Source organism: Nonomuraea sp. NPDC026600, assembly GCF_040638335.1.
Classification (GTDB): domain Bacteria; phylum Actinomycetota; class Actinomycetes; order Streptosporangiales; family Streptosporangiaceae; genus Nonomuraea.
Genome location: NZ_JBEZYD010000014.1, coordinates 1 through 227,148, shown reverse-complemented (window position 1 = coordinate 227,148; position 227,148 = coordinate 1). Strand labels below are relative to the sequence as shown.

202 protein-coding genes and 4 pseudogenes (1 of these 206 only partly in view) are annotated in these 227,148 nt (G+C 69.6%); 113 read left to right on the top strand and 93 right to left on the bottom strand.

Going from position 1 to position 227,148, the window contains the following annotated elements; genetic code table 11:
- Together AB0F17_RS30560 and AB0F17_RS30555 are read right to left on the bottom strand one after the other, a co-directional pair.
- Window positions 1–372, bottom strand: the beginning of a protein-coding gene (locus AB0F17_RS30560) for an aldehyde dehydrogenase family protein (protein ID WP_358029778.1). It extends 1,164 nt beyond the left edge of the window; only the first 372 of its 1,536 coding nucleotides appear in the window; the start codon lies at window positions 370–372; its stop codon lies beyond the left edge, outside the window.
- Between the two features lie 510 nt (window positions 373–882).
- Entirely contained in the window at window positions 883–1,347 is a 465-nt protein-coding gene (locus AB0F17_RS30555) for a nuclear transport factor 2 family protein (RefSeq protein WP_358029775.1), read from the bottom strand.
- Window positions 1,348–1,430: 83 nt separating this feature from the next.
- On the opposite strand from AB0F17_RS30555, the gene AB0F17_RS30550 reads away from it, so the two are divergent.
- Complete coding sequence (locus AB0F17_RS30550) at window positions 1,431–2,033, top strand: TetR family transcriptional regulator (RefSeq protein ID WP_358029772.1); 603 nt, start codon at window positions 1,431–1,433, stop codon at window positions 2,031–2,033.
- Between the two features lie 176 nt (window positions 2,034–2,209).
- On the opposite strand, the gene AB0F17_RS30545 is transcribed toward AB0F17_RS30550, so the two are convergent.
- From AB0F17_RS30545 to AB0F17_RS30535, 3 genes are all read right to left on the bottom strand, one after another.
- Complete coding sequence (locus AB0F17_RS30545) at window positions 2,210–2,506, bottom strand: hypothetical protein (RefSeq protein WP_358029769.1); 297 nt, start codon at window positions 2,504–2,506, stop codon at window positions 2,210–2,212.
- Window positions 2,507–2,655: 149 nt separating this feature from the next.
- Window positions 2,656–2,988: a hypothetical protein gene (locus tag AB0F17_RS30540; RefSeq protein ID WP_358029766.1), complete on the bottom strand. Its 333-nt coding sequence runs from the start codon at window positions 2,986–2,988 to the stop codon at window positions 2,656–2,658.
- Entirely contained in the window at window positions 2,985–3,359 is a 375-nt protein-coding gene (locus AB0F17_RS30535) for a hypothetical protein (RefSeq protein WP_358029764.1), read from the bottom strand. The genes AB0F17_RS30540 and AB0F17_RS30535 overlap by 4 nt, the downstream gene beginning before the upstream one ends.
- A gap of 101 nt (window positions 3,360–3,460) precedes the next feature.
- Between AB0F17_RS30535 and AB0F17_RS30530 the strand changes: the two genes are divergently transcribed.
- Complete coding sequence (locus AB0F17_RS30530) at window positions 3,461–4,696, top strand: helix-turn-helix transcriptional regulator (RefSeq protein ID WP_358029763.1); 1,236 nt, start codon at window positions 3,461–3,463, stop codon at window positions 4,694–4,696.
- A 187-nt stretch (window positions 4,697–4,883) separates the two neighbouring features.
- On the opposite strand, the gene AB0F17_RS30525 is transcribed toward AB0F17_RS30530, so the two are convergent.
- Both AB0F17_RS30525 and AB0F17_RS30520 read right to left on the bottom strand, forming a co-directional pair.
- Window positions 4,884–6,101: a globin domain-containing protein gene (locus tag AB0F17_RS30525; protein ID WP_358029760.1), complete on the bottom strand. Its 1,218-nt coding sequence runs from the start codon at window positions 6,099–6,101 to the stop codon at window positions 4,884–4,886.
- A gap of 32 nt (window positions 6,102–6,133) precedes the next feature.
- Window positions 6,134–6,562, bottom strand: coding sequence for an Rrf2 family transcriptional regulator (locus tag AB0F17_RS30520; protein ID WP_358029757.1), 429 nt, complete (start codon window positions 6,560–6,562; stop codon window positions 6,134–6,136).
- 193 nt (window positions 6,563–6,755) lie between these two features.
- Here AB0F17_RS30520 and AB0F17_RS30515 point away from each other — a divergent pair, with 193 nt between their 5' ends.
- Both AB0F17_RS30515 and AB0F17_RS30510 read left to right on the top strand, forming a co-directional pair.
- The gene (locus AB0F17_RS30515; RefSeq protein WP_358029753.1) at window positions 6,756–7,022 is read left to right on the top strand and encodes a type II toxin-antitoxin system prevent-host-death family antitoxin; all 267 of its coding nucleotides are present in this window, start codon (window positions 6,756–6,758) and stop codon (window positions 7,020–7,022) included.
- Entirely contained in the window at window positions 7,019–7,279 is a 261-nt protein-coding gene (locus AB0F17_RS30510; protein ID WP_358029750.1) for a Txe/YoeB family addiction module toxin, read from the top strand. The genes AB0F17_RS30515 and AB0F17_RS30510 overlap by 4 nt, the downstream gene beginning before the upstream one ends.
- Window positions 7,280–7,444: 165 nt before the next feature.
- Here the strand turns inward: AB0F17_RS30510 and AB0F17_RS30505 are convergent, their stop codons facing one another.
- The 4 genes and pseudogenes from AB0F17_RS30505 to AB0F17_RS30490 all read right to left on the bottom strand — a co-directional run bounded on the left by AB0F17_RS30505 (window position 7,445) and on the right by AB0F17_RS30490 (window position 9,649).
- Window positions 7,445–7,798 carry a hypothetical protein gene (locus tag AB0F17_RS30505; protein WP_358029747.1) on the bottom strand — a complete coding sequence of 118 codons (354 nt, stop codon included), beginning with the start codon at window positions 7,796–7,798 and terminating at the stop codon, window positions 7,445–7,447.
- A 183-nt stretch (window positions 7,799–7,981) separates the two neighbouring features.
- Window positions 7,982–8,377, bottom strand: a complete 396-nt coding sequence (locus tag AB0F17_RS30500; protein WP_358029743.1) for a VOC family protein — start codon at window positions 8,375–8,377, stop codon at window positions 7,982–7,984.
- Window positions 8,378–8,427: 50 nt separating this feature from the next.
- Window positions 8,428–8,547 (bottom strand): annotated as a pseudogene (locus tag AB0F17_RS30495) (IS5/IS1182 family transposase); the annotation flags it as partial.
- A 253-nt stretch (window positions 8,548–8,800) separates the two neighbouring features.
- Entirely contained in the window at window positions 8,801–9,649 is an 849-nt protein-coding gene (locus AB0F17_RS30490; RefSeq protein ID WP_358029741.1) for a DeoR/GlpR family DNA-binding transcription regulator, read from the bottom strand.
- Window positions 9,650–9,943: 294 nt separating this feature from the next.
- On the opposite strand from AB0F17_RS30490, the gene AB0F17_RS30485 reads away from it, so the two are divergent.
- From AB0F17_RS30485 to AB0F17_RS30465, 5 genes are all read left to right on the top strand, one after another.
- The gene (locus AB0F17_RS30485; protein ID WP_358029738.1) at window positions 9,944–11,251 is read left to right on the top strand and encodes a sugar ABC transporter substrate-binding protein; all 1,308 of its coding nucleotides are present in this window, start codon (window positions 9,944–9,946) and stop codon (window positions 11,249–11,251) included.
- 61 nt (window positions 11,252–11,312) lie between these two features.
- Complete coding sequence (locus AB0F17_RS30480) at window positions 11,313–12,275, top strand: sugar ABC transporter permease (RefSeq protein ID WP_358029735.1); 963 nt, start codon at window positions 11,313–11,315, stop codon at window positions 12,273–12,275.
- Between the two features lie 6 nt (window positions 12,276–12,281).
- Window positions 12,282–13,124: a carbohydrate ABC transporter permease gene (locus AB0F17_RS30475; protein WP_358029732.1), complete on the top strand. Its 843-nt coding sequence runs from the start codon at window positions 12,282–12,284 to the stop codon at window positions 13,122–13,124.
- Window positions 13,125–13,173: 49 nt separating this feature from the next.
- Window positions 13,174–14,034: a ketose-bisphosphate aldolase gene (locus tag AB0F17_RS30470; protein WP_358029729.1), complete on the top strand. Its 861-nt coding sequence runs from the start codon at window positions 13,174–13,176 to the stop codon at window positions 14,032–14,034.
- A gap of 1 nt (window position 14,035) precedes the next feature.
- The gene (locus tag AB0F17_RS30465; RefSeq protein ID WP_358029727.1) at window positions 14,036–15,247 is read left to right on the top strand and encodes an ADP-dependent glucokinase/phosphofructokinase; all 1,212 of its coding nucleotides are present in this window, start codon (window positions 14,036–14,038) and stop codon (window positions 15,245–15,247) included.
- A 252-nt stretch (window positions 15,248–15,499) separates the two neighbouring features.
- On the opposite strand, the gene AB0F17_RS30460 is transcribed toward AB0F17_RS30465, so the two are convergent.
- The 3 genes from AB0F17_RS30460 to AB0F17_RS30450 are packed head-to-tail and all read right to left on the bottom strand — an operon-like array spanning window position 15,500 to window position 18,928.
- Entirely contained in the window at window positions 15,500–16,825 is a 1,326-nt protein-coding gene (locus AB0F17_RS30460) for an amidase family protein (protein ID WP_358029724.1), read from the bottom strand.
- A 16-nt stretch (window positions 16,826–16,841) separates the two neighbouring features.
- Window positions 16,842–18,050: an amidohydrolase gene (locus AB0F17_RS30455; RefSeq protein ID WP_358029721.1), complete on the bottom strand. Its 1,209-nt coding sequence runs from the start codon at window positions 18,048–18,050 to the stop codon at window positions 16,842–16,844.
- Window positions 18,047–18,928: an alpha/beta fold hydrolase gene (locus tag AB0F17_RS30450; RefSeq protein ID WP_358029719.1), complete on the bottom strand. Its 882-nt coding sequence runs from the start codon at window positions 18,926–18,928 to the stop codon at window positions 18,047–18,049. Before AB0F17_RS30450 ends, AB0F17_RS30455 begins: the two co-directional genes overlap by 4 nt.
- Window positions 18,929–19,092: 164 nt before the next feature.
- Between AB0F17_RS30450 and AB0F17_RS30445 the strand changes: the two genes are divergently transcribed.
- Together AB0F17_RS30445 and AB0F17_RS30440 are read left to right on the top strand one after the other, a co-directional pair.
- Window positions 19,093–19,731: a TetR/AcrR family transcriptional regulator gene (locus AB0F17_RS30445; RefSeq protein ID WP_358029717.1), complete on the top strand. Its 639-nt coding sequence runs from the start codon at window positions 19,093–19,095 to the stop codon at window positions 19,729–19,731.
- A gap of 455 nt (window positions 19,732–20,186) precedes the next feature.
- The gene (locus AB0F17_RS30440) at window positions 20,187–20,714 is read left to right on the top strand and encodes a PadR family transcriptional regulator (protein ID WP_358029714.1); all 528 of its coding nucleotides are present in this window, start codon (window positions 20,187–20,189) and stop codon (window positions 20,712–20,714) included.
- Window positions 20,715–20,999: 285 nt separating this feature from the next.
- On the opposite strand, the gene AB0F17_RS30435 is transcribed toward AB0F17_RS30440, so the two are convergent.
- Both AB0F17_RS30435 and AB0F17_RS30430 read right to left on the bottom strand, forming a co-directional pair.
- Window positions 21,000–22,466, bottom strand: a complete 1,467-nt coding sequence (locus AB0F17_RS30435; RefSeq protein WP_358029711.1) for a hypothetical protein — start codon at window positions 22,464–22,466, stop codon at window positions 21,000–21,002.
- 151 nt (window positions 22,467–22,617) lie between these two features.
- Complete coding sequence (locus tag AB0F17_RS30430; RefSeq protein ID WP_358029708.1) at window positions 22,618–23,538, bottom strand: hypothetical protein; 921 nt, start codon at window positions 23,536–23,538, stop codon at window positions 22,618–22,620.
- A gap of 311 nt (window positions 23,539–23,849) precedes the next feature.
- On the opposite strand from AB0F17_RS30430, the gene AB0F17_RS30425 reads away from it, so the two are divergent.
- On the top strand, window positions 23,850–24,050 hold the full coding sequence (locus AB0F17_RS30425) for a hypothetical protein (protein WP_358029705.1): 201 nt from the start codon (window positions 23,850–23,852) through the stop codon (window positions 24,048–24,050).
- A gap of 677 nt (window positions 24,051–24,727) precedes the next feature.
- Window positions 24,728–25,621, top strand: a complete 894-nt coding sequence (locus AB0F17_RS30420) for a hypothetical protein (RefSeq protein ID WP_358029703.1) — start codon at window positions 24,728–24,730, stop codon at window positions 25,619–25,621.
- 90 nt (window positions 25,622–25,711) lie between these two features.
- Here AB0F17_RS30420 and AB0F17_RS30415 read toward each other — a convergent pair whose 3' ends face one another.
- From AB0F17_RS30415 to AB0F17_RS30405, 3 genes are read right to left on the bottom strand one after another with little or no spacing between them, the layout of a single operon-like run.
- Window positions 25,712–26,191 carry a hypothetical protein gene (locus AB0F17_RS30415; protein WP_358029700.1) on the bottom strand — a complete coding sequence of 160 codons (480 nt, stop codon included), beginning with the start codon at window positions 26,189–26,191 and terminating at the stop codon, window positions 25,712–25,714.
- Window positions 26,192–26,237: 46 nt separating this feature from the next.
- A complete protein-coding gene (locus AB0F17_RS30410; RefSeq protein WP_358029697.1) occupies window positions 26,238–27,428 on the bottom strand; it encodes a serine hydrolase domain-containing protein in 1,191 nt (396 codons plus the stop codon).
- A 40-nt stretch (window positions 27,429–27,468) separates the two neighbouring features.
- Entirely contained in the window at window positions 27,469–27,846 is a 378-nt protein-coding gene (locus tag AB0F17_RS30405; protein ID WP_358029694.1) for a hypothetical protein, read from the bottom strand.
- Window positions 27,847–28,030: 184 nt separating this feature from the next.
- Here AB0F17_RS30405 and AB0F17_RS30400 point away from each other — a divergent pair, with 184 nt between their 5' ends.
- On the top strand, window positions 28,031–28,417 hold the full coding sequence (locus AB0F17_RS30400; RefSeq protein WP_358029691.1) for a TraR/DksA C4-type zinc finger protein: 387 nt from the start codon (window positions 28,031–28,033) through the stop codon (window positions 28,415–28,417).
- Between the two features lie 702 nt (window positions 28,418–29,119).
- Here the strand turns inward: AB0F17_RS30400 and AB0F17_RS30395 are convergent.
- From AB0F17_RS30395 to AB0F17_RS30385, 3 genes are read right to left on the bottom strand one after another with little or no spacing between them, the layout of a single operon-like run.
- Window positions 29,120–29,521 (bottom strand): PIN domain nuclease, encoded by a 402-nt coding sequence (locus AB0F17_RS30395; RefSeq protein ID WP_358029689.1) that lies wholly within the window; start codon window positions 29,519–29,521, stop codon window positions 29,120–29,122.
- Window positions 29,518–29,742, bottom strand: a complete 225-nt coding sequence (locus AB0F17_RS30390) for a type II toxin-antitoxin system VapB family antitoxin (protein ID WP_358029686.1) — start codon at window positions 29,740–29,742, stop codon at window positions 29,518–29,520. Before AB0F17_RS30390 ends, AB0F17_RS30395 begins: the two co-directional genes overlap by 4 nt.
- A 59-nt stretch (window positions 29,743–29,801) precedes the next feature.
- Window positions 29,802–30,632, bottom strand: coding sequence for a transglutaminase domain-containing protein (locus AB0F17_RS30385; protein WP_358029683.1), 831 nt, complete (start codon window positions 30,630–30,632; stop codon window positions 29,802–29,804).
- A 107-nt stretch (window positions 30,633–30,739) separates the two neighbouring features.
- Between AB0F17_RS30385 and AB0F17_RS30380 the strand changes: the two genes are divergently transcribed.
- Entirely contained in the window at window positions 30,740–31,387 is a 648-nt protein-coding gene (locus AB0F17_RS30380) for a dienelactone hydrolase family protein (RefSeq protein WP_358029680.1), read from the top strand.
- A 32-nt stretch (window positions 31,388–31,419) separates the two neighbouring features.
- Here AB0F17_RS30380 and AB0F17_RS30375 read toward each other — a convergent pair whose 3' ends face one another.
- A complete protein-coding gene (locus tag AB0F17_RS30375; RefSeq protein WP_358029677.1) occupies window positions 31,420–31,977 on the bottom strand; it encodes a TetR family transcriptional regulator in 558 nt (185 codons plus the stop codon).
- 85 nt (window positions 31,978–32,062) lie between these two features.
- Here AB0F17_RS30375 and AB0F17_RS30370 point away from each other — a divergent pair, with 85 nt between their 5' ends.
- A complete protein-coding gene (locus tag AB0F17_RS30370; RefSeq protein WP_358029675.1) occupies window positions 32,063–33,199 on the top strand; it encodes an FAD-dependent oxidoreductase in 1,137 nt (378 codons plus the stop codon).
- 37 nt (window positions 33,200–33,236) lie between these two features.
- Here the strand turns inward: AB0F17_RS30370 and AB0F17_RS30365 are convergent, their stop codons facing one another.
- The 4 genes from AB0F17_RS30365 to manD are packed head-to-tail and all read right to left on the bottom strand — an operon-like array spanning window position 33,237 to window position 38,352.
- Window positions 33,237–34,283: an L-idonate 5-dehydrogenase gene (locus AB0F17_RS30365; RefSeq protein ID WP_358029673.1), complete on the bottom strand. Its 1,047-nt coding sequence runs from the start codon at window positions 34,281–34,283 to the stop codon at window positions 33,237–33,239.
- Window positions 34,280–35,626 carry an MFS transporter gene (locus AB0F17_RS30360; RefSeq protein ID WP_358029671.1) on the bottom strand — a complete coding sequence of 449 codons (1,347 nt, stop codon included), beginning with the start codon at window positions 35,624–35,626 and terminating at the stop codon, window positions 34,280–34,282. Before AB0F17_RS30360 ends, AB0F17_RS30365 begins: the two co-directional genes overlap by 4 nt.
- Before the next feature lie 54 nt (window positions 35,627–35,680).
- Entirely contained in the window at window positions 35,681–37,147 is a 1,467-nt protein-coding gene (locus tag AB0F17_RS30355) for a mannitol dehydrogenase family protein (RefSeq protein ID WP_358029669.1), read from the bottom strand.
- Complete coding sequence (gene manD / locus AB0F17_RS30350) at window positions 37,144–38,352, bottom strand: D-mannonate dehydratase ManD (RefSeq protein ID WP_358029667.1); 1,209 nt, start codon at window positions 38,350–38,352, stop codon at window positions 37,144–37,146. Before manD ends, AB0F17_RS30355 begins: the two co-directional genes overlap by 4 nt.
- Before the next feature lie 171 nt (window positions 38,353–38,523).
- On the opposite strand from manD, the gene AB0F17_RS30345 reads away from it, so the two are divergent.
- The 5 genes from AB0F17_RS30345 to AB0F17_RS30325 all read left to right on the top strand — a co-directional run bounded on the left by AB0F17_RS30345 (window position 38,524) and on the right by AB0F17_RS30325 (window position 42,104).
- The gene (locus AB0F17_RS30345) at window positions 38,524–39,234 is read left to right on the top strand and encodes a GntR family transcriptional regulator (RefSeq protein WP_358029664.1); all 711 of its coding nucleotides are present in this window, start codon (window positions 38,524–38,526) and stop codon (window positions 39,232–39,234) included.
- Window positions 39,235–39,280: 46 nt separating this feature from the next.
- Complete coding sequence (locus AB0F17_RS30340; protein WP_358029661.1) at window positions 39,281–40,219, top strand: MerR family transcriptional regulator; 939 nt, start codon at window positions 39,281–39,283, stop codon at window positions 40,217–40,219.
- A gap of 76 nt (window positions 40,220–40,295) precedes the next feature.
- Complete coding sequence (locus AB0F17_RS30335) at window positions 40,296–41,096, top strand: PAS domain S-box protein (protein ID WP_358029658.1); 801 nt, start codon at window positions 40,296–40,298, stop codon at window positions 41,094–41,096.
- Window positions 41,080–41,547 (top strand): hypothetical protein, encoded by a 468-nt coding sequence (locus tag AB0F17_RS30330; RefSeq protein ID WP_358029655.1) that lies wholly within the window; start codon window positions 41,080–41,082, stop codon window positions 41,545–41,547. The genes AB0F17_RS30335 and AB0F17_RS30330 overlap by 17 nt, the downstream gene beginning before the upstream one ends.
- Before the next feature lie 71 nt (window positions 41,548–41,618).
- Window positions 41,619–42,104 (top strand): DinB family protein, encoded by a 486-nt coding sequence (locus AB0F17_RS30325; protein ID WP_358029652.1) that lies wholly within the window; start codon window positions 41,619–41,621, stop codon window positions 42,102–42,104.
- 44 nt (window positions 42,105–42,148) lie between these two features.
- Here the strand turns inward: AB0F17_RS30325 and AB0F17_RS30320 are convergent, their stop codons facing one another.
- From AB0F17_RS30320 to AB0F17_RS30300, 5 genes are read right to left on the bottom strand one after another with little or no spacing between them, the layout of a single operon-like run.
- Complete coding sequence (locus AB0F17_RS30320) at window positions 42,149–42,805, bottom strand: nucleoside/nucleotide kinase family protein (protein WP_358029649.1); 657 nt, start codon at window positions 42,803–42,805, stop codon at window positions 42,149–42,151.
- Window positions 42,802–43,686 carry a sugar phosphate isomerase/epimerase gene (locus AB0F17_RS30315; protein ID WP_358029647.1) on the bottom strand — a complete coding sequence of 295 codons (885 nt, stop codon included), beginning with the start codon at window positions 43,684–43,686 and terminating at the stop codon, window positions 42,802–42,804. The genes AB0F17_RS30320 and AB0F17_RS30315 overlap by 4 nt, the downstream gene beginning before the upstream one ends.
- A 32-nt stretch (window positions 43,687–43,718) precedes the next feature.
- On the bottom strand, window positions 43,719–44,465 hold the full coding sequence (locus tag AB0F17_RS30310; protein ID WP_358029643.1) for an ATP-binding cassette domain-containing protein: 747 nt from the start codon (window positions 44,463–44,465) through the stop codon (window positions 43,719–43,721).
- Complete coding sequence (locus tag AB0F17_RS30305) at window positions 44,462–45,436, bottom strand: ABC transporter permease (protein WP_358029640.1); 975 nt, start codon at window positions 45,434–45,436, stop codon at window positions 44,462–44,464. The genes AB0F17_RS30310 and AB0F17_RS30305 overlap by 4 nt, the downstream gene beginning before the upstream one ends.
- Window positions 45,437–45,443: 7 nt before the next feature.
- A complete protein-coding gene (locus AB0F17_RS30300; RefSeq protein ID WP_358029637.1) occupies window positions 45,444–46,490 on the bottom strand; it encodes a substrate-binding domain-containing protein in 1,047 nt (348 codons plus the stop codon).
- Between the two features lie 130 nt (window positions 46,491–46,620).
- Between AB0F17_RS30300 and AB0F17_RS30295 the strand changes: the two genes are divergently transcribed.
- A complete protein-coding gene (locus AB0F17_RS30295) occupies window positions 46,621–47,865 on the top strand; it encodes an ROK family protein (RefSeq protein WP_358029634.1) in 1,245 nt (414 codons plus the stop codon).
- Window positions 47,866–47,868: 3 nt separating this feature from the next.
- Complete coding sequence (locus AB0F17_RS30290) at window positions 47,869–48,552, top strand: nucleoside monophosphate kinase (RefSeq protein ID WP_358029631.1); 684 nt, start codon at window positions 47,869–47,871, stop codon at window positions 48,550–48,552.
- Here AB0F17_RS30290 and AB0F17_RS30285 read toward each other — a convergent pair.
- The 4 genes from AB0F17_RS30285 to AB0F17_RS30270 are packed head-to-tail and all read right to left on the bottom strand — an operon-like array spanning window position 48,526 to window position 53,459.
- A complete protein-coding gene (locus tag AB0F17_RS30285) occupies window positions 48,526–49,665 on the bottom strand; it encodes an acyl-CoA dehydrogenase family protein (protein ID WP_358029628.1) in 1,140 nt (379 codons plus the stop codon). The two genes, AB0F17_RS30290 and AB0F17_RS30285, sit on opposite strands and share 27 nt — an antisense overlap.
- A 2-nt stretch (window positions 49,666–49,667) precedes the next feature.
- Entirely contained in the window at window positions 49,668–51,230 is a 1,563-nt protein-coding gene (locus AB0F17_RS30280) for an AMP-binding protein (protein ID WP_358029625.1), read from the bottom strand.
- Between the two features lie 25 nt (window positions 51,231–51,255).
- The gene (locus tag AB0F17_RS30275) at window positions 51,256–52,143 is read right to left on the bottom strand and encodes a sulfotransferase (protein WP_358029622.1); all 888 of its coding nucleotides are present in this window, start codon (window positions 52,141–52,143) and stop codon (window positions 51,256–51,258) included.
- Between the two features lie 8 nt (window positions 52,144–52,151).
- Window positions 52,152–53,459, bottom strand: a complete 1,308-nt coding sequence (locus tag AB0F17_RS30270) for an aminotransferase class I/II-fold pyridoxal phosphate-dependent enzyme (RefSeq protein ID WP_358029619.1) — start codon at window positions 53,457–53,459, stop codon at window positions 52,152–52,154.
- A gap of 159 nt (window positions 53,460–53,618) precedes the next feature.
- Between AB0F17_RS30270 and AB0F17_RS30265 the strand changes: the two genes are divergently transcribed.
- The 5 genes from AB0F17_RS30265 (at window position 53,619) to AB0F17_RS30245 (ending at window position 59,609) form a co-directional block, all read left to right on the top strand.
- Complete coding sequence (locus tag AB0F17_RS30265; protein WP_358029616.1) at window positions 53,619–54,974, top strand: FAD-binding oxidoreductase; 1,356 nt, start codon at window positions 53,619–53,621, stop codon at window positions 54,972–54,974.
- 117 nt (window positions 54,975–55,091) lie between these two features.
- On the top strand, window positions 55,092–56,876 hold the full coding sequence (locus tag AB0F17_RS30260; RefSeq protein ID WP_358029613.1) for a carbamoyltransferase C-terminal domain-containing protein: 1,785 nt from the start codon (window positions 55,092–55,094) through the stop codon (window positions 56,874–56,876).
- Between the two features lie 27 nt (window positions 56,877–56,903).
- The gene (locus AB0F17_RS30255) at window positions 56,904–57,701 is read left to right on the top strand and encodes a family 3 encapsulin nanocompartment shell protein (RefSeq protein WP_358029610.1); all 798 of its coding nucleotides are present in this window, start codon (window positions 56,904–56,906) and stop codon (window positions 57,699–57,701) included.
- 13 nt (window positions 57,702–57,714) lie between these two features.
- Window positions 57,715–58,479 carry an SDR family oxidoreductase gene (locus AB0F17_RS30250; RefSeq protein ID WP_358029607.1) on the top strand — a complete coding sequence of 255 codons (765 nt, stop codon included), beginning with the start codon at window positions 57,715–57,717 and terminating at the stop codon, window positions 58,477–58,479.
- Window positions 58,476–59,609, top strand: coding sequence for an MFS transporter (locus tag AB0F17_RS30245; RefSeq protein WP_358029604.1), 1,134 nt, complete (start codon window positions 58,476–58,478; stop codon window positions 59,607–59,609). Before AB0F17_RS30250 ends, AB0F17_RS30245 begins: the two co-directional genes overlap by 4 nt.
- A gap of 23 nt (window positions 59,610–59,632) precedes the next feature.
- Here AB0F17_RS30245 and AB0F17_RS30240 read toward each other — a convergent pair whose 3' ends face one another.
- From AB0F17_RS30240 to AB0F17_RS30230, 3 genes are all read right to left on the bottom strand, one after another.
- On the bottom strand, window positions 59,633–60,304 hold the full coding sequence (locus AB0F17_RS30240) for a response regulator transcription factor (protein WP_358029601.1): 672 nt from the start codon (window positions 60,302–60,304) through the stop codon (window positions 59,633–59,635).
- A 126-nt stretch (window positions 60,305–60,430) separates the two neighbouring features.
- A complete protein-coding gene (locus tag AB0F17_RS30235) occupies window positions 60,431–61,000 on the bottom strand; it encodes an NUDIX hydrolase (RefSeq protein ID WP_358029598.1) in 570 nt (189 codons plus the stop codon).
- A gap of 5 nt (window positions 61,001–61,005) precedes the next feature.
- Entirely contained in the window at window positions 61,006–61,560 is a 555-nt protein-coding gene (locus tag AB0F17_RS30230; RefSeq protein WP_358029595.1) for a cupin domain-containing protein, read from the bottom strand.
- Between the two features lie 283 nt (window positions 61,561–61,843).
- Between AB0F17_RS30230 and AB0F17_RS30225 the strand changes: the two genes are divergently transcribed.
- Genes AB0F17_RS30225 through AB0F17_RS30205 form a run of 5 tightly spaced genes read left to right on the top strand, consistent with a single transcriptional unit; the run spans window position 61,844 to window position 69,370 of the window.
- Window positions 61,844–63,403 (top strand): SWIM zinc finger family protein, encoded by a 1,560-nt coding sequence (locus AB0F17_RS30225; RefSeq protein ID WP_358029593.1) that lies wholly within the window; start codon window positions 61,844–61,846, stop codon window positions 63,401–63,403.
- Window positions 63,400–64,743: a DUF5691 domain-containing protein gene (locus tag AB0F17_RS30220; protein ID WP_358029591.1), complete on the top strand. Its 1,344-nt coding sequence runs from the start codon at window positions 63,400–63,402 to the stop codon at window positions 64,741–64,743. The genes AB0F17_RS30225 and AB0F17_RS30220 overlap by 4 nt, the downstream gene beginning before the upstream one ends.
- The gene (locus tag AB0F17_RS30215; RefSeq protein WP_358029588.1) at window positions 64,740–65,804 is read left to right on the top strand and encodes an AAA family ATPase; all 1,065 of its coding nucleotides are present in this window, start codon (window positions 64,740–64,742) and stop codon (window positions 65,802–65,804) included. Before AB0F17_RS30220 ends, AB0F17_RS30215 begins: the two co-directional genes overlap by 4 nt.
- A gap of 46 nt (window positions 65,805–65,850) precedes the next feature.
- On the top strand, window positions 65,851–68,220 hold the full coding sequence (locus tag AB0F17_RS30210; RefSeq protein ID WP_358029585.1) for a DUF5682 family protein: 2,370 nt from the start codon (window positions 65,851–65,853) through the stop codon (window positions 68,218–68,220).
- A complete protein-coding gene (locus AB0F17_RS30205; protein WP_358029583.1) occupies window positions 68,213–69,370 on the top strand; it encodes a VWA domain-containing protein in 1,158 nt (385 codons plus the stop codon). Before AB0F17_RS30210 ends, AB0F17_RS30205 begins: the two co-directional genes overlap by 8 nt.
- Before the next feature lie 104 nt (window positions 69,371–69,474).
- Here the strand turns inward: AB0F17_RS30205 and AB0F17_RS30200 are convergent, their stop codons facing one another.
- Complete coding sequence (locus AB0F17_RS30200) at window positions 69,475–70,920, bottom strand: MFS transporter (RefSeq protein ID WP_358029580.1); 1,446 nt, start codon at window positions 70,918–70,920, stop codon at window positions 69,475–69,477.
- Window positions 70,921–71,020: 100 nt separating this feature from the next.
- Between AB0F17_RS30200 and AB0F17_RS30195 the strand changes: the two genes are divergently transcribed.
- From AB0F17_RS30195 to AB0F17_RS30150, 10 genes are all read left to right on the top strand, one after another.
- Window positions 71,021–71,743 (top strand): TetR/AcrR family transcriptional regulator C-terminal domain-containing protein, encoded by a 723-nt coding sequence (locus AB0F17_RS30195; RefSeq protein ID WP_358029577.1) that lies wholly within the window; start codon window positions 71,021–71,023, stop codon window positions 71,741–71,743.
- A gap of 63 nt (window positions 71,744–71,806) precedes the next feature.
- Window positions 71,807–73,180, top strand: a complete 1,374-nt coding sequence (locus AB0F17_RS30190; RefSeq protein ID WP_358029574.1) for an MFS transporter — start codon at window positions 71,807–71,809, stop codon at window positions 73,178–73,180.
- Window positions 73,181–73,201: 21 nt separating this feature from the next.
- Window positions 73,202–74,206, top strand: a complete 1,005-nt coding sequence (locus tag AB0F17_RS30185) for an enolase C-terminal domain-like protein (protein WP_358029571.1) — start codon at window positions 73,202–73,204, stop codon at window positions 74,204–74,206.
- A 114-nt stretch (window positions 74,207–74,320) separates the two neighbouring features.
- Entirely contained in the window at window positions 74,321–75,688 is a 1,368-nt protein-coding gene (locus AB0F17_RS30180; RefSeq protein WP_358029568.1) for a hypothetical protein, read from the top strand.
- A 210-nt stretch (window positions 75,689–75,898) separates the two neighbouring features.
- Window positions 75,899–76,483, top strand: coding sequence for a cysteine hydrolase (locus AB0F17_RS30175; RefSeq protein WP_358029566.1), 585 nt, complete (start codon window positions 75,899–75,901; stop codon window positions 76,481–76,483).
- Window positions 76,484–76,537: 54 nt separating this feature from the next.
- Window positions 76,538–77,386 (top strand): MaoC/PaaZ C-terminal domain-containing protein, encoded by an 849-nt coding sequence (locus tag AB0F17_RS30170; protein WP_358029563.1) that lies wholly within the window; start codon window positions 76,538–76,540, stop codon window positions 77,384–77,386.
- Window positions 77,383–77,811: a zinc ribbon domain-containing protein gene (locus AB0F17_RS30165; protein WP_358029561.1), complete on the top strand. Its 429-nt coding sequence runs from the start codon at window positions 77,383–77,385 to the stop codon at window positions 77,809–77,811. Before AB0F17_RS30170 ends, AB0F17_RS30165 begins: the two co-directional genes overlap by 4 nt.
- Before the next feature lie 26 nt (window positions 77,812–77,837).
- Window positions 77,838–78,461, top strand: coding sequence for a TetR/AcrR family transcriptional regulator (locus AB0F17_RS30160; protein WP_358029558.1), 624 nt, complete (start codon window positions 77,838–77,840; stop codon window positions 78,459–78,461).
- A 103-nt stretch (window positions 78,462–78,564) separates the two neighbouring features.
- Window positions 78,565–79,002: a hypothetical protein gene (locus AB0F17_RS30155; protein WP_358029555.1), complete on the top strand. Its 438-nt coding sequence runs from the start codon at window positions 78,565–78,567 to the stop codon at window positions 79,000–79,002.
- Window positions 78,915–79,358 carry an SDR family oxidoreductase gene (locus AB0F17_RS30150; protein WP_358029866.1) on the top strand — a complete coding sequence of 148 codons (444 nt, stop codon included), beginning with the start codon at window positions 78,915–78,917 and terminating at the stop codon, window positions 79,356–79,358. The genes AB0F17_RS30155 and AB0F17_RS30150 overlap by 88 nt, the downstream gene beginning before the upstream one ends.
- Before the next feature lie 15 nt (window positions 79,359–79,373).
- Here the strand turns inward: AB0F17_RS30150 and AB0F17_RS30145 are convergent, their stop codons facing one another.
- Together AB0F17_RS30145 and AB0F17_RS30140 are read right to left on the bottom strand one after the other, a co-directional pair.
- Window positions 79,374–80,201, bottom strand: coding sequence for a hypothetical protein (locus tag AB0F17_RS30145; RefSeq protein ID WP_358029552.1), 828 nt, complete (start codon window positions 80,199–80,201; stop codon window positions 79,374–79,376).
- A gap of 86 nt (window positions 80,202–80,287) precedes the next feature.
- Complete coding sequence (locus tag AB0F17_RS30140; protein ID WP_358029549.1) at window positions 80,288–81,424, bottom strand: ROK family protein; 1,137 nt, start codon at window positions 81,422–81,424, stop codon at window positions 80,288–80,290.
- 106 nt (window positions 81,425–81,530) lie between these two features.
- Between AB0F17_RS30140 and AB0F17_RS30135 the strand changes: the two genes are divergently transcribed.
- Genes AB0F17_RS30135 through AB0F17_RS30120 form a run of 4 tightly spaced genes read left to right on the top strand, consistent with a single transcriptional unit; the run spans window position 81,531 to window position 84,865 of the window.
- Window positions 81,531–82,448 carry a glutamate ABC transporter substrate-binding protein gene (locus tag AB0F17_RS30135; protein ID WP_358029546.1) on the top strand — a complete coding sequence of 306 codons (918 nt, stop codon included), beginning with the start codon at window positions 81,531–81,533 and terminating at the stop codon, window positions 82,446–82,448.
- A complete protein-coding gene (locus AB0F17_RS30130) occupies window positions 82,448–83,092 on the top strand; it encodes an amino acid ABC transporter permease (protein ID WP_358029544.1) in 645 nt (214 codons plus the stop codon). Before AB0F17_RS30135 ends, AB0F17_RS30130 begins: the two co-directional genes overlap by 1 nt.
- Entirely contained in the window at window positions 83,089–83,916 is an 828-nt protein-coding gene (locus AB0F17_RS30125) for an amino acid ABC transporter permease (protein WP_358029542.1), read from the top strand. Before AB0F17_RS30130 ends, AB0F17_RS30125 begins: the two co-directional genes overlap by 4 nt.
- Complete coding sequence (locus AB0F17_RS30120; RefSeq protein ID WP_358029539.1) at window positions 83,909–84,865, top strand: asparaginase; 957 nt, start codon at window positions 83,909–83,911, stop codon at window positions 84,863–84,865. The genes AB0F17_RS30125 and AB0F17_RS30120 overlap by 8 nt, the downstream gene beginning before the upstream one ends.
- On the opposite strand, the gene AB0F17_RS30115 is transcribed toward AB0F17_RS30120, so the two are convergent.
- Complete coding sequence (locus tag AB0F17_RS30115) at window positions 84,840–86,303, bottom strand: LCP family protein (protein WP_358029537.1); 1,464 nt, start codon at window positions 86,301–86,303, stop codon at window positions 84,840–84,842. The two genes, AB0F17_RS30120 and AB0F17_RS30115, sit on opposite strands and share 26 nt — an antisense overlap.
- 120 nt (window positions 86,304–86,423) lie before the next feature.
- On the opposite strand from AB0F17_RS30115, the gene AB0F17_RS30110 reads away from it, so the two are divergent.
- Both AB0F17_RS30110 and AB0F17_RS30105 read left to right on the top strand, forming a co-directional pair.
- Window positions 86,424–87,296, top strand: coding sequence for a crotonase/enoyl-CoA hydratase family protein (locus AB0F17_RS30110; protein ID WP_358029534.1), 873 nt, complete (start codon window positions 86,424–86,426; stop codon window positions 87,294–87,296).
- A gap of 1 nt (window position 87,297) precedes the next feature.
- On the top strand, window positions 87,298–88,221 hold the full coding sequence (locus AB0F17_RS30105) for an alpha/beta hydrolase (RefSeq protein ID WP_358029532.1): 924 nt from the start codon (window positions 87,298–87,300) through the stop codon (window positions 88,219–88,221).
- Here AB0F17_RS30105 and AB0F17_RS30100 read toward each other — a convergent pair.
- Entirely contained in the window at window positions 88,194–89,687 is a 1,494-nt protein-coding gene (locus tag AB0F17_RS30100) for a prolyl oligopeptidase family serine peptidase (RefSeq protein ID WP_358029530.1), read from the bottom strand. The two genes, AB0F17_RS30105 and AB0F17_RS30100, sit on opposite strands and share 28 nt — an antisense overlap.
- Before the next feature lie 105 nt (window positions 89,688–89,792).
- On the opposite strand from AB0F17_RS30100, the gene AB0F17_RS30095 reads away from it, so the two are divergent.
- The 3 genes from AB0F17_RS30095 (at window position 89,793) to AB0F17_RS30085 (ending at window position 95,991) form a co-directional block, all read left to right on the top strand.
- Window positions 89,793–90,902, top strand: coding sequence for an exonuclease SbcCD subunit D (locus AB0F17_RS30095; protein ID WP_358029528.1), 1,110 nt, complete (start codon window positions 89,793–89,795; stop codon window positions 90,900–90,902).
- The gene (locus AB0F17_RS30090) at window positions 90,903–94,976 is read left to right on the top strand and encodes an AAA family ATPase (protein WP_358029526.1); all 4,074 of its coding nucleotides are present in this window, start codon (window positions 90,903–90,905) and stop codon (window positions 94,974–94,976) included. It abuts the gene before it with no gap.
- A gap of 85 nt (window positions 94,977–95,061) precedes the next feature.
- Window positions 95,062–95,991 (top strand): dihydrodipicolinate synthase family protein, encoded by a 930-nt coding sequence (locus tag AB0F17_RS30085; protein ID WP_358029523.1) that lies wholly within the window; start codon window positions 95,062–95,064, stop codon window positions 95,989–95,991.
- A gap of 102 nt (window positions 95,992–96,093) precedes the next feature.
- Here the strand turns inward: AB0F17_RS30085 and AB0F17_RS30080 are convergent, their stop codons facing one another.
- From AB0F17_RS30080 to AB0F17_RS30055, 6 genes are read right to left on the bottom strand one after another with little or no spacing between them, the layout of a single operon-like run.
- Window positions 96,094–96,876, bottom strand: coding sequence for a FadR/GntR family transcriptional regulator (locus tag AB0F17_RS30080; RefSeq protein ID WP_358029520.1), 783 nt, complete (start codon window positions 96,874–96,876; stop codon window positions 96,094–96,096).
- The gene (locus AB0F17_RS30075) at window positions 96,873–98,009 is read right to left on the bottom strand and encodes an ABC transporter ATP-binding protein (RefSeq protein ID WP_358029517.1); all 1,137 of its coding nucleotides are present in this window, start codon (window positions 98,007–98,009) and stop codon (window positions 96,873–96,875) included. Before AB0F17_RS30075 ends, AB0F17_RS30080 begins: the two co-directional genes overlap by 4 nt.
- Window positions 98,006–98,815 (bottom strand): carbohydrate ABC transporter permease, encoded by an 810-nt coding sequence (locus tag AB0F17_RS30070; protein ID WP_358029515.1) that lies wholly within the window; start codon window positions 98,813–98,815, stop codon window positions 98,006–98,008. Before AB0F17_RS30070 ends, AB0F17_RS30075 begins: the two co-directional genes overlap by 4 nt.
- Window positions 98,812–99,672, bottom strand: a complete 861-nt coding sequence (locus AB0F17_RS30065; RefSeq protein ID WP_358029512.1) for a sugar ABC transporter permease — start codon at window positions 99,670–99,672, stop codon at window positions 98,812–98,814. The genes AB0F17_RS30070 and AB0F17_RS30065 overlap by 4 nt, the downstream gene beginning before the upstream one ends.
- Before the next feature lie 11 nt (window positions 99,673–99,683).
- Entirely contained in the window at window positions 99,684–100,988 is a 1,305-nt protein-coding gene (locus AB0F17_RS30060; RefSeq protein ID WP_358029509.1) for an extracellular solute-binding protein, read from the bottom strand.
- A 30-nt stretch (window positions 100,989–101,018) separates the two neighbouring features.
- The gene (locus AB0F17_RS30055) at window positions 101,019–102,131 is read right to left on the bottom strand and encodes a cellulase-like family protein (RefSeq protein ID WP_358029506.1); all 1,113 of its coding nucleotides are present in this window, start codon (window positions 102,129–102,131) and stop codon (window positions 101,019–101,021) included.
- A gap of 131 nt (window positions 102,132–102,262) precedes the next feature.
- Here AB0F17_RS30055 and AB0F17_RS30050 point away from each other — a divergent pair, with 131 nt between their 5' ends.
- The 3 genes from AB0F17_RS30050 to paaZ all read left to right on the top strand — a co-directional run bounded on the left by AB0F17_RS30050 (window position 102,263) and on the right by paaZ (window position 106,690).
- The gene (locus tag AB0F17_RS30050; protein WP_358029503.1) at window positions 102,263–103,486 is read left to right on the top strand and encodes a mandelate racemase/muconate lactonizing enzyme family protein; all 1,224 of its coding nucleotides are present in this window, start codon (window positions 102,263–102,265) and stop codon (window positions 103,484–103,486) included.
- The gene (locus AB0F17_RS30045; protein ID WP_358029500.1) at window positions 103,483–104,526 is read left to right on the top strand and encodes an alcohol dehydrogenase catalytic domain-containing protein; all 1,044 of its coding nucleotides are present in this window, start codon (window positions 103,483–103,485) and stop codon (window positions 104,524–104,526) included. Before AB0F17_RS30050 ends, AB0F17_RS30045 begins: the two co-directional genes overlap by 4 nt.
- A gap of 139 nt (window positions 104,527–104,665) precedes the next feature.
- On the top strand, window positions 104,666–106,690 hold the full coding sequence (paaZ, locus tag AB0F17_RS30040; RefSeq protein WP_358029498.1) for a phenylacetic acid degradation bifunctional protein PaaZ: 2,025 nt from the start codon (window positions 104,666–104,668) through the stop codon (window positions 106,688–106,690).
- On the opposite strand, the gene AB0F17_RS30035 is transcribed toward paaZ, so the two are convergent.
- Complete coding sequence (locus tag AB0F17_RS30035) at window positions 106,668–108,134, bottom strand: vanadium-dependent haloperoxidase (protein WP_358029496.1); 1,467 nt, start codon at window positions 108,132–108,134, stop codon at window positions 106,668–106,670. The two genes, paaZ and AB0F17_RS30035, sit on opposite strands and share 23 nt — an antisense overlap.
- A 220-nt stretch (window positions 108,135–108,354) precedes the next feature.
- Here AB0F17_RS30035 and AB0F17_RS30030 point away from each other — a divergent pair, with 220 nt between their 5' ends.
- From AB0F17_RS30030 to AB0F17_RS30015, 4 genes are all read left to right on the top strand, one after another.
- A complete protein-coding gene (locus tag AB0F17_RS30030; RefSeq protein ID WP_358029493.1) occupies window positions 108,355–108,588 on the top strand; it encodes a hypothetical protein in 234 nt (77 codons plus the stop codon).
- A gap of 2 nt (window positions 108,589–108,590) precedes the next feature.
- Window positions 108,591–109,265 (top strand): hypothetical protein, encoded by a 675-nt coding sequence (locus AB0F17_RS30025; protein WP_358029490.1) that lies wholly within the window; start codon window positions 108,591–108,593, stop codon window positions 109,263–109,265.
- A 110-nt stretch (window positions 109,266–109,375) separates the two neighbouring features.
- Entirely contained in the window at window positions 109,376–109,873 is a 498-nt protein-coding gene (locus tag AB0F17_RS30020; protein WP_358029488.1) for a SigE family RNA polymerase sigma factor, read from the top strand.
- Window positions 109,870–110,595 carry a hypothetical protein gene (locus AB0F17_RS30015; protein WP_358029486.1) on the top strand — a complete coding sequence of 242 codons (726 nt, stop codon included), beginning with the start codon at window positions 109,870–109,872 and terminating at the stop codon, window positions 110,593–110,595. Before AB0F17_RS30020 ends, AB0F17_RS30015 begins: the two co-directional genes overlap by 4 nt.
- A 48-nt stretch (window positions 110,596–110,643) precedes the next feature.
- Here AB0F17_RS30015 and AB0F17_RS30010 read toward each other — a convergent pair whose 3' ends face one another.
- The 5 genes from AB0F17_RS30010 to AB0F17_RS29990 all read right to left on the bottom strand — a co-directional run bounded on the left by AB0F17_RS30010 (window position 110,644) and on the right by AB0F17_RS29990 (window position 117,508).
- A complete protein-coding gene (locus tag AB0F17_RS30010) occupies window positions 110,644–111,480 on the bottom strand; it encodes a TauD/TfdA family dioxygenase (protein ID WP_358029484.1) in 837 nt (278 codons plus the stop codon).
- 181 nt (window positions 111,481–111,661) lie between these two features.
- Complete coding sequence (rph, locus tag AB0F17_RS30005) at window positions 111,662–114,265, bottom strand: rifamycin-inactivating phosphotransferase (RefSeq protein WP_358029481.1); 2,604 nt, start codon at window positions 114,263–114,265, stop codon at window positions 111,662–111,664.
- A gap of 162 nt (window positions 114,266–114,427) precedes the next feature.
- Entirely contained in the window at window positions 114,428–114,910 is a 483-nt protein-coding gene (locus AB0F17_RS30000) for a GNAT family N-acetyltransferase (protein ID WP_358029479.1), read from the bottom strand.
- Between the two features lie 146 nt (window positions 114,911–115,056).
- Window positions 115,057–116,493 carry a hypothetical protein gene (locus tag AB0F17_RS29995; protein ID WP_358029477.1) on the bottom strand — a complete coding sequence of 479 codons (1,437 nt, stop codon included), beginning with the start codon at window positions 116,491–116,493 and terminating at the stop codon, window positions 115,057–115,059.
- 373 nt (window positions 116,494–116,866) lie between these two features.
- Window positions 116,867–117,508, bottom strand: coding sequence for a helix-turn-helix domain-containing protein (locus AB0F17_RS29990; protein ID WP_358029475.1), 642 nt, complete (start codon window positions 117,506–117,508; stop codon window positions 116,867–116,869).
- A gap of 56 nt (window positions 117,509–117,564) precedes the next feature.
- Between AB0F17_RS29990 and AB0F17_RS29985 the strand changes: the two genes are divergently transcribed.
- Window positions 117,565–118,014 (top strand): VOC family protein, encoded by a 450-nt coding sequence (locus AB0F17_RS29985; protein WP_358029473.1) that lies wholly within the window; start codon window positions 117,565–117,567, stop codon window positions 118,012–118,014.
- A 171-nt stretch (window positions 118,015–118,185) separates the two neighbouring features.
- Here AB0F17_RS29985 and AB0F17_RS29980 read toward each other — a convergent pair whose 3' ends face one another.
- Window positions 118,186–119,400: a hypothetical protein gene (locus tag AB0F17_RS29980; RefSeq protein ID WP_358029471.1), complete on the bottom strand. Its 1,215-nt coding sequence runs from the start codon at window positions 119,398–119,400 to the stop codon at window positions 118,186–118,188.
- Window positions 119,401–119,467: 67 nt separating this feature from the next.
- Here AB0F17_RS29980 and AB0F17_RS29975 point away from each other — a divergent pair, with 67 nt between their 5' ends.
- Complete coding sequence (locus AB0F17_RS29975; RefSeq protein ID WP_358029469.1) at window positions 119,468–120,847, top strand: citrate synthase; 1,380 nt, start codon at window positions 119,468–119,470, stop codon at window positions 120,845–120,847.
- A gap of 75 nt (window positions 120,848–120,922) precedes the next feature.
- Here AB0F17_RS29975 and AB0F17_RS29970 read toward each other — a convergent pair whose 3' ends face one another.
- The 3 genes from AB0F17_RS29970 to AB0F17_RS29960 form a co-directional block, all read right to left on the bottom strand.
- Window positions 120,923–124,096 carry a chromosome partitioning protein ParA gene (locus AB0F17_RS29970; RefSeq protein ID WP_358029466.1) on the bottom strand — a complete coding sequence of 1,058 codons (3,174 nt, stop codon included), beginning with the start codon at window positions 124,094–124,096 and terminating at the stop codon, window positions 120,923–120,925.
- A gap of 88 nt (window positions 124,097–124,184) precedes the next feature.
- Window positions 124,185–125,642 (bottom strand): hypothetical protein, encoded by a 1,458-nt coding sequence (locus AB0F17_RS29965; protein WP_358029464.1) that lies wholly within the window; start codon window positions 125,640–125,642, stop codon window positions 124,185–124,187.
- 95 nt (window positions 125,643–125,737) lie between these two features.
- Window positions 125,738–126,937: a hypothetical protein gene (locus AB0F17_RS29960; protein WP_358029461.1), complete on the bottom strand. Its 1,200-nt coding sequence runs from the start codon at window positions 126,935–126,937 to the stop codon at window positions 125,738–125,740.
- A 183-nt stretch (window positions 126,938–127,120) separates the two neighbouring features.
- On the opposite strand from AB0F17_RS29960, the gene AB0F17_RS29955 reads away from it, so the two are divergent.
- The 9 genes from AB0F17_RS29955 (at window position 127,121) to AB0F17_RS29915 (ending at window position 136,980) form a co-directional block, all read left to right on the top strand.
- Window positions 127,121–129,214, top strand: a complete 2,094-nt coding sequence (locus AB0F17_RS29955) for a hypothetical protein (RefSeq protein WP_358029459.1) — start codon at window positions 127,121–127,123, stop codon at window positions 129,212–129,214.
- A 16-nt stretch (window positions 129,215–129,230) separates the two neighbouring features.
- Complete coding sequence (locus AB0F17_RS29950; RefSeq protein ID WP_358029457.1) at window positions 129,231–130,208, top strand: MoxR family ATPase; 978 nt, start codon at window positions 129,231–129,233, stop codon at window positions 130,206–130,208.
- Window positions 130,209–131,288 carry a DUF58 domain-containing protein gene (locus AB0F17_RS29945; RefSeq protein ID WP_358029455.1) on the top strand — a complete coding sequence of 360 codons (1,080 nt, stop codon included), beginning with the start codon at window positions 130,209–130,211 and terminating at the stop codon, window positions 131,286–131,288.
- 131 nt (window positions 131,289–131,419) lie between these two features.
- On the top strand, window positions 131,420–133,450 hold the full coding sequence (locus tag AB0F17_RS29940) for a DUF3488 and transglutaminase-like domain-containing protein (protein ID WP_358029452.1): 2,031 nt from the start codon (window positions 131,420–131,422) through the stop codon (window positions 133,448–133,450).
- Between the two features lie 89 nt (window positions 133,451–133,539).
- Window positions 133,540–135,036, top strand: a complete 1,497-nt coding sequence (locus tag AB0F17_RS29935; protein ID WP_358029449.1) for an aromatic/alkene/methane monooxygenase hydroxylase/oxygenase subunit alpha — start codon at window positions 133,540–133,542, stop codon at window positions 135,034–135,036.
- 10 nt (window positions 135,037–135,046) lie between these two features.
- On the top strand, window positions 135,047–135,298 hold the full coding sequence (locus AB0F17_RS29930) for a toluene-4-monooxygenase system B family protein (RefSeq protein WP_358029447.1): 252 nt from the start codon (window positions 135,047–135,049) through the stop codon (window positions 135,296–135,298).
- Window positions 135,288–135,647: a Rieske 2Fe-2S domain-containing protein gene (locus AB0F17_RS29925; RefSeq protein WP_358029445.1), complete on the top strand. Its 360-nt coding sequence runs from the start codon at window positions 135,288–135,290 to the stop codon at window positions 135,645–135,647. The genes AB0F17_RS29930 and AB0F17_RS29925 overlap by 11 nt, the downstream gene beginning before the upstream one ends.
- An 11-nt stretch (window positions 135,648–135,658) precedes the next feature.
- The gene (locus tag AB0F17_RS29920; RefSeq protein ID WP_358029442.1) at window positions 135,659–135,964 is read left to right on the top strand and encodes an MmoB/DmpM family protein; all 306 of its coding nucleotides are present in this window, start codon (window positions 135,659–135,661) and stop codon (window positions 135,962–135,964) included.
- 2 nt (window positions 135,965–135,966) lie between these two features.
- On the top strand, window positions 135,967–136,980 hold the full coding sequence (locus AB0F17_RS29915) for an aromatic/alkene monooxygenase hydroxylase subunit beta (protein ID WP_358029435.1): 1,014 nt from the start codon (window positions 135,967–135,969) through the stop codon (window positions 136,978–136,980).
- A gap of 62 nt (window positions 136,981–137,042) precedes the next feature.
- Here the strand turns inward: AB0F17_RS29915 and AB0F17_RS29910 are convergent, their stop codons facing one another.
- Window positions 137,043–137,291: a hypothetical protein gene (locus AB0F17_RS29910; RefSeq protein ID WP_358029433.1), complete on the bottom strand. Its 249-nt coding sequence runs from the start codon at window positions 137,289–137,291 to the stop codon at window positions 137,043–137,045.
- 186 nt (window positions 137,292–137,477) lie between these two features.
- Between AB0F17_RS29910 and AB0F17_RS29905 the strand changes: the two genes are divergently transcribed.
- From AB0F17_RS29905 to AB0F17_RS29895, 3 genes are all read left to right on the top strand, one after another.
- Window positions 137,478–138,431 (top strand): winged helix DNA-binding domain-containing protein, encoded by a 954-nt coding sequence (locus AB0F17_RS29905; protein WP_358029430.1) that lies wholly within the window; start codon window positions 137,478–137,480, stop codon window positions 138,429–138,431.
- Window positions 138,432–138,625: 194 nt separating this feature from the next.
- On the top strand, window positions 138,626–138,937 hold the full coding sequence (locus AB0F17_RS29900) for a DUF6247 family protein (RefSeq protein WP_358029427.1): 312 nt from the start codon (window positions 138,626–138,628) through the stop codon (window positions 138,935–138,937).
- A gap of 15 nt (window positions 138,938–138,952) precedes the next feature.
- Window positions 138,953–139,183, top strand: coding sequence for a hypothetical protein (locus AB0F17_RS29895; protein WP_358029424.1), 231 nt, complete (start codon window positions 138,953–138,955; stop codon window positions 139,181–139,183).
- On the opposite strand, the gene AB0F17_RS29890 is transcribed toward AB0F17_RS29895, so the two are convergent.
- Together AB0F17_RS29890 and AB0F17_RS29885 are read right to left on the bottom strand one after the other, a co-directional pair.
- Entirely contained in the window at window positions 139,180–141,258 is a 2,079-nt protein-coding gene (locus AB0F17_RS29890; RefSeq protein WP_358029421.1) for a protein kinase, read from the bottom strand. The genes AB0F17_RS29895 and AB0F17_RS29890 overlap by 4 nt on opposite strands.
- Before the next feature lie 60 nt (window positions 141,259–141,318).
- Window positions 141,319–142,017, bottom strand: a complete 699-nt coding sequence (locus AB0F17_RS29885; RefSeq protein WP_358029419.1) for a M50 family metallopeptidase — start codon at window positions 142,015–142,017, stop codon at window positions 141,319–141,321.
- A gap of 34 nt (window positions 142,018–142,051) precedes the next feature.
- Here AB0F17_RS29885 and AB0F17_RS29880 point away from each other — a divergent pair, with 34 nt between their 5' ends.
- From AB0F17_RS29880 to AB0F17_RS29865, 4 genes are all read left to right on the top strand, one after another.
- Window positions 142,052–142,936 carry an amidohydrolase family protein gene (locus AB0F17_RS29880; protein WP_358029417.1) on the top strand — a complete coding sequence of 295 codons (885 nt, stop codon included), beginning with the start codon at window positions 142,052–142,054 and terminating at the stop codon, window positions 142,934–142,936.
- An 8-nt stretch (window positions 142,937–142,944) separates the two neighbouring features.
- On the top strand, window positions 142,945–143,424 hold the full coding sequence (locus AB0F17_RS29875) for a nuclear transport factor 2 family protein (RefSeq protein ID WP_358029415.1): 480 nt from the start codon (window positions 142,945–142,947) through the stop codon (window positions 143,422–143,424).
- Between the two features lie 9 nt (window positions 143,425–143,433).
- Window positions 143,434–144,558: a magnesium/cobalt transporter CorA gene (corA, locus tag AB0F17_RS29870; protein ID WP_358029412.1), complete on the top strand. Its 1,125-nt coding sequence runs from the start codon at window positions 143,434–143,436 to the stop codon at window positions 144,556–144,558.
- Window positions 144,559–144,660: 102 nt separating this feature from the next.
- Window positions 144,661–144,945 carry a hypothetical protein gene (locus tag AB0F17_RS29865; protein WP_358029410.1) on the top strand — a complete coding sequence of 95 codons (285 nt, stop codon included), beginning with the start codon at window positions 144,661–144,663 and terminating at the stop codon, window positions 144,943–144,945.
- Here AB0F17_RS29865 and AB0F17_RS29860 read toward each other — a convergent pair.
- Window positions 144,914–146,494 (bottom strand): hypothetical protein, encoded by a 1,581-nt coding sequence (locus tag AB0F17_RS29860; RefSeq protein ID WP_358029408.1) that lies wholly within the window; start codon window positions 146,492–146,494, stop codon window positions 144,914–144,916. The genes AB0F17_RS29865 and AB0F17_RS29860 overlap by 32 nt on opposite strands.
- Window positions 146,495–146,940: 446 nt before the next feature.
- Window positions 146,941–147,237 (bottom strand): DUF6247 family protein, encoded by a 297-nt coding sequence (locus AB0F17_RS29855; RefSeq protein WP_358029863.1) that lies wholly within the window; start codon window positions 147,235–147,237, stop codon window positions 146,941–146,943.
- Window positions 147,238–147,825: 588 nt separating this feature from the next.
- Between AB0F17_RS29855 and AB0F17_RS29850 the strand changes: the two are divergent.
- Window positions 147,826–148,077 (top strand): annotated as a pseudogene (locus AB0F17_RS29850) (ATP-binding protein); the annotation flags it as partial.
- 147 nt (window positions 148,078–148,224) lie between these two features.
- Here AB0F17_RS29850 and AB0F17_RS29845 read toward each other — a convergent pair.
- The 4 genes from AB0F17_RS29845 to AB0F17_RS29830 all read right to left on the bottom strand — a co-directional run bounded on the left by AB0F17_RS29845 (window position 148,225) and on the right by AB0F17_RS29830 (window position 151,493).
- Window positions 148,225–149,358, bottom strand: a complete 1,134-nt coding sequence (locus AB0F17_RS29845) for a serine hydrolase domain-containing protein (protein WP_358029405.1) — start codon at window positions 149,356–149,358, stop codon at window positions 148,225–148,227.
- A gap of 88 nt (window positions 149,359–149,446) precedes the next feature.
- Window positions 149,447–149,851, bottom strand: a complete 405-nt coding sequence (locus AB0F17_RS29840) for a hypothetical protein (RefSeq protein ID WP_358029403.1) — start codon at window positions 149,849–149,851, stop codon at window positions 149,447–149,449.
- Window positions 149,852–150,026: 175 nt separating this feature from the next.
- Entirely contained in the window at window positions 150,027–150,401 is a 375-nt protein-coding gene (locus AB0F17_RS29835) for a VOC family protein (RefSeq protein ID WP_358029400.1), read from the bottom strand.
- A gap of 204 nt (window positions 150,402–150,605) precedes the next feature.
- Complete coding sequence (locus AB0F17_RS29830; protein ID WP_358029398.1) at window positions 150,606–151,493, bottom strand: LysR family transcriptional regulator; 888 nt, start codon at window positions 151,491–151,493, stop codon at window positions 150,606–150,608.
- A gap of 179 nt (window positions 151,494–151,672) precedes the next feature.
- Between AB0F17_RS29830 and AB0F17_RS29825 the strand changes: the two genes are divergently transcribed.
- Both AB0F17_RS29825 and AB0F17_RS29820 read left to right on the top strand, forming a co-directional pair.
- A complete protein-coding gene (locus tag AB0F17_RS29825; RefSeq protein ID WP_358029395.1) occupies window positions 151,673–153,097 on the top strand; it encodes a serine hydrolase domain-containing protein in 1,425 nt (474 codons plus the stop codon).
- Between the two features lie 42 nt (window positions 153,098–153,139).
- Window positions 153,140–153,862, top strand: coding sequence for a MerR family transcriptional regulator (locus AB0F17_RS29820; protein WP_358029392.1), 723 nt, complete (start codon window positions 153,140–153,142; stop codon window positions 153,860–153,862).
- Between the two features lie 3 nt (window positions 153,863–153,865).
- Here the strand turns inward: AB0F17_RS29820 and AB0F17_RS29815 are convergent, their stop codons facing one another.
- Window positions 153,866–154,555 (bottom strand): FCD domain-containing protein, encoded by a 690-nt coding sequence (locus AB0F17_RS29815; RefSeq protein ID WP_358029389.1) that lies wholly within the window; start codon window positions 154,553–154,555, stop codon window positions 153,866–153,868.
- Window positions 154,556–154,691: 136 nt separating this feature from the next.
- On the opposite strand from AB0F17_RS29815, the gene AB0F17_RS29810 reads away from it, so the two are divergent.
- The 8 genes and pseudogenes from AB0F17_RS29810 (at window position 154,692) to AB0F17_RS29775 (ending at window position 163,505) form a co-directional block, all read left to right on the top strand.
- Window positions 154,692–156,065: an amidohydrolase family protein gene (locus AB0F17_RS29810; RefSeq protein WP_358029387.1), complete on the top strand. Its 1,374-nt coding sequence runs from the start codon at window positions 154,692–154,694 to the stop codon at window positions 156,063–156,065.
- A gap of 5 nt (window positions 156,066–156,070) precedes the next feature.
- Entirely contained in the window at window positions 156,071–157,024 is a 954-nt protein-coding gene (locus AB0F17_RS29805) for a cyclase family protein (RefSeq protein ID WP_358029385.1), read from the top strand.
- 127 nt (window positions 157,025–157,151) lie between these two features.
- Window positions 157,152–158,723, top strand: a complete 1,572-nt coding sequence (locus AB0F17_RS29800) for a bifunctional 3-(3-hydroxy-phenyl)propionate/3-hydroxycinnamic acid hydroxylase (RefSeq protein ID WP_358029382.1) — start codon at window positions 157,152–157,154, stop codon at window positions 158,721–158,723.
- On the top strand, window positions 158,720–159,541 hold the full coding sequence (locus tag AB0F17_RS29795; protein WP_358029379.1) for an alpha/beta hydrolase: 822 nt from the start codon (window positions 158,720–158,722) through the stop codon (window positions 159,539–159,541). Before AB0F17_RS29800 ends, AB0F17_RS29795 begins: the two co-directional genes overlap by 4 nt.
- The gene (locus AB0F17_RS29790; RefSeq protein WP_358029376.1) at window positions 159,538–160,389 is read left to right on the top strand and encodes a dioxygenase; all 852 of its coding nucleotides are present in this window, start codon (window positions 159,538–159,540) and stop codon (window positions 160,387–160,389) included. Before AB0F17_RS29795 ends, AB0F17_RS29790 begins: the two co-directional genes overlap by 4 nt.
- Window positions 160,386–161,246, top strand: coding sequence for a fumarylacetoacetate hydrolase family protein (locus AB0F17_RS29785; RefSeq protein ID WP_358029373.1), 861 nt, complete (start codon window positions 160,386–160,388; stop codon window positions 161,244–161,246). The genes AB0F17_RS29790 and AB0F17_RS29785 overlap by 4 nt, the downstream gene beginning before the upstream one ends.
- 58 nt (window positions 161,247–161,304) lie before the next feature.
- A pseudogene (locus AB0F17_RS29780) lies at window positions 161,305–161,853 on the top strand (CoA transferase); the annotation flags it as partial.
- Window positions 161,854–161,945: 92 nt separating this feature from the next.
- Window positions 161,946–163,505 (top strand): carboxyl transferase domain-containing protein, encoded by a 1,560-nt coding sequence (locus AB0F17_RS29775; RefSeq protein ID WP_358029371.1) that lies wholly within the window; start codon window positions 161,946–161,948, stop codon window positions 163,503–163,505.
- A gap of 36 nt (window positions 163,506–163,541) precedes the next feature.
- Here AB0F17_RS29775 and AB0F17_RS29770 read toward each other — a convergent pair whose 3' ends face one another.
- Together AB0F17_RS29770 and AB0F17_RS29765 are read right to left on the bottom strand one after the other, a co-directional pair.
- Window positions 163,542–164,534, bottom strand: coding sequence for an endonuclease/exonuclease/phosphatase family protein (locus AB0F17_RS29770; protein ID WP_358029369.1), 993 nt, complete (start codon window positions 164,532–164,534; stop codon window positions 163,542–163,544).
- A 72-nt stretch (window positions 164,535–164,606) separates the two neighbouring features.
- On the bottom strand, window positions 164,607–165,359 hold the full coding sequence (locus tag AB0F17_RS29765) for an IclR family transcriptional regulator (RefSeq protein WP_358029367.1): 753 nt from the start codon (window positions 165,357–165,359) through the stop codon (window positions 164,607–164,609).
- An 87-nt stretch (window positions 165,360–165,446) separates the two neighbouring features.
- On the opposite strand from AB0F17_RS29765, the pseudogene AB0F17_RS29760 reads away from it, so the two are divergent.
- The 3 genes and pseudogenes from AB0F17_RS29760 to AB0F17_RS29750 form a co-directional block, all read left to right on the top strand.
- A pseudogene (locus AB0F17_RS29760) lies at window positions 165,447–166,448 on the top strand (cupin domain-containing protein); the annotation flags it as partial.
- 28 nt (window positions 166,449–166,476) lie between these two features.
- Window positions 166,477–167,298, top strand: a complete 822-nt coding sequence (locus AB0F17_RS29755; RefSeq protein ID WP_358029364.1) for a fumarylacetoacetate hydrolase family protein — start codon at window positions 166,477–166,479, stop codon at window positions 167,296–167,298.
- Window positions 167,291–167,992 (top strand): maleylpyruvate isomerase family mycothiol-dependent enzyme, encoded by a 702-nt coding sequence (locus AB0F17_RS29750; RefSeq protein WP_358029860.1) that lies wholly within the window; start codon window positions 167,291–167,293, stop codon window positions 167,990–167,992. Before AB0F17_RS29755 ends, AB0F17_RS29750 begins: the two co-directional genes overlap by 8 nt.
- Before the next feature lie 44 nt (window positions 167,993–168,036).
- Here AB0F17_RS29750 and AB0F17_RS29745 read toward each other — a convergent pair whose 3' ends face one another.
- The 4 genes from AB0F17_RS29745 to AB0F17_RS29730 all read right to left on the bottom strand — a co-directional run bounded on the left by AB0F17_RS29745 (window position 168,037) and on the right by AB0F17_RS29730 (window position 172,425).
- Window positions 168,037–169,620 carry a heparinase II/III family protein gene (locus tag AB0F17_RS29745; protein ID WP_358029362.1) on the bottom strand — a complete coding sequence of 528 codons (1,584 nt, stop codon included), beginning with the start codon at window positions 169,618–169,620 and terminating at the stop codon, window positions 168,037–168,039.
- A gap of 232 nt (window positions 169,621–169,852) precedes the next feature.
- Window positions 169,853–170,731, bottom strand: a complete 879-nt coding sequence (locus AB0F17_RS29740) for a CU044_5270 family protein (RefSeq protein ID WP_358029359.1) — start codon at window positions 170,729–170,731, stop codon at window positions 169,853–169,855.
- Window positions 170,724–171,341 carry an RNA polymerase sigma factor gene (locus AB0F17_RS29735; RefSeq protein WP_358029357.1) on the bottom strand — a complete coding sequence of 206 codons (618 nt, stop codon included), beginning with the start codon at window positions 171,339–171,341 and terminating at the stop codon, window positions 170,724–170,726. Before AB0F17_RS29735 ends, AB0F17_RS29740 begins: the two co-directional genes overlap by 8 nt.
- Before the next feature lie 64 nt (window positions 171,342–171,405).
- On the bottom strand, window positions 171,406–172,425 hold the full coding sequence (locus AB0F17_RS29730; protein ID WP_358029355.1) for a DUF5937 family protein: 1,020 nt from the start codon (window positions 172,423–172,425) through the stop codon (window positions 171,406–171,408).
- A 60-nt stretch (window positions 172,426–172,485) separates the two neighbouring features.
- Between AB0F17_RS29730 and AB0F17_RS29725 the strand changes: the two genes are divergently transcribed.
- The gene (locus tag AB0F17_RS29725; RefSeq protein WP_358029353.1) at window positions 172,486–173,703 is read left to right on the top strand and encodes an MFS transporter; all 1,218 of its coding nucleotides are present in this window, start codon (window positions 172,486–172,488) and stop codon (window positions 173,701–173,703) included.
- On the opposite strand, the gene AB0F17_RS29720 is transcribed toward AB0F17_RS29725, so the two are convergent.
- The gene (locus AB0F17_RS29720) at window positions 173,700–174,464 is read right to left on the bottom strand and encodes a GNAT family N-acetyltransferase (RefSeq protein ID WP_358029350.1); all 765 of its coding nucleotides are present in this window, start codon (window positions 174,462–174,464) and stop codon (window positions 173,700–173,702) included. The two genes, AB0F17_RS29725 and AB0F17_RS29720, sit on opposite strands and share 4 nt — an antisense overlap.
- 138 nt (window positions 174,465–174,602) lie before the next feature.
- Here AB0F17_RS29720 and AB0F17_RS29715 point away from each other — a divergent pair, with 138 nt between their 5' ends.
- Window positions 174,603–176,264: an LLM class flavin-dependent oxidoreductase gene (locus AB0F17_RS29715; protein ID WP_358029347.1), complete on the top strand. Its 1,662-nt coding sequence runs from the start codon at window positions 174,603–174,605 to the stop codon at window positions 176,262–176,264.
- 43 nt (window positions 176,265–176,307) lie between these two features.
- On the opposite strand, the gene AB0F17_RS29710 is transcribed toward AB0F17_RS29715, so the two are convergent.
- A complete protein-coding gene (locus AB0F17_RS29710) occupies window positions 176,308–178,527 on the bottom strand; it encodes a thiamine pyrophosphate-dependent enzyme (RefSeq protein WP_358029344.1) in 2,220 nt (739 codons plus the stop codon).
- Between the two features lie 196 nt (window positions 178,528–178,723).
- Between AB0F17_RS29710 and AB0F17_RS29705 the strand changes: the two genes are divergently transcribed.
- On the top strand, window positions 178,724–180,076 hold the full coding sequence (locus AB0F17_RS29705) for a hypothetical protein (RefSeq protein WP_358029342.1): 1,353 nt from the start codon (window positions 178,724–178,726) through the stop codon (window positions 180,074–180,076).
- Window positions 180,077–180,135: 59 nt separating this feature from the next.
- On the opposite strand, the gene AB0F17_RS29700 is transcribed toward AB0F17_RS29705, so the two are convergent.
- The 5 genes from AB0F17_RS29700 to AB0F17_RS29680 all read right to left on the bottom strand — a co-directional run bounded on the left by AB0F17_RS29700 (window position 180,136) and on the right by AB0F17_RS29680 (window position 183,952).
- A complete protein-coding gene (locus AB0F17_RS29700; RefSeq protein WP_358029339.1) occupies window positions 180,136–180,594 on the bottom strand; it encodes a hypothetical protein in 459 nt (152 codons plus the stop codon).
- A 167-nt stretch (window positions 180,595–180,761) separates the two neighbouring features.
- The gene (locus AB0F17_RS29695) at window positions 180,762–181,616 is read right to left on the bottom strand and encodes an ABC transporter permease (RefSeq protein WP_358029336.1); all 855 of its coding nucleotides are present in this window, start codon (window positions 181,614–181,616) and stop codon (window positions 180,762–180,764) included.
- 2 nt (window positions 181,617–181,618) lie between these two features.
- Entirely contained in the window at window positions 181,619–182,599 is a 981-nt protein-coding gene (locus tag AB0F17_RS29690; RefSeq protein ID WP_358029333.1) for an ATP-binding cassette domain-containing protein, read from the bottom strand.
- A gap of 2 nt (window positions 182,600–182,601) precedes the next feature.
- Complete coding sequence (locus AB0F17_RS29685; RefSeq protein ID WP_358029331.1) at window positions 182,602–183,162, bottom strand: PadR family transcriptional regulator; 561 nt, start codon at window positions 183,160–183,162, stop codon at window positions 182,602–182,604.
- Between the two features lie 205 nt (window positions 183,163–183,367).
- Window positions 183,368–183,952 (bottom strand): helix-turn-helix domain-containing protein, encoded by a 585-nt coding sequence (locus AB0F17_RS29680; RefSeq protein ID WP_358029330.1) that lies wholly within the window; start codon window positions 183,950–183,952, stop codon window positions 183,368–183,370.
- 64 nt (window positions 183,953–184,016) lie between these two features.
- On the opposite strand from AB0F17_RS29680, the gene AB0F17_RS29675 reads away from it, so the two are divergent.
- The 5 genes from AB0F17_RS29675 to AB0F17_RS29655 all read left to right on the top strand — a co-directional run bounded on the left by AB0F17_RS29675 (window position 184,017) and on the right by AB0F17_RS29655 (window position 189,965).
- Window positions 184,017–185,585: a carboxyl transferase domain-containing protein gene (locus tag AB0F17_RS29675; RefSeq protein ID WP_358029328.1), complete on the top strand. Its 1,569-nt coding sequence runs from the start codon at window positions 184,017–184,019 to the stop codon at window positions 185,583–185,585.
- A gap of 35 nt (window positions 185,586–185,620) precedes the next feature.
- Window positions 185,621–187,633 carry a biotin carboxylase N-terminal domain-containing protein gene (locus tag AB0F17_RS29670; RefSeq protein WP_358029326.1) on the top strand — a complete coding sequence of 671 codons (2,013 nt, stop codon included), beginning with the start codon at window positions 185,621–185,623 and terminating at the stop codon, window positions 187,631–187,633.
- The gene (locus tag AB0F17_RS29665) at window positions 187,633–188,544 is read left to right on the top strand and encodes a hydroxymethylglutaryl-CoA lyase (RefSeq protein WP_358029323.1); all 912 of its coding nucleotides are present in this window, start codon (window positions 187,633–187,635) and stop codon (window positions 188,542–188,544) included. Before AB0F17_RS29670 ends, AB0F17_RS29665 begins: the two co-directional genes overlap by 1 nt.
- 6 nt (window positions 188,545–188,550) lie before the next feature.
- Window positions 188,551–189,687, top strand: coding sequence for an acyl-CoA dehydrogenase family protein (locus AB0F17_RS29660; protein WP_358029321.1), 1,137 nt, complete (start codon window positions 188,551–188,553; stop codon window positions 189,685–189,687).
- A 62-nt stretch (window positions 189,688–189,749) separates the two neighbouring features.
- Window positions 189,750–189,965: an alpha/beta fold hydrolase gene (locus tag AB0F17_RS29655; RefSeq protein WP_358029319.1), complete on the top strand. Its 216-nt coding sequence runs from the start codon at window positions 189,750–189,752 to the stop codon at window positions 189,963–189,965.
- A 26-nt stretch (window positions 189,966–189,991) separates the two neighbouring features.
- Here AB0F17_RS29655 and AB0F17_RS29650 read toward each other — a convergent pair whose 3' ends face one another.
- From AB0F17_RS29650 to AB0F17_RS29630, 5 genes are all read right to left on the bottom strand, one after another.
- Entirely contained in the window at window positions 189,992–190,534 is a 543-nt protein-coding gene (locus AB0F17_RS29650; protein WP_358029317.1) for a GNAT family protein, read from the bottom strand.
- An 80-nt stretch (window positions 190,535–190,614) separates the two neighbouring features.
- Complete coding sequence (locus AB0F17_RS29645) at window positions 190,615–191,382, bottom strand: hypothetical protein (protein WP_358029314.1); 768 nt, start codon at window positions 191,380–191,382, stop codon at window positions 190,615–190,617.
- Window positions 191,379–192,974 (bottom strand): serine/threonine-protein kinase, encoded by a 1,596-nt coding sequence (locus tag AB0F17_RS29640; protein ID WP_358029311.1) that lies wholly within the window; start codon window positions 192,972–192,974, stop codon window positions 191,379–191,381. Before AB0F17_RS29640 ends, AB0F17_RS29645 begins: the two co-directional genes overlap by 4 nt.
- Before the next feature lie 2 nt (window positions 192,975–192,976).
- Window positions 192,977–194,587 carry a serine/threonine-protein kinase gene (locus tag AB0F17_RS29635; protein ID WP_358029308.1) on the bottom strand — a complete coding sequence of 537 codons (1,611 nt, stop codon included), beginning with the start codon at window positions 194,585–194,587 and terminating at the stop codon, window positions 192,977–192,979.
- A gap of 4 nt (window positions 194,588–194,591) precedes the next feature.
- Complete coding sequence (locus tag AB0F17_RS29630) at window positions 194,592–196,178, bottom strand: protein kinase (RefSeq protein WP_358029858.1); 1,587 nt, start codon at window positions 196,176–196,178, stop codon at window positions 194,592–194,594.
- 83 nt (window positions 196,179–196,261) lie between these two features.
- Between AB0F17_RS29630 and AB0F17_RS29625 the strand changes: the two genes are divergently transcribed.
- From AB0F17_RS29625 to AB0F17_RS29615, 3 genes are all read left to right on the top strand, one after another.
- Entirely contained in the window at window positions 196,262–197,185 is a 924-nt protein-coding gene (locus AB0F17_RS29625; RefSeq protein ID WP_358029305.1) for a hypothetical protein, read from the top strand.
- A gap of 43 nt (window positions 197,186–197,228) precedes the next feature.
- Window positions 197,229–197,663, top strand: a complete 435-nt coding sequence (locus AB0F17_RS29620; RefSeq protein ID WP_358029302.1) for a GNAT family N-acetyltransferase — start codon at window positions 197,229–197,231, stop codon at window positions 197,661–197,663.
- Between the two features lie 99 nt (window positions 197,664–197,762).
- On the top strand, window positions 197,763–200,681 hold the full coding sequence (locus AB0F17_RS29615; RefSeq protein ID WP_358029299.1) for an AAA family ATPase: 2,919 nt from the start codon (window positions 197,763–197,765) through the stop codon (window positions 200,679–200,681).
- A 79-nt stretch (window positions 200,682–200,760) separates the two neighbouring features.
- On the opposite strand, the gene AB0F17_RS29610 is transcribed toward AB0F17_RS29615, so the two are convergent.
- The 4 genes from AB0F17_RS29610 to AB0F17_RS29595 all read right to left on the bottom strand — a co-directional run bounded on the left by AB0F17_RS29610 (window position 200,761) and on the right by AB0F17_RS29595 (window position 206,781).
- Window positions 200,761–203,610, bottom strand: coding sequence for a hypothetical protein (locus tag AB0F17_RS29610; RefSeq protein ID WP_358029296.1), 2,850 nt, complete (start codon window positions 203,608–203,610; stop codon window positions 200,761–200,763).
- Between the two features lie 83 nt (window positions 203,611–203,693).
- On the bottom strand, window positions 203,694–204,623 hold the full coding sequence (locus AB0F17_RS29605; protein WP_358029293.1) for a sugar kinase: 930 nt from the start codon (window positions 204,621–204,623) through the stop codon (window positions 203,694–203,696).
- Window positions 204,620–205,546, bottom strand: coding sequence for a pseudouridine-5'-phosphate glycosidase (locus tag AB0F17_RS29600; RefSeq protein ID WP_358029291.1), 927 nt, complete (start codon window positions 205,544–205,546; stop codon window positions 204,620–204,622). Before AB0F17_RS29600 ends, AB0F17_RS29605 begins: the two co-directional genes overlap by 4 nt.
- Window positions 205,547–205,653: 107 nt before the next feature.
- The gene (locus tag AB0F17_RS29595; RefSeq protein ID WP_358029288.1) at window positions 205,654–206,781 is read right to left on the bottom strand and encodes a putative sulfate exporter family transporter; all 1,128 of its coding nucleotides are present in this window, start codon (window positions 206,779–206,781) and stop codon (window positions 205,654–205,656) included.
- 70 nt (window positions 206,782–206,851) lie between these two features.
- On the opposite strand from AB0F17_RS29595, the gene AB0F17_RS29590 reads away from it, so the two are divergent.
- The 3 genes from AB0F17_RS29590 to AB0F17_RS29580 all read left to right on the top strand — a co-directional run bounded on the left by AB0F17_RS29590 (window position 206,852) and on the right by AB0F17_RS29580 (window position 210,312).
- Complete coding sequence (locus AB0F17_RS29590) at window positions 206,852–207,742, top strand: LysR family transcriptional regulator (protein WP_358029285.1); 891 nt, start codon at window positions 206,852–206,854, stop codon at window positions 207,740–207,742.
- A 78-nt stretch (window positions 207,743–207,820) separates the two neighbouring features.
- Entirely contained in the window at window positions 207,821–208,675 is an 855-nt protein-coding gene (locus tag AB0F17_RS29585) for an SDR family oxidoreductase (protein WP_358029283.1), read from the top strand.
- A 134-nt stretch (window positions 208,676–208,809) separates the two neighbouring features.
- A complete protein-coding gene (locus tag AB0F17_RS29580) occupies window positions 208,810–210,312 on the top strand; it encodes an NAD(P)/FAD-dependent oxidoreductase (RefSeq protein WP_358029281.1) in 1,503 nt (500 codons plus the stop codon).
- Here the strand turns inward: AB0F17_RS29580 and AB0F17_RS29575 are convergent.
- A complete protein-coding gene (locus tag AB0F17_RS29575) occupies window positions 210,301–210,957 on the bottom strand; it encodes a helix-turn-helix domain-containing protein (RefSeq protein WP_358029278.1) in 657 nt (218 codons plus the stop codon). The genes AB0F17_RS29580 and AB0F17_RS29575 overlap by 12 nt on opposite strands.
- Before the next feature lie 90 nt (window positions 210,958–211,047).
- Here AB0F17_RS29575 and AB0F17_RS29570 point away from each other — a divergent pair, with 90 nt between their 5' ends.
- The 8 genes from AB0F17_RS29570 to AB0F17_RS29535 all read left to right on the top strand — a co-directional run.
- Window positions 211,048–212,256: a cytochrome P450 gene (locus AB0F17_RS29570; protein WP_358029275.1), complete on the top strand. Its 1,209-nt coding sequence runs from the start codon at window positions 211,048–211,050 to the stop codon at window positions 212,254–212,256.
- Window positions 212,257–212,310: 54 nt separating this feature from the next.
- Window positions 212,311–213,006: a response regulator transcription factor gene (locus AB0F17_RS29565; protein ID WP_358029273.1), complete on the top strand. Its 696-nt coding sequence runs from the start codon at window positions 212,311–212,313 to the stop codon at window positions 213,004–213,006.
- 23 nt (window positions 213,007–213,029) lie between these two features.
- The gene (locus AB0F17_RS29560; RefSeq protein ID WP_358029271.1) at window positions 213,030–214,367 is read left to right on the top strand and encodes a HAMP domain-containing sensor histidine kinase; all 1,338 of its coding nucleotides are present in this window, start codon (window positions 213,030–213,032) and stop codon (window positions 214,365–214,367) included.
- A gap of 43 nt (window positions 214,368–214,410) precedes the next feature.
- Entirely contained in the window at window positions 214,411–215,577 is a 1,167-nt protein-coding gene (locus AB0F17_RS29555) for a bifunctional glycosyltransferase family 2/GtrA family protein (RefSeq protein ID WP_358029268.1), read from the top strand.
- Window positions 215,578–215,579: 2 nt separating this feature from the next.
- On the top strand, window positions 215,580–217,892 hold the full coding sequence (locus AB0F17_RS29550; RefSeq protein WP_358029855.1) for a glycosyltransferase family 39 protein: 2,313 nt from the start codon (window positions 215,580–215,582) through the stop codon (window positions 217,890–217,892).
- An 809-nt stretch (window positions 217,893–218,701) separates the two neighbouring features.
- Window positions 218,702–226,387: an RHS repeat-associated core domain-containing protein gene (locus tag AB0F17_RS29545; protein WP_358029265.1), complete on the top strand. Its 7,686-nt coding sequence runs from the start codon at window positions 218,702–218,704 to the stop codon at window positions 226,385–226,387.
- A gap of 71 nt (window positions 226,388–226,458) precedes the next feature.
- Complete coding sequence (locus AB0F17_RS29540) at window positions 226,459–226,896, top strand: hypothetical protein (RefSeq protein WP_358029263.1); 438 nt, start codon at window positions 226,459–226,461, stop codon at window positions 226,894–226,896.
- 106 nt (window positions 226,897–227,002) lie between these two features.
- Window positions 227,003–227,148: helix-turn-helix domain-containing protein (locus AB0F17_RS29535; RefSeq protein ID WP_358029852.1), on the top strand; the 146-nt coding region annotated here is incomplete at its 3' end.

Genomic DNA, 227,148 nt, shown 5'->3' with positions numbered 1-227,148 from the left:
CACGGTCTGCCCGTACAGGCGGCGGCCCTCGCCGAGGAAGAAGTCACACGTGTCAACGATCTCCCGCACCTCGCCCAGGGCTTCGGCGTACGGCTTGCCGATCTCCTGCGTGACGAGGTGAGCCAGAGCCTCGGCATTGGCCTCGACCAGCCGCCCGATCGACGCGATCACCCGCCCTCTCACCGGGGCCGGAACCTTGGCCCACTCCCGCTGAGCCTCCTTGGCGGTGCGGCAGGCGTCGGCGAAGGTCTGGGCATCGGCCAGGCCGACGCGGGCGACGACCTCGGTGATGCGCGCGGGGTTGGTCGATTCGTAGGTGTCGGTGCCGGCGGCATCCTTACCACCCACAACGGAGACGATCTGACGGGTCACCGGTGCCCTCCTCATTCAGTCCTCAACACAGCCAATCATCCCCCAACCCCACCCTCCACCACGCTCAGCCCCACAAGCACGGTCTTCGCTGCGCTCAGGCAGTTCCCGGCTTACAGGCATCGGCTTCGCTGCGCTCAGACTGTGCTTATTGGAGCTCCGCCCCAAACCCCAGCAAGGGGCCCCGGCCCCTCGCGCACCCCTGACGTTGACCGTCTGGCTGAAAAGCGGAAGGTCGGCGGTTCGACCCCGACCCTGACCATCTTGTGACCAGCGAAAACCCCGAACCATGATCACGGTTCGGGGTTTTCGCATCAACGGATACATCAACCGCTGAGTGGTCTCTTTTCCGAGCCGCTTGAGCGCCTTTGTCCTTTCCTCCAAGGACGCGTGGCGTACACGTTCGGCACCAAACGCGGGCTCACCTGGCTCAAATGATCTATTGGGCGACGGGAGTTCACGCCAAGTAGAGGCCACTGCGCCTCTCTACATCTGTCGACGTGGACGGCGGCCTTAAGCCGCGTGCGCGCGTGCCTGCAGGGATCGGATGACGCTGATGTCGATCCCGATCTGGTCGGCGAAGCTCCCGGTGTCCCAGTAGGAGCGGATGCTCTCGATCAGACCTTCGTCATCGAACTCGAAGAACGACGCCATCCTCATCGAGTAAGGCCGGCCGCCCGAGGCCAGACCCAATGACTCAGCCACGCTGGATGGCACGGCGAGCGTGCCGGTTTCGATGAACTCGCACGCCGCCGCTCGGCCCTGCGTCACGCTCGCCAGTATTTCTTGGCGGACGTCCGGGATGACAGTGTCGAACACCATCGACCAGACCGGCCTGATGCTGTCCTTCCCCCGGATCGACTCTGGGCTGGTCGGGAACTGGATGGTCACGTCCTCGGCCACAAACGCCAGCAAGGCATCGATGTCGTGGTCACTATACGCCTGGTGGAACTGATTGATCACGTCTGTGAGCTGCATGCTTCAGAGATTAGTGGCACATCTGCCAATTGGCAACTCTGCCATTTGGCGTCCGTGTCAGGTCAAGGGTTACGCTGGGCGGCGTGACGGCTGGCAACGCGGAGGGTTTGCGCGCACGCAAGAGGAGGCGCACCCAGGACGCGATCATTGATGTCGCCCTAAGCCTCTTCGAGGGGAAGGGCTATGACGCCGTGTCGGTGGAGGAGATCGCGGCAGCGGCAGACGTATCGCCACGGACCTTCTACCGGTACTTCCCGGCCAAGGAGGACGTGCTCCTCGGCGGACAGGACATCGGGGTGGCGACCCGTAACGCACTGTTCGAGCGACGCCCGGGGGAGAACGACGTCGACTTCGTGGCGCGGGCGATGCTCGCCGGTCTGACCGCCGGCGACCCGGCTCGACAAAAGCGGGGATACAGGCTGGTCCAAGCTGTGCCGGCGCTTCAGGCGCGGATGTTCCAGCTCGTCTGGCGCGGAGGTCAGGAGCACTTCGTGTCGGCACTCCTCGCTGATGGACCCCGGACACGCGACGCCGAACTACGCGCGCACGTAGTCACCCATGCCGTCACCGACGCCATGCGCGTCGCCGTCACCTTCTGGCTGGAATCAGGCCAACACGGTTCCCTTGCGCAAGAGTGTGAGAAGGCCTTGTCGTTTCTGCGTGAGGCGTTCAGCGAAACAGGGTGACCGGGGCGCGGGGGCCGCCGGTGAGGGCCCCGCGCTCCCTGGGGCGTTGACCGTCTGGCACCAGGCGGGGCTGAAGCCGCCCATCAGACTCTTCGACTGGCAGGCGAAGTTCCTGAGCCGTCGTAGCTGACCAGACCGGATCAGGTGAACACGGGCCAGGTCGGCTGTTCATCTGTTCATCGAGCCTGCCCCAGCAGAATGCGTGACCACAGCCGTGCGGCCGCAGGGGCGCGCACCCACTCGCTTTGATGTTCGAGCACACCATCGCAGCGGTAGAAACGCCGGACGAACATCAAGCCGCCTGCCTGGCACAACTCGTAGACGATCGACTGACATTCGCAGGTGTGGTCGCGGACACGTACCCGTGTGGTGCGCTGATCGCACTGCTGCCAAGCCACGCGCTTGTAGCCAGCCTGCAGGGCCAGCGGATGGACACCGTGGTACTCCTCGCCGAGATGGCTCGGGTTTGCCACGGGATCACGCCTGGTCGCCGGACGGAACGGCGATCCCCTGTTGCTGTTGTAGCTCCTGGACCAAGTCGCACGCCACCGCTTACCTTGGCCGACAGAACAGCAACAACGTCGACGCCCCTCCACTTCCTGCGACGCCGACTGGGGGCGGTCTATGCGCCCTTCCGATGGCGCCGCTCCTGGACGATTTGTGCGGCCGTCAACCCACACACGTGCTGCACGAACCACGGGCGTTCGTTCGCGGCTTGCTTTCCGTCCCACTGCTTGGTGTCCGGCTTGGGCATGTTCAGTGGCGGAGATACCTTGGTCGGCCGGTAGGCGGCAAGCCAGTGCTGGCCGTTCCCGTAGGTGGGGTTCCAGTAGATGTAATCGCCGCCGACGACCGGTTCGAGGTCGAGGTCGATTTTGAGGCGTCCGTGATCGAGCAGGTAGCACCTGAACACGTCCTGCCCGCAGTCGTTGCAGCGCTCGGGTCCGGTGGTCATGCGGTGTCGCCGGTGGGTGGGGCGTGCGGTGGCCTCGTGCTGTGCAGAAGAGCTGATTGCCAGGCCAGTGTGGACGCGAGCGCGATGGCGTTCTCCTGCCTGACGGTTCGCATGATGCCTGCCGTTGCCATCTCCAGGGTGAGCGTCCGGCGCAGCTCGGCCGTCCACCACATCTGCCCGGACGCATTGCTCTCGTAGTGGATGTCCCAGCCCGGATAGGTGTTGCGGAGCACCGAGAGCTGGCGGCCGCGCAGGTCCAGTACAAGTGCGGCTTCGGCGATGACCTGGCGGACGTTCGGTTCTGAGGTCTGGATGAGCGCGTGCAGTTCGACGTCGGTCATCGCGCGGTGGTTGTTCGTGTCCCGGTGCACGCTTCCATCACAGTCGCCCGTGGTAAGACTCCGGGAGAGGACACCGGAGGCGCACCCGGCTATCCGCCTGTGTCCGCCCGTCCCCCGGAGGTGTGCGCGCGATGAGCAAGGTTCCGGCCTGGGCCGGTCGGCTACGCACCGAGCGGACCACGCGAGGATGGTCTCAACGGGATCTCGCGGCGCGACTGTCCAGGGTCGCCGACAGGGTATTGCCCGAGCCCGAGAGCATGGTGCGCAGGATCCGGGACCACGAGTGCGGCAAGCACCGGCCGGAGGACGAGTACGCCGAGCTGTACTGCCGCGTGTACGGGTTGAGCGAACAAGCCCTCTTCAACGAAGAGGATGAAGAAACGTACCTCGGCGACGAGATCGACGCGATCGAGCTCGCCCGTCAGGCAGGGGCCAGCGACGTCGGCCGGGAAGCTCTGGAACGACTGGAGCTCGCCGTGGATGATCTGGCGTCGGCCTACCCCCGCACACCGCCGGCCCAGCTACTCGGGCGTGTGAGGCGGCACCTGGAGTACGTGGTGCGGCTCGTCGACGGCAAGAAGACCCTCGCCGAGCATCGACGCCTGCTCGTGGCCGGCGGCTGGCTGTCACTGCTCGCGGCCACCTGCCACATCGACTTGCGCCAATACCCCGCCGCCGCGGCACGCCTGCGGACCGCGGGCCAGTTGGCCGACCACGCCGAGCACCCCGAGATCAAGGCGTGGTGCCTGGAAACGGAGGCGTGGCAGGCCCTCACCGAGAGCGAGTACCAGCACGCCATGATCCTCGCCCAGGGAGCGCAAGACGTCGCCCCCCGCGGAAGCTCGGCCTACATCCAGGCGAGCGGGCAGGAAGGCCGGGCGTGGGCCCGGATGGGGAAGGGAACCGAGACCAGGGCAGCGCTCACCCGGATTCAGCGGATGGTCTCTCCCATGCCCATGCCCGACCGGCCAGAGCACCACTTTCGCTACGACCCCGCCAAGAGCGAGGCCTACACCGCGACGACGCTCTCATGGCTGGGCGATCCCGCGGCGGTGGACTACGCGAGGCAGGTCCTTGCACGATTGGAGTCCGCCGAGGACGGTGGTCCGCGCCCCCGTCGAGCTGCGTCGGCGCGCCTGGATCTGGCCTTGGCCTTGCTCGCCACGGACGAGCCGGGAGAGGCCGGCCACATCACCCGCCAGGCGGTCATGAGCGGTCTGCTGGTGCCCTCGAACTACTGGCGGGCCAAGGAGGTCATCGCGGGCGTCGAGGAGCACGGCCTGGCCGAAGCCGTCGAACTGCGCGAGGTCTACCGGGAACTGTACGGCCGGTCGTCGAAGTCGCCGAGACCGCAGCTCAGCGCATGAACCCGTGCGACATAGTGCCGCCAGCAGGCCAGGAACGGCAGAACCAAGCTGTCCTGATGAGGACTCTCTGCCTCGACTTCCCGAGTCTGGTGAGGGTGTTGCGCTTGCTCCGGCGGGCATGAGCGTGGGGTGCTCGATCCGGGCAATCACGCCGTATCTTCCTTGGTGGCTTTCGCCTCCAGTACGGTCAGGCCGGCGTCGGCACGGGGGCCGGACGCCACTGTTCGGAGCCGAAGACCTCGTAGCGGATCCGCTCGTCCGGCACGCCGCGGCGGTGCAGGCCGGCCCGGACCATCTGCATGAACGGCACTGGACCGCACAGGTAGACATCCGCGGCGGGGTGCAGTGGGATCGCGTCAGTGTCGATGAACCCGGTGAAGGCGTCCGGGGCGTCCGAGACAGTCTGCTCGTACCAGACGAGGTTGCGGAAGGAAAGCAGTCGGGAGCCGTTGGTGATCATGTCGGCGCGTAGTGGGTGGCGTTCCATGCTGCGGTCGGCGTGCACCGCTGTGACGTCGCGTGTGGGCTGGGTGCGCGAGACATGGTCCAGGATGGCGGCCATCGGGGTGATGCCGACGCCCGCGCTGACCAGGACCAGTGGTGCTTCGCCGGCGCGCAGCGTGAGTTCGCCGTACGGGTGGCTCAGCCGCAGCCGATCGCCGATACCCACGTGGTCGTGCAGGAAGCCGGAGACCACGCCGTCCGGGGTGCCGTCAATACCGCGCACCCTGCGTACGGTGATCCGCAGCATGCCGGCGGCGGCCGCCTGCGAGAGGGAGTACTGCCGCAACTGAGTGGTGCCGTCGGGTAGGTCGGCGGCGACGGTGACGTACTGGCCGGGCAGGAAGCCGGGGGCAGTGCGGCTGTCGGCCGGCGTGAGGATGAACGACACCGTGTCATGCGCCTCGGTGATCTTGTTCGCCACGACGTATTCCCGCCACGGGGTGGCGCTGTTCACGCCGGCCTCGGCGTAGAGGCGCGCCTCGTGGCCGATCAGCCGGGCGGCGAACAACCAGTACACCTCGTCCCAGGCGGCGGCGATCGCCGGGGTGACCGCGTCACCGAGCACGGTGCCGACCGCACCCAGAAGGTACTTGCCGACGACCGTGTACTGCTCCGGGCGGATGCCCAGGGCGCAGTGCCGCTGTGCGATGCGCTCCACGATGTGGTCGAAGACCGGGGCGTCCGGGCCGGCGCCGATCAGGTGCCCGGCGAACGCGGTGACCGCACCGGCCAGCGCGTGCTTCTGCTCGCCGGTCGCCTGCGCGCTGCGGCTGAACAGGTTGAGCAGATCAGTGTTCTCGCCGAGCATCGTGTCGTAGAAGACGCCCGAAATGGTGTCGAGGTGCTCGCCGACGACGGGAAGAGTCGCCTTGACGATCGGGACGCTGGTTGCGGAAAGCACTTGTTCCTCCAGGTGCGGGGATAGGTGGCGGATCAGCGACGGCCGAGGCTCAGCAGCACCTGCTGGGTCGGCGGCGCGGTCAGGTCCCCGACCGTGAGCGGGTCGAGGCTGGCGTAGAACGCCTCCTGCGCGCGGCGTAGAGCTCCGCGCAGCAGGCAGCCTCGGCTGAGCGGGCAGATGGGGTCGCCGTCGCAGTCGACGACCTCGGTCCCGCCCTCCAGTTCGCGAATGAGGCCGCCGATCGAGGCGGTGCGGGCTGTGGCAGCGAGGCGTACACCGCCGCTTCGACCACGGATGGTCTCCAGCAGGCCCAGGTGCTGCAGGCGCTGCACCACCTTGGCCAGGTGGTGCCGGGGTACGACGAGGGATTCGGCCAGCTCGTCAATGGTGAGCAGGTCGTCGCGGGTCGCGCCGAGCATGAGGATGCGGAGGCTGATGTCCGTGGAGCGGTTGAGGTACACAGGACAACCCTACTAAAACAGGAGTCTTAAAGTCCTCTTTTGTGGGTGATGTCACTGGGGGTGGACCGGTACGCGGATCTCCTCGGCCCTGGTGCTCCGAGCCATCTGCGGGCGCGCAGGTCCGATCTTTGCGCGTACCCGTGTGCGGATCTACCGCCGCACTTTGATGTACATCATCATGTACGCTGATGGCATGAAGGTGATGACCATGTCCGAATCGCGGGCCAACTACGCCGCCACCCTTGACGCCGTCATCGACGACCAGGAAGAGGTTCTCATCACCCGCCCTGGCGGAGAAGGCGTCGTCATGGTGTCGCAGCGCGAATACGAATCGATGCGCGAGACGCTCTACCTGATGGCCTCTCCCGTCAACCGCAGACGGCTGTCAGAGGCGGTCACCCGTCTGGAGGCCGGAGGCGGCACCGTCCGCGAACTGGTCGATGGGGACACCACCCCGTGAAGATGCTTTTCGACGAACTTGCCTGGGAGGATTACTGCTACTGGCAGCGAGAAGATCGACGTATCCTCAAAAGGATCAACCAGTTGATCGCCGACGTAGCCGGCAACGAGAACGAAGGCATCGGCAAACCAGAGCCGCTGAAGTACGAGTGGTCCGGCTACTGGTCCCGGCGCATTACCTCAGAACACCGGCTCGTCTACCGCGTCAACGACGACACCATCATGATCGCCGCCTGTCGCTATCACTATGAGAAGTAGTGTCCGTCCGGTCGGCAAATCTCAGCATCCCGCCTCGTTCAGAGAGGGCATTGGGGGCTTTGCGCTGCCGGTGGAGCCCCTCTTGCGGGAGATGCCTGCCACTCACCGGCTGTAACCAGGGAGATCTACGCCGGGGCCCGACGGAGGGCCCGGCATCGGGTGACCTTACTCACCGACGACCTCTCGGCGCGCGGATGTCGTGATCTCGTTGATTTCGGCCAAGGCTGAGTGCAACTTGACTCTGTCGGTTGCGGTGGCGACGTCCGTCTCCAATGCGTGCAGGCGGGCCGCTCGGACGGGATAGCGCTGAATCGCCACAAACTCCCCCCATTGCTGCAAGAAGTTCTGCAGAGGTGCCACGGTGCTCTGCCGCGCCGCCTGCTCTGTCGCCTGGTCGAGGTGGTCGACAAACTGGCTGAGGTAGGCCGGAGCGATCTGGGCAACTGCTGCCCTGAGGGCGGCGGTGGTCAGTGGCGGGCGAGGGATCACTGCCTCACTGTCTTGATGCGGGGTGGACATCGTTGACCTCCAAGCTGTTACGCCTCAACGCTGCCGATACAGCTGAACCCTTTCCACCCTGGAAAGCAGGTCAAGACCCTGATGTAGATGACCGGCGCCACAGCCTCAATCCCGGCGACCGGGCCCTTCGGCATCACCCAACTCGAGCCGTCGGCAATGCCGACGCTCGTGCGGGTCACTCGCTCACTGCCAGCCGGTCACGGTGGAGGTGCTCGTCACACAGAACTCGTTTCCCTCCGGGTCGCGCATCACCGTCCACGTGTCCGGGTTGTCGTGGGAAACCGGATCCTGCCGCACCTCGACCAGCTGAGCTCCAGCCTGGACCAGCCGCTTGACCTCGGCCTCCATGGAGCCTGAGGTCACCAGGTCCACGTGTAGCCGGTTCTTGCCCACCTTGGGCTCGGGCACCTTCATGAAATACAGTGATCCGCCGAGGCCGGCGGGGTCGCTGACCTGAAACTCGTCGGGGTTGCGCCGGCTGACCTTGTAAGCCAGGGCCTGCGCCCAGAATTCGGCCTGGCGAAGCGGGTCGCGACAATCAACGACAACAGCCAGCAGCGAAACCGACACCTTGACCACCCCGTCACCGAGAACCAGGCGCCCCCCGTCAAACATTGTAGGACGTCGTCTTATTCGGCGAGTTGGCGGTAGCAGATGAGCGTGGCGGCGTCAGGGACGAAGGAACCGAAGTGGTCGGCTCGGCGTTCGTAGCGGCGGGTGCCGGCCAGCCGGGAAACGGTCCGTTCGACGGTGGTGCCCCAGTTGTCGGCTGGGCTCGATTCGCCGCGAAGATCCGGCCGCCAGCGGCGACGCTTTGACTGGCCGTTCTCCTGTCCTGGGGAACGGCCAGTGATGCTGTGGGTCACACGCGAGTCAGCCGGTCATTTCTGGAGCTTCCGGGCGGTGGTCAGGACCAGACGGGCGGTGTTCTCGGCCGCCGCGAAATGACCGTTCATGACACGAATCGGCACCGACCAGGCCGCCACCTGCTCGTCACCCGAACTACTGGGGATCTTGACTGGCGTAGGGGGCGCCGTCGAGGGTTTCCGGCGTGATCAGCTCCACCTCGTTCTCCTTCAGCGCGTCCAAGAGATCAGGTGGCGGGGTGGAGTCTGTGACGAAGTAGTCGGCGCCGCCGAGCTCGGACACCTGGGCGAAGAGCCGGCGACCGAACTTGGACGAGTCGGCCAGGATCGCCACGCGCGCCGCCCGAGAGATCATCTCTCGCATCATCGCCGCCTCGGCGAGGTTGCTCGTCGTGTACCCGGCGGTCGCTGAAACGGCGCCGACCCCGATCAACGCCAGATCGCAGCTGATGTCCAGCTCGCCTCCGTCGGACGCCCGGAAACTGACGGGGCCGATGGTGGCCAGCGTGAGGGTGCGGACCGCGCCGCCGAAGACGTACACGTCGCGGATGGCTGAGGGCGGCAGCGCCGGGGGTACGAGCAGACTGTTCGTCACCACTGTCAGGTCCCGATGGTTGCGCAGGTTCCGGGCCGTGGCAAGAGTGGTCGTACCGCCGTTGATCATGATGATCGACCCATCCTTGACCAGCGACGCGGCAAGTCCCGCAATCCTCTCCTTCTCGCGTTCTTCCATCTTGAGCCGCACGTCCACGGCTCGGTCGACCCGGGAGAGGGTCGTCTGACTGACCGCTCCGCCATAGGTGCGGACCAGGACGCCGTCGGCGCTGAGCTGGTCCAGGTCCCGCCGGATCGTGTCGATGGAGACGCCGAAGCGCTCGGCGAGTGCGGTGACCGTGACCTGTCCGGTCTCTGCGACGTATGCCGCCAGTTGGGCCTTACGTCCTGCAGGTAGACGGCGCTGCCGGTCCTCTTCGTCAAGGGTCACTGACCCTCCCATCTCTGCGGTAGTCGCGCTAAGGATCAGCGCAACAGAGGAGTGAAACAGGCCTAGAACTGCAGACTACCGCATAATGCTGCCCCATCTGGGCAAGATGTTGCTTACTCTGGGAGTCTGGCATCGGAAGCCTCCCCTGTCAGCGCACCTCTACGGCTCGCTTGCCGGACTGTGCGGTTTCTAGCAGTGTTTTGCGTTATTAGGTCTTGTGGGGTGGCGTCATGCGTTGTTAATGTGGCGGAAACCAGCAAAGAGCGGTAACACCTGTACAGCAAGGAGGTCGCGATGACCGGAGGCAGCACCCGGTTGCAGGGCCGGACGAGGCGACTACTCGGGGTGATGGCGGTGGCGATGATCGGCGCCACCGCCGTGGGATGTGGTTCCACCTCGGGATCAAGCGCGGGATCGAGCGGGGACGGGACCGTCACGCTGGAGTTCGCGCAGTGGTGGGCGCCGGAGCTACCGGCCGGATCGTTCGACAAGCTCATGACGGAATTCACGGCGCAGAACCCGAAGATCAAGGTCAAGCTGCTGAGTGGCCCGTACGCGTCCACGAAGCAGCAGTTGGTGTCCGGAGCGGCGTCGAAGACGCTGCCTGATGTTGTGGGCCTCGACGGCGCATGGGTGAGCGACTTCGCCAAGCAGGGCGCCATCGCTGACCTGTCCGAGCTCATGACAGCCGCGAAGTACGACTCGAGCCAGCTCGCGAGCCAGATCCAGATCAAGGGGAAGACGTACATGATCCCCGTGGTCAACTTCGTCTACCCCCTGTTCGTCAACAACGATCTGCTCAAGAAGGCGGGGGTCGAGAAGCCTCCGAGCACGCGCACGGAGTTCTTGGACGCGGCCAAGAAGATCAGCGCCATCGGCGGCAACGTCAAGGGCTGGGCCCTGCCACTCGACACCGCCGTTCCCAACGGTGTCCAGAATGACGTGATGTCATGGCTGTGGGCATCGGGCGGCAGCATGCTCACCAAGGACGGGAAGCCCGACCTGACCGGCCAAGGCGTCAAGAGCACCGTGGAGTACGTCAAGAGCCTGAACGACGCGGGCGTCATCGCGCCCGGAGCACTGACCATGAAAGAGCAGGACAAGGTCGAGAAGTTCTCCACCGGTCAGGTCGGCATGATGATCGACTCCTTGGCTCACATCACGCTGATCAAGAAGAACGATCCCAAGCTGAACTTCACGGTGGTGCCGATCCCGGCCGAGGACAGCTACACCGGCAAGCGCGGCATCCCGTACGCGTCCTGGGGCATCGGCGTCGCCGAGTCCTCGGAACACAAGGCCGAGGCGTTCAAGCTGGTCCAGTTCTTGATGGACAAGAAGGCGAACTCGGAGCTGAGCACGTTGGCGAACGGGTTCCCCGGCAACAAGACGGCCGAGCCGGACTTCAGCAAGAGTGACGCCCTGTTCAAGACGGCCTTCGACATCTACAAGGCGGGATATCCCGCCAACGAGTTCGTGGGGTTGCCGAAGTCCGAAGACCTGATGCGTAGCTTCGATGAGCAGCTACAACTCGTGCTCACCGGCAAGGAGAGTGTCGACGACGCCCTCAACAAGGCGCAACAGGCCTGGGCGCCGGTGCTCTGACCTTCCGTACTTCGTGGGCCGCGCCGACCGTGCGGCGCGGCCCCGAACCAAGGAGACATCGATGGAAACCGCGAAACTCGATCCCGCGGCCTCCCCGGGAGCCGCAAAATCGGCACCCGAATCCTCTGCGTACCGGAGGAGAAGGGCGCGGCCTTTCCCTGGGCAGCGGGTTGTCCCGTTCGGCTATCTCTCGCCGACGCTGATCTTGATCTTTGTTCTGATGGTCATCCCCATCGCGATGGTGGTCAGCTATTCGTTCAAGGACAACGTGATCGTCGAGCAGAATCCGGTCTTCACCGGCCTCGCCAACTACGCCACGGTGCTCACCGATCCCGACTTCCTGGCCGCGCTGAAGAACACGTTCATCTTCATCACCGTGAGCACTGTCGCTCACCTCGGCCTCGGGCTGGCCTTCGCGACGATGCTCAACTCGCCGTTGTTGAGCGGAGTGACGAAGGCCATCTTCCGCATTGTCTACATCCTGCCCTGGCTTTTCACGGTCGCCGTGATCGCGGTCATCTGGCGGCTCATGCTGGACCCGTCCGGGGTGATCAACTACATCCTGACCACGATCGGCGTGATGCGAGCGGAAGTGGGCTGGCTCTCCGATCCGGGCACGGCGCTCTGGGCATTGACCTTCATCAACATCTGGGCCGGCTTCCCCTTCTTCATGATCAGCATCCTGGCCGGGTTGCAGGGCATCTCGCCCGTTCTGTACGAGGCGGCCTCCGTGGACGGCGCAACCGCTTTCCGCCAGTTCCGCAATGTGACGCTGCCACAGCTGAAACCGGTACTCCTCAGCATGGCCGTGCTCGATCTCATCTGGACCTCTCAGCAGTTCGCCCTCATCTGGATGACCACCGGTGGTGGCCCGCTGAATGTCACCGAGATGCTCAGCACGTACACCTACAAGCAAGCCTTCAGCAGTTACGAGTTCGCCACCGCGTCCGCCGCCGCCGTCATAGTGCTGCTGCTCACGATGATTCTGGCCTTCTTCTACGTTCGCCTGCAAAAGGAGAGGTGATCACCCGTGCTCACCCGCAAAAGGCGGCGCCTAGGCGCGAAGATCGCCGTGCTCACAGCCTTGTGCATCGGCGCGGCCTTCGCCGGCCTTCCAGTCGTGTGGATGCTGTCGACGTCGTTCAAGAGCAATGGGGAGGTCTTCCAGGTTCCGCCGCGGCTGATCACCGAGAACTTCTCGTTCGACGCCTACGCGAAGATCCTGGGCGACGGGGCCCAGCTGAGGTTTTTCATCAACAGTTACATCGTCGCGCTGTCGGTGACGGTACTGACATTGTTCGTGGCCATCCTCGCGGCTTATGGATTCAGCCGCTACAACTTCCCGATGAAACGATCCATCAACGCCGTGATCGTCACCGTTCAGGCTGTGCCGCCAATCACACTCGTCATTCCTTACTTTGGTCTCGTGGTGGCGCTCGGCCTGTATAATACGTATCCGGGGTTGATTCTCACGCACATGGTGTTCACCCTGCCCTATGCGATCATCATGATGACCGCGTATTTCAACACCTTGCCCCGGGAATTGGACGAATCCGTCAAGGTGGACGGGGCGTCGAGCTGGACGGCTCTCTGGCGGATCCTGGTGCCCATTTCGGTTCCTGGGCTGGTCGCCGTCGGCGTCTACACCTTCATGATCTCGTGGAACGAATACCTGTTCGCGTTGACCCTGACTCGTACCGACGACATGCGAACCGTTCCCATCGGCATCCAGCTCCTGATGGGCCAGCACTCCTACGAGTGGAATCAGATGATGGCCATGAGCATTCTGGGATCCATCCCGGTGCTCGTGTTGTTCCTTCTCTTCCAGCGGCGATTCATCGGCGGCCTCACCTCCGGTGCGGTCAAGGCCTGACACCTCACCCCCCAGCGATAATTTTCTACCCAGAAGGAGAAATACAGTAATGCTGACGACCGGCAAGGTGCTCCTGGCCGTGGCGAACGAAAAATACTTCGCCGTGCCCGCCTTCAATATCAGTGACTACGCCATGTTCAACGGCATCGTGGACATCAGCGAAGAGAAGAACGCGCCGCTTATCATCGGGATCCATCCCGACGAGGTACGGCACCTCGGACCGGACGTGATCGTCGCGATGGCCCAGCGGGCGCACCGCTCGTCCGTGCCGATCGCGATTCACTGGGATCACGGCGCGACCTATCAGGAAATGCTGACCGCGATCAGGATCGGCTTCACCTCGGTGATGATCGATGCCTCGATGAAGTCCTTCGAGGACAACATCGCGATCTCCAAGAAGGTCACTGAGACCGCGCACGCGGTCGGCCTGTCGGTCGAGGCGGAGCTGGGGACGATCGGCAAGACCGACAACGAGGCCGAAGACGGCAGCGACGCGATCATCTACACCGACCCGGCGGACGCCGTGACCTTCGTGCGGGAAACGGGGGTGGACAGTCTCGCGGTGGCCATCGGCACCTATCACGGCATCTACCCGAAGACCCTGAAGCCGGAGCTCAAGCTCGACCTGCTGAAGGAGATCAAGGACCGGGTCCAGATCCCGCTCGTGCTGCACGGCGGCTCGGGCAACCCTGACGACGAGATCGCGGAGTCGGTCAAGCTCGGTATCAACAAGATCAATATCTCCAGTGACATCAAGCTGGCCTACCACATGAAGATGCGCGAAGTCCTGGCCGATGAGAGCCTGCGTGAGCCGAACTCCATCCAGCCGCCGTGCATCGAGGCCATGAAGGTGGTGGCCGCGCAGAAGATCGACCTCTTCGAAGCGGCCGGCAAGGCATCTCTGTACTGACATGACCAGTCATGTAGTCCTGGGCTTGGGGGGAGGCGTCGACTACGAAGTCAAGCTGTCCTCGTCGGTCTTGGAGAAACTCGTCGGCGAGTACCAGATCCACAATGCCGAGCTGACTTCATCGGTCACCGTGACCAACGAGCGCGAGCTGGTCATTTCCATTCTCACCTACCTCAAAAAGGGTGGAGGAGGCGAGCACTTCGTCGCCTCCTCCGAATGCCTGAGCGCATTCGCAGGGCGGTTCCCCAAACGAACAACTCTGGGTGGCACCTCCGTTCGAGCGGCGATGGAGATGAGCCGGCTCGGCGTACCATCCACCCTGCACCTGGTCAGTCTCAACGACATCGTCCGCCGCCTGCTGCCGGCAAGCTGCGACTACATCTGTAGCGGCGACCAGGACACCCTCTATCCGCACCTGATCGTGCAGTACGACCAGGACATGCGGGTTCGAGCAGGTGACATCGACGTCCGTGCGCCATTTCCGAACAGATTGATCTACGTCAACGACCCGGCGAACGAGTCCATGCTGCTGAGCGGCGAACTGGGCTCGTTGCTTCGCGACGCACGGGTCTTCCTGATCTCGGGATTCAACGCGATACGGGACCAGCGAACACTTGACCAGCGTCTGTCCACGCTGAGAAGCCACATGCGACAACTTCCAGCCGAGGCGGTCGTCTACTACGAGGATGCCGGATTCCACGAGCCGGGCCTCAGTCAACGGGTGCGTGACGCGCTTCTGGAAGTCATCGACGTTCACGGGCTGAACGAAGACGAGATGCAGTCGTACCTGGGCTACGCCGTCAACCTGCTCTCCGTGACAGAGGTGGCACACGCCCTCGAATCGCTGCAAGCTCTCATCCCCGTGACGACCCTGGTTGTGCATACCAAGTATTGGTCGGCAGCATTCGGCGAGAGAGCCGGCGAGTACGCGGAGCCACTGAACGAGGGCATCGTGATCGCCAGCACCCGCTACTGCCACGGCGATGAGTACACGGACCACCACTACGAACTCATGCGGAACCGGCCGAGGCGAGCGGAGGCGGTGGAGTTCGCCGCGGCTCTGGAAGACCGAATGGGCGGGGTCGTTCGTTGCCTGCCTGGCTTCGACCTTGATGTTGCCGCGCCCACGACCATCGGGCTCGGGGATGCGTTCGTCGGCGGGTTCCTCGCCGCTGTCTCCCGGGGCGGTTCAGGCGGTCAGCGCATCACGTGAGATGAGTTGCTAACTTGCCCATCTCCTCATAGTGATCGTTTTCCCGCTTAGAGTGATATTTCCGCGCAAACGCCCTGAAGCGCTGATGGCTTCGGGGCGTTCTCGTACCTGTTGATGGCGACGATAGGCGGTCGGTCGCGAGGTTCGCCGTCGCAGACTACGGTCGCAGCGGTGTCCATCAGCGGGTCCTTCGTCGCGGCGACCAGCCCGCGCAGTGTCCTCCCTCGCGACAACCGCGTCGCATCGTTCGGCTTACCCGCCCACGCTGAGCCGTTCGAACGCGTCGGCCAGGTCAAGGAGAACCTCGTCGTGGCCAGGCAGGCCGTCGAAGCTGAGCCCGACTGGCAGACCCGAGGCCGTGAGACCCGCGGGGACGGAGATACTCGTCAGCCCCGCGATCGCGGACGGGTCGGTGTTGCGCAGATAGGCGGCGGTCGTGGGTGTCGCCACCCCGTTGAGCAGTACGTTCTCGTCGCAGCCGATCGGGGTGGCGGGAAGCGGAGTGGTCGGCAGCGCGAGCGCGTCAAGCCGGTCGTCCTCGAAGGCCCTGCGGTAAGCACTGATGAGCGCCGGCCTGCCTGCGGAGAGGATCTGCTGGTAGAACTCGTGCGGGACGGGCTCCTCCCAAAGCGCCATATGGAAGAGAGCGCTCTCGAGGGGGCCGGCGATCTGCTCGACGACCTCCCAGGCCGTGATCGGTGAGCGGTGCTTGTTGAGATACGTGGCCAGATCGCGCACGCTCTCGAAGGCGATGAGCGGAAGGGCTATCGGTGCGGCCAGCGCTTCCACAGCCGATACCTCCGTTTCGACGAGCGTCGCTCCGGCATCGGCGAGCCGCGCCAGCGCCTCGTTGACGACGACGCCGAGTTCGTGGTCGACCCCGTCGTAGAAGTACGAGCGCGGAACTCCGATGCGCTTCCCCACCAGGTGGTCGGCGGCTGGCTTGGGGGCCTTCGGCCCGCCGGTCATCGCCTGGTCCAGCATGCGCACGTGGTCGACGTCGCGAGCGATGATTCCGACGGTGTCGCGCGTCGTGGAAAGCGGAAGGACCCCGTCGAGGGGGTAGCGACCCACGGTCGGCCGGTAACCGACGCACCCGCACAGTGCCGCGGGGATGCGGCAGGAACCCGCGGTGTCTGTGCCGAGCGCGGCGTCGACGATTCCGGCCGCCACGACGGCGGCGCTGCCGCCGCTGCTGCCTCCGGCGATCAGGTTCCTGTCGTGCGGATTGCGCACCGGACCGTAGGTGGGATTGTTCGACGTGACCCCCGCCGCGAGTTCGTGCAGGTTGGTCTTGCCGATCACGATCGCTCCGGCTGCGCGCAGACGCTCCACGACGAGGGCGTCCTTAGGCGGGTACCAGTCCCGCAGCGCGGGTGTGCCGGCGGTGCAAGGCAGACCCGCGACGTCGATGTTGTCCTTGACCGCGATCGGAGTTCCCGCGAGCGGGGATTCGGGCCGGCTGGAGTCGTGTCGGAGCTCGTCTCCAGAGATCGTGGAAATGAAGGCGTTGAGGTCGGCTTGGCGGTGCGCCTCGGCCAAGGCCCGTTCGACCTCGTTGAATGTGCTGCTCGTCATTTCGATGTCCTTGTCGTCATGCGGCGGGGACATGGGCGGAAGCGAACGCCGCCTGGGTGCGGCGCCGCAGCGTCTGGTCTTGGAGGAAGTCGATCGCGGTCATCGCCAGCGCCTTGGCGCCGTCGGCCAGCGCCTGTTCACCGCGTTTGGACGCCGCCCACGCCGCGAACTCCGGCTCGTGAATCATCACGTCGGGCGGTGCGCAAGCAATCGTCGGGTGCAGGACGGGGACATGGTGGCTGACGTTCGCCATATCGGTGCCCCCGGCCGGGAACTGCTCGTACGGGGTGAACTCGCGACCGAGCAGCGTGGCGTTTGCTTCGTAGGCGTCGGCCAGCGGCTCGTTGACGCGCATATCGAGGTAGTCGGCGTCGGCCCACCGCACTTCAGCCGTGCACCCGCTGGCTTGTGCGGCGCCATGGAAGCACGCCTCTACACGTGCCTTAAGGTCGCCAAGCTCACGGGCATTGGCCGCGCGGACGAAATAATGGCACGCGGCTCTCCCGAGAACGACGTTCGGCGCCCCACCGCCTTCGGTGATGACCCCGTGGACACGCTCCTTGTCCCGGATGTGCTGCCGGAGTTGCGCGATCGCCTGGTAAGAGAGCACAGCCGCATCGAGAGCATTTCGCCCAGCCTCGGGCTTGACCGCGGCATGACTCGCATGGCCGGTGAAGACCACGCTCACCTCGGCGATGCACGCAGTCCTGACGGCCTTGAGATCCCAGGATGCCGGATGCACCATCATCGCCGCGTCCACACCCTCGAAGGCGCCCTCGCGGGCCAGCAGTTCCTTGCCGCACCCGCGCTCCTCGGCAGGTGCGCCGAGGTAACGGATCGAGCCCGGAAGCCGGTCGATGAGAGTGTGCAACGCCAGGGCGGCCCCGAGTCCGATCGCTGCGATGAGATTATGTGCGCATGCATGCCCCACGTCGGGCAATGCGTCGTACTCGGAGATGATCGCCACTTTCGGGCTGAGCGAGGAACCGAAATCCACTGCGAAGGCGGTCTCCAGTCCGTAGGCGGACGGCTCGATGGTCAAGCCCTCTGCCCGCGCGACACCGATCAAAGTCCGCACGGCTTGGTATTCGGCGAACGCGAGTTCTGGTGTCGCGTGGATGCGATGGCTGAGCTCCACGAGCACCGGAGTGATCCTGTCGATGTGTCCGATGGCGGCCCGCTTGAGCTCGTCGGTACGAGCGCCGGCGCTGGTGGGAGAGTTCATCTCGGCCTCTCGGTGGGTCCGGTCACAGGCACCTCACGGCCACGTCGTACCGCGCTCATGACGAGATCGGTGGTCAGGTCCAGGCGCTCGTGATGCGGCAGATGCCCCACGTTGTCGAGCAAGGTCACATCGGCCCGGTGGAAAACGCTCCGCACGTCCGCCTCGTACAGCGGGGTGACCCGGTCCTCCCGACCCCACAGCACCTGTACCGGCAGCCCGAGGTCTTGTACCTGTCGGTACACGTCACGGGAGTCATGGATCGGGATGTTCCGGATGGATGATGTCAAAGCGCGCTTGAACCCCTTGAAAGCGAGGTCAGGCACGTATTTGACTCGCAGGCGTTCGACCAGGCCCTTGTCCTGCGAGTAGTCAGCAAGACGTCGCTCGAGGACGCGTGAGCCGACCACGGAGAATATATAGGTGCCGATCACTGGCGTTGCCATCAGACGCTGTCCACGGGTGAGGGCAACGCCGAATCCGTCCGGCGCGACCAGCGTCAAGCTGCTCACCGCTCCGGGGTGACGCAGTGCGAACTGGGATGCGATCGGGCCGCCGAAGGCCAGTGCCACCAGGTTCACCGGCTGGCGCAGATCAAGCGCTTCGAGCAGGTCGACGAGCTGGTCATCGAACAGATCATGGGTGTACCTCACGCGCGGCCTGTCGCTGTAGCCGCGGCCGTACAGGTCGTATCCGAGCACCCGGTGACCCGACTCGACCAGGCGCTGGAACAGCCCGTCCCAGATCCACAGGGAAAGGGTGGCGCCCGGGACAAGCACCACAAGCGGGCCGTCCTCCGGGCCGTCGAGGACGTAATGCGTCGTTCCGTGTCGGAGATCGGCGAACGCACCCGGCGCCTGCCGTCGAGTCTGCTCGTCCATAGGCACTCGTTCGCGACGCAGGTACCCCAAGGCAACGAGCGCGGCTCCGGCGCCCCCTGCTTCGAGAAGAAAGTCCAGCAACACTGCCTCCAAGTGACTGACTCTCAGTCAGTGAGTGCCTCGAAGCTACCTGCCCCGCTCTAACATGGTCAAGGGATCGCACCATGGGACCGCAGGAGACCTACATGCCAAGTACGACCGGCCGGCCCAAGCGCAAGCGGGTAGCCAAGCCCCAAGAGGAGCGACTTCAGGACCTACTCGATGCGGCGCAGGCCGTCTTCTACGCGAAGGGAGTGTCCGACGCGACCGTCGGCGAGATCACCGACCGGGCAGGGGTGGCAAAAGGAACGTTCTATCTCTACTTCCAGTCCAAGCAACATGTCGTAGCCAGCCTCTGGGAACGTTACGTGAATGACCTGCTCGGGATCGCGGACCGGACTTTCGACGGCTGGCCGGGCGAACAGGGCGATGTGGGCGTCATCTCCGACTTCATCGAATCCCTCACCGACCACGCGATCGCGCACGCTGAGCTCCACCGCATCGTCTACTCCTCCGCCGACGCCGAGGCGCTTGAGCTGTGCCGCAGCATCAACCAACGCGTCGTCGACCGCTTGGCCGACGTCATTCGCCGCGGCAATGAGGCCGGACTCTTCCGCAGCACCCACCCCGAGCTCGCTGCCAGGATCCTGTATCACGGTGCTCACGGGACCATGAACGACGCGACCGCGGGCACGGTCGCCGCCGACCGAGACCAGCTCGTTGCGGCATTCCGCGAAGTAGCCGGACGGGTCATCACAGGCTGAGACGGCGGCTGCCACCGCGTCCGGGATCGACCGGCCTGAGGGGTCGTAGTCGCCGATTCCGTGCACGCTTCGACCCTGCCGCTCAACGCCCTGACCGCCGCGCAGGCGCTGCACCTGCTTAGGCTGCGGGAGGGCCAGTCCTGGGTATGCCGGTTTACGGCCTCGACATGCGCACCCCGGTGAGGCGCAACCGCTGGCGTTCACGGCCGCAGGCGTGTAGACGGACAACCACGTGCCCCTGGCCGCTGAGCTGCTTAGACAACACCTCAGCTACCGGGAGCCCGCTCCTGTTCACGGGTCAATGAGACAGAGATGACGGGGGAAGCCGGCATTTCGGATGGGGCCGTCATGCCACCGAGCGTATGTGCGCGGTTCTTGCGACTAGTGTCGCGCGGGCTTGCCGCCATCAGGGATAACCGTTAGATATAGTGGGATAACGGTTAGAGGAGGGCCCAATGCAGCAAGAAGTGGTGCTGGCGATGCTGGCCAAGGAGCCCTCACACGGCTACCAGCTGCGCGCGCGGCTGCGCGACGCGCTCGGCCCTCTCGGTGACGCGATGAACGCCGGGCACGTCTACGTCACGCTGACCCGGCTGGAAAAGGCCGGCCTGCTAGCGGTCGAGAAGTCGGCCGAGGGCACCGACCGGTCGGATCGCAAGGTGTACGCGCTCACCCCCAGCGGCCAACAGCGAGTCGCCGAGTGGATCGCGGAGGTGGACTGGCCAAGAGGTGACCTCGCGGAGTTCCATCTCAAGCTGATCGCGGCCGCGTCGGCCGGGTTGGCCGACCCGATCACCATCGTCGACACCCAGCGCCGCGAACTGCTGCGCCGGCTGCGTGACGCCCAGCGCGCCGCCATGGCCGAGCCGGACCGCTCGAACGCGGCGCTGTTGCTGGAGGGCATCGTGCTCCGGCTTCAGGCGGACCTGCGCTGGCTCGAGGCATGTGAGAGGAACTGGACCCAGCGAAGGAGTGGGTCGTGAGCAGCACTGCCGACACGTCTGTGCTTCGCGCCCGTGGGTTGAACACGAGTCCGGGCAGACGCTGGTCGTTGTCACTCACGACGCGCGGATCGTGGCCACCGCGGACCGGATGATCTCGATGCGCGACGGCGCGCTCGTGGACGAGACCCGGCTGACCGGTGACACCACCGGGCAACTCGACGCCCTTGCCGGGCTCGAGGACTGAGGGCGATGGGCTGGCTCGCCGCCGAACTCGCATGGGCAACTCCCCCCCATCGATCGGACTCGGACCGGCCCAGGCTCCCGCTAAAGCTCTGACGTGGGAGCGACCTTCTGCGGTTCGGGAGAAGCCAAGGGACTGCGTCCCGATGTGCGGGCCGACCGAATGAGCCAGGTGGGGGAGACGAGGGCCGCGATCACGGCGGCGAGTACGGGCAGACCGGCGATCAGCACGCCGATCGCCGGCCATGGGGTTTCGAATGGTGCCCGTGGGGGCGGCTCCCAGTCGGCCGAGGTGGTCATGGGCCACACCAGGAACAGGCCGATGACGCACCCGGCGGTCGCGCCGATCGCCGTGCCACATGCCGCGCCGACGGCCGCTCGGCAGGCGGCGAGGAACCGCAGCCCTGCGACTGAGCCGCCGCTGATCCGTAGCAGAATGCGCGCCGAGCCGGCCGAGCGGGTTGCGACCAGTGCGCCGGCGAGGGCGATGAGAATCACTACCGCAACGACGTACAGCCAGTAAGGCGGTGCCTGATATCCCCGCTCGACGTAAGTGACGGCGATTCCGCCCAGTCGGCGGTCGAGTCGCTCCTGCTCTGTCGCCGAAACGCGATAGTGCGAAGGGTCGATGATGAACTGATCGGGCTGTAGCTGGACACCAAGGTCTTGTACCACCTCGCGGGGAACAAAGAGCCTTCCGAAACGGGGATCAGGGGGCCTGACGGTGATCACCGGAATGGCCTTGATGGCGGTAGAGCCGCCGGTCGCGGAGAGGGAGTACCGGACCTCCGCTGAGTCGGTTTCTTCGTTGTCCGTCGCGACCACCACGGCCGTGCCCTTGTCATAAGGCGTCGAAGGGTTGCCCGTGAGGTAGCGCAACAACGCCTGGTCGCCAACGTAGGGATCAGACCAGTTGCTGTAGTCGGTCGCCACATCGAGGAAGCCCGGTCCGCGATCAGAACTCTTCTCCGTGATGGGTGCGCCGGGTAACTCGCGCTGGATGGCCGCCCGTACGGTGGCCGTCTGATCTGCGCCGAAGCCCTCCACGACGAGTGCGCCTGGCCGGGCATCGGGGTAGTAGTCCGCCCCTCCCTGCGCCGTCATGGCAGGTGCGATGATCATCAGTGCTGTCGCGATGGCGGCCGCGACCATCGTCGTCGCCACTCCTGCGGCGGTTCGGGCGGGTGCGCCACACACGTGACGGACGGTCGGCCGAAGCGCTCGCGGCAGAAATACGGCGCTGCGCCGGACCACTTCCAGCAGCCATGGGACGAAGGGACCCAACCCGAAAATCAGCAGTGCTCCACCGAATATGCCTGCCAGGGCGGTCAATGCCGAGTCGAAGTCGTCATAGTGCTTGTCCGCTTGCGTGGACCACGCGGTAAGCGCCATCACCGCGATACCGAACGTCGCCACGACCGCTCCCCAGACCAGGGGATACAGGCTCATACGATTCCGCTGCTCACGAGGGGCCGACAGCGCCGCGAAGAATATCGAGCCGCATACGACTGCCGTCGGGATGCCTAAGACCACCAAGAGAACCACGATCATGAATGATACGGAGCTCGCTAGCGCCTTGTCCGCCTCGACCGAAAAGCGAAATGCCGCAGCCGGGAGCCCGCCGGGCCATCGGCGTATGAGAACCGATCCGAAAATCGGCGGCGAACGCGGCCTGCCAGCCCTCAGGCCAACATGAACGGCTCTAGAACCCCAGGCCGAGCAGCACCGTGTGGGCGTTCTCCGGGCTGTGGACATGCTTTCCCAGCTTCGCCATGGAGGACACTTTCTCCGTCTTGAGAACCTCGATGAGGTGCCGTGCCAGCCAGTCGCCATCCACTTCGCCAGGACCGCCCGCGTCGAACGTCCACGATCGCACGGTCCGTTCGACCCGCTGCGACCAGCCCAGTCCCTCGCCCGGTAAGAAGTACTTGAACCACCCCACGACGGTCAGTCGCTCGGCGGAATGGATGGCGAGAATCTGGCGATTTCCCCCGAACACGGTGACGCTCACGTTCCTGCCGATCGCGCACGTCTCGGCGGGTAGCGTGCGGACGAACGCCGACAGCGAACGTGGCAGCGCCGCCCACCGAGGCACCCGCCACCCGCCCGGCGTGCTGAGCCCCTCATTGGCGGCATCTAGATACTCGATGACGAAACCACCCGGCAAATGCGACGGCTCTCCCCACTCGAACGCGGTCTGCCGCCATTCCTCATACGGCTCCGTCGGCTGCAGGGAAAGCTCCGCGCCGGTCTCGGCGGCGCGTAATTCAAGCGATTCGGCGCCTGGCCGCCGCCAGCGCAGGAAAGGGGCTCCCCAATCCGGCGACCGCTCGTACCAGGGACCGATCGGGCCATGACTGCCAACGCTGTCAGCAGCGCCGATCGCGTTCTCCACTGCCTCGGCGTGCCGCTGGAACGCGGTGGACGGTTCTCCCTCCAAGGAAATGGGGACGACGAGACCGCGAAACTCGCGGCCGCCGGCGTACCGCCGCTCATGCTCCTGTACCGGCACCAACCGGCCGCGCTCCTCACCCAGCGGCCGCAGCGCCTCGCCGGACCAGTCGCCGGGGTCCACCTCGTGCCACAGCCATCTGGCGATGTCGGCGGTGTCGTCCTTCCTCATGGGCGCGATCATAGGAGGAATCTGACGTTCGGATGTGATGGCGGCAGGCCGTCGTTGGCGCTGGGCCTCGACCAGCCACGCTCTGCCTCCTCACGGCACTTTGGAGCCCTTGCTCAGTTCAGGCCTGTCAGTTAACGTTCTTAGTGAAACGATCCAGAATGGCAAGCCATGGGGATTGGCGGTGCCATTCAGGGCTGACGAAGTAGCTGGATCATTCGCGATGCCCGTGCTTTCGGACGCGCGGTACCGGGGGGAAAAGACGCGCAAGCGTCTGGGAACTGACCCAACGGACCGTAGGACCGGGATCGCAGATGATCGTTATAAACGCAACCTGGCAACGCGTCGCACTCTGCGGCCTCTTGGCCGTGCCCTTGGCGCTGGTCATCGTTTGCATGGTCCCTGCCTTGCTCGTCCTACCGTTCTTCGCTTCCGGCCGTGAGTTCATCCTCAAGCTGCTGGACAAGATCACCGCTTGGGCGCGCGCAATCGTGCCCAAGGTCGATGTCAAGTGATCTTCCATGCTTACGGGGCATGCTGCAAAGATCGGTGCCTCTACTTGTTGGGCCAGGGCGGCTGCCGGACCGTTTGAACAGTGCCGCGGCTAATAGCGTCCTGCGCGGAAATTTAGTGCGCCCATGATTTATCGTGCCTGACCGGTCAAGATCTGCAACCACAGATCTCGGGTAGCACGGGCGAGCAGCCATGTACTTTCAAGAGTGCCGGCGTCCGCATCACCGCTGTCGATGATCTGGACGGTGTGGTTGGCGTCGGGCAGCCGTACCTTCTGGATCTCCTGGATCTGCGCCAAGACCGCCGCGGATCGAGACCGGAACACCTTGATCGCGACCCACTCTCCCGTGTCGCTTCTGGCCAGGTAGACGCTGTCGCCGGCCAGCGGTCCGTCGATGCTCTGCGGTTGCGGGCCTGGTAACGCCCGGAGACCGGCTTTCCGCGGGCGTCGCCTCGCCGATAAAGATGCCGTCCCGGTTGGAACGGGACCCTCGACGTCGGGTACGCGGCAGGCGGCCGACGCCATGAAAAGGCGCCCGCAAATCTTGGTCAACTGTTCTGAACAGAGATGCGCCCCGAACATTCGCCAGGCCCAGGCATGTTTCCCTGTTGGCGGCGATACCGACAGGTCATTCGTTACCGACAGGACAAATGTCCTTTTCCATATAGGGGCGGCCCGATGGGCTTTCTTGCTAAATTCATCGGCGGCACGGGGGCCGCGGTGCTCGCGCTGGGTGCGATGCCGCTGCCGGCACAGGCGAGGTCTGGCCTGGTGAAGGACGTGACCGTCGCGTGCGACCCGGGCGCGCTCGTCACGGCGATCCGCACAGCCAACGGGATCGGAGCCGCCAGGCTCCTTCTCGCGCCGAACTGCGTCTACGACTACGCCAAGGCGGCCGACCCTGGGGACGCGCTGCCGGTCATCACGGGCGACATCGCTCTGGTGGGCGGGTCGAGCACGGTGATCAGGCGCGATCCGACCGTATCTGCCACCTTCCGTGTTCTGGAGGTCGCATCCGGGGCGACGCTCCATGTCCAAAGGATCTCCATCTTGGGCGGAATGACGACGGGCCTCGGTGGTGGAATCCTCAACGCGGGCACCGTGGTTCTGGACCAGACCACCCTTGCCGGCAACCGCGCGGGAAACGGTGGCGCGTTCGCCAATAGTGCGGGCGCCACAGCGACGATCTTCCTCAGCCGGCTCAACGCGAACTCGACAATGGGCGTCGGAGGCGGCGCGATCATCAACTCGGGGACGCTGACGCTGTCCAAGAGTGTCCTGGCCGGGAACAGTGCACCGATCAACGGCGGTGGGCTGAACACCCAGGCGTCCGGCGTGTCGCACCTCATCCGTAGCACCGTGGACAACAACATATCCGGCAGCCTGGGCGGCGGCATCTCCAACCTGGGAACCACCACGCTCGATCGCGTCCTGGTCACGCGGAACAAGGGATCAGCCGGCGGTGGAATCGCCACCGGCAACGCCAATGTCGTCATCCAGAACTCGATTATCCGTGACAACATCCCCGATAACTGCAATCCGCTGAACACCATTCCGGGCTGCGTCGACTAGCCGTCGGCCATTACTGCTCGGAACTCGAGCACAAGGGTATGTCCGGTGGACCTCTGTTCAGCTGCGCGACGAACAAGGTCCACCGACCGCCTACGGCGGAGCAGCGCGATCAGCAGGCTGCTGGTCGGTGCTCGGTTCGTCGCGGCTCCAGATCTGCCTGCCTCGAGGAAGGTCTCTGATGCCACCACCTTCCGGGATCATGCCCCAGAGGAAGGGGATCAGATACTGAGGCGGTGCGCTCAGGAGCACGGCCAGCTCGTCCTCGGCGACGGTGAGGGTGAATGTCGCGCCTGACCGACTGGAGTTCCATCCTTGTTCGACGGCTCGCCGGACGCATCCCGCGACGAGGACGGGACGGACCACGATCGTTCGCTCTCCGTTCCAGTTGTCCGGCCGGGCGCAGGAGAGGGTCACCATGAGAATGCTGCCCGGCTCCTGGGCTCGCTCAACGGCGAAGGTGAGGGGACTGGAGCCGGTGCCTTTGCGGTACGTGGGCTTGTGGCTGACCCGCCAGCGGAAGACGGTGCCGTCGACGGTGATGAGCCGTGACCCCCTCTTGGGCATCGCCACAGCGGCCTCCAGGACCAGCGAGAAGTGATGCGGAACGCCCGCAAGCCTAGAGGGAGGGCTGGGTATTCATGGCGCGGTGGACCACCTCGAGGAGGGTGGCGGCTCTCTGGTCCGGTACGCCCTCGTGAATGCGGTTCATGACATAGCCGAACGCGAGGCCGCTCGCCGGGTCGGCGAAGCCGAGCGATCCGCCGTAGCCGGGGAACCCGAAGGCGGTCGGGCTGTACCAGAAGGCGTCGGGTGTCGGCAGCCCGAAACCGGTGCCGATCCGGACGGGTACCCGCAGGATGCGGTCGATGCCACTGACCTGCTCCGCGGTCGCCGCGGCCAAGGTCTCGGGGGAGAGGATGCGATGCCCGTCGACCTCGCCGATGAGCGCGGCGTAGAAGCGGGCCAGCGCGCGGGCCGTGCAGATGCCGTTGCTCGAGGGCATCTCCGCGGACTGCTCGTCGGGGTCGTTGTGGTCCAGCGGCGGCGTGATGACGCCCATTAACGACCGCATGGTCAACGACGTCGGGTCGGCGAAGGCTCTCATCATCTCGCGCACGGATTCGGGAAGGGTGTCCAGGTCGAGGTCGGCCATGGCCGCCAAGTCAGGCGCGTCGGCGATGATCCGGCTGACCCGATGCTGCTCGGCTTTCGGCAACCCGATCCACAGGTCCAGGTCGAGCGGTGCGGCGATCTCTTCGGCGAGGAACGTGCCGATGCTGCGGCCGGTCACCCGGCGAACGACCTCTCCAACCAGCCAGCCGTAGGTGTGCCCGTGGTAGCCATGTTCGGTGCCCGGCTCCCAGGACGGGCGCTGGGCGGCCAGCGCGGTCACCATCGGCTCCCAGGCGATCGCCTGGGCCCGGGTGATCGGGTGGTCGATCGTGGGCAGTCCGGCCTGGTGGGTGAGCAGCCAGCGGACGGGGATGCGGTCCTTGCCGTTCGCGGCGAACTCCGGCCAGTAGTCGGCTACGGGTGCGTCGAGGTCGAGTTCGCCGCGCTGGGCCAGCAGGTGCGCGCAGGCGGCGGTGACGCCCTTGGTGGTGGAATAGACGACCTGAAGGGTGTCGCGCTCCCAGCGGCGGCCGGTCTCGGGATCGGCGATCCCGCCCCACAGGTCGACGACTTTGCGACCGTGCAGGTAGACGCCGACGGCCGCGCCCACTTCCTGGTTGTCGGCCAGATTGGCCGCGAATGCCGTACGCACTTCTTCGAACCCTGGTGCGGTCTCCCCGCCGATTTCGGGCATGCGTCATCGCCTTCCGGTCTTGTGGTGGTGCCGAGCCTTGCTAACCGCGCCATTTCTCGATCAGCCAGGCGCAGAGCTCCGGCTCGGTCATCTCGGGGAACTCTTCGGTGAACGTGAGGAGCGCGCGCAGCGCTTCGCCCCGCTCCAGGCCACGCGCCGCCGCGTGCTGGAGGTACTCCTGACGTGCGGCGGAAGGACGGCCTCCGCCCGCGCCGCGGCCGGGCAGGCCGTTGCGCCACTGCACGATCTCGTCCAGTCGGTCAGCCCGCCAGCCGGGGACCCCGTCGATCTCGACGTCGGGCTCGGGAAACGGATGACTCGAATCGCTCGGATAGCGGGAGCGCCACTTGTGCACCGCGTGCCGGCTCACCCCCAGCGCCTCGGCGATGCCGACCCCGCCGAGGTAGTGCTCGGTCATGATGCACCAACTTGTCTGTACGGCCTCCTTGGGATCCCATGACTACCATGCCCGAGGCGCAGGCCTTGTGCAGAACCTTGTCTCCGACAGAGACGACGATAGGCCGGATGGGAAATATCGTCAACAGCGAAGACGAAGTTTCCGGCAGGCATGAGCGCGGGCTGAGGGGAAGTGGGGAGCTGTGATGACCGAACGCCATCAGCGCGCCGCGCTCTCCCCCTCGGAGCAGGCGACCATACGAGAACTGCTCGACGCCGACCGCCAGCGGACAACGGCCCGAGTCGCCATCCTGGGCAGTGACCGGGATGAAATCGTCAAATCATCGGCGCTGACCGCCTCCGACGACGAGCACGACCCAGAGGGAACGTCCACCGCCTTCGAACGGGCCCACGTCCAAGCCCTCCTCGACCAGGCTTTGAGCCACCTCGCCGAGCTGGACCTCGCCTTCGAGCGGCTACGCGATGGCAGCTACGGGATCTGCGCGAGATGCGGGCAACGCATCGCCATCGAGCGCCTGATGATCCTCCCGGCCACCAAGACCTGCGTCAGCTGCGCCCCCGGCCGCCGCTGACCTGTGCCGCTGCCAGGGCTCACTCGGGCGCGCCGCCGTACCGTTGCCGCTTCGCGGTGGGGCGACGATGTACAACAGGGGCCTCGTTGGTGCTGAGATTCCATCCTGTCTCTTCCTGATGCAACGTCACCCCTGCAGTTGGCCTGGCGGTATGCGTGCTCAGCCTGTCCACCCGCACGTTCCTGGGGAGCCCCAGGTTCCGCGTACCGTCGACGGGATCGCCACCGCCCTTCAAGGCGGTCGGCGGATGGAGTTCTACCGCGAACTCGGGACGGCACCTCTGGACCAAGCCGAGGCGATCCTGCGCCGTTGGTGGTGCGAGGCGATGCTGGACACTGATCCCGATGCCGATCAGATTCGCAGCGCCGCGCTGGAGGGCACCTTGCCTGTCGTCACTTTCGCGGATGTCCTTGCTCGCAGTGAGCGGCGGGCCTGCCCCTTGAGTGAGCCCCAAGAGGAGGGGTGGCCCTGTTATTTCTCCGAGGGAGTCGCGGAGCTCCTGGCGGATCCACGGATCAGCCCTACGTTGTTCTCGGCAGTAGCCGCACTGTCCTTTGAGATCAACGAGAGGCAAAAGTCAGTGGCCCCAACAGCGCAGGGCCCCGCTCGGTAAGGATGGAGACTTGGGCTTCGCCGAGTACGTCGTCGTGGCAGATGCGGGCCCTCAACTCGTCTCTCTTCTCGGGCGGGCGAGAGGTTCGATCAGCTGATCCAGCGCACCGGCTGTCCAGTCAGGCGGGAGATGGTCTCGAAGTCGGCGTCGGCATGCAGCATGGTGAGCTTGTGATGCCGGGCCGTTACCGCCACGAGGAGATCAACCGGAGAAGCGCATTGGTGCCACCCTTTGTCGGCGAGCTCGCGCTGCAAGTCGCCCGTCTCGTGCCACGCGGAATCAGGGATCGTGTAGTACGGGAAGGTCTCCTGAAGGAGGTTGCCGGCCTCGTAGAAGGCTGGTCGGCCGCCGACAGCTCGGAGATACTCCTGTCTGACCGGCTCGCAGATGCCGACGAGCCCCGCAGAGACGGCCTGGTCCCATTCCGCGCCGACCTGACCGCGATAGAAGCGGACCAAGGCGCTGGTATCGATGAGATAGAGCTCTGTCAAGCGACGTCCTGCTGTGCGCCGTCGCCCTTGTCCAGGATCGAGAAGTCGATCTCACCCTCTGCGACCATCGCACGCATGCGAGCCACGGCCGCTGCCCGTCTGCGTCGGTCAACGATCTCTCGTAGGGCGGCGTTGACCGTGTCCTTCTTGGATGAGGTGCCGAGCAACGTCGCGGCCTCGGCCAAGGCTTCGTCATCGAGGTCGATCAGCGTCTTGGTCATGATGTCACCTCGCCTGTATATACGAATCAGAATTAGTATATCAGTGGACGTTGGATCGGTCAGCAGATCATGTGCGTCGGGACCTCAAGGTCTTCGCTCTCGTAGAGCTGAGCTATCGCCTCGGGGTTGTCGGCGGCGCAGGTCGTGGCGATCACGTCCATGAGCGCGTCGTAATCGGGGCCGGTGGCGCCCTGGTAGGAAGCCTCCATGCGGCCCCATTCGTCCCACGGCAGCATTTCGATCTTCTGAAGGGCGGCCAGGTCGCGGATCGCGTTGCCCCGGATTTCGGCGACTCCCCACGCGTGCGCGACTCCCGCGACGCCGAACGCGTCAGGATCGGCTGAGCCTTGTCGACAGAGGAGCCAAGCTTCGCCGCCGGTCAGGAACTCTCCGGTGGCCAGGTCCTCGGGGGCGGCGACCAGGCTCTGGCCGAGGATCTCGGTGTCGATGCGCACCCAACGTTGTTCGTCGGTGCGCCAGTACTCCGTGATCCAGTGGTCGACGCTCTTGCCGGGGACGAAGTACGTGGCGAAGCCGCAGCGGGCGCGAGCGGGGACGCCCTGGAGGCGGAGAAGGGCGCAGCTGAGAAGAGCGAAGTGGCGGCACGTACCTACCACTCGCAGGTGTGCGGGACGTGGGACATCCAGCGGGGCGGGGTCGAGGCTGGTGAGCGATCGGATGATGTCGCTTGTGCCGCGGAGGTTCTTCTCGGCCAGGCGTTCCTGGGGGATCGGCAGGGAGGCGGCATTGTTCGGATGAACGATGAGGCCTTGTGCGATCTCGCAGATGTCGACCGGGGTGATCGGGAGGCGTTTGGTGAGTGGTAACTGATCGGCGTCAAGACGGGTGAAGACACCTGGAACGCGGTAATCAATTGTGCTCGCTGCCATGTCGGCACCGTAGCGAGGGTCACTGACAAGCCACTGCAGCCGCGACTGATTGTCCAAAGGAGGGAAGGGAGGGGGAGGAGGCGGGTTCGGCCGGGGAAAGGGAGACCATGGACATCGCGGAAGCCGGGGTGCGGATCCCGGTCGGTGACGTGGCGCTGGACGCCGACGTCGCTGTGCCCGGCGAGTCGCGTGGGGTGGTGCTGTTCGCGCACGGCAGTGGCAGTGGCCGTCACAGCCCGCGTAACCGCTACGTCGCGGCGCAGCTCCAGGCGGCGGGCCTGGTCACCGTACTGGCCGATCTGCTGACCGCGGCGGAGGAACGGCGCGACGTCGTGACCGGTGAGCTCAGGTTCGACATCGGCCTGCTCGCCGGCCGCGTGGCCGCGCTGACCGACTGGGCCCAGGCCGACTCCAGGACCGCGGATCTCGGCATCGGGCTCTTCGGCGCGAGCACCGGCGCCGCCGCGGCCCTGGTCGCCGCGGTGGAGCGGCCCGATGCGGTGCGTACCGTCGTCTCCCGAGGAGGGCGGCCTGATCTGGTGGGTGACCTCCTCGCCGGGGTGCGCCAGCCCACCCTGCTCATCGTCGGTGGCGACGACCCGGTGGTCATCGACCTCAACCGCTGGGCATGGCAGCGGATGCCCGGCGAGGTCCGGCTGGAGATCGTGCCGGGCGCGTCGCACCTGTTCGTGGAGCCCGGCACGCTCGAGCAGGTGGCCCGCCTTGCCACGGACTGGTTCGTCACCCACCTGTGAAAGCCCGCCGGCCGTCGAGTCCCGCCGGGGGTCTACGCCGGGGCGGGTCCGGTGAGATAGCGCTGGATCGTCGGGCCGAGCCAGGCGACCGTCTCATCGCTGGACATGAGCTGCGCGGGCGGGAAGGCGAGGATGTACCGCACCAGTGCGATGCCCAGAATCTGGGCGCCGACCAGCGCGGCGCGGGTCGGCGCCTGCGCGGGATCGCCGGTCAGCTTGACGACCAGCGGGGCGAGCTGCTCGGCGAAGATGGCGCGCATGCGTTCGGCCACGGCCTCGTTGGTGACAGCGGTACGCAGGAGCGCCTGCAGCGCGTCGTCGGCCTCCCAGCGGTCGAGGAAGTGGCGCACCAGGGCGGCGCCCACCTGCTCACGGTCGATGCCGGTCAGGTCGGGCAGGCGCAGGTCGAACTCGGCCGCCACGGCGAACAGCTTCTCCTTGCTGCCGAAGTACCGCATGACCATCGCGGGGTCGATCCGCGCGTCGGTGGCGATGGCCCGGATCGTCGCCCGCTCATAGCCGTCCGCGGCGAAGCGCTCGCGGGCGGCGGCCAGGATGAGCGCCTTGGTCTGCTCCGAAGATCTCCTCATGTCAACAAGTGTAGGCCAACACTTGTTGACATCCAATCCGCCCGGGGTTAGCTTGATGCCAACAAGCGTTGACCAAGGAGGAGTGATGGTTTCAGACGTACTGATCGTTGGGGCCGGGCCCGTCGGGCTGACCGCGGCGATCGTCCTGACCCAGCAGGGTCACCCGGTCACGATCGTGGACGCGCAGGCCGAGAGCCTCAACACGTCCAGAGCCGCCGTCGTGCACCCGCGCACCCTGGAACTGCTCAAGCCGTACGGCGTGGCGTCGGCGATGACCGCGCACGGCCTCCACACCCCGCGCTTCACCATCCGCGACCGGGATCGTGTGCTCGTCCCGGTGCCCTTCGACGGCCTGGACACGCCCTTCCCCTACACCTTGATGATCTCCCAGGCGGACACTGAGGCGTTCCTCCTGGCCAGGCTGGAGGAGCTCGGCGGCAAGGTGCTGCGCCCCGCCACGGTGACCGGCATCGAGCAGGACGCCGAAGGTGTCACCGCCACCCTCGACGACGGGCGGCGGATCCGGGCCGCCTACCTGATCGGCGCCGACGGGATGCACAGCATGGTCCGGGAGAGCGCCGCGATCGCCTTCGACGGCGGCGCCTACGCGGAGTCGTTCGCGCTGGCCGACGTGCGTCTTTCCGGTGGTGTTCCGCGGAACGAGGTCGTCCTCTACTTCTCGCCCGCGGGGCTGGTCGTCGTCGCGCCGCTGCCCGGCGGGTCCTACCGGATCGTCGCCACGGTGGACCAGGCGCCCCAGCGGCCCGATGTCGCGTTCGTCCAGCAGTTGCTGGACGAACGCGGGCCCGAGGCCGAACCCGCCGTCGTGCACGAGGTCATCTGGGGATCTCGCTTCCGCGTGCACCACCGCATCGCGGGCACCTACCGCAAGGACCGCATCCTGCTGGCCGGCGACGCCGCGCACGTCCACTCTCCCGCCGGCGGCCAGGGCATGAACCTCGGCATCGACGACGCCGTCACCCTGGGGGAGGCCCTCTCCCGAGTGCTGCGGGGCGCTTCCCCCGACCTGCTCGACGGCTACGCCACCGGCCAGCGGCCGCAGGCCGAGAAGGTGGTCGCCCTGGCCGGCACGCTCACCGCACTGGCCACGGCCACGTCCGGGAAGCGGCTGCTGCGTAATCTGGTCCTGAGGCTGGCGGGTAAGATCCCCGCCGTTCGGCACCGTCTGGCCTGGCAGCTGTCCGGCCTGAATCGCCGGTGAGCTCGTGGACGGCTGGTGAAACGTCCGATCGGCTCAGTTACACGGCTTCCGAGGCCGTCCCGCCCAGCCGCAGCATGACCTTGCTGCTGCCGCTCGCCGGATCGGCGGCGACGGCGAGGGCCTCGGCGGCCTGGTCGAGGGCGAAGCGGTGGCTGATGATCGGGGAGACGTCGAGGCCGTCCCGCATCGCGTCCAGGGCCTCGTCGATCTCCTCGGCGAAGCGGTACGAGCCGATCCAGGTGATCTCCCTGGTCACGAGGTCGCCGAGGGCCGAGAGGGCGGGTGTGCCGGGGAGGCTGCCGACCTGGACCAGGGTGCCGCCGCGGGCCGTCGCCCGCAGGACGGATCCGAGCACGGCCGGGACGCCCGAGGCCTCGAAGACCAGTTCGACATCCTGGGGGAGTGTCGCGTCCCCGCTGACGTCGAGGGTCTCGTCCGCGCCCATGGCGCGGGCGACGGCGAGTGACGTCTTGGCGATGTCCGAGGCGATGATCGTGGCCGCCCCGTGGTGTCTCGCGGCGGCCACGACCAGTGAGCCGATCGAGCCGGTGCCGTTGACCAGCACCGTCTTCCCGCGCAGGTCCCCGGCGCGGGACACGGCGTGCATCGCCACGGCCAGGGGCTCGGCCAGGGCGCCGTGCTCGGTGCTGACGCCTTCGGGCAGCGGCCGGATCTGGGCCGCGCGGACCACGCGGTATTCGCTGAAACCGCCGTCGGTGTGGGGGTCGAAGGCGGCCGACCCGAAGTAGCGGACCCGGGGGTAGAGGTTCGTGCGGCCGGCCAGCCGGTCGGGCAGGCGGCCGTCACCGATCAGCTCCGCCGGGTGTACGGTGACCGGCTGGCCCACCGCGAGACCGCCGACACCCATGCCGATGCCGGCGATCCGGCCGGCGACCTCGTGCCCGAGCACCAGCGGGTGCTTGAGTACGGCGGTCCCGGAGGCCCCGTGCTTCCAGTACGTGATGTCGGAGCCGCAGATCCCGCCCCATTCCATGGTGAGGAGGACCTCTCCCTCCCCCGGCACCGGATCGGGGCGCTCGTCGATCCGGAGGTCGCGGGGGCCGTGCACGACGACGGACTTCATACCGCGTCCTCCAGAAGGACCAGGTCGCGCCCGCGGGTCTCCGGGGCGAGAATCGTGGACAGCAAGGTGATGAGCGAGTAGACGACGAGCATCGCCGCGATGGGCCACCAGCTACCGGTGACGGCGGTGAGGGTCGCCGCGACGATCGGGCCGATGGCGGTGGCCAGGATGCCGCCGATCTCCTTGGCGAGGGCGAGCTGGGTGAAGCGGGTCCGGGAGCCGAACAGTTCGGCCATCGTGACGCTCTCCAGCGAGAACAGGCTCAGGACGCCGATGTTCAGCCCGAAGATCATGCCCAGCATCAGAGCGGCCGTGCTGCCGGAGGTGATCAGCAGCATCATCGGGAACGCGAAGGCGGCGGTCAGCAGGGTCACCGCGATGTACATGGGGCGGCGGCCGAACCGGTCGCCGAGCAGGCCGACCAGCGGCACGGTGACGAACCCCAGCAAGGAGCCGTAGACGATGGCGCTGGTGGGGATCGACCGATCGACGAGCAGTGTGGTGGCCAGGTAGCCGACGAGGAAGGTCTGGACCAGGCCCGAGTTGCCGGCCTGGCCGAACCTCAGCCCCAGGGCCAGGAAGAACGCCTTGCCCTTGCGCTGCCGGAGCCCGGCCTCGAGAACGCCCTTGTTCTCCTCCTGGAAGACGGCCTCGGCCTGGGTACGGGACATCGCGACGCCGTCCACGACGTCGGGCCGCTCTTCGAAGACCGGGCTCTCCTTGAGATTGCGGCGTACCCAGACCGCGAAGACCATGAGCGCGAAGCTCAGCAGGAACGGCAGCCGCCACCCCCACGTGAGCAACTGCTCCTCACTGAGGACGGCGAGCAGGATCGCCCACAGGCCCGACGCCGCCAGCGTGCCGGTGTTGGTGCCGAGCGACACCAGCGAGGCGACCAGGCCGCGCCGCTTCACCGGGGCGTACTCGGCGAGCATGACCGTGGCTCCGGCGATCTCGGCGCCGGCCCCGAAGCCCTGGACGAGCCGCAGGACGACCAGCAGGATCGGGGCCAGGATGCCGATCACCGAGTAGGTCGGCAGGACGCCGATCAGCGTGGTCGACGCGCCCATCAGCAGGATGGTGGTGATCAGGACCTTCTTGCGGCCGATCCGGTCGCCCATCCGGCCGAAGTAGATGGCGCCGGCCAGCCGGGCGACGTATCCGACGCCGTAGGTGGCCATGGCGGCGATCAGCCCGATCGCCGGGCTGACGTCCGGGAAGAAGATCTTGTTGAAGACGATGGCGGCCGCCAGCGAGTACAGCTGGAAGTCCATGAACTCCATCGCCGTGCCGAGCCAGCCGGACATGGCCGCCCTGACGAGGTCACGGGTTGTTCTGGTCACGGGGCCTGCGGGCTCCGTCTGTGTGCTGTCTTTCATCGCGAACTCCGAGGTAGGTCAGATCTCGACGCGGCCGGCCCGCAGCGCGGGGAGCCGGGCGGCGGTGCCGGAGACGAGTGCGCCGTCCCCGGCCAGGTCAGCCGCGCCCAGCACGCTGAGCAGCCGGCGGATGGTGTCTTCGTGGCCGGACGCCTCGTGCCAGCAGGCCGCCAGTTCCGCGGCGGCGGGGTCCGTCGTGCCGAACAGCTGCCCGCCGTCGGCCGGTCGGGTCGCGTTCGCCCAGGCGGCGAGCGCGAGCTCGAGCGTCGCAGTGCCGGCGGAGGCGGCGCGCAGCGAGCGGAGGGCGCCGAACCAGCGTTCCGGGATCTTCCGGGAGCCGTCGGAGCCGATCTGCCGGAGCAGGTGCCGCACCCCGGGGTTGCGGAACCGCTCGACCAGGTCGTCAGTGTACGTGGCCGGGTCCGGCCCGTCGGCGGGCAGTGTCGGTGCGATCTCCGCGCCCAGGGCCCGGACCAGCCGTTCACCCCAGCCGGTCGCCATGACGTCGGCGATCGTCGCGCAGCCGGCCGCCGCTCCGAGGTAGGCCATGGCCGAGTGGGACCCGTTGAGCAGCCGCAGCTTGGTGAGCTGGTACGGCACGACGTCGGGGACGAACAGGGCGCCGTCGAGCTCCCACGGCGGACGCGGGCCGGCGAAGGAGTCCTCCAGCACCCACTGCCGGTACGGCTCGCCGACGACCGGCACCTCGTCGCGCACGCCGAGTGCGATACACGCCGCCTCCCGGTCCGCGTCGGTCGTCGCGGGCACGATGCGGTCGACGATCGTCGCGGGGAAGGCGACCGACGTGGCCAGCCAGTCGAGGACGGCCTGCCGGTCCGGCCACGAGGAGGCTTCGACGAAGCCGCGTACCACCGTGCCGAGCGCGGCGCCGTTGGCGGCCATGTTGTCGCAGGACACGACGCTGATCGGGGCACCGTTGACCCGCATCCGCGCGGCGAGCCCCGCGGCGAGCCGGCCGACGACCGTGGTGATGTCCGCCGTCTCCCTCGCCGTGAGGTCCGCGGCGATCTCCGGTGCTCCGGTGTCGAGCTCGCCGGTGCCGGGGCGGCGGTAGTGGCCGCTCTCGGTGATCGTCAGGGTCAGCACGGTGACATCGGGGTCGGTGAGCAGGTCATCGACCCGCCCGGCGTCCGGGCGCATCCCCAGGGCGCCGACGATCGACCCGACCGCGCGGGTGGCGGTGGCCGCCGGATGGCGTTCGGTCACCGAGTACAGGCAGTCCTGGGCGCGCATCGCCTTGACCACCCGCGTCGAGTTCGGGGCCACGGCGACGATGCCCCACGGCTCGCCGCCGCGGGCCGCCGCGTTCTCGGTGTAGATGGCCTGGTGTGCCCGGTGGAACGCGCCGAGGCCGAAGTGCACGACCCGCGGGCGCAACTGCCGGGGATCGACGGCCGGGCGCAGCTCGGGAGCGATCCGGTCGAGCGTGGCGAGGCTCAGCGAGGGCACCGTCAAGGTGTTCACCAGTCATGCACCGAACCGTCGAGGCGCCGCGCGACAGGCAGGTAGCGAGCCTGGTAGGGGAAGCGCGCGGCCGCCTTCTCGTCGTACTCGACGTCGAGGCCGGGCTCCTCCGACGGGTAGAGCATGCCGTCGGACAGCGTCACTCCGCTGCGGAAGACCTCCGCGGCCTCGTCCGGGTGGCCCATGAACTCCTGGATGCCGAAGTTCGGCACCGAGATGTCGACGTGCACCGCGGCGGCGAGGGTGATCGGTGAGAGGTCCGTCGCCCCGTGTGAACCGGTGCGGACCTGGTAGAGCGCGGCCAGGTCGAAGATCCGGCGCAGGTGCGTGATCCCGCCGGCGTGGACGACCGTGGTGCGCACGTAGTCGATGAGCTGCTCGGTGATGAGGTGCTGGACGTCCCAGATGGAGGTCAGCGCTTCGCCCACCGCGATCGGCGTCGTCGTGTGCTGCCGGATGAGCCGGAACGACTCCTGGTTCTCGGCCGGGGTCGGGTCCTCCATCCAGAACAGCCGGCAGTCCTCGACCCGCTTGCCGAAGCGGGCCGCCTCGATGGGGGTGAGCCGGTGGTGGATGTCGTGCAGGAGGTGGAAGCCGAAACCGAAGCGCTCGCGGACGGCTTCGAGGTAGGTCGGTGCGAACCCGAGGTAGGCCTCGGTGTCCCAGGGCTGCTCGTCGGGCAGCGAGGTCGCGGCCGGCTCGTACACCTTGCCCTTGCGAATCCCATAGGTGCCGCCGACGTCCGGGACGGCGGCCTGGGCGCGGACGGCCTTGTAGCCGAGGTCGAGAAACCGCTCGACATCGTCGAGCAGGGCGGGGACGTCCGCGCCGCTGGCGTGCGAGTAGACCATGACGCCCTCGCGGGAGCGGCCGCCGAGCAGCTGGTAGACCGGCAGGCCGGCGACCTTGCCCTTGATGTCCCACAGGGCCGTGTCCACGGCGGAGATCGCGGTCATCGTGACGGGGCCGCGGCGCCAGTACGCGCCACGGTAGAGGTACTGCCACATGTCCTCGATGCGCGCCGGATCCTTGCCGATCAGCAGGGGCACGAGGTGCTCCTGCAAGTAGCTCGCGACGGCGAGCTCACGGCCGTTCAGGGTGGCGTCGCCGAGGCCGGTCACGCCGTCCGACGTCGTGATGCGCAAGGTGACGAAGGTCCGCCCCGGGGAGGCGACGAACACCTCGGCGCGCTCGATCTTGCTCACAGGTCCCACTCCTTCGAACAGTCTTCATCGTGGTCGGCAGGCTGCTTCAGGAGGCGGCCACTAGTCGAGTAGTACTGATATACAAGCATCTGTCGCACAGATGCGCAATAGTGGTTGTGCGCCCGCCGTTCGTCTGCTCGCTCAGGAGTCCTGCCCCGGTAGGGTGAGCGTGTGGCCGGATCGAATCAGCGGCGGACCAGCCGACGCACTGTCTACGAGGCCCTGCGCCGCAAAGTCCTGACCCTCGAGCTCCCGCCGGGGACGGCCCTGTCCGAGAACGAGCTGGCGGCCTCGCTCAAGGTGAGCCGCACACCGGTCCGGGAGAGTTTGATCCTGCTGTCCGAAGAGGGCCTGGTCCAGATTTTTCCCCAGGTCGGATCGTTCGTCTCACGTGTCGACCCGGCCAGGGTGGCCGACGCGCAGTTCCTCCGCGAGGCCGTGGAGATGGCCTCCCTCGAGGACCTGCCCGCCGAGCTCGACTCCGAGCTGGTCGCCGAACTCCGGCACAACCTCGGGGAGCAGCAGCGGCCGGGCCTTGATCTGGAGGGGTTCTTCGAGCTCGATGAGGCATTCCACCAAGGCCTGCTGCGGCTGAGCGGGCATGGCAGTGCCTGGACGACCGTGGCCTCGGCCAAGGGTCATCTCGACCGTGCGCGCCGGCTCGGCCTGCACGAGACCCCGGCGACGGACTTCGCCGCCCAGCACGTCCAGATCCTCGACGCGGTGCTCGCCGGCGACGTCGCGCTGGCCCGCGCGGCCATGCGCACCCACCTGAGAGCCGTCTTCAACGACGTCGAACGCATCCGGGAGCACTCGCCCGAGCTGTTCGCGACGGATCCGGGATCGGCTCCGGTGCGCCGCAACGTCGTCGTCTGGGAGTAGCCGCCGGGCTTGAGTCTCCAGTAAGAGGAGACGCGAAGGTGGGGGCATGGACGGCGACACGCTCTACTCGATCGGTGAGCTGGCCCGGCGGACCGGGCTGACGGTCAAGGCCATCCGGTTCTACTCCGATCAGGGGATCGTGCCGCCCACCGACCGCAGCCCGGCCGGCTACCGCCGCTACGGCATCGACGCCCTCGCCCGCCTGGAGCTCGTACGGACGCTGCGCGACCTGGGGCTGGACCTCCCCACGATCCGGAAGGTCGTGGACCGGGAGGTCTCGCTCACCGAGGTCGCCGCGGCGCACGCCGACGCGCTGGCGGTGCAGATCCGCACCCTTCGGCTGCGGCGCGCGGTGCTGACGGCGGTGGCCAGGCGCGGGTCCACACCTGAGGAGATGGATCTCATGCACGGACTGGCCAAGCTCTCCGCGGACGAACGCCGGCGGCTGATCGGCGATTTCCTCGACACCGCCTTCGGCGGCCTGGCGGGCAACCCCGAGTTCGCCGGGGTCATGCGCTCGATGACCCCCGAGCTGCCCGACAATCCCGAGACCGAGCAGGTCGAGGCCTGGGTGGAGCTGGCCGAACTGTCCCAGGACCCGGACTTCCGCGCCGGCCTGCGGCGCATGGCCGAGCAGTACGCCGTCGAGCGGGCCCAGGGCGACACCGCGGTCCTGCGCCGCGACTCCGCCGCGATGGTCCGTGAGGAGGCCGGCCCCGCCGTGGCGGCCGGCCTCGACCCGGCCGCACCCCAGGCCGATGCGGTCGTCGCGGCGGTCACGGCTCGATACGCGGACGTTTTCGGCTGCCCCGACGACGCCGGCCTGCGGCGGCGGCTGTTGGCGCGGCTGGAGAGCGCGAACGATCCTCGCTGGGAGCGATATCTCCGGCTGCTCGCGGTGATCAACGGCTGGCCGGCCCCGGAGAGCCTGGCGCCGGTGCTCGACTGGTTCGTCCGGGCCCTGCGCGCGCGGATGCCTGGGTAGCGGAGAGCGGATCCGGGGGAAGGGGATCGCCAGGATAACCCCTCGATCCATCACTATATGTATTAATCTAGCAACCGTGAGTAACAGAGTCGATGTCGGCGCCCCTCTTTTTCACCGTTCGATCATTCGCGTGCTGCGCCGCATCGGCCGGCGCGGCGCCTCCTTGGCGTTCGTCGGTCTGCTGAGTCTGGCCATCGCCGCTTCCCTGGCGTACGTACCGGCTGACCAGCGGGTCTCTCCCGGATACGCCATGCTGGCCTCCATCGCTCCCCTGGGCGTGTGGGCGCTGGTCTGGTGCGCCACCGGCGCTCTGTGCCTGGTGCAGATGTTCATGCGCTCGGATCGCGTGGCCTTCGCCGTCGCCACCGCCCTGCTCCTGTTGTATGGCCTGGTGTATCTGTTCTCCACCTTCACCGGCGTCAACCCGCGGGGGTGGGTCGGCGGCGCGGTCTGGCTGGCCTTCGGCAGTTGGATCGCGCTGATCGCCACCTGGCCCGAGGCCGTCGCGGTGAGCCGCTTCCCGGGTGGCGAGGCCACGTCGGAGGCCGTCATCGTCGCCGACGGCGCCGGGGTCATCCAGTCGTGGAACCCGCAAGCCGCGAACCTGTTCGGCTGGACCATCGACGAGGCGGTCGGACGATCGCTGACGATCCTGATGCCGCCCCGCTTCCGCGCCCAGCACTCCGCCGGACTCGCCCGGGTGCGTTCCACCGGTCGCTCAGAGCTGGCCGGGCGGATCATCCCGCTGGTCGGCCTGCACCGCGACGGCACGGAGTTCGCCATCGCCCTGACCGTCAACGCCTGGCACGGCGATGGCGGAATCACCTATACCGGCGTGATACGGCCCATCGGAGGCGGCAGTGTCCAGCCTGAGTAACCTCCTCATCCAGTTCTCCGTCGGCATCGTCCCGCTGGGTGTGGCCTACCTCGCCTTCCGCTCCGCCACCGACGCGAACAAGAAGACGCAACAGACCGCGCTGCTGCAGGCCGAACGCCACGCCGAGCTCGAACGCTCGAAGGTCGACGCCGACGCCTACGTCCGCGCCAAAACGATCTACGAAGACGCGCTGACCCAGATGGAGCGGCAGGTGGGCCGCCTACAGGACCAAGCCACCCAGCTCAGCGACGACCTGACCAGCGAACAGACCAGTTCGGCCGCGATGCGCGAGCAGATCCGCCAGTTCCAGGCTCAGATCCGCGCCCTCGAACGTACCGTGGCCGCGCTGCGCGGCCAGCTCATCGCGGCGGGGCTTTCCCCTGTGTCCGGCTCCGAGACCACCGGGCCTCATATGATCGGCGGCCCGCCGCGCCCCCGACCAGCCGAATGAGGCGGCCGGATCGCGTCGCCTCGCGTGCTGTCGTTAAGATCGGCGCCACCTCAACGGTGGAGGGACCGGTAATGACCATGGAGACTGAGACGCTCCTCGAAGTCCTGAACGGCCAGCGCGATCACGTGCTCGGGATCCTGGACGGCCTTCCGGAGGACGCGCTGCGGCGGCCGGTGCTGCCGTCGGGCTGGACGTGTCTGGGGTTGGTCCGGCACCTCGCCCTCGACGTCGAGCGATTCTGGTTCCGGGCCGTCGCCGGCGGCGAATCGGTCGATCTCGAATCCGGGGACGCCGCCTGGCAGGTCGCCCCCGATGTGACGGCCGAGGCGGTGTTCGGCTTGTATCGGCGGGAGACGGAGCTGGCGAACGCCGTCATCGCCGCCACCCCTCTCGATGCCGCACCGGTCTGGTGGCCCGCCGACCTCTTCGGCGACTCGCCGCCCCGCGACCTGCGTACGGTCATCCTGCATGTGATCACCGAGACCGCGTGTCACGCCGGGCATCTCGACGCCGCCCGTGAGCTGACCGACGGCAGAACCTGGCTGGTCCTGACGTAGCCGTGCCGCACCGTGCGCGAGCTCGTCGAGCAGGTGACAGGTGGCTAGGCCTCCAGCAGGCGGAGGGTCGGGTCGGAGATCACCAGGTCGGCGTGCGAGCGGGTGCCGTTGACCAGGGTCGCGTTCCGCTGGTCGGTCCCCATCACCCAGGCCACGGCCGCGTCGTGCTCCTTGCCGAACTGCTCGTGGCGGGCGACGAGCCGCCGCACCCGTTCGGCCTCGTCGAGATCGCAGTACCAGACCTCGTCGAGCTCGGGCCGGACCCGCGCCCAGTCGCCCTGGTCGAACAGCAGGTAGTTGCCCTCGGTGACGATGAGGCGGGCGGTCCGCGGGATCGGGATGCTGCCCGCGATCGGCTGTTCCAGGTCGCGTTCGAACGCGGGGGCGTAGATCACGTCGTCCTCGTCCTCGCGCAGGCGGCGGAGCAGAGCGGCGTAGCCGGCGGCGTCGAAGGTGTCAGGGGCGCCCTTGCGGTCGCGGCGGCCGAGCCGGTCGAGTTCCACGTCGGCGAGGTGGAAGCCGTCCATCGGCACGTGCGCCACCCAGTCGAGCGCGGGCCGATCCTGCCGCAGCAGCCGGATCAGGTGCTCGGCGAGCGTCGACTTGCCGGCTCCGGGGCTGCCCGTGATGCCCAGCACCGCGCGGTGGCCGTCGCGTACGAGGGAGCGGGCTCGGGCGGCCAGGTCGGTGAGGGGCGTCATCGACTCTGGCTCGCGTGGAGCTGGCCGGCGATGAAGCCGTGGGCCTGGCGGGCCAGGTCCTCGCCGTCGGACCACAGGTTGCGCCAGACGGCCAGGTCGTTCGACAAGCCGCGCGCCACCACGGCCGAGGAGAAGGACTCGAAGGTGATCGGGCCCCGGTAGCCGATGTCGGCCAGCGCGTGGAAGAAGGAGGTGAAGTCCAGGTGCCCGGAGCCGAGGTAGCCGCGGTGGTTCTCGCCGATGTGGACGTAGCCGAGCCGGGATCCGACCTCGCGCACCGGCCGTACGAGATCGTCCTCTTCGATGTTCATATGGTAAGTGTCCAGGTGAATGAGGACATTGTCCTCCCCGATGTCGTCGGCGAGCCGGAGCGCGTCGTGCGCGGTGTTGATGACGTTGGTCTCGTAGCGGTTGCAGATCTCCAGGCCGAGCGTCATGTCGCGGCGCCGCGCCTCCTGCGCCAGGCCGCGCAGCACCGACACCACGTTGTGGCGTCCGGCGTCGGTGAGCGGGCGGTCGTACTTGCCCAGGGCGCTGTAGAGGGCGCCGGTGAAGTGCGTGCCGCCGAGCTCGCCGGTGATGGCGAGCGAGTCCTGCAGCAGCTTCTCGCCACGCGCCACCACGTCGGCGTCGTCGCTGGAGACGTCGGCCTCGAAGGCGAGTCCGCGCGAGCACGCCACGCCGAGGCCGGCGGAGCGCAGGGCGTCGCGCGCGGCCGGGACGTCGAGGTTGGCGCAGTCGTGCAGGGACAGTTCGAGCAGGTCGAAGCCGGTCTCCTTGGTCTTGCGGATCGCGTGCTCCACCGACGCGGGCGTGGTGTCGCCGGCCCAGACGAGGGCGTGCACGCCGATGGGGTTGGTCGTGGTGGCTGTGAGGGTCATCGTGGTGCCTTCTGTTGATCGTGGGTGGGGGCTCACTGGCTGACGGCGCCGGTGACGAGGGAGACGATCTCCTCGCCGCTCGTCTCGGACGTACGGCGCCCGCCGACGCAGCGGCCGGCGCGCATCACCCAGACGTGGTCGCTCAGCCGCATGACCTGCGCGAAGTTGTGGCTGATGAGGAGCACCGTGTGCCCCTCATCGCGCAGGCGCAGGATGAGCTCCTCGACCCGGGCCGTCTCCTGGACGCCGAGCGCGGCCGTCGGCTCGTCCATGATGACGAGCCGGGAGCTGAAGCCCGCCGCGCGGCAGATGGCGACGGCCTGGCGCTGCCCGCCGGACAGCCGCCGGACGCGCGACTTCACCGCGGGGACGTTGACCGCGAGGGTTGCGACCATCTCCCGCGCGCGGGCCTGCATCGCCCGCCGGTCCAGGAACGCGATGGGGCCGAACCCGCGGACGAGCTCGCGGTTGAGGAAGAGGTTCTGCCACACGGTGAGGTCCTCGACGAGGGCCAGGTTCTGGTGGACGGTCTCGATGCCGGCCTTGCGGGCTTCGTCGGGGGAGTGGAAGTCGGTCTCCTCCCCGTCGAAGACGATGTGGCCGTTGTCCGGCCGGTGGATGCCGGAGACGCAGCGGACCAGCGTGGACTTGCCCGCGCCGTTGTCGCCGACCAGGGCGGTGATCTCGCCTTGGCGCAGGGAGAGCGAGACGTCGGCCAGGGCGCGGACGTTGCCGAACGACAGGGACACGTTCCGGCATTCGAGCAGGGTGTTCGTCATCGCTGGAACCTTGTCAGGAGCGCGGCCAGCACCACGACGATGCCGACGGCGAGAGGCTGGTAGAACTGCGAGACGCCGAGCAGCGTCAGCCCGTTGACCAGCGCGATGAGCAGGAGCGCGCCGATGACCGGGCCGATGATGCTGCCGCGCCCGCCGAACAGGCTCACCCCGCCGAGCACGACCGCGGCCACGGAGTTGAGCAGGAAGGCGGTGTTGGCGGCGGGCTCGGCGGCGCCGATCCGGGCGACCAGCAGGATGGCCCCGAGCCCGGCGAGCGCGCCGGAGATCGTGTAGACGGCGATCTTCACGCGCTGGGTGCTGATCCCCATGGCCGTCGCGGACTCCGCCGCGCCGCCCGTGGCCAGCAGGTGCGTGCCGAACCGGGTGTGGAACAGCAGGACGTGCGCCAGCACCGCGACGACCGCCGCGATGACGAACGACCAGCCGAAGATCCCGAGCCCGCCGGTCGACAGCCCGAGCAGCGTCGCGTCGATGATCGTCACCGGCTTGCCGTCGGAGAGGATCAGCGCCAGCCCGGAGGCCGCCGAAAGGGTGCCGAGCGTGACGATGAAGTCGGTGATCTTGCCCCGGGCGACGATCACCCCGTTGACCACGCCGACCAGGCCAGAGGCGACGACGGCCGCCAGGCACGACAGCGCCAGGCCCATGCCCATCGAGTAGACCTGGCCGAAGGCCACCGCGCCCAGGGTCATCGTGGAGGCGATCGACAGGTCGATGCCCGCCGTGGCGATGACGAACGTCTGGCCCACGCTGAGAATGATCAGGATGGCGGCGGCGACCAGCATCGACGCGATGTTGCCCGCGCTGAGGAACGTCGGGTTCAGCGCCTGGAAGACGATCACCAGGACGATCAGCCCGACGAGGGCCGCCCACTCGGCCCAGAAGCCGACGTCCTTCAGACGCGCGGTCCAGGCCTCGTGCTCGGGTGCGGCGATTGCAGTGTTTGCCATCTCTGTCCTACGGGATGAGGCTCTTGAACGGGTCGGCGTACGTGCCGAACGGCTTGGGCGTGGCCGCCAGAGCCTTGTCCGCGTTGTCCTTGGTGACCAGCTCGACCGGGGACTTCACCGTGCCCGGCAGCGTCTTGCCCGCCGTGGCGGCCTGGCACGCCTCGATGCCCATCAGGCCCATGGCGTACGGGTACTGGGCGACGGTGCCGTCCAGCGTGCCGGCCTTGACCGCTTCGAGGGCGTCCTTGACGCCGTCGACGCTGATGACCTTCACCTTCCCCGTCTGGCCGGCGTTGGCGATGGCCCGCGACACGCCGAGCCCCATGTCGTCGTTGGCGACGAAGAAGCCCTTCAGGTCCGGGTGCGCGCGCAGGAGGTCGGTCGCGGCGGTGAGCGCGGTCTGGCGATCCCAGTTGGCGGCGACGGTCTGGACGACCTTGAGCTTGGTGCCGATGCCCTGCTGGAACCCCTCGACCCTGGCGCCGCTGGTGACGTCGCCCGAGATGCCGCCGACGACCGCGACGTCACCGCCGGAGGGCACGAGCTCGATCATCCGCTGCCCGGCCATCTTGCCCGCCTCGGCGTTGTCGGTGCCGATGTAAGTGGCCAGCTTGACGTTGGCGCTGTTGGCTGCCCCGGCGTCGATCGGGCTGTCGATGTTGACGATGGGCTTGTTCTGCGCGCCGATCTTGGCCAGGCCCTGGATCAGGTTGGTGCCCGTGATCGGGTTGACCACGAAGCAGTTGTAGGGCTGCCCGGCCAGGCCGTTGAGTTTGTCCGCCTGCCCGGTGGTGTCGGTGATGGAGGTGGCCGCCTGGACCGTGAGGGCCACGCCGCCCGCCTTGGCCTGCTCGTCCATGCCCTGCTTCATCGTCTGGAAGAACGGGTTGTCCAGTCCCTTGATCACCGCGGCGACGTTCGGAACCGCGGCGCTGGCGCTCGCGTCGGTCGAACCGGCGGACACGCTGGAGCCGCACGCTCCCAGAGCCAGCGTTCCGGCCGCCAGAACGGCGGTGAGCGCTGTCGCTCGCCTGCGATGCGAGGTCACATGCATCGGATGCCCCTTTCGGCGTCTATGGGATGACCGTATGGCCACTTCCGAAGTCTGACAACCCTTCTTTCGACTTTTTAAGACGAAACTTTCTTGACTTACGAGTACTCGCGGTCACCGATAGAGTGGACGAATGGCCATAACAGGCGTGTCCGCCCTGCGGATGGGAGTCAGCTCAGGGGAGATCCTCAGCTTGTTCCGCGACATCCCCGATGGGCTCACGAAAGCCGACGTCATGCGGCATACCGGCCTGTCGCGCACGACGGTCAACCAGCGCCTCGACGGGCTGCTGGCCGCCGGACTGCTCATGCCCGCGCCCACGGAGGCGCGCACGGGAGGCCGGCCCGCCGGTCAGTTCGTCGTCAACCGCGACCGGGGCGTGCTGCTGGTGGCCGACGTGGGCGCCACCGGCCTGCGCACCGCCGTGTGCGACCTGGGCGGGGAGGTGCGGGCCGAACGCGACGTCCGCGCCGACGTGACGAGCGGCCCGGCGGCGATCCTCACGATCGTGTCCGAGCTGTTCGCCGAGCTGCTCGACGAGCGCGGCCACGCCCCCGGCGACGTGCTCGGCATCGGCATCGACGTGCCCGGTCCGGTCGACTTCGCCAGCGGGCGGGTGGTCAGCCCGCCGATCATGACCGGCTGGGACCGCTTCGACATCCCGGGCTGGTTCACCGCCCGCTACCACTGCCCGGTGCTGGTCGACAAGGACGTCAACGCGATGGCCTTCGGCGAGCAGCGCCTGCGCTACCCCGAGGTCCCGCACCTGCTCATGGTCAAGATCGGCACCGGCGTCGGCACCGGTCTCATCGCCGGCGGCCAGGTGCACCGGGGAGCCGACGGCGCGGCCGGTGACATCGGCCACATCCAGGTCGTGGTCGACGACGTGGCCGAGCCGCCGCTCTGCCGGTGCGGCAACCTCGGCTGCGTGGAGGCGTACACGGGGGGCTGGGCGCTCGTCCGCGATCTCCAGGCGGCGGGCCGCGACATCGCCACCGTCGACGACGCCGTGCGGCTGATCCGCTCCGGCGACCAGGTCGCGGTACGGCTGGCGCGGCGCGCGGCCCGCATACTCGGCGGCGCCATCGCCGACACCGTCAACCTGTTCAACCCGCGCATCATCGCGATCGGCGGCCAGCTCGCGCACACCGACGAGCAGTTGTTCGCCGGCATCCGCGAGATCGTCTACCGGCGGTCCCTGCCGCTGGCCACCCGCAATCTGCAGATCGTCCGCAGTGACCTCGACCCCGACGCGGGCATACTCGGGCTCGCGCAGCTTCTCGTGGACGGGATCTACTCTCCCCAGCGGGTCCAGGAACTCGTCGATCGCGGTGGCGCGGGCAGTAAGATCATGCTCCCCGTCCCCGGCGGAGAATGAGACATGCGGAAATACGTGATCTTGGGCGTGCAGGGCAGCGGCAAGGGCACCCAGAGCACCTTGCTGGCCACCGATCTCGACCTGGTGCACATCAGCGTCGGCGACATCTTCCGCTGGCACGTCAAGAGCCACACCAAGCTCGGCGCCCAGGTCCGCCGCCTGGTCGCGGCCGGCGAGCTCGTGGGCGACGACCTGGTCGAGGACGTCGTCAGGGACCGTCTCCAGCAGCACGACTGGAACTACGGCTTCATCATCGACGGCTTCCCGCGCAGCCGGCGGCAGGCGGAGTTCTTCCTGGAGAGCTACGACATCGACGGCGTCATCCACCTCGACCTGCCCGACGACGAGGTGCGGCGGCGGGTCCTGGCCAGGCGGCTGTGCTCACGCTGCGGCATGGACTACAACCTGATCGCCCACCGGCCCGCGACCGAGGGCAGGTGCGACGTGTGCGGCGGCGAGCTTGTCACCCGCGAGGACGACGCCCCGGACGCGCTCGCCACGCGGCTGCGCGAATACCACGACAAGATCGACCCGGTCGTGGAGCTGTTCCGCGGCAAGGAGTACGTCACGACGGTCGACGCCCGCGACGACAAGGTCACCGTCCAGCGGAGCATCCGCGCCCGCCTCCACCTCCCGCCGTACGCCCCGGAGAAGCCGGACTCAGGGCGCGAAGTCGCGGCCGAGTAGCTGCCGGGCGACGACCAGCTTGGTGATCTGGGCGGTGCCGTCGGCGATCTGCAGCGCGATCACGTCCCGCAGCCGCTGCGCCTGCCGCAGCTCCTCCGAGTAGCCGGCCTGCCCGAACGTGAGCAGCGCCTGCTGGACGGCGTCCGCGGCCATCCTCGGCACCCACCACTTGACCATGTTCGCCTCGGTCGTGTGCGGGAGCCCCTGGTCCTTGCGCCACAGGGCCTCGTAGCAGAGCGCCCTGCCCGCGCGAAGCTGCGTGGCGTACTCGATCAGGGGAAAGCTGAGCCCCTGGAAGGTGCCGAGCGGGCGGCCGAAGGCGTTGCGCGTGCGCGCCCGCTCCAGCGCGTCGTCGATCGCCGCCTGCGCGGTGCCCGTCGCCATCAACGCGATCAGCGCCCGCGAGTAGTCGAAACCCCGCATGACCTGGACGAACCCGAGGCCCTCGCCGCCCACGATCGTCTCGGGCCCGGTGAGCAGGCCGTCGAAGGTCAGGTGGGCGCGGCCCGCGGCCCGGTTGCCGAGGTCGGTGAACGCCTCCCGCTTCGCCGACGCCAGGTCGGTGAGGAAGGCGGTGACGCCGCGCGCCCCCTGACCGCCTGTCCTGGCGAAGACCAGGCCGTGCGTGGCCGTCATGCCGAGCATGATCGAGGTCTTCTCGCCCTCCAGCAGCCAGGCGCCGTCCTGCGGGGTGGCGCGGAACTCGATGGCGGCGGCGTCCGATCCGTGCTCGGGCTCCGTCAGGCAGATGGCCGGGATCAGGTCCCCCGAGGCCAGGGCGGGCAGCCAGGCGGCTCGCTGCTCCGGCGAGGCGTTGGCCTGCAGGATGTCGGCCACGAGCGCGGCGTTGAGCACCAGGTAGCAGCTGTTCACGTCGGCGCGGGCCAGCTCTTCGAGCACCAGGCCCGTGGTCACGGCGTCGGCGCCCGAACCGCCGTACTCCTGGTGGACGCGCAGGCCGAGCAGGCCCATGCGGGCCAGCTCGCCGGGCAGCTCGGGGCGCATGGCCGCGGCGCGGTCGTCGGACTGGTAGTGCGGGGCGAGGCGCTCGGCCGCGAAGTCGCGCACCCGGGCGCGCAGCCGCTCCTGCTCGTCGTCGAACGCGAAGTCCATGCTCAGCCCATCCGTTCCCGCAGCTCGAACTTCTGCACCTTGCCCGACGCCGTCTTCGGCAGCTCGGCCACGACCGTCAGGCGTTCCGGCCAGAACTGCCGGGCCATGCCGAGCCCCTCCAGATGCCCCTGTACGTCGGCGAGCGACGGCGGCTCGCCATCGGGGACGACGAAGGCGCACGCCCGCTCGCCGAGCCGCTCGTCGGGATAGGCCACCAGCGCGGCTTCCTTGATCCGCGGGTGCCGCCACAGCGCGGCCTCCACCTCGACCACGGGGATCTTCTCCCCGCCCCTGACGATCAGGTCCTTGGCCCGGCCGGTGATCCGGATGCCGTCGTGGCCGTCGTCCCTGGCGAGGTCGCCCGTGTCGAACCAGCCGTCGGCGGTGAGGGCCGCGCCGTACAGGTCCGGGCGCTTCCAGTAGCCGACGCACTGGTTCGCGCCGCGTACCTGCAGCCGGTCGCCGTCTATCCGGACCCGCATCCACGGCGCGGGCCGGCCGTCGGAGCGCGCGGCGAGATCCGGCGGGTCCTCGGGGCGGGTGATGGTGACCGTGGCGTTCTCCGTCATGCCCCACAGCGCGTACATGCGCACGCCGAGCACCTCGCCCGCCTCCTCCACCACCTTCGGCGGGATCGGTGACCCGCCGCAGGCGAAGGAGTCGAGGCTCTTCAGGTCCCGGGGGCGGGCCCGCTGCGCGGCGATGGCGTCGACCACGAACGTGGTGGCGCCCATGCCGAAGTTGACGCCTTCCGACTCGACCAGGCCGAGCATGACGTCCGGGTCCCACACGTCCTGGAACACCGCCTGGCCGCCGAGCTGGAGCGGCATCAGGAAGCAGTAGAGGTAGCCGGCCTGGTGGGTGAGGGGCGATCCCATGTGGACGACCAGGTCCTCGTCCAGCCCGAGGGCCTCCGCCTCGGTGCGGATGCCGGCGTACAACGTGTTGTGGGTGTGCATGACACCCTTGGGCTCACCTGTCGTGCCCGAGGTGAACATCACCTGGGCCAGGTCGTCGGGGCTCGCCTCCAGCGGCCCGAGGCGGACGTCGCGGTCGGACATGAAGACGTCGTCGAAGTCGAGCGGGCCGCCGCCGATGGTCACCGCGTGCCGCAGCGTCGGCACCTCCTTGGCGATCTCCGCGAGCATCCCGGCGTGGTCGAAGCCGCGGAACGACGCGGGCGCGACGCAGACCTTCGCTTCCGTACGTTCCAGCATGAAGCCGACCTCGCGTTTGCGGAGGATCGGGATGATGGGGTTGACCGCCGCGCCGACCCGCATGCAGGCGAGCGCGAGCGGCGGGAACTGCCACCAGTTCGGCAACTGGAGCGCGACCACGTCGCCCGGGCCGACGCCCAGCTCGGTCAGGGCCCCGGCGAACCGCTCCACCAACCGGGACAGATCCGTGTACGTCAGTTTGACCAGGTCGTCGGCGCCCGCCTGGTGCGCCGTGATCGCCACGCGCCCGGGGGAGTGCTCCACCGCCCGCCGGAGATCGTCCAGGGGCGTGGCGTCCCGCCACCAGCCCTCCCGGTAGCAGTGCTCGGCGTCGCTTCGCCACTCCATGCGTGCTCCTGCTTCTGTCGGCTGTTCAGAGGTGGTAGCCGTACCTGCCCATGAGCGGCAGCGCGGCGAGGGTGCTCAGCGCGACGCTCGAGGCCGGCAGGGCGGTACGCCAGGCGTCGTCGGGCCTGATGACCACGGGCCCGGTACGCAACCGGTCGGGGTTGCCCGTCACGGTGTGGTTGACGCCGAGCCGGGCGGTGCTCCCGTCGATCACCGGGCCGGGCGGCGAGAGACCCGCCCACGCCATGACCCGGCCGATCGTCTCGGCGGGCCGGGCGGCGAAGTCCTCGTACCTGAGCCTGAGGCACCTGCCGGGGAAGGCGCTCGCGATCCACTCCGACGCCGCGTTGAAGCCGGTCCAGTACGTGCTGCTGAGCAGGGGGCTCATGGCCGGGATGTAGCCCTTGGCGCGGTGCCACGAGTAGGCGGTCGCCCTGGGGTCGCGCACCATGTGCAGGACCTGCGGGCGCAGGTCGGGCAGGCCCATGAGATGGGCGGCCTCGGCGGGGAACTTGGAGGTGTCGACGATCAGCTCGGCGCCGAGCACCTCGCCGATCGCGGTGTAGAGCCGCCGCTTGACCTCGCTGATCCGCCGCACGTCGCGCGGCGGCCGGGCCAGGCCGCGGGCCTCGCGCAGCCGCTCGTGGGTGAAGCGGGTGCGCAGGCGGGCGTTGTGCAGCCCGATCATCTCCGTCGCGATGGCGTGGCCGTCCAGCTCGAGCAGCACCTGCCGCCACACCTCGCAGTCCCGCAGGTCCTTGCCGCAGCCGCAGGTGCTGTTGGTGCCGGTGCCGAGCACGCCGTTGGACCACAGGTAGTTGAGCTCGCCCACGTGCGCGACGCCCGGCAGCTCGTTGAGCAGGTTGCCGAGGAGCGTGCTGCCCGACCTGCACCAGCCCGTGACGTAGAGCACCCTCGGCGTCATCGGCTCGCGGCCCGTCCGGCGGCGGCCTTTCCGGCGGCAGGTCCCCTGACGGCCGTGTTCTCGACGGCAGGCCTGTTCACGGCGGACTTCTCCGCGGCGGGCCTCCTGGCGGCGGCTTTTCTGACGGCGGTCACCAGGCGGTCGCAGTCGGCGAGGGTCAGGTTGGCCGAGAGCGGGATGTCGATCGCCTCGCTGACGTAGCGAGCCGAGGCCGGGAACAGGCTCCGCGCGGCGTCCGGATCGTCGCCGAGCAGGAACCGCCAGTTCCAGAAGGCGCGGACGTTGACGTCGTCGCGGTCGCCGAGCGCGCGGGCGTCGACCCCCTCGGCCGCGACGGCACCGGCGAAGGCCGCGCACTCGCGCGGCGTGGCCCCCGGCAGCCGGAAGACCAGCGCTTCGCCGAGGTACGCGCCGGGCGCCACCGGCTGCCGGAGCGCGATCCCGTCGAGGTCGGCGAGCCGCTCGGCCACGTAGTCGTAGTTGCGGTGATGGGCGGCCAGCCGGTCGGGCAGCCGCTGGAGCAGGGCACCGGCGAGCGCCGCCCTGATCTCGTCCATGCGGAAGCTGAAGATGGGGAACGCCCGGTCGTCGACGTCCGGGACCTGTCCAGGGAAGTGGCGGGCCATCCGGCCTTCGTACGCGCCGCTGTAGACCACCGCGCGGGCGTACGCTTCGGGGTCGTCGGTGAGCAGGAACCCGCCTTCTCCGGTGTTGAGCGACTTGTCGGACTGGGTGCTGAAGGCGCCGAAGTGGCCGAACGTGCCCAGGTAGCGGCCATCGAGCCGCGCGCCGAGCGCGGGCACCGCGTCCTCGACCACGAAGGCGTCGTACTCCTCGGCCAGTCGGCATATTTCCGGCATGTCGCTGGCGAAGCCGCGCATGTGCACCACCACGACCGCCTTGGCGCCCTCGTCCAGCACCCGGCGCAGGTCACGCACGTCAAGGTGCAGGTTCTCGTCGCACTCCACGAGCACCGGCCGGTGCCCGGCCAGCAGGATCGCGCTCGGCGTGGCCGCGAAGGTGAACGCTGGGCAGGCGATCGGCGAGTCGGCGGGCAGTTGGAGCGCGAGCAGGCTCAGCGTGATCGCGGTGGTGCCGCTGGCGCAGGCCAGCGCGTGCCGGGCGCCGAACACCTCGCACAGCCGCCGTTCGAAGAGCCCGGTAAATGTCTCCTCGTGCGGCCGGAAATCGTAACGGAAGAACAACTGGGCGCGGAGCGCCTCCATGGCTGCGGCGATGTCCTCCGGGCTGAGGAAGACATCACCCTTGTCATAAGTGGGCCAGGTGGTCAGGGGTGGATTCACCGGTCCCTCGCATCTGTTGCGCAAATAACGTAGTGAATTACGCGATGGAGCTAAGAGCCGACTATCGCCGCAGATCCCGGGAAAGGCAACCCCCCTCGCGTGTGTCACAAATGCGTGATAAGCCGTCGAAGAACCTAGGCCCGAGAAAGGAACAAGCCCGTGACGGTCTCCGCACTGAACGCCGCCTGTCCCGATCGGGTGGTCGGCCCCGGCCACCCCGCTTATGACGAGTTGCGGCTGCTCTTCAACGGCATGCACGATCTGCGGCCCCGGCTGATCTGCCTGCCGCGCGACGTCACGGAGCTACGCGCGGTGATCCGTACCGCCCGCGAGACCGGCCTGGTCACGGCGGTGCGCGGCGGCGGGCACAACGTCGCCGGGTACGCCTCCGTCGACGACGGACTGGTCATCGACCTGCGGCTGATGAGCTCGGTCACGGTCGATCCGCGAGAACGCACCGCCACGGTGGGCGGCGGCGCCACCTGGAGCCAGGTGGACCTGGCGACCACGGCGTACGGCCTGGCCACCACGGGCGGCACCTTCGACACCACCGGCGTCGGCGGCCTGACCCTGGGCGGCGGCCTCGGCCACCTGATGGGCAGATATGGCCTGACCTGCGACAACGTGCTCTCCTATCAGCTCGTCACGGCCGCCGGGGAGGTGGTCGAGGTGGACGCGGAGCGCGATCCCGAGCTCGACTGGGCGCTGCGCGGCGCGGGTCACAACTTCGGCGTGGTGGCGGCGTTCCGCTTCCGGACGCACCCGGTGGGCCTGCTGTACGGGGGCTGCGTCGCCTACCCGCGCGCCGAGCTCGGCCCGGCCGTACGCCTGTTCCGCGACCTCATGCGCGACGCGCCCGACGAACTCACCTGCACGCTGCTGCTGAAGCGGTACGGTCCCACGCACGTTCCGGCGGCGGTGATCTGCGTGGCCTACAGCGGCGAGGACGAGGGATACCGGGCGGCGCTGGAGAAGCGGCTGCGCGGGCCGGAGATCCTCGACTGGCAGCTCATGCCCAGGTCATACCTCTCGCTGCAGGCCACGCTCGGCCGCCTGGCGTTCGGGCTCAGGCACTACTGGAGCGCCCGTTTCGCCGACGCCCTGCCCGACGAGCTGGCCGACGAGCTGGTCGAACGGTTCCTGGCCGGCCGGTGGCGGGGGCCCTTCAGGGACGGGATCCTCGTCGAGGCGCTGCACGGCGCGGTGCGGCGGGTGCCCGCCGAGGCCACGGCCGTGCCCTTCCGCGGCGCGGGCTTCAACGTCACGGGCACGGCGATCTGGGCCGACCCGGCCGACGACGAGGAGCAGGTCGCCTGGGCGCGGTCCGTCGCGGAGGCCGCCGAGCCGTACGGCCGCTGGGGTGACGGATACATCAACTATGCGTCCACCGGCGAGCGGGCCAGGAAGACCTTCGGCGAGACGGCCTACGACCGGCTGACCTTGGTGAAACGGCGGCTGGACCCGGACAATTTCTTCCGCGGCAACTACAACGTCGCGCCCTCGGCCGTCCGCTGAGCCGCGTCCACCGGCTCAACGATGCGTCGCCTCCCGGGTCATCGCCAGGTGGACGCCGTCCAGGGCGCCATGACCTTCACTGGTGGCACTCGGGTCCTTCACCGCCAAGGAGTTCTCGTGATCGTCCTCGGATACAACGGGTTCGGTAAGGTCGCCGAACTCTTCGCACGTTATTACGGGTCGACGGGAATCGACCGCCACATGCTCTACGGTCACGATTCCTCGGCGGCCCTCATGGTGGACGGTGAATTGGTCGCGGCCGTCGAGGAGGAGCGGCTCAATCGCGAGAAGAAGACCGCCAGGTTTCCGGTCAATGCCATCGAATGGGTTTTGCGGGAGGCCGGGAAGTCATTCGACGAGGTCGATGTCTTCGCGCATTCCTGGCGTTTCTCCCAGGGTGTCATGAACAACATGATCGCCGAGATCGTGGAGCCCGACGCGCCGGTGGACAAGAAATTCGCCAGGCTGCGGCGGCTCGACGACACCTACACCCGGATATTCAGCGAGCAGGCCATTCTCGCCGACTTCCACGAGCACACCGGATACCCGCTGACGGCCGGGAAGCTGGTCACGGTGCCGCATCACATCGCCCACCTGATGACGGGATACCACCTGTCCGGCGGCGGGGACGCGGCGTTCGTGGTCAGCGACGGCCGGGCGGAGTGGCTGTCGGCGATCCTCGGCGAGGTGCGCGACGGCAAGGTGCGGGTGTTCGACGACGCGACGGTCGACGGGGACAACTCGCTCGCCCTGCTGTTCGCGGTGCTGACCAGATATCTCGGCTTCGTCCCCAACAACGACGAGTACAAGGTCATGGGCCTGGCCGGCTACGGCCCGCCGCCGGAGCCCAACCCGCTGCTCAAGCACGTGGTGGAGCTGACGGCCGACGGCCGCTACACCATTCCCTACGCGCCGCGGGCCGTACGCGCCTACTACGCGCTGTTCGACCGGATCTTCGACACGGACCCGGACTGCCGGGAGGACTTCGACGTGCGGGTCCGGGTCGCCGGGGCCGCCCAGGAGATGATCGAGGCGGTGACGGCCCACCAACTGCGCGCGCTGGAGGAGCGCAGCGCGCTGCCGCGGCTGCTGTTCGAGGGTGGGCTGGCGCTGAACTGCGTCAACAACACCAAGCTGCTCGAAGGGTCCAGGTTCGCCGAGATGGACGTGAGCTTCGGCGCCAGCGATCCGGGCGTGGCCATCGGCGCCGCCTTCTACGCGAGCCAGGAGGCGGGCGACACGCCGCGGGCCAGCGGTTCGCCGTATCTGGGGCCCGCCTACGGCGACGAGGAGATCCGCGCCACGCTCGACGCCCACGCGGGGCGCGTCGAATGGCGAGAGCTCGCTCCGGGCGACGTCGCGCGGGAGACGGCGGCGCTGCTGCGGGAGAAGTGCGTGGTCGGCTGGTTCCAGGGGCGGACGGAGTACGGGCCGCGCGCGCTGGGCAACCGCAGCATCCTGGCCAATCCGCGGTTCGGCGATATCAAGGACATCATCAACGACCGGATCAAGCACCGGGAGCCCTTCCGGCCGTTCGCGCCGGTCGTCCTCGAAGACGTGGCCCCCGAGGTGTTCGAGCTGGGAAAGAAGCGCGCCTCGCCGTACATGACGTTCGTCTTCCCCGTACGCCCCGGCTACCGCGAGCTGATTCCCGGAGCCACGCACGTCGACGGCACCTCCAGGATTCAGACGATCCGCGAGGAGGACAACCCGCTGCTGGCGCGGTTGCTGCGCGCCTTCACCGAGCTGACCGGGGTGCCCTGTCTCATCAACACCTCGTTCAACGTGGCCGGCGAACCCATCGTGTGCTCACCGGCCGACGCCATGGACTGCTTCCTGAAGACCGAGATGGATTACCTGGTACTCGGACGGTTTGTAGCCACCAAATCAGCTCAGCGTTGACAACCATTTCAACGGGGAGGGACAGGCATGTCTCCTGGCGAGGAGTTCGCGTGGGCGGTGGCCGGCTCGCGGAACGGCGGTGACGTCGACGTACCGTACCGGCTGGCGCTGACCGAGGCGTTCCCGCTGTTCAAGACCCGGCCCCGCTACACGGTCCGGCACCTGCTGAAGAGCGCGAAGGTGGGCGGCGGGCGGGTGCCTTATGTCCATGAGGCGCCGCCGCCCCGGCTGGAGCCCTCGGGGACGTCGTACGCCGAGACGCCCGAGTCCGCCTTCGCCTCCAGCGTCCGCGTGGCCGACCTGACCGAGGTCAAGGTCGGCGTGCCCGTGCCGAAGGGCGTGCTCGACGAGCCCGGCCTGCTCGCCGCCTTCGTCGACTACCGCGTGCTCGTCCGGCTGTCCACGGTCGAGAACGAGATCCTGCTGCACGGCTCCGGCGACGGCGCGATCGACGGGCTGCTGCACCTGGCCGAGTCGCGGCACGCGCCGTTCGACGGCGATCCCGAGGACGTGCTGACGGCGGCGGCGGCCGAGGTCGAGGAGACCGGCGGCTCGTGCGACGGCATCGTGACCCATCCCGGCCTGTACTGGAGGCTCGTCCGCGACGGGGCGCTCGACCGGCTGGCGACGGCCGGCATCCGCGTCTCGCGCACCCGCATGATCGGCACGGGGGAGGCGCTGCTCGGCGACTTCCGCGCCGCCGTGACGCTGCTCGACCCCGCGCAGTCCACGCTGCGGCTGCGCAGGGACGCCGAGGTCATCGAGGCGAGCACGCGCGTCGGGCTGGCCGTACACCTGCCGCAGCATTTCCTGCTGGTCTCGTGAGAGGTGTCTGGCCATGGACCTTGGGCTGAACGGACGGGTCGCGCTCGTGGCGGCGGCCAGCAGCGGGCTCGGGCTGGCCGTTGCGCGCACGCTGGCGGCCGAGGGCGCGCACGTCTCCATCTGCGCCCGCGAGCCCGTACGGCTGGCGCGGGCGCACGCCGAGATCGACGCCGCGGGACCGGGACGGGTGCTCAGCACCGGCGTGGACGTGCGCGACGAGGCGGCCGTCGCCAAGTGGGTGCGGCGCACCGCCGACGAGTTCGGCTCGCTGCACATCGTGGTCAGCAGCTCGGGCGGGGTGCCGCACGGGTCGCTGGAGGAGTTCGACGTGCCCGTGTACCGGCGGGCGCTGGAGGACAACACGATCCCGCACGTGAGCGTCGTGCTGGCCGCCCTGCCCCACCTGGACGCCGGCTGGGGCCGGGTGCTGATGCTCACCTCCGAGGCGGTACGCCAGCCGCTGCCCCTGACCGGGCTGTCGGCCGTCGCCCGGCTGGGCGTGCTGGGCTTCGCCAAGGGGCTCGTGCCGAGCCTCGGCCCGCGCGGCATCACCGTGAACGTCCTCGCCCAGGGCTTCCACCGCACGCCCGCCCTCGACCACCAGTTCGGCGACGAGGCGGACGCGGCGCTGGCGCGGGTGGCGGAGGGCCTGCCGATGCGCAGGATCGGGCGGCCCGGCGACTTCGGGGCGATCGCCGCGTTCCTGGCCAGTGAGCACACCTCCTTCATCACGGGCGTGGTGCTGCTGGTGGACGGTGGCAACACCCGCGGCCTATGACCTGGGCGCGGACGTTCGCCGGGCTGGTGGCCGCGCTGTTCGCCACGTTCACGGCGTTCGGCGCGGTGGTGCCGGTGATCCCGCGGCTGGTGACCGAGGAACTGGGCGGTACCCCCTTCGCCGTCGGCGCGGCCTTCACCTCGACCGCGGCGGTGACACTGGCACTGCGCCCCTACGGCGGGCAGCTCGCGCAGCGGTTCGGCAGCCGCCGGCTGATGCTGGCCGGGTCGGCGCTGGCCGCCGTCATCGGCGCCATGTACGCGCTCCCGTGGGGCCTGCCGGGCCTCATCGCCACCCGGCTGATCATGGGCATCGCCGAGGCGCTGCTCTTCACCGCGGGCTCGGTGTGGACGGTGCAGCTCGCCCCCGAGAGCCGCCGGGGTCAGATCGTCGGATGGTACGGCCTTGCCATGTGGGGCGGCTTCATGGCCGGTCCCGCCCTGGGCGAGTCGCTGTACCGCCTCGGCTCCTACCCGGCGGTATGGGCCGCCGCCGTGGTCCTGCCGCTCCTCGCCGTCGTGGTGCTGAGCCGGCTGCCGGCCGGCGCGCGGGTGCCCGTCGTGTCGCGCAAGCTCATCCCGGGTGCGGCGGTGCTGCCGGGGCTGGCGCTGGGGGCGGGGGCGTTCGGGTACGGCGTGCTGGTCGGCTTCGGCGCGCTGGCCCTGTCCACCAGGGGAATCTCGAACGGGCCGGTGTTGCTGAGCGTCTTCAGCGCCGCGTACATCGCGACACGGCTCGTGGCCGGGCGCCTGCCCGACCGGCTCGGCCCGATGCCGGTCATCGTCGTGTCGAGCCTCGCGCAGGCCGTCGGCCTGGCCATGATCGGGTTCGCGCCCGGCTGGTGGGTGGCGGCGGCGGGGGCGGTGCTCTCGGGGGCCGGGTTCACTCTGCTCTACCCGTCGCTCGCGATGATCACGATCAGCCGGGCGCCGGAGCCGGAGCGGGGGGCGGCGCTGGGGGCGCTGAGCTCGCTGTACGACATCTTCTTCGGGCTCGCGGGGCTGGTCGGCGGGGTGGTCGCGGACATCAGCTATCCGGGGACGTTCGTGTTGGCTGCGGCCGTGGTGCTCGGCTCCCTGGCCCTCGGCCCGCTGGCCACGCGTCCGGTCTCTGTGCGGCCGGAACCGTAGCGTGTCCTGGTTTGTGCGGCCGGTCAGGTTGACATGAGGCCGGAGCGGTAGGCGAAGGAGACCAGCTGGGCCCGGTCCTTGGCCTTCAGCTTCGCGCGGAGCCGGTGCAGATGGGTGCGTACCGTACTGACCCCGATGTACAACTCACCCGCCACCTCCTCGGTCGACCGGCCCTGCGCGACCAGGAGCAGAACCTGCTGCTCGCGCGGCGTCAGCCCGGCCAGCGTGGGCTGGTCCAGCTCGGCGGGAGGGGGCTCCCGCTGCCTGAACCAGTCGACCAGCCGCTGCGTCACCACGGGGGAGAGCATGGTCTGCCCCCGGCCCGCCGCCCTGATGACGGCGACTACCTCGTCCTGGGTGGAATCCTGGGTCAGCAGCCCGTTCGCTCCGGCGCGCAGCACGTCGGTGACCGTCTGGTCGGTGTGGTCGACGGTGAACACGACCACCCGAGGCTCGGGGTCCAGCTTCTCGGCCCGTAATCGCTGGATCAGCTCCAGCCCGGACAGCCCGCCCAGAGTCAGTCCGGTGACCACCACCTCGGGGTGATGCTTGCGGGCGAGCATGATCGCATGGACTCCGCTGTCGGTGGTCTCGATCACGTTGACGTCGTGCCGGGACGCCAAGATCGTCAAGAGGCCGAACCGGGTAATCGCGTATTTATCACAGATAATCACTCTTAGTGACGCACCGCACATGCGAACTCTTTTCCGTGATTTCTGGGCAGCATGTCACATCTGTTCGGTTATGCCGTGGCATGACGCTAGAAATCAGGGTTTGGGCCTTTTTCGACTGTGGGCTGGGGGAGCGCGTAAGACGTCCTGTCATGCGGGCCACAACTGGTCCGAGAGCAGAAACAGCGTGTAGGCCGCCAGCGACGCGGCGTCCGCGATCTCGCCGGTGCGGATCATGGCCTCGAAGTCGGCGCGCCTGAACCACCGGTGCAGCAGGTCCTGCTCCTCGACCTCCAGCTCGTTGGGCCCCGGCTCCAGCTCCGTGGCCACGAACACGTCGAAGACCTGGGACGACATGCCCTTGGCGGAGTTCAGCCGGCCCAGGTGCCGCATGTGCGCCGCCGTCAGTCCCGTCTCCTGGCGCAGCTCCTCGTGCGCCAGGTGCTCGGGGTCGCCGGTCCGCATGTGCGGGAACGCGCCCTGCGGGAACTCCCACGAGCGGGCGCGGATCGGATAGCGGTACTGCTCCACCAGGTGCAGCCCGTCGTTCTCGACCGGGATGACCAGCGCGTAGTCGGGCTTCTCCACGTATGAGTAGATGCCTTCGGAACCGTCCAGGCGGCGGATGCGGTCCTCGCGCATGCGTAGGTACGGACTCTCGTAGACGACCTGGGTCGACAGGCGCCTGATGGGGTGTTCGCTGTCCGGTCGTCCGTCCATGATCCCTACTCGGTTCGCGCGGTGAAGTCGGCGAAGTCGAATCCCGGCGAGACGACGCAGCTCACCAGAACCTCCTCGCCGGCGGCCGGTCTGGCCGACTGCCACACGCCGCCCGGGACCACGGCCTGCGGCACCTGGCCGTCCTCGACCAGCGGGCCGAGGATGACGGTCTCGTCGCCGATGGTCAGGCTCAGCGGGCCGCCCCGGTGCCACAGCCATACCTCGTCGGACCGGACCACGTGCGGGACCGACTCCTCGCCCGGCCCCAGCAGGAAGTAGATGCCGGTGGCGGAGGCGCGGGCGCCGGGGTAGCCGGCGGGCAGGAAGGAGACGGGCGCCCGCCAGGTCTCACGGAACCAGCCGCCCTCGGGGTGGGGCAGCAGGTCCAGGGCCTGGGCGATGGGCGGGCGGTCCACGAACGCGATGGCCGCGCCGGTGACGTCACGGCGCAGGAAGCGGGTGCCGTCGAGGACCAGTTGGCCGTCCAGCTCGCTGGCCAGGGCCGCAGACTCGTCGGCGACCTCGACGGACGGGCCGCTGGGGTAGATCGTCAGCTCCACGTGGGAGATCCTACGTGCTCAGGTATCCGGCCGTAGTGAGGCCGTCACCGGAGGGCTCCGTGGGTCGCCATCCTGGCGGTTTCCGGCCGTGGTGAGGTCGTCTACGGAAGGCCCTGTGGCGAGCGGATCGTCGCCGTCCTGGCGGTTGGCGCGTGATCGTTCACCACTGACAGTCGCGCGGCGGAGCTGGGTCGCCGTACCCTGACCAGCCGTGATATGGATCTTCTTCGCTGATCCGGCGGAGCAGCGGTAATTGTCAGTCGGGCTGGCTAGTCTGCGGCAAGTGATCGAACGGTGGAGCCGTGATCAGGTGCTCGCCCTCGCCCCCGACGCCTCGTCCCAGAAGGCGGCGCAGGGCGTGGCGGCACCCGGCAAATGGACCTTGCGCGGCATGACTGACGACGTGCTGTTCGGCGCGTGCAAGGGGAGCGGGGCCACGCCCTACATGGCGTGTGTCGACCTCTCCGAGCCCGCATATCGGTGCAGTTGCCCCAGCCGGAAGTTCCCGTGCAAGCACGCGCTCGGGCTGCTGCTCATGTGGTCGGCGGACGGGGTGCCCGCCGCCGACGCGCTGCCGCCCTGGGTGGCGGAGTGGGTCGACCAGCGCATCGAACGCGCCGCCAAGGCGGCGGCCAAGCTCGAGGCCGCCCGCGCCCGAGCCGCCGCAGAAGCCGAGAGCGACCTGGAGCCGGCCGATGGGCAGGCATGGGAGTCGGATGCTGATCTGGGCTCGGGTGGCGGGCCGGGCGCGGCCTCGGGCTTGGGGTCGGGTTCGGGTGCGGCCTCGCGTGGTGGGTCGGATTCGGCCTCGGACTCCGCCTCAGACGGGGGCTCGGGTGGCGGGCCGGGCGTGGCGGCCGGCGGTGGCTCCGGGCTGGGGGCGTCGGCTACGGATACCTCGGGCGGTGGGCGGGGTGCGGGGGTCGAGTCCGTACGGCATGCGCGGGTGGCCGCCGGGCTGGCCGAGCTCGAACGGTGGCTGGCCGACCAGGTGCGGCAGGGCCTGGCAGGGACGGACGCCGACGAATGGGACGAGCTGGCCAAGCGCCTCGTCGACGCCCAGGCGCCGGGTGTCGCCAACGCCCTCTCCCGGCTACGGGAGGTGCGCCTGGCCGACGACTGGCCGAGCCGGCTGCTGGCCGAATACTCGCTGATCAACCTGTTGGCGGTCGCCTACCGGCGGCGGGCCGAGCTGCCGGGACCGTTGCGCCAGACCGTCCTGATCCGTGCGGGCTTCCCCGTCGCACGGGAGGACGTGCTGGCCCGGCCGGTGGTGCGCGACCGGTGGCACGTGGTGGGCAGGCGCGACGAGGAGCACGACCGGCTGATCGCCCGCCGGGTCTGGCTCCGGGGCCACGACACGGGCCGGGCGGCGCTGGTCCTCTCGTTCGCCGCCACCGGCCAGCCGCTCGACGCCTCGCTGGTCACCGGCACCACGATCGACGCCGACGTCGCCTTCTACCCGGGCGCCGCACCCCTCCGCGCCCTGGTAGCCACCCGCCACCCCACCCCCCGGGATGTCCCCGCTGACCGGAGCGCCGTCGGTCGGGGCGATCTCGGGGACCGGGTTCCGACGGGGGTGTCGCCGGAGGAGGCGCTTGGTGAGATCACCGCCGCCGTCACCGCCGATCCGTGGACCGACTCCTGGCCTGTCGTGCTGGCGGGTGTGGTTCCCGGCCGTACGTCCGTGGGCGGGTTCCCGCTGCACCCCAGGTCCCGTGACCCGTGGCGGCTGATCGCCGTATCCGGCGGGCGTCCGGTGACGGTGGCCGCCGAGTGGACGCCGCTGGGCCTGCGCCCGCTGACCACCTGGGCTGACGACGGAACGGCGGTGATCCTGTGACCTGGGAGGACCTGGCTTCGACGGCGCTGGTCGGCACCGACCGCAGACCGTACGAGGGAGAGCTGCTAGAAAGCGCCGCCGTGGAGGTGGTGCGCCGTCGCGCCGGTCGGCAACTCGGCGAGACGACCGAGCAGGAGCAGCAGGAGCAGGCGGACGACGAGGAGCTGCCCGCCGTGACCGCGCGGGCGGCCGAGCGGCTGGCCAGGATCCTGGGCGGCGAGTACGACCGCCTGCTCCCCGAATGGCTGGCCGCCGCGTCCACGGCAGGCCGCACAGTGCCCCCGTACGTCCTGCCCGAGCTGCTGGACCGGGGCAGGCGCGACCAGTCGATCAGGTCCCACCTCGGCCTGGTCGCCGGGCAGCGCGGCAGGTGGCTGGCCGCCCTGAACCCGGCCTGGGCGTTCCTGCTCGAAGAGCCGACCGGTGAGACGTGGGAGCTGGGCAGCCCGGCCGACCGCCGCGCCTACCTGAGCCACCTCAGGAGGCAGGAGCCCAAGCGGGCCAGGGAGCTGCTGGAGACGGGCTGGGAGCGCGAGGAGCCCGATGATCGGGCGGCGTTCGTCGAGGTGCTGGCCGACGGCCTGTCCATGGACGACGAGCCGTTCCTGGAGCAGGCCCTCGACGACCGCAGGCGAGAGGTACGCCAGCAGGCCGCCAACCTCCTCACCCGCCTGCCTGAGTCGCGGCTGGCCCAGCGCATGGCCGTACGCGCTCGAAGCTGCCTGACCTTCACCAGGAGCACGATCACCGTCGAGGCGCCGGAAGTGTGCGACGCGGCGATGGAGCGCGACGGCATCCGGGCCAAGCCCCCGAGGGGGATCGGCGAGCGGGCCTGGTGGCTCCAGCAGGTCGTCGCCCGCGCGCCGCTCGGGCTCTGGGGCAGGCCCGCCAGGCTGCTCAAGATGAAGATCCCCGACTGGGACGCCGAGGTGAAGGCCGCCTGGGTGCGCGCGGCCGTGTTGCAGCGGGATCCGGAGTGGGCGCGGGCGATGTTCGCGTGGGACCCGATCGCGGATCTGCTGGAGGCGCTGGGGCCGGACGAGCAGCAGCGGCTCGCCGCTGATTTCGTGAAAGAGCATGACCTGGACAGCCAATTGATCATGGTGCTGGGCGGCGTGTCCTCACACTGGCGGGAGGGCCTGGCGACGGCCGTCCTCCGCAAGATCATCAAGGTGGCCACCACCCAGCCGTGGAACCTCGGCGAGCTGATCAAACTGGCCGGCGAGCGCATCGACCCGTCGCTCGCCGAGTTGGCCGAAAACTACTCGCCCGTGCCGCCCATTCAGCAGGTCGCCGCCCTGCTGCGCTTCCGTGCCGACATGTTGAAGGAGCTCTCATGACCGTTCTGCGCGCCCATGCGGAAGACCAGTACGCCGAAGAGCTGGCGGTGCTCGCCAAGGACGACGACCGGACCAGGCCGCCCGGCTGGAAGCTGTCGCCGTGGGCCGTGACCACGTACATCCTGGGCGACGGCCGCCAGATCTCCCCGAAGTACGTGGGCGCCCGCCGCATCGTCGAGGTCGCCGTCGCCACCTTGGCCACCGACCGCGCGCTGCTGCTGCTCGGCGTGCCCGGCACGGCGAAGACCTGGCTGTCCGAACACCTGGCCGCCGCCATCAGCGGCGACTCGACCCTTTTGGTGCAGGGCACGGCGGGCACGGCCGAAGAGGCCATCCGCTACGGCTGGAACTACGCGAGGCTGCTGGCCGAGGGCCCGTCCATGGAGGCGATGACCCCGTCGCCCGTCATGCGGGCCATGGCCGAGGGCCGGATCGCCCGCGTCGAGGAGCTCACGCGCATGCCCTCCGACGTTCAGGACGCCCTGATCACCGTGCTGTCGGAGAAGACGCTGCCGATCCCCGAACTCAACCGCGAGGTGCAGGCCGAACGCGGCTTCAACGTGATCGCCACCGCCAACGATCGCGACCGGGGCGTCAACGAGCTGTCCAGCGCCCTGCGCCGCCGCTTCAACACGGTCGTGCTGCCGGTGCCCGCCACCGCCGAGGAGGAGGTCGACATCGTCTCGCGCCGCGTCACCCAGCTCGGCCGCTCGCTGGAGCTGCCCGAGACCAGCACGGGGCTGGCGGAGATCCGCCGCGTGGTGACGGTGTTCCGGGAACTGCGCACGGGCGTGACGGAGGACGGCAGGACCAAGGTCAAATCACCCAGCGGCACTCTGTCCACGGCCGAGGCGATCTCGGTGCTGACCAGCGGCATCGCGCTGGCGGCCCACTTCGGTGACGGTGTGCTGCGTCCCTCCGACGTGGCCGCCGGGATCGTGGGCGCGGTGGTGCAGGAGCCCGTGTCCGATCGGGTGGTGTGGCGCGAATACCTCGAAACGGTCGTCCGCGAGCGCTCCGACTGGCGCGACTTCTACCGTGCCTGCCGCGAGGTGTCGTGAGGTGCGTCAGCGGTCTCCCGACCGCCGACAAGAGGATGGTGTACCCGTGAGCGTCTCGATCCTCGGTGTCCGGCACCACGGCCCCGGCTCGGCGCGCGCCGTGCAGGCGGAGCTCGAACGCCTCCGTCCCGACGTGATCCTCATCGAGGGACCGCCGGAGGCCGACGCGCTGGTCGCGCTCGCGCCCGAGCTGGAACCACCGGTCGCGCTGCTCGCGCACGTGCCCGGCAAGGCGTCCAGCGCGGCCTTCTGGCCGTTCGCCGGGTTCTCGCCCGAGTGGCAGGCGATCTTGTACGGTGTGGCGGTCGGCGTCCCGGTACGGTTCTGCGACCTCCCGGCGTCCCACAGCCTGGCCGAACCTGAGCCCGAACCCGAGCCCGCGCCTGGCCGCGACCCCGAGGTGGTGCCCGGCTCCGGGCCCGAGCCTGGCGCTGACTCCGAGGGCCTGCGGGTCGATCCGATTGGCGCGCTCGCCAAGGCGGCCGGTTACGACGATCCCGAGCGCTGGTGGGAGGACGTCGTCGAGCACCGGGGCGACACCCCGTTCGAGGTGATCGCCGAGGCCATGGCCGCCGTTCGCGAGGGCCACGAGCCCGACGAGCGAGAGGCCAGGCGCGAGGCGTACATGCGCAAGACCCTCCGCACCGCCATCAGACAGGGCTATGACCGCATCGCGGTGATCTGCGGTGCCTGGCACGTCCCCGCGCTGACCGCCCCCCTGCCCCCGGCCAAGGCCGACGACGCGCTCCTGCGCGGTCTGCCCAAGGTGAAGGCCCAGCTGACGTGGGTGCCGTGGACGTACGGGCGGCTGGCCTCGTGGAGCGGTTACGGCGCGGGCATCTCCTCGCCCGGGTGGTACCACCACCTGTTCACCGCCCCTGACCGTCCCGTCGAACGCTGGCTGGCCGGGGCGGCGGCGGTGCTCCGTGACGAGGGCCTGCCGGTCTCGTCCGCGCACGTCATCGAGTCCGTACGGCTCGCGCACAGCCTGGCGACCCTGCGCGGACGCCCGCTGGCCGGGCTCGGCGAGGTCACCGAGGCGGCCAGGGCGGTCTTGTGCGAGGGCGACGACCTGGCGGTGGAGCTGATCCAGCGGCGCATGGTGGTCGGCGATCGGCTCGGTCACGTCTCCGATGGCACGCCCATGGTGCCGCTCCAGCGCGACCTGCGTGAGCAGCAGCGGCGGCTCAAGCTGAAGCCGGAGGCGCTCGACCGCGAGTTCGGCCTCGACCTGCGTAAGCCGCTCGACCTCGACCGCAGCCGCCTGCTGCACCGGCTGCGGCTGCTCGGCGTCGAGTGGGGGGTGCTGGGGCAGGCCAGGGGCAAGGGGACGTTCAGGGAGACGTGGACGTTGCAGTGGCGGCCCGGGTTCGACCTGGCGCTCGTCGAGGGGGCGGCTCTCGGCATCACGGTCGCCTCGGCCGCCGCCCAGCGGGCCCGCGACCTCGCCTCGGCGGAGTCGGTGACGCTGGCCGACCTGACCGGGCTGGTCGAACGCTGTCTGCTGGCCGACCTGCCGGAGGCGCTGCCCGAGGTGCTGGCCGCCCTCTCGGCCAAGGCCGCGCTCGACACCGACGTCACCCACCTGATGGCCGCGCTGCCCGCGATGGTCCGCGCCCACCGCTACGGCGACGTGCGCGGCACCTCGGCCGAGGGGCTGGCGGTGATCGTACGGTCCATGCTCGACCGCATCTGCGTCGGCCTGCCCGTCGCGGTCACCGGCCTCGACGACGAGGCCGCGGCCGCACTCCTCGGCGGCGTCGACGCCGTCCACACGGCGGTCGCCCTGATGTCAGAGGAGCCCACCGGACCCTCGCCGGAGGATCCCACGTCGCTCCGAGAGGGGGCCGCCGGGTCGGCGCCGCAGGAGCTCACGGGGTCGCCACCAGCGGAGGCTGCCGGGCAGGAGACGCCGGTTGTTCGTCAGGCGTCGCCGCGTAGCCGGTGGCTGGTCACGTTGCGTGGGGTGAGTGATCGTCCCGACCTGCACGGGCTGATCGAGGGACGGCTGACCAGGATCCTGCTCGACGCGGGGGAGCTCGACGACGCCGACGCCCGGATGTCGCGGGCGATGTCCAGGGGGCACGCGCCCACCAGGGCCGCCTCGTGGATCGAGGGCTTCCTGGGCGGCGGCGGGCTGCTGCTGGTGCACGACCCGAGGTTGCTCGGCCTGGTCGACACCTGGCTGACCGGGCTCGACGGCACACAGTTCATCGACGTGCTGCCGCTGCTCCGCCGTACGTTCGGGAGCTTCGCCGCGCCCGAGCGCCGGGCGATCGGCGAGCGCGTCCGATCGGCGGAGCGGGCCGAGCGGGCGGGGGAGCAGGACGTGGACGAACAGCGGGCGGAGACGGCCGCGCGGACCGTACTGGCGATCTTGGGCAGAGCGCGGATCGACGGGAGAGACCATGGCTGAGCCGATGGATGAGCGGCTGCGCAGGTGGCGGCTGGTGCTGGGCGGTGGCGACGCCGACGGCATCTGTTCCGGAGGCCAGAGCGGCGGTCTCCAGGGGGCCGACGCGGACATGGACCGGGCGCTGGCCGCCGTGTACGACCGCGACGGCGGGCTGGGCGCGTCGGCGCCCCGGGTGGCGCGGTGGCTGGGCGACATCAGGACCTACTTCCCGTCGACCGTCGTCCAGGTCATGCAGAAGGACGCGATCCAGCGGCTCAACCTCACCAGGCTGCTGCTCGAACCCGAGATGCTGGAGGCCGTCGAGCCCGACGTACACCTGGTCGGCACGCTGCTCGCGCTCAACCGGGTCATGCCCGATCAGGCCCGCGAGTCGGCCAGGGCCGTGGTGCGCAAGGTCGTACAGGAGCTCGAACGCAGGCTCGCCCAGAAGACCAGGGCCGCCGTCACCGGCGCGCTCGACCGCTCGGCCAGGACCCACCGGCCCAAGCGGGTGTCCGACATCGACTGGGACCGGACGATCAGGGCGAACCTCAAGAACTACCTGCCCGAGAAGAACACGGTCGTGCCGTCGCGGCTCGTCGGCTACGCGCGCCGGCAGCGGTCCGTGCAGCGTGAGGTGGTGCTGGCCATCGACCAGAGCGGGTCGATGGCGGCCTCGGTGGTGTATTCGAGCGTGTTCGGCGCCGTGCTGGCCTCGATGCGGTCGCTCAAGACGTCGCTCGTGGTGTTCGACACGGCTGTGGTCGATCTGACGGATCAGCTGCATGACCCGGTCGAGCTGCTGTTCGGCACGCAGCTCGGCGGTGGTACGGACATCAACCGGGCCATCGCCTACAGCCAGGGCCTCATCACCCGCCCCGCCAACTCGATCTTCATCCTCATCAGCGACCTCTACGAGGGCGGGGTGCGGCAGGAGATGCTGCGCAGGGTCGCCGCGATGACCCAGGCGGGCGTCCAGGTGATCGTGTTGCTGGCGCTCTCGGACGAGGGCGCGCCCTTCTACGACCACGAGAACGCCGCCGCGCTGGCCGCGATGGGGGTGCCCGCCTTCGCGTGCACGCCCGACGCGTTCCCTGACCTGATGGCCGCCGCGATCGAGCGCCGCGACATCGCCCAGTGGGCCGAACGGCACGTCGGCCTGGGGTCCTGAAAGCACCTGGGGTCCTGAACGCACCGGGGTCCTGAAGACAGTCTCCGGAAGCCAAACGAAAGGGCCGCGACGCGAGGTCGCGGCCCTTTCGAGCGGGTACGCGGTCAGTGCCCGGTCTGCTCCCCGAGGGCCTTGCGGGGCAGCAGGTACGACAGGACGAAGGTCAGCGCCAGCAGCCCGATCTCCACCCAGATGGTGACCTGCATCGCCGAGCCGAAGCTCCACCGGCTCTTGAGCAGGTCGAAGAAGAGCGTGCCCAGCAGGGCGCTGCCGAGCGCGCCGCCGAGCTGCTGGGTCGCGGTCAGCGTGCCCGACGCCGAGCCCGACTCGTGCGGCTCGACCCCCGAGAGCACGATGTCGAAGAACGGCGCCATGGTCAGGCCCATCCCGATGCCCACGAAGGCCAGGCCGGGAGCGAGCTGCCAGGGGCTGATGTCGGTCCCGGCCAGATGGATGGTCAGGCCCAGCACGGCCGCCCCCACCGCCATGACCGCGGTGCCGATCTGCAGCAGGCCGCGGCCGAGCTTCTCCTGCAGGCCCGACATGGCCAGACCGAAGCCGACCACGCCGCCGATGGCCTGCGGCAGGCCGGTGAGGCCGGCCTTGAGCGGGCTGTAGCCGAGCCCGACCTGGGTGTAGAGGGTGAAGACGAGGCTGAGGCCGATCATGCCGGTGAAGAAGGCCAGCCCGGCCACCAGCCCGCCGGTGAAGGCGCGCTTGCGGAACAGGCTCGGCGTGATCAGCGGGTCCTTTCCGGACTGGGCGCGGCGGCTCTCGTACCGGCCGAACACGGCGAACACCACGATCGAGGCGGCCATCGACACGAACGTCCAGGCGGGCCAGTCCAGATCGCGGCCCTGGATGAGCGGGAAGATCAGCAGGAACGCGGCGGCCGACACCAGCAGCATGCCGACCAGGTCGAGCCGGGTGGCGTTGGAGAGCCTGAACTCCGGCAGGAACCGCATCCCGGCCAGCGCGGCGGCCAGCCCGATGGGCAGGTTGATCAGGAAGATCATGCGCCAGCCGGTGCCGAACAGGTCGGCGTCCACCAGCCAGCCGGCCAGGATCGGGCCGCCCACGGACGAGATCGTCATGACCGGGCCGAACATGCCGAACGCCTTGCCCATCTCCTTCGGCGGGAACATCTCCTTGATCAGGCCGAGCCCCTGCGGCAGCATCACGGCGCCGAACAGGCCCTGCACGACCCGGCTGGCGATCAGCATCTCCGGGTTGGCGGCGACCCCGCACAGCAACGAGGCGGCGGTGAAGCCCAAGGCGCCGATCACGAACATGCGCTTGCGGCCGTAGAGGTCGCCGAGCCGGCCGCCGGTGATCAGGCCGACGGCCATGGCCAGCGTGTAACCGGCCACCAGCCACTGCACCATGCTCGAGGAGCCGCCCAGATCCTTCTGGATGGTCGGTGCGGCGATGGAGGTGACCAGCGCGTCCAGCAGGTCCATGACCTCGGCGGCCAAGATGACGAACAGCGCGACCCAGCGCCAGCGGTAAGGCTGGACCTCCGAGGCCGCATGGGGGGCGGTGACGGTCATGTGGACTCCTTGGCTAGAACACCGTTCTTACAACGAACACCGTTCGCTACGAACACTGTTTTAGTAGCGAACGGCGTTCGTGTCAAGTACAGTGTTCGCCATGGGAAGCAACGAAGACGTCCCGACCCCGCCGTGGCGCAAGGCGCGTAAGCCGGTCCAGCTCAAGCCGCAACTGAGTCAGGATCTGATCGTCGAGACGGGGCTGCGGATCCTGGACGCCGAGGGCCTCGACGCGCTGAGCATGCGCCGCGTCGCGCAGGAGCTCGACACCGGCCCCGCCTCGCTCTACGCGCACGTCGCCAACAAGGAAGAGCTCCTGGAGCTCATCTACGACCGGGTGCTCGGCGAGATCCGGCTGGCCGCGCCCGACCCGGCGCGCTGGAAGGAGCAACTGCGCGAGTTCGCGATGGAGTCCCACCGGGTGCTGGGCAGCCACGCCGACGTGGCCAGGGCCGCGCTGGCCAGCGTCCCCACCGGCCCGAACTCGCTGCGGATCGCCGAACACATCTTCGGTCTGCTCCTCGACGCGGGCATGCCGCCCCGTGACGCCGCGCTCGCCGTCGACCGGCTCGCCCTCTACGTCTCCAGTGACGCCTTCGAGGGCTCGCTGCACTTCGGCAAGATCCGGGCCGCGGGCCTCAGCCTGGAGGAATACTTCAGGACGTTCGTCGGCACCATCGAGAGCTACTACCGCTCACTGCCTCCCGATCGGTTCCCGCACATCACCAAGCACATCGACGAACTGATCGGCGAGGACGGCCGCGCGCGCTTCGAGTACGGCCTCGATCTGCTCCTCGACGGCCTCGCGGCCCGGATGCCTTAGGTCCAATGGCCTAGGGCCGCCGCCCGATGTGCCGACCCGGGTGTCCGCCATAGCGTGCCGGGCATGACCACAACTCTTGAAGCACCTCCTGCCAGCGTGGTGTCGGCGAAATATCGGGCGCTCAGCGTGGGGCTGGTGGCGCTCGTCATGCTGGTGGCGTTCGAGGCGATGGCGGTGGCGACGGCGATGCCCGTCGTGGCGCGCGAACTCGGCGGCATGCACCTGTACAACCTGGCCTTCAGCGCCACCCTCGCCGCCAGCGTGATCGCCACCGTGCTCGGCGGCAGATGGAGCGACGTGAAGGGCCCGCTGGTGCCGGTCGGGACCGGGGTGGCGGCCTTCGTGGCGGGGCTGCTGGTGGCCGGGCTCGCGCCGAACATGGAGGTGTTCGTCGCCGGGCGGTTCATCCAGGGGCTCGGCGCGGGCCTGATCCAGGTGGCCCTGTACGTGCTCGTGGCCAGGGTCTATCCGGGTGAGATGCATCCCAAGGTGTTCGCGTTGTTCTCGGCCGCCTGGGTGGTGCCCTCCATGGTCGGCCCGGCCATCGCGGGGTTCGTGGTGGAGAACGCCGACTGGCGGTGGATCTTCCTCGGCGTCTCCCTGATCGTCGTGCCCAGCGCGCTGCTGCTCTGGCGCGGCACCGCGGGCACCGGCCTGAGCGGCGGCAACGCCGAGCCCGCCCCCGGCCTCGGGCGCAAGCTGATCTGGGCCACGCTGACCGCCGTGGCCGCCGCATTGATCCAGTACGGCAGCGCGCTCCAGCTCCGCGGCCTGCCGCTGCTCGCGGCCGGGATCGTCCTGCTGGTCGTGTCCCTGCCCCGGCTGCTGCCCCGCGGCTCGCTCAGGGCCGCCCGCGGGCTGCCGACCGCCCCCGTGCTCCGCGGCCTGGCCTACGGCTCGCTGATGGCGTCCCAGGTCCTCATCCCGCTCATGCTGATCAACGAGCGTGACCTCACGCCCACCGGCGCGGGCATCGTCCTGACCGTCGGCGCGCTCGGCTGGTCCACCGGGTCCTGGATCAAGGGCCGCGGCGTCATCAGCCACCTGACCGCCCTGCGCGGCGGCTCCCTCATGATCGCCACCGGCATCGCGCTGATGTCGCTGGTGCTGATCGACTCCGTGCCGATCGCTCTGGCGTACGTGGCCATGGCCATCTCCGGGCTCGGCATCGGCGCGCTGCATCCCACGGTGTCCGTACTGGTGCTGGAGATGTCCGCGTCGGGGGAGGAGGGCCAGAACACCGCGGCCCTCGGCGTCGGCGAGTCGGTGTTCACCGTCGTCGCCGTCGCGGTCACCGGAGCCCTGTTCACGGCCACCGGCGAGACCTATTTGGTGGGCCTGGGCTTCACGTTCGCCCTCGCCGTGCTCGCCGCGGCCGTGGCTCCGCGTTTTGCCCAGCACACGAAGGCAGGCACACTGGTAGAAGCCATTTCATAGCTTCGTCGCAGAGGGGGGTACATGCCGCGAGTGCGGGAGCTAGAGGTCTTCCGGCTTGTCCTGCCGTACGGCAAGCGGTCGGAGAGCCTGCTCGTCAAGCTCACCGACTACGCCGGCATGACCGGCTGGGGTGAGGCGCTGGCCCCCCAGCCGAAAACCTGGGCCCAGTTGGAGGAGTCGCTGGGCGCCCAGCTCATCGGCGTCGACTGGGAGCACCCCGACGCCGTCCCGACCGGCGACTCGGCCGTCGACATGGCCTGCTGGGACCTGTGGACCAGGATGCGCGGCGTCCCGCTCGCCGAGGCGATCGGCGGCACCCGCACCTCCCTGATGGCGACCGTCCGGCTCGAACCCGACCCGTCCCTGGAAAGCCTGGTCTCCCGGGTCAACCAGCAGGTCTGCGCGGGCTACGGCCACGTGACGCTCGACGTCCGTCCCGGCTGGGACGTCGAGCCGGTGCGGGCCGTACGACTCGCCTATCCGGCTCTGACGCTGGCCGTCGACGGCGGGTGCGCCTACTCCGAGGGCGGCCAGCTCGCCGCCCTCGACTCCTACGGCGTCGAGGTCATCGAACGGCCCTTCCCCATCGGTGACGCCTACGCGCACGCCGCGCTGCAGGACCAGGTGACGGCGTCGGTGGCGGTCGAGGTGCGCTCGACGGCGGAGCTCGACGACTACCTGACGCTGCGGGCCGGGCGGGTGCTGCTGCTGCGGCCCACCGCCTTCCGCTCGCTCAGCGAGGTCCGCCGGGCACACGACCGGGCCGCCGCGGCCGGCTGGGACATCCAGTGCGCGGGCGGCCAGGGCGCCGGACTGGCGCGGGCGGCCACGGTGGCGGTGGCCAGCCTGCCGGGCTGCACGCTGCCGTGCGACGTGACGCAGCCGCCGCGCAACAACCAGATCGTGACACCGATCGTGGGGGCGAACGGCGGGGTGGTGGCGGTGCCGCTGACGCAGGCGGGTCTGGGGCACGTCATCGACGAGGCCCGGGTACGCCGGATGGCCAAGGACTCCTTTCGTGCGTGACGGCTACGTGATCTAGCCCCTCTACCTTTATCCCGAAATTTCGCGATAAAGGGGCTTGCAGTGGGGGATGTGCCGGCGTTAACCAGGTGGCGGACGCTTGTCGTCATCCTGCGCGTGAACCCCGGGGGCTTGGGTTCGGAGTGGCCGCAACTGCTCGTCCGCCTGGCCGTGGTCAGTGCTGCGGGGGGCGGGCTGCTGTATGTGCTCTGGCCCCTCGACTTCCCGATGTCGCTGTTGGCGGTGCCGACCCTCGCCACCTGCCTGATTGCCGGAGCCATGGCCTGGTGGCCTCGGGGCAGGTGGAGATACCCGCGCCTGCCTCTGGACGATCAGCCGCGGCTGCGTCGCGTCCTCGACTCGGCGTTCGAGGAGGCGGGCTGGCGGCCCACCTCGGTCAAGGTCCGCCTGAGCGCCTGGCCTCGCCTGGCGGCATGGCGCGTCCGCCGCGGCGGATGCCTCTTCTACCTGGGCCTGCCGCTGCTCATGGGGCTCGACGAGGACGATCTGCGTGCTCTGGTCGTCAGGGAGATCAACCTCATACCGTCGGCGTCCTGGTGCATGCGCTGGATCCTCCGCATCAATTTCATGGACCTCGGCCGGGAGGTGGAGGGCAAGTCGCTGCCACAACGGGAGTGGCTGCGCGAACACGCTTACCGAATTCGCAGCGATCTCTGGTCGACGACCGCCGAACTCGTAGGACACGACGTCCTGGCACGCGCCACACGGCGTGCCTACATGGTCGACTCCGCCTTCTTCTGGCACCTCGACCGATACGCGTTCCCGGCGATGTCGCCCGACTGGGGTTACATCTCTGACATCCACCAGAGCTTCCTGTGGAAGATCAGAGAAGACGGCCTGCTCGCGCGGATGCAGCCGAACGTCGACGTCTACCTGGCGGAGAAGTTGTACCGTCACGAGGCGCGGCTGTTCAAGGAGCTCGGCTGGAACGCCGGTGAGCCCGTCGAGGCGGTGGCCGATCCGGTCGTCTCGGGTGTCACAGAGAAGCTGGAACGTAGGCTCGGGCAGGTCATCCTGTGGGAGCGCACCAAGGCCGCCAACCCCCGCATCCCGCCCCTCTCCCTGCATGACGTGCCCTGGGAGTCGTGGGGCTCGATACACGCGCACGATCGGGACCAGATCATCGCCGCCGCGCGCACGCTGCTCGGGCGGGAGGCCACCGCACGCGACGTCGTCCAACTGGCCGTCGACGGCCGGGCGGGCGAGCTCTCCTGGGGACACACTGATCCGTGTCCCCATCCCAGCCCGGCCGTCTGCGTGCTGATCCCGTTCTTCGACGGCGCGCTGCGGCGGATGGGCTACGTCGCCGACGTCCTTCGGCAACGCAGCCTCGTCGGGCCGCTGGGCGATACGGTCGATCTGGTGGCACTGGCCGACAGAGCAGGGCGGGGATTGCCGTACGGCCTCGAACTTGGAGGATCTGTGACGGAGAGGGACCAGGACGCGGATTCCACCGCCTGGTAGCGGACCGCATCGAGGATCTCCGCGACCCGGAACGCCACCGCTGCCGCGCCACCTTCCACCGCCCCGCCGCACCTTGACCTCCGTCTGCCCACCGTGACCCTGGTCCCGCCTCGCTTCTGGGCGGGTTGATATCCGAGAGTGGATTCTGCTTCCTGTGGGGTCGGCCGTCGACCGCGCGGGATCTCCTGGCCAATCGCGAAGGAAGCGCCGATGAACATCGCCGTCCTCATGATCGACATGCAGAACGGGTTCTGCCATCCCCAGGGCTCCATCTCGTCCCTGGGCGCGGAGTTACCCGATCTGCCGGCGGTCGTCGCCGCGAACGTGGAGCTGCTCGCCGCCGCGCGGGTGGCTCGTCTGCCGGTGATCTACACGCGGCATGTCTTCCGTCCCGGCCTGATCGACATGCCGCCACGTTCGGCGAAACTGTGGCCGCGCGATCCGGAGCCGCTCGTCCGGGGCTCCTGGGACGCCGACATCATCGACGAACTCACACCCGCCGCCGGCGACCACGTCATCGACAAGAACCGCTACGACGCCTTCCTGTACACCGATCTCGAAGTCCTGCTCCGCGGCCTGGGGGTCAGGCGACTGCTCTTCGCCGGCATCCTCACCAACGTCTGCCTGGAGACCACGGTGCGGTCCGCCGACCAGCGTGACTTCGATCCTTACGTGGCCAGTGACTGCACGACCGCGTACGGAGACTCGCGGGACGCGGCGCTGGCCGCGATGGACGTCGTGTTCGCCACGGTCGGCAAGTGGCGTGAGCTGTTCGAGCAGTTAAGCGAAGGGTAGCTCTTTGCGGACGATTATCGTCTGTATTAGTTTGTCCCTTGGGAAGGAGCTCACATGTCGTTGAACCTCGACCTGGTGGGGCAGACCTGGGAGTCGGAAGGCCGCGCCTGGACCTCGACGGACGCGATCCTGTACGCACTCGGAGTAGGCGCGGGCGCGCAGGACCCGCTGGCCGAGCTGCCGTTCACCACCGAGAACTCGCACGGGGTCATCCAGCAGGTGCTCCCGACGTTCGCCGTCATGCTCGGCGGAACGCGAGCCGGCCCCAAACTGGGTGACTTCGATCTCGCGCAGGTGCTGCACGCCGAGCAGACGATCAGTGTGCGCGGGCCGATCCCGACGCACGGCCGTTCGCGGACGTCCGCACGCGTGGCCGGGATCTATGACAAGGGCTCGGCTGCCCTGATCGTCATGGAGTCCTCGCTGTTCGACGCGGAAACCGGCCGGCTCATCGCCGAAGTCGGCACCGGCATCTTCGTCCGGGGAGAGGGCGGGTTCGGGGGTGAGCGGGGCACGTCGGCTCCGTGGGCCGCGCCGGATCGGCCCGCCGACCACGTCGTGGTCTATCAGACGCGGCCCGATCAGGCGCTGCTGTACCGGCTGAGCGGGGACCGCAATCCGCTGCACTCCGATCCGTGGCTGGCCGGGCGGGCGGGGTTCGACCGGCCGATCCTGCATGGCCTGTGCAGCTACGGGTTCACCGGCCGGGCGCTGCTGCACACGTTGTGCGGCTCGGATCCGGCGGGGTTCGGGATGATGTCGGCCCGGTTCGCCGCCCCGGTGCTGCCCGGTCAGGAGCTCGCCGTGCACATCTGGGACGACGGGGAGACCTCCCGTTTCGTAACCAAGGTGGGCGAGACGGTGGTGCTCGACCGGGGCCGGTTCACCAGGGTGTCGCGGTGAAGCCGCAGCCGACGCCCGAGACGGCCCCCTACTGGGAGGCTGCCCGCGCGGGCGAGCTGCGGGTTCAGCGCTGCCTGGACTGTGGGCGTCACTACATCGACCACCTGATGTGCTACGACGCCTTCGCCCACCTGCCGCTGTACATGCTGGAGGACCTGGGGTTCACCGGCTATGGGGAGTCGGGCGCGTTCATCGCCGAGGGCCACACCCGGCCGGGCGGCGCCCTGCCCATGAACACCAACGGAGGCGGCCTGTGTTACACCCACACCGGAATGTACGGGATGTTCGCCATTCAGGAGGCCGTGCGGCAGTTGCGGGGCGAGGCCGACGCCCAGGTCCCCGGCGCCCAGCTCAGCTTCGTCCAGGGGGTGGGCATCTTCTTCGCGGCGGGGGCGAGCCTGGTGCTGGCGGGCCGTGAGCCGTAGTGGGCGGCGCCTGGCACACTGGCGGTATGCCGAGCCCGTCGCTGAGATCGTCCGGCCGGGGCCGGACTCCCGACCCGGATCTGGAGGCGCGGGTGTTCGACGCGACGCTCGAGCTGTACGCCGAGGTGGGCTGGGCCGGTTTCAGCCTCGACGTGGTGGCACGCCGGGCGCGGGTGGGCAAGGCCGCCCTGTACGGCAGGTGGGGCAGCAAGGAGAAGCTCATCGGGGCGGCGCTGGCGTCCTGGAGCTCCCAGGCCCCCTCGTTCGAGGAGTCGGGATCGCTGCGCCCTGACCTGATCAGGATGGCCACGTCCATGATCGAGGGCTACCTGGGCCGCCGGGGCCTGGTCGTGCTCCGTGCGCAGGTCGAGGCCAAGGTCTATCCCGAGCTGTTCGGCCAGGCGATGGACGAGCTGCAGCGCGAGCGCACCCGGATCGGCCGCTCCGTCGTGCTGCGTGCCATCGAGCGCGGCGAGCTGCCCGTCGGCACCTCTCCCGCGCTGCTGCTGGACGCGGTCGCCGGCATCGTGACCAACCACGTGCTGACGACACCGGCGAGCAGGATGTCCGCGCTGGAGGCGCGCGCGGCCGAGTACGCCGAGCAGGTGGTCGATTTCGTCCTGTCGGCCCTCGGTCACCGCGGCGACTGAATCTTGACATGCCGCGAGGCACCGTTCTAGCGTCAAATACGGACGTTTTCCGTCCGAAACCACTAGGCCCTCACGAATCATCGTGGCGCGAAAGGGCATGGGCATGACAATGATCGACACGACGGCGGTGGGCTTCTACCGCATCGCCGCCTCCCATCCCGACTTCGAGCTGGTCCTCGCCGTCGCGCAGATCGGCCTGTACCTGGTGCCCATCAACACCCACCTGGAGCCCGCCGAGGTCGCCTTCATCGTGCGCGACAGCGGCGCCAAGGTGCTCGCCGCCCACGCCGACCTGGCCGCGAGCCTCGCCGGTGAGTCGGCCGGCCTGCCCGCGGCACGCTTCGCCGACGGCGGCGAGGTGGCGGGGTGGCGCCCGTACGAGGAACTCGCCGGATCACCCGCCGAACCGGAAGGACGCACCGCGGGCAACGCAACCCCGGCGGCAACTACCGGATCATCAATTTCACGTCCGTCTCCGGCCTGCAGGGCTCGCCAGGGCAGCCCAACTACGCCGCCGCCAAGATGGGCGTCGTCGGCCTGACGTACTCCCTGGCGCAGGCACTGGGCCGCTACGGTGTGACGGCCAACGCGATCGCCCCCGGCGCCGCCACCCGCCTCACCGGTGTGCTCCCCGCTGAGGGCGACGCCGGAGAGCTGGCCCCCGACAACATCGCGCCGATCGCGCTCTACCTGGCCAGCGAGCGATCGGGCTGGCTGACCGGCCGTACGGTCGCCGCGATGGGGTACGAGGTCGGCCTCTACAGCAACCCCGAGGTGATCCGCCAGGTCAACGGCACCGGGCCGTGGGAGTTCGAGCACCTGGCACGGGTGGTGGAGAGCAACTTCCGGCCGGCCGCCGACGGACCGCCGCCCAGCGTCTTCGTCCCGCGCGGCTGAGCCGGGTCCGTTTCCTCAGCAGCGGCGGGTCCAGCGCTTGCGCGCCCAGACATTGCGGCATTTTCTTGACGGCGTACTGAGATAACCGTCCTCGGTTTTGGTGCAGACGCCATTCGTCGTTTCGGTGCACTCGTTGGTGGCGACGCACTCGCCATTGATGGTCGTGGTGCAATACTCCTCATCGCTGTCCTCTTCGCTCTCCTCTTCCTCGGGCTCGGGCGCGTCCGGATCCTCGTAACCGATCGCCGCCTTGGCGGCGTCACCGCCGCTGCGGCGAGCGCTGTACACCTCGCCGTACGGCGCACGGAAAGAGCCGTCGTCGGCTTTCTTGCCCATCGCCGGAACGGAGCCGTCGATGCGGATGTAGTACCAGCCGTAGCCTTTCTCGCCGTCGTCGCACCTGATGTTCGCGAATCGGATCCGGCCGGTTTTCCGCACGCAGACCTTGACGCGGTCGTCGACGTCCGAGAGCATCACGTCCGAGCCGAGGCCGCCCTTCGCGGGAGCCCGGTACCTCGAGCCTCCCGGCTTTTTGAACGAGCCGCGCTTCGCCTTCGAGCCGGTGGCGGGGATCCGGGCGGTCAGCGGGAAGAAATACCAGGCGGCGCCGGGCTCCGCATCGTCACAGGGCCGATAGTTGACCCGCACGCGCGTCTTCTTCTTGACGCAGATCTCGACGTAGCCCGCTTCTTCTTCGTCGTCTTCCGTCGAATTCCGCGGCACCGGTTGTTCGGCGACCGGATTCGCGGTCCCGGTATCGACCGGTGTCGTTGTGGCGGTGCATCCGGCGATCAGGAGTGCGGTGGTGAAGAGGAATACGAGTCGTAAACCGGTCGGCGGCAAAGGACCTCACTGTCTGAGACGAGATGATGGGCCGGGAGCGCTTTCCATTTCTCGATGTACATTAGCGCCACCCTCACCTGTCCCGCCTAAACCAGCGCCGCCTCCAGCAGAAGCGCGCCGGCGCCCAGGAGGGCGGCGTCCCGGCCGGCGCGGGCCGGAGCGATCTCCAGGTCGCGGGTCGCCAGTGGTAGGCAGCGCTCGTACACCGCCGCCCTGATGGCGGTGATCAGCGGTTCCGCGGCCGACAGGCTGCCGCCCACCGCGATCACGTCCGGGTTGAAGAAGTTGACCAAGACCGTGAGGACCTCGCCGATCCGCCGCCCCGCGCCCCGTACCAGGCTGGTGGCCTCGGGGATCGCGTCGTTCACCAGGCCCACGATGTCCGCCGGCCGTGCCACCGTGATCCCGGAGTCCGCCAGGGCCGACATGAGGGCGGCGCCGCTGGCGTACGCCTCCAGGCAGTCGGGATGGCCGCAGGCGCACAGGACGGACGAGTCCGAACGTACCCGTACGTGGCTGATGTCGCCCGCCGCGCCCCGGCCCCGGTGCAGGTGGCCGTTGACGATCACGCCGCAGCCGATGCCGGTCCCGGCCTTGAGCACCATGAGGTTGTCGCAGCCGGGCCAGTGCCTGGCCTCGCCGGCGGCCATCAGGTTGGCGTCGTTCTCGACGAGGATCGGCAGGTCGTAGCGGAGCCCCAGATGCTCGGCGACGGGGAAGTTGTTCCAGCCCGGCATGCGCGACGGCGTGACCACCCGGCGCGTCGCCGGGTCCACCGGGCCGGGGATGCCGGTGCCCACCCCGCGTAACGGCACGTCATCGGGCACATGTACGGCCAGCAGCTCGTCGAAGGCGTCCGACAGGAGGTCGAGCGTGGCCTCCGGGCCCCGGGCGATCTCGCAGGGGCGTTCCTCGATCACGAGCGGGACGCCGCTGAGGTCGAGCAGTCCGAGCCGGGCATGGTGCGCGCCGAGGTCGGCGACCGCCAGCACCCCCGCCGACGGCGACAGGCGCAGCCGCCTGGGCCGCCGCCCGCCCCGCGACGTGCCCGAGCCCTCCTCGCCGAGCAGCCCCAGCGCGATCAGCTCCTCGACCCGGAGCGACACGCTGGAGGCGGCCAGGCCCGACAGGCGGGCGAGGTCGGCCCGGGACTCGGCCTGGCCGGTGGCCACGAGCCGCAGCAGGTCCCCCTGTGCCCCGCTCACGGGCAGCCGCTGATCCATGTGAGAGGAATACCATGTCCAGACTTCCTGCGACAACGTATTGACTTACTACGAAATCTCCCACTACGTTCCGCTTCATCTTCGATTTCGAAGGAAGTAGATGCTCATGAAGAGACTGGTCGCTGTCGTCGCCGTTTCCCTGTTAGGCCTGACGGCCTGCGGCGAGACGAGCAGCCCCGCCGTACCGGGAGCCGTACCGGAGCAGGCCAAGGCGAAGGTCGACGTGCTCGCGCAGGCACCTGTCGCGGCCGCCGCGGACATCCTGCCCGGCTCCACCATGGAGAAGATCAAGCAGCGCGGCGAGCTGATCGTCGGCGGCTCGCTGGACGCGCCGCTGCTCTCCCAGCAGAACCCGGCCACCGGCGAGATCGAGGGCTTCGACGCCGATCTGGGCAAGGCACTGGCGAAGTACATCATCGGCCAGCCCAAGGTGAAGATCGTCAACTCGGCCTCGGAGACCCGCGAGGCGCTGCTCGCCAACGGCACCGTGGACGTCGTCTTCCAGACGTACACGATCACGCCGGAACGGGCGAAGCAGGTCGCGTTCGCCGGGCCCTACTACACCTCCGGTCTGACCATCGCGGTGAAGAAGGGCACGACGGGCATCGCCAAGCCCGAGGACCTGAACGGCAAGAAGGTCCTGGCGGGCGCGAACACGCCGGCCATCCCGGCGATCAAGAAGCTCGCGCCGCAGGCCGAGATCATCACGTTCGGCAGCGACCCGGAATGCCTCCAGGCGCTCAAGCAGGACCGCGGCGTCGCCTACGTCCAGGACGAGACGCTGCTGATCGCCGACGCCAAGAAGGACCCGTCGATCCAGATCGTCACCAAGCCCTTCACCGTCGACCCGTACGGCATCGGGCTCAAGCACGGTGACGACCAGTTCAAGACGTTCACCAACGCCTGGCTGAAGAAGATGCAGGACGCCGGGGCCTGGCAGCAGATCTGGAAGAACTCCATCGGCACGGTCGTGGTGGGCGATGCTCCGCAGCCGCCCCAGATCGGTTCCGTGCCGGGGTCCTGATGTCCGTACTCCTCGACCACCTGCCCGAGCTGTGGCAGGGACTGCTCGTGACGTTCCAGTTGACCGCCGCGTCGTTCCTCGGCGCGGCGGTGCTGGGCGTGCTGGTCACCGCCCTGCGGGTGAGCCCGGTACGGGTGCTGCGCGCCCTCGGCACCGCCTACGTGGAGACCTTCCAGAACCTGCCGCTGCTGGTCCTGCTCGTCCTGGCGTTCTTCGGCCTGCCGGAGATCGGCGTCCAGGCCGACCTGCGGGTGACGGCCATCGCGGTGATCGCCGTGTACGAGGCCGCCTACATCGGCGAGGCGCTGCGGTCCGGCGTGAACTCGGTGGCCAAGGGACAGGGGGAGGCGGCCCGCGCGATCGGGCTGACGTTCACCCAGTCGCTGCGGCACGTCATCCTGCCGCAGGCGCTGCGCACGGTGGTGCAGCCGATCGGCAACATCTTCATCGCGCTCACCATGAACACCGCGCTCGCGGCGGCCGTCGGCGTCGTCGACCTGACCGCGGCGGCGAACCGGGTGAACCTCCTCGAAGCCCAGCCCATCCCGATCTTCGTCGGCGCGGGCGTGGCGTACGCGCTGATCGCCGCCTGCACCGGCTTCGTGACCGGGCGGCTCGAACGACGACTGGTGATCCTGCGATGAGTACCGCTCTGTTCGACGAGCCGGGCCCCAGGGCACGGCGGCGCATCCGGATCGCGACCGTCATCGGCACGGTAGCCGCCCTGGCGCTGCTCGCGCTGGCCGTCCGGCAGTTCGCCGCCAACGGGCAGCTCGACGCCGCCCGCTGGCAGCCGTACGCCACCTGGCCCATGTGGCGCTATCTCCTGACCGGACTGTGGTCCACCGCGCTGGCCGCGGTCGTCTCGGCCGCGCTGGCGATGGCGCTCGGGCTGGTGCTGGCCCTGGGCCGGCTGTCGCGCCACCGTTTCCTACGCGTCCCCGCCGCCGTGTACGTCGAGGTGGTCAGGACCATCCCGACCCTGCTGCTGGTGTACGTGGTGCTGTTCGCGCTGCCGAAGTACGGGCTGGACCTGCCGCTGTTCTGGAAGCTCGTGGTGCCGCTGTCGGTGTCGAACGCGGCGGCGTTCGCCGAGATCTTCCGCGCCGGGATCCGCTCCATCGAGCGCGGCCAGGGCGAGGCGGGCCTGGCGATCGGCCTCACCCACGGCCAGGCCATGCGCCTGATCGTCCTGCCGCAGGCCGCGCGCCGAGTGCTGCCCTCGATCGTCAGCCAGTCGGTCGGGCTGCTCAAGGACACCGCACTCGGATACGTCGTCAGCTACGCCGAGCTGCTCTACAGCGGCAAGGTCCTGGCCGCGTACAACGGCTACCTCATCCAGACCTACGTCGTCGTCGCGCTGGTCTACCTGGTGGTCAACGCGTCGCTGTCCAAACTGGCCCGTACGCTGGAGGCCCGCCGGCGCGCGGGCCCCGGCATCCCCCGAAGGAGATCCACCCGTGCCTGAACTCGCCCTCCTCGCCGAGGTCGTGCGCTCCGGGTTCGTCGAGAGCGTCCACTACGGCAGCGCCGTCGGCCTCGACCCGTCGGGCCGGCCCGAGGTCGCGCTCGGCCGGGTGGACGCGCCGGTGCTGCCCCGCTCGTCAGGCAAGCCGTTCCAGGCGCTCGCCTGCCTCGTCGCGGGCGCCGCCCTGGCCGGACCGCGCCTGGCGATCGCCGCGGGCAGCCACACGGGCGAGGACTTCCACGTACGCCTGGTCGGCGAGCTGCTGGCCGACTACGGGCTGGACTTCGGGGCGCTCGGCTGCCCGGCGACCTGGCCGGAGGACCAGGCCACCATGCACGCGCTGATCAGGCAGGGCCAGGGCGTCTCCCGCGAGCGGATGAACTGCTCCGGCAAGCACGCCGCGATGCTGGCCGCCGCCGTGGCCAACGACTGGGACGTGGACTCCTACCTGGCCGCCGAGCACCCGGTGCAGCGCAAGGTGCGCTCGATCACCGAGGACCTGGCGGGGGAGAAGGTCGCCCACGTGGCCGTGGACGGCTGCGGGGCGCCGGTGTTCGGGCTCTCGCTGACCGGCCTCGCGCGGGCCGTGCAGGCGCTCGTGCTCGCCGCGCCGGGCAGCGCGCCCCGCCAGGTCGCCGACGCGATGCGCGAGCACCCCGAGTACGTCGGCGGGACCGGCCACCAGAACACCGACCTCATGCGCGCCCTGCCCGGCGCCCTGGCCAAGGGCGGCGCGGAAGGGGTGCTGGTCGTGGCGACGGCCTCCGGGCACTCGGTCGCGGTCAAGGTCATCGACGGCAGCCCGCGCGCCACCACGGTCATCGCCCTGGCCGTGCTCCGCGAGATGGGCTGCGAGGTGTCCTCGGCCGCCGCGTTCGAGAGCGTGGCCGTGCTCGGCGGTGGCGCGCCGGTCGGCCGGATCGTCACGCCGAGCCGCAGCCCTCGGTAAGGGTCTTGGTGGGGTCGTTCTCCTTCTGCTTCTTGGGAGCCTTCGACGGCGACTTCGACGGCGACGGCGACGAGGACGGCGCCGCGGAGGCCGTGGCCGCGACGGGACGGCTGGCCGCGGAGTCGCGGACGGCCTTCTCGGCGATGGTGCGGATCTTCGCCCAGTCGGGGTAGGCGGTGCTGATCAGCGGCGGTACGAACTGGACGCTCGTCACCTTGGCGTTCTTGACCGTCAGCGCCAGCGGCACCAGGTGCTGGAGCATCGGCCGCGGGATGTCGGTCCTGATCAGCTCCTTGGTGGCCACCGCGATCTTGTTGAACCGGGTCAGCACCGTCGCCGGATCGGCCTGGTTGAGCAGCGCGCCGATCACGCAGCGCTGACGGCGCATCCGCGTGTAGTCGTCGCTGAAGGTGCGCGAGCGGGCGTACCACATCGCGTCGGCGCCCTTCAGCTTGCGGGTGCCCGCCTTGACCAGGCCCTCGTTGTACCTGCCGAACACCACGTCCTGCTCGACCGTGATCCGGACCCCGCCGATCGCGTCGATCAGCCGGGCGAACCCCCACATGTTGACCAGCGCGTACCAGTCGACCTTGAGCCCGAGCGTGTAGCCGATCGTGTCCATCAGCACCTTGGGGCCCTGGTGCTGCTTGCCGCCGAAGAGCTCGGGATGCGCGTCGGCGTACTCCCAGACGCTGTTGAGCAGGTCGCTGCGGCCACCGCCCGGATCGGGCGGCAGCCGGAACCCGTTCGGGAAGTGCTGGGCCATCGGCGTGCCCGGCCGGAACCGTACGTTCTCCAGGTTGCGCGGCAGGCTGATCAGCACCGTGTTGCCGGTCTTCACGTCGACGGTGGCCAGGTTCATGCTGTCGGTGCGCACGCCGATCCTGTTGTCGTCGGCGTCGCCGCCGATCAGCAGGATGTTCACCCTGGTGCGGCCCGCCCACGGGTCCTCGGGGCGGATCTTCTCCGCGGCCTGCGCGCCGGGGTCGCCGCCGTCGCTGCCGTCGTTCACGAAGATGTCGTTGAGCGCCTGCCGATACGTCCAGGCGAAATTCGCGCCCGCCCCGAACGGCAGCACGACCACGACGGCGAGCAGTCCGGCGAAGGTGCCGGCCAGGATCTGCCCGCTCTGCGGCAGGCTGCCGGGCCGCAGCACGATGAACGAGTGGACGATCAGGGCGAACCAGGCGACCCCGAGCGCGGCGGCGCCGGCGGCCACCCCCGTCAGCCAGCTGTTCTGCTGCAGGTCGCCCAGCAGGTTGTCGGTGCTCAGCCGGACGGCGAGCAGCGCGAGCAGGCCGGCCGCGTAACAGCCGAGCAGTGTCAGCCCCGTCTTACGCCATCCGGCGCGCAGATGCGCCGCTCCCGGTGCGACCACGGCGAGCGCCAGCCAGCCGAGAACCGCCCACGCCCGCACCGGTTTAATTGCCTGCCTCACGCCATCCCCGTTTCCCCGCGAACTTCACCGTAGGCCGAATCGAGGCGGCAGCCTATGGACAGAATACGAAATATGTCTCGAGGGGAGAGTGAACATTAGTCGCCGAATAAGATTCGGTGCATGTCCTTCTCCCAGATCGAGTACGACGTGACGGACCGGATCGCCACGATCACATTGAAGCGTCCCGAACGGCTCAACGCGTTCACCTTTACGATGCGCGGAGAGTTGGTAAAGGCTTTTGACCTCGCGGATGACGATGACGAGGTGCGCGCCGTCGTGGTCACCGGCGCGGGCCGGGCCTTCTGCGCCGGGGCCGATCTGAGCGGCGGCGGTGACACCTTCAGCCACCGAGATTTCCACGGCGAGCCCGGCGAGCTCGTGGACGGCGCACCACGCGACGGCGGCGGCACGGTCGCGCTGCGCATCGCCCGGTCGCTCAAGCCGGTCATCGGCGCCATCAACGGCCCCGCCGTGGGCGTGGGCGTCACGATGACGCTGCCGATGGACATCAGGCTCGCCGCCGACACCGCCAAGTTCGGCTTCGTCTTCGCCCGCCGGGGGATCGTCACCGAGGCCGCGTCGAGCTGGTTCCTGCCCAGGCTCGTCGGCATCGCGCAGGCCATGGAGTGGGCCGTCACCGGGCGGGTGTTCCCCGCCGCCGAGGCGCTGGCGGGCGGTCTCGTGTCCCGCGTGCTGCCCGCCGGGGAACTGCTGCCCGCCGCCTACGCGCTCGGCCGGGAGATCGCCGACAACACCTCCGCCGTGTCGGTCGCCGCGATCCGCCGGCTGATGTGGTCGGGGCTGTCGGCCTCGTCGCCGTGGGAGGCGCACGCGGCCGACTCCCGGCTGATGGCCGAGCTCGGATCCGCGCCCGACACCGTGGAAGGGGTGACGGCGTTCCTGGAGAAACGGGCGGCCGAGTTCCCGATGAAGGTCAGTGAGGACCTGCCAGGCGGTGTGCCGACTTGGCCGGTAAATCCCTATGGTGGCTAACATGTACGACACCACCGTTCTGGCCATGCCGCCCGACTTCGAAGGCGACGTCGTGGCGACGCTGATCTCCAGACGAGCCGGTTCCCGCAGGGCGGTGCTCTACCTCCACGGCTTCACCGACTACTTCTTCCAGGACCACCTCGCCGACCACTACGTCGGCCGCGGCGTCGACTTCTTCGCCCTCGACCTGCGTAAGTACGGCAGGTCGCTGCTGCCGCACCAGACCAGGGGCCTGGTCAGGAGCGTCACCGAATACTTCCCCGAGATCGACGAGGCCGTCCGCGTCATCAGGCAGGACCACGACGAGCTGACGATCAACGCGCACTCGACCGGCGGCCTGGTCGCCTCCCTGTGGGCCGATCGCGTCCGCGGCCGGGGCCTGGTGCAGGGGCTCGTGCTCAACAGCCCGTTCTTCGACCTGAACGTGCCCGCTCCGCTCCGCCTGGCCGCCGACCTGCTCAAGACGCCGCTGTCGTACTCCAGCCGGGCGCTGCCGCTGGGCGTCAGCGTCGCGTACGGCCAGAGCCTGCACCGCACCGAACAGGGCGAATGGGACTACGACCTGGAGCTCAAGCCGCTCGGCGGTTTCTCCGTGCACGCCACCTGGCTGGCCGCCATCCGCAGGGCGCAGCGGCGGCTGCACGCCGGGCTGGCCGTGGACGTGCCGGTGCTCGTGCTCGCCTCGGCCACGGGATTACGGATCCGCGACTTCGTCCCCGAAGCCCGCTCGGCCGACACCGTACTCGATCCCCGCCATATCGCCCGCTGGGCCACCTCCGTCGGCCCGCACGTCACCTGCGTCCGCATCCCCGACGGGATGCACGACCTGGTGCTGTCGGCCGAGCCGGTGCGCGAGCAGGTGTTCGCCGAGATCGACCGGTGGCTGAACGCCTTCGTCTACCAGGGGAAGGCGAACAACCCGTAATAGGCCGCGGCCACCAGCAGCAGCCCCGTACCGCCGAGCACGCCCGCGATCGCCACGTGCTGCCAGCGGCTCGGCCGCATGCCCTCACGCAGCCCCGCCACGACCGCCGCGACCGCCGTGACCTCCTGCACCAGCATGAGTACGGCCAGCAGGCGCACCACCAGCCAGCCGGCCAGCACGGCGGGCCAGGCGCCCGCCTGGTTCACCGAGAACAGCACCAGCACCGTGATGAACGCCACCACCGAGGCCAGCAGCCCCAGCCCGGTCCACGCCATCCGGCGCAGCCGGCGCCTGATCGGCGGCCAGAGCCTGGCGTTGGTGTCGGCCGGAGTCTGCCGGCGGCCGCGCAGGCGTACCACCATCGCGGCGACGGGGCCGGCCACGTAGCCGACGGCGGCCAGGCAGATCGTCAGCCCCAGCATCGTCCCGCCCGCGTACCACGGAGCGGCCGGGACGTCGCTGGCCTCGAAGCGCTGCACCGGCGTCGTGCCCGCCACGTGCACGGTGGGCCGCGCCGTGCCGGGCAGGCCGAGGATCCAGTTCGCCAGCGTCTCCAGGTAGCCGTGCGCGAACGGGCCGCCGTTGATCCGCATGGCGTGATCGGCCTTGTCCATGAAGCGGACCGTGTACTGGTCGTTGCCCGCCACCTTGAGCGCGGAGATCAGGGACTGGCTGGACTCCACGAACGGGATGGACGGGTCCATCGTCCCGTAGAACGCCAGCACCGGCTGCCTGATCCGGCGCAGCGCGGGCGTCGCGTCATAGCGCAGGAAGTCGAAGCCCACCCCGCCCATCGCCCTGGTCAGCAGGTCGCGCACGCCGATCGGCGCGTGCAGGCGCTGCAACTGCTCGTTCAGCGCCCAGGCCACCTGCCTGAGCGGGGACACGTTCGGCGACGACACCAGCACCGTGAACCCCACGTCGAGGCTCTTGGCCGCCGCGATGGGCACCACCCAGCCGCCCTCGCTGACCCCCCACAGCCCGGTGCGCAGGGGATCCACGTCGGGGCGCGTACGCAGGTACTCCACCATGCGCAGCGCGTCGTCCGCGAGCAGCCCGAAGTCCCGGTCGCGGAAGTTGTAGCCGACCGTCCGCTTGTCGAAGGCCAGCGTCACCACGCCCGCCTTGGCCAGGAACTCCGCCTGCGGCGTGAACTCGGTCCGCGAGCCGTTGCCCGACCCCGACACGAACACCATCGCCGGATGCCGTCCCGGCGTCATCGGGGCGCGGACCGTTCCGACCAGTGGCTGGCCCTTCGCCGGGATCGAGATCTCCTGGCGCCGTACGGGATCCACCGCGACCACGGGCCGCAGCTCGTTCGCCGGCTGGGGCGGGAGTGCCTGCATCGTATGATCCGCCTGGAGCGGCGGAGGGTTGAACGCGGGTGGCAGAACGTAGCCGACCGACGCAAGGGCCACCAGGACCAAACCGGCGGCGACGCTCAAGGTGCCACGGCCAGTGCGCATCGGCCTCCCCATGTGGGTGATTTGCCCGCTGATCTTTCAGCCTACTCCCGCGTTCTGTGACCCAGGGGACCACATTTGTCGGTGGGAACTGTTAGCTTCCTGCGAATGCGGATCCTGCACACCTCCGACTGGCACCTGGGGCGATCCTTCCATCGCGAAAGCCTGCTCGAGGGCCAGGCCGCGTTCATCGATCACCTGATCGAGACGGTGCGCGCCGAGCGGGTCGACGTGGTGGTGGTGTCGGGCGACGTCTACGACCGGGCCCTGCCGCCGGTCGACGCGGTCGCGCTGTGCGGCGACGCGCTGCGCCGCCTGATGGGCACCGGCGCCCGCACCGTGCTCATCAGCGGCAACCACGACTCGGCGCGGCGGCTCGGGTTCGGCGCCGACCTGATCGACGCCGCCGGAGTCCACCTGCGCACCGACCCGTCCCGCGCCTGGGAGCCGATCCTCGTGGACGACGTCGCCTTCTACGGCATCCCCTACCTGGAGCCCGAACTGGTCCGCGGTCCGTGGGAGCTGCCCGACCGCAGCCACACCGCCGCGCTGTCGCACGCCATGGCGCACGTACGAGCCGATGCCGTACGACACCGCCGATCCGTCGTCCTGGCCCACGCCTTCGTCACCGGGGGAGAGGCCAGCGACAGCGAGCGCGACATCAGCGTGGGCGGGGTGGCGCACGTGCCGCTGTCGGCGTTCGACGGGGTCGACTACGTCGCGCTCGGCCACCTGCACGGCCGCCAGCGGATGTCGGAGACGGTCCGCTACTCCGGCTCGCCCCTGGCCTACTCCTTCTCGGAGGTCAACCAGAAGAAGGGGTCGTGGCTGGTCACGCTCGGCTCAACCGCCGAGTTCGTGCCCGCGCCCGTGCCTCGCCCTGTCGGCCGCCTGCGCGGCCTGCTGGAGGACCTCCTGACATCTCCGGAACACGCCCCCATGGAAGACCACTGGCTCCAGGTCGTGCTGACCGACCCGATCCGCCCCAAATCCGCCATGGACCGGCTGCGCGCCCGCTTCCCCCACACCCTCGCCCTCTCCTTCGAGCCCTCCGGCGGCGGCCCCGCCGCCCAGCCCGCCCGGCTCAGCGGGCGGCCCGAGACTGAGGTCGCGCTCGATTTCGTCCGGGAGGTACGCGGCGAGCCTGCCGCACCAGACGAGGAAGACCTGCTAAGACAGGCGATCGAGGCATCCCGGGTGAAGGAGACGATGGCGTAGATGCGGCCGCACCGGCTCTCGCTCACGGCCTTCGGGTCCTTCCCCGGTTCGGAGACGGTCGACTTCGACGCGCTGACCGAGGCGGGTCTCTTCCTCGTCCACGGACCCACGGGCGCGGGCAAGACCACGATCCTCGACGCCCTCTGCTTCGCCCTCTACGGCCAGGTCCCGGGCCAGCGCAACAGCGCCCGCGCGCTGCGCTGCGATCACGCCCCGCCGTCCGTCGGGCCTTCGGTCTCGCTCGAGGTGTCGGTGCGCGGCCGGTTACTGCGCATCCAGCGTTCTCCGGTGTGGCAGCGGCCCAAGCTGCGCGGGTCCGGGTTCACCGAGGAGAAGGCCAAGGTCATCGTCGAGGAACGGGCCGGCTCCTCCTGGCACGGCCTGACGACCCGCGCTGACGAGGCGGGGGACCTGGTGGGCGGGCTGCTCGGCATGAACGCCGACCAGTTCTGCCAGGTCGCGATGCTGCCGCAGGGCGATTTCGCCAGGTTCCTACGGGCCGATGGGGATGACCGGCGGCGGCTGCTGGAGCGGCTGTTCACCGTGAAGGTGTTCACCCAGACGGAGTCCTGGCTGGCCGAACACCGCAAGACGGCCTGGCGGGAGCAGCAGGACCTGCGACAGCAGGTGGACTTCGCGATCCAGCGACTGGAGGAGGCGGCGGGCGACCTCTCACCCACCGCTGTCACCGCGCCGGACGCCGCTTTGCCGTCTGCGGGCGCCCTTTTCGATCTGCCCGCAGATACCTCAGCTGGCCCGGACACTCCCAGCAGCGGTCGGTCGGCGCGGGAGGCAGCCGCCTTGCCTGGTACCGGCACCGTCCCGCCCGGTTCTGACGCAGAGCCGCTCGATGCGGACACCGACCCGCTCGGGTGGGCCGGAGCGCTGCTCGCCGCCGCCCGCGCCGTCGTCGTCCGGACGACCGAGCGACACGGGGCAGCCGGGCACGCGCTGCGTTCGGCGCGTTCCCGCTTCGAGCAGGCGACGTCGCTGGCCGACCGCCAGCGCCGCCACGCCGAGGCCCTGACACTGCGCCGCACCCTCGACGAGCGAGCCGAAGAACGCGCCGAGCTCCAGGCCATCCTCGACGACGCCGCCCGCGCGGACCGCGTACTCCCGCTCATCCGAGCCGCCCGCCAGCGCGCCGAAGCCGCCGCCAAGGCCCACGCCCTGGCCACCGACGCCGTCGCCCGCGCCCACCCCCTCCTGGAAACCACCCCCACGCGCGCATCCGCCGTCCCCTCTACCTCTGCGCCCACCATCCCCTCCGCCCAGGTCCCCGCCACGTACCGCGTTGACCGGCCGCTCGACGGCCCGACCGCCCACGCGCCCGCAGCCGCCTCCAACCCCACGCCCGCCGTGGACGCGTCCGTGGCCTACCCCGTTGACTGGCCGCTCACGGACCCCTCCCACATGCCATCAGACGAGGAGGCCGTGTCCCACGGCGGCACTCCGGCGCGGCCTCGGGGGACGAGTCTGGTCGGATGGGTCGAGCCCGAGCGGCTTCGCGCCATGGAGCGGGACCGGCAGGCGGAGATCGCCCGCCTGTCCGAGCTGCTCACCGAAGAGGCCAGGCTGCTGGTGGTCCGGCGAGACCTCCAGCGCGTCGAGAAGGAGCTGACCGGGCTGGCCGCCGAGGACGAGACCGCCGCCACCCGGCTCGCCGCCCTGCCCGCACTCGTAGAAGAGGCCGAACGGAAGCTGGCCCAGGCCCGGCTGGACGCCGCCCGGATCCCGGCGGCCGAGGCCGTACGGACCGCGGCGGCCGAGCTGATCGGCGTCGACCGGGAGCTGGCCAGGCTGGCCACTGAGCTCGACGAGCTGACCCAGCGGGAGGCCGAGGTGGCCGCTGCCGACGCGGAGCTGCCCGCCCGGCTGGCCGACGTCAACACCCGCCTCGCCGAGGTACGGGCCGAGGCAGCCGCCATCCCCGCCGCCGTCGCGACGCTGGAAGCCGCCAGGGCCGTACAGGATGCCGCCCACCGCGGTGAGACCCTCGCCGCCGAGCTGGAGTCGGCCGCCGCCGCGCACCAGTCGCTCGTGGACCGGGCGCAGGGCCTGCGCGAACACTGGCTGGACGTACGGCAGGCGCGCATCGACGGCATGGCCGCCGAGCTGGCACGCGACCTGTCCGACGGCAGCCCGTGCTCCGTGTGCGGCTCCGACCACCACCCCCACCCGGCCTCACCCGCCCCCAGCGCCCCCTCCGCCGACGACGAACAGGCGGCGGAGAGCGCCCACGAAGCGGCCCTGTCCGAACGAGAGGCGGCCGAACGCGCACTCGCCTCCCTCGAGTCCCGCCACGCCGACGCCGTGTCAGCCGCGGGCGGCCTCGACACCGGCACCGCCGAGTCCGCGGCGCTCCAGGCACAGGAGCAACTGGCCCACCTGGAGTCGATCGCCGAACGCGAGCCCGCCCTGACCGCCGAGCTGGACCGCATCGAAACGGAACGCGAAAGCGTCCGGGACCGGTCCCGCGAACTCGGCGAACTCCTCACGGCTCACCGCACCCACCGCACCCACTTCCAAGCCGAACGCACCCGCCTCGTCACCCGCCTCCTCCAGAGCGGCCTCCTCGCCACCCACGTCCCCGCCACCGACACCGGCCGCCCGGACACCGGCACCGCGCGCCCCACGGGGTTCGGCCTGTCCGACTCCCAAGTCGACCTCCAGGCAGAGGACGGAGCTGACGGCTCAGCGCAAGGTCGGACCGATCGGGTGATCTCTGGCGAGGTGGCCGACGGCGGTGGAACGGAGATCGGTCCCGAACTGGTTCCGGGCGACGGCGGGGGAGCGGAGATCGGTCCCGAGTTGGCGCCCGCCGTGCTGGCGGTGGCCGAGGAAGAGCTGGAGAGGCTCCGGGCGTCGGCTGGGTTGGCGGCCGGACTGGCACGGGAGGCCGCCGGGCTCAGCCAGGAGCGGTTGGCGCTGGAAGAGCGAGTGCGCCGTATGAGCGCCCGTCTGGCGGCCGGGCGTACCAGACAAGAGGAGCTCAGCGGCGACGCCGGACGACTGACTGCGCGGCTCGACAGCGCGCGCGGCGACGACTCGACGCTCACAGCCCGCCTGTCCAGGCTGAACGACGAGGCCGAGCTGCTGCGGGAGGCCCTGGAAGCCACGCAGGCGGCCGTCGCCGCCGAGGCTGAGCGGGTCAGGGCGGTGGAGGCGGCCGGGCGGGCGGCTCTGGAGGCGGGGTTCGACGACGTCGCCGACGTGGAGGCCGCCGCCAGGAGCGAGTACGAGCGGGAGGGCAAGGCCGAGCTGCTGCGGCGGCTCGACGCGCAGCACGCGGCCGTGACCAGCACGCTGGCCGACCCCGAGCTGGTCGCCGCCGCGCAGCAGGAAGCACCCGACCTGGCAGCCGCCGAGGCGGCACGCGACGAGGCCGAGCGGGCGCACACAGCGCTGGCGTCGGCCCGGGACCAGGCCGCACAGCGTGAACGGCGGGTGACCGAGCTGGGCACGGAACTGGCGACGTGCATCGACCGGTGGCAGCCCGCCGCCGACCGGCACCGGCTGGCCGAGCGGCTGGCGGCGCTGGCCAGCGGCACGTCGAGCGACAACCAGTGGAGCATGAGCCTGTCGTCGTTCGTGCTCGGCGAACGGCTCCGGCAGGTGGTCGACGCTGCCAACGAGCGGCTGGATCACATGTCGGCCGGACGCTACCTGCTCCGGCACGACCTTCGGAAGACGGCCGGGGCCAGAGGGCGTTCCGGGGGCGGGCTGGGGTTGCGGGTGGCCGACGGGTGGACGGGTGTCGACCGCGATCCGGCCACGCTGTCGGGCGGGGAGAGCTTCATCACGTCCCTCGCCCTCGCGCTCGGCCTGGCCGACGTCGTCACCGCCGAAGCCGGAGGGGCGGAGATCGGCACGCTCTTCGTGGACGAGGGCTTCGGCACGCTCGACGAGGACACGCTCGACGGCGTGCTCGACATCCTCGACGGGCTGCGTGACGGAGGCCGGGCGGTCGGCATCATCAGTCACGTCGCCGAGCTCCGCTCCCGGGTCCCGGCCCAGCTCAAGGTGTCCAAGACGCGCACCGGATCCACGCTGTCGGCGGTCGGCACAGGCTGACGATTTCCGGCTCCGCCGGGCGCCGTGCTGCCGCAGCGGTTTTCGTGCCACGTTCGCGCGTTCCGTCTCTCCTATATTTCGATCTATGCAGTCATTTCTTACGCGAAAGTCCCTCGGTGGTACGTGGGGCACCATCCTGCTTCCGCTCCGCTCCGACGACTCCATCGACTTCGCCCGGCTGGCCGACGAGCTGGACCGGCTGGCCGCCGTGGGTCTGGACGGCGTGTACGCGCACGGCACGGCGGGGGAGTTCCACGCGTTATCCGATCAGGAATACCAGCAGGTCAACGAGCTGCTCGCGGAGCGGTGCGCCGGCCTGCCGTACCAGATAGGCGCCAGTCACATGAGCGCCACCACCTGCCTTCGACGGGTGGAGCTCGCCCGCGAGTTCCAGCCCGGGGCCATCCAGGTGATCCTGCCTGACTGGGCGCCACCGTCGCGGGCCGAGGTGGTGACCTTCCTTGAGCGGGTCGCCGAGGTCGCCGACCCTGTGCCGCTGGTGCTGTACAACCCGCCGCACGCCAAGACCCGCCTCACGCCCGCCGATTTCGGCATGCTGGCCGCCCGGGTCCCCGCGCTGGTCGGGGTGAAGGTCGCGGGCGGCGACGCGGGCTGGTATCGCGAGATGCGGAACGAGGCGGCCGACCTGCCGCTGTTCGTGGCGGGGCACACCCTCGCCACCGGCATGGAACTGGGCGCGGCGGGGTCCTACTCCAACATCGCGGCGCTCAGCCCGACGGGCGCCATGGCCTGGCAACACCTCATGCGCACCGATCCGCCGGCGGCGCGCGACGTGGAACGCCGGATCGGCCGGTTCTTCGCCGAGCACGTCCGGCCGCTCGCGTCCGGGGGCTACGCCAACCCGGCGCTCGACAAGTTCCTCGCCCATGTCGGCGGCTGGGCGGACATCGGCACCCGGGTCCGCTGGCCGTACCGCTCGGTAGCGGAGCAGCACGCCGAACGGCTCCGCCCGATCGCCAGAGCGGCCCTGCCGGAGCTGTTCCCCGCGCTGTAGAGCCGGGGGTGATCACCCAGGCTTCAGGGCCGCGTGACGCGGCCCTGGGTCGCTTGCCCACTCCCTCCGTCAAAGGTGAGGGTGGCGCGCGGGCGGTGCGCTTCAGACGAGTGTGGGGTTCGCCGGGAGGTCGTCGCCGAACGGGGTCTCGGACAAGGGGGCCGCGAGTTGGTGTTCGACGACTTCGGCCAGGTTGGTGTCCAGGTCTGGGCCGTAGAGTTCCTCAGCGAGGTCGAGGTGGCGTCGCATCGCCTCGCGGGCGCCGTCGGGGTCGCGGTCGAGGATGTGCTCCAGGATCACGGTGTGCAGGGGTTCGCCGGCGGCGCGGACTTCGCGGTCGCTGAGGCTGCGCAGCATCAGGCCGTAGGCCAGGTCCTGGATCGCGGTGAACATCATGTGGATGACCGGGTTGCCGGAGGCCCTGGCGATGGTCTCGTGGAAGGTGAGGTCGACGCGTGCCCTGGCGTGCAGGTTGCCCGGCTGGGCGAAGAGCTGGTGGATGCGCAGCAGGTCGGTCCGGTCCTGCTTGGTCGCGTTGATCGCGGCCAGGCCGACGGCCTCGGTCTCCAGCATGACGCGGGCGCGCATGAGCTGCCGGGCGGTGACGCCCGCCGCGCGGGCCGCGAGGTTCATCGGCCGCATCAGGTTCTCCGCCGTGTAGTGGCGGACGAAGCTGCCGCGTTTCGGCGAGACCTCGACGAGCCCGCGTTCCTGAAGGGCCTTGAGCGCTTCCCGGATGACGGGGCGGCTGACGGTGAACTCGGCCGCCAGGTCGCGTTCGGACGGCAGGCGGACCCCGGGGGCCCAGCCTCCGGTCAGGATCCGGTTCTCGAGTACGGCGATGAGCGTACCTAGGTTGGTCATCGACGCGCGCCCAGCGGTCATGCCGACCACGGTAGCGGCTGGCCGTCGGCGGCGAGTTCGATGCCGTGCCAGCAGGCCCGCCCATCCGGGCCGAAAAGGTGCAGATCGCTGAGCGGCACCTGGAAGGTGGCGGGTTCTCCGTCGCGCGGTCCGGTGCGGGGCGGGAGGCGGGCGACGATGGCCCGTCCGGTGCTGTCGCGAAGGTGGAGGATGCTCTCGTTGCCGAGGTTCTCCCGGTACGACACGGTCGCCGCCAGCGGATAGGCGGGCGTCCCGTCGTCGACGCGCACGTGGACCGACTCGGGCCGGAAGCCGATCCGTACCGACTCCGGCAGGTCCGCCGGCAGCCCCTTGCGCGGCAGCCGCCAGCTCAGCTCGCCGCTGGTCAGCTCCACGTCCTCCTCGGAGGGGTGCACGGTGGCGTCGAGCAGGTTCATCCGGGGGCTGCCGAGGAACGTGGCGACGAACACGGTGGCCGGTCTCTCGTAGATCTCGGTCGGGGTGCCGATCTGCGCGAACTCGCCCTCGTTGAGCACCGCCACCCGATCTCCCATGGTCATGGCCTCGACCTGGTCGTGTGTCACGTACAGCACCGTGCCCTTGGTGCGGCGGTGGAACTCGATGAGCTCCGCGCGCATCTGCACGCGCAGCGCGGCGTCCAGGTTGGACAGCGGCTCGTCCATGAGGTAAGCGGCCGGCTCCCGGATCATGGCGCGGCCGAGCGCGACCCGCTGGCGCTGGCCGCCGGAGAGCTGCCCGGGCCGCTTCTTGAGCTGGTCGGTGAGCCCGAGGGCCTCGCCGGTGTCGGCGATCCGCTGCCGGATGACGTCCTTCGGCACGCGGTGGGCGCGCAGCCCGAACGCCAGGTTGCCCTCGACGCTCAGATGCGGATAAAGGGCGTAGTCCTGGAAGACCATCCCGATCCCGCGGTCGCCGGGGTGGGCGTGGGTGACATCCCGCCCGCCCACCGTCACCCGGCCGGAGCTGACCGGCTCGATGCCGGCGACGATACGCATCAGCGTGGACTTCCCGCACCCGGACGGACCGACGATCACCAGGAACTCCCCGTCCTGGACGTGCAGGTCGATGTCGGCGAACAGCACCTGCTGGCCGTAGCGCTTGGTCACCTGCTCGACGCGGATGCCGTCGGTCATCGCTTGACTCCTCCGAGGGTGAGGCCCGAGACGTAGTAACGCTGCAGGAAAGAGAACAGGATGAGCGGGGGCAGGATCGAGATGAGCGCCGCCGCGGTCTGGAGGTGGTAGACGATCCCGTGTTCCCCCTCGAAGGACGACAGGGCGAGCGGCAGTGTCCACAGCTCCTGCTCGCTGGCCGCGATCAAGGGCCAGATCAGGTTGTCCCACTGGGCGAGGAACTGCAGCAGCAGGACGGTGAGCAGCGCCGGTCGCAGCAGCGGTACGGCGATGAGGAGAAAGATGCGCAGCTCACTGGCGCCGTCCACCCGCGCGGCGTGCAGCATCTGCACGGGGATGCCCAGCGCGAACTGCCGGACCAGGAAGACGCCGAGCGCGCTGGCGGCGAACGGCGCGATCAGCCCCTGATAGCTGTTGAGCCACCCGATCTCGCTGAGCATGACGAACACCGGGATCATGACGACCGCCGGAGTCAGGGACAGCGCGATGACCACCAGGTTGAGCAGCGCGGCCCGGCCGGGGAAGCGCAGCCGGGCCAGCGCGTACCCGGCGGCCGCCGAGATCGCCACGTCGAGCACGGAGACCACCGACGCGATCAGCACGCTGTTCATCAGGTAGCGCGGGAACCGGCCGTCGGTCATGATCTGGCCGATGTTGTCGAACAGCGCGAACCCGTGGAACCCGAGCCCGGACAGGTCGCCGTCGTCCGGCGCGGAGGCGAGCACGATCATGGAGTAGAGCGGAAGCAGCATCAGCGCCACGAAGCCGATGAGGGCCACGGCGGTGAGTGACCGGCCGATTCTCATTCCTCGTCACTCCTGATCAACGTGAACTGGGTGAAGGCGAAGATCAGCAGCACCACCAGCAGGACGATCGCGATCGCGGACGCGTAGCCGAACCGGGAGTAGGAGAACGCGTTGTTGTACAGGTACAACGGCAGCACCTGAGTGGCGTTGACCGGTCCGCCCTTGGTGAGCAGGTAGGCAGGCACGAAGGACTGCATGGCCCCGGTGACCGCCACGACGATCACGAAGGTGAAGGTGCGGCGCAGCAGCGGCACGGTGACCAGGAAGAAGGTACGCAGCGTGCGGGCGCCGTCGATGGCCGCGGCCTCGAAGACGTTGGCCGGCAGGGCCTGCAGCCCGGCGACGAAGATGATCACGTACAGGCCGACGTACTTCCAGATGACCATCACGAGCAGCGCCCAGATGGCGTAGTCCGAGTCGGTGAGCCACGGACGGGCGCCGACCCCGGCCGCGCGGGCGAGCGCGTCGGCCAGACCGCCGGTCGAGTAGATCACCTGCCACAGTACGGTGGCGCCGACCAGCGGCATCACCGCGGGAATGAAGATCAGCCCGCGCAGCCAGGCCCGGAACCGCCCGGGTTTGGCCAGCGGCACGGCCACGACCAGAGCGATCACGATCGTCGGGCCCACGGCGAAGACCGTGTACAGCACGGTCACCCACGCGCTGCTCCAGAACTCGTCGCTCGTCACCATCTGGCGGTAGTTGTCGAGCCCGACCCATTGGGGGGTGCCGGAGAGGTCGTAGGAGGTGAAGCTCAGGTACAGGGCGGCGAGCGCGGGCAGTGCCCAGAACAGCACGAAGTACACGATCGCCGGGGCGGCGAGGCCCGCGCCGGCGCGGGCCTCGACCGTGGTCATGGAGCGGGCTCTCACTTGAGAATCCGCCCCACCGCGTCGTCGAACGCGGTCGCGGCCTGCTTGGCGTCCTGCTTCTTGTGGATCACCGATTCGAGCGCGTCGAGCAGCGATTTGATGCTCTCGGTCCACTGCGGCAGCACGGGGCCGAAATCGGTGTACGGGATCTGCTCCTCAAGCTGCTGGCTGGCCTTGTCGCTCGCGCTGGGCAGCTTCTGCCAGCCGGCCGTCGGGGTGACCAGACCGGTGGCGGCCAGTTGCTGGTTGACGTTGTCGCCCTCGGTGAGCCAGTTGATGAAATGCCAGGCCGTGTACGGGTTCTTCGCCTTCTTGGCGACCATCCAGCCCCAGGAGTAGCCGGCGGCCACCTTCTCCTTGCCCTCCCAACTGGGCACGATGGCGCTGTCGAAGGTCGTGCCCAGCTTGGCCTCGGGGTTGATGGCCGGGATGAGGCTCGAGGTGAAGCGGCCGGACATCAGCATGGCCGAGGTGCCCTTGGCGAACAGGCCGAACGCGCCGACCGGGTCGCTCAGCTTGGGATTGCCGAGGCTGCCGTAGTATTCGAGCGCCTTGATGCCCTCCGGCGTGTTCAGCATGCCGCGCCGGGAGCTCTCGTCGATGATCTGGCCGCCCAGCCCGCGGATCAGCGGGATGAAGTTCAGCATCGCCCAGATGTTGTCGGCGAGCTGCCATTGGAGCCCTACCTTGGAGGCGTCGGCGTTGGTGAGCTTCTGGCTGAACTCGGCGATCTGCTCCCAGGTCGTGGGGGGCTTGTCGGGGTCGAGCCCGGCCTGCTCGAAGCGGTCTCGGCGATACCACAGGTGGACCGAGTTGAAGTCGATCGGCGTGCCGTAGACCTGGTTCTCGTAGGTCAGTGCGGCGAACGCGTTGGCCTCGAACCTGCTCTTGAGCTGGTCGAGGGAGCCGGCGCCGAAGTCCGCCGACGCCAACGGCGCGAGCTGCCCCTTCGACGCCCGCTCGGCGAGCGTCCAGGCGCCGACCTTGATCAGGTCGGGCGGCGCGCCCGTGGTGAACGCCGTGGAGAGCTTGGTGTCGAGGTTGGCGATCGGGACGTACAGCGGCTTGATCGATACCTTCGGGTACTTCTTCTGATATTCGGCGATCTTGGCGTTGAAGTACTTGGTGTTCGCGGGCTCTTCATGCATCCAGACGACGACCTGGCCCTGTGGCCCGGCGTTGCTGGAGCCGACCGGCTGGTCGTCCGACCCGCACCCGGTCAGGGTCAGTTGGCTCACTGCGCCACCGAGGGTGAGCAGGGCGGCGCCACGCAGCAGGTCTCGACGGGGGATGGCACTCATGTGTTCGGTTCCTTCCACAACACAGGCCGTTCAGGAAACGGCGGTGAACTCGGTTACCCCCGCGTTGATGGCGTCGGTCATGCTCCGGTGCCAGGCCACGTCACGCCACATGCCGATGAACTGCGGCCCGCAGAAGTTGCTGGTCGCCAGCGCCTCCCACCGGCCGGTGGCCAGCGCGGCACGTACCCCGACCTCGCACAGCTCCTTGATCCAGGCCCAGTCGCGGCCCGGCCCGTCCTTGTAGTTCACGATGGCCCAGCACTCGGTCGTCACCAGCGGCTTGCCGGCCGACCGCGACCATGCGGCGACGCGCTCGATGTGGGCGGTGAGGCCGTCGGCCCAGCGCCTCGGGTCCGCCCGGTAGAGGCGTTCGGCCGGGCCGGACAGCGCCTGGTAGGCGTGCGGGTCGAACTGGGAGTGCTCCAGGTCGTAGCCGATCTCGGTGTAGAAGCCGGTGGCCTGTGGTGTCATCCATACGTGCGGTTCGAGCAGGTCCAGCTCGGTGAGGTCCTCGCCGTCGGCGCCGGTGGTCTCGGTGGCGATGGACAGCGTGTAGCGGTAGCGCGGATGCGCCGCGCGCAGGGTGGCGATGGCCTCACGCGTCCAGCCCCGCACCACCTCTTCGGCCCGCGACAGGATGACGGCGTCCGCGTCGTTGCCGTACAGGAACGGCGCCCACATCGGGATCGGCCACTCGTTGACCAGGTCGACGAAGTAGATCGCGTCGGCGAGACCCGCGTTCTCGATGGCCGACAGCGTGACGTCCCAGACGCCGGCCAGGTCGGCCGCGGTCCGGATATGGGACCGGGTGTCGAGCTCGTCCCGGCGGAACCAGGAGGACAGCGCCACCCGTAGCCCCCGGGTCGCGCAGGCCTGGATGAACTCCAGCAGTTCGGGCAGCACGCGCACGGATACGGGCTCGGTCGCGCCCCACGCCTCGAAGTGCCAGACGGGCAGCAGGCGCCAGGTCCGCTGCGGATCGGCCGCCACCAGATGGGGGAAGGCGTCGATGCGCACCGCGTCGTAGCCGCGTTCGACGAGCTCGTCGAGCGCGCGGTCCCAGTCCTCGTAGCCGGCGCCGTCCCAGCGCCGTTCGAGCCAGGAGAAGTCCCACATGGTGATCGCCAGGGGTCTGTCGGTCAACGTCATAGCCTCAACATCCGTCCCGACCGTGGTCTTACCAGATTGCAAGAGCTTTGCTGGTAGGAGCATTACTGTCAAGAGTCAATTGTTTCTTGCGGATTACTGGTCTTACCAGATAACGTCCTGGAACCATGAGTACCCGAGCGGTCGTGCGCGGACTGGAGACCATCCGTTGTTCGATTCAGCCCAACGTGCTGCTGGTGCGGCTGCACACCGACGACGGGCACGCCGGCCTCGGCGAGTCGTTCTTCGGGGCCGAGGCGGTCGAGGCGTACCTGCATGAGACCGTCGCCCCGCTCCTCGTCGGCGCGCCGGTGCCCGGCCCGGAGCGGCTGCGCCGGCTGCTCACCGGCCACGTCGGCTTCCAGGGCAGCGGGGTGGAGACCCGCGGCAACGGCGCGGTCGACCTCGCCGTGTGGGACCTGCTGGGCAAGACCACGGGGCAGCCGGTGTCCACCCTGCTCGGCGGGCCGTACCAGGACAGCCTTCCGGTCTACAACACCTGCGCCGGCCCCGAGTACGTCAAGAACGAGCCGCGCCAGGCCGTGTCCAACTGGGGGCTGGCGACGGCGTCGTCGTACGACGACCTCCAGGGCTTCCTGGAGCGGCCGGCGGAGCTGGCCAAGTCCCTGTGGGACGAGGGGTTCCGCGCGATGAAGGTGTGGCCGTTCGACCAGGCGGCCGAGCGCACCGGCGGCACCCGGCTGGACCGGGCGGACCTGCGCGCCGGCCTGCGGGTGCTCGACGAGATCAAGAACGCCGTGCCGGAGATGGAGGTCATGGTCGAGCTGCACGGGCTCTGGAGCCTGTACGCGGCCGCCGGCCTGATGCGGGAGCTGGAGAGGTTCGCCCCGTTCTGGGTGGAGGACCCGTTGCGGTCGGACAGCCACGGCTCCTACGCGACACTGCAGGCGGCGACGTCCGTGCCGCTGGCCACCGGCGAGACGCTGACCGGGCAGCGCTCGTTCCGCGGGCTGCTGGAACGCTCGGCGATCCGGGTGGCGATCATCGACATGGGCTGGTCGGGCGGGCTCACGGAGGCGCGCAAGATCGCCGCGCTCGCCGACTCGTACGACATCCCGTTCGCGCCGCACGACTGCACCGGGCCGATCTCCTTCGCGGCGTGCGTCCACCTCGCCCTGAGCCAGCCCAACACGCTGGTGCAGGAGAGCGTGCGGGCGTTCCAGCACACCTGGTACCAGGAGCTCGCGACCGGCCTGCCACCGGTGGAGAACGGCACGGTGCGCCTGGACGGACGACCGGGACTGGGGGTGGAGCTCGTCCCCGGCCTCACCGAACGCGCCGACGTCACCACCCGGCTGTCCGGGGCCCGGTCGTGGGCCGGCCGCGGATGAGGGCGCTGCGCTGGTTCGGCCGCGGCGACGTTCGGCTGGTCGACACCGAGGTGCCCGCGCCGGGTCCCGGAGAGGTCCTGATCGCGGTCACGCTGTGCGGCGTCTGCGGCAGTGACAGCGAGGAGTACCGGTTCGGGCCGGTCGTGGTGCCGGTCGAACCGCACCCGCTGACCGGCCGGAGCGCGCCGCTCACCCTGGGGCACGAGGTCGTCGGCGTGGTGGCGGAGGCCGGTCCCGGCGTGGCCCTCGCCCCCGGCACCCCGGTCGTGCCGGATGTCGTGCTCGGCTGCGGCCGGTGCTGGTGGTGCACTCGCGGTGACTACCCCCTGTGCGAGCGTGGCGCGGCACTCGGGCTGCAGGCCGATGGCGGACTGGCGGAGTACCTGGTGGCGCCGGCCGCTCGCTGTGTCCCCCTGCCCGACGGCATGCCCGCCGCCGTGGCCGTCTTCGCCGAACCGGCGGCGGTCGCGGTCCGCGCGCTCGACAAGGCCGGCGACGTGTCCGGGGCGGTGGTCGCGGTGGTCGGCGCCGGGGCCGTCGGCCTGCTGGTCGCCCAGGTGGCCAGGTGCCGCGGCGCGGCGACGGTCGTCGCGGTCGACCCGGACCCGGGCCGCCGCTCGCTGGCCCGCTCGTGCGGCCTGGTCGGTGTGGCGCCTGACTCCGCCGTCGCCGCCGTACGCGAACTGACCGACGGCCGCGGCGCCGACGCGGTGGTGGAGTGCGCGGGGCCGGCGGCCGCGGTGGAGAGCGCGCTGTCGCTGTGCCGGCGCGGCGGGACCACGGTCCTGCTCGGCGTGTCGCCGGAGCCGGCCGCCCTTCCCACGCTGGACGTGGTGCTCGGCGAGAAGCGGATCGTGGGGTCGGCCTCCCACCGGTGGGACACCGACCTGCGCGCGGCGGTCGCCCTGCTGCACGGCGGGCACGTCCGCGTCGACCTGCTGCCCACCCAGACCGTCCCGCTCTCGCAAGCCGTGGCGCGCGGGCTGGCCGACCCGCCGCACGACATCGTGAAGACGATCGTCGACGTCAGCTCGTCATAGGCAGCTCGTCAAAGGCGGCGCGGCTTAGGCGGCGCGGCTTGGGCGGCGCGGCGAAGCCATGTCGTTCCATCTTCGGGACCGCCGGGTTAATCTGCTGACTGAACGTCCGGTAGGTAATTCATCGAGGAGGGACCCCGCGGTGACTCCGCTACGCAGCTACGTGTCCGGCCGGTGGCAGGTCCCGCCGGACGAGGGTGTGCCGTTGAAGGACGCCGTGACGGGCGAAGAGGTGGCCCGCGTCTCCGCGACCGGCGTCGACCGGGCTGCGGCGCTGGCGTACGGCCGCGGTGTGGGCGGTCCCGCGCTGCGGGAGCTGACCTTCCACCAGCGCGCCGCGCTGCTGAAGGCGCTCGCGCTGCACCTGCGCGAACACCGTGAGGAGCTGTACGCGCTGTCCGCCCGCACCGGCGCCACGCTCGCCGACTCGCGCTTCGACGTGGACGGCGGCATCGGCGTGCTGTTCTCCTACGCGAGCAAGGCCAAGCGCGAGCTGCCCAACGACACCATCCTGGTCGAAGGCCCGGTCGAGCCGCTGAGCAAGGGCGGCACCTTCGTCGGGCAGCACATCTGCACGCCGCTGCCGGGCGTGGCGGTGCAGATCAACGCCTTCAACTTCCCCGTCTGGGGGCCGCTGGAGAAGCTCGCGCCCGCGTTCGTGGCCGGGATGCCCAGCCTGATCAAACCGGCCAGTCAGACGGCCTACCTGACCGCTCGCCTGGTGGAGCTGATCGCCGAGTCCGGCATCCTGCCCGAGGGGAGCGTGCAACTGCTCTGCGGGGAGGCCGGTGACCTGCTCGACCACCTGACCGAGCAGGACCTGGTGGCCTTCACCGGGTCGGCGTCCACCGCGCTGCGGCTGCGCCACCACCCGGCGGTGACCGGCCGCTCGGTGCGCTTCAACGCCGAGGCCGACTCACTGAACTGCTCGATCCTCGGGCCCGACGCCCGTCCGGGCACGGCCGAGTTCGACCTGTTCGTCAAGCAGCTCGTCACCGAGATGACCGTCAAAGCCGGGCAGAAGTGCACCGCGATCCGCCGCGCGCTGGTCCCCGCCGAGGTGATCGACGACGTCGCCGAGGCGACCGCGGAGCGGCTGGCGCGGGTGAAAGTGGGCAACCCGGCCAACCCGGACGTACGCATGGGCGCGCTGGCCGGCCTGGAGCAGCGCGAGGAGGTCCGGCGCGCGCTCAAGGCGCTGCTGGACGCGAGTCGTCTCGTCTACGGCAGCCCCGACAGGGTGGACGTGATCGACGCGGACGCCGAACGCGGCGCGTTCCTGTCACCGATCCTGCTGCGCGCCGACGACCCCGAACGCGGCGAGCCGCACGAGGTGGAGGCGTTCGGACCGGTCAGCACCCTGCTGCCTTACCGTACGGCCGAGCAGGCCGTCGAGCTGGCCGCGCGGGGACACGGCAGCCTGGTCGGGTCGATCGTCACCGCGGACCCGGTCTTCGCCCGGCAGGTGATCATCGGCGCCGCCCCCTGGCACGGGCGGCTGCTGGTGCTGAACGAGGAGGACGCCAAAGAGTCCACCGGGCACGGCTCCCCGCTGCCCGCCCTCATTCACGGCGGCCCCGGCCGGGCCGGCGGGGGCGAGGAGATGGGCGGCGTCCGGGGCGTGCTCCACCACATGCAGCGCACCGCGGTACAGGCCGGGCCGTCCATGCTCAGCGCGCTGACCGGACGCTGGGTGCCCGGCGCGCCCCGGGCCGACGGCGAGCACCCGTTCCGCAAGCACCTGGGACGGCTGAAGGTGGGGGACACGGTGGTGGCGGGCCCGCGCACCGTGACCCTCGACGACATCGAGCACTTCGCCGAGTTCACCGGCGACACCTTCTACGCCCACATGGACGAGGAGGCGGCCCGCGCCAACCCCTTCTTCGGCGGCCGGGTCGCGCACGGCTACCTCGTGCTGTCGTTCGCGGCCGGGCTGTTCGTCTCGCCCGACCCCGGCCCGGTGCTGGCCAACTACGGGCTGGAGAACCTGCGCTTCCTCACCCCGACCTTCCCCGGCGACGCCCTGACCGTGACCCTCACCGCCAAGCAGATCACCCCCCGCGAGGACGCCGACTACGGCGAGGTGCGCTGGGACACCGAGGTCACCAACCAGGACGGCGCCGTGGTCGCCAAGTACGACGTGCTCACCTTGGTGGCCAAGGGCTGACCGCGCTGCTTGAGCCGCGTCCCGACCAGTAGGCCGCCGCGCGCTGCCACGCCGCGTCGCCGACCGCCCGGCCGAGGGCGCGGCCCCGCAGGTCGCCGGCGCGGAAGTGGATGCCGCCGTACCTGCGCGACATCCCGGCCTCGTCGGCGGCGTCGCTGAAGGTACGCCAGCGCAGCGTCACGTCGTACGTGGGGCTAACCCCCGGCTCCACCTGCGACGAGCCTGTCGCGATCACCGTCGAGCCGCCGAACGCGTCGCCGCCGGTGAAGCGCCGCAACACCTCGGCCGCGGCCGCGCTGAACGTGCTGTGGCCGGAGACGTACTCGGCGAACGGCGGCGTCGGGAACGTCGGCACCTGGTAGGGCACCCACGTCGCGCCGTCGATCACCCGGCCGCCCCAGGTCGCGATCTGCTGCCCCTGGTACAGGAAGCGGACCGCGGTGATCGGGCGTACCGAGTCGTAGTGCCGCTTGACCTCCCACGAGGCGATCCCGGCGTCCTGGACCGAGTTGGCCAGCGCGAAGAACATCTTCACGTCCTGGTCGAGGCTGTGCCCGTCACGCGAGGAGACCTGCTGGGCGAACAGGCACCAGTGTCCCGGCGGCGTCTCGCTGTTCGGGCCGTCGGCCCAGTATTCGGCGATCGCCTTCTGGCGGTCGGTCAGCGCGGCGGTGCCCGCCACGATCTCGGCCGCCTGCGCACGGTAGGCGGCCGTGCCGTACGTCGCGGGCGCGGGCACACCGCCGGCCAGGTCGCGCGCGCGACCGCTGAAGGAGGCGACCCCACCCCAGTGCGGCGCCAGGAACGGCGGCGTGACCACCACACCCGCCTTGTTGCGGTACGTGAGCGGCTGCCACCGGCTCGGATCGTTGACCGTGGTCAGCGGGTCGGCGACCACCATCGGGGCGTTGACCGGCGCGTAGCCGGTGGTGTCGGCGTAGCCGCCGAGCTGGTTGGCGCCGTCGGCGTGCCGGTATTCGAGCACCGCCGTGCAGGCGGCCAGACCGGTGCGGGCCGGCTGGCTGGACTGGTCGGCCGGGTCGTAGCCCAGCTCGGTCATCAGCGCGTCGAACCCGGCCCGCTGCGCCGGATAGAGATCGACCGCCGCTTGATGGGCCGCGTAGCTGATCGCCTGCGCCCGGTTCGCCGCGGTCCGCTCGGCCGCGGGCCGCCGCAGCGACCCGCCCAGCCGGGTGCCGACGGCGACCGGGTCGTAGGCGGCCCACGCGTCATAGGCGCAGGTGTGCACGGTGGCCAGCGCCCTGGCCACCAGCGGCGGGCCCAGCGTGCCGGCACGCACCGCCGCCAGCAGCGCCGTGTTCCACCTGACCACCACGTTGGGCTGCGTCGTCGCCGCCGGGTGCGCGGGTAAGGCGGGCAGGACGAGCGCGGTGGCGGTCACCAGGGTGAGTGCGACCGCGCGTAAGGACGTTGGGACGGGCATGGCATGTCTCCTCGCGTTGCGGGCCCCCGTGCGCCCGGTAGAGAGAGGCTTCCATGGTCGAACTCACTTTCGAGCTATCCCGCCGGTAAGAGCTGCCTTCCCACGCGTCGGGGCCCGTCCGTGCGGCGTTTGACACGTTTATGGCTAACCGCTATCTATTGGCTAGCCGTTAGGGGCCAACCTGGCGAAGCTGGAGACGTTCTTCACGCCATGGCACGCGGTGTTCTATTCCGGCTTCGCCGTGGTCTCCGGCTGGATCATCTGGCAGGTGTGGCGCAACGTGCGCGCCGGACGGCAGGGGCTGGCGGCCGTCCCCACCGGTTATCTCGCCGGGCTGATAGCGATTCCCGCGTTCGCCGCCTTCGGGTTCGCCGACATGATGTGGCACACCATCCTCGGCATCGAGACGACCATCAACATCTTTTCAGTCCGTCACACCTCGGCCTCGTCGTGACGATGATGCTCATCATCACGACGCCGCTGCGCTCGGCGTGGAACGCCCCCGACGTCGGCGCCCGGCCGTCGCTCGGCCGCCTGCTGCCCGCGCTGATCGGGCTCGCGTTCGCCACCACGCTGGTGTCGCTGTTCCTGTCGTACGGCGACGCCCTGCAGTACCGCCCAGCGGGCATCGTCCAGGCGTTCTCCATGCTGCGGGACTCGGGCGCCGGACAGCGGGGCGCCGGCCCCGGACCGGTGGGCCCGGGCGCCGACCGGGTGGCCGCCGCGATGGTCGTCACCAACGTCATCATGCTCAGCCCCGTGCTGTTCCTGGTGCGCCGCTGGCTGTTGCCGTTCGGCTCGGTGACCGTCATGTACACGATCATGGTGCTCATGCCGGGTGCCCAGACGGGATTCCGCAACGTGCCGATCCTGCTGTCGTTCGTGGTCGCCGGGTTCGTGAGCGACCTGCTGATCCGCCGGCTGCGACCGTCGGGTGAGCGGCGCGCCGCCTACTGGGCCTTCGCCGGGCTGTCGGCCTTCGCCACCTGGTCGCTGTACATCGGGGTCGCCTCGGTCACCGGGGGCGGCGTGCCCACCGTGCCCGAGCTGTGGACCGGCGCGCCGGTCATCGCCGGGCTGCTCGGGCTGGCGCTCGGGGCACTGCTCCTGCCCAACGCGGTCACCGCTTGATCGCCCAGGTGCCAGGGAGCAAGCCCTTCAGGCGGTTGGCGGCTCTTGTCACCCGGAGCGCCCCTCCAGCCGGTAGTACACCGTGAGGCGGTATCGAGCTGGAGGACACGATGGCGGATGGGTTCGCCGAGTATGTCGCGCAACGACATGAGCGGTTGTGCCGTACGGCGTACCTGCTGACCAGGGACTGGGCGACAGCCGAGGACCTGGTGCAGACCGCCCTGGTCAAGGCGTGGGCAGTGTGGCGCAGGATCGAGGCCGACCCCGACCGGTACGTGTACCGCATCCTCGTCAACACGCACGCCTCGTGGTGGCGGCGGCACTGGCGGAACGAGGTGCCGACCGAAGTGCTGCCCGAGGGCTCGATCGAGCCGGACTTCGAGACGAGTGTCGCGGAACGCTCGGCCCTCTGGGTGGCGGTCGGTGACCTGCCGCCCCGGCAACGCGCGGCCCTCGTCCTGCGCTACTTCGACGACCTGACTCCGCAGCTGGTGGCCGACGCGCTCGGCTGCTCGGTCGGCAGCGTGAAGAAGCAGCTCAGCAGGGCGCTGGCACGGCTGCGCGTGGATCCCGCACTGCACGACCTGAAGATGGAGGCGCTCCGATGACCCAGTACACCGAGGACGACCTGCGGGTGGTGTTCGCCGAGCACAGCGCCCGCGAGGACGGGCGGGCGCCCCTGGTGAGCGAGATCAGGCGGCAGGGAACCAGGACGCGGCTGCGCAGGCGGGTGACGGCGGGAGCGGCGCTGGCGGGGGCCGCCGCCGCGGTCGTGACGCTGGCCGGCGTCGTGGTGCCGCGGCTCGGCGATCCGACCGCGGGCTCCACGGCACACGTCCTGACGGCGGCCGGACTCCCGCAGACCGTGACGAGCCCGCAGGGGCCGCTGTCGTTGCTCTTCGGCCAGACCTACCAGGCTGTGGGGGAGAGGGTGCGGGTCACGTACCGGCCGACCAGCGTCTACACCGGTTTCGCGATCAAGTGCGCCGATCCGAAGGTGTGGCTGCTGGTGCGGGACGCACAGGCCACATGGAGCAATTTCGGCCGATGCGGCGTACGGGGGAGCGGCCTCGACATCCAGCAGCACGAGACGTCCGTGACACCGGACTGGCTGCGGGCACCGCAGACCCTGGAGATCTGGGTCTTCCCCGCCGACACGCCGATCTCCGGCTCGCCCGGTTGCACCCTCGCCGACCGGCGGGAGGGAAGGTGCGATCGATCGTGGGATCGCGAGGTGGTCCCCAAGATGCCGGAACGGGTGGCGGCCGAGCTCGGCCCTCAGCAGGGCAGCACCTGGACGGTAGGGATCTATGACAAGGCCGGCTCATGACCCGCGTCGCGACGTCCTCCTGGCCGGCGTACTGCGCGGGCGGGCCCATCAATCCAGCCAGATCCGGGCGAGGCGGCGGCGGGCGCGCGGGTCTTCGGTGAACGCGGTACGGCCGTGCAGGACCACGTCATTGTTGACGAGCAGGAGATCGCCCGGCCGTAACGAGAAGCGCAGCACCATGTCCTGATCGGCGAGGACCTCGTCGAAAGCATCCAGGGCGGCCACGGCGCTTGGCATCAGCGGTTTCCCGGCGGCTTCCTGACCGCGTTCGATCCAGTAACGGTTGTACTGCACGCGGACCCGGCCCGCGTTCCGCCTGAAGACCGGATAGACGCGGTCGAAGTCGGAGACCGTGCCCGCGCCGAAGTGGAAGTCCTCGTAGAGCTCCGGCAGCAGGTCGGGGCGCTCGTCAAGAAGCCGGTCGTGTACCGCGTGGCCACTCACCAGCAGCGATTCTCCACCGCGAACGGCCGCGCGGAGGCAGAGCAGGCCGACCAGATGCGGCGGGCCGGGCGGGCCGCCCCGGTCGGTGTGGAAGGCGAGCCCCTGGTCGTCCATGCCTCTGCGCGGCTGGTTCGCGCCGGTGGTCACCAGGCCGGTCTTCTGGGCGCGTGGCGTACCGATGAGCGAGCCGAACGTGTAGCACAGCAGGTCGATCTGCTCCTCAGACCAGCCCCCGACCGGCCACCCCCGGATCACCACCAGACCGGGGCCTTCTTCGAGGGCGGCTTTGGCCTTCTCGGCCAGGAGCGTCAGCGCCGGGATGTGGAACTCCGGTTGCGCTCCGGTGAGCGGTTGGTCGATGTGGCGCAGCCAGTCCTGTTCGCGCAGGGTGGATCTGGCCCATGCCGCCGGGCCGCCTGTCGGTGTCGCGTTGGTCAGCATCGTGGTCTCCCGATGATCGTGCCACCTGTACTACGGCGTACCCGGTTCACCGCTGATGCCGCCTCACTCGATGAGTAGGCCGGGGCGTCCGAAGAAGGCCGCAGGCGTCACGCCGATCTCGCGGCAAAAGGCGGCGGCCAAGGTGCTGGGCGTTTGGGATGGGCCTTCTCGGTGTGGCCGGTCAAGGCAGGATCTCGACGTACCCGTCGGTTCCGTGCACGCGGATCCGCTGCCCGTCCCGGATCAGCCGGGTGGCCTGCTCCACGCCCACCACGGCCGGCAAGCCGTATTCCCGGGCGATCACCGCGCCGTGGGTCATCAGGCCGCCCACCTCCGTCACCAGGCCAGTGATCGCGACGAACAGGGGCGACCAGCTGGGATCCGTGTAGGCCGTGACCAGGATGTCGCCCGCCTCAAGATCTGCCTCCGCCATGTCGAGGATGACGCGGGCCCTCCCCTCGATGGTCCCGGCGGAGACCGGCAAGCCGATCAGGGCGCCAGCAGGCACGTCGTCGCGCCTGTACACCCCGGTGATGGCCTCGCCATCCGACGTGAGCACCCGGGGCGGCGTGAGCGCCTGGTACGACCGGAACGCGTCCTTGCGCTGCTGGATGAGCCGGTCATCCACCTGGTTGGTGCGCACGACGTCGTGGAGCTCCTGGAACGTAAGGTAGAAAATATCCTCCTTCTCAGGAAGCACGCCGGCCCGCACGAGGCGCTCGGCCTCCTCCAGCAGGGCCTGCTTGTAGACGAAGTAGCGGCTGATGATGCCGTACTTCGGGTACTCCCGGTACCCGATGAAGGTCCGGACCCGGTCGATCATCCGCTTGGTCTCGCCGGCCTTCTGCTCCCCGTCCGGCAGTGCCCGCAAGCGTGACAGCACGTCCTGTTCCTTCCGCTGCGCCTCCTGCCGCCCTTGCTCGAAGCGCCGCTCGGCGGCACCCGGCTCGAAGAGCTTGATGTTGTCGAGGATCACGGGCACGAGCGTGGTGGGGCGTTCGCTCCAGCGCGGCCTCGTGATGTCGATCTCGCCGACGCAGCGCATGCCGTACAGGTCGAGGTAGGCCTCGATGGCGTCGCGCGCTTCGGTCCCGCCCGCGAGCTTCGGCAGTTCGTCCAGGAAGCCCTCGCCCTCGACGCCCTGCAGAAACGCCACCACCTGCGGATACGGACGGATCACGTCCGCGACATCGAGCAGCGCCAGCCCCATCTCCGACGTGACGTTGTCGGGGGCGGACAGCGTGAGTGTGTCGGCCGCGTTCTTCTCGCCCAGCCACTCCCGCAGCTTGTCGTTGAGCCACCAGGTGGCCTCCATCCCCGCCATGATCGCCTGCATGCTCAGCGGATCACTGAGGACCCGCTTGTGCTCCTTGAAGGCCTCCAGCAGGAAGTCGAACACCGCCGGTCCGGTCTGCGGCCGGATGTCGCGCCGCAGGGCGGCGATGGACGCCTGGCTGCGTCCGATCAGCTCGGTGACAATGGCCGGATCGGTCTCGATCGGGGCGGACGCGCCGCCGACCGGCGGCCCGCCGGGACCCCCGTCCGGGAGCGACGGGACGAAGTCGCCGCGGTCGAGGACCGTCTCCAGCGCGTCCCTGATCAGCGGATCGGACCTCCCCGCCATCTCCAGGAGGCCGGCGCGGCTCGCGGGCGAGGCCAGGCGCCGGGTGGCGTCGACGAACAGCCGCCCGCCGGCCTCGTGCATCGGCGCCATGGCCGTCAGCTGCCACACAGAAACGCCCAGCGGCTTCATGGGGTCGGTCATCATCTGCTGATGACCGACCGAGAGGTAGACGTGATTCTCCCGGTCGCCGGTCGCGGGGATGGGGATGGGGAACAGCGTGGTGATCGGCCGGCTCTGAACGATCTGGAAGTCATCATCCACCAGGCACCATTCGATGTCCTGCGGGCGGCCGAAGTGCGCCTCGATCCGCCGGCCGAGCTGCACGAGCCGCACGACCTGCGCATCCGTCAGCGCCGGCAGCTCCTGCCGCCGCGGGTCGATCGCCAGTACCTGCGTCCCGCCGGCCGGCGAAGCGTGGATGGCACGCTTCTTGGCGGCAACCGCCTTGGTGACGATTTCGCCGTCTCGTACCTTGTAGACGTCCGGGTTCACCAGGCCGGAGACCAGGGCCTCGCCGAGGCCGAAGCCGGCGTCCACGGTGGCGACCTTCCGGTTGCCCGTGACGGGGTCGGCCGTGAACACGATGCCGGCCGCATCCGGGAAGACCATCCGCTGCACGACCACGGCCATGCGGACCTTCCGGTGGTCGAAGCCGTTGCGCAGGCGGTAGGTCACGGCCCGCTCGGTGAACAGCGACGCCCAGCACCGGCCGACGTGCTGGAGGATCGCCGCCGGACCCACGACGTTCAGGTAGGTGTCCTGCTGGCCGGCGAAGGATGCCGTCGGCAGGTCCTCTGCCGTCGCGCTGGATCGCACGGCGTAGGCGGCGTGCTCGCCGAACTTCGCGAGCGCGCGGGTGATCGCCGCCGCGAGATCGTCAGGGATGGCGATCCCTTCGATGGTCCGGCGGATCTCCGCGCTGAGCGTGCGGATCATCTCCCGGTCATCCGGGTTCAGGCGCGACAGCTGATCGAGCCGATCGTCGATCGACGGCGCTTGCGCCATGATCCGCCGGAAGGCGTCCGTCGTCACGCAAAAGCCGGCCGGCACCCGGATGCCTTCGATCCGCGACAACTCCCCCAGATGCGCGCCCTTGCCGCCAACGACCGCGACCTGCATCTCGTCAACCTCTTGAAGATCCAACACCTGCTGCTCGATCATTGCGACACCTCCGAGGCAACCGTGCTCCGTCGCACCGCGCCGGCCGACCGAATCACCGGCGCCTCACGCTCTGCCGAACCTCTTGCTGGGCACGTCCCCATCTCTCGCTGCCTTCCCTTCGACGAGCCACCACCCACGGTGCCGCCGCCGAACGAGCCGGCGTCAGCGCGAAATCTGGTCAACGTTCGATGCAGGGTCGCCGGCACCAGGCGCCCGCACGGCTTTCTCATAGCAGCGGGTCAACGGCTGATGCGTGTACATCCCGTAGGGCTCGACACGCACGTATCCGCTGTCTTCGTACAGAGAGATCGCCTCGGGCTGCTTGACGCCCGTCGCCAAGCGCACGGTCTGATATCCCATGTCCCGGGCCAGGTCCTCCAGTGCCGCCAAGAGCATCCGGGCGAGTCCCCGCCCACGGAATTCGGGCGTGACGTACATGCGTTTGAGCTCACCGGTGTCCGCACTCGCCGGCTGGATGGCGCCACACCCGGCAGCACAGGTCCCGACATAGGCGACGAGATAGCGAGCTCCCGCCTTGACGACAGACCGACCCTCGGCTCCGTAACGGCGCACCAGCTCGGCGAACGCGGCATCGAGCAACCCGGCCAGGTCGGCATCGGCAACGGTCCGTTCCTCGATCAGCATGCACACATGTTATGAGCTGATTAATCCGTCGCCCCGATCGCGCAGCAAAACTCCGGCTCACCGTACGAAACCGCGTTCCCGAGCAGGGCAGGCTGACCAACGAGGACCTGCGAAGAAGAATGCGCAGGTCAGCCTCTCGGGCCTGCTCAGCGGATGAAACAGACGGAAAGGTTGCCCGTGATGGGGTCCTCGCCGTAGTCGGACCAGTCCGCGTCGCCCGCGAACCGAGTCCAGTCCGCCTCACTGATGGTCTCCCGGCCAGGCATGCTCCCGCACAGGGTTTCCACTGGATCCGCGACGATCTTCCGCAGATCGGCGAGGTTCCACACAGACAGCCCCCTGTCGGGGCTGGTCATCAGGGCGACTCGGCCATCAGCGCCCAGCGCCACGCTGTTGATCTCCTGCGTGTATCCCTTCAAGTTGGCCAGCCGGGTAGGGCGGGCCGGATCGGAAAGGTCCCACAGAAAGCCCGTGCCACTGCCACCAGCCATGAGGGCGGTCTTGCCGTCCGGAGTCAAGGCCACGTCGTACATGTCCCTTGGGGGCAGGGCCAGCATGGCGGTGTGAGTCGGATGCGTCCGGTCGTCGAGTCTCCAGACATCAGCCCGGTCCGGATTCGCGACGACGATCGTACGCCCGTCCGCGCTCATGGCCGTCGCCTCGGCGAAGCCGGCAGGAAGGTCTAGATCAGCCCGTTTGACCGGCCGCACAGGGTCGGCCAGGTCCCATACGATCACCGTTTTGTCCTCGCCGCCGGTGACGGCGGTCCGGCCATCCGCGCTCAGCATCACGTCCCGTACGTAAGAACGGTGGGCTTTGGTGATCGACAGGCGCACCGGACGAGACGGGTTGGCCAAGTCCCACACGATGATATTGCCGTTGAAATCGGCCGTCACGGCGATGCGCGCGTCACGGGTCAATGCCACGGCCCGCACGCTGTTCGCGAAATCGTCTTTCGGATCGCCCGGCAAAATGGCGAGCCGGGCCGGATGCGCCGGGTCCGTCAGATCCCACACGATCGTGGTGCCATCGTCGCCGCCGATCAACGCGGTGCGGCCGTCGAATGACAACACCAGTGCGCTGACGCCTTTCTTGTTTCCCTTCAGGACGGCGAGCCGATCGGCTTTGTCGGTGAATGCGACCTCGGGATCAAGCCAGGTCCTGAGGTCCCGCACGCCCACCCCATCGGTGTCCCCGGTGAGAGCGATCCGCCCGTCGCCGCTGAGAGCCACCCCATCAACGCCTCTGGGGGCGAGCGAGTAGACGTCCGTACGACGCCACATGACGAGAGTGTCTATCAACCCTGCCCGGGTCTGCTCATCCGCGTGGATTTTGACCGCGGCCAATCCGAGATCCCGTGCTTTGACCGGGTCGTCATCGCGGAGTTCCGCCGCATGCAGCGCGAGCCTGCGGGCCACCGCGACACGCTCCTGCGCCGATGCCCTCTCGTGCTCGCGCCACACCACCGCCCCCATGACCACCAGGCAGACGACCAGCGAGGCGGCGAGCACGACAGGGAGCATTCTCCCGCGCGGTAGACCGCGTCCCGGCGCGACTGCCTGCGCTTCGACCGTGTCGTTCAACGTCTCTCCTTCAGAACCTCGGCAGGCCGTGAGGCACGTCGGCTCGGACGGTCGGTGAACTTCCTCGAGTCAGAGCGGCATGTACTTCGTGCGGTGAACGTACATATAGCTTGACCCACGCGCAAGCGAATGGACTGTGGGTGAGAGGCGGGCAATCGCTGATGTGGATCGAATTATTGGCGATATTCCGTAGCAGCCTCTTAGCCGAAAATCGTCAATTCAGATAAGCCTGTGTCTGCTTCGCGTCGACCCAGATCAACAGTTACGGCCCGAAGAGATCCACGACCGGCTTCGAGAGGCGCGTTGAGCGGAGAGGGCCGGGTGCTCATCCAGTCCCGGCCTGGACGGTCCTCGCCGGTGGCTTGCCGCTGGTTCAGCCGAGCAGTTCGCGGGTGGCGGCGTTTTCGATCCAGGCGGCGTATCGCTCGACCGGCCAGCCGCGGTGCCGGCGCAGTAGCTGGTGCATGTGGGGTGAGGCGAGCGCGTAGAGGGTGTCGGCCGCGGTGGTGGGATCGAGGCCGTCGCGGAGTGCGCCACGCTGGTGCAGCGCCGTCGTGAGGGCGAGATGCACCCGGTGGGTGGCGTCGGCCCCGGCGTCGGCGGCGGCGCGCATGTCGGGGTCCGCGCCGGCCGCTTCGACGCTGACCATGATCAGGTCGCCGGCGCGTTCGAGTAGGTCGGTGCTGTAGGTGATCAGTTGCGCGATCGTGGCTCGCGGGTTGATCTGGTGGCGAGCGGCGGTCATTTCGGGACGGTCGAAGACCCGGACCGGTTCCTCGTCGCCCACCGTGGCCACGCTCAGCGTATGGGTGAACAGCGCCGCCTTGGTCGGGAACGCATCGTAGAGCGTTCGTTCGCCGACACCCGCCGCGGAGGCGACCTCCCGCATCGTGGTGGCGACGTACCCGCGCTCGACGAAAAGCCGTGCGGCGGCGTCCCGGATGCGCGCACGGGTGGCCGCAGCCGACGCGGCGCGCGCCTCGGATCGGTATGCCCTCTTGACGTTGCCGGCCATGCGCTGCATCCTACACATATTAGCCGCAGTTGGACTGCGCTCAATATGGAGGTCCGATGACCAGCCCGATCCTGTCCGGCATCCATCACGTGAAGATCCCGGTGTCCGACCTCACTCGGTCCGTGCAGTGGTACGGGCAGGTCTTCGGATTCGCCGTGACCACGGAGTTCCCAGAGGCCGACGGCACGGTGCTCGGTGTCGCCGGCACCGTGCCCGGGCTCGGCGAGACCCAACTCACGCTGCGCGTCAACCGCGACGCCGCACAGGGATGCGTCGGGTTCGACCCGGTCAGCTTCGCCGTTGACGACCTCGCCGATGTCCAAGCCTGGGCGACCCACCTCGACACCCTCGGCGTCGCCCACTCACCGGTGATCGAGGCGACAGTCGGCTGGCTCCTGGTCTTCGACGACCCCAACGGGATCAGCCTGCATCTGTACAGCTGGGCGGGGCACGGCGCCGACCACTCCGACCGGCCCGGCTACGGACGAGCAGTTACCACTGCATGACCAGCGCATACGGCGCCCAGTCGCGGGCCGGTCCCGCCGGCGGCCAGTACGTACTGACCACGGTCACTGGAGGCTTGCCGTGGACGCGGCGGAGCGGACCGCGGATGGTACGCCGGCGAGATCATCGCAGCCGGGGAGTGCTCAGGCACGACCGCTGGGCTTGGAGGGTGCTCAGTCCTGTCCGGGGAACAGCAGTGACAGCTCCCGCGGATAAGCCGCGATCAACCGCAGTTCGTCGTCCGTCAGCGGCCGGCCGGTCATCGCGTTGCAGAGCTGCACCAGCCGGAACGCCAGATCCTCCTCCCGCACCTCCACGCCGAGCCCGTCCATGACGTGCCTGAACCCGGCCTTCCCGCCGTACTCGCCGGTCAGCACGACCCGCCCGCTGCGCGCGTGCCAGTCCTCGGGGAACGGCCCGAGCGTCGCCTCGTCGTACAACTCGTAGTTGCCGTGATCCTTCAGCGCCCCGTCCGCGTGGATGCCCGACTCGTGCGCGAACGCGTTGCGCCCCACCCCGACCTGGTTGTACGGCAGCGCCTGCCCGAACGCGTAACTCGCCCACAGCCCGAACCTGCGCGCCCACGACAGATCGATGGCGTCACCGATCTCCGCCTCCAGCCCGAAGCCGTGCTCGAAGGCGAGGATGGTGGACAGCAGATCGGCGTTGCCGGAACGTTCGCCGATGCCGTTCACGCAGGTGTTGATCCACGCGTCCTGGCCGGCCTCCAGGTCGCCGAGCGCGCCCGAGATGGAGTTGGCCACGGCCAGGCCGAGGTCGTTGTGGCAGTGCGTCTCGATCGGCAGCCCGACGGCCGAGGCCAGCTTGGCGAAGCGTTCGCGGATCCGGTCGGGCGTGTCGCCGCCGATGGTGTCGCAGTAGCGGACCCGGTCGGCGCCCGCCTCCTTCGCCGCCAGCGCGAACTCCAGCAGGAACCCGTCGTCGGTCCGCGACCCGTCCTCCGCGTTGACGCCCACGGTCAGCGCGCCCGCCGACTTGGCCGCCCGCACGGCCGCCGTCATCTCCCTGATGATCGCGCCGCGGTCGAGGCGGCCGCGGAACTTGTTCTGGATCATGTAGTCCGACGTGGAGATGGACAGGTTGTAGTGCTTCAGGCCGAGCGGCGCCGCCTGTTCCACGTCCTGCGGCACGCCGCGGCACCAACCCGACAGCCGCAGCTCGCCGAACGCGCCCGCCTCGGCCAGCGCCGTCTGCGCCCGTACGTAGGGGACCTCATGGAACAGGAAGGGGAAACCGATCTCGGACTGAGCCACGCCGAGTTTGGCCAGGTAGAAGTTGACCATGGTCTTGCCGAACTTCGACAGGCCGGTGCGCGCGGTCTGCACGCCGTCCCGGTTGGTCACGTCAAGGAAATGAACTTTGGGCATGCCCACACGTTGACACGCTCGTTCAATGTGTATCAATATTGATTTTCATCAACATGGGAGGCTGGGTGTGGAGTGGATCGACGCGGCGACGGCGGCCGAGCGGCTCGGTGTGAAGCCCGCCACCCTCTACGCGTACGTGAGCCGCGGGGTGCTCAAGCGCCGCCACGGTGACGATCGGCGCAGCCTGTTCGACGCGGCGGAGATCGAGCAACTGGCCCGGCGTGGGCGGCCGCGCAACCAGCCGCCGGAGCTGGTCATCGAGTCGGGCATCACCGCACTCGGCCTCGACCGCCCGTACTACCGGGGCCTCGACGCCCTCGACCTGGCCACGACCACGGATTTCGAGACGGTGGCCGAATGGCTGTGGACGGGAGACCCCGAGGTCTTCACCCTCGCCCCCGAGCACGGCTCCGCCCCCGAGCACGGCTCCGCCCCCGAGCACGGCTCGGGCTCAGCGCACGGCTCCGGCTCAGCGCGCGGCCGGATGCACGGCTGGATGCGCGATCCCGACACGTCGCAGGCCGCCGTCGCAGCTCAGCGCGGCCTCCCCGAAGGGCTGCTGCCCCTGGACCGCCTCCAGGTGATCACCACGGTCCTCGGCGCCACCGACTCGCTCCGCTACCAGCTCGATCCCGCCTCCGTCGCCGCCAACGGCCGCCGCCTCATCTCCGGCCTGGTCGACTCCCTACCGGCCCTCCACCCCGGGGGCGTCGACTCCCTACCGGCCCTCCACCCCGGGGGCGTCGACTCCCTACCGGCGCTCCACGCCGGGGGCGTCGACTCCCCGTCGGCCCGCAACGCCCCCGGCGGTGAGTCGATCGCCGAGCGGCTCTGGTCCCGGCTGTCCCCGCGGGCCGCCAGCCCACCTCTCCTCGCCGCGCTGCGGGCCGCGCTCGTGCTGCTCGCCGACCACGAACTGGCCGCCTCCACCCTGGCCGCCCGGGTGGCCGCCTCCGCCCGGGCCGACCCGTACGCCGTTGTGCTGACCGGCCTCGGTGTGCTCGGCGGCCCTCTGCACGGCGGCGCGTGCTACGCGGCCGAACGCCTGCTGACCGAGGTCAACGAGCCCGGCCAGGCCACCCGCGTGATCGCCGAGCGGGTACGCAGGGGCGAGCGCATCCCCGGCTTCGGCCACAGCGTCTACAAAAACGGCGACGCCCGTGGCAGCCTCCTGCTCGACCTGGTGCAGGAGGCCGCTCCGGACCACGAACGCGTCGCCGTGGCGCGGGCCGTCCTGGCTGAAGTCCGTCGGCGCCGCCTGCCCGAACGGAACGTCGACTTCGCCCTCGCCGCCCTCGTCGGAGTCGCCGGGATGGTGCCAGGGTCCGGCGAGGCGATCTTCGCGGTAGCCAGAACCGCCGGGTGGCTGGCTCACGCGATGGAGGAGTACGCCAAGGGCTCCCTGCTCCGCCTCCGCGCCTCGTATGTCGGCCCGCTGATCAGGTGATGCTCGTTGATCACAGGCGCGAGACGTGTCCCCTGATGAGGTGACAGTCCCGCGCACATGGGGCGTACCCGCAGATCAGGCGCTCCTGTCGACATACGCGGCCAACGCCCGCACTCGTTCCGCGTGCTCGTCGTGTCCGACGATCACCGGCGGCTCGTTGTACGGCATGGCGTCCGACGAACGCCTGAGCTTGATGTACTGGCCGCAGGCGTCGATCGCGTACGGCTCCATGTCGTCCTGGAGCGCCCCGATCACCGTGATCCCGTACGTCTCGCCGATCCGGCGGAACAGCGCCACCGCCTCCCGCCGGTGCTCCTTGCCCAGGTTGCGGCCCAGTTCGTCGAGGACCAGGCACAGATGCCCGCCGCCGGACGACGCGATCGCCGCCGCGCACACCAGCTTGACCGCCTTCTCGTCCATGAGCGCGGTGTTGGCCCGCCGGTTGTACGGGACGAAGCCCTGGCCCTCGCCACGCCGCCACTTCGGGGTGACGCGCCATTGCCAGCGCTGTTCGGGGTCCGCGGGCGCCGGTGGCACCGGGAACTCCAGGGTCGCCCCATAACCTCCGTACGACGTGTCGAGCTGCTCGAACTCCTCCGCCACCCGCGTGAGCCTGGACTTGATCGCCGCCGTCAACGCCGCCCGGTGGACGGCCGTCGAGCTGGCCGCCTCCTCCGCGCCCTTGTCGGCCGCGGCCAGGTCGCGCTGCCGCGACACGACCTGCGCCTCGATCTGGCGGCGCTGATGCTTCTCGTACTCCTCCTGCCCGCGCAGGTAGGAGGCCAGCGAGCCGCACACCGCCGCGAACGTCGCCTGCTCCCGCGCCGTGCTCCCCCCACGCTCGGACAGCAGGAACCGCAGCTCCTCCGGGATCTCCGCGTCCTCCTCCGGGAACGTGTCGCGCAGCGACTGGTCGAAGTGGCGTTCGGCGATGCGCCACCATTCCTCGGCGGTACGCGAACGTTCGTCCTCGGGCAGCGCCTTCAGCCACTCACGCGCCCCCTCGGCGGTGCCGCCCCAGTCGGCGGCCAGCGCCTCGACCTTGAGCGCCTCCCGCTCGCCGCTCACTCTCGTCTCGTCCTGACGCGACCGGGCCCGCTCTCCCTCGTGCCGCTGCCGCCGCCCCTCCAGGCGTTCGATCTCCATGTCCTTCGTGCGGGCCCGGAAGTCGAGCGCGCCCGCCTGCCGCTCGGCCTCCGCCACCGCGGGCGTCAGCTCCTCCAGCGCCGCCGTCAGCTCGCCCAGCCGCGCCCGCCGCCCGGCCAGCTTCGTCTCCAGCTCGGCGAGCCGCACCCCCGCTTTGGCCCCCTCCAGCCGCCGCTGACCCTCCGCGACGCCTTCTTCCCCATCTCGTACGGCCTGCGCGGCCGTCTCCTGGATGTCCCTGGCCCGGTTGAGCCGGTGCTCGGCGGCCTTGATCCGCGCCTCCCGGCCGGTCGCCTCCCCGTCGAACGCCCCCACCACACTCACCCCGGCAGCGCTCACCAGCACCGACCCGGGCAGGTCGGCCAGCGCGGCCGCGGCGGCCTCGAGCTGGTCGGCGTCGACGATCACCGCATGCTCATGGGGCCAACCCCGCAGTTCTTCCAGCCCGAGCCCACTCGCCCCGACCGCTCCCCGGGCACCCCCGCGAGACGCTTTACCAGCGGATCCGTTCTCGGGGCCATGGGCGCGGGCGTAGTCGCGCGCCTGCTCGGCCACGTCCAGCGCGTCCAGGAGGCCCGTCGCCCCGACCCCGGCCGTGGCGAGCGCGTTGAGCTGCGCGGCGGCCGGACCGCCCTCGGCGTCGTCCAGCGCCGCCTGGGCCGAGGCCACCTCGCGATCGGCGACACCCAGCGCCTTCAGCGCCTCGTTGAGCCGCAGTCGCGTCTCCCGCAGCTCCCGCTCGGCCGTGGGCACATCGCGGCCGTCGGCGAACCTGCGCGTCTCCTCCAGCGCCGGGATCAGACCGCGCAACTCGTCGGCGGAGTTCTCCGCCACGGCCCGGTCGGCGTCGAGCTTGGCGGCCCGCGCCTGCATCACGGCCAGTTCCTTGCGCGCCTCCGCCACCTTCCGGTCGAGCGTGTCGTCCTTCAGCGTGGTGGTCTCGGCCTTCACCTTGGAGATCGCCTCGGCCGCCGCCTCACCCGCGGCCCGGTGCCGTTCGAGCTCGGCCACCAGCAGCTCGTCCTTGGCCGCCGCGTCATCCAGCTTGCGCGCCTGCCGCCCACGCCAGCACCGCAGCCCGTCGGCCAGCCGGATCCGCGCCTGATCGCGCCGGTCGAACGTGGTCAGCAACGCCCTCGACTCCGCCTCGAACTCGGCCAGCCGATCACCCGCCTGCGCCGCCCGCACCCGCTTGGCGTGCTCGTCTCTGCGGGCCTCGCGCTCCTGCTCAAGCTCGGCGTCGAGACCGGTGAGGGCCGCGATGGCCTCGAACACGCGCTCCGGCGAGATCTCGTTGAGCGGCTGAGAAAGCAGGTTGGTGGCGACCTTGCTCCGGACCGAGGTCGACAGGAACGACACGCAGCGGATGCGGTCGCCGTACAGCACCTTGGTCAGGTCGCGGGCCACCACGTCGCGGCGCCCGGCGGACTTGGGCAGCGTCGCCCACATCTCGTCGGCGCGCACCACGCGCTCGGCCTCGGACGCGGCGGAGGCCAGGTGTACGCCGTCACGCCAGCGGATCTCCAGGTGAGGGGCCTCCTGGTTGACCTTGAGCCAAACGGTGACGGCCCCGCCCGAAGTGTCGGGCACGGCGAACAGCTCGCCGCTCTCCGGACCGGGCTCGGCGGATTCCGGGCCCGCGCCGAGCCGGGGAGACCCGGCCCCTGGAGCAGCGGCGTCGGGGGAAACCGAGGCCAGCGTCTCGACGAGATCGGTCGGCACCGCCTCCGCGGGGGTCGCGGGCGGTTCGGTGGTGTGCGGTGGGAGGTCGAAGGAGGCGCCCGGCGGGCCGAAGACGCCGACGATGTAGCCGTGGTCGGCGCTGGCCCACTGGCGGGCGCCCGCGCCGCTGGCCAGTTCGGCGTTGAACAGCAGCTCCGACACTGCCTTCGCGCCCGAGGCGAAACGCCACTGCTCGTCACCCAGCAGCGCCGTGATCGACGCGATGAACGACGACTTGCCCGCGCCGTTGGAGTCCTTGGGCCCGGCGCCCGCGACGACGATGAGCGTGCCGGGGACGGTCGGCACCGGATGGGTCGAGAGCCGTGAGATGTTGACCGCCTGCATGGCGATCAGCACCCGGTCCCCGACGACGTTCTCCACCTGCGACACCTGTAACCCCCGTAGTCCTTCCATTTCACCGCGCCGCCCCGGTTGGGGCAGATGCTCGTTGCCTGCCTGGTCCGGGCGGCTACCCGGCCGATCTGCGAGCTCGTACGGCCGAGGCCAGCGGGCTGTGTGGCCCGGCCGCCAGGATCAGCTCCTCCTGCAGCCGGCGCCGCGCCGCCGGGGTGAGCCGGTGGAACTGGGGCCCCGGCGCGTATCCGCCGGCCTCCTCACCCGCCTTCACCTGGGTCAGCAGCCCGGCATGCCGCAGCATCCGCAGCGCCGCCTCCAGCTCGCCGATCGGCAACTGGGTGTGCCGGCGCAGCTCATCGACGGGAGTGGGATGCGGCGACAGCCAGGTGTCGTCGGGCAGCAGCCCCTCCGCCCGCGGGATCGCCACCGAATGCACCAGCACCAGCGTCAACACCGCCCGCTCACTCTCACCAAGCCCCGACGCGGGCCCCGATGTGTGTCCCGACGCGTGCCCCGGTGCGGCTTCCGACGCGGGCCCGGAGGCGTGTCCCGATGCGGCTTCCGGCGCGGACCTCGAAGTGGCTCCCGATGCGGGCCCGTGTCTGGGCACCGGCTCGTCGCGGTAGGCGTCGTCGTAGCCCGAGGTCCATCGCTCCCGGTGCTGGATCAGCGTCCGGCCGCGCCGGGCGAGCATCTCGCCCAGCGTGTGGCGGAGCGCGGGGTCGCGGAGTCCGCCGAACCGGGCCTCCAGCACCGGCTCGGCACCATGCTCCACCGCCATGAACGCCGCCACCAGCTCGGCCCGCCGCCGCTCGTCATAGCCGCCCAGCAGATCATCGAACTCCGCCTCGCCACCCTCGACCCGTCCCGCCGCCATCGCGAAATCCAGCGCTCTCGGAGACGCTTGCCCCGCGCTCGCCGCCGCCTGCGACCTTTCCATGACGGTCGCCACCGACGGCTCTTGCGTGTCGGTCGCCTGCGGTTTTTCGGTGGCGTCCGGCGCCTGCTGCCCTTGCGCGCCGGTTGTCACCGGTGGGCCTTCCGTGGCGGCTGCCACGATGTCGGCGTCCGCCACCACGGTGAGGTCACGATGTTCCGGCACGGGAATGCGCCGGACCAGCTCCTTGAGCTGGGCGTGCGACTCGACGGGCCACAGGGCGCAGCGCGGGCCCAGCGAGACCACGCCGTCGGACATGACGATCCACGCCGAGTCGTGCAACCGGCGCAGCGCCCCGATGGCCCAGTTGCGCATCAGGTCGTCGGAACGGCCGATCAACGCCCGGTAGGTGTCCAGGATCAGCTCAGCCGGCGCCGGAGTGCCCGGCCACGGATCGACGGACAGGTCGCTCCAGCAGCACTTGAGCGTCGCCGCCAGCACCCGCCGCGTCTCGCCTGCGCGCTCTACCGCGACCGGGGGCACCTGGTATTCGTCGAGGAGCGAAGGGGTGGCCGAATCGGGCCACACGGGCAGTGCCTGGCCGGTGGAGTCGGGCCGCGTGAGCCGTACCATCCCAGGAGACGCGGCGACACCGGCCCCCAGCCGCAGCGGACCACCCGACCGCGCCCGCACGTGAGCGACCGCGCCGTCGCCCAGCAGGCGACGAGCACCAGCACCCGCCGAAGAGCGGCCCGCATCACCAGACCCTGAAGATTGACGAGTGCCGCTCATGAAGTGCGCTCCAGAAAACCGTGCGACAGCCAGGCCGGTTCTTCCCCCGGCGAGATCGTGAGATCGTCGGCCCACACCAGCCGATAAGGCAGCTCAGGCCGCAGATCAACCGTCGTAAGATCGGCCAGCAGCCGCCGCGCCGACGGCCAGTCGGACCGCAGCACGCCGGCCAGCGCCACCCGCGACGACGCCCCCAGCAGCGACTCCGCCACTTCGGTCAGCCGCTCGATCGCCGCGCTCGGCGAGGAGTCGAGCGAGTCTGCCGGGCCTTGGTCGGGAAGCGTGGAGCGCGGGGGAGTGGGCTGGGCCGGGGCGGGCCGGGGCGCCTCGTCGACCGCGTGGGCGATCGCCGCCGGGTCGTGCCAGGGCGCCGGAGCGTCGAACACGAAGCCGTCGAGCACCGCCGCGAGTCGCTCGCGCGAAGCGGTCTGCGAGAACGTGCGCCACGTCTCGGTGGGCAGCAGCGTCAGGTTGCGGGTCGTGCCCGCCGAGTCGGCCAGGCGCCCCGCTGCCCGCCGGGAGGCGTCGCTGTAGGCGTAGATGGCCGCCCGCAGGTCGGTGCAGACCCGGTCGAGCACCGGCCAGCGGGTCAGGATCGTGCCGTGCAGGCTCTGTGCCCGGCGCGCGATCTCCTCGGTGCCCCACAGCTTGGGCGCCTGCTCGCGCAGCTCCTCGATCGTGCCGGTGGTGAGCGTGATCAGCTCCAGCGCCCACAGCCGGAACGCCCTGGCCAGGTTGGCGGCGCTCTGCCTGGCCTCCTCCATGGTGGTGCGCGGGTCGGCGACGTTGAGGTCTTCGAGCGCGAGCAGCCGGTGCATCTCGGACTGGCCGCCGTCGTCCATCATCCGCCTGATGAACATCAGCCCGACCACGCTGGTGAACGACGCGCGATAGCGCAACTGGTTGGGCTTGGGGAACACCTCGCGGATCGCGCCCAGCCCCTTGAGCACGCGCAGCCGGTTGTCGAACTGGTCGCCGGGGTAGGCGCGGCAGGCGAAGCGCATCTGCTCGTGCGTCAGCCACTCCTCGCCCGCCTCCGCGAACGCCGCGAACAGCGTCTCGGCGATGTCGACCAGGGCCGGGTCGTCGACGACCGCGCCGCTGTCGCGGGCCAGCGCCGCGAACATCCGGCGATAGGTCGACAGCACCGCCTCCTCCGAGAGCGCGGCGTCGAGGGTCAAGGGCTGTTCGGGCACGGGCTCTAAGGTACGGCTTCCGACCGACAATCTTGGCCTGACCTGACGGGCTTACCTGCGCGTAGTCAGGGCCGCACGCTAGTGTGCTTCAGGGTAATACGGGGGCAAACGTTAAGTAATCGTACGTACGGGGTGAGTGACGCTTTGCGTATCCACGTACTCCGTGGAGACCGCGCTACGGCCGTGATCGCCGGTGTGGTGGCCGCGATCCTGGTCGCCGTGGCGGCCGTCTTCGGCGTGGGCGTCTCCAGCGCCAACCCCAAACTGGCCGACGTCGGCGCCTGGCTCTGGACCAAGGCCCGAGGCAAGATCGTGCACGTCAACGGCCTGTCCGGCGAGGTCGACGGCTACCTGAACAAGAAGTCGGCCACGCAACTGCGCGTCGTCCAGGACGGCTCGAACGTGCTGCTCGTCGACGACGGCAGCGGCTACGTCAGCCGGATCGAGCCCGGCCAGCTCAGCGTCGCGCAGACCCGCAACTTCGGTACGGCCGGACTGCAACTCGTCGTCTCGGGCGCCGCCGGCTACGCCGTGGATCCGGCGGGCAAGGTCCAGCAGATCGACCCCGCCACGCTCAACTCGGTCGGCGCGCCGCTGTCGCTGCCGGGCCCGCTCGGCTCGGCCCGGATCGACGGCGGCGGGCGGCTCTGGGTGCCGGTGACCGCGAAAGGCGAGGTCGTACCGGTGACCAAGGGCGTCGCCGCGAACGCCCTCAAGGTCGGCGAGCCCGGCGAGGAGCTGGCCGTCACGATCGCGGGCGGCCTGCCGGTGATCGTCAACACCCGCGCCGCGACCGCCACGATCGTCGGCGCCGACGGCGGAGTCGGCGAGATCACGCTGCCCAAGGAGGTCGCCCAGGCCGCCAAGGGCGGCGTGCTGGCACCCGCCTCGACAGAGGGATCGCTGGTGCCGCTGCTCACGCCCGGCGACTCCGGGCTCCTCGTGGTGGTCGACACGGCGTCGAACTCGGTGCTCAACACCAAGTTCGCGGTGAAGGACCCGGCCGCGCTCGGCGTGCCGCAGGTGCTCGGCTCGAAGGTGTACGTCCCGGACCGCAGTACGGGCGGCCTGATCGTGTGGGACAGCGCGGCGGGCGGCCGGCCCACCACGCTCCAGGTGGCCCAGGGGCCCGGCCAGGTCGACGTGTTCGTCAAGGACGGCCTGCTCTGGGCGAACGACGAGGACGGCGACAAGGCCGTCGTCATCGACACCGAAGGCCGCAAGCATGACGTCGACAAGGACGACTCGGACGTACCAGGACCCACCAACACTCCCAAGCCCAAGCAGACCCCGCGGCCCGAACCGACGAACACCGACACCCGGCCCGACCCGACCAGGACGGCCGACCCGCGCCCGACCCAGACGGACGCCCCCGAGCCATCGCACAAGCCCACCAAGACACCAACACCAACACCAACACCGACATCGACACCGACTCCCACGCCCACGCCCAGCGCGCCCACCAAACCGGGCGCCGTCAGCGCCAAGTCGGGCCCCGGCCACGTGAGCGTGAACTTCAGCCCGTCCAGCGGCGGCAAGGTCGACCGCTACACGCTCAAGGTGTCCGGCGGCGACGGCAGGACCACGCCGCAGTCGGTGGACGGTGATGGGCCGTTCCAGTTCGAGTTCTCCGGGGGGAGCTGTGGCGGCGAGTACACCTTCACGGTCGTCGCCCACTGGTCCGGCGGCGAGGTCGAGTCGGAGCCCAGCGCCGGGGTCAAGCCCTGCGTGGCTCCCGGCAAACCGGCCAACTTCGCGGCCAAGCCCAAGAACCGCGGCGCCGAGCTGACCTGGGACGCCCCGGAGAACGGCGCCGAAGGCGTCACGTACGTGCTCTCCGGCGCGGTCACCAACGAGAGCATCAAGGGCACGTCGTTCACCGCCGAAGGGCTCAAGAACAACCAGAAGCACGAGTTCAAGCTCAAGGCCAAGAACGACGCGGGGGAGAGCCAGGACGCCGCCACGACCGACGTGGATCTGGCCTATCCGAAACAGCAATACCAGAACGCCAGCAACAACGACACCAACACCATCATCCGGCCGGGCCCGTCAACCGACGGCGAGGCGGGGAAGATCATGCAGGGGCAGTACATCACGCTGACGGTGATCTGCCAGGTCAAGGGCGCGTCCTACACCGACAAGTCCACCGGCAAGTCCAGCGACATCTGGAACCGGATCGAGTCTTCAGCGGGCAACGGCTACCTCAACGACACACTGGTGGCCACACCGGACGGGGGCGGCTTCCCGGAGGCTCCGCTCTACGAATGCACCGACTGAGATAGGGGAACCTCAGTTGTACAACGAACAGACGCAGCAACCGCAGCAGCTTGCGGCACAGTTCGCCCAGCGCTTCCAGATGCTGGCCCAGAACATCGAGCTCATCATCCGCGGCAAGCACGAAGCCATCGAGCTGGCCCTGATCTGCCTGTTCTCCGAGGGGCACCTGCTGATCGAGGACGTGCCCGGCACCGGCAAGACCACGTTGGCCAGGTCCATCGCCGCCAGCGTCGACGCCGAGTGGCGGCGCATCCAGTTCACGCCAGACCTGCTGCCCAGCGACATCACCGGCGTGTCCATCTTCAATCAGGCGCACCAGAAGTTCGAGTTCCACCAGGGGCCGGTGTTCGCCAACATCGTGCTCGCCGACGAGATCAACCGCGCCTCGCCGAAGACGCAGTCCGCGCTGCTGGAGGTCATGGAGGAGCGCCGGGTCACGGTCGACGCCGAGCCGCATCCCGTACCCAGGCCGTTCCTGGTGGTCGCCACGCAGAACCCGGTCGATATGGACGGCACCTACCCGCTGCCGGAGGCGCAGCTCGACCGGTTCCTCATGCAGATCTCCGTCGGCTATCCCGACCACGCGTCGGAGGTCGAGGTGCTCAAGGGCATGCCCACCGGGCCACAGGTCGAACGGCTGCCCGTGGTGGCGCGCGCGTCGGACGTGGCCGGGATGATCGAGTTCGCCACCCGCATCCACGTCGCCGATGCCGTGTACGACTACATCGTCGCCCTCTGCGGCGCCACGCGCACCAACCCGAACCTTCGGCTCGGCGCCTCCCCGCGCGGAAGCCTCGCGCTGCTGCGGGCCGCCCGCGTCAAGGCCGCCGCCGCCGGACGCCACTTCGTCGTCCCGGAGGACGTCAAGGCCCTGGCCGTTCCGGTGATCGCGCACCGGCTGATCCTCACCCCCGAGGCCGAACTACGCGAGGTCACCGCGGCGAACGTGCTCGGCGAGCTCCTCGCCGGGATGCCGGTGCCTCAGGCGGCCTAGGTGCTGACACCGCTGGGCTGGGGCACGCTGGCCGGTTCGGCGATCCTGTACGCGGTGGGGTTCGGGCTCGGCTACCCGGAACCCGTCGTGCTGGCCACCGGCGGGCTGCTCGCGCTGGCCGCCGCCCTCGCCTGGACCGCCCCCAGGCCGAAGCTGGAGGTTCACCGCGAGGTCACGCCGCTCAAGGTGGCGCGCGGTGACGCGGCCGTCGCGGTTCTCCACGTACGCAATCTGGGTCGCCGGGGCCTGTCGGGGCTGCGCGCGCAGGACCGGATCGGTACGGCCGAGCACACGGTCGACCTGCCCCGCCTGCCCAGACGCGCCGCCAGGACGGTGTCGTACCCGCTGCCCACCGACGTGCGCGGCGAGATCCCCGTGGGCCCGCTCCAGCTCGTCCGCGCCGACCCGTTCGGCCTCACCCGCAGGATCCGGCAGTACGGCCAGGCGGCCACGCTCCTGGTCCGCCCCCGCACGGTCGCGCTGCCGGTGCCCCCGTCGGGCCGGGCCCACCACTTGGAGGGCCCCACCAGCGACAACGCTCCCAGCGGCACGGTCACCTTCCACACCCTGCGCGAGTACGTCGTCGGCGACGACCTGCGCCACGTCCACTGGAAGTCCAGCGCGCGCACCGGCACGCTCATGGTGCGCCAGCTCATCGACGCCAGCCTGCCCACCACGACGGTCGTCCTCGACACCCGCGACCTCACCGAACTGGCCGTGGACGCCGCCGCCTCGGCCGCCGTCGCCGCCGCCAGGTCCGGCTTCCCCGTGCGGGTGCTCACGGGCGAGGGCCCGCTCGCCGAGACCAAGTCCGACCCCGAGATCGTGCTGGACCGCCTCGCCCTCGTCCAGTCCGCCGGTACGGCCGGCATCGGTGAGGCGGTGCGGCTGGCCCGGGGAGGCTCGCTGGTCGTGGTCACCGGCGACCCCGCCGAGGCGGCCCGGGCGGCGGGGTCGCGGCGGCGGTTCGACCGGATCATCTGCGTATATATCGGCACAGGTCCGCTCAGCGCCCCCGGCGTGACGGTCGTCCCCATCACGGAGCTGGCCGCGTTACCGCTGGCCTGGGGCACACGGTGAAACGCCGCCGAACGGAGCCTCAGACGCCCACACCGCCACCGACGGCGCCTTGGGGGCCCGCCCCACCTTCGTCGGTCGCGCAGCCGATGTCCGTACCTGTGCAGACCGCTGCCTCTCCGACCGGTGGGCCCGTGTGGCGGCGGCTGGCCGGATTGGTCGTCGTGGCCGCCGTCACCGGGGTCGGTGGGTGGGGGTTCCATCGTGTCTTCCCCGGCACCGAGCTGCTCCTGGCCGTCGTGCCGGCCGCGACCGTGCCCGCCGTCGTGGCCGCGCTCACCTGGCGGCGCCCTCTCTGGCTGGCCCTGGTGCTCAACCTGGTCCTGTGGTTCGCCGGAACCGTGCCGCTGTACAAAGGCATCGCCCCCGGCCTGCTCGGAGACCTGGCCGACTCGTGGCGGGCGCTGCTCACCACGCTCCTCCCCGCCCAGCCGGAGCCGCGGCTGCTCATCCTCGTGCACACCCTCGTCTGGGCCGCCGCCGTGATCGGTGCCGAGACGCTGACCCGCACCAGGACCCGCGTGGCCGCCGCGGTGCCCGCCCTCGTCGTGTACGGGGTGGCGCTCCTGTACGGCGTGGACGGCGAAGGCTCGAACCTGCCGCTGGCCGCGGCGATCGTGGTGCTCATGGCGGCCCTGGCCCTGATCCGGGACGACCGCCCGCCGCTGTGGCTGCTCGCGGGCCTCCCGGCCGCCGCCGGGCTGGCCGCCGTCGCCCTGGTCGCCGGGCCGCTGCTGCCCATCGCCGCCGAGCCGTACAACCCGAGGGACGACGCCGAGCTCCCACCTCCCGTGCGCGTCGACAGCGTCAGCCCGCTCGATCGCGTGTCCGCCTGGCTGCAGATCCCCGACAGGGACCTGTTCACCGTCAAGGCGGCCAAGCCGCTCAACTGGCGGTTGGCCGTACTCGACCGTTATGACGGCGTCCGCTGGACCTCCGGCGCCCGCTTCCAGCCGACGGGCGGCCGGGTGCCCGCGGGGGACTGGACGGGCAAGGCGCAGACCGTACGCCAGACGATCACGTTCGGCGGCCTGCCTGGCACATGGCTGCCCGGCGCGGAACGTCCCGTAGAGGTCGACGGCGTGCGCGGGCTGGCGGTGGATCCGGGGAGCGGGTCCTTGCTGGCCGCGACCAGGCCGGACAAGGGGTTCACGTACGAGGTGACGTCGCGGGTGGCGGAGCCGTCCAAGGCCGACCTGCTCGCGGCCACGCCGGTCGGCGATCCCGCGCTGACCGCGTTCCCGGCCGGGCCTCAGGAGGAGCTGTTCCGCAAGCTCGCCCAGCAGGCCACCAAGGGCGCGGACGTGCCGATCAAGCAGGCGTACCGGCTGCAGAACTACCTGCGCACCAACGCCACGTACGACGTCACCGCGCCGCCGGGGCACTCGCTCAAGGGCCTGGAGTTCTTCCTGGAGACCACGCACCGGGGGACGTCGGAACAGTTCGCGTCGACGTTCGCGCTCATGGCCAGGACGCTCGGGCTGCCGTCGAGGGTGGTGGTCGGGTTCCGGCCGGGGCAGGCGTCCGGCGGGGTCTATCACGTTAAATCGGGCCACGTCATGGCGTGGGCGGAGATCAAGTTCGACAAGCTCGGCTGGCGGCCGTTCTACCCCACGCCCGGCCGCGGCGGCGCGAAGGACGACCACGACGTGGTGTCCTCCGCGATCAAGGAGAGCGAGGAGCTGGAGGGCGAGTTCACCCAGGGCACCGTGAACAAGCCGAAGTCCGGCCAGAAGCCCACGGCGGGCGACAAGCCCTCCGCTGGGCCGCCGCTGTGGATGATCGTCCCGGCGGTGGGGGCGGGGATCCTGGTGGTGTACGCGGGCACGGCGATGGCGCTGCCGTGGTGGCGCAGGCGGGCCCGCAGGAGAGTGGCGGGCGCGGAGCGGCGCGTGCTCGGCGCCTGGTCGCAGACCTGCGACGACCTCGGCCTGAAGGGGGAGCGGGCGCTGACCGCCGAGGACGTGGTGGCCCGGCACCCCGCCGACATATCCGCTCACCTACGACCACTCGCCGATATTTCGAACTTCGTCCGCTACGCCCCCGACGCTGTCGCCCACGAGGCCGCCGACGCGGCCTGGCGCCACAGCGATGCCGTCCGCCAGGCCGTACGCGCCAGAACGCCACTCAAAACCCGCCTCCGCAAGCGACTGCTCCTACGCTGACCCTTCAGAGTCATTTGACCGAAGCGCAATTCCGTGAAATTGAGGAGTCTGGGATTGTTCTTGTCGTGAAACCCGTTCAAGGGGCGGCGATGCCGAAGCTCTCACGTAGCGACTGGTACGACCTGTCACGCGACACCAATTGGACCTTCCGCTACGTCACCGAAGAAGAGGTCTTTCCGGAGGAGTTGTCCGGCTCCCACCGGGTCGCCAGTGAGGCCTGGCTCCAGTGGGACGAGCCGTACAAGATCAGCTACCGCGAGTACGTCCACAACCAGGTCACCAAAGACACCGCCACTTACTCGCTGAAGAACGCGATCAGCCGCTCCAAGCTGTTCGACCAACTGGATCCCGGCTGGAAGTCGGTGATTCTGGCGCACTACGGGGCCATCACGATGCCGGAGTATCTGGCCGCCATCGGAGAGGCGCGCATGGCCCGGTTCGGCAGGTCGGCGGCCTGGCGCAACACGGCGACCTTCGGCGCGCTGGATGAGATGCGGCACGGGCAGATCCAGGCGTTCTTCCCGTACGGGCTGCTGGACAAGGAGCCGCGCGCGGACTGGGCGTTGAAGTCGTTCCACACGAACAACTGGGTGGTGCTCGCCGTCCGGCACCTTTTCGACGACATGTTCGTCGCCAACGACGCGGTCTCCATCGCGCTGCAACTCACCTTCACCCTGGAGACGGGCTTCACGAACCTGCAGTTCCTCGGCATGGCGGCCGATGCGATGGATGTCGGCGATCTGGAATTCGGGGCGCTGATCTCCAGTATCCAGACCGACGAGGCGCGCCATTCCCAGCAGGGCGAGCCGACCATCAAGGTGCTCATCGACAACGGGCACAAGGAATGGGGACAGTTTCTGATCGACCACATGTTCTGGCGTTCCTGGCGAGCGTTCGCGGTGCTCACGGGGCTGTCGATGGATTACTACACGCCGCTGGAAAGCCGGCGGATGTCGTTCAAGGAATTCATCGAGGACTGGGTCGTCAAGCAGTTCGCCGAGCAGTTCCGCGACTTCGGCCTGGACTATCCCTGGTACTGGGACCAGTTCATCGACGAACTCACCTGGTACCACCACGCCATCCACCTCGGCGTCTGGAACTATCGGCCCACCGTGTGGTGGAACCCGGACGCGGGTGTCTCCGCCGCGGAACGCCAATGGCTGGAGGAGAAGTACCCGGGCTGGAACAGCACGTTCGGCCGCAACTGGGACGTCGTCCAGGACAACCTGCGCAGCGGGAACATCGCGGCGACCTTCCCCCGGACGCTGCCGATCACCTGCAACCTCTGCCAGATCCCGATCGTCCGCGTGGCGGGTGTCATGGCGGGCGCGCTCGACTCGGCCGCCCCGCTGCGGCACACCCACAACGGCCGGACGTACCTGTTCTGCTCGGAGCCGTGCAAGTGGATCTTCACCCAACGGCCGGAACGGTTCGCCGGGCACAAGTCGCTCATCGATCGCTTCCTGGCCGGCGACATCGTTCCGCCCGATCTGGCCGGAGCGCTCGCCTACATGGGGCTGTCCGAGGCCGAGCAGGGACGCGACGCCACCGACTACGCCTGGGCACGCGGCCCGGCCGCCGATTGAGGGGGATCTGATGGCGTTGCTACCGCTGTGCGCGAATTTCGAGAACGACATCGTCGCGCTGCTCGTCCCCGTCGACGATCAGGACACGGCGCAGGTCGTCGCCCAGAAGATCGCCGAGCACGTCGTCGGCCACCGGGTGGCGGCGAGCTCGGCCCCGATCCGCGTTCGCCATGAGGGCCGGGTGCTGCCGCCCGAGCAGCGCATCGGCGAGGCGGGGGTGGGGCCGCTCGATCACGTGGAGGCGTTCTTCGATGAGTCCTGAGGAGCTGTCCTGGACCGGCGTCTGCACCCTCGACGAGCTGTGGGAGGGCGACATCGCCGAGGTCACGGTGGGGGAGGACCAGGTGCTGCTGGCCCATCTGCCGGGCGGCGAGCTGCGGGCCTACCAGGGGATGTGCCCGCATTCGGAGTTCCCGCTGGCGGAAGGCGAGTTCGACGGCGAGGTGCTCACCTGCTCGGGCCACGGGTGGGAGTTCGATCTGACGACCGGCCGGGGGAACAACCCGGACACCTGCCGCCTGTACGCCTTCCCGGTCCGCCTGGACGGCGAGCGGATCTACGTAGCCGTGCCGGCCGACGGCCGGCGTCACCACAACCGATGCCGTGGATGAGGAGCACAGTCGTGGCCGATGACCGCGAACACCTGGTGGGACCCGTAGCCAGGGGATTCGATCCCGAGGTCGTGGACGCGCTGGTGACCGCGCTGGAGAAGGACAATCCAGACAAGGAGCTCCTCGTCGAGGACCACGGCGGCTACGTGCGCATCCACGCTCCCCACCTGCTGCGTCTGACACGCGCCAGCCTTGAGGAAGCCGCGGGGCATCCCTTCCCGCTGGCAAGCCTCGAACCCGCGATCGCGAGCTTCGCGGGCCGCATGCGCTACATCGGTGACGACGAACTCGTCTGGTACCTGACCAGGGAGGATTGACCATGGCCACGACCCGGCGGCGTACGTGGAGCCTGTTCGACGGCGAACGCCGCAGACCCACCGAGTACGACATCGTCACCCGAGGCTTCCACTACCACTTCGGCCGCCAGCCGGCCCCGTTCGACCTCGACCCCGGCAGCGCGATCAACCAGTGGTACCTGCGGCACCGGGAGGGATCGCCCCTGCAGGCCTCCGACTGGGAGGGCTTCCGCGACCCCGCGCAGCTCAACTACCGTCGCTACATCGCCCTGCAGCACGAACGCGAGATCTACGCCGAGGGCGTGGTCGACAGCTTCGAGGCCGACGACCACGACGCGCGCCTCGACCCCGCCTGGGTCGCCGTGCTCGGCCGCCTGTACCTACCGGCCCGGTTCGCCCTCCACGTCCTGCAGATCACCAGCGAGTACGTCGGCCAGCTCGCCCCGAGCACCGCCATCATGAACGTGGCCCTGTTCCAGGGCGCCGACGAACTACGCGCGCTGCAATGGATCGCCTACCGGGCCAAGTCGCTGTCGCTCACCCACGGCGCCGCACTCGCCGACGGGAAGACGGCCCGCGCCCTCTGGGAGGACGACCCGGCCTGGCAGCCCGCCCGGGAGACCCTGGAGAGGCTCCTGCTCGCCTATGACTGGGGCGAGGCGTTCACCGCACTCAACCTCGTCGTCAAACCCGCCTTCGACACCCTGCTCAAGCAGTGCTTCGCCGACCTCGCCCTGGCCAACGGCGACGGCCTGACCACGCGACTCCTGCGCGACTCCGGGGCCGACACCGCCCGCAGCCAGGACTGGAGCTCGGCACTGGCCCGGTACGCCATCGCCGCCCGTCCGGAGAACCTGAAGACCCTCACCGAATGGGAGGACACCTGGCGCCCCCGTGCCATGGCCGCGGTCGAGGGCCTGGCCACACTCTTCGCCGCGGCCCCGAAGCCCGCCGATCCCGGCGAGGTGCTGACCACCGTCACCGCGGCGGTCGATCGATTCCACTCGACCATCCTCACCGGCCAGAGCGAACGATAACAGCGCGCTGTCCCGCCGCCCTGCCGCAGGGGCGACGGGAGCACCCGTATCGGGAGAACGCCTCAGTTCACGTACGCCCACAGGTCGTAGGTGTAGAACATCGGATTCTCGGGCTGGTGGGTGCTGCACCACCAGGTCTGCCAGCGTCCATTCTCCTGGCCCGACCGGCCGAAGCTGATGCAGATGTCATAGGGCAGGTTGGTGTAGACGACTTGGAGCGTGGACGAGGCGTGCGCTGGCGTACTCGTGGCCAGGACGGGCGCCAGAGCGGTGACCGCGACAAGCGACAAGGCGGTGATTCGGCGACGCACCAGTTCTCCCCTCATGAAGGGCCGGAATCGCGAAAAGCGATCACCGTGAATTGGACGCCAAGCACCGCACCGCCGCAAGATCCGCCCCCGTCTGGCCCCGACGACCAGCGCGAACATCGCAGACGCGATGAAAGCTTCATCCTGGGTGAATCCAGCCCTCTGACCTCGTCCGGGAAGATCGAGTGCATGAGAAGCGTCGAAGCCCAGCTGCTGCACCGCCCGCCGGGCCTGAGCGTGGGTGAGATCGTCCGCCACCTGCTCGCCGTACAGGCTCAGGACATCACCGCCGCCTACCTCGCCTTCCGCGCGCGGTCGGCCACGGTCACGGTGGCGGACGTCGAGGCGGCGTGGCGAGAGCGCGAGATCGTCCGCACCTGGGGCCCGCGCGGCACCCTGCACTTTGTCCACACCGACGACCTTCCGTGGACCCACGCACTCACCCGGAACGCCACGAACACCACGCGCCGCCTCCACCAGGAGGGCGTAACGGGCGACGACCTGCTCCCGCTGATCGACCGCGCCCTCGCGGGACAGGGCCCACTCACCAAGGCCGAGCTGGCGGAACGGCTGGCGGGCAGGGCGAGCGGTCAGGGCATCGTGCACCTCGTCGCCCTGGCCGCCCACCACGGCCTGGCCGTGCTCGCTCCGCCACGCGGCGGAAAGCCCACGTACGTGCACGCCGCCGACTGGCTCGGCGCCCCCGTCGTCCCCGAACCGGACAGGAACCGCGCGCTGACCGAACTGGCCCACCGCTACCGCCGCGCCCACCGCCCGTCGACCCCCGAGGACCTGGCCGCCTGGTCCGGCCTCTCCCTGGGCGCCGCCCGCACCGCCTGGTCCCTCGCCGGACCGCCCGCGAACGTCGGTCCTTCCGCGTCCACCCAGCTCGTACGACTGGCACCCGCCTTCGACGAGTACCTGCTGGGCTGGAAGAGCCGGGACCCCATCCTGCCCGCCGAACACGCCCGCAAAGTGTTCCCCGGCGGCGGGATCCTCCGCCCTGTCGTACTCGTCGACGGGATGATCGCCGGGGTCTGGGGACGGAAGAGGAGCGAGGTGACGGTGTCCTCGTTCGGAGAGCCGACGCCGGGGCCGCTGATCGGGGCCGAGATCGCGGACGTCCGGCGATTCCTCGGCTGAGCGTGGACCTACCCGTCGCCCTCTGTATGCCGCCGACCGCTCCGATTCGAGCGTGAGGCGCTGAACTGGGCGCCACGGCCCTGGCCGCGCATGTCCCGAGTCGGTCGAGCGAGGAAATCCAACGGATATGACGATCTCCGTGTCGCTCATCTGATCCTCGGTAGGCTGTAGGAGTACTGAGAGGAGTCGCCGCCATGACCGCCCAACCGCATGAAGTCTCCAGCTCGGCGATCGAGCGAACGTTCACCGCAGTGCGGGCGTCGCTGCCCGCCGCCAACGTGGCCGCGTTCGATGCCGAACTCGCGGCGATCACTCACGCGGACGTGGTGGACCTGGCCGCACTGGACGACTTTCTCACCGGGTGGTGGCACATCGCCGTCCGGGCGGCCGGTGACCCCGAGGACTGGCAGCGCATGCACACCGAGGCTGAGCAGATCCGCTCCGGCCAGCGCTCGGCAGGCGCGTCGCTAGCCGAGGTTCTTGCTCGGCGGGGAGTCCAGCTCTAGGTGTAAGACATCAGGATGGGCAGCTCGATCGCCGAAGCCCAGATCGACGCTCTGTCCGACCCGGAGATCGACATCCTGCTGGGGATCTACGAGGTACTGCGGCTGACGCCGGGCAACGGCCGCCGGCTCAGCCTGACCGGCAACATGTACGTGTGGGACCACAAAGGCATCTCGGTGACCTATGTCCTGATGGACGCGCCTCAGCGCGAGGTCGCGGTGCTGCGCGTGGACCGTCACCCGATCTAGCCGTTCTTGGCGACCGCGCCTCTGATGCAGACCGGCTTGGACCAGGCGACCTTGCTGGTCTTCGAGATCTGCAGCGGGACGCCGACCAGGAAGCAGTAGCCGGTGTCCGGGTCCAGGCCCGCCACGCGGGTTGAGGTGGTGCCGGGCTGGAGGGCGGTGATCGCCTGCTCGCCCTGCCTGGCCGGGGAGTGCTGGACCACGACCGGGTAGCGGGCGGACTCCTTGGGCAGTGTCCACCGCAGCTCCACGAGCGTGTCCCGGTCGGCCACCACCTGTACCTTGCGCGGGGCCAGCGCGGCCAGAGCGTCCTTGTCGATGGTGCCCGTGTTCTTGGACGACTTGGGGGAGGCCGACGGGAGCTGGGACGTCTGTGGGTCGGCCACGGCGGCGGCGTTCTGTCGCGACAGGTAGACGGCGAACCCGGCGCCCGCGAGCGCCACGATCGTGGCGGCGGCTCCGATCGCCGCCACCCGGCTTCCCCTACGCGCTGGCGGGAGCCCGGCCGACGCGTGCACCGGACCGCCCGGGGACGGATTGCCCGGGGACGGATTGCCCGCTGCGAGACCGCCCAGTGCGAGACCATGCTGTGCGGGATAGCCCTGTGCAAGCTGGTTCTGGGTGGGATAACCCTGCTCGGGATGGCTTTGCGAGGGCTGGGAGAGGCCACCCGATGGGGGATAGGCGCCGCTGGGTGGATAGCCCGGTTGCGACGGGTGCGCGGCTCCGAACGAGGAACCGGTCTGCGCTGGATGCGGAGGTGGGACCGTGGCGGGAGCGGCCGACCCGTCCATGCCGAGCTGGGAACCGGTCAGCTGAGGCCCGCCGAGCTGCGGCCCCGATGGCTGAGGCCCGCCGAGCGGCCCCGACGGTTGGAGCCCAGCGGGGTGGTACCCGGACTGCTGCCCGCCGGCTGGCGGCGGCTCGAAAGGGCCGTACCCCGGCTGCTGCGCGCCGGACGGTCGCGGCTCGAAGGGGCTGTACCCGGACTGCTGCGGACCCGACGGCTGACGACCGGCCTGCTGAGGGCCCGACGGTTGTGGCTCGAACGGGCTGTATCCGGCCGCCTGGGGCCCGCCCCCCGGCGCGGCCATCGGGGCAGGTGCGTATGCCCCGGTCACGGGCGGCCCGGCTAGGTGGGCACCCGTCGAGGGACCGGCCGCCGGAGACTCGCCGGGGTCCGGTCGCCGGGGCGCCGTCGACGTGGCAGGCCCGGGACCGGGATCCTGCCCGACCAGGTCCGTCACCGACAGCCCCAGCTCCGCCTGCACCTCCCGCAGCCGTTGCGCGAACTCGCGCGCCGACCCGTACCGCACATCGGGCTGCTTCGCCATCGCCCGCAGCACCGTCTCGAACACCACACGCGGCACGTCCGCCCGGTTGATCGGCGGTGGCTCCGCGCTCAGCACCCGGTACATCAGCGGCGCGATCGACGGGTCCGTCGGGCTGTGGAAGGCGGGCTGGCCGGCGAGTAAGTGATAGAGCGTCGAGCCGAGCGAGTAGATGTCGCTCGAGGCGGAGTGCGGCTGCCCGGTCAGCACCTCCGGCGCGGCATGTAAGGGCGTGAAAGCCTGCGCCGTGGCCGAGATCTCCGACGAGTCGACGACCCTGGCCACGCCGAAGTCGGCCACGGCCGGCTCGCCGTACCGGGAGATGAGGATGTTCTGGGGCTTGATGTCGCCGTGCAGGACCCCTGCCTCGTGTACGGCGGCCAGCGCCCCGGCCAGCTTCACGCCCGCGCGCAGCACGTCGGGCACCCGCAGCGGGCCCTCCTTGCGGACCTTGTCGCGCAGGGAGCCGTTCTCGAAGAAGTCCATGGCGATGTACGGCTTGCCGGAGCGCGTCACGCCGGTGTCGAACACGGTCACCACGTTCGGATGGCCGGTGAGCCGGCCGGTGAGCTGGAGTTCGCGCTGGAAGCGGCGCATGGTCCGCTGATCGACCCGGTCCACGGACAGGACTTTCAGCGCCACGATCCGGTCGAGGCGCTCTTGGTAGGCGCGGTAGACGATGGCGAAACCGCCCTGGCCGGCCTGATCGAGTACCCGGTAGCCGGGCGCGTCCTCGACTGGCAGCACAGTACTCCCCCCTGTCACGGGCGAGTTTAATGTGATTTGCCGGACCTGTAGGGACTGTCGCTAGAGCGGGTTCATGAGATAGGCGCCGCCCACCACCGAGGCGCCCGCCACGAGCAGGAAGAAGAACACGTAGAAGCCGCCGGGCAGGATGGTCAGCCTGGCGAGCTGGTCGGCGTCGGAGTCGCGCGCCTGCCGCCTGCGCCGCTTGCGCTGTAACTCGATGATCGGCCGCACCCCGCCGAACAGCAGGAACCAGACCGCCACCAGGGCCACGACCTGCTGCACGTTGTCCGGGGCGTACATCGACAGGGCGAACACCGCACCACCCGTCGCCAGCAGGATCAGCGCGCCGTACAGGTTGCGGATCAGCAGCAGCATGCAGACCAGGAACAGCAGCACGGTCCACATCAGCAGCGTGATGCGCCCCTGCTCGGTCAACCACGCGGCGGCCAGCCCGAGCAGCGACGGCGCCAGATAGCCCGCGAGCGCGGTCAGCACCATGCCGGGGCCGTTGGGCCGGCCCCTGGTCAGCGTCACGCCCGAGGTATCCGAATGCAGCCGGATGCCTTCGAGCTTGCGTCGGGTGGCCAGCGCCATCAGCGCGTGGCCGCCTTCGTGGGCGATCGTGATCAGGCCCCTGGACAGTTGCCAGGACATGCCGAAGCTGACGATCGCGAGCGCGACGAGTGCCGAGACCACCACGACCCATGGGTCGGGGGCAGGCTGAACCTCGATCAGGTGAGCCCAGAGCTTGTCCATCGAGGTATGACCCTATCCAGCTAAAGTCTCAGTCGTGCTCACAGAACGGGATTCTGATGCCGAGGTTCCGGAATGGTGGCGAGAACTGGGATTGCCCGGGCTGATCGACCTGCATGTGCACTTCCTGCCGGAGCGCATGGAACGCCGGGTCTGGCACCACTTCACCCACGGCGGGCCCCTCATGGGGGACGGTTGGAAGATCCAGTACCTGTGGCCGGTGGAGGAGCGGCTCGCCCGGCTGCGCGAGCTGGGCGTGCGGGTCTTTCCCGCCCTCGCCTATGCCCACAAGCCGGATATGGCAGCCGATCTCAACGACTGGACGCTCGACTTCGCCCGTCGTACCCCGGGCTGCCTGCCGTCCGCGACCTTCTACCCGGAGCCGGGCGCGACCGGCTATGTCCGGCGGGCGCTGGAGCGCGGCGCGCGGATCTTCAAGGTGCACCTCCAGGTGGGCGGGTTCGACCCGAGGGCGCCCGAACTGGACGAGGTCTGGGGCCTGCTCGCCGAGGCGGGCGTGCCGGTGATCGTGCACGCCAGCTCGGTGCCGGTCGACAGCGGCTTCCTGGGCGCCGAGCCGATCGGCGCGGTGCTGCGCCGACATCCTCGGCTGCGGGTGGTGATCGCGCACCTGGGCATGCCCGAGTACGACCCGTTCTTCGAGCTGGCCGCCCGCTACGAGCGGGTGGCGCTCGACACGACCATGGCCTTCACCGACTTCACCCAGGTCAGGATGCCCTTTCCGGACAGGTTGCGGCCCGCGCTGCTTGATCTTGGTCTTGCGGGGAAGGTGGTGCTTGGCACCGATTTCCCGACAATTCCATATTCGTACGCACACCAGCTGCGTGCTCTTCACCGGCTCGACCTGGGAAAAGACTGGTTGAGGGCCGTATGCTGGCATAACGGCATAATCATGGTCTGATAGGCAGGGTGAACGACCAGCACGTGGCGCTGATCCGCGCTTTCTACGAGGCACTCGGCCGCGCTGACTACGCGGCGATGGAAAGGTGCTATCACCCCGAGGTGAGCTTCGGTGACCCCGTCTTCCAGGAGGTGGAGGGCCGGCCCAGGGTGATGGCGATGTGGCGGTTGCAACTGGGTGCGCGCGACGGCCTGAAGTCGGAGTTCAGCGGCGTGACGGCCGACGACTTCACCGGCACGGCGCACTGGTCCTCCCGCTACACCTTCTCCGACACGGGCCGCGAGGTGGTCAACGAGAGCGACGCGCTGTTCAGGTTCGAGGACGGCGCGATCGTCAGGCATCACGACGACTTCGACTTCAAGCGATGGTCGCGGATGGCGCTGGGCAGGCCGTATGGGCTGCTGTTCGGGTGGACGCCGATATGGCGCAAGTCCATCCGAGACCGGGCGACGCGGGCACTCGACGAGCTCGCGGCAGATTTTCAGTAAGGGGCGCATATGGCACGGCTGAAGGGGTTCGGACGAGGTAACGGTGGCGCCGCCCGCGAGGCGGCGCCCGAGTACTCGATGGATCCGCGCGCCGGTGAACAGGCGCCCTACCAGCCGACCGTCATCGACAACGCCATCTACCAGGACGGCAAGCGGGTCGACGACCCCAGCTCGCTGGCCGACGCCTTCGAACGCCTCAAGGAGCTGCCCGACAGCCTCGCCTGGATCGGCCTGTACCGGCCGAAGGACTGGGAGCTGGCCAAGCTCGCCGAGGAGTTCCAGCTGCACCCGCTGGCCATCGAGGACGCCATCGTCGGCTCCCAGCGGCCCAAGGCCGACCGCTACGGCGACATGCTGTTCGTCGTCCTGCGCGCCGCCCGTTACCTCGACGACGTCGAGGAGGTCGCGTTCGGCGAGCTGCACGTCTTCGTCGGGTTCAACTTCGTGATCACCGTACGGCATGCAGAGGCGCCCGACCTGCAGGCCGTACGCAAGCGCATGGAGTCGGACCCCGAACTGCTCCGCCAGGGACCGCAAGCGGTGCTGTACGCCATCCTCGACGCCGTGGTCGACGGCTACGCCCCGGTGGTCGCCGGGCTGCAGAAGGACATCGAGGAGATCGAGGCCCAGGTGTTCGGCGGCGACCCGTCCGTCTCCCGGCGCGTCTATGAGCTGTCGGGCGAGGTCATCGAGTTCCAGCGGGCCACCGCGCCGCTGGTGCGGATGATCGACGGGTTCATCGCCGGGGCGGCCAAGTACGGCGTCAACGACGAGCTGCAGAGCTACCTGCGTGACGTGGCCGACCACGCCATCACGGTCTTGGAGCGGGTGGCCTCCTTCCGGCAGATGCTCCAGGACATCCTGCTGGTCAATTCGACGCTGGTGACCCAGGCGCAGAACGAGGAGATCGCCAGGATGACCCAGGCCAGCATCCAGCAGGGCGAGGAGGTCAAGAAGATCTCCGCCTGGGCGGCCATCCTGTTCGCCCCGACGCTGGTCGGCACCATCTACGGGATGAACTTCGACTTCATGCCCGAGACGCACTGGGCGTTCGGCTACCCGTTCGCGATGCTGCTGATGGGTGTGGTCTGCCTGGTCCTCTACACGGTCTTCAAGCGCCGCGACTGGCTCTGAGGCCATTCACCCGGATTCCCCGGTCTATACATAGCCATTTCGCTGAAATTCGCGTCATGCTCGGTGCGCGAGAAAGGGGGGCCCGATAGCAGCTTGGGGCTCATGGTCGAAGTCTTCGACCCATCCCCAAACGACGCGGAAGACCTGGAGAACACCAAGCTGTCCACCCATGGGAAGGACCTGCCCGACGAATTGGGGCCAGGCTTCGCAGCGCGACGGAAGAACGCCAAGGACAAAACCATCGCCTTCGTATACGGATGGACGCCCGACTACAAGCGCCTTCTCACTGTCAACATCATCGAGCACGCACCGGGCCGGGATTCTCTGGCGGACGCGACCGAATTCTTCCGCCAGCTCAAGCCCCTCCTGCTGGACAAGCCGAAGTGAGGCCGCACGATCGCAGGGTGTCGTCCAGTTGGCGAACGTAACTGGTGTCCGCCCACGGCTCCAGCCGGGCTCGCGCCTGGCCGATCTCATCGGTGAGCCGAGCCGAGCTGTGCTGCCTGGTGATGACGGCAGCCTCTGTCAGTTTGGCCGCCGCCTCAGGGATCTCCTTGGCCAAGGTCAAGGCGCTGGTGTATCGAGCGAGCACCAACCCATGACGCCTCTTGAACCTTGGATCGTGCCCGGCCAGATATTGCTCGGCCGCCTCAATGGCGGGTCTGGGTTGATTCAGCCGGACTTGCAAGGCGATCCTCCCGAGTTCCACCACCGGTGGCGAGACCCAGTGCAGGAAGGCCCGTTCGTTGTCCTTGGGTGCTCTCGCCAACGCGAGCGCATTGTCATGCGCGCGGGCACTCGCCGCAGCATCACCCGTGATGGCATAGACGCGCGAGAACAACATTTCATGCAGCGGTGCCAGCAACTTGCTCGGAGACCGGGTGGCCCAGCTCTGAATGGCGAAGGCATGGTCCCAAACTGCGGCTGTCCGATTCTGGTCTGCGGCCAGCCTGCCCAGCCAGTAATGCACGTAGCCGATCAACGTCGGGTCCCCGAGGTCGAGTGCCGCGCGCAGCGCGTTGTTCAGCGACTGCTCGGCCGCCGCGTAGTCAAGCAGGTCGTAGGCGAGATAGCCAGCGAGCTGCGACATCTGCGCATACGTATCGAGAAGCCGGTCACGCATGCTCGGCAGCATCGACTCCCGGGCAAGGAGCCGCCCGATCGCAGCCAGCTGTCCGTTGACCACCGGCAGCAGTGTGGCGGGCCCGGAAACGTCGTCGGCCCGGCGCGCATGCATCTGGAGTTTCTCGAAGGTCCGCGCCGTGGTCTCGTCCACCCGCCAGGTGCTCCGCAGCGCCCCGGCCAGGTGTTCCTCCTCCTCAGGCGTGAGGATTCGCAGCAGGTCGAGCGCTCTAGTGCCGCCGAGCACCAGAGCCAGTTCGAAGAGCAGTTCCCGTCGCTTCACATCGGCCTCCTCGATGCCGGTGGCACGCAGCAACTGCACGCACGCTGAGGCGTTCAAGGGCAACGTGTCAGCGGGTCGGGCTGCCGCGTTCACCTCCATGGTGACACGCGCTCCAGCGGCCCGATTGGCGTCCAGGTCGCGGAAATCCGCACCGTCGATCAGCTCACGATCAGCGGCCCCGTACGCCACCAGGTCCTCGCCTCGCGCCAGGTTGCGCGCGGTGGTCTGGTAGATCTTGGCCAGCACGGTGAGCAGACGTACGGGCGGCCGGCGCCCCGCCTCCGGCCAGGACTCGAAGTCGTACAGCCGAGACTCGCGCAGTGCGGCCGTGCCCGCGAGGTCGGCGTCGTTGACCATGGCCACCACGTCGGCTGCGGTGTGGCCGTGTGCCAGCCGATAGAGCCGCAGTGGGCTCACCTGGTGGGTGAGCGCGAGCACGTCGGCGATCTGATCCCACGTGAAGTGTTTCTTCCTGAGGTGCTGACTCCAGGAGCGAGCCTGTAGCAACACCCGGTAGCCGTCGCCGGACATTCGCACCCCCTCTGGCCTGGGATCGCCACTCATTGTAAAGCGACGGTCACATTCCGCGCGAGCGGATAGGGAGATCGATCAAGGCCGCAGCGGGCCGCCACACGGATGCCTGCATGCTCCAGTTCAACTTCCCGAAGGTGTCAGCGTGCTCCGGCTGCCAGGGCCGGTGCGGTGGGAAGTACTCAGTCGTTTCCAGAGCTCTGAGTCATCCGGCCCACACGATCTCGTAGACGCGGATCAGCTCCTGGTCGTCGTCCACGACGAACCGTATGATTCCGAACGCACCGAAGGTTGTCTCGCGGAAGTCAGTTCGGTCGCGGTAGACGGGGAAGGCATCCCAGGGGGCATCGATCAGGTGCGCTGACCGTTAGACGAGTGCGGTCATGGCCTCGTCAGGGAAGTTGGCCATTTTGCGAGCGCGGCAGGTGCCAGCTCGATTCGGTGGCTCACCGGCGGCGGGCCCCACGCAGCCGCTGCTGCCAGTCGGGGATCGCTTCGGTGAGGGGGACGCCCTCGCCGAGTTCTGCCAGGATTTCCTCCGGCGTCCGGTCGAAGTCCGGGTCGGTCGCGTAGATCTCGGCCTTCAGCCACCAGGTGTGCAGCAGCTCGTGCAGCCGGTGGTAGTGGTGGGGATGCCGGGCAGCCTCGACGGCTTCCTCATACAAGGCGAGGAAGTGCGCCCGTTTGGCGGGCGGCAGGGAGTTCAGGATCGCGACAGGATCGTACGGCGGGGCGTCCTGGATGGGCTGCGCGCTTATGGGACCACGGTACCTCGTGCCGTCACCCCGATCCTCGTCTTGGGTTCATCGCGATAGAGATCGACACCTCGCGGGGAACGATCTTGGAGCTCGAATGGAAGTCAGCGGCGTTGTCGCTGTACGGGCAGTGGGCCCAGACCAGGTCGGATTTTCTGGCGCCATGTGGTCGCCTTAGCGCCAGGTCTCCAGCCTCGTTGTGTCGTGCGTGCGAGGTCGCGGATAGGGCGATCAGGGAGATCAATCGAGACCGCGTCGGGGCGCCGATCCTCGACGCCGACAGATTCGCGCAGGTCAGCGTCAATGTCGCATGGGTGATCAATGGAGATGCGATGGGGATCCACGCGGCACGCCCGACGGGCACCGTAGGGATGACGAGGTTCACGTGTCCACGGAGGATCCCAGTGCCCGACATCACCGAAACGGTGGACGTACCTGCTCACCTGCTCATTCCCCGGCAACGCGAGCAGGACCCGAGCACCGGGCTATCCCGTCCGGTCCTACGCGAACACATCGACGCGATGATCGACCTGCACCCCCGGCGGCCTTGTCTGGCGGCGCACCTTCCCCGGCAGCCTCGACCGGCTCCCGCACGCCCGCCACTTCGCCCGTTACCTCCTGGCCGATGCCCCTTGCCGGGACGATGCGGAGCAGATCGTCGCCGAGTTGGCGGCGAACGCCCTGCGGCACACCAGCAGCGGCCGTTCCGATGGGACCTTCATCGTTGAGATCACCCGCACGACCGCCACGATCACTGTCGCGGTTTATGACTGCGGTTGGGGCGGCCGTCCCCGCTTCGGCGCGGCCTTCCGGACTGATGCGGAGTGTGGCCGGGGCTTGCCCTGGTCGCCGCGATCGCCGACCAGGTCGGGTGCGAGGGCGACGACGAGGTGGGCCACAAGGTGTGGGCGAAGATTCACACCCATCCCGTCCTATAGATCTCAAGGCGTACGGGTCCACGGTGCTCAGCCCTGTTTACTGAGCCGGCTCGGCCTGCCCGCCGCCGAACACCTCCTTGACGAGCCGCTGCGTCGCCTCCTGGAACGCCACGGCCAGGGACATCGCGACGTCGTCCACATAGTTCAGCGCGGCGGTCAGGGTCTTGCTGCCGTCGGGCGTGCTGTACATCAGCGCCCCATGGCCCGCGATGCCGCCGTTGTGGGAGATGAGGGTGCCGCCGTCCGTGTTCACCACGAACACTCCCAGGCCGTAGTCCATGTTCGGGATGCCGGTCGGGTGTGGGGTGCACATCTCGGTCAGCAGCGGGGCCGGTAGGAGCTTGCCGCCGACCAGTGCGGAGATGAAGGTGTGGAGGTCCTGGGTGGTCGAGATCATGTCGCCGCCGGTGGAGATCCAGGAGGGGTTCTGGCGGGTGACGTCGACCGTGTTCTGCTGGCCGGCGTCCTCGTAGCGGTAGTAGGCGTGGGCGTGCGGCTCGGGGATCTCCGGTGAGGTGTCGGGCACGACGGTGTCCGACAGTCCGAGCGGGCCCAGGATCAGCCGCTGCATCTCCTCGGCGAGCGAGCGGCCGGTGACCTTCTCGATCAGTAGTCTGGCCAGCACGTAGTTGGTGTTGGAGTAGCTCCAGGCCGTCCCCGGCTCGAACCGCGCCGGCTTGGACAACGCCAGCTCCACCAGCTCCTCCGGCTGGTAGGTCTTGAAGCGGTTGTCCACCCACTCCTGGCCCGACCAGACGATCCCCGGCACGAACTCGGGGTAGTAATCGCCGGTGAAGTTGAACACCCCGCTGGTGTGCTGCAACAGCATCCGCACCGTGATCCGCTCGTCCAGCCCGAACTCGGGCAGGTAGTCCGCCGCCGGGGTGTCCAGCTCGATCTTGCCCTCGGCCACCAGTTGCAGCACCACGGTCGCGGTGAAGGTCTTGGTGTTGCTGCCGATCCGGACATGCCCGTTCGTCGGCGGCTTCGCGGCCCCGCCCAGCTCGGCTGCCCCGGCGCTGCCGGCCCACTCGCCCCGCTCATCGTGTACGCGCAGCGACACCCCGGTGAAACCGGAATCGACGATCTCCTGGATGGCCTTCTGCAGCTCCGGGCGGTCCTGCCCGGTCGACGGGGTGAGCTCGTCCTGGTCGGTAAAAGTGCTGGTCATGGTGGTGTACTCCTTCAAATGGGAAATGGCCCGGTTCGCCGCCGCGTCACGGGGTCCGGAGCGGACCCCGTGACGACCTGACATCCCATCAAGCGGCGTCGAGGGCTTCGGTGATCTTGCGGGCCATCTCCGTCATGGTGGGGCTGGGCTGGCCCTGGTGGGTCTGGGCGGCTGCTTCGATGGCGACGGTGACGGTGCTGCGGAAGTTGCCGGCCTCTGCCGGATCCTGCTGCTTGAGCAGGCTCATGGCCGCCGTCAGGGCCGGCAGCACCTGGTCGGCCAGGTCGGCTACGGACTTGCCCCACTTCACGTCCCTGGGCGCCTTGGTGAGCACGTGCCCGACCGGACCGGTCGCGGAGGTCAGGGCGATGGAGCCGTGGGTGGCGACCTTGTGGGCCGAGCCGGCGGCACCAGCGGCGGACATCAGTGAGACGGCGCCCCAAGCGGCGGTGCGCAGGGTGAGCTTGTCCTGGTCGGTAAGGGTGATGGACATGGTGATGTACTCCTTTAGATTGTTGCGAAATTCAATGGAACGGGTCGGTGCGGGTGGCTCTCACTCAGCCTTGGGGCCGCAGTCGCTGAACCGTTCATGGCTTAACCATCGCCGACCGCTCTGATACCGGGCCGTCGCCGTCCTGACGCGGCCGCTGACACGACCCCGGGCAAGATCAGCCACCGCCGGGCGCGATCCATTCGGTCAGCTCGACGACGATGCCGTTGGGGTCGGTGAGACGCGTCAGCCACTCACCCCACGGGTTGCGCCACAACTGCCTGGTGATGGGTGCGCCCTCGGCGCTCAGGCGCGCGTATTCCTTGGCCAGATCGGTGACCGCGAACGCCACCACCGGCTGCGCGATCCGCTCTCGCGGCTGTTCGAGGTCGCGCTGGTACAGCAGGATGTCGGCGGCCGCATCGTCCCGGCTCAGCCAGGTGAATTCCGGGGTGTCGAGCACCTCGCGGAAGCCAAGATAGGTGGTGAAGAAGTGGCGGGAGCCTGCCAGGTCGTCGACGGTGAAGACGACCGTTGAGGTGACAATATTCATGGTCCTGCTCGTATGTGGTTGCTTGCCACGTTTTATCCCCTATGTGGTGTTTCTTTCTAGATCAAGGTTGTCAGTACGGCCTGGTCGGAGCAATGCCGGATCTTGCAACGCTGCGTTAACCCCAGACTTCACGCAAGGGAGGACACGCTGGTGCATCGGCATGGTCGGCAACAACACGACCGTTGACGAGGGCGATGGACGGTCTCAGCCGGGCAGCGGTCCCAGGTCGCGGACGACGCGGGCGAGGGCGCGGATCATGTCGTTCTCCGCGGCGCTGCGCCACACCAGCCCGTACGGCAGCGCATCCATGTCGTTGACGGGCAGGTAAACGATGTCGGGGCGGGGGTAATACCAGGTCACGTGGGCTGGGAAGAGGGTGACGGCCTCGCCCAGGACCGTGGCCATGAAGACCTCCTCGAGGTTGTCCACCTTGGCGGTGCGGTCGATCGCCCGGCCCTTGGGGGTGAGCCCAGGGGCGTAGTGGTCGAACCAGTAGCCGGGCGCGGACTCGATGGCCACGTGCTGGAAGTCGCTGACCGCCTCCAGGGAGATCGAGGACCGCCCGGTGAGCGCATGGTCGCCGGCCACGGCCAGCACCCTCGGCTCGGCGAAGAGCAGCGGACCCACGGTGAGGTCGGGCTCCTCGACCGGCAGCCAGGTGACCAGGATGTCGGCCTCCCCGTTGCGTAGCTGGGCGAACGGATCCCCGTAAGGCGACATCCGCAGGCGCAGGTCCCACTGCGGGTGCCGGGCGCGGAAGGTCTCCCAGTAGCGGCGCAGCTCCTGGATGTTGGTCGGGAACAGGCTCACCCGGAGCGTGCCGGTCTTGCCGCGTGCGGCCAGCCGAGCCCGCTCCAGGGTCTGCGTCAGGCCCTGGTGCACCTGGCGCAGGTCGTCCCGCAACTGCTCACCCAGCCGCGTGAGCCGGACGCTGTGGCTGTTCCTCGCGAAAAGCTCGGCACCGATGGCACGTTCCTGCTTCTTGATCGCCTGGCTGATCCGGGCCACAGAGACGTGCAGCCGCTCGGCGGCGCGGCCGAAGTGCAGCTCCTCGGCCAAGGCCAGGAAGATCTCGATGTCCCGTAGCTCCACAAGCCGCCATTTCGCCTATCTATGCCGTATATGGGGGAAGTTTGGCATATCTGGTCAAGAGCGAAGCAGGCGAGTAACCGGACCGTGGTCAGCGCTCGCCTCGACGACCAAAGAAGCTCATCGATTTTCCGTGGGTGGGCTTGACCTTGCCCTAGGGTCAAGGTCCGACGATTCTTCACATGAACAACAACGCACTGCACACCGTCGAGGCCCAGATCCGCGAGCAGGCCGCCGCCTACTGCGAGTCCAGCAACGTCCCCGGGTTCGTCGCCGGCGTCTATCACGCCGGCGAGCAGATCGTCGTCGCCCACGGCACCGCGAACGTCGCCACCGGCGCACCGATGCTCGAAGACACCGGATTCCTCTTCGGCTCTGTCACCAAGGTCCTGACCACCACGCTGGTCCTGCGGCAGGTCGAGCGTGGACTGCTGGACCTCGACACGCCGGTGGTGAAGTACCTTCCCGAATTCGCCCTGACCGCGCCGGGCGCGGCGGACAAGATCCTGGTCCGGCACCTGATCTCCCACACCAACGGCATCGACGCGGACCTGTTCTTCCCCGATGCCAAGGGCCGCGACGCCCTGAAGACCTACGTCGACGGTCTCGCGAGCAGCTGCGGCACCCTGTTCGAGCCGGGCGAGCAGCTCAGCTACTCCAACGGCGGCATGATCGTCGCAGGCCGCCTGCTGGAAGTGGTGACCGGCATGTCCTTCCCCGACCTGCTCGAGCGCGATGTCTACGCACCTGTCGGCATGAAAAGCTCCAGCACCTCAGCCGAGCAGGCCATCCTGCGTAGCACGGCCATCGGCCACTTCCTGGACCCCGAGACCATGGCGGCCAAGCCCACCGGCATGTTCATGCTGCCCGACACCTGGGGGCCGGCCGGCGGCACGCCGATCGGCACCATCGCCGACCTGCTCGCCTTCGGACGTACCCACCTCGCGGGCGGTGTGTCCCCGTCCGGTACCCGCGTCCTGTCGGCCGAGTCCACCGCGCTGATGCGGCGGGCCTCGCACGACATGGCGACCCCGAACGTCCCGCCGATGGGCCTGGGCTGGGTGCTGTACCCGTTCGGCGACACGACCGTCCTGGCCATGTCGGGCGCCTCGCCCGGCGGCGTGTCCATCCTGTGCGTCGTTCCCGAACACGACCTGGTCTTCACCGCCTTCGGCAACACCTCGGGGGCGATCATGCTGCAGGACCAGATCCTGCAGTGGCTCCTGAGCGAACATCTCGGCGTCCAGATCCCCACCCTGGTCACCGAAGCGGGGCAGGACGTCGACCTCACCCCGTACGTGGGCACCTACCGCTCCAATCAGCTCCGCATCGACGTCAGTATCGTCGAAGGCCAGCTCGAGGAGCGGATGACCTACGAACCGGCGGACGAATCGCAGGAGCAGATCTTCACCGAGTTCGCCGGCGGCACGACCTCCGCCCCGCCGCAGCGCTACGTGCCGATCCGGCCCGGCCTTTTCGCGCCCGCCGGATACCCGCTGGAGACGTTCGACGGATATCTGCGGCTGCTGCTCGTCTCCTTCCATGACGTCCGCGACGGCCAAGCGCGCTTCCGCAACGGCGGCGGCCGGCTGACTCGACGGGCCTGACCCTTGCGAACGACCTGACCGCCGAGTGGAAGGATGTCCAGCATGCTCACGATTGGCCAGCTCGCGGACTACGCCGGAGTGACCATCAAAGCCATCCGCCACTATCACGAGCGCGGCCTGCTCGCCGAGCCCGGCCGCGACTCGTCCGGCTACCGGCGCTACACCGCCAAAGACGCCATCGACCTCGTCAAGATCAGGACTCTGGCCCATGCGGGCGTGCCACTGGCCCGCATCAAAGACCTTCTTGACGCCGACCCGGACGCGCTCACGGCGGCCATCGCCGAGATCGACCACAACCTCCAGGACCGCATGGCGCAACTGGGGCGAATCCGCGATCAACTCGCGCAGTTGCGCGGTGGCGAGCGGCTCTTCGTTTCCCCGGAAGTCGCCGACTATCTCGACGACTTGCGCGAACTCGGCGTCAGCGAGCGCCAGAGGTGCCTGGAACGCGACGGCTGGATCCTCATGCGGACAGCCTCACCCGAGGACGCCTCCCTGTGGCTCGACGAAAAACGCGAGCTGATGGCCGATCCCGGGTTCCGCGCCCTCTACCTCGAACATGACGCCGCCTACGAGTGGTCGCCGAGCGATCCCCGCCTCCCCGCCCTCGCGGAGCGTACCCGGAACTGGTTCACGAATCACGACAGCCGATCCGAGACCCGTCCCGTGCACAACCCGGCCATCGCCCGGTTGGCGGCGCAATCCCAGCCCGGAGCCTCATCCCCGGCTTGGGACCGCCTGACCCGGCTCATGCAAGGCCAGTGACCCTCAGATCTGCGCGGGGGCGTGGTGGCGGTCGACGGCCGCGGCGGTCCGTGCGACGTCACCCGCGATGATGGCCTCCACCAGCTCGGCGTGCACCTCCACCCGCAGACGCAGGTAGTCCTCGGTGCGGCTGTCGTCGTCGGGGTCGGCGTGCTCGGACAGGTCGGTGATGCACCGGGTCATGCTGAGGTAGACGGCCTTGGCCAGGTGGTTGTGGGTGATCTCCGCGATGCGCTCGTGCAGCGCCCAGTTGGCCCGCATGAACCGGTCGGTGCTGGTCGTGGCGCGCTTGAGGGCCGTCATGAGCTTGCGCAGGTCGGAGATGTCCTGCTTGGTACGGTGCTGGGCCGCGTCGACGGCGATCAGCGGCTCCAGTGCCTCGCGCACCGCGATGGCGTCGGCCACGGTGGCGGGCATCTTGCGGACGGTCAGCAGGGTGTGCCGTAGGCGCACGATCACGTTCGGCTGGGCCACGAACAGGCCGCCGCCGCGGCCGGGACGGATCTCGACGGTGCCGCGGTCGTTGAGCAGGCGCGCGGCTTCGCTGATCGTGGCGCGCCCGTAACCCGACTGGTCGCGGAACTCGTCCATCGTGCCGATCAGGTCGCCGGGGCCGAGATCGCGATCGCTGATCATCGACTCGATGTCCGCGGCCAGCGCCTCCGCGCGCGTCAGGGATTCAGCGTTAACCACCCGAACGATTCTACCAGATTCCTAGTCAATCCGACGGCCGAAGGGTACGCTCCGGCGAGAACATAACACCCTAAACGTCCGGGTGTTTATGTTCATCGACTAGCCTGCTGGCCAGCAGGTATTTAGGAGGGTTGCCATGAATCGTGTGCTCGTCAAGGGCGGGACCGTACTCACCATGGAGCCGGGCGAACGGCCGCTCACGGCCGACGTGCTGATAGAGGACGACGTGATCGCCGCGATCGGCCCGGGGCTCGCGGCGGACGCCGACGTGATCGACGCGACCGGGACCATCGTGCTGCCCGGGCTCGTGGACACGCACCGGCACGTCTGGCAGGCGGGCCTGCGCGGGCTCACCGGCGACTCGGTGCTGAAGGACTACTTCCGTAGCATCCGGTTCCAGGCCTCCGCGGTGTACCGGCCCGAGGACATCCGGGTGGGCAACCTGGCGGGCATGCTGGAGGCGATCGACGCCGGCGTCACCACCGTGCTCGACTTCTGCCACGCCGTCAGCACGCCGGAGCACGCCGACGCCGCGATCGAGGGCAGCGCCGAGTCCGGGATCCGCACGCAGTTCGCGCTGGGGTTCAGCGATGTGCCCGGCCAGGACGAGTCGCTGGCGACCGCGGCGGGCCGGCTCGCGCTCGCGACCAGGCTGCGGGAGGGGCGCCTGGCCTCCGACGACGCGCTCGTCACGCTCGGGATCGCGCTGTCGGACCTGCCCGAGGTCGGTATCGACCGCATCCGTACGGAACTGGCGGGCGCGCGGCGATTGGGACTGCGCAGCACCACCAACGGGCTGGCGATCCTGTTCCACGAGCCGGTGGACGACCTGGCCGTGTTCGAGGAGGCCGGGCTGCTCGGCCCCGACCTGGTGTGGGTGCACCTCAACCACGCCACCGCCGGTCAACTGCGCATGGTGGCCGACTCGGGCGGCTCCGTGGCGACGTGCACGGAAGCCGAGATGGCCATGGGCATGGGACGTCCGGCCACCGAGCGGGTGCTGGCGGCGGGCGGTCACTGCACGTTCGGCTGTGACGTCACCACCTCCGTCTCCGGCAGCCTGCTGCAGCAGGCCCGTACGGCCATGCAGGTGGGACGGCTGCTGGCGGCGGATGAGGGCATGGCCGCGGGACGAGCGCCGGAGTCGGTGCCGCCGTCGTGCGAGACGATGCTCAAGGCCGCCACCCTCTGGGGCGCGGAAGCCCTGGGGCAGTCCTCCCGCATCGGCAGCCTGCGGGCCGGCAAGCAGGCCGACCTGATCCTGGTACGCGCGGACGCGGTCAACACCGCTCCCGTGCACGACCCGTACGCCACCGTGATCACCCAGGCGCACCCGGGCAACATCGACACCGTCATCATCGCCGGCCAGGTGCGCAAGCGCGCCGGCGTGCTGACCGCCGACTGGGCGCCGGTGCGCGAGCGGCTGGCGGAGTCGAAGGAGTACGTCGCCGCCGCCGTGGAGAAGAACGGCGGGTTCTTCCCCGATCCTCCGCTTTTCCTGCCCTGGTAGGCGAAATGCAGCTTCCCGACTACGACGACCTGCCGCCGGCGCCGGACGGCGGGCGCAGCGCCTGGGGCCTGTTCGGCGAGCAGGACCAGCTCGGGCTGGTGAACCTGCTCACCCCCGAACGCGTGGCCGCTGCCGCGAAGCTGGTACGCAGAGGGGCCGGCTTTCCGCTGGACGCGCCGCTGGGGATGTTCTCCCCGCCGCTCAACAGCAACCGGGGCAACCCACGCCACCACGTGATCGCCCAGCCGGGCGGTATCGGCTTCGACGACGTGTGGGACAACGTGTACCCGCAGGCGGGCAGCCAGTGGGATTCGCTGGCGCACATCGGCTACAGCCGCGAGGTGTACTACAACGGGGCGAGCGCGGCCGACATCCTGTCGGGCCGCCGCAACACCGTCGAGCGCTGGGCCGATCACGGCATGACGGGCCGCGGCGTCCTGCTGGACATGCCCGCGGCGATGCGGGCCCTCGGCCGCCCCTACGATCCGGGAACGACGGTCGAGTTCGGCCCGGACGAACTGGAGACGGCCAGGAAGATCGCCGGCATCGACTACCGGACGGGCGACATCCTGCTGCTCCACACCGGCTTCACCGGCTGGTACGCCGATCAGCCGGACGACGTGCGCAGACGGCTGCCACGCGACCTGCGCGCTCCCGGGCTGGCCCATTCCGAGGACGTCTGCCGTTATCTGTGGAACGCCCACTGTGCGGCGGTGGCCTCCGACACCTTCGCGGTGGAGGCGTGGCCCGCGGACACGAGCCCGCGGGCGGCGCCGTTCGGTTTCATCCACCAGATGCTGATCGGCAGCTTCGGCATGGCGCTGGGCGAGTTGTGGTGGCTGCGCGACCTGGCCGAGGACTGCGCGCGGGACGGCGTCTATGAGGGAATGCTCGTCAGCGTGCCTGCCCGGGCCCCGGGCGGGATCGCGTCCGCGCCGAACGCAACATTCCTGAAATAGCCTGTAATGCAGCCTTGACCTGCTGGTTACGAGGCGGCACACTCACATAAAACACCCGAACCTTTAGACAGTTTTCGGGACTTGAAGGCGGGCCGGCCGAGCGCGCCGCATCTTCTGGGAGACACACGTGCCTGACATCTACGACGTGGCGATCGTCGGTTACGGCCCCGCGGGCGAGGTGGCGGCGGCCACCCTCGGCGCCGCCGGACATCGAGTGGTGGTCTTCGAACGCCAGCACAAGCTCTATCCGCTGCCGCGCATGGTCACCTTCGACGGGGAGGCCTGCCGCACCGTACAGGCCACCGGCTCGTCCATCGACAAGGCGCTCAGCACCGCCGTGACGCTGACCGCCTGCCATTTCGGTGACGCCGCCGCCGAGCCGCTGCTCAGCCTGGACTGGAGCGGGCAGCAGTGCGGATTCCCCGCGCATTCCTCCATCTTCCAGCCCGACGTGGAGGCCGTCGTACGGGAGAAGGTCGACGCCCTGCCGAACGTGGAGGTGCACCGCGGCACGGAGGCCTTCGGGCTGACCCAATACGACGACCACGTCGAGCTCACCGTCCGCCCCAAGCACTCCACCGACCCCGCCGACGAACGGACGATCCAGGCCCGGTACGTGATCGGCGCCGACGGCACCGCGAGCTTCGTCCGCCAGGCGGCCGGCATCACGATGCGCGACTACGGGCTGCACGAGCGCTGGCTCAACTTCGACATGAACAAGCTGACGGACCTGCCCGACCGCTTCAACCGGCTCATCATGATCATGGATCCGAAGCGGCCGCACATGTACATGCCGCTCGGCGCCCTGCGCCAGCGCTTCGAGATCCGCCTGCACGAGGACGAGGACGAGGAGCGGATGTACGACCCGCAGGTCGCCTGGGACTTCCTGCGCGACGAGCACGGTCTCGGCGAGCAGGAGATGTCGATCTGCCGTCAGGTGGTCTACCACTTCTACACCCGGGTGGCCGAGCGGTGGCGTACCGGCCGGGTCTTCATCGCCGGTGACGCCGCGCACACCATGACGCCGTACATGGGGCAGGGCGGCTGCTCGGCCATCCGCGACGGCCGCAACATCGGCTGGAAGCTCTCGCTCGTCCTGTCCGGCGCCGCCGGCGAGGACCTGCTGGACGCCTACCAGGCCGAACGCGAGCCGCACGTGTCCGCGATCGTGTTCGCCAGCGACGGCCTGTCGCGGCTGGTCAACATCGTCGACCCGGACGAGGCCGAGCAGCGCAACCACGCCATGCGCAACAACCTCAACCCGCCACCGCCGCCGTTCCCCAAGCTGGAGCACGGCGTGCTGCATCGCGAGGCGGACGGCTCGGTCGCCGCGGTGACCGGCTCCCTGTCCCCGCAGGGCCGCCTGCGCAAGGGCGGCGCGGAAGGCCGCGGCGACGACCTGCTCGGCCACGGCTTCCAGCTCATCACGCGACACACCCCGCGACTCACCCAGACGCAGCGCGGCACGCTGGAGGCGATCGGCTGCTCCGTCGCCGTCCTGGAGGACGAGGCCGACCCGGACGCGGTCACCGACCTCGACGGCGTCTACACCCGCTTCCTGAAGGACCACGACGCCGACGCCTACATCACCCGGCCCGACTGGTACGTCTTCGGCACCGCCGCAGCGGACGGCCTCCCGGCGCTGGTCGACGAACTGGCCGCCCGGCTCCACCTGACCGACGAAAGGCAGCCCGCGTGACCCGCATCCAGCCCGACATCGAGTACGCGACGGTGGACGGCACCCCGCTCGCCCTCGACCTCTACCTGCCGGCGACCGGGCACCCGGTCCCCGTCGTGCTCTACCTGCACGGCGGCGGCTGGCAGGTGGGCGACAAGCGCGACGGCGCCACCGAGCGACTGGAACGCATCGCCTCCTACGGCATCGCCGTCGCCTCGGCCGACTACCGCTTCGCCACCCAGGCCACCTATCCCGCGCAGGTGCACGACGTGAAGGCCGCCGTCCGCTGGCTACGCGCGCACGGCGCCGCGTACGGCCTGGCCACCGAGAAGATCGGCGTCTGGGGCGCGTCCGCCGGGGCGTACCTGGCGAGCATGGCCGGACTGACCGCCAAGAACACCGAGCTGGAGGGGACGGTCGGCGACGACCTGGGCCAGTCCAGCCACGTGGACGCGGTGGTGCACTGGTTCGGCCAGAGCGACCTGCTCGCCAACTCCCGCCGCACCTGGCTGGAGAAGGAGATCCTCAACCCGCCGTTCGAGGGCCCCCTGCTCGGCCTGGCCGAGGTGTCCCAGGACCCGGCCGCGGCCCGCGCCGCCAGCCCGCTCACCTGGGTCGGCGCCGACGCGCCGCCGTTCCTGATCGCCCACGGCGACCGGGACCGGATCACGCCCTCCTCCGAGAGCCTGGCCCTGCACGACGCCCTCGTCCGGGCCGGAGCGGAGTCCACGATGATCCTGCTCGGCGGCGCCGGGCACGAGGGCGCGGAGTTCGACCGCCCCGACCACCTGCGCCTGACCGCCGCGTTCCTGCTCAGTCACCTCGGGAGCGCCGCATGACCCCGCTGCTGCGGCAGGTGCTCAGCCAGGTCGACGGCCCGGACCCGCGTATCAACGAGATCGTCTCCGCCCTGGTCACCCACCTGCACGCCTTCGTCGAGGAAGTACGCCCGACCGAGCGGGAGTGGATCGCCGGCCTCGACTTCCTCATCCGGACCGGGCAGATGTGCACCCCCGACCGCAACGAGTTCATCCTGCTGTCCGACATGCTCGGCCTGACCACCGCTGTCGACGACGTCAACCACGTCGGCCCGGAAGGCATGACGCCGTCCTCGGTCGAAGGCCCCTTCCACTCCCCGGCGCCCGCGCGCGACCTCGGCGCCTGGATCAGCTTCGGCCCCGAGCGGGACCGGGCGGTCCCGACCGTCGTGCACGGCCGGGTCCTGGACTGCGACGGCACCCCGCTGCCCGGCGCCCTGGTGGACCTGTGGCAGGCCAACGACACCGGCCTGTACGACACCCAGGACGACACCCAGGACGCCGGCAACCTGCGCGGCCTGTTCACCACCGACGCCGACGGCCGCTACTGGTTCCGCACCATCCGGCCCAGCAGCTACCCGGTGCCCACCGACGGCACCGGCGGCGAGCTGCTGCACGCCATCGGCCGCCACCCGATGCGGCCCGCGCACCTGCACTACCGGGTCACCGCCGCCGGCCACCGGCCGCTGACCACCCACGTGTTCCTGGCCGGCGACCCCTATCTCGGCTCCGACGCCGCCTACGCGGTCAAGGACGAACTCGTCTGCCATCCCCGGCCGGGCACCGGCGGATGGGACATGGACGGCCCGTACGAGGAGATCGCATTCGACCTCAAGCTCGTGTCGCTCGACTGGAAGGACGGACAGTGAAGCTCGCCGGGGTAAGGCTCCCAGGGGACGACACCGTGCACGTCGCCCAACTGGACGGCGACACCGTGCGGGTCGTGACCGACGTGTCGCGGTTCTGGGCCGACGCCCGTGGCTGGACGGCGAAGGCCGCACAGCTCACCGGCGCGGGCGTGCCCGCCGGGTCGGTGACCTTCGTGCCGCCGGTGCCGCCGTCGGCCCGGGTGATCTGCGTCGGGCTGAACTACCGCGCCCACGCCGCCGAAGGCTCCTTCGAGGTGCCCGAACACCCGACGCTGTTCGGCCGGTGGACGGCCTCGCTCAGCGTGGGCGGCGTGCCCGTGCCGGTTCCGGCGGGGGAGGCGGGCCTGGACTGGGAGGGCGAGGTGGCCGCGTACGTGGCCGAACCGCTGTGCGAGGCCGACCCCGGCACCGCGTGGGCGGCCGTCCTCGGTTACTCCACCTTCAACGACCTGACCGCCCGCCGCGCCCAGAAGCTCACCACGCAGTGGACCCTCGGCAAGAACGGCGACCGCAGCGGCCCGATGGGCCCGATCGTCACCGCCGACGAGGTGGGGGACCTGCGTGACGGGCTTCGCGTCCGGACCCGGGTCAACGACGCCATCGTCCAGGACGGCAACACCCGCGACATGATCTTCGGCGTCGGCGACGTGCTGTCCCTGATCAGCCGTACCTTCACTCTCAACCCGGGCGACGTCATCGCCACCGGCACCCCCGACGGCGTCGGCTACGTGCGTACCCCGCCGTGGCTCCTCACCCCCGGCGACGTCGTCGAGGTCGAGATCGACCGGCTTGGCACCCTGCGCACGCCCGTCGTCGGCGCGCACGGCCGCGCCCTGACACCGGGGGAGGCCGCATGACCATCCCGCACGGGACCAGCGGCACGAGCAGCGCGAACCTCGGCTTCCCGGAGCACACGTGACGCACGGACCGCTCGCCGGCATCGTGGTGGCCGACCTGACAAGGGCGCTGGCCGGCCCGCACGCCACGATGATGCTCGGCGATCTGGGCGCCACCGTCATCAAGGTGGAGACGCCTGAGACCGGCGACGACACCCGCGGCTGGGGACCGCCCTTCGCCGACGGTGAGTCGACGTACTTCCTGTCCGCCAATCGCAACAAGCGCTCGATCGAACTGGACCTCAAGTCCGACGACGGCAGGCGGACCCTCGAAGCCCTCGTCCGCCGAGCGGACGTGCTCGTGGAGAACTTCCGCACCGGCGTCCTCGACCGGCTCGGCTTCTCCGAGCAGCGGCTGGCCGAACTCAACCCGCGGCTGGTGATGCTCGGCATCAGCGGCTTCGGCCACGACGGCCCCGAGGGCGGCCGGCCCGGCTACGACCAGATCGCCCAGGGCGAGGCCGGGCTGATGTCGCTGACCGGCTCCGGGCCGGACGATCCGCAGCGCGTCGGGGTCCCGATCGCGGACCTGCTGGCCGGCATGTACGGCGCCTACGGCGTGCTCGCCGATCCCGCCGATCCCGCGAATCCTGCCGGGTCTGCCGGGTCTGCCGGGTTCGGCGGGTTCGCCGACGAGCCAGCGCCGTGGGCGGGCGTGTGATGGCGCGTCCGACCGCTCGCGAACTTCTCGCGGCCCTGCTCGACGACGGCAGCTACCAATCATGGGATGCCGAGCCCCTGGACGTACGCCCCGATCCGGCCTACGCCGCCGACCTGGTCGCGGCGCGGGAGAAGACAGGCCTCGACGAGTCGGTCATCACCGGCCGCGGCCTGCTGCGCGGACGCCCTGTCGCGGTCGTCGCCGGGGAGTTCGGCTTCCTGGGCGGGTCCATCGGCGTGGCCGCGGCCGAGCGCCTCGTCTCGGCCGTGGAACGTGCCACCGCCGAACGCCTGCCGTTCCTCGCGGCCCCCGCCTCCGGCGGCACGCGCATGCAGGAAGGGACCGTCGCCTTCCTGCAGATGATCAAGATCGCCACGGCGGTGGCCGCGCACAAGGCCGCCGCTCTGCCCTACGTCGTCTACCTGCGCCACCCCACGACGGGCGGCGTACTCGCCTCCTGGGGTTCCCTGGGACACCTCACCCTGGCCGAGCCCGGCGCGCTGATCGGCTTCCTCGGACCACGCGTGTACGAGGCACTTCACGGCACTCCCTTCCCCCAAGGTGCGCAGACGGCCGAGAACCTGCACGCGCACGGGCTCATCGACCTGGTGATCGCACCCACCTCACTGGCCGCCACCCTCGACCGCGCCCTCGCCACCCTCACCTCTCCCGGCGACTCGCACAGCAGCTCTCCCGGCGACTTGCACAATGGCTCCCACAGCGGCTCTCCCGGCGGCTCCCACGGCGGAGGCGAAGGCCGGCCGCAACGAGCGACCGGATCGTTTTCCGAGGCCTCCGCCTGGGAATCGGTCCTGGCCACGCGCCGTCCCGACCGTCCCGGCGCGCACCACCTCCTCCACAACACCGCCACAGACGTGCTCCAACTGGGTAGCACCCACGGCGAGATCATCCTCGCCCTGGCCCGCTTCGGCCCGACACCATGCGTGTTCCTCGGCCAGGAACGCACCAGTCGCGCCATCGGCCCCGCCGCCGTCCGCCTGGCCCGCCGGGGCATCCGGCTCGCCGCGGACCTGCGGCTGCCCCTGGTCACCGTGATCGACACGCCGGGCGCGGAACTGTCCAGAGCCGCGGAGGAAGGCGGCCTGGCCCACGAGATCGCCCAATGCCTGACCGAACTCGTCACGCTGCCCTCGCCAACGGTGTCCCTGCTGCTGGGCCAGGGCGCGGGCGGCGCCGCGCTGGCCGTCCTGCCCGCCGACCGCGTCCTGGCCACTCAGCACGGCTGGCTGGCCCCGCTACCGCTCGAAGGCGCGAGCGCCATCGTGCACCGAACACCGGACCGCGCCGCCGACCTCGCGGACGCCCAGCGCATCCAGGCCACGGACCTGGTCGAGGCCGGCCTGGTCGATACCGTCATCCCCGAACACGGCGATGCCACGACCGAGCCCGCAGCCTTCTGCCACAGGGCGGCACAGGCCATACAAGAAGGGCTCGCCCAGCTCGGCGCCATGGATCCGGCCACCCGCATGCACCAGCGATGGCACCGCTACCGCACCATCGGGCTTCATCAGCGCATCGCACCGGACGACTCCCGCTGATCGCCGAGGCCGGCAAGCCGCCTGCGACCTCGGATCCTACGGCTGGACCCGCAGGTCGGCGAAGAGGGCGCGATGGTCCGATCCGGGAACGTCGTACACGTGTACGCCGGCCGCCCCCGCACGGCTGTCGGTCAGCACGTGGTCGATGGTCACCAGCGGCGGCAACCTGCGCATCCCCCAGGTGGGCGTCAGGCCCTGCCCGGTGGATGCGGCCGCGTCCGTGTAGCCGGTGGCCAGCAATCGCCGGAACACCGCATGGTCCAACGTGGCGTTGAAGTCGCCCGCCAGGACCCGCGGCATGCCGGTGGCCGGAGCGGGCGGCAGCGTGGCGACCCCGGCCTCCCACTCCGCCACCGTGGAGGGCACCGGCGCCACCGGATGCACGACCACGACCTGCACCGCCGACCCGCCGGGCAGCGCCACCTCCACCACGGGCATGTGGTGCCCGACCGGTTGGAACACTCCCGTCTGCTCCCGCAAGGGGAGACGGGCGTACACGCCGCTGCCGTCCGCCCCCCACTCCTCCGGCTGGATCACCTGGTACGGCAGCAGCTTCGCCAGCCCGGCCGCTTCCAGCCGGTCACGTTCGGACCAGGTCAGCTCCTGGAGGCTGAGCACGTCCACGTTCAGCCTGCGCGCCAGGTCGACGATCGTCCCCGCGTCTCCGCGTCCGCCGTTGAGGTTCGCGGTCAGCACCCGAAACGGCCGTCCCGTGGCGGGGACCGTGCCGCCTACCGCCCGCGGGACCACGCACCAGGCAAGACAGATGCACACCGCCAGCATGATCGCGATCGCGACCCTGTTCCGCGTGCTGATCACCAGTCCCAGCACAATCAGCGCCGCGACCGTGAAATAGGGCGTGAAGGAGACCAGCGGCACCAGCAGGGCTCCGGCCTCCAGGCCGCCCAGCCGCACAGTCGTTCCCAGCGCGAACACCACCGCCACCCCGACGGCCGACCACGCTCTCCAGCGTCGTCGTGGCCGAGCCGGCACCGTCACACGGGGGACCTTGTCCAAGAGCACAGCCACGAACTTAGGCGGCCATCCTTAAAATTTGATGATGACGGGGAGGAACGACCGGCTACCTCATGGTGATCATCATCAGTCGGGAAAGTTGGTCAGAGCCTGCTCGGCCTCGGCGACCGCGCATCTCAGCTCGCCCGCCAGCACCCCCACCCGATCCCCGCCGAACCGGGCGGAGGGCACCGCGATCGACAGCGCCGCCACGGCCGATCCCCGGCCGTCGCGCACGGCGCAGCCGATGGCCGAGACGCCCTGCTCGGTGCCGTCGATGTTCAGCGCGTAGCCGCGTACCCGGATCTCGTCGAGCTCGCGCGTCAACGCGGCCCGCTCCGCGTCCGGCAGGCCGGGGTAGAGCTCCCACAGCCGCTCGCGGGGCAGCGCGGCCAGCAGCACCTTGCCGCCGGAGGAGCGGTTGGCGGGCAGGATCGTGCCTCGGCGGTCGCCCACGTGCAGGATCTGCGCGGACTCCGCGCTGTGCAGGAAGCGCACCTCCATGCCGACCCGCACCATGAGGTTGACGGTCTCGCGCACCCGCGCGCTCAGCGCCTCCATCGCCGGCCTGGCCCTGGCCCGCAACTCGCGCAGCGCGGAGCCGCTCGCGGCGCCCGGCGCGGAGGCGAGGAAGGGACCCGGCAGGTACGTGTGATGCTCGTCCTGTACGGCGAAGTCCCGATAGACCAGCATCGCCAGCAGCCGGTGCGCGGTCGACCGGGCGATGCCGAGCTCGCGCGCCACGTCGCTGACCTTGAGCCGCCCCTGGTCACGCAGCATGTGCAGGAGAAGGAGCACGTTGTCGACCGACCCGAGCGCGTACGGCGGACGATTCTTCACAGAAGAATGCTAGTGCACTATGCAGAACCGCCTCCTAACGTGGTCCCCATGACCCCAGAAGAGCGGCTTCACGCCGACTTCACGGCAGAGCACCTGATCCCGCTCTGGACCCAGGTCGGCGATCTCATGCCGGTCCACCCCAAGCCGAAGGCCAGGCCACACGTGTGGGCCTGGAAGACGCTGCACCCGCTGGCCGAGCGGGCGGGCGACCTCGTGCCCGTCGGCCGGGGCGGCGAGCGGCGCGCCATCGCGCTGGCCAACCCCGGGCTGAACGGCCTGCCGTACGCGACGCCGACCCTGTGGGCGGCCATCCAGTACCTGGGCCCGCGCGAGGTCGCCCCCGAGCACCGGCACACCCAGAACGCCTTCCGCTTCGTCGTCGAGGGCGAAGGCGTGTGGACCGTGGTGAACGGCGACCCGGTGGCGATGCGGCGCGGCGACTTCCTCCTCACCCCCGGCTGGCACTTCCACGGCCACCACAACACCACGGACGCGCCGATGGCGTGGATCGACGGGCTGGACATCCCGCTCGTCCACCACACCGACACCTCGTTCTTCGAGTTCGGCCCCGACCAGGTCACCGACACCACCACGCCGCGCGTGTCGCGTTCGGAGCGGCTGTGGGCGCACCCGGGGCTGCGGCCGCTCTCGGCTCTGGGGGCCACGCCCAGTTCGCCGATCGCCGCCTACCGCTGGGAGCACACCGACCGCGCGCTCGACGAGCAACTGACGCTGGAGGACGAGGGCCATCCCGGGCCGGTCGAGCCGGGCCACGCCGCCGTCCGTTACACCAACCCGACCACCGGCGGCGACGTCATGCCGACGATCAGGGCCGAGTTCCACCGGCTGCGTCCCGGTGCCGTCACCGCCCCGCGCAGGGAGGTGGGGTCGTCGGTCTACCAGGTGTTCGACGGCGAGGGCACGGTCACGCTCGACGGCGTGGAGCATGCCCTGACCAGGGGCGATCTCGTCGTGGTGCCGTCGTGGTGCGCGTGGTCGTTCCGGGCCGGCAGCCGCTTCGACCTGTTCCGCTTCGCCGACACGCCCGTCTTCGAGGGCCTGCACCAGTATCGAGAGGAGCTTCTGTGAAGCTCCGGTTCCACCGAGAGGAAAACGCGTGAAGCTCGCGACCCTGCGACTGCCCGGCCGTACCACCGCCGCCCGTGTCGACGGCGAGTACGCCGTGGAGATCGGGGCACCCGACGTCGGGGCGCTGCTCGCCGAGCCCGGTTGGCACGAGCGGGCCGCCGCCGCGGACGGCCCGAGACACCCGCTCGCCGGCGCGGACCTCGCCCCCGTGGTGCCGCACCCCGGCAAGATCATTTGTGTCGGGCTCAACTACCGCACCCACATCCTGGAGATGGGCCGCGAGCTGCCCGCGTATCCCACGTTGTTCGCCAAGTTCGCCGACGCGCTGATCGGGCCGTACGACGACATCGTGCTCCCCGCCGTCTCCGAGGCCATGGACTGGGAGGCCGAGCTCGCCGTCGTCATCGGCACGGAGGTACGGCACGCCTCGCCCGAACAGGCTCAGGCCGCCATCGCCGGCTACTCGGTGCTCAACGACGTGACGGCCCGCGACTACCAGTACCGCACGCTGCAGTGGCTCCAGGGCAAGACGTTCGAGTCCACCACCCCGTTCGGCCCCTATCTCGTCACGCCCGACGAACTCGACGGCGCGCTGACCATGCGGTGCGAGATCGACGGAGAGGTGGTGCAGCAGGCGGACACGGCCGACCTGGTGTTCTCACCGGCCGAGCTGATCGTGTACCTGTCGCAGATCCTCACCCTGCGCCCCGGCGACGTGATCGCGACCGGCACCCCCGGCGGAGTGGGGCACGCCCGCAAGCCGCCGCGCTACCTCGCCGACGGCGACAAGATCGTGACCCGGATCGCGGGCCTCGGCGAGCTGGTCAACGTGGCGCGCCGTGATGGCTGACCTCGCCTGGCTCGACTTCGGCACCGCGTACTTCACCGCCTGCCTCGACGGAGCCGACCTCGACCGGCCCAGCCGCCTGCCCGGGTGGACCGGGCGGCACCTGGTGGCCCACGTCGCCTGCAACGCGTCGGCGCTCGGGCGGCTCGCCCATTGGGCGCGGACCGGCGAGGAGACGCCGATGTACGCGAGCGCGGAGGCGCGGGACGCCGAGATCGAGGAGCGGGCGCGGCTCTCGCCCGCCGATCTCGTAGTCCTGGCCGAAGAGAGCGCCGCACGGCTGCGGACGGCTCTGGAGGACCTGTCCGCTCAGCAGTGGGACGCGAAGGTGCGCACCGCGCAGGGCCGCATGGTGCCCGCCTCGGAGATCCCCTGGATGCGGGCCCGTGAGATGTGGATACACGCGGTGGACCTGGGGACGGGCGGGCGCTTCGAGGACTTCCCGCCCGGGTTCGTGGACGCACTGCTCACGGACGTGACGGAGCTGTGGGTACGACGCGGGCAGGGCCCCGCCGTGGTGCTCGCACCGACCGACAGGCAACAGGTCTGGCGCGTGACCGCCGAGCCGGCGGCCGGTGGGGCGGACCCCTCGGACGTGGGCCAGGTGAGCGGGACGGCCGCCGAGCTGGCCGCCTGGGTCACCGGCCGTGGCCCGGCCCCCGACCCTGAGGCGCCCACGCTCGGCCGCTGGCTCTAGAACCTGTGAGGCGGCCGTCGGCTCCAGAAAGGAACGGCCCATGACTAGCGCGGACCGCACAGTCTCGACCCCCGGAAACTGACCGGCCCGCCGGGGGTACGCACCGTGATCAGGTCGCCCGCCACCGAGACCACCGGGTCCTCGCTGCCCGGCACGATCACGGTGAGCAGCCGGGAAGCCTCCGGCGACGCCACCGTCACGGTCTCCGTCGTCCGGAGGTAGCCCGGTGAGATCGTGCCCCGCCCTACCGTCTGTCCGCTCACCGGCCTGCCGTCGGTCGTGAGCTGCAGGAGCGTCACGCGGCGGGCGCCGTCACCCAGCACCACGACACCGTCGCGCCGGCCGACCAGCCGGAGCGACGGGTCGAAGTGCCACAGACCGCGCACCGCGTATCCCTCCGGCACCGAGTCCAGCACCGCCATCAGGTCTGCTCCATGGCTGACCAGGACCTCGCGCGTACGGCGCACGCCATAGGCGTCGTCGCTGAGCCGGAACGACTGCCGCGACGCACCGACGTCAGCGGCGTCCAGGCGGGTGGCCTTACCCTCTCGGAAACCGGCGCCCACCACGACGGGCACGTTGTGCGCGTCGGGTGACTTGGTCCACGCCACGTAGTCCGTCTTCTCGTAGGAGTGGAAACCGGCCTCGACCAGCACCGGACGACCCTGCGCGTGATAGGTGACGCCGAGGTGGTCCTCGTGCCCGTGCAGCCGCCGCCCCGGCCCGAACCTGATCGAGTAGAACGCCGACCCCGGATCGCCCCACGCGGTCCTGCCGAAGACGTACCCGCCGTCGAAGACCCGCACCGCCACCCCGTCATGCGCGAACCCGGCCGCCCGCGTGTCAGCCGGACTGTCCCCGAGAGGCGCCAGGAAGCCGTCGGGCTGCGTGGCATGGGCTATGTACGCTTCGAGGGCGGTCCGGCGCGCCGCCAGCCGTTCCGGGATCCCGGCCCCGCTCTCCTCGATCGCCCGTAAGGCCACCCCCAGCCGCCGGTGCACGTACAGCCCGTACCTCGGCGCCTGCTCGTGCAGCACGCCCTGCTCGTCGACGGCGAGTTCGGCCGAGGCGAGCATCCGGCGGATCGCCAGGTCACGCCAGCCGTCCCGGCCCAGGCGGCAGCCCACCACCAGCAGCGCGATGTCCTGGTCCAGGCCGTGGTTGTGGCCTTGCCGGTAGAGCGCCGGGTCGGCCAGGATCTCGCCGTGCTCGGCGAGGCTGTCCAGCAGGCGGGGGCTGTCCACGTGGGCGCTGAGGCACACCAGCGCGGGGGCGCGCAGCGCGACGGCGTGCTCGGCCCAGGCCCAGGGGCTGATGCCGGCGTCGGCGCGCGGGTTCTTGCGCATCCAGTCGTCGGTCAGGGCTTCGGCCCGGTCGAGACAGGCTCGGTCGTCCGAACGCTCGTACTCGGCGACCAGGCGGCCCATCCAGCGCAGGGTGTGCAGGTTCAGTGCCCAGGAGCGGTTGCCGTGCGGGTTCAGCCGCCAGTCGATGTCCGGGCCGAGGTCCACCGGGGGGAGCCCGACGAAGGTCACCCACCCGGCCATCACCTCCGGCACCTTGATCTTGGGGAACTGGTCGGCCAGGCAGATCGCCCGGCCGAGTGTCGTACGGGCACGCCAGAACATGGGGTGGCTCCTGATTTCGGGCGCGCGAAACCCACGCGCGGCGCGATCGGCGCGGCGCGAGGTTCACGTGCGAGGGAAGGCGCGCGAGTTCCGCGCGCGGCGGTACGTGCGGTGCGGTACGTGCGGTGCGGAGGCCCGCGCTGGACGGTGGGTGTGGCGTGGCGCGGATCCCTCAGGTGGATCCGCGCGGGGGCGGCGAGGTCAGGGCACGGACGTGCCCTGACTTATGGGGTTACGGCCGTGGGCTCGCGGTCTCGGATACGGCCGGGCCCTTGTCGGTCCAACCGGCACCCAGGACCACCTCGGACCGCTGCGTACCCCCGCCGTACACCCCCGCGCTGTCGGTGCAGGACAGCACCTGCGAGCTGGCCGCGTCGATGATCAGCGTCCGCTCGACAGCCGGATCGCCGTCCAGTTCGAACGCGAACGCGTCACCGGTCCGCCCCCGCTGGTCCGTGCTCCGGCCCAGGTAGGTGACGTTCGGCAGGTCCCCGAGCAGCCGGTAGGCCGCCGCCCGGACGCCCGGCGGCGACGGCTTGCTCCACAGCAGCCCGCTGACCGCGTCCGCCAGGACACCGTCGCCGGACCCGGCGGGCAGCATCCCGATCACCCATTCCTTCAGCGCGGCCGGGTCGGTCGGCAGCCGCTGGATCTGCTCGAACGTCAGATCCCTCCCGGCCATGCTGAACGGCGCCCTCTTGCCCGAGAACACGACGACCTTCGCGGACCGGCCCGCCATCCGCTCGCCTGTCCACGCCTTCCCGTCGCGGGTGGCCCAGAGGTCGGTGACCTTCGTGCCGTCGTGGAGCTTCTCGATGTGCCAGTACGTCCCCTTGCCGGCCGGGCCCGACGCCGCCGTGGTCGCGGCGGCCAGCAGGATCGACCGTCCGGAGACGGTTTCGCCCGCCGTACGAGGCGAAACGAACGCCACCACGGCCGCCACGGCGACCGCCGCCGCCGCGAGACCGCCCACGGCCGCCCGCCAGGAGAACCACGACATACGCGAGGAGCGCCGCCGCTCGGCCTCCAGCCGCTCGCGGACCCTGGCTTTGAGCGCCGGTTCGGTCGGCGGCTCGCCGTACAGTTCGCGGATCGACGACAGCTCATCCATGGTCGGCCTCCTCGGGGACGAGCATCGGATTGGTGCCGCCCAGGGAGCCGCGCAGCTTCTTCCTGGCCCGGCTCAGCCGGGAGCCGACCGTGCCGTACGGGATGCCGAGCGCCGCAGCGATCTCCTCATGGCTCAGCCCGGCCAGCGCGACGAGCAGGATGACGTCGCGATCCCGCTGCTGCAGCTCCGCCAGCGCGGACGCCAGACTCGGCTGCAGGCTCTGGGCGCTGACCCGCGCGGACACCCGGTCCTCGTGACCAGGCGCGTCACCGTCGGGACCGTATCGTCCCAGCGCCCGCAGCGTCCGCGCCTCCAGGCGGCGATGCTTGCCGATGAGCTTGGTCGCGATGCCGAACAGCCAGGACCGCACGGTCGCGCGCGCCGGGTCGTACCGCGCGCGCTTCCTGAACGCGATGAGGAACGTGTCGGAGACGACGTCCTCGGCATGGTCCACGCCGAGCCGCTGGGCGACATAGCCGTGAATATCGCCGAAGTAGGCGTCGAACACCGCCCCGAACACCCCGGCGTCGACAAGTGACCCCGATAAGACCTCGCCCCGGTCGACCGGCCCCTGGGCGGCCCGGCCGGAGATCCAGGGCAGCGTCGTCACCACGGTCGCCCTTTCACGATGCTTGCCCCGTCATGTGCCACCCTTCGAACGTTCAGCGGATACCTCATATCCCCCGATCCGCCCGATTGCTTTCACGCCCGCCATCGGCAGACCTCGCGTCTCCGGCAAGAAGTGCCTCGGCGACAGCCGTACGGGCATAGAGCACATACCTCCCCGTACGGTGCGCACTGGCCAGTCCGGCCTTGCGGAGCGCGGTGAGGTGCTGGTTCGCGCCCGGCTCTGACAGGTCGAGGCGGGTGGCCAGCTCCCTGGTCGAGGCGGGCTGGTCGAGTTCGGCCAGTAGCCGGGCGCGGGTCCGGCCGAGCACGGCGGCCAGCGCCTGCGGCGGGTCGCTCTCGCGGTGCTCCCAGAGCGTCGCGACACCACGCGGCGGGTAGCGGATCGTGGGCTGCCAGGGCGGGGTCGTGACGGAGAAGACACGCGGCCAGGTGAACACCGACGGCACGAGCAACAGCCCCAGCCCGCGCAGCGGGCGCACTCCTTCGCTGGCCGTCTTCGGCAGGCGGAGCGTCTCTCCCTCCCAGGTCACGGCCGCGTCGAGGTCGCTGAGCATGCGCCGCAGTCCCCCCTCGGCCAGTGCCCTGGCCCGGTAGAGCACGTCGCCTTCGAGCAGGGTGCCGATCCGGGGCCAGTAAGGCGCGATGGCCGCTTCCCAGTAGCCGCGGATCTCCCCGGCCAGCCGCTCGAGGCCGCCCACGGGGTCGTCGTGGAGCGCTTGAAGCGCTCTGGTGCGCGGACCGTCCCAGACGTCGAGACCCTCCTGGACCAGGGGCGCCATCGCCGCCATCGTGGCGAGCTCCACCTCCAGGTCGGGTACGGAGGTCGAGGGCGGCGGGCAGACGAAGCAGACGATCGAGGTCGTCGGCACCGGCACCAGGTCGGACAGCAACCGCCAGTCGACATCGGCGAGCGGCCGTCGTACCCGCTCCACCCAGGGTTTGAGTACGGCATGCGCGGCCGGGTTCTTCACCACCCGGACGCTGGCGACGACCTCCCACAGAGGAGAAACGGCGAAACGGACATTGGCCGCATCCTGCGCGGTGAACGTCAGTTCAAGGCCCATTCGATTAACCCTCTGCTTAATCAGTGGCCGCCAGATCCACCATCCCATCATCTAGGTGACATGACAGCTGTTGCCGAGACCCCGCTCCTGCGTGAACCCTCCTTCAGAAAGCTCTACTTGGCGTCGGCGGTCAGCCAGTTCGGCACCCAGGTCGGCTACGTGGCGATGCCCCTGCTCGCGGTGACCGCCCTCAACGCGGGACCCGGTGAAGTGGGCCTGCTCAGCGCCCTCACCACGATCTCCGTGCTCGTGCTGGGCCTGCCCGCCGGGGCCTGGGTGGACCGGGTCAGGCGCCGCCCCGTGATGATCGCGACGGACCTCGTTCGCGCTGTGCTCCTGCTGTCGGTGCCGGTCGCGTGGTGGCTGGGCGCGCTCACGATGGCCCAGTTGTACGGCGTCGCCATCGCGACGGGAGTCGGCACGCTCTTCTTCGACGTCGCCTCCCAGAGCACGGTCCCGCACCTGGTCGGCCGCGACCGGCTCACCGCCGCCAACTCGGTGCTCGTGGGCACGAACGCGGCGATGGACGTGGGCGGCAGAAGCGCCGCCGGAGTGCTGGTGACCCTCGCGGGCGCGCCGGTGGCGATCCTGCTCGACGCTCTCACCTATCTGTGGTCGGCCGGGTGGCTGCGCCGGATCGGCAAGCCCGAACCCCAGCCCGCCCCCGTCCCCGGAGAGCGGCTCGGACGGCAGATCGGCGAGGGGGTGCGGTACCTGTTCGGCAACCGGATCCTCGTCGCCATCGCGGCACAGGGCGGTCTGTCGAACCTCGGCTTCCCGCTCTGCTCGACGCTGCTGCCCGTGCTCCTCGTGAACGAGCTCGGGCAGCCCGCCTGGGTGCTCGGGGCCTACCTCGCCGTCGGCGGGCTGGGCACGCTGGCCGGTTCCTCGACGGCGCACCTGATCGGCCGCCGGCTCGGCCGGGGGCGTGGCGTGTGCGTCGTCGGACTGGCTACCGCGCCGTTCGCGTTCCTGCTGCCGTTCGTCGGCTGGAGCCTCTGGGTCTCGGCGGCCGCGTGGAGCCTCCTGTGCTTTCGGACGGGGATGAACAACGTGCTGCTCGTCAGCTTCAGGCAGCAGGTCACGCCCGACCCGATGCTCGGCCGGACGAACGCCACCATGCGCCTGATCCTGATGGGCGCGGTCGGCGTCGGCGGCCTGCTGGCGGGCCTCCTCGGCGAGGTCTGGGGCACCGGGAGCGCCATGTGGGCGGGCGCGTCGATCATGGCGCTCAGCTGGATCCCGATCTGGCTCAGCCCACTCCGCCGCGAAACCTAGTACGGCGACTGAGCGTGGAGCGAGATGTGCAGTGCCTCGCCCACCTTCCGGTAGCCGACGCGGGCGTAGACCCGCGCGGCGCCGTCGTCGGCGGGAGTGAGGAACGGCGTCGTGATCCCGGCTTCCATGCCCGCGCGGGTCAGCAGCGCCGTGACCGCTCCCGCGATGCCCCGCCGCCGGTGTGAGGGACGCACCGCGATACCCGCGACCTCGGCGACGCCCTGATGCGGGCTGCCGAGCTGCCCGGCGCCGACCACGTCCCCGGTGGTGGTGTCCACGGCGGCGGCCACGAACCCGCCGCCGTTCAGGACCCGCTGAAGCCGGGCGACGTCGTGCTCGTTGGCTTCCGGCGCCTCGAACACCTGGGTCATCACCCGAGCGACGTGCCAGAGGCCGGGCTCATCGGTCACGAGCGCGACCCGGACGGCCGCGTCGACGGGCGCGTCCACGGCGCCGTCCGGCGAGCACACCAGGACCGGGTAGCGGCCTTCCACGGTGAACCCGGCCACGAGCAGCGCGTCCTCCACCTTCGGCGCCGCCTGCGGCAGGTACTCCAACCGCGGTGTCCGCGCCCGCTCACGGAACGCCGCGACCAGCGCGGCGACCTCATCCGCCGCGGGGGCGCTGTGATCGTCGGGTACGGCGTAGTTGAACGGGAGCGCGTCGTCATGCTCATCGAACCGGATCACGAACGGCCCGGCCCGATGCGCCCGAGTCCCGGCCACCGACCTGAGATAGGCATGCACGGCGGCGTCCAGCACGTAAAGGTCCTCTCCGCAAAACGATGATCACTACAAGCTAAGTCCCGGTGGGTTCCCCGGACAACTTGGGGCGCTATTGACGTTATGTCCAGTTCGGGAGACGGTCATCTATAGGGCCAGGTAGACCGGAGGTTTGAGGTGCGGTTCGGAATCTTCTACGAGCATCAGCTGCCCCGCCCCTGGGAGCCGGACAGCGAGCAGCGCCTGTACGCAGACGCGCTGGAGCAGGTCGAGATCGCCGACCGGGTGGGGTTCGACTACGTGTGGGAGGTCGAGCACCACTTCCTGGAGGAGTACTCGCACTCGGCGGCGCCCGAGGTGTTCCTCGCCGCCGCCTCACAGCGCACCAGGAACATCCGGCTCGGCCACGGCATCGTGCAGGTCCCGCCGCCGGTCAACCACCCTGCCAGGGTCGCCGAACGGGTCGCCACGCTCGACCTCGTCTCCGGTGGCCGGGTCGACTTCGGCACCGGGGAGGCGAGTTCGGCGGCCGAGCTGGGCGGGTTCGGCGTGGACCGGGAGCGTAAGCGGGCCATGTGGCAGGACTCGCTCGACGCGATCACCCGGATGTTCGTCGAGGAGCCGTTCGCCGGGTGGCACTCGCCGTACCTGCGCATGCCGCCGCGCAACGTGATCCCGAAGACCGTGCAGAAGCCGCACCCGCCGCTGTGGGTGGCCTGCTCGCGGCGGGAGACGATCCACCTGGCGGCGCGGAATGGGATCGGGGCGCTGTCGTTCGCGTTCGTGCATCCGGAGGACGCGGGGAAGTGGTCGCGGGACTACTACCGGCTGCTGGAGTCGGAGGAGTGCGTGCCGGCAGGGTTCGCGGTCAACGCCAACCTGGCGATCGTGCTGCCGATGATGTGCCACGAGGATCCCGCCGAGGCCCGGCATCGGGGCGCTCTGGGGGCCGCGTTCTTCGCCTATGCTCTGGCGCATTATTACGGACCGTCGAAACACACTCCCGGCCACAGCAGCATTTGGGGAAATTTCACGAAAGACGGCCCCAAAGTGGGGCCGCAGGGGACGGATCCGCTCGCGGGCGCATTGGGTAGCCCACAGCAACTCATCGACCTCATCACCCGGTACGAGGCGGTCGGCGTGGATCAAATGATCTTCGTGCTCCAGGCCGGGCCGAATCGCCATGAGCATATTTGCGAAAGCCTGGAATTGTTCGGGAAAAAGGTCCTTCCCGCATTCACCGAAGGCCGCGAGGACCGCGAGCGTGACAAATCCTCACGACTCGCCCCCGCCATTGAAGCCGCCCTCTCCAGACGGTCCCCGGCCAGGGTGCTGTCCCAGCCGTACGTGATCGACGAGGACGCGGAACTGTCCCGCGTCACCCACCGCCCGGCCCCCACCCCGGCGGACCTGTTCGTCGCGGCCCGCAAACGAGCCCGCCTCACGGGCCGGCACCTCCTGTCCCGCTTGGTCACGGGCCGCTCGGACGAGGACCTGACCCGCTGGCTGACTCCCGGCCGGCAGCGCCTCCTGTTCACCCTCATGGCCCGCTCCTTCCAACCGGACAAGGCGTTCGGCTTCCAGGGCACCCTCGAATTCCGCCTGCAACCCGGCTCCACCTGGACCATCGCCATCCGAGGCCCCCGAGCCCGCGCCTTCTCCGGCCCCGCCCGCACCCCGTCCCTCACACTCACCCTCCCGGCCGCGGACCTCCTCCGCATCCTCGCGGGCACCGCCAACCCGGCCGCCCTGCTGATGTCCGGCCGCCTGGAGATAACGGGCGACGTGACACTGGCTTCCCGGATAGCGGAGATGTTCGGCGGCCCTTCGCCGTACTAGCGGGGCTTCAAGGGGGAGCCCCTCCGCGTGGAGCTGGCTGTGCTCAGCCGAGCAGCTTCCGCGCCGCCTGCTCGATTTCCTCCTCGGACATCAGCACGTGGCCGGCCGCGTCTCCCAGCGGAATGAAGCTGTCCGCCGACGTCACCCGCGCCACCTGCCCCGAGAACCCCGCGTCCATCAGCTCGGCCACGATCCCCTCGGACACCCCGCCCGTGTGCCGGGTCTCGTCGGCGATCAGTACCTTGCCGGTCAGCTCCGCCGCCCGCACCAGGTCCTCCACCGGCAGCGGCGCCAGCCACCGCAGATCCAGCACTCGGCAGCCGAAGCCCTCCTGCGTGAGGCGGACGGCGGCCCGCAGGCTCATCCGCAGCCCGTTGCCGAACGTGACGATCGTGAGATCGCGCCCGTCCCCATAGGATCGCGCCCGCCCGATCGGAACGTGCGTCTCGGGCCAGCGCGACGGCGGCGCGTACGGCGCCAGCCAGCCCCCGTCACCCTCCTCGAACAGGTCGCGCGTGTGATAGAGCGCGATCGGCTCCAGGAACACGCACACGGAGCCCTCCGTGCGCGCGGCCGCGAGGCAGGTGCGCAGCATGGCCGAGGCGTCGTCGGGACGCGACGGCGAGGCGATGACCAGGCCGGGGATGTCGCGCAGGGCGCCGACCGCGTTGTCGTTGTGGAAGTGGCCGCCGAACCCCTTCTGGTACGCGTAACCGGCCACCCGCACCACCATCGGGTTGAGGTAGGCGCCCCGCGAGAAGAACGACAGCGTGGACGCCTCACCCCTGAGCTGGTCGAGCGCGTTGTGCAGGTACGCCAGATACTGGATCTCGGGGACGGGCAGCAGCTTCGACACCCCCGACCCGAGCGCGAGCCCCAGGATGGACTGCTCGTCGAGGTGCGTGTCGAACACCCGCCCGGCGCCGAACCGCTTCTGCAGCCCCCGGGTGACGCCGTAGACGCCGCCCTTCTTGGCGACGTCCTCGCCGAAGACCATCATCTCCGGGTGGACGGCCAGCGCGTCGGTCAGCGTGCGGTTGATGGCCTGGGAGAGCGTCAGCGGCTTCTCGGCCTCGGGCAGCGAGCCGGCGAACGCTCGTTCCCTGACCGAGGCCTCGGCCGCCACCGGGCTGATCCTGGCGATCATCTCGGCGCGGCGCGGCGCGAGCGGCTCCATGATCTCCTTGGCCGAGCCGAGGCGCGGGCCGCGGCTGGTCTCCAGGGCGATCCGCAGCACGTGCTCGCGGGACGACTCGTAGTGCGTGAGCAGCTCCTCGGGCGTCATCAGCCCCGCCTCGACCAGCAGCCGGGCGGTGGTGAGGAGCGGGTCGCGCTCCATGTCGGCGCGGATCTCCCGCTGGGTGCGGTACGCGGACTCGACGTCGGACCCGGCGTGGCCCATGAGCCGGACCGTGCTCAGGTGCAGGAACGCGGGGGAGCGGTTGGCCCGTACGTGCTGGACCGCCCGCATGGCCGCGTCGTAGGCGTCGGCCAGGTCACAGCCGTCGGCGGCGAAGTACTCGATGCCGGGACGCCGCGCGCTCGCCGCCACCCAGCCCTTGGGCGTGCGGACGCTGATGCCGATGCCGTTGTCCTCGCACACGAACAGGATCGGCAGCGCCTGCCCCTGATGCGTGGCATAGGCGGCGGTGTTGAACCCCGTCAGCGCCGTGGCGTGGTTGACGGACGCGTCGCCGAAGCTGCACACGGTGATCGCGTCACGCGCCCACGGCGAGGGGACGTCCAGCGCGCGGGCCCGCTCGATCGCGAAGGCGACGCCCACCGCGCGCGGCAGGTGGCTGGCGATCGTCGAGGTCTGCGGGATGATCGCCAGGTCGGGATGGCCGAACACCTTGTGCCGGCCGCCCGCGATCGGCTCCTCCGCCGAGGCGGTCAGCCCCATGAGCACGTCGCGGATGCCCTGCTCGGGCAGCCGTCCGGCCTGCTCGGACCTGGTCAGGTAGAAGGCGCCGGAACGGTAGTGCAGCAGCGCGGGGTCGTCGGCCCGCAGCGCCGCGGCGACCGCCGCGTTGCCCTCGTGGCCGGCCGAGCCGATCGTGTAGAAGCTCTCGTTCTGCTCGCGCAGCCAGCGGGCCGCGATGTCGAGCAGGCGGCTGTCGAGCTGGCGCTGGAAGAGGGTCCGGCACTGCTCGCCGGTCAGCGACGTGCCCTCGCGTACGGGCCGGCCGGGATCACGGGCCGCGCCCGTCCTCAGCGTCGTAACCGTTTGGGTGAAATGGGTCTCAACAGTGTCGCGCGCCACAAGGCGATTATGTCGTCCCGATCCCGGGTTCGTCTGCCTGTCGGGAGGGACATGTTGTGGACCGGTCCTATTGACCCCGATCTATAACAGCTTGTCAGATTTAGCAGCTTTCTGGCCAACCTGAATGTTTACTGGGAGCGATAAGCGTGGCACCCTCAATGCCGCGTTGAACACAGGGATCCAGAAAGGAACCCGCATGTTACAACGCATCCGTATCGCCGCCGTCGCGCTCGCGACGGCCGCCGGGCTGCTCGCCCTGGCACCGTCGGCGTCGGCCGCGGCCAAGGCCCCCTCCATCTCCGACGTGGACCTCAGCCCGGGCTCCCCGGTCGTGGTCTTCGACAAGCCGGTCACGGTGACGTTCACGTTCACCACCGGGGCCGCCAAGACGGCCGAGCTCCAGCTCAAGCCACCCGGCCCGAGCGTCGGCACGCCCATCGAGCTCAAGCCGGCGCCGCTCGGCCTCCAGACCAAGTGGACCGGTACGAAGAGCTTCGAGGCGAAGGACGCCGGCAAGTGGAGCTTCCTCGCCATCGCCCACGGCGACGGCGACAAGTCCGTCAGCGGCACCTTCGACATCCAGAAAGCCCTCGTCACCAAGATCGTGGACTTCGGTGCCAGCCCCGGCCAGGTGGACCGCGGCGACCTGATCAGGGTCTCCGGCCAGCTCCGGGCCGACGGCAAGGGATACGCCGGCGCGTCCGTGGCGATCACTTTCCGTGAGAGGGGCACCGACGCCTACCGCGGTGTCACCACGGTCACCACCGGCCGCGACGGCTGGTTCGTCACCAAGGTGCGGGCCAGGGCCACCGGCTATTGGCGGGCCGAGTTCGGCGGGAACAAGGAAGCCAGGGCCTCGATCAGCGACAGCGACAGGGTCGACGTCCGGGTCAGGCACGATCGTGACAGCAGGATCGCCGGCTTCGACGCCGCACCCGAGCCCGTCGACAAGGGCGACCGGCTGAACTTCTCCGGCACCCTGCAGGCCGAGGGCTGGCAGGCACTGTCCGGCCAGCGGGTCTCGATCTTCTTCAGGGCCGATGGGTCGCGCCGGTGGGAGTACGTCACCAGCGACGTGACGAACCGCGACGGCCGCTTCTGGGCCATCGCGACCGCCGAGTCCTCGGGCTGGTGGCGGGCCGCGTTCGCCGGCACCAGTGGCGTCAGGGGCTCGGTCAGCGACGCCGACCAGGTCACGGTCGTCGAGCCCACCCCGCCGCCGACGGTGGAGAAGTCGGCCAGCCGCGTGATCAAGTTCAACGCCTATCCGGAGCCGGTCAAGCGCGGCAAGTACCTGAAGTTCAGGGGCAAGCTGCAGATCGACGACAGCGGGTCCTGGGAGGGGTACGCGGGCAAGGTCGCGCTGTACTTCAAGCCGGTCGGCTCGCACAAGTGGCAGTACGTGAAGACCACGTCCTCCGGTGACAGCGGCAAGCTGTATGCCAAGGTCAAGGCGTGGAAGTCCGGCTCGTGGAAGTTCGTGTTCGGCGGGGATGACGATTTCTATGGCGACAGCAGCCGTAGGGACTATGTCCGCGTGAAGCGGTAACGCGTCGGCACCGCTAGCTGAGGCCCGGGGCGATCGGCCCCGGGCCTCACGTGTTGTTGCTAGGACTCGGGAGCTTTGGCTCCGAGGCTGATGAGCATGCTCTTGAGCTCACCGAACCCGCTCTTGAGCTCACCGAACCCGCTCTCGAGCCCGTTGAACCGGCCCTCGAGCCTGCTGAACCCGCTCTTGAGCTCGGCTACGTCCGTCTTGAGCTCGGCTATGTCCGTGTCGACCTTTTCGAACCGGCGGGCCATGGACAACTCGAGGCTGTCGATCCTGGTGCCTTGCTCATCGAGGCGATGATTGATCTTTGCGATGTCTTGATTGGCCCGGTCGAAGCCATCCATCATGTCGATATTGAGCGTGTAGATCTTCTCGCCGAGCTGCTTCGTCCGGATGTCGATCTTCTGGTTGAGCTCTTTGGTCCGCTTGTCGATCTTGTCGAGGATGTTCTTCCCCATGGCGTCAGCGCGCTCATGGTGGACGTCGAACCGTTCGGCGATCGTCATGTCAGGCACACCGCTAACTGTACGTTCCTCGAGCACGGAGACCCGGTCCGTGAGCTCCATCACTGCCACGTGCAAGTCCAACGCTGGTGCTCCTTTGGAGGGGGGATTGCGCTTGCATCGGGAAAGCTACCCTCCGTAACGAGATCGTCGCAGCCAGATGCGAAAACCTGTGCGACCTACTCCGCCCGCCTGAACTGCGCGATCCCCACCCCCAGCAGAACAACCCCCAGAAGGGCCACCACCCCCAGCTCCAGCCCCACCGGCACCTGGAAGTCGAACCACCGAACCCCCGGGTTGAGCACCGCGTTCACCTGCGCGGGAACGTCCAGGTGGGAGAACACCGCCTGCCGCATCGGGTCCACCGCGTACGTCATCGGGTTGATCACCGTCAGTAGGTGCAGCCACGACGGCAGGTTCGCCAGCGGGAACATCGCCCCCGACAGGAACATCATCGGCATGATCGCCATCTGCATCAGCCCGAAGAAGGTCTGCATGTTGCGCATCCGCGCCGCCAGCATCACCCCGAACGCCGTGATCGTGAACGCCGCGAGGAACATCTCCGCCAGCAGCGTGACGATCAGGGCCGGCGAGTACGGTACGCCGACCAACCCGGCCATCGCCAGGATGACGACGCCCTGCCCGGTGGCCACCAGGGCCCCGCCCAGGCACTTGCCGACCACGATCGCCCCGCGTGAGACCGGGGCGACGAGCATCTCGCGCAGGAAGCCGAACTCGCGGTCCCACACGATGGACCCGGCCGAGAACATGCCGGTCATGATCACGGTCATCGAGATCATGCCGGGATACATGAAGGTGCGGTAGTCGATGCCCGGGATGGTGCCGCGCACCAGCGAGCCCAGCCCGGTGCCCATCACGAACAGCCACAGCACCGGCTGCAGCAGCATCGACAGCATGCGGGTGCGGTCGTTGACGAACCGCAGCAGCTCCCGGTGCAGCACCACCTTGACCGCCCGGAGATCGTGCCCGGCGCTGTGCACCGGCACCCGGACGCTGATCGCCTCTGCCGCCATGACTATCGCCTCGCCATCGCTCTCATCCACGCCCTGCCGCCCGTCTCGGCACCTTCCTCGGCGTCGCGGATCGTGGAACCGGTGTAGTTCATGAACACGTCGTCGAGTGAGGGCCGTGAGACGCTCACCGACTTGATCGGCATGCCCAGCTCGGCGAACAGCCGGGGCACGAACTCCTCGCCCGACGCGACGGCGAACGTCACCGCGCCCTCGCGCACGGCCGCGTCCAGGTCGAACTTTTCGCGTAACGCCTTGATCGCGGCGTCGTCGTCGCCGGTCTGGATCTGCACCCGGTCCTTGCCGATGCTGGCCTTCAGCGCCTCCGGCGAGTCGATGACGACGATCTCGCCGTGGTCGATGATCGCGATCCGGTCGCAGTACTCGGCCTCGTCCATGTAGTGGGTGGTCATGAAGATGGTGATGTCCTCCAGGTGCCGGAGCTGGTTGATGTATCCCCAGATGGCCGAGCGGGTCTGCGGGTCGAGGCCGACCGTGGGCTCGTCCAGGAACAGCACCCGGGGCGAGTGCAGAAGTCCGCGGGCGATCTCCAGCCGCCGCTTCATGCCGCCAGAAAACGTCATGACCTTGGCGTCCTTGCGGTCCCAGAGCGCGACCATCTCCATGACCTGCTTGATCCGGTCGCCGACGATGCTCTTCGGCACGCCGTACAGCTCGGCGTGGAAGCGCAGGTTCTGCTCGGCGCTCAGGTAGCCGTCGAGCGTCGGGTCCTGGAAGACCAGCCCGATGTTCCTGCGTACCTCGTCGCGCTCCCGCACCACGTCGTACCCGGCGACCGTGGCGCTGCCGCCGGTCGGGTTGACGAGCGTGCAGAGCATGCTGATCGTGGTGGTCTTCCCCGCGCCGTTCGGGCCGAGGAAGCCGAAGACCTCGCCGGGGGCCACCTCGAAGTCGACGCCCTTGACGGCCTCGACCTTGCCGTAGTCCTTCTTCAGGCCGTGTACGGCCACAGCCACTTCGGTCATGGTCAGTCCTCCGCGAGGATCTGGAAAACGGACTTACGTGTCTGCCTGAGCAGCTTCTTGGCCTGGGCGACCTGCTGGTCGTTGGCCGTCCGCGTCAGATGGCTGAACGCCTCGTTGAGCTGGGCCCACAGCAGCCGCAGCTCGTGCCGGTCCTCGGGCACCGAACGCGCCACCTCGTCCCAGGGGGCCTCGCCGTCGAGGTGTCGTTCGGCCTGCTCGCGGCCCTGCTCGGTCAGGCTGTAGATCCGGGAGCCGCCGCTCTCGTCGCTGGCGACCAGGCCCTCGTCCTCCAGTTGCTGGAGCGACGGATAGACCGAGCCGGGGCTGGGCCGCCACACGCCGCGGCTGCGCTCCTCGATGTCCTGGATCATCTGGTAGCCGTTCTTCGGCCCTTCGCTGAGCAGGCTCAGCAGCGCCGCCCTGACGTCGCCCCGCCGTACGCGCGGAGCGCCGCCCTCCCAGCCCATCGGCGGCGCGCCGGGCATGCCGCCCATCCCCGGGCCGCCACCCCCCATTCCCGGAGCGCCGCCCATTCCCGGAGCGCCGCCCGGGATGGGCGGCATGCCCGGGCCCATCGGGTGCGGCGGTGCGCCGGGCGGGAACGGTGGTCCCGGCGGGAAGTGAGGGTGTGGGGGTTCTGCAGCCGCTTGATGGATTTCGTCCCACATGTGGGGATCACGCATGATGCCTCCAACTATCGAGATACCTTGACGATATATCTAGATAGTTGGCGTGAAAAGCCCATGTTTTCGCGGTTATGGGCGTTTGTTAGTGCGCGTTAACCGAGGCCGCGATGGCGGCCCTGGCCATCGCGCGCAGGAGGGGGCGCATGGCCTGCGCGGGCAGCTCGCCGGCGCTGTGCGGGGTGGAGTTGAGCAGCCCGAAGACGGCGTGCGTGGCGGCCCGCAGTCGCGGGGGCGGGCACGACGGGTGCAGCTCGGCCAGCACGGTGACCCATTCCTCGACGTACAGCCGCTGCAGCCGCCTGATCTGCCGCCGCTCCCGCTCGGGCACGTTGCCCAGCTCCCTGTCGTGCACGGTGATCAGCGCGGGCTGCTCGAGGGCGAAGGTGATCTGCACGTTCAGCAGCGCGTTGAGCGTCTCCTCCGGCCCGCCGGGCGAGGTGACCGCCGCGGCGGCCGACTCGCGCAGCCGCGAGCTGATGCCCAGCAGCATTTCGGCGAGCAGCGCCTCCTTGCCGCTGAAGTGGCGGTAGAGCGCCGGGCCCGAGACGCCGACCGCGCCGCCGATGTCCTCGATCGAGACGCCGTGGAAGCCGCGCGCGGCGAACAGGTTCGCGGCCGCGCCGAGGATCTCCAGGCGCCGGCTGCCACGGCTCCGCGTCGTCGTCACGTCTCACATAGTAGACGGTTACGTTAATGATGACTAACATCTGCCTCATGACGGAAGGGGGCACATGAGCGACTGGCCGGTGCTGAACTCGGCCGCGGACCCCGGCAGCGAGGCGTTCAAGCAGAACGCCGCGCTCAACGAGCGGCTCGCCGCCGACCTGCTGGAGCGCCTCGCCGTGGCCGCCGCAGGCGGTCCCGAGCGGTCGCGGCAGCGTCACGTGGAACGCGGCAAGCTGCTGCCGCGCGACCGCGTCGACGGCCTGCTCGATCCCGGTTCCCGCTTCCTGGAGCTGTCGCCGCTGGCCGCCAACGGCCTCTACGACGACCAGGCGCCGGCCGCCGGGATCATCACCGGCGTCGGCAGGATCGCCGGGCGCGAGTGCGTGGTCGTGGCCAACGACGCCACCGTGAAGGGCGGCACGTACTACCCGATCACCGTCAAGAAGCACCTGCGCGCGCAGGAGGTGGCGCTGCACAATCACCTGCCGTGCGTGTACCTGGTCGATTCGGGCGGCGCGTTCCTCCCCAAGCAGGACGAGGTCTTCCCCGACCGGGAGCACTTCGGCCGCATCTTCTACAACCAGGCCACGATGTCCGCGCGCGGCATCCCGCAGATCGCCGCCGTGCTCGGCTCCTGTACGGCGGGCGGCGCGTACGTCCCGGCCATGAGCGACGAGGCCGTCATCGTGCGCGACCAGGGCACCATCTTCCTCGGCGGCCCGCCGCTGGTGAAGGCGGCCACCGGCGAGGAGGTCACGGCCGAGGAGCTGGGCGGCGGCGACCTGCACGCCCGGGTCAGCGGCGTCACCGACCACCTGGCCGACGACGACGCGCACGCGCTGGCCATCGTCCGCGACATCGTCTCCACGCTGGCCCCGAGAGCCGAGCGGCCCTGGGACAGGGCCGAACCCGAGGAGCCCCGGCACGATCCGCGCGACCTCTACGGCATCGTGCCCGCCGACACCCGCCGACCGTACGAGGTGCGGGAGGTCATCGCCCGGCTCGTCGACGGCTCGCGGTTCCTGGAGTTCAAGGCCGAGTACGGCTCGACGCTGGTCACCGGCTTCGCCCACCTGCACGGGCACCCGGTCGGGATCATCGCGAACAACGGCATCCTGTTCAGCGAGTCCGCGCTGAAGGGCGCGCACTTCATCGAGCTGTGCGACCGCAGGCGCATCCCGCTGGTGTTCCTGCAGAACATCAGCGGCTTCATGGTCGGCAAGGCCTACGAGGCGGGCGGCATCGCCAAGCACGGCGCCAAGATGGTCACCGCGGTCTCCTGTGCCAGGGTGCCGAAGTTCACGGTGGTGATCGGCGGGTCGTTCGGAGCGGGCAACTACGCCATGGCCGGGCGGGCGTACTCGCCCAGGTTCCTGTGGATGTGGCCGAACGCCCGCATCTCGGTCATGGGCGGCGAGCAGGCCGCGAACGTGCTCACCACCGTCGGCAACGCCGACGCGGACGCCATCAGGGCTCAGTACGAGCACCAGGGCAACCCTTACTACTCCACGGCCCGGCTGTGGGACGACGGCGTGATCGACCCGCTCGACACCCGCACGGTCCTCGGCCTGGCACTCTCCGCGGCGGCCAACGCCCCGCTCGACCCCGTCGGCTACGGCGTCTTCCGGATGTGAGTGTGCTCATGGCCCCGTCTCTTAGTTCGCAGGCGATGTTCCGTCGCGTGCTCATCGCCAACCGGGGTGAGATCGCGGTCCGCGTCATCCGTACGCTCCGTGCGCTCGGCATCACGTCGGTGGCCGTCCACACCGCCTCGGACGCGGACGCCCGCCATGTCCGCGAGGCAGACATAGCCCTCCAGGTCACGAAATATCTGGACATGGGGGCGATCGTGGCGGCGGCCGAGGCGTCCGGTGCGCAGGCCGTACATCCCGGATACGGGTTCCTGGCGGAGAACGCCGAGTTCGCCCGCCGCTGCGCCGCGGCCGGGCTGGTCTTCATCGGCCCGCCGCCCGAGGCCATCGACGCCATGGGCGACAAGATCCGCGCCAAGGCCACCGTCTCGGCCGCCGGGGTCCCGGTGGTGCCGGGCGGCGCCGAGCCCGGCGACTCGCTGTTGTCCTGGACGGACTTCCCCGCCCTGATCAAGCCGTCGGCGGGCGGGGGCGGCAAGGGCATGGTGCTGGTCCGTTCGGCCGCCGAACTGCCCGAGGCGCTGGAGTCGGCCCGCCGTACGGCCCGCGCCGCGTTCGGTGACGAGACCCTGCTGATCGAGCGCTACGTCGAGAACCCCCGCCACATCGAGATCCAAGTCCTGGCCGACACCCACGGCAACGTCGTCCACCTGGGCGAACGCGAGTGCAGTCTGCAACGCCGCCACCAGAAGATCATCGAAGAGGCCCCGTCGCCCTTCGTCGACGCGGCGATGCGCGAGCGGATGGGCGCCGCGGCGGTGGAGGCCGCCCGCGCGGTGGGTTACGTGAGCGCGGGCACGGTCGAGTTCATCGTCGACGGCACGACCGGCGAGTACCACTTCATGGAGATGAACACCCGCCTCCAGGTGGAGCACCCGGTCACCGAGCTGGTGACAGACCTCGACCTGGTGGAGCTCCAGCTCCGGGTGGCGGCGGGCGAGCCGCTGTCCATCACCCAGGACGAGGTACGGCTGCGCGGCCACGCCGTCGAGGCCCGCGTCTACGCCGAGGACCCGTCGCGCGGCTTCCTGCCCACGGGCGGGCGGGTGCTGCGCCTGGCCGAGCCCGAGCGCGTCCGGATGGACTCCGGGCTGGTCGAGGGCGGTGTCGTGGGCAGCGAGTTCGACCCGATGCTGGCCAAGGTCATCGCCTGGGCCCCCACGCGGGAGGCGGCCTTCGGCCGGCTCGACAAGGCGCTGGCCGAGACGGCCGTGCTGGGCGTGATCACGAACGTGCCGTTCCTGCGGGCGCTCGCGGCGCACCCGGCCGTGCGGGCGGGCGAGCTCGACACCGGGCTGGTCGAGCGGGTCCTGCCCGCGCTGGTCCCCGACGCCGGGCCGCCCGACGAGGTGCTGGCCGCCGCCGCGCTGGCCTTCCACGCCGCGCCGGTGGGCTCGGATCCCTGGGAGGTCGCGGACGGCTGGCGGGTCGGCGAGCGCGCGTGGACGTCCTGGCGGCTGGAGTCACGGGACGGCGTCCACACGATCCAGGTACGCGGCCTGCCAGAAAAATCCGCAGAAATCCGCATAAATGCCACGCAAGCCCCGGCCCCGGAGTCCGTCGGCGTTGTCGTGTCCGGTGTGGCCGTTCCGGCCAGGCTCCTGGTCAGTGACGCCAAGCTGACCCTCACCCTCGCCGGCCGTACCTCCCACTACACCCACGCCCGCCACGACGACACCCTCTGGCTGGGCAGGGACGGCCAGTCCTGGGCCCTGACCCGCCACCGCATCGGCGACCCCGGCGACCGCCCCGGCGCCGCGCACGCGGGCGACGGCGTGGTCAGAAGCCCCATGCCCGGCACCGTCCTGGTCGTCAAGGTCCAGCCGGGCGACCGGGTGAGCGCGGGCCAGCCGCTTCTCATCGTGGAGGCCATGAAGATGGAACACACCGTCACCGCCCCCTGCGACGGCCAGATCACCGAGCTGCCCGTACAGGCGGGCCAGCCGGTCGACATGGACGCCGTCCTGGCGGTCGTCGCGGCGGACTCGCCGGACTTGCCGGACTCGTCGGGCTCGGCGGGGGAGTCCTGATGCGCAGGCCGTACCCGATGGAGGGTCTTCCGCACCACGTCACCGTCTACGAGGTGGGCCCGCGCGACGGCCTGCAGAACGAATCCGCGATCGTCCCGGTCGAGGTCAAGGCAGAGTTCATCGACCGGCTCGCCGACGCCGGCCACCGGGTGATCGAGGCCACCAGCTTCGTCCACCCCACCTGGGTGCCCCAGCTCGCCGACGCCGAAGAGCTGCTCACCAGGCTCGACCGGCGGCCGGGCGTCCGTTACCCGGTGCTCGTCCCGAACGAGCGCGGCCTGGACCGGGCGCTGGCGCACGACGTCGAGGAGATCGCCATCTTCGCCAGCGCCACCGAGACGTTCGCCGCCAAGAACCTGAACCGCAGCCTGAAGAGCCAGTTCGACATGTTCGAGCCGGTCGTGGCCAGGGCGCTCGACAACGGCGTCAAGGTACGCGCGTACGTGTCGATGTGCTTCGGCGACCCGTGGGAGGGCCCGACGCCGATCGCGCAGGTCGTCGCGGTCGGCGAGCGGCTGCTCGGCCTGGGCTGCCACGAGCTGTCACTCGGCGACACGATCGGCGTCGGCACCCCCGGACACGTGACCGCGCTGATCGAGTCGTTCCGCGATCCCGACAGGCTGGCCGTGCACTTCCACGACACGTACGGGCAGGCCCTGGCCAACACGCTGGCCGCGCTCCGGTCGGGCGTGCACGTCGTCGACGCCTCGACCGGCGGCATCGGCGGCTGCCCCTACGCCGAGTCCGCCACCGGCAACCTCGCCACCGAGGACCTCGTCTGGATGCTGCACGGGCTCGGCATCGACACCGGCCTCGACCTCGACAAGCTCGTGGCCACGAGCACCTGGCTGGCCGAACGGCTCGGCCGTCCCAGCCCCTCCCGCGTCGTCCAGGCCCTCGCGAAAGGCTGACCCACCATGCTCACCGACGAGTACGAAGAGCTGCGCAAGACCGTCGAGGCGTTCGCCCGCGACGTGGTGGCGCCGGTGATCGGCGACTTCTACGAGCGGGAGGAGTTCCCGTACGACATCGTGCGCCGGATGGGCGCCATGGGCCTGTTCGGTCTGCCCTTCCCCGAGGAGTACGGCGGCATGGGCGGCGACTACTTCGCGCTCTGCCTGGCCTTGGAGGAGCTGGCGCGCGCCGACTCCAGCGTGGCGATCACCCTGGAGGCCGCGGTGTCGCTCGGCGCCATGCCGATCTACCGATTCGGTACGCCCCAGCAGCGGGCGACCTGGCTCCCGGCGATGGCGGCGGGCGAGACCCTCGGCGCGTTCGGCCTGACGGAGCCCGGCGGCGGCTCCGACGTGCCCGGCGGCATGCGCACCACGGCCACGCTCGACGGCGCGGAATGGGTGATCAACGGGACGAAGGCGTTCATCACCAACTCGGGCACCGACATCACCGGCGTGGTCGGCGTCGCCGCGCTCACCGGCGAGCGGCAGATCTCCACCATCCTCGTGCCGTCAGGGACGCCCGGCTTCACGGTCTCGAAGAAGTACTCCAAGGTCGGCTGGAACGCCTCCGACACCAGGGAGCTGTCCTTCTCCGACTGCCGCGTCCCCGCCGAGAACCTGCTCGGCGAGCGCGGCCGCGGCTACGCCCAGTTCCTGCAGACGCTCGACGAGGGCCGCATCGCCATCGCCGCCGTCGGCGTCGGCCTGTCCCAGGGCTGCGTGGACGAATGCCTGCGCTACGTCAGGGACAGACGCGCGTTCGGCCACCCGATCGGCCACTACCAGGCCATCCAGTTCAAGATCGCCGACATGGAGGCCCGCGCCCACACCGCCCGCCTGGCCTACTACCACGCGGCCGAGAAGATGCTGGCCGGCGTGCCGTTCAAGAAGGAGGCGGCGATCGCCAAGCTCGTCTCCTCGAACGCCGCCATGGACAACTCCCGCGACGCGACACAGATCTTCGGCGGGTACGGCTTCATGAACGAGTTCCCGGTGGGCCGCTTCTACCGCGACGCCAAGATCCTGGAGATCGGCGAGGGCACCAGCGAGGTCCAGCGCATGCTGATCGCCCGCCAGCTCGGTCTAGGGGACCTGTGACCTGCGAATAGCCCTGTAGCGGTCATGCATGGCCGGGCTGGCGGATGGGCGTCCTCCCGTTCATGACACCGTCGAAGGCCGCGGCGTGGAAGACGATCCCGTCCTGGTATTTCATCGCCACCGGCGACCAGATCATCGTCCCGGCCGCGCAGCGGGCGATGGCCGAGCGGGCCCGCTCGAAGATCATCGAGTTCCACGGCGGCTCCCACCTCACCCTGATCTCGCACCCGGAGGCCGTGACACCGGTGATCGAAGACGCGATCTGCTCGGTGCGCTGAGCGCCGGCGTCCGAGTTCACGCTGCACTAGCCCTTCGGGTCCGGCTTCCAGTCCTGGACGAGGAGTCCGAGAAGCACCTCGTCAAGGAACTCGCCCATGACCCAGGCCGAGGAGCGCAGCACGCCCTCACGGACGAAGCCGTTGTGCTCAGCGGAGCGCAACATCGCGACGTTGTCCGACAGCGTCTCGATCTGCAGCCGCTGCAGGCCGCGCACGACGAAACCGTAGTGGCACAGCACCGCGACCACGTCGGTGCCGTAGCCCTTGCCGCGGGCGGACGGCAGCAGCCCCAGCCCGATGTGCGCGGACCGGTTGTGGTTGTCGATGCCCCACAGCAGCGCGCTGCCGATCAGCATGCCGCCGTCCAACTCCATCACGGAGAACTGGGCGAGCCCTTGCTCCTTGTCGTCCACCACGAACCGCGCGTCCTTCGAGCCGGGCGTGATCGGCCGCCACGGCTGGTCATTGGCCCGCGAAGAGGTGACCACGTCATCGCCGAGCTCGGCCTGCAGGATCGGAATATCGCCCTCGTGCCGGGCTCTGAGCCCGACCTTGCCGCCTTTCAGCATGCATGCTTCCTATCCGATCGGGCCGGCCGACGGCAAACCGATAAAGACTCCCATCTGCTGACGACGCCTCCAAGGTTGGACTAGTTCGAGGTGCCGAGCTTCTCGGCGACCGATCTGGCCACGTCCAGGGCGCCCTTGGTCAGCCTGCCCGCCGAGTCCTCGGTGACGTGCCGCTGGTAGGCGACCTGGATCACCGCGTTGCTGACCCGGACGCCGACGGTCGCGGTGGTCGGTCCCTTGCCCGTGTCACCGGGCAGCGTGTAGAGGGTGGTCCAGGAGGCGTCGCCGATGGGCGGCTCGGCGGGGGCGGAGGTTCTGGCGAGCAGGACGGCTTCCTGACGCTGTCCCACGAACTGCTCGTGCGCCGCCGTCACATCCCCCGGGAAGACCTTCACGTACACCTGGAGCCGGAACTGCATGTTGCCCGGCATCCCCGAGCCGGGCGCGAGCGTCGACCACTCGCACTCCTCGGCCTTGATCTGCGTCTTGTCCGGGAACAGCGTCAGCTTCTTGACCAGGTCCTCGTCGGTGACCGTGCACGGGTCGACGGCCTTGGTGAACGTGGCGGCCCCGGTCGGCGCGGGCTCGCTCGTGGTGGCCTGCTCGGTGGGCGAAGACTCGGTGGGTGAAGGCTCGGCCGCCCGCGTGGTCTTGACCGCTACGGGTACGGCCGTTTTGTCCGGCTGCCGGGTGAGCAGGAACAGGACGGTGAACAGCATGAGCACGACCACGGCCGACGCCCCGCTCAGGATCGCGGGCGTCACCCGCACACCGGGGCGGGACTGCTGGGTGGGAGCGGTGTGCGGCACGGCCGCGGTCGGGAAGTCTTTCCGCTGGTAGTCGTTCATCGCGCCTTCTGGAGGGTGTCGGCCACCGCGCGGGCGGTCTTGAGAGCGGTGTCCCGGAGTTGCGGGGTCACCTTCGTTCGCTTCGGATGGCTGGCCTCCACCTGGATGATCACGTTGCTGATCCGCATCCAAATGGTGGTGGTCGAGGTGTGGGTGATGCCGGCTTCCTTGTCCTGGGCGGCCGCCTCGTCGCCCGCGCTCACCGTTCTGATGCGCGAGGTCGTCACCGTCTCCTCGCTGCCGGCCTCCGAGTCGCGAGCCTGTACGGCCTGCGTGAAGGCGCGTTCGGCGGCCTTGACCTCGCTGGAGTGTTTGACCTTGAGGTTGATGGACGTGGTGTTGAGGAGCCCGCCGAGCCCGACCGACCAGTAGCACTCGCTGTCGTTGTAGACGCCGCGCTGCCGGGAGCGGGAGCCTGGCAGGACGCGCTGCGCCTGCTCGGCGGTGAGGAGCGAGCACGCCTTCGGCGGGCGGCCGAACGTGCCGTCGCCCCTGGCCAGGCCGGTCGGGGGCGCCGTGATCGTCGTGGTCGTCGTGGGAGAGGGCGCCGCGGTCGAAGCGGGCTGGGCGATCTGGGTGGCCGGTGTCGTGGCGGCGGGGGAGCCCCCGGAGCCCTCGAAGCTCCCGAAGCCCCCGGAGCCGTTGAGGAGCACGACCGCCGTGACCGCGACGGCCGTACCCGCCGCCAGGCCGCCCAGCACGTACGGTGTGCGGCGGCGCGGGCGCGACCGTACCGGGACCGTGGCGGGCGCGGTCTCGCGCGGCCGGACGGGCAGCGGGACCGCCAGTGACTCCAGGTGCGCCCTGATGGCCCGCGGGTGCGGCCGGGCGGCCGGGTTCCGGTCGAGCATGGCCAGGAGCAGGCCGCCGAGCGGGCCCGCGTTGACGGGCGGCGGCGGGGGCATCGTGAGCACGGCCGCGACGATCGCCATCGCCGAGTCGCGCTCGAACGGCGCCCGGCCCTCGGCGGCCAGGTACAGGGTGGCGCCCAGCGACCACAGGTCGGCCATCGGGCCCGACGGCTCGCCGCGCAGGAGCTCGGGCGCGATGTAGCCGGGGGAGCCCGCGACGTCGCCGGAGTGCGCAGCGGCGGCGGCCGTACCCGCGCCGGGGACGTCGTCCGTGTGCGCGGCGATGCCGAAGTCGGTCAGGACGACCTCGCCGAGATCGGTGATCATCACGTTGCCCGGCTTCACGTCCCGGTGCAGGATGCCGCGGTGGTGGGCGGCCACCAGCGCGTCGAGCACGCGCAGGCCGATCGTGGCGACGTGGCCGGGCGGCAGCGGGCCGCGGTCCTTGACCAGGTCGCCCAGGGACCTGCCCGCCAGCAGGTCCATGATGATCCAGGGCTGGCCGCCCTCGGAGATCACGTCGTGCACGGTGATGATCGACGGGTGGTTCAGCGCCGCCGCCGCCCTGGCCTCGCGCAGCGTGTCGACCAGGGCCCGCTGCTGGTCCTGGCCTGGCGGCAGCCGTACCTCCTTGACCGCGACCTCGCGGTGCAGCAGCTCGTCACGCGCCCGCCACACCGTGCCCGCGCCGCCCGCCCCGAGCGGGGCGAGCAGCTGGTAGCGTCCGGCGATCACGCGCATGGTCAGGAGGCCTTGGCGTCGAGGTTCGCGGCGAGGAACTTGGCGGCCTGCGCGGCCTTGTCCCGCAGGGCGGCGTCCTTGGCCACGTCGTGCACGAAGCGGAACTCACCCACCATGTTGCCGGTGCGGAAGAGCACGTGCACCTCGACCTCGTGCTTGTTGTTGAACTTCACCCTGGAGATCTCGTACGCGACGGCCTCCTCGCCCGCGCCGGGGATCTCGAAGACCTCGCCCTGCTTCTCGCCGGTGCCGCCCCTGCCCGCCTTGTCCTCGGCCTCCTTCTTCGCCCCGGCGACGTGCTCCTGCGCGAGCGTGGTCTCGTAACCGTCGCCCTGCGGCGGGTACAGCCAGAGCGTCAGGAACACGCTCAGCTGCTTGCCCGCCGGCGGGAAGCCCGCCGTCGCCCACGCGCACCTGAAGGCCGGGTCGGTCGACGAGGTGAGGAACGTGCCGACGAGCCGGGTGGCCTGCTCCCTGGTGAGCAGCTGGCAGGGCCGGGGGATCTTGGAGAACTTCCCGGCCGGCAGCGTGACCGCGGGGGAGGAGCTGGCCGAAGCCGAGGCCGACGCGGTCGGCGCCGCGCTGGTCGGGGCCTTGCTCGGCGCCGGTTTCGTGGTACGCGCCGCCGTCGGTGTGGTCCGCGGCGACGGTGCGGCGGAGGACGACGTGGTGAGGATGGACGTGGTGAGGATGAGCGTGACTGCGACGACGAACGCCACGACCACGGCCGCCGCCGAACCGTACGCGGCCGCGCGCGAGACCACCCACGCCGGCGCGGGCGTCCTGACGGTGGCCGCCGCGTGGCCCGCGACCCGCTCCAGCCCCCGGCGCAGCGCGCGCACGTCGGGCCGGTGGGAGGGGTCCTTGGCCAGCACGCCGAGCAGGAGCGGGGCGAGCTCGCCCGCGCGCTGCGGCGGCCTGGGCGGCTCGGTCATCACCGCGCCGAGCGTGGCCATCGCGGTGTTGCGCTGGAACGGCTGTACGCCCTCCACCGCCGTGTAGATCGTCGCGCCGAGCGAGAACAGGTCGGACGGCGGCCCCGGCGCGACGCCCTCGGTCAGGCATTCGGGCGCGGTGAAGCCGGCCGTGCCCACCGGTACGCCGCCCTGTTGGGAGGCCGCACCGGTAGGAGCGGCGATGCCGAAGTCGGACAGCAGGATGCGGCCGTCATCGGCGAGCAGCACGTTGCCCGGTTTGACGTCGCGGTGGAGCAGGCCGCGCGCGTGCGCGGAGGCCAGCGCCGACAGCACGAACAGGCCGATGGAGGCCGCCCAGGCCGCCGACATCGGCCCGCCGGTCTTGACGGCCTGGTCGAGCGAGCGCCCGCGGACCAGCTCCATGACGATCCACGGCTCGCCGTTGTCGTCGATCACGTCGTGGATGCCGACCACCGCCGGGTGCCGGATCCCGGCCGCCGCGCGGGCCTCGTGCAACGTACGGTGGCGCAGCGCGGCCTGGTCGGCGTGGGGGAGGTTCGGCGGGATCAGCACCTGCTTCACCGCCACCTCGCGGCCGATCATCGTGTCGTGCGCGCGCCAGACGATGCCCATGCCGCCACGGCCGAGCTGTTCGAGCAACTGGTAGCGGCCGCCCACGAGTCGCGGTTGGTTCATTGCCTCACTCCTGGCGGTTCAATGCCTCGGCCAGCCAGCGCGCGGCGTCGCGCGCTCCCTTGCGCAGGGCGGCGTTGTTGCCGATCTTGTTGACGTTGACATAACCGATCTCGACGTTGACGTTGCTGAGCCGGAAGATCACGGTGACGTTCTCGGCGTTGCCCTTGGGGCTGACCAGTTCGTAGCCGAACGCCTCGTCGCCGATGCCGTTGATGTCCTGGACGTTCCGGCGCTGCTGTTTGATCGGCTTGGTGAGGCCGATCTCCGGCCAGGACCACGTGATCTCCGCGTCCTGGCCGCGGATGTTGCGCAGGTTGACGTAGTGTTCCTCGGCGTCCTCCGGAACCGTGCTCCACTTGTCGGCCCCGCCGGAATCGGCCAGCACCGCGGCGGACAGCCCCTTGCCTCGGGTGGTCCACTCGCACGTGTCGCCGTCGCGCCTGCCCTTGCCCACACCGGGCGTGAGCTTGGCGACCTGGGCGGGGGTGAGCAGGGTGCACAGGTGCACGGCGGCGGTGAACTTGGGCGTCTTCTCCGGCTCCGGTTCCTTGGTGGGGGTAGGGGCGGGAGTGGAGGCGGCCGACGTGGTCGGCGCCTGCTGCTTCGTGGGCTCCGCCACGGGTTTCGCGGGGGTGTCCGCGGGCCGCAGGGCCACGAACGCGACCGTGGCCACCGCCGCCGCGACGACCGCGCCGCCGACGATGATCGGCAGCCGGTTGGCGCGCCTGGCCTTCGGCTGCGTGGCCGCCAGTGCCGGCTGACCGTCCGCTACCCGCCGCAGCAACTGCTCGGCCGCCTGCGGGACGGGTCTCTGGTACGGCTCGCGGGCCAGCATCAGCATCAGCACCGGCCCGAGGTTCCCGGCGCGCTGGGGCGGCCGGGGCGGCAGGGTCAGGGCGTCACGCAGCACCGACATGGGAGACGTGCCGACATAGGGAGCCTGGCCCTCCACGGTCGCGTAGAGCGTGGCGGCCAGCGACCACAGGTCCGACTCGGGCCCGCCGCGCTCGCCGCGTAACCTCTCCGGGGCGATGAACCCGGGTGACCCGATCAGCAGCCCCGACTCGGTGATCGTCGCCTGGTCCTCCAGCTTGGCGATGCCGAAGTCGGTCAGCACCACCCGGCCGTCGTCGGTCAGGAACACGTTGGCGGGCTTGACGTCGCGATGTTGGATGCCGTGCGCGTGGGCGACGGACAGCGCCTCCAGCACCCGCAGCCCGATCGCCGCGGTGCGCTCCGGCGACCACGGGCCCTCGGCGGCCACCGCGTCCTTCAGGTCGCGGCCCCTGAGCAGCTCCATGACGATCCACGGCCGCCCGTCCTCGGACAGCACGTCGTGAATGGTGATGATGCCCGGATGCCGCACCTGGGCGGCCGCCATCGCCTCGCGCATGGCCCGCTGGAGCGCCTCGGCCCGCTCGGCCGGTGCGAGGGACCGCGGGAGGAGCACTTCCTTGATGGCGACCTGGCGATCGAGCAGCTCGTCGTGAGCCAGCCAGATCGTGCCCATGCCACCCTGACCGAGCGCCCGTAGCACCCGATAGCGGCCTGCGATTTTGGAATCCCCCAGACCAGGCACGCTGGAGACCATAGTGTTCCGCACTTTCGGTTCGCTATATTTCCGTCCCGTACGCGGTAACAGCAGCCCATTTGTAATGATCGTCGAGTTTAGGGGTGGCCATGATCCAGGGCCCGCAGGCACCGCAGGCGCCACCCGTACCTCCGGCCTCGTACTGGCCGGACGGGGGCGGCGAGCGGCCCGTCACGTCGAAGGCGCCAGGCTGGGCCAAGGCCGTGCTGGCCGGGGCCGCTGCGGTGGCGGTGCTGGGCGGGGGGCTCATCGCGGTACGCGGCGTCGGCCAGGCGGCCGCTCCTGTCGCGCTGCCGTCACCCTCGTTCGACCTGCCGTCCGACCTGCCCTCCGACCTGCCGTCCACGCTGCCGTCGTCGCTCCCCTCGTCGTCCGGGTTGCCCTCGGCGGCGCCCTCGTCGGACGCGGCGGAGACGCCCGCGGCCACCTCCACCTTCGCGCCGCTGAAGGCGGTGCCCGAGGTGTGCGACCTGCTGCCCGCGAGCCTGACCACGCGGCTCGCGCCCAAGTCGCAGTCCGAGCCGGGCGTCCAGAAGGACGGGTACGGCGCCCTGCGCAAGGGCTGCGAGTGGACGCAGAAGTCCAAGAACATCAAGAACGGCATCCTGGAATCGCGGACCATCTTCCTGGCCGTCAACGTCTGGCCCAGTGTCGAGGACGCGCGGGACGACGCCGACTTCAACTTCGACTCGATGAAGGACATGGCCGGCACCAAGGAGGAGAACCCCGGCCTGCGGTTCCTGAGCACGTACGGTGAGATGAAGGACCTCGACGGCATCGGCGACGAGACCCATGCCATGTACACCCAGAACCTCAAGGGCACCACGAACGTCTGGGCGTACATCGTGATGGGCAACACGACGATCAACGTCCGCTACTTCGGCACCGACAACAAGGACGGCCAGATCACCGCCCAGGGCGCGAACACCAAGCCGGTCGCCGAAGACGTGCTCATGAAGGGCGCCCAGGAGGTCGCCGAACAGACTGTCAAGGCGCTGACACGCTGAGGTGATTGGACGGCGGCCACGCGACGACTTAAGGTCGTACGACATGACGTCAGACGATCTCCACATCAGGAGAGCGGAGAAGGCCGACGCGGATGAGCTGTTCGCCTTGGCCAGGGAGTTCGGGCTGACCTTCAGGCCCGAGCGCAAGGCCTTCGACGCGGCGCTGCCGCAGTTGCTGCGCGACGACGACGTCATGTTGATCGCGGCCGTGGTGGGCGGGCGGGTCCAGGGTTACCTGCTGGGGTTCGTGCACCTCACGCTGTTCGCGAACGGGCCCGTCGCCTGGGTCGAGGAGGCGATGGTGCAGAGCGGGTCGCGCCGGCAGGGCATCGGCCGGGCGTTGCTGGTGGAGTTCGAGGCCTGGGCCCGTACGAGGGAGGCCGGTTACGTGGCCATGGCGACGCGGCGGGCGCCCGAGTTCTACCACGCGCTGGGCTACGAGGCGTCGGCGACCATGTTCAGGAAGGTCCTCCGCTAGCGGTCGGTCGCGTACGTCGGGGGCGAGTCTCCGTACAGGCGATCAGATCCGCACTGACCGGCGGCGTTTTCTGTCGCCGCCGGATGGCATTCTTGGGGCGTGAGCATCCACGCGGTGAGCCCGCTGTTCGTCGGCCGCGCCGCGGAGCTGGGCGCGCTTGACGGGGCCCTGGCCGGTGCCCGGACCGGGGCGGCGGCCACCGTGCTGGTCGGCGGCGAGGCGGGGGTCGGCAAGACGCGCTTCATCAGGGAGTTCGCCGATCGGGCGGGCGACGCGATGGTGCTCGTCGGCGGCTGCCTGGAGCTGGGCACCGAGGGCCTGCCGTTCGCCCCCTTCACCGCGGTGCTGCGTGGCCTGGTGCGCGCGCTCGGCCGCGACGGCGTGGCGGCCCTGGTGCCCGGCGGCACCACGCGCGGGCTGGCCCGGCTGCTGCCCGAGTTCGGCGAGCCCGACGGCGACGGCTCCGAGGCCCGCGCCCGGCTCTTCGAGCAACTGCTCGGCCTGCTGGAGCGGCTGGCGGAGGACCGGCCGGTCGTCCTGGTCATCGAGGACGCCCACTGGGCCGACCGCTCCACCCGCGACCTGCTCTCGTTCCTGGTCCGCTACCAGCGTTCCGACGTACGGCTGCTGATCGTCGTCACCTACCGCTCCGATGAGCTGCACCGCACCCACCCGCTGCGCCCGCTGCTGGCCGAGCTGGGCCGCGTCGCCTGGGTGGCCAGGCTGGAGCTGCGCAGGCTCACCCGCAGGGAGGTCGTCGAGCAGGCGGCGAGCATCCTGGAGCGCGAGCTGTCCGACCTCGACATGGACCTGATCTACGCGCGCAGCGAGGGCAACCCGCTGTTCGTGGAGGCGCTGCTCAGCGAGTCCGGCGCCGGCGAGGCGCTGCCGGAGTCGCTGCGCGACCTGCTGCTCGCCAGTGTCGAGCGGCTGCCCGACGACACCCAGGAGCTGCTCCGCGTGGCCAGCGCGGGCGGCCAGCGCATCGAACACGACCTGCTGTCCGCCGTCGCCGGGCTGGACGACGGGGCCCTGTCCAACGCGCTGCGGCCCGCCGTGGCCGGCAACGTGCTCGTCGTGGACGGCGAAGGCTACTCCTTCAGGCACGCGCTGATCCGCGAGGCGCTCCACGACGACCTGCTGCCGGGCGAGCACACCCGCCTGCACACGCGCTTCGCCCAGGCGCTGGAGCACGACCTGTCGATCCTGCCCGCCCCGCGCGGCGCGATCGAACTGGCCCACCACTGGCACGCCGCCCACGACACCACCTGGGCGCTGGTCAGCGCCTGGCGCGCGGCCGCCGCCGCCCGTCGCTCCGCCGCCTACGACGAGCAGCACCGGATGCTGTCGCGGGTGCTGGAGCTGTGGGATCAGGTGCCCGACGCCGCGGAGCGCATCGGCACCGACCACATCAACGTGCTCCGGCAGACCGCCGTGGTCGCCCACCTGGCGGGTGAGTACGAACGCGCGATCGCCCTGACCGGTGCCGGGCTCGCCGAGCTCGACGAGGCGGCCGATCCCGTCACGGCCGCCAGGCTGCTGCGGCAACGCGGTCTCACCGGCTACGACCTCAGCCGTCCCGGCCACGTCGACGATCTGCGCCGGGCGGCTTCGCTGGTGCCCGACGACCAGCCCGGTCTGCGGGCCCAGGTGCTGGAGACTCTGGCCCGCATGCTCTACGACGGCTGGCAGGAGAAGATCTCCACGGCCCGGCTGGCCATGGAGATCGGCCACGAGGTGGGCGACGCCAACACCGAGGCGCACGCGCTGATCACCATGACCTGGGCGCGCTGCCAATTCTCCGACGTCGAGGCCAACCTGGGCGGGTTCGCCGAAGCGCGCCGCATCGCGGCCTCGGCCGAGGCCTACAACGCGATGCTGCGCGGCGCCATCTCCGAGTCCGACGTGCTGGAGGGCGCGGGGAGGCACGAACGGGCCGCCCAGGTCGCCCGCGACGGCGTCGCCGAAGCCGAACGCTACGGTTTGGCGCGCACCTCGGGCACGTTCCTGTCGATCAACCTGGCCGAGCCCCTGATGTCGCTCGGGCGCTGGGACGAGGCGCTGGAGGTGATCGAGCACGCTCTGGAGCTCACGCCGCCGCCGCCCTACCGGGCCAGCCTGCAGGGGATCGCCTCCGACATCGCGCTCGCGCGCGGGCGGATCGATCAGGCCGAGGAGCTGTTCGCGGCCTCGCGCAGCGTGCTGATGCGCGGGCGGTTCCGCGACCAGAACGTGCTGCCGCACGCCTGCAGAGAGGTCGAGCTGCTGCTGGCGCGGGGGCGCCTGGACGAGGCGCGGGAGGCGGCGGCTCGGACACTGCGCGAGCAGGATCTGCTGGCCAGTCCGCGTTACGCGTGGCCGGTGCTGGTGACGTTCGCGCGGTTGGGCGGGGAGATCGGGGCGGAGTTGCGGTCGGTCGCGGAGTGGCTCGCGGTCGCTGGCGACTACCAGCAGGCTCTGCGACTCACCTACATGGCTCTGGCGGGCCTGTCCGAGGCTGACCTGGAGTCCGGCGCGGGATCGGGTGCTGGCTCGGGTTCTGGGGCCGGTCTCGATGGCGCGCGGGTCAAGGCGTGGGACACGGCCGTGGAGGCTTGGGCGGAGCTGCGGCAGCCATACTCCGAGGCTCAGACGCTGGAGGGCGCCGCCCGAGCGGCGCTGGAGGCCGGTGATCGGCAGGGGGCGAGGGTCAGGCTGGCCAGGGCCCGTGAGCTGGCCGAGCAGCTCGGTGCGACGCCGCTGGCCGAGCGGCTGGACGCGGTCGCGCGGCGGGGGCGTGTCGCCGTCGCCGACGAGCCGGCGCCCGACGGGCCGCCGCTGGGGCTGACGGCGCGTGAGCTGGAAGTGCTGCGGTACGTGGCCGAGGGGCGCAGCAATCGGGAGATCGCGGGGGAGCTGTTCATCGCGGTCAAGACCGTGAGCGTGCACGTCTCCAACATCCTGGCCAAACTGGGCGTCGCCTCCCGTGGCGAGGCCGCCGCCGTGGCCCACCGGATCCGGCTCTTCGCCGCGGAGTGATCGGGCTTCACGAAGGCCGCTGGGCCGCGACGTCAACCGGCCGCCGGTCCGCTGCGGCCCGGCGGGGTCGGTCACGCGGTCAGCCGGTGAGCTGGGCTTCCAGGCGGTAGCCGTCGACCGTGACGTACACCTGGTCGCCGGCGCGGGCGTTGAGGCGCATGAGGACCGGCTGGAGCGAGTCGAACACCGGCTGGTGCCCCTGCCAGACCAGCACGATGGCGTTGTCTCCCGGGCCCGTGACCGACAGGAGGGTGCCGGGGCGCATGCCGAGCTGCGTGGCGTACCCCTCGGGCACCGGGACCGGACCGCCCCGGAGGTGTTCGTTGGTGACCTCGATGCGCTGCCAGCGGCGCGGGTCCGACGAAGGGCTCGGCGGCGGGGGCGGCGGGGTGGCGGGAGCGCCCGCGAGCGTGCCCGGCAGCATCGCGGACCGGCCGCCCGAGAGGGCGGACAGCGCGGCGAGGGCCGCCGAGGGGTCGATGGACTTGCTCTCGGCCTCGGGGATGGGCTGGCCGCCCCTGTGGTGGTGGCCGTTGGCTCCCGGGGTACGGCGGGGGAGCGGCAGAGCGGGTGACGGGGCGGACGCGACGGGGCCCGACGTCTCCGGCAGCGCGTCGAGCCAGGCCTTGGCCGAGTGCGCGCGGATGCCCAGCTCGCTGAGCAGTTCCACGACGTCGGCGTCGGCGGGCTGGCCGGACAGCAACTGCCTGGTACGGGCCTGCAGGCCGTGAAGATCGCCCACCACCAGCCAGCCGTCCTGGAGGCGGCGGTCGGGCATCAGCGTCACGAGCACCCGCCAGAGCGGCGTACGCAGCGACGGGACCATCACCGGGTGGGCCGGGTCGGCGCCGATGAGCTGATCCTGGGTGGCGGCCGCGCCGAGCCACTCCGTCAGCCGGAACATGTGCCCGGTGACCGGCGCCGACTCCGACGAGCGCAGCCAGTGCAGCACGCGCTCCTCGGCCGTCCGCTGCGCCTGGGAGAGGATGTCCCGGTCGACGAGCATCTTGTGGGCGAGCGTACGCAGGCTGACGGGGTCTTCGGCGAACAGGCGGTGTACGGCCACCGCGAGGGCCAGCTTGTCCAGGCTGCGGAACAGGCTGTCGACGACCCGGACCATGGCGTGGTCGGTCTCGGAGGGGGCGGGCGTCGCCGGTGTGGCATTGCCGGCCGGCACCGGGGCGCCGTACGTGCTGCCGTTGCCCGGAGCGCCCGCCGCCGGGACGGGACCGGTGTGGGTGTCCGTGTTCGGGGTGCGGGGCGTTTTGCCCAGGTCGCCCGGGAAGCCGCCTCCGGGAAGCGATCCCGTGCCGGCTCCGGTGGATGATCCGTTGCCTGTGGGCGTTCCGGTGCCTACGAGTGGTCCGACAGCGGGGAATTGCCCGGTGCCTGTGACGGATCCGGGCGCGAACAGTCCGGCGGCCGGGTTCGGCCCGGTTTGGGGTTTCCCGCCGGGTTCGGTGCCCGGGAGGGGACTCTGCTGGGTCGGTCCGTCAGCACGGTCGGCGACGGGCCCGGTGTGCGGGCCGCCTGAGGCGACCGGGCTGCCAGGGGCGAGCGGGCCACCGGGGGCGAGCGGGCCACCGGGGGCGAGCGGGCTGCCAGGGGCGACCGGGCCGCCGGAGGTGAGCGGGCCGCCGATGGGCGGCGTGCTGGCCTGCGGGGCGGCGGTGGGGTGCGGACCGGCGGTGGGGTGCGGGCCCGTGCGCGGACTGGCAGTAGCGTGCGGGCCAGTGTGTGGGCCTGCGGTGGGGTGTGGGCCGGTGCGATCGGGGCCCGCGTTGCCTGGGACGCTGGGGCCTGGGACGTTGGCGCCTGAGGCGTTGGGGCCGGAGACTCCGGGTCCGGGGAGGCCGGTGCCCGGGAAGCCGCCGCCCTGCTGGTTGGCGCCGGGAGGATTAGCGATGGGGGCGTTCGTGTCCTGGCGGGCCGCCTGGGGGCCGGACTGGGGCTGCGGAGCGGCCAGCGGCTGCGCGCCGGTCGTGGGCTGCGAGCTGCCCTTGTTCTGCGCCTGGAATGAGCCGGTCTGCGCCGGTCCGCCCTGCGCGGCGAATGAGCCGGTCTGAGCTGGTCCATTCGGTGCGGCGAACGGGCCGTTCTGAGCCGGTCCGCCCGGCGCGGGGGATGAGCCGGTTTGAGCCGGTCCCTTCGATGCGGGGAATGAGCCGGTCTGGCGGGCGGCCCCGCTCTGAGCGGCGAAGGAGCCTGTCTGGGGTCCGCCTTGATCAGCGAAGGAACCCGTCTGGGCAGCGGCCTGGCCCGGGAAGGAGCCGGTCTGGCGTTGAGGGGTGCCGTTCTCGTGGGCTACAGGGTGCGGACCGGTGTGTGCCGGGCTCTGGACCGGGCCGCCGTCGCGCTGGCCGGGTACCGTGCCGCGCTGGAGCGGACGGGTCACCTCTGGGTGGTTCTGTGCCGGACGGACCGGCTGCCGGCTCTGTCCCGGGTGAGCACCGGGCCGGGCCTGTGCCGGGGGGGCCGCCTGCTGGGCGGACTGGCCGGGTTCGCGTTGGATCGGGATACGGCTGAGCACCTCGCGGAACACCGAGCCGATCACCACTTCAGGCGTGGCCGAGGGGGTGCCCAGGTCGCCGGGCGAGAGGCGGCGCAGTCGCTGCCAGCCTCCCAGGCCGGTGATCGCCGTCCTGGTGGCCTCCGGCCAGCCGGGCAGCGCCGGGTCGATGTGGTGCACGGTCAGCGCGGGCAGGAGGTCGGCGAGTGCCAGGTGGTCCCAGCGGGAGGAGGCCAGCAACGCGAGCCGGTCGCAGATCCAGTCGAGTCCGGCCGTACCGAGAGCCCTCGACAGGGCGACGGACGACCACCACCCGGCGGGCAGGCGCGGATCGCCCAGCGCCTCCGCGACTTGCTGGGGACGGCTCCAGCGCAAGGCAGGGACCAGGTCGCTCAGGCAGATCGATGACTCGACTTCCATCGGCGGACCTTATCCTCCCCAGTGAGCCGCGTGTTGCTACTCAATACGCATGTGGTTAATGGTGCAGCCTACGCGGCAAGCTATCAATCAGTGTGAATAGGGTAAAGAAGGTTCAGCTCCAAACCGTACCGTGGCCGACCGCCCACCAGGGCCACACACTCGGCTCCGGCCCGGCATCCGGCCTCCAAAGACTGCCCCTCACCGGCGCCGTTCAATCTTGCTGTGAGATATCCCGCAGCGAACGCATCGCCCGCTCCCGTCGAGTCCACGACATCCGCTGGAACCCCAGCTGTCGCAGCCGTCACCGTGCCGTCCGAAGCTGCCAGCGCACCCTGGGGTCCCAGCTTGACGATCGCGGTGCCGTACCTCTCGCTGAGCAGTTCGGCGGCGCGCTGAGGGGTCGGCGCTCCGGTGAGCAGGAGGGCCTCGTCCCGGTTGGGGATGATGAGGTCGGCGGGGGCGGATTCGCGCAGGAACCGGGCGATGCCGAACTCGTGCAGGAAGCCGGTCGAGGCGGGATCCACGCTGACGGCCACCCCGGCGGCGCGGGCCTCGGCCATGGCGAGCCTGGCCAGCCGCAGCCCCGGCTCGGCGAAGAGCGTGTAGCCGGACAGGTGCAGGCGGCCCACGCCGTCGAGCAGGGAGCCGTCCCAGTCCTCGGCGGAGATCCGGCCGCCCGCGCCCCGGTTGGTGAGGAACGAGCGTTCGCCGGTCCGGTCCACCATGGCGATCACGATCGCCGTCGGATGGTCGGGGTCGACGCGTACGTGCGGGCGCACCCCGGTCTTGATCAACTCGGTGGTGTGCCACTCACTGCTGTCGTAGCCGAGCCGGGCCAGCAGTCGTACGTCGGCGCCCAGGTGGGCGGCCCAGGAGGCGGTGTTCGCGCCCGAGCCGCCGGGACGGAGCACGATGTCGGCGGCCGTGTCGGTGCCCGACATGACCGGCGAGTCGTGCAGGGCCACCACATCGGTGACGACGTCGCCGATGACCAGGAGGCCGGTGCCGGTCACGCTCGTGACCAGGAGAGCGCAATCTGGGCCGCGAGGGTGACGTTGCCGCGGACCGCGGCCAGGTTCGCCTCCAGGGAGGCGCCGCCGGTGCCGTCCACCAGGTAGCCGAGGAGGAACGGGGTGATCTTCTGCCCGGTCACGCCCTCGCGGTCGGCGGCGGCCAGCGCCTCGCTCAGCACGCGGTCGTGCAGGGCCGGGTCGAGCTGCTTGTCCACCGGGATGGGGTTGGCGACGATCAGCGCGCTCTCCTGGCCGCCGAACGCGTCCTGACCGCGCATGATGGCCGCGGCCTCGTCGGCCGACTCGATCCGCCAGTCGATCGGCTCGCCGGAGGAGTGCAGGTAGAAGCCGGGGAAGGTGTCCGTACGGTATCCCGCCACGGTCACGCCGCGGGTCTCCAGGCGCTGGAGGGTCGCGGGCACGTCCAGGATCGACTTGACCCCGGCGCACACGATGGTGATCCGGGTACGCGCGAGCGTGTCGAGGTCGGCCGACTCGTCCTGTGCCTGGCTCCAGCCACGGTGCACGCCGCCGAGCCCGCCGGTGGCGAAGATCCGGATGCCCGCGCGGGCCGCCAGGAACGAGGTGGCCGACACGGTCGTCGCACCGCTCGCCTTCAGCGCCGCCGCCACCGGCAGGTCGCGCTGGCTCAGCTTGCGCAGGTCCGACTCGGTCGCGATGCGTTCGAGCTCCACGTCGTTCAGGCCCACGTGGGCGACGCCGTCGAGCACCGCGATCGTGGCCGGTACGGCACCCGCCGCCCTGACGATGTCCTCCAGCTCCCGGGCGACCTCCAGGTTGCGCGGCTGCGGCAGGCCGTGCGAGATGATCGTGGACTCCAGGGCCACGACGGGAGCGCCGGTGGCGAGGGCTTCGGCGACCTCGTCGGACGGCCGGAGGATGGGGTCGGCGGCGCGGTGCATGCGGGTTTCGTGCTCCTTCGTAGGGCGGCTTCATGGAACGGTCTACTTTACGAAGTTTGTTCCCATTAAGCACGTTACGGAGGGACGGGTCGCACGTCCACCGATGATCACACGAGAAGCATGACACCCGCGAGCGAGACGGCCCCGACCAGGCCGGTGGCAATGGCGCCGAGCAGCAGTGCGCGCCCGCCCTTGACCAGTATGCGGGCGTCGATCCCCGTACCGAGGCCGAACAGGGCGGCGGCCATGAGGACGTTCGTGACCTGGGGGATCGCGCTGGTCACGACGTCGGGGACCAGGCCGGTGCTGCGCAGCGCCACCATCGCCAGGAACCCGGCCACGAACAGCGGGATGACCGGTGGCCGCTTGGACCGGCCGGGAGCATCGGGTCCGGCGTGGCGGCGGCGGTAGGAGGTCAGGGCGACGATCGGGGCGAGGAGGATGACGCGCCCCAGCTTGACCGTGACGGCGGTGACCAGCACGCCCGAGGCGGCCCCGATGGCGGCCACCTGGGCCACCTCGTGCACGGCGGCCCCGGCCCACACGCCCAGCTGCGTCGGTGACAGCCCGAGCCAGGACGCCGCCAGCGGCAGGAGGGCGATGGCGGTGGTGCCGTACAGGACGACCACGCTGAGCGCGCTGGCCGCCTCATCGTCGGAGGAGTCGTCGGTGCTCTCGCGCATGGCCGCGATCGCGGCGGCGCCGCAGATCGAGACGCCGGTGGCGACCAGCAGCGACGTGCCCGGCGTCAGGCCGAGACGGCGGCCGATCAGCGGGGTCAGCGTGAACGTGACGCCGGTCGCCAGCACCACGACGGCCACCGTCCGCCACCCCAGCGCCAGTACCTGCGGCACCGCGATCTGCAGGCCGAGCAGCACGATCGCGGTACGCAGCACCCGCTTCGCGACGAACCGCAGACCGGGCTTGAGCCGCTCGCCCACGCCCACCAGGTTCGCCAGCGCCGCGCCCGACACCACGGCGACGACCGCGGGGCTGAGCACGGGCACGAAGTGGTTCACGACCAGCGCGAACACCACCGCCAACGCCGCCGCGCCGACGCCAGGCAGCCGATCATCAAACCGACGGCCGCGTAGGAGACGGCCGCCGAGCGGACTGTGGTCGCTCGGACGGCCGCCGCTCGGGCGGTCACCAGGTGGGTGGTCGCCGAGTTGGTCACCACCCGGGCGACGATCACCGGGCGGACGATCGTGCGGCACTCGGGCGGTGAAGGACATGATCCCAGTGTTCTGAGTGCCGGGAGGGCTCGGTAGCCATCCGTTGCCTGGTAGGTCATAGCCTGTGGCTATGAGTACGCTGCCGGATCTCGACTCGCTGAAGCTCCTGGTCGACGTGGGCGAGCTGGGCAGCCTGGGGCAGGCGGCCAAGGTCGCGGGCATCGCCCAGCCGTCGGCCAGCAAGCGGATCGCGCACCTGGAGCGCCGCCTGGGCCTGCCGCTGCTGGAGCGTACGCCGCGCGGGTCCACGCTGACCGCCGAGGGCAAGATGGTGGCGGGCTGGGCCGCGCAGGTGCTCGCCGCCGCCCAGGAGCTGATGCGCGCCGCCCAGGCGGTACGGCACAGCGGGGCGGCCCATCTGCGGGTGGCGGCGAGCATGACGGTGGCCGAATACCTGGTGCCGCGCTGGCTGGGCGAGCTGCAGAACCGGGAGCCGGGCGTCCAGGTCGGCCTCGACGTGGTGAACTCCGCCGACGTCGCCGCCCGGGTGCTGGCAGGGGAGGTGGAGCTGGGCTTCGTCGAGGGGCCGAGCGTGCCCGAGGGGCTGGCCAGCCGCGTGGTGGGCACCGACCGGCTGGTGGTCGTGGTGGCGCCGGGGCATGCCTGGGCGCGACGCCGTACCGCGCTCAAAGGGGCGGAGCTGGCCGCCACGCCGCTCGTCGTGCGTGAGCCCGGGTCGGGCACGAGGGAGACGCTGGACGTGGCGTTCAGGAGCCTGCACCGCGCCAGCCCGCGGCTGGAGCTGGGCTCGAACTCGGCCGTCAAGGGCGCCGCCCAGGCCGGCTCGGCGCCCGCGGTGCTCAGCGGGTACGCCGTGGAGGCGGAGGTGGCCACGGGGCGCCTGGTCGAGGTGCCGCTCGCGGGCCTGAACCTGGTCAGGAACCTGCGCGCGGTGTGGCGCCGCGGCCGCACACTCGCCGCCCCGGCGGCCACCCTCCTGGCGATCGCCAGCCGCCCATGAGCACACTTGTCGCCGAGAGCACCCGACTCGCCGAGAGCACCCGACTCGCCCAGAGCACCCGACAGAAAAGGTCCGCCCATGACGAGCCCGTCCAGCCACGCCACCGACGCGAAGCTCGCGGTGACCGGCGTCACCGGCAACCTCGGCGGGCGCGTCGCCCGGCGGCTCGCCGCCGCCGGCACCCCGCAGACCATGGTGGTCCGCGACCTGGACCGCGCCCCGCGGCTGCCCGGGGCCACCGCGGTCCGCGGCGGTTTCGGCGAGCGTGACGCCCTCGTGCGGGCCCTGGACGGCGTCGACCGGGTCCTGATGGTGTCGGCCTCGGAAACGCCCGACCGCCTCCAGCAGCACCGCACCTTCGTCGACGCCGCCGCCGAGGCCGGCGTCGCCCACCTGGTGTACATCTCCTTCTACGGGGCCGCCCCCGATGCGACGTTCACCCTCGCCCGTGACCACTGGGCCACCGAACAGCACATCCGCGCCAGCGGCCTGGCCTTCACCTTCCTGCGCGACAACCTCTACGCCGACTTCACGCCGGCCCTGGTCGGTGACGACAACGTCATCCGCGGCCCCGGCGGGCAGGGCCGGGCCGCGGTCGTCGCCCAGGACGACATCGCCGACGCCGCCACCGCCGTACTGCTCCATGCTCCCGAGCACGCCGGAGCCACCTACGACCTGACCGGCCCGCAATCCCTCACCCTCGCCGAAATCGCCGCGATCCTGTCGCAGGCGACCGGCCGCGCCATCACCTACCACCCCGAGACGGTGGAGGAGGCCTACCGATCCCGCGCCTCCTACGGCGCCCCTGACTGGCAGGTCGATGCCTGGGTCTCCACCTATACCGCCATCGCCGGCGGCGAACTCGACGGAGTCAGCGACGCCATCCCTCGGCTGACCGGCAACCCGGCCACTCAGCTGTCCGATGTCGTTTAGGAGTCAGATGGGCTGCTCACCGTCCGAGGTTCGCGCATGGTCCGGCTGGCCCGACGGCGGGGTTGCCCCAGGCCGGTGATCGTGTCGTCATGCCTTGGCACCTTACGGCGGCGATCAATCGGTATGGTGCGGATATGGGGTCCTATGACGTCGTTGTCGCGGGTGGCGGGCACAACGGGCTGGTGGCGGCCGCCTACCTGGCGCGGGCCGGGCGGCGGGTGCTGGTGCTGGAGCGGCTCGGGTACGTAGGCGGCCTGGCGATCTCCGCGCGGCCGTTTCCGGGCGTGGACGTACGGCTGTCGCGCTACTCCTACCTGGTCAGCCTCCTGCCCACCGAGATCATCCGCGACCTGGGGCTCCGCCTCGACCTGCGCCGTCGCCGCTACTCCTCCTACACGCCCCACGGCGACACCGGCCTGCTCGTGGACGACGGCGACGAAGGCGCCACCGCCGCCTCGTTCAGGGCCGTCACCGGAGGCGACGCCGACCATCGGGCGTGGGGGGAGTTCTACGGACTGACCGCCGGGGTGGCCCGGGTCCTGGCGCCCACCTTGCTCGAACCCCTGCGTACCCCCGCCGAGATCGAACGCCTGGTGGGCGCCGAGGCGTGGCGGGACATGTTCCAGCGGCCGATCGGGCAGGTCGTGGACGAGCGGTTCCGCGACGACACCGTGCGTGGCGTGGTGCTGACCGACGCGTTGATCGGCACGTTCGCCGACCCCGCCACGGACCTGCTGGCCAACCGGTGCTTCCTCTACCACGTGATCGGCGACGGGACCGGCGACTGGAACGTGCCGGTCGGCGGGATGGGCGCGGTGTCCGGGGCGCTCGAAGCGGCCGCCAGGCAGGCGGGGGCCGAGATCAGGACCGGTGCGGAGATCATCGGGATCTCGCCGTCGGGTGAGGTGGCGTTCCGCACCGACGACGGCGAGCACACGGTCACGGGGCGGCACGTGCTGGTCAACCTGCCGCCGGCCGTGCTCGACCGGCTGCTCGGCGCGACGCCGGAGGTGCCCGAGGGTGCCCAGTTGAAGGTCAACATGGTGCTGAGCAGGCTGCCGCGGCTCAAGGACGCCTCGGTGGACCCGCGAGCGGCCTTCAGCGGTACGTTCCACATCAACGAGAGCCGCGACCAACTGGCCAGGGCCCACGCGCAGGCGGTCCGGGGCCGGATCCCGGATCTGCCGCCCGCCGAGGTCTACTGCCACTCGCTGACCGACCCGTCGATCCTCGGCCCCGATCTGCGGGGGCGGGCGGAGACGCTGACGCTGTTCGGGCTGCACATGCCTGCCCGCCTATTCCGGGAAAATCCGGATAAGGCGAGGGATGAGGCGCTCAAGGCCACCCTGGCGTCCATCGACAGCGTCCTGGCCGAGCCCATCGAGGGCTGCCTCCTGCGCGCCCCTGACGGCACGCCCTGTATCGAGGCCAAGACGCCGGTGGACCTGGAGAACGAGGCGGGCCTGCCCGGCGGCCACATCTTCCACCGGGATCTGAGCTGGCCGTACGCGGAGGAAGGCGGCTGGGGGGTGGAGACGGCGCACGAGCGGATCCTGCTGTGCGGCGCCGGCGCCCGGAGAGGTGGCGGCGTCAGCGGCATCCCCGGCCACAACGCGGCGATGGCCCTACTGGCCTGAAGGCGGGCTCGCGGACGGCCCCGCGGACGGCCCCGAGGACGGGCTCGCGGACGGGCCTGAGGGCGGGCTCGCGGATTCGCTCGACGGTTCGTGGTCCGAGACCAGCCGGACGGCCACGGTCATGGCCGCGGAGGCCAGCTCGGCCGGCGGCAGGTCCATGCCGAATATCTCCGGCACCGTGGCCAGGATCAGCGCGAACACCGCCAGCCGCGCCTCGAACTGCACGATCACGTCGCCCCCCGGCCGACTCAGCGCCGACAGCAACGTGATGATGCGTTTCTGCATCTGGTCGCCCACAGACGTCTCGGCGAACGCCCCCTGGTTCATCTGCGCGAACCGCATCAGCGGCCGCCACTGGTCGTCCAGCAGCCCGGCGATCCGCCGCAGGATCTCCTGCCGGGCCTCGAACGTGTCCGGTTGCGCCCGCGCCCACTCCCCGAGCTCGTCGAGCGAGGAGATGAACCCCTCGGCGATGCTGGCGAGGATCTCCTCTTTCGTGCGGAAGTGGTAGTAGAGCGCCGGCCTGGTGATCTCCAGCCGCTCCGCCACCTCCTGCAACGTGGTCTTGTCGTAGCCCCGCTCGGCGAACAGCTCCATCGCGACCCGCTGGATCCGCTCACGTGTGTCGGTCCGCCGCCCTGCCATTCCGCTCCCGTCCACTTGACGGCCGGGCTCTCCATTGCTTACTTTCGTGTAAGTAAGCAATGCGAATCCGGCTTTGTAGGGAGCAAGACTATGACCCCATCCTTCCCCGTCCCGCGCACCTGCCCCTACGCGCCGCCGCCCGAGTACGAGCGGATGCGCGAGGAGGCGCCGCTCGTGCGGGCATCCCTGCCCAACGGCGACGTCTGGCTGGTCACCAGGTACGCCGAAGCCAGGCAGGTACTCAACGGCCAAGGCATCAGCACCAGCCCCGCCACCCCTGGCCACCCGAACAACGCTTTCACCGCCGAGGAGCCCACCCAGGAGCAGCGCGAGGTCATGGAACGGTTCAGGGTCGGCCAGTTCATCGACATGGACCCGCCCGAACATGGCCGCTACCGGCGCCTGCTCATCCCCGAGTTCACCGTCAGGCGCGTCAAGGAGATGCGGCCCGGCATCCAGCGGACCGCCGACCTCCTCATCGACGACATGCTCGCCAAGGGCCCGGAGGCCGAGCTGGTCGCCGACTTCGGCCTGGCGCTGCCGTCGCTGGTCATCTGCCAGTTGCTCGGCGTGCCGTACGCCGACCATGAGTTCTTCCAGTCGCGTACCCGCATCATGGTGGCCAGCGACGACCCGCAGGCGGGCTTCGCCGCGATCATGGAGATCAAGGGCTACCTCGACGATCTCGTCACGGAGGCGGCGAAGCAGCCGAAGGACGACCTGCTCGGGCGGCTGATCACGGCGGGGGAGGTGAACCACGACGAGATCGTCGGCATGATCTCGCTGCTGCTCATCGCGGGCCACGAGACCACCGCCAACATGGTCCCGCTCGGTGTTCTCACCCTGCTGCGCAACCCCGGCCAGCTGGCCAGGCTGCGGGAGGACCCGGGACTGTGGCCGATGGCGGTCGAGGAACTGCTGCGTTACCTCTCGATCGTCGACTGGGTGGCCTTCGACCGGGTGGCCGTGGAGGACCAGGAGATCGGCGGCCGGCTCGTCAGGAAGGGTGAGGGCATCTTCGTGCTCGGCGCCTCGGCGAACAGGGACGAGCGGGCCTTCGAGCGGCCGGACGAGTTCGACATCGACCGCGGCGCCCGACACCACGTCGCCTTCGGTTACGGCGTGCACCAATGCCTCGGCCAGAACCTGGCCAGAGCCGAACTGGAGATCGCCTACCGGACGTTGTTCGAGCGCATCCCGTCGCTGCGTCTCGCGGTGCGCGAGGAGGAGGTTTCGTTCAAGTACAGTCAGGTCATCTTCGGGGCGAATGCCATGCCCGTCACGTGGCGGGACTCATGAAACACCCCCGAAACCGTTCATAGCGTTTTCATGATGGGGCCTTAGCTTAAGAGCATGAGTGAGCCTGCACGATTGCTGGTGGTGGACGACGAGCCCGCGTTGCGCGAGGCGCTGCAGTCGAGCCTCGAATTCGAGGGCTACAAAGTCGTCACAGCGAACGACGGACAGGCCGCGCTCGACGAGGTGGCGCGCGAGACGTATGACGCGGTGCTGCTCGACGTCATGATGCCGCGCCTCGACGGGCTGACCGCCTGCCGCAGGCTCAGGGCCACGGGCAACCACATCCCCGTACTCATGCTGACCGCCCGCGACGCGGTCGGCGACCGGGTCTCCGGGCTCGACGCGGGCGCCGACGACTACCTGGTCAAGCCGTTCGAGCTCGACGAGCTGCTGGCCAGGGTCCGCGCCCTGCTGCGGCGGGGCGCGATGCACGCCGGGGCCCCCGAGGTCACGCTGAGCTACGGCGACCTGCGCATGGACCCCGACACCCGCGAGGTGACCAGGGGCGAGCGGCGGCTGGACCTCACCAGAACCGAATACCTGCTGATGGAGCTGTTCCTGTCGCATCCGCGCCAGGTGCTGACCCGCGAGCAGATCCTGGGCGAGGTGTGGGGGTTCGACTTCGAGCCGACGTCCAACTCGCTCGACGTGTACGTGATGTACCTGCGGCGCAAGACCGAGGCCGGTGGCGAGGCGCGGGTGATCCACACCGTCCGCGGAGTGGGATACACGCTGCGAGCAGCGCTGTGAGGAAAGGTAGTCTGCGCTCCCGGATGACCATCCTGGTCGCGGCGGCGGTGGCGATCGCGGTGGCGATCTCGGCTGTGGGCTGCTGGTACATCGTCCGCAGGGAGCTGTCCTGGCAGCTGAACGAGGCACTGAAAGAGATCCATGTGCCGCCGGACGCCATGCAGAGAGCGGTGCGGCAGTGCTCGGACCAACCCGTCGACGACGGGCCCGACAACGGACGCCCGGCTTTTCGCGAGCCGATGCAGATCGTCTTCCCCGACGGCACCCGCTGTGTCATGGGCAACACCGCGATCAAGGTCACGCCGCACGACAAGGCCATCGCCGCCTCGTACCCCAGCGCCACGGACTCCTACGACGGCCACCTCGACGACGGCACCCTGGTGCGCGTGGTCACCACCAACGTCGACAAGGGCGCGGCGCTCGTGGTGGCCAGGCCCCTGGCGGAGCTGAACGGCACGCTGCGCAACCTGGTGCTCATGCTCGCCGGCGTGGCGGCGTTCGGCGTGCTCCTCGCCGCCGCGGCCGGTCTGCTGGTCTCCCGTACGGCACTGCGTCCCGTCGGCCGTCTCACCAAGGCTGTCGAGCACATCGCCAGAACGGAGGATCTCAATACCCGCATCCCGGTGCGGGGCAATGACGAGATCGCCCGCCTGAGTGCCTCCTTCAACGCCATGACCACGGCTCTGACCGGATCGCGTGAACGTCAGCAGCAGCTCGTCGCCGACGCCGGACACGAGTTGCGTACCCCGCTGACCACCCTGCGTACCAACATCGACCTGCTGCTGCGCAGCGAGCAGACCGGCCGCAGCCTCGACCCCGGCGCCAAGCAACGGCTGCTCGTCAACGTCAAGGCCCAGTTCGCCGAGCTGTCCGCGCTGGTCGGCGACCTGCTCCAGCTCGCCCGCGGCGACACCGACCACGAGCCGCACATCGAGCTCGAGTTCAGCAACGTGGTCCGGGCCGCCGCCGAGCGGGCCCGGCTGCGCGGGGCCGCGGTCGCCACGGATCTGGCCCCCTGGTACGTCGTCGGCAGTCCCGCCTCGTTGGAACGTGCCGTGCTCAACCTCATCGACAACGCCGCCAAGTTCAGCCCGGACGGCGAGGTCCAGGTGACCTTGCGCCAAGGCGAGCTGACCGTACGCGATCACGGACCCGGCATCCCCGAGGAGGACCTGCCGCATGTCTTCGAGCGCTTCTGGCGTTCGCCGGCGGCGCGTGGCCTGCCCGGCTCCGGGCTCGGGCTGGCGATCGTCGCGCAGGCCGTGGCCGAGACAGGGGGAAAGGTGCGCCTGGAGAACGCCCCCGGCGGCGGCGCGATCGCGATCGTCGAACTTCCCGGGAATCTCACCCCGCACTCATAATCGGCTAAGTCCTGTTAAAGACCCGAACGGTGAGATTCGAGTCATGCACACAACAGTCAAGACCCGCCTGGTCGAGGTGGTCGTCCCGGTCTACAACGAGCAGCGGGCCCTGCGTGACAGCATCGGCCGGCTGCACGCCTACCTGTCGGGCACCTTCCCCTACGACTACCGCATCACGATCGCGGACAACGCCAGCACGGACAACACCTGGCAGCTGGCCATCGAACTGGCCGCCGAACTGCCCCACGTGCGGGCCGTACACCTGGACGGCAAGGGACGCGGGCGGGCGCTGCGCCAGGTGTGGTCGGAGAGCGACGCGGACGTCGTCAGCTACATGGACGTCGATCTGTCCACCGACCTCGACGCGTTCCTGCCGCTGGTGGCCCCGCTGCTGTCGGGCCACAGCGACCTGGCCATCGGCACCAGGCTGGCCAGGACGTCGCGGGTGGTGCGCGGGCCGAAGCGCGAGTTCATCTCCCGCGCCTACAACCTGCTGCTCCACCTCATGGGCGCCAGGTTCTCCGACGCCCAGTGCGGGTTCAAGGCCGTGCGCACCGAGATCGCGCAGGCGCTGCTGCCCGCCGTCGAGGACGAGCAGTGGTTCTTCGACACCGAGCTGCTGCTGCTCGCCGAGCGGCACGGGCTGCGCATCCACGAGGTGCCCGTCGACTGGGTGGACGACCCCGACAGCCGGGTGGACGTCTTCCAGACCGCCAAGGACGACCTGCGCGGCCTGGCCAGGGTGGCCCGCAAGACGCTGTCCGGCGCGGCCCGCATCCCGGTGCCCGCCCGTGTGTCGCAGGCCCAGCTGCCGCGCGGCATGGCCGCGCAGCTGCCCAAGTTCGCCGTCGTGGGCGTGGTGAGCACGCTGGCGTACCTGCTGCTGTTCTCGGGGCTGCGGCAGATGATCCCGGTGCTCGTGGCCAACGCGATCGCGCTGCTGGTGACCGCCGTGGCCAACACCGCCGCCAACCGCCGCTTCACCTTCGGCGTGACCGGGTCGGCCGGGGCCATGCGGCAGCAGTTCGAGGGCCTGATGGCGTTCCTGGTCGGGCTGGTGCTGACCACCGGCAGCCTGGCTTTGCTGCCCGACACCGTCTCCCACGGCGTGGAACTGGTCGCGGTCGTCCTGGCCAACGCGCTTGCCACGCTGGTCCGCTTTCTCCTGCTGCGTGTCTGGGTCTTCAACCCGAGCCGGAGGACGTCGTGACCATGACCCTCGACCAGCCGAGCCACCGCCGCTCTGTTTGGCGCGGCGCTGTTTGGCGCGGCGCTGTTTGGCGCGGCGCCCCGGAAGATCCTCGCTGGTCCCGGCCCGCGCTCTGGATCGTCCTGGCCGTCGCCTTCGTCCTCTATACGTGGGCGCTGAGCGGCAACGCCAACGAGTACTACTCCGCGGCCATCCTGTCGGGCACCAAGAGCTGGAAGGCGTTCTTCTTCGGCGCGCTCGACTCCGGCTCGTTCATCACGGTCGACAAGCCGCCGTTGGCCCTGTGGGTGATGGGGCTGTCGGCGCGGATCTTCGGGTTCAACACCTGGAGCATGCTGATCCCGCAGGCGCTGGCCGGTGTGGCCTCCGTCGGGCTGGTCTACTCGTCGGTACGGCGTGCCTTCCCCGTTCTCCGGCCCGCGTCTGCCCACTCGGAGGTACGGCAGGCGCACGTGGCCGCCCTGATCGCGGCCGTCGTCATGACGCTCACGCCGATCACCGTGGCGATCAACCGCGACAACAACCCTGACACCATCCTGGTGTTCCTGCTCGTGCTGGCCGCCTGGTTCTGCCTGGAGTCGCTGAGGACGGGGCGGCTGCGCTCGCTGCTGGTGTGCGCGCTGTTCGTCGGGCTGGCGTTCAACGTCAAGATGCTCCAGGCGTACGTGGTCGTGCCCGCCTTCGTCCTGGCGTACCTGCTGTGCGCCCGAACCTCCTGGGGCAAGCGCGTGGGCCACCTGCTGGCCGCCGGAGCCGTGATGGCGGTGTCGAGCGCCTGGTGGATGGTGATCGTGGACCTCCTGCCCGCCGACTCGCGCCCCTACATCGGCGGCTCGACCGACAACTCGGTCTGGGACCTGGTCATCGGCTACAACGGCCTCGGGCGCATCTTCGGCCAGGGCGGCGGCGGCCCGGGTGGCGGCGGAGGCGGAGGTGGGGCCTCGTTCGGCGGTGCCGCCGGGGCCGACCGGCTGTTCAACGAGACGATGGCGGGCCAGATCTCCTGGCTGCTGCCGTTCTGCGGGCTGGCCTTGGTCTTCGCGCTGACTACCCGGTGGCGGCGCGCCAAGCTAACTGCCCCGCCTGGGGCCGACACGGGCACCAGCGCCGCCGTCAGGCTTGGGGGCGCCGCGGACGCGAGCGGCGTCGCCAAGCCTGAGACGACCACACCTTGGGTCGGCCTGGTCACGCCCGAAGCCGGCACCGCGTCCGAGGTTGGTGCCGCGCCCAAGGGTGGTGCCGCGTCCGAGGTCACTGCCTCGCCCATAGTCGCCGGCGCTTCGGGGGCCGCCGCTCAGCCCAGAGCGGGCCTCGCTGCGTGGCTGGTCTGGGGCGGCTGGCTCGTGGTGCACTTCATGGTGTTCAGCTTCGCCAGCGGCACCTTCCACCCTTATTACACGACCGCCATGGCGCCGGCCGTCGCCGCCGTCACTGCTTTCGGCGGGCTGGCCATGTGGGACGCCTACCGGCGCTCCTCCCAGGTGTGGGCTTGGGCGCTACCGCTGGGGGTGGCCGTCACGGGCGTGTGGTCGTTCGTGGTGCTCCGCCGTACTCCCGACTTCGTGCCGTGGCTGGCCTGGGCGGTGCTCGCCGCGACCGTGGTCGCGGTGGCGGGACTGGTGCTCGCCAAATTCCGCAAGGAGATCGCGGTGAAGGCGGCCGCGGTCGCGCTGGTGGCGACGGCGATCGCCGGGCTCGCCGGACCGGCCGCGTTCGCGGTGTCGCCCCTCGGGTCGCAGGTCAACGGCAGCAACCCGACCGCGGGACCGTCCAGCGGCGGAATGGGCTTCGGCCCTGGCGGTGGCGGCGGCTTCCGCGGCCAAATGCCGTCCGGTGAGATGCCGCAGGGTCAGATGCCGCAGGGTCAGGACGGGCAAGGCCAGGTCCCGCAGGGCCAGGTCCCGCAGGGCCAGGATGGGCAGGCCGGTGACGACCAGGGGACGGAGCGGCGGTTCGGGCGAATGGGCGGCGGCGGTCCCGGCGGTGGGGTCAGCAGCTCCATGGTCTCCTACCTGGTGGCCAACCAGGGCAAGGCCGAGTGGCTCGTCGCCGTGAGCAGCGCCATGCAGGCGTCATCGACCATCCTGTCCACCGGCAAGCCGGTCCTCGCCATGGGCGGCTTCACCGGCAGCGACCCCGCCATGACCGTCACCAAGCTCAAGGAGCTCGTCTCGTCCGGCAAGCTCCGCTACGTGATGGCCGGCGGCGACGACCGCGGCGGCCCCGGAAGGGGCAACAGCGAGGTCACCACCTGGGTCCAGGCGAACTGCAAGGCCGTAACCGGCCAGGACGGGCTCTACGACTGCTCTTCATGATCCAGTCAAGGGGCGCCGCGATTTTGCAGCGACGCGGCGCCCCAGAACGGGCCTTCAAGAGGCCAGAGAGAGCTTCCAAGGGACCGACGCTCTGGCGTACTCGGGCGAGCGATCGACGGGCGGTCTCGTCTACATGGTGAAGAACTGCAGGAGTTCGCACGGGTCGGAGCGGACTTCATTACGCACATCGTCGTCGACTCCAAGACGTGCATCATCAACCGCAGGGCCAGCGAATCAGAGCGTGGGGAACTCGACCTGGCCGACGACGGCTGGGTAACCATGGTCTGGCGAGAGGCGACGTGGAGGTCCTGCCCGCAGACAAGGTTGAGATCCGTGGCGCCACGAACAGAGTCAGAACGAACGAGCGTCCGCTGGAGAGTATGCGCAGCATGAAGATCCTCATACTCCTGTGTGCGTAACCCATCGCATCGGAGCAGCCCTCGGCCGTTGCCCGAACGCGGGTCCTGGATAGGCGGCTCATCGGCCTGTCCTGCACCCCTCCTGTTCAGCGAAGCTGCACGATCTATCACTCCTTGGCCCGGCATGCGCATACATGTCGCTATGTAGGACTGATCGTGTGGTAAGTCGCATTCCGTGACTCTTGATCACGAAAATCGATCTTGTGTCCGTTTTATGCGCAGCTTAGGCTCGGTCCGTTTGGCAATCTTGCTCTGAGCCACACGGACGGATCTTCGGGTTCATGCCGGGTGAACTGGGGCTTCGTCCGGCGCCGCTGGCGCCCCGCGTGGTTCGGAGTGTGACGGCGTATGCGCCGGTATTTGGCATGGGGTCGTTCACGGCGTCGTCTGGTGGCCGCGCGTCTTGCGGTCTTTCTGACGCTGATGCCGGGGCTGGCGCAGGTTGCCGTGTTACCTGCCATCGCGGACTCTCGGGACGCTGCCACAACGGTGCAGGGCACGTCTGATACGCCGCGACAGCAGATGGGCGTGACCAAGGATCTGCCGTCCTTGGTGCCCGCGAGCGTGACCACGGCTCCCGTGACGATGAAGGCGACCAAAAGCAAGATCAAGCCTCCGAAGGGCGCGGTAGGACCCGACATCGCGGCGCGAACGCAGAGTACAAAGTCTGTGAGCCGTGCCAAATTGCCGTCGGGTGTGGCGCGCGCCGAGGCAAGGGACGCGTCGGCTGAGGGGCCCGAGATCGATGACATGTGGCCACTGAACGGGGCTCTGTCGGGGTCGGCGACGCCGACGCTGGTGGCGCATGCCGATGCCGGCGAGTCGCCGTATCGGTATGAGTTCACCGTCTGCGAGTCGCCGAGCGAGGACGATCAGTCGAGTTCGAATTATGATCTGTGGTGCTTCCGGCAAAACCCCGACGGCACGCTGTATGTGCCGGTGATGTCCGGGCAACTCGCTGCAGGGGTGAACACCTGGAAGGTCCCGGCGGGCAGCCTCAAGTGGGCCAGGACCTACGCGTGGAGGGTGGAGGCCACCGACGCGACAGGGGAGACGGTCGCCTCGGCGTATCGGACGTTCGTGACCGGCACACGGCAGCCTTCGGTCGGTTCGCAACTGGCCGCCCGTGACAAGAGCGGGCAAGAGTTCCAGGCGGTGTCGGGCAACTACACCACCACGGTGGTCGATGCCTCGGTGGCTACGGTGGGCTCGGCTTTGTCGGTGGTGCGCTCGTACAACAGCTTGGACGCTCGCCGGGACGGTCTGTTCGGCGCTGGTTGGTCGACCCGTTTCGACATGCGCGCTGAGGCGGAACCGAGCGCGACTTTGCTGGTGACCTATCCCGATGGGCGGCGGCTGCGGTTCTCGCCAAAGGGAGACGGCTCGTTCCTGCCGCCGCCCGGCATGCATGCCACGCTGGCCGCGGTGTCGGGCGGCGGCTGGAAGCTGATGGACAAGTCCTCCACCGTCTACCACTTCAACGGTCAGGGGCGGCTGACGCGTATCGTGGACGCGCGCGGCCTGGCTCAAGAGCTCACCTACGGTAGTGACGGCAAACTGTCCAAGGCCACCTCCGTGGGCGGCCGATCGCTGAACTTCACCTGGAACGGGGCACACGTCGCCACTGTGTCCACCGATCCCATCAACGGCGCGCCGCTCACGTGGAGCTACTCCTACGAAGGGGACAAGCTCACCACTACCTGCAATCCGGGCCTGGCACCCAATTGCACGACCTATGCCTACAACACCGGCTCCCTGTATCGGGGCGTGGTCGAAGACGACGAACCGGTGGGCTACTGGCGGCTGGGCGCACCCACCCCCCAGCCCACTCCGACGCCGACGGCACCCTGCCCCCTTCCCCCGCTATGCGGGCCCCAGGGAACAAACGAGGTCCCCAGCCTGGGCTGGGGTCTGGGGCCGGCTCCCTACACGCGGATCACGCTGGATCAGCCAGGTGCGCTGGGCGGCTCGACCGACACTTCGGCCACACTCGACGGCGAGTCGGAGATTGAGCTTCCGGCCAATGCACTGGCACGGTTGTCCGGCGCGTTGTCGCTGGAGCTGTGGTTCAAGACCACCTCCTCGGGCATTTTGGCCTTTACCGCGCCGGAGGAGCCGTCCTACGTTACGAGTCCCTTGCTGTACAAGGGCGGGACACCGGTGCTGTATGTCGGCACCGACGGCAAGTTGCGCGGCCAGTTCCGCACCCTCGGCACCGGCGGCGCGGAAGTCATCTCGCCCATCACCTCGCCCACTGCGGTCAACAACGGTCAATGGCATCACGCGGTGCTGAGCGGCGCCGACACCAGCCAGACGCTGTATCTGGACGGGGTCGCCGCCGGCTCTCTGACCGGCAAGATCGACCACAACTGGATGGCATACACGGCCATCGGTACGGGTCCGACCACCGGTTGGCCGGCCAGCAAACCGTCAGAGTCGACCGAGCACCTCACCAAGTGGGGGTATGTCGGCCAGGTCGACGAGATGGCCCTCTACGACCGCGCCCTAAGTGGGGGCGATGTAACCGAGCACTATGGGGCCCGCTTGGCCGCCCCGCATCTGCTGTCGAAGGTCACCTTGCCGTCCGGCCGCGTCTGGGCGAACAACACCTACAACGCCGCCAATGACCGGCTGCTGACCAACACCGATGAGCACGGCGGCACCTGGACGCTCGCCGAACCCACCTCGATCAACACCGAGACCGGCTCCACGACTGTTACTGTGACCGACCCCGCCAACCAGAAGGTCAGCTACGAGCATGACGCCTGGCGCGGTTACCGCACCAAAACCTATACCGACCAAAAGCTCCAGAAGACCACCTACGAATACGACAGCGGCGGCTACCCCTTCCTGATCAAGGACCCGAACGGCGTCTTCACCAGGCTCGCCTACGACGACCGCGGCAACTTGCTCTCCTCCCTCCAATGCCAGCCCCAAGACCCGAACCTGCCACTGGCGTGCTACGGATTCCCGTCACCGGGAGATCCGCCAGTGGTGAATGAAATGTGGTCCAGCTACTACGTCAACAAGGACAACGAATTCGACCCGCGTAATGACCGGTTGACCAAGGTCCGCGACGGCCGCACCTCCTCCGACGCCGACAACAGCTACGCCACGACCTTGGAGTACAACCAGTACGGCGAGCTAACCAAGCAGACCACCCCCGGAACCCTGGATTTCCCCAACGGCCGATCTGTCACAGCCACCTACACCGACGGCAGCGAGCCCGCCATCGGCGGCGGCACCACCCCGGCAGGCCTGGCCGCGTCGCAGACCGACGCCCGGGGCAACACCTGGACCTACCGCTACACCGCTGCCGGAGATCTGGCCGAGCAGACCGATCCGGCGGGCCTGCTGATCAAGCTCAGCTACGACGCTCTTGGTCGGGTAGGCGAGAAGTCGCAGGTGTCACAGGCTTATCCGGATGGGGTGAAGACCACCTTCACCTATGACACGCTGGGCCGCCCCGCGACGCAGACCGAACCGGGGGTGAAGAACGAGGTCTCTCAGGTCACGCACACCAAGCGGACGACGTTCGCCTACGACCCGGACGGCAACAAGCTCAGCGACACCATCGCCGACCTGACCGGCGGTGACGCTCAGCGCGCCACCGTCTACACCTATGACAGTCACGGCCAGCTCGAAACCACCACCGATCCCGAGGGTGGTGTCCTCCGCCAGGGCTGGAACAGCCTCGGCCTGCTGGCCATGGTGATCGATGCGCGGGGCGCGGTGGTGGATTACGCCTACACCGAGCGCGGTCAGCTGGCCTCGCGCACGTTGAAGGGGTGGACGGACAGCCCGGTCAATCCGAAGCCGGCCACGGATGTGCCGCTGGAGTCGTTCAGCTATGACCCTGGGGGCCGGCTAGCCGCGCAGCTGGACGTGATGCTCCGCAAAACCTCGTTCACCTATTTCGCCGACGGTCGGCTGTGGAAGAAGACCGCCAATGAGGTCAAGCTGAACAACGCCACGAGCACTACGGACGTGGTGTTGGAGGATCACACCTATGACAAGGCGGGCAACCAGACCAAACTCGTGACCGGCGGCGGCAAATCGACCACCGAGTTTGTCTACGACGCCGCCAACCGTGTGACCTCGCAGACGTTCGATCCCGCCGACTTGGCCCGCAAGACGGCCTTCGTCTACGACGCTAACGACAACATGCTGAAGAGCACCCGCACCGGCGCCGGAAGCAGCCGGGCCGAGGTCAGCGAGTTCGCCTACAACAAGGTCAACCAGGTGATCAAGACCACAACGGAGAACGGCGACCAGGACCTGATCTCCACCACCACTTATGACGACCGCGGTCTGGCCACCGCCGCCACCGACCCGCGCGGCAACGTGAGTGGTGCCAACGCGGCCGACTTCACCACCACCATGCGCTACGACAAGCTCGGCCAGCTGATCGAGGCGAGCGGCCCGCAGGTCAAGGTGGACAAGGCAGGCACATCCAGTGACGCCCATCCCACCGCCCACTACGGCTACGACATGCTGGGCGCCAAGACTCACGAGACCGACGCTGAAGGGCGGACGGTCACCTCGGTCTTCGACAAGGCCGGTCGGCTGACCAGCCAGAGCGCCCCCAGCTACACGCCGCCCGGCGGCACCGCCGTCACCCCCACCACCCGGCACACCTACGATGCGGCCGGTCAGCTGATCACCACCACGGACCCGCGCGGCTACGTCACCACCTTCGACTACGACAAGCTGGGCCGCCAGGTCCGCATCACCGACCCCGCCCCGGACGGCCAGACTCCTGGTCAGTCCATCATTGAGTACGACATGGCCGGCGAGAAGCTGGCCACCGTCGATCCGACTGGCGCCCGGGCCGGGTCTACGTACGACGGTCTGGGCCGTCAGGTCACCCAAACCCAAATCGAGCGCAAGCCCACCGCGGCCGTCTACACCACCAAGCTGACCTACAACGAGGCCGGCTTCCTCACCAAGACGGAGGCGCCCGGCACCAAAACCGTCACCACGGACTACACGCCGAACGCCGCCGGCGAGGTCGAGTCGCAGACCGTCGCATCGGGCACCGGCACGGCGACCACCACCAGCATGGAATACGACCTGGTCGGCCGCCTGATCAAGACCGCCGACCAGCGAGGCAACTCCACCACCGCCGAGTACGATCTGGCCGGCCGCAAGATCGCCACCAAAGACCTGGAAGACACGACCATCCGGCGCACCACCAGCGCTGGCTACGACCCGGTCGGCAACCAGACCAGCCTCACCTCCGGCGAGGGCCACATCTCCAAGCAGACTTTCGACGCGCTCAACCGCGTCACCTCATTGATCGAGCCGATCTCCGCCATCGACTCGATCACCACCAGCTTCGGCTACGACGCCACCGGCGCCCGCACTCGCCTCACCGACGGCCGCGGCAACGCCACCTGGACCAGCTACAACAGTCTCGGCCTGACCGAAACGGTGACCGAACCGGCCACCACGGCGCACCCGGCCGTGGCTGACCGTACCTCGACCGCTGGCTACGACGCGGCCGGCAACCCCAATGTGGTCATCCAGCCCGGCGGGGTCCGCATCGACCGCACCTTCGACCACCTCGGCCGCCTCACCAAGGAAACCGGCGCCGGCGGCGGCGCGGCCAGCGCTGAACGCACCTTCGGCTACGACCTGGCCGACCGCCCGACTGCCATCGGCGATCTGACCGTCGACTACAACGACCGCACTCTGCCGCTGTCCGTCAAGCGCGGCGCCACCCAGCTGACCGGCTACACCTACGACGGCCTCGGCAACCCCCGCCAGCGCGTGGACGCCGCCGGCACCGCCACTTTCACCTGGGACGCCAACAACCGCCCCGAAACCGCCACCGACCCGGTCACCGGCCGCAAACTCACCTACGGCTACGACCAGGCCAACAACCTTGCCTCCCTGACCGCGACCACCGGCACCACCACCGTCGACACCCAGATCTTCACCTACGACTACCTGAACCGCCCCGAATCCCAGACCTTACGCAAGGGCACCAGCACCGGCACCCAACTCGCCAAGATCACCTACGGCTGGGACAAGGACGACAACCTCACCACCAAGACCACCGCAGGCCTGGCCGGAGCGGGTACCAACACCTACGGCTACGACCACGCCGGCCGCCTCACCTCCTGGACCGCCCCCGGCGGCACCACCACCGCCTACGAGTGGGACAAGTCCGGCAACCGCACCAAGGCCGGCACCAAGAGCTACACCTACGACGAACGCAACCGTCTGACCTCCGGCGACGGCACCGACTACACCTACACCCCACGCGGCACCCTCGCCACCCAGACCAAGGCCGGCACCACCACCAGCTACACCTTCGACGCCTTCGACCGGCTCATCGCCGACGGCGACTCGCTGTACAGCTACGACGCTTTGGACCGTGTCGCCTCCCGCATCCGCGGCACCGCCAAGCAAACCTTCGCCTACGCAGGGCTCGGCAACGGCCTGGCCGCCATCACCGACAGCGGCGGCGCCGTCCAGGCCAAGTACGGCCGCAGTGCCTCCGGCACGCTGCTCGGCCAGCAAGAAGGCACCAACCCGGCCTTGGCCACGCTGACCGACCTGCACGGCGACCTGGTCGCCACTTACAGCACCACCGCGCTGGCCACCACCACCGCCTACGACTCCTTCGGCACCATCACCGCCCAAACCGGCACAAAGACCACCCTCGGCTACCAGGGCGAATACACCGACCCGGACACCGGCAAGGTGAATATGCATGCTCGCTGGTACCAGCCTGGCACCGGCACCTTCACCAGCCGCGATACCGCCACCCTAGGGCCGAGCCCGTCGGTGCAGGCCAACCGCTACACCTACGCCAACGCCTCACCCCTGACCGGCACCGATCCCACGGGCCACGCCACCGTCATCAACGGCGATTCGCTTGCCGGATCCGGCTACAACAGCTCCGGATCGTCGGGAGGCGGACAGTGCATCGGCAGCTGCGGCTCCATCGGCAACTACTCAGGCGGTGCCATCGCCTGCGACATCTGGTCCTGCGGCAGCGCCACCGTCGACCCGAGCTGGGCCCAGCAGATCGAACTGGAGAACGAAAAGAAATTCTGGCTCGGCCAGGACGAACTGGAGAGGCTGGGCTGGGAAGTCATGCCCAACGGCCGACCCGTCGACCAGCCCAACTTCTGGTTCGCCAGCGAGAAGGTGCAAAACGACTATATGGCCATCTGGTCGCCGACCATGACCGATAAGGAGCTCGCATTCAGTTGGGCGTCGGTCGGTGGGCTGCAAAGTTTCGCAACCATGGAAAGGACGGCTAAGGAGAATCCGAACGATTCCAGGCTTGGCGAATGGCGGAAGATGCAGCAAGTCGCCGCGCAGATCAGGCAGGGAAAGTACAGCTATGCGGCATTCGGTAAAGCTCCGAACGCTAGCGCCGCCTCTCGCTTCAGGTACTTTAGCGAGTACGAAAGAATTATTAAGCACTACAAAGCCATCAATCAAGCTGCCGCGAAACACGGGGTCGACAGAAATGTCCTTACGGCGCTTATATTGTTCGAAAGTGATGACTTTGAGGTTCAGCTCGGTGTATGGGGAGCCGCTGGCGCCAATATTAAGGAGCAAATTATGAGAATGAACCTCAAGGGGGGATGGGCTGGCTCTTATGGTGTCACCCAGATGGAGGCATACAAGGCCCGATGGATGCTAGTGAAGTATTACGGCAAGAAATGGAAAGATGCTTCGCTGGCGGAGGTAGTTGGACAGCTATTGAATCCGTCGCGAGCTATACACCTGGCCGCAGCCTATCTGGCATACTTAAAGAAGACAATAACGTACAAGACGCCAGGGGGTTACGATAGGCGCCTCGATGATTTCCAGGCAGCATTGGCCTACTGTGGCTGCTCGGGAGTTACAGTGTCGAACCCTGTTACGGCATCTATAGAGGATTTGCAGTATGGCAAATTCCAGATATGGATGCAGACTGGAGCGCTGCCACGAGACGACAGGTCTGTCGCATATGAACGCTTGAATAAAATGAAATTTTACATAAACTCCGGCGTTGCCCAGGAGTATTGGAACTGTATCGAAGTGAGATTGCAAAAGGGTGCGTGTCCATGAAAAGACTTCTACAAGAATGGACGATCCGCCGCCTAAGGCCTTGCGGAACCCAGCGAGGGCGCTCGCTCAGAATGACAACAACCTTCCTCTGTTTGGCTGCACTCGTTGTTGGTTGCGGGTGGCTGCAAGGAACCGTTCGGGTCGATCCCGCCATCCTCGTTGAAGTCCGCGCAATCGGCACAGTGAGTGGTGAAAGCGAAATGCAAAGCGACGTCAATGGGCGGGCCGAGATCACAAATTTCTTGGTGATCGACATTGGGGTGGCGGACTCACGAGACGCGGTTGAGAAGGCCGTTAAGAAATTGCAAGCACAAGAATGGGTCATTGAGGCTGAAAATAAGCCAGTAAGGGTGCTAATGAAGTCAAACAGATGGGCGGGAGCGCAGCTATCCATCACACCTTACGACCCTATAAATCTCCACGATGTGCCAGATCTCCAAAAAGCACTTGCCGGAAAAGCGCCAAAGGAAAAAGGGCTCGTCATAATTGATGTGTTCAACGTCACATAGTCGGTTGCCATGAAGCCGCTCCCGTCCTCGCCGGGGGAGTACACAGAATGAATTCGTAGAGTCGTAGAGTCGTGACTGCCTGCTGTCTCTGGTGTATGCCGGGGATATGAGGTACGGGCAGAGGGGCGGGTACACCCCCGCCGAGCAGGAGCGACGTGAGCGGTTACGGCTGCAGACAGCCGAGCGGTTCGAGGACGGGGAGTCCACCCGGGACATCGCGCGGGAGTTACGGGTCAGTGAGCGGTCGGTCGG

What these genes read in the sequence shown, in the direction of transcription:
- AB0F17_RS30555 (WP_358029775.1), bottom strand. Translation starts at nt 1,347, where the DNA reads ATGCAGCTCACAGACGTGATCAATCAGTTCCACCAGGCGTATAGTGAC.
- AB0F17_RS30540 (WP_358029766.1), bottom strand. Translation starts at nt 2,988, where the DNA reads ATGACCACCGGACCCGAGCGCTGCAACGACTGCGGGCAGGACGTGTTC.
- AB0F17_RS30530 (WP_358029763.1), top strand. Translation starts at nt 3,461, where the DNA reads ATGAGCAAGGTTCCGGCCTGGGCCGGTCGGCTACGCACCGAGCGGACC.
- AB0F17_RS30515 (WP_358029753.1), top strand. Translation starts at nt 6,756, where the DNA reads ATGAAGGTGATGACCATGTCCGAATCGCGGGCCAACTACGCCGCCACC.
- AB0F17_RS30505 (WP_358029747.1), bottom strand. Translation starts at nt 7,798, where the DNA reads ATGTCCACCCCGCATCAAGACAGTGAGGCAGTGATCCCTCGCCCGCCA.
- AB0F17_RS30485 (WP_358029738.1), top strand. Translation starts at nt 9,944, where the DNA reads ATGACCGGAGGCAGCACCCGGTTGCAGGGCCGGACGAGGCGACTACTC.
- AB0F17_RS30480 (WP_358029735.1), top strand. Translation starts at nt 11,313, where the DNA reads ATGGAAACCGCGAAACTCGATCCCGCGGCCTCCCCGGGAGCCGCAAAA.
- AB0F17_RS30470 (WP_358029729.1), top strand. Translation starts at nt 13,174, where the DNA reads ATGCTGACGACCGGCAAGGTGCTCCTGGCCGTGGCGAACGAAAAATAC.
- AB0F17_RS30465 (WP_358029727.1), top strand. Translation starts at nt 14,036, where the DNA reads ATGACCAGTCATGTAGTCCTGGGCTTGGGGGGAGGCGTCGACTACGAA.
- AB0F17_RS30460 (WP_358029724.1), bottom strand. Translation starts at nt 16,825, where the DNA reads ATGACGAGCAGCACATTCAACGAGGTCGAACGGGCCTTGGCCGAGGCG.
- AB0F17_RS30455 (WP_358029721.1), bottom strand. Translation starts at nt 18,050, where the DNA reads ATGAACTCTCCCACCAGCGCCGGCGCTCGTACCGACGAGCTCAAGCGG.
- AB0F17_RS30450 (WP_358029719.1), bottom strand. Translation starts at nt 18,928, where the DNA reads ATGGACGAGCAGACTCGACGGCAGGCGCCGGGTGCGTTCGCCGATCTC.
- AB0F17_RS30445 (WP_358029717.1), top strand. Translation starts at nt 19,093, where the DNA reads ATGGGACCGCAGGAGACCTACATGCCAAGTACGACCGGCCGGCCCAAG.
- AB0F17_RS30440 (WP_358029714.1), top strand. Translation starts at nt 20,187, where the DNA reads ATGCAGCAAGAAGTGGTGCTGGCGATGCTGGCCAAGGAGCCCTCACAC.
- AB0F17_RS30435 (WP_358029711.1), bottom strand. Translation starts at nt 22,466, where the DNA reads ATGATCGTGGTTCTCTTGGTGGTCTTAGGCATCCCGACGGCAGTCGTA.
- AB0F17_RS30430 (WP_358029708.1), bottom strand. Translation starts at nt 23,538, where the DNA reads ATGAGGAAGGACGACACCGCCGACATCGCCAGATGGCTGTGGCACGAG.
- AB0F17_RS30425 (WP_358029705.1), top strand. Translation starts at nt 23,850, where the DNA reads ATGATCGTTATAAACGCAACCTGGCAACGCGTCGCACTCTGCGGCCTC.
- AB0F17_RS30420 (WP_358029703.1), top strand. Translation starts at nt 24,728, where the DNA reads ATGGGCTTTCTTGCTAAATTCATCGGCGGCACGGGGGCCGCGGTGCTC.
- AB0F17_RS30410 (WP_358029697.1), bottom strand. Translation starts at nt 27,428, where the DNA reads ATGCCCGAAATCGGCGGGGAGACCGCACCAGGGTTCGAAGAAGTGCGT.
- AB0F17_RS30405 (WP_358029694.1), bottom strand. Translation starts at nt 27,846, where the DNA reads ATGACCGAGCACTACCTCGGCGGGGTCGGCATCGCCGAGGCGCTGGGG.
- AB0F17_RS30400 (WP_358029691.1), top strand. Translation starts at nt 28,031, where the DNA reads ATGACCGAACGCCATCAGCGCGCCGCGCTCTCCCCCTCGGAGCAGGCG.
- AB0F17_RS30390 (WP_358029686.1), bottom strand. Translation starts at nt 29,742, where the DNA reads ATGACCAAGACGCTGATCGACCTCGATGACGAAGCCTTGGCCGAGGCC.
- AB0F17_RS30385 (WP_358029683.1), bottom strand. Translation starts at nt 30,632, where the DNA reads ATGGCAGCGAGCACAATTGATTACCGCGTTCCAGGTGTCTTCACCCGT.
- AB0F17_RS30380 (WP_358029680.1), top strand. Translation starts at nt 30,740, where the DNA reads ATGGACATCGCGGAAGCCGGGGTGCGGATCCCGGTCGGTGACGTGGCG.
- AB0F17_RS30375 (WP_358029677.1), bottom strand. Translation starts at nt 31,977, where the DNA reads ATGAGGAGATCTTCGGAGCAGACCAAGGCGCTCATCCTGGCCGCCGCC.
- AB0F17_RS30370 (WP_358029675.1), top strand. Translation starts at nt 32,063, where the DNA reads ATGGTTTCAGACGTACTGATCGTTGGGGCCGGGCCCGTCGGGCTGACC.
- AB0F17_RS30365 (WP_358029673.1), bottom strand. Translation starts at nt 34,283, where the DNA reads ATGAAGTCCGTCGTCGTGCACGGCCCCCGCGACCTCCGGATCGACGAG.
- AB0F17_RS30340 (WP_358029661.1), top strand. Translation starts at nt 39,281, where the DNA reads ATGGACGGCGACACGCTCTACTCGATCGGTGAGCTGGCCCGGCGGACC.
- AB0F17_RS30325 (WP_358029652.1), top strand. Translation starts at nt 41,619, where the DNA reads ATGACCATGGAGACTGAGACGCTCCTCGAAGTCCTGAACGGCCAGCGC.
- AB0F17_RS30320 (WP_358029649.1), bottom strand. Translation starts at nt 42,805, where the DNA reads ATGACGCCCCTCACCGACCTGGCCGCCCGAGCCCGCTCCCTCGTACGC.
- AB0F17_RS30315 (WP_358029647.1), bottom strand. Translation starts at nt 43,686, where the DNA reads ATGACCCTCACAGCCACCACGACCAACCCCATCGGCGTGCACGCCCTC.
- AB0F17_RS30310 (WP_358029643.1), bottom strand. Translation starts at nt 44,465, where the DNA reads ATGACGAACACCCTGCTCGAATGCCGGAACGTGTCCCTGTCGTTCGGC.
- AB0F17_RS30305 (WP_358029640.1), bottom strand. Translation starts at nt 45,436, where the DNA reads ATGGCAAACACTGCAATCGCCGCACCCGAGCACGAGGCCTGGACCGCG.
- AB0F17_RS30300 (WP_358029637.1), bottom strand. Translation starts at nt 46,490, where the DNA reads ATGCATGTGACCTCGCATCGCAGGCGAGCGACAGCGCTCACCGCCGTT.
- AB0F17_RS30295 (WP_358029634.1), top strand. Translation starts at nt 46,621, where the DNA reads ATGGCCATAACAGGCGTGTCCGCCCTGCGGATGGGAGTCAGCTCAGGG.
- AB0F17_RS30290 (WP_358029631.1), top strand. Translation starts at nt 47,869, where the DNA reads ATGCGGAAATACGTGATCTTGGGCGTGCAGGGCAGCGGCAAGGGCACC.
- AB0F17_RS30285 (WP_358029628.1), bottom strand. Translation starts at nt 49,665, where the DNA reads ATGGACTTCGCGTTCGACGACGAGCAGGAGCGGCTGCGCGCCCGGGTG.
- AB0F17_RS30280 (WP_358029625.1), bottom strand. Translation starts at nt 51,230, where the DNA reads ATGGAGTGGCGAAGCGACGCCGAGCACTGCTACCGGGAGGGCTGGTGG.
- AB0F17_RS30255 (WP_358029610.1), top strand. Translation starts at nt 56,904, where the DNA reads ATGTCTCCTGGCGAGGAGTTCGCGTGGGCGGTGGCCGGCTCGCGGAAC.
- AB0F17_RS30250 (WP_358029607.1), top strand. Translation starts at nt 57,715, where the DNA reads ATGGACCTTGGGCTGAACGGACGGGTCGCGCTCGTGGCGGCGGCCAGC.
- AB0F17_RS30245 (WP_358029604.1), top strand. Translation starts at nt 58,476, where the DNA reads ATGACCTGGGCGCGGACGTTCGCCGGGCTGGTGGCCGCGCTGTTCGCC.
- AB0F17_RS30240 (WP_358029601.1), bottom strand. Translation starts at nt 60,304, where the DNA reads ATGTGCGGTGCGTCACTAAGAGTGATTATCTGTGATAAATACGCGATT.
- AB0F17_RS30235 (WP_358029598.1), bottom strand. Translation starts at nt 61,000, where the DNA reads ATGGACGGACGACCGGACAGCGAACACCCCATCAGGCGCCTGTCGACC.
- AB0F17_RS30215 (WP_358029588.1), top strand. Translation starts at nt 64,740, where the DNA reads ATGACCGTTCTGCGCGCCCATGCGGAAGACCAGTACGCCGAAGAGCTG.
- AB0F17_RS30205 (WP_358029583.1), top strand. Translation starts at nt 68,213, where the DNA reads ATGGCTGAGCCGATGGATGAGCGGCTGCGCAGGTGGCGGCTGGTGCTG.
- AB0F17_RS30200 (WP_358029580.1), bottom strand. Translation starts at nt 70,920, where the DNA reads ATGACCGTCACCGCCCCCCATGCGGCCTCGGAGGTCCAGCCTTACCGC.
- AB0F17_RS30195 (WP_358029577.1), top strand. Translation starts at nt 71,021, where the DNA reads ATGGGAAGCAACGAAGACGTCCCGACCCCGCCGTGGCGCAAGGCGCGT.
- AB0F17_RS30190 (WP_358029574.1), top strand. Translation starts at nt 71,807, where the DNA reads ATGACCACAACTCTTGAAGCACCTCCTGCCAGCGTGGTGTCGGCGAAA.
- AB0F17_RS30185 (WP_358029571.1), top strand. Translation starts at nt 73,202, where the DNA reads ATGCCGCGAGTGCGGGAGCTAGAGGTCTTCCGGCTTGTCCTGCCGTAC.
- AB0F17_RS30175 (WP_358029566.1), top strand. Translation starts at nt 75,899, where the DNA reads ATGAACATCGCCGTCCTCATGATCGACATGCAGAACGGGTTCTGCCAT.
- AB0F17_RS30170 (WP_358029563.1), top strand. Translation starts at nt 76,538, where the DNA reads ATGTCGTTGAACCTCGACCTGGTGGGGCAGACCTGGGAGTCGGAAGGC.
- AB0F17_RS30160 (WP_358029558.1), top strand. Translation starts at nt 77,838, where the DNA reads ATGCCGAGCCCGTCGCTGAGATCGTCCGGCCGGGGCCGGACTCCCGAC.
- AB0F17_RS30155 (WP_358029555.1), top strand. Translation starts at nt 78,565, where the DNA reads ATGACAATGATCGACACGACGGCGGTGGGCTTCTACCGCATCGCCGCC.
- AB0F17_RS30140 (WP_358029549.1), bottom strand. Translation starts at nt 81,424, where the DNA reads ATGGATCAGCGGCTGCCCGTGAGCGGGGCACAGGGGGACCTGCTGCGG.
- AB0F17_RS30135 (WP_358029546.1), top strand. Translation starts at nt 81,531, where the DNA reads ATGAAGAGACTGGTCGCTGTCGTCGCCGTTTCCCTGTTAGGCCTGACG.
- AB0F17_RS30130 (WP_358029544.1), top strand. Translation starts at nt 82,448, where the DNA reads ATGTCCGTACTCCTCGACCACCTGCCCGAGCTGTGGCAGGGACTGCTC.
- AB0F17_RS30125 (WP_358029542.1), top strand. Translation starts at nt 83,089, where the DNA reads ATGAGTACCGCTCTGTTCGACGAGCCGGGCCCCAGGGCACGGCGGCGC.
- AB0F17_RS30110 (WP_358029534.1), top strand. Translation starts at nt 86,424, where the DNA reads ATGTCCTTCTCCCAGATCGAGTACGACGTGACGGACCGGATCGCCACG.
- AB0F17_RS30105 (WP_358029532.1), top strand. Translation starts at nt 87,298, where the DNA reads ATGTACGACACCACCGTTCTGGCCATGCCGCCCGACTTCGAAGGCGAC.
- AB0F17_RS30100 (WP_358029530.1), bottom strand. Translation starts at nt 89,687, where the DNA reads ATGCGCACTGGCCGTGGCACCTTGAGCGTCGCCGCCGGTTTGGTCCTG.
- AB0F17_RS30095 (WP_358029528.1), top strand. Translation starts at nt 89,793, where the DNA reads ATGCGGATCCTGCACACCTCCGACTGGCACCTGGGGCGATCCTTCCAT.
- AB0F17_RS30090 (WP_358029526.1), top strand. Translation starts at nt 90,903, where the DNA reads ATGCGGCCGCACCGGCTCTCGCTCACGGCCTTCGGGTCCTTCCCCGGT.
- AB0F17_RS30085 (WP_358029523.1), top strand. Translation starts at nt 95,062, where the DNA reads ATGCAGTCATTTCTTACGCGAAAGTCCCTCGGTGGTACGTGGGGCACC.
- AB0F17_RS30080 (WP_358029520.1), bottom strand. Translation starts at nt 96,876, where the DNA reads ATGACCGCTGGGCGCGCGTCGATGACCAACCTAGGTACGCTCATCGCC.
- AB0F17_RS30075 (WP_358029517.1), bottom strand. Translation starts at nt 98,009, where the DNA reads ATGACCGACGGCATCCGCGTCGAGCAGGTGACCAAGCGCTACGGCCAG.
- AB0F17_RS30070 (WP_358029515.1), bottom strand. Translation starts at nt 98,815, where the DNA reads ATGAGAATCGGCCGGTCACTCACCGCCGTGGCCCTCATCGGCTTCGTG.
- AB0F17_RS30065 (WP_358029512.1), bottom strand. Translation starts at nt 99,672, where the DNA reads ATGACCACGGTCGAGGCCCGCGCCGGCGCGGGCCTCGCCGCCCCGGCG.
- AB0F17_RS30060 (WP_358029509.1), bottom strand. Translation starts at nt 100,988, where the DNA reads ATGAGTGCCATCCCCCGTCGAGACCTGCTGCGTGGCGCCGCCCTGCTC.
- AB0F17_RS30050 (WP_358029503.1), top strand. Translation starts at nt 102,263, where the DNA reads ATGAGTACCCGAGCGGTCGTGCGCGGACTGGAGACCATCCGTTGTTCG.
- AB0F17_RS30045 (WP_358029500.1), top strand. Translation starts at nt 103,483, where the DNA reads ATGAGGGCGCTGCGCTGGTTCGGCCGCGGCGACGTTCGGCTGGTCGAC.
- AB0F17_RS30035 (WP_358029496.1), bottom strand. Translation starts at nt 108,134, where the DNA reads ATGCCCGTCCCAACGTCCTTACGCGCGGTCGCACTCACCCTGGTGACC.
- AB0F17_RS30025 (WP_358029490.1), top strand. Translation starts at nt 108,591, where the DNA reads ATGATGCTCATCATCACGACGCCGCTGCGCTCGGCGTGGAACGCCCCC.
- AB0F17_RS30020 (WP_358029488.1), top strand. Translation starts at nt 109,376, where the DNA reads ATGGCGGATGGGTTCGCCGAGTATGTCGCGCAACGACATGAGCGGTTG.
- AB0F17_RS30015 (WP_358029486.1), top strand. Translation starts at nt 109,870, where the DNA reads ATGACCCAGTACACCGAGGACGACCTGCGGGTGGTGTTCGCCGAGCAC.
- AB0F17_RS30010 (WP_358029484.1), bottom strand. Translation starts at nt 111,480, where the DNA reads ATGCTGACCAACGCGACACCGACAGGCGGCCCGGCGGCATGGGCCAGA.
- rph (WP_358029481.1), bottom strand. Translation starts at nt 114,265, where the DNA reads ATGATCGAGCAGCAGGTGTTGGATCTTCAAGAGGTTGACGAGATGCAG.
- AB0F17_RS30000 (WP_358029479.1), bottom strand. Translation starts at nt 114,910, where the DNA reads ATGCTGATCGAGGAACGGACCGTTGCCGATGCCGACCTGGCCGGGTTG.
- AB0F17_RS29990 (WP_358029475.1), bottom strand. Translation starts at nt 117,508, where the DNA reads ATGGCCGGCAACGTCAAGAGGGCATACCGATCCGAGGCGCGCGCCGCG.
- AB0F17_RS29985 (WP_358029473.1), top strand. Translation starts at nt 117,565, where the DNA reads ATGACCAGCCCGATCCTGTCCGGCATCCATCACGTGAAGATCCCGGTG.
- AB0F17_RS29980 (WP_358029471.1), bottom strand. Translation starts at nt 119,400, where the DNA reads ATGCCCAAAGTTCATTTCCTTGACGTGACCAACCGGGACGGCGTGCAG.
- AB0F17_RS29935 (WP_358029449.1), top strand. Translation starts at nt 133,540, where the DNA reads ATGCCGAAGCTCTCACGTAGCGACTGGTACGACCTGTCACGCGACACC.
- AB0F17_RS29930 (WP_358029447.1), top strand. Translation starts at nt 135,047, where the DNA reads ATGGCGTTGCTACCGCTGTGCGCGAATTTCGAGAACGACATCGTCGCG.
- AB0F17_RS29925 (WP_358029445.1), top strand. Translation starts at nt 135,288, where the DNA reads ATGAGTCCTGAGGAGCTGTCCTGGACCGGCGTCTGCACCCTCGACGAG.
- AB0F17_RS29915 (WP_358029435.1), top strand. Translation starts at nt 135,967, where the DNA reads ATGGCCACGACCCGGCGGCGTACGTGGAGCCTGTTCGACGGCGAACGC.
- AB0F17_RS29905 (WP_358029430.1), top strand. Translation starts at nt 137,478, where the DNA reads ATGAGAAGCGTCGAAGCCCAGCTGCTGCACCGCCCGCCGGGCCTGAGC.
- AB0F17_RS29900 (WP_358029427.1), top strand. Translation starts at nt 138,626, where the DNA reads ATGACCGCCCAACCGCATGAAGTCTCCAGCTCGGCGATCGAGCGAACG.
- AB0F17_RS29895 (WP_358029424.1), top strand. Translation starts at nt 138,953, where the DNA reads ATGGGCAGCTCGATCGCCGAAGCCCAGATCGACGCTCTGTCCGACCCG.
- AB0F17_RS29885 (WP_358029419.1), bottom strand. Translation starts at nt 142,017, where the DNA reads ATGGACAAGCTCTGGGCTCACCTGATCGAGGTTCAGCCTGCCCCCGAC.
- corA (WP_358029412.1), top strand. Translation starts at nt 143,434, where the DNA reads ATGGCACGGCTGAAGGGGTTCGGACGAGGTAACGGTGGCGCCGCCCGC.
- AB0F17_RS29865 (WP_358029410.1), top strand. Translation starts at nt 144,661, where the DNA reads ATGGTCGAAGTCTTCGACCCATCCCCAAACGACGCGGAAGACCTGGAG.
- AB0F17_RS29860 (WP_358029408.1), bottom strand. Translation starts at nt 146,494, where the DNA reads ATGTCCGGCGACGGCTACCGGGTGTTGCTACAGGCTCGCTCCTGGAGT.
- AB0F17_RS29845 (WP_358029405.1), bottom strand. Translation starts at nt 149,358, where the DNA reads ATGACCAGCACTTTTACCGACCAGGACGAGCTCACCCCGTCGACCGGG.
- AB0F17_RS29840 (WP_358029403.1), bottom strand. Translation starts at nt 149,851, where the DNA reads ATGTCCATCACCCTTACCGACCAGGACAAGCTCACCCTGCGCACCGCC.
- AB0F17_RS29835 (WP_358029400.1), bottom strand. Translation starts at nt 150,401, where the DNA reads ATGAATATTGTCACCTCAACGGTCGTCTTCACCGTCGACGACCTGGCA.
- AB0F17_RS29825 (WP_358029395.1), top strand. Translation starts at nt 151,673, where the DNA reads ATGAACAACAACGCACTGCACACCGTCGAGGCCCAGATCCGCGAGCAG.
- AB0F17_RS29820 (WP_358029392.1), top strand. Translation starts at nt 153,140, where the DNA reads ATGCTCACGATTGGCCAGCTCGCGGACTACGCCGGAGTGACCATCAAA.
- AB0F17_RS29810 (WP_358029387.1), top strand. Translation starts at nt 154,692, where the DNA reads ATGAATCGTGTGCTCGTCAAGGGCGGGACCGTACTCACCATGGAGCCG.
- AB0F17_RS29805 (WP_358029385.1), top strand. Translation starts at nt 156,071, where the DNA reads ATGCAGCTTCCCGACTACGACGACCTGCCGCCGGCGCCGGACGGCGGG.
- AB0F17_RS29790 (WP_358029376.1), top strand. Translation starts at nt 159,538, where the DNA reads ATGACCCCGCTGCTGCGGCAGGTGCTCAGCCAGGTCGACGGCCCGGAC.
- AB0F17_RS29775 (WP_358029371.1), top strand. Translation starts at nt 161,946, where the DNA reads ATGGCGCGTCCGACCGCTCGCGAACTTCTCGCGGCCCTGCTCGACGAC.
- AB0F17_RS29750 (WP_358029860.1), top strand. Translation starts at nt 167,291, where the DNA reads ATGGCTGACCTCGCCTGGCTCGACTTCGGCACCGCGTACTTCACCGCC.
- AB0F17_RS29745 (WP_358029362.1), bottom strand. Translation starts at nt 169,620, where the DNA reads ATGTTCTGGCGTGCCCGTACGACACTCGGCCGGGCGATCTGCCTGGCC.
- AB0F17_RS29740 (WP_358029359.1), bottom strand. Translation starts at nt 170,731, where the DNA reads ATGGATGAGCTGTCGTCGATCCGCGAACTGTACGGCGAGCCGCCGACC.
- AB0F17_RS29730 (WP_358029355.1), bottom strand. Translation starts at nt 172,425, where the DNA reads ATGGGCCTTGAACTGACGTTCACCGCGCAGGATGCGGCCAATGTCCGT.
- AB0F17_RS29725 (WP_358029353.1), top strand. Translation starts at nt 172,486, where the DNA reads ATGACAGCTGTTGCCGAGACCCCGCTCCTGCGTGAACCCTCCTTCAGA.
- AB0F17_RS29705 (WP_358029342.1), top strand. Translation starts at nt 178,724, where the DNA reads ATGTTACAACGCATCCGTATCGCCGCCGTCGCGCTCGCGACGGCCGCC.
- AB0F17_RS29695 (WP_358029336.1), bottom strand. Translation starts at nt 181,616, where the DNA reads ATGGCGGCAGAGGCGATCAGCGTCCGGGTGCCGGTGCACAGCGCCGGG.
- AB0F17_RS29690 (WP_358029333.1), bottom strand. Translation starts at nt 182,599, where the DNA reads ATGACCGAAGTGGCTGTGGCCGTACACGGCCTGAAGAAGGACTACGGC.
- AB0F17_RS29685 (WP_358029331.1), bottom strand. Translation starts at nt 183,162, where the DNA reads ATGCCGCCCATCCCGGGCGGCGCTCCGGGAATGGGCGGCGCTCCGGGA.
- AB0F17_RS29675 (WP_358029328.1), top strand. Translation starts at nt 184,017, where the DNA reads ATGAGCGACTGGCCGGTGCTGAACTCGGCCGCGGACCCCGGCAGCGAG.
- AB0F17_RS29670 (WP_358029326.1), top strand. Translation starts at nt 185,621, where the DNA reads ATGTTCCGTCGCGTGCTCATCGCCAACCGGGGTGAGATCGCGGTCCGC.
- AB0F17_RS29665 (WP_358029323.1), top strand. Translation starts at nt 187,633, where the DNA reads ATGCGCAGGCCGTACCCGATGGAGGGTCTTCCGCACCACGTCACCGTC.
- AB0F17_RS29660 (WP_358029321.1), top strand. Translation starts at nt 188,551, where the DNA reads ATGCTCACCGACGAGTACGAAGAGCTGCGCAAGACCGTCGAGGCGTTC.
- AB0F17_RS29655 (WP_358029319.1), top strand. Translation starts at nt 189,750, where the DNA reads ATGACACCGTCGAAGGCCGCGGCGTGGAAGACGATCCCGTCCTGGTAT.
- AB0F17_RS29650 (WP_358029317.1), bottom strand. Translation starts at nt 190,534, where the DNA reads ATGCTGAAAGGCGGCAAGGTCGGGCTCAGAGCCCGGCACGAGGGCGAT.
- AB0F17_RS29645 (WP_358029314.1), bottom strand. Translation starts at nt 191,382, where the DNA reads ATGAACGACTACCAGCGGAAAGACTTCCCGACCGCGGCCGTGCCGCAC.
- AB0F17_RS29640 (WP_358029311.1), bottom strand. Translation starts at nt 192,974, where the DNA reads ATGCGCGTGATCGCCGGACGCTACCAGCTGCTCGCCCCGCTCGGGGCG.
- AB0F17_RS29635 (WP_358029308.1), bottom strand. Translation starts at nt 194,587, where the DNA reads ATGAACCAACCGCGACTCGTGGGCGGCCGCTACCAGTTGCTCGAACAG.
- AB0F17_RS29630 (WP_358029858.1), bottom strand. Translation starts at nt 196,178, where the DNA reads ATGGTCTCCAGCGTGCCTGGTCTGGGGGATTCCAAAATCGCAGGCCGC.
- AB0F17_RS29620 (WP_358029302.1), top strand. Translation starts at nt 197,229, where the DNA reads ATGACGTCAGACGATCTCCACATCAGGAGAGCGGAGAAGGCCGACGCG.
- AB0F17_RS29610 (WP_358029296.1), bottom strand. Translation starts at nt 203,610, where the DNA reads ATGGAAGTCGAGTCATCGATCTGCCTGAGCGACCTGGTCCCTGCCTTG.
- AB0F17_RS29600 (WP_358029291.1), bottom strand. Translation starts at nt 205,546, where the DNA reads ATGCACCGCGCCGCCGACCCCATCCTCCGGCCGTCCGACGAGGTCGCC.
- AB0F17_RS29595 (WP_358029288.1), bottom strand. Translation starts at nt 206,781, where the DNA reads ATGTCCTTCACCGCCCGAGTGCCGCACGATCGTCCGCCCGGTGATCGT.
- AB0F17_RS29590 (WP_358029285.1), top strand. Translation starts at nt 206,852, where the DNA reads ATGAGTACGCTGCCGGATCTCGACTCGCTGAAGCTCCTGGTCGACGTG.
- AB0F17_RS29585 (WP_358029283.1), top strand. Translation starts at nt 207,821, where the DNA reads ATGACGAGCCCGTCCAGCCACGCCACCGACGCGAAGCTCGCGGTGACC.
- AB0F17_RS29580 (WP_358029281.1), top strand. Translation starts at nt 208,810, where the DNA reads ATGGGGTCCTATGACGTCGTTGTCGCGGGTGGCGGGCACAACGGGCTG.
- AB0F17_RS29575 (WP_358029278.1), bottom strand. Translation starts at nt 210,957, where the DNA reads ATGGCAGGGCGGCGGACCGACACACGTGAGCGGATCCAGCGGGTCGCG.
- AB0F17_RS29570 (WP_358029275.1), top strand. Translation starts at nt 211,048, where the DNA reads ATGACCCCATCCTTCCCCGTCCCGCGCACCTGCCCCTACGCGCCGCCG.
- AB0F17_RS29565 (WP_358029273.1), top strand. Translation starts at nt 212,311, where the DNA reads ATGAGTGAGCCTGCACGATTGCTGGTGGTGGACGACGAGCCCGCGTTG.
- AB0F17_RS29560 (WP_358029271.1), top strand. Translation starts at nt 213,030, where the DNA reads ATGACCATCCTGGTCGCGGCGGCGGTGGCGATCGCGGTGGCGATCTCG.
- AB0F17_RS29555 (WP_358029268.1), top strand. Translation starts at nt 214,411, where the DNA reads ATGCACACAACAGTCAAGACCCGCCTGGTCGAGGTGGTCGTCCCGGTC.
- AB0F17_RS29550 (WP_358029855.1), top strand. Translation starts at nt 215,580, where the DNA reads ATGACCCTCGACCAGCCGAGCCACCGCCGCTCTGTTTGGCGCGGCGCT.
- AB0F17_RS29540 (WP_358029263.1), top strand. Translation starts at nt 226,459, where the DNA reads ATGACAACAACCTTCCTCTGTTTGGCTGCACTCGTTGTTGGTTGCGGG.